Below are 172,430 nucleotides of genomic sequence, written 5' to 3'. Positions count from 1 at the left end.
GCGATCGGGTCGCATAGCATCCCCCTTTTCTCATTCCCAAGGGGTGCAGATCAAGTAGCAAACGAAGGTATTTACAAACGAGGAATTGAGGACTTTTTAACCCTCTTCTGCGCCTGAAGAAGGGCCTGCGCTAGAAAGCCGGCGGATCTCCTCAATGAAGCGCTCCACGGAGTCAAACTCCCGGTAGACGGAGGCGAAGCGGATGTAGGCCACGTGGTCCAGGTCGCGCAGGAAGGCCATGGCCTTAAGGCCGATCTCCTCGGAGGAAATCTCGGGGCCCGCCACCTGGTCCTCAAAGGTGTAGGCGAAGCGCCGCAAGGTTTCCTGGTCCACGGGCCGCTTCTCGCAGGCCAAAAGGAGGCCCCGGAGGAGCTTGTCCGGGTTGAAGGGCTCTTTACGCCCATCCCGCTTCACCACCATCAGGGGTTCTAGTTGCGTGCGCTCGTAGGTGGTGAAGCGGCGGCCGCAACTCGGGCATTCCCGGCGGCGGCGGATGGCCGTCCCCTCGTCGGAGGGGCGGGAGTCCACCACGCGCGTGTCGGGATGGGCGCAGTAAGGGCATTTCATGGGACTTCCCGCAGGAGCTCGTAGACCTCGGGGGAGGTGGGGGGTTCGGGCAGTTGCACCTCCAGGACCACCCCCCGGATGCCCTCGGAAACCATGGACCCAAGGCCCAAGGCAGCCCGCACCAAAGCCTGGTCGTAGGCCTCCCCCACGGGGTCGCGGGAAGGCACCACCCCGTTCACCCGCACCCCGGGGAAGGTACGGCTCGCTCCCTCAATGAGCCCTTCCACCGCCTTGCGCACGGAGAGGGTGTGGGGCTCCATGCGGGCGGAAGGGGGCAGGACCAGGGTGACGAACCCGCCCCCCGCCAGGTGGCGCAGGCCGTATTGCAGGACGTAAAGGCTGCTCTTCACGTCCTGGCTCATGAGGTCGTACCACTCCCCTTCCAAAAGCTCCACGAAGGGGGTCTTGCTCTCGGCGGTGGTCACGTGGACGATGCCGTCCAAAAGGCCGAAGAGCTCCTCCACCTTCTCAAAGGTGCTGGTCACGTCCAAGACCACGCTCATGTCCCCCCGGATGGGTATGGCCGTGGCCCCCAAGGCCTCCACCTCGGAGGCCACCGAGGTGGCCAGTTCCACGTCCGGGTCCACGGCGATGACCGTGGCCCCGTTCCGCCCGTAGCCGTGGGCGATGGCCCGCCCGAAGCCCCGGCCAGCCCCGGTCACCATGACGATCCGCCCCTCGAGGCCCAACAGGTCCCGTGACATCAGGCCCATTGTAAGGGAAAATAAGGGCATGGCCCGAATCCGCGTGGCCCAAGGGGACATCACCGGGTTCCAAGGGGACGCCATCGTCAACGCCGCCAACAACTACCTGAAGCTGGGGGCAGGGGTGGCGGGGGCCATCCTGCGCAAAGGGGGGCCCTCCATCCAGGAGGAGTGCGACCGCATCGGCAAAATCCGCGTGGGGGAGGCGGCGGTCACGGGGGCAGGGAACCTCCCCGTGCGTTACGTGATCCACGCCGCCGTCCTGGGGGACGAGCCCGCTAGCCTGGAAACCGTGCGCCAGGCCACCCGGAGCGCCTTAGAGAAGGCGGTGGAGCTCGGCCTAAAGACCGTGGCCTTCCCCCTTTTGGGCACCGGGGTGGGAGGGCTTCCCGTGGCGGAGGTGGCCCGGGTGATGCTGGAGGAGATCAAGAAGGCCCCGGACACCCTGGAGGTAACCCTCTACGGCTACCGGGAAGAGGACGCCGAGGCCATCCGCCGGGCCCTTTAGGGCGGCGTTTCGGCGGGCGGAGGGGGGGTGGTCTCGGCCTTAGGGAAGTAGCCTTCCTGCAGGGCTTTGAGGTCCTCCCCGTCCACCTTCCCGTCCCCGTTCTGGTCCCCCTTGAGCCCCTGGCCCTCCTTGCCCAGGTTCTGCGCCACCTCCCAAAGGGCGGCGAAGGGTTTGCCCCGGGGCAAGGGCTGGCCTAGGGGCTTCCCCTCCTTGTCGTAGAGGACCGCCTTGGGGGAAAGCCTGGGGGTGAGGGGCTTCGCCGGGGTGAGGAGGAGGCGGAAGGCCTCCTGGTCCTTGATGGGCTTGGCGAAGGCCATGTCCAGGCGCAAAAGCCCCGAGGCGGGGTCAAAGTCCAGGAGGTAAGCGGGGCTTAGCGCCTTAAGGCTTTCCAGGGCAGGGGTCAGGTCCTTCAGGAGTAGCTCTAGCTGGAAGCCCACCGCCTCCCTTACCTCCACCCGCCCAAGGAGGAGGAAGGGGGCCTCCACCTGGGCCTGGGGGGCCACCAGGGTAAGCCTGGGCGGGGGCGGGTCGGAGACGGTGAGGGTGAGCTTCTGGGCCCGGCTGTTCTTGGCCCCGTCCTCCACGGTAAGGATGAGGGGGAACTGGCCCTTTTCCTTGGGCACCCCGCTAAGCCGCCCCCCCTGGAAGGCGAGGCCCTGGGGGAGCCTGCCCTCCAGGCTGAAGCTATAAGGCCTCACCCCCCCCTCGGCGCTGAAGGCGGCGCTATAGGGCTCGCCCAGATAGGCGGGGGGGAGGGTGGTGGCGGTGAGGCGGAGGGCCTCGAGGCCCGTGCCACCCGGGTCCTGGGTACCGCAGGCGGCCAAGAGGAGAAAAAGGGGCCAGGCCTTGCGCATAAGCAAAGTCTAGCGGCTATAGTTGAAGGCATGGTTAAGCCGGACTGGTGGATCCGGGAGATGGCCAAAAAGGGGATGATAGAGCCCTTTGAGGAGAGGCTCGTGCGGGAAGGGGTCATTAGCTATGGCCTTTCCTCCTTCGGCTATGACCTAAGGGCCGCCCCGGAGTGGAAGATCTTCACCAACGTCTTCTCCACCGTGGTGGACCCCAAGAACTTTGACGCGCGGAGCTTCGTGGAGTACGAGGGGGAGGAGGTCATCATCCCCCCCAACTCCTTCGCCCTCACCCGGAGCATTGAGTACATCCGCATGCCGGAAAACGTGATCGCCATCGCCCTGGGCAAGAGCACCTATGCCCGGTGCGGCATCGTGGCCAACGTCACCCCCTTGGAGCCGGGCTGGGAGGGGCACGTGACCCTGGAGATCTCCAACACCACCCCCCTCCCCGCCAAGGTCTACGCCGGGGAGGGCATCGTGCAGATCCTCTTCCTGGAAGGCCCGAGGCCCGAAACCACCTACAAGGACCGCAAGGGCAAGTACCAGGGGCAAAGGGGCATCACCCTGCCCCGGGTGTAGGCTATGGGGGTGCGCGTCCTCCTCTTGTTTCTCGTTTTCCTTAGCGCCTGCAAGGGTGAGAGCATGAAGCCCCTTCCCTACCTTTCGGAAAAGCCCGTGCGCTCCTTCAAGGCCCCTGAGCCGGTGCTGGAAGCGGGCAAGGACTACTACGCCCGCCTCAAGACCACCCAAGGGGATATCCTCTTGGACCTCCTGGAGAAGGAAACCCCCAACACGGTGAACTCCTTCGTCTTCCTGGCCCTTCACCGCTACTTTGACGGGGTGGTCTGGCACCGGGTCATCCCCGGCTTCGTGGCCCAGACGGGGGACCCCACGGGCACGGGCCGGGGCGGGCCCGGCTACACCTTCGGCCTGGAGATCGTCCCGGGCCTGGCCTTTGACCGGGAAGGCCTGGTGGGCATGGCCCGCACCCAGGACCCCAACTCCAACGGGAGCCAGTTCTTCATCACCCTGGCCCCCACCCCCCACCTCACGGGGCAGTACACCCTCTTCGCCCAGGTGGTGGAGGGGATGGAGGTGGTGCGCCGCTTAGCCCCCACGGAGGGCCTCGGGGCCAAGGCGGTGCCGGACCGCATCCTTAGCGTGGAAATCCTCGTGAAGGAATGATCCCCGAAGGCACCCGCTTCCTCCTCCCCCCCGAGGCTAGGCTCAAGGCCGAGCTCCAGGGGCGGCTCCAGAAGCTTTTCTGGCAACACGGCTACGAGCCCGTGGAGCTCCCCGCCCTCGAGGCCTTTGACCCCGGCCATCCCCTGGCGGAAAGGGCCTTCAAACTGGTGGACAAGACGGGGGAGGTGCTCGCCCTAAGGAGCGAGTTCACCACCCTCCTGGCCAAGCTCCTAAGGCCCCACCTGAAGGAGGGGGTCCACCGCTTCCAGTACGCCGGGGCCCTTTGGCTTAGGGAAGGGGATGCGGAGCTCGGGCGGCTTCGCGAGTACACCCAGGTGGGGCTAGAGCTCATCGGGGCCACGGGGCCCAAGGCGGATGCGGAGGTCCTCCACCTGGCCTTCGCCGCCCTCGAGGCCCTGGGGGTGGAAGGGGTGGTGGAGGTGGGCCTGCCGAGCCTGGTGGGGGAGGTGCTCAAGGCCTCGGGCCTCCCGGAAGGGGCTAGAAGGGCGGCGCAGGCCGCCATCCACCGCAAAAACCTCCCCGAGCTTTCCGCCCTCCTTGCCCACCACCCCGTGCCGGAGGGGGCGAAAAAGGCCCTCCTGGCCCTTCCCGACCTCTACGGGGGGCAGGAGGTCCTAAAGGAGGCCAAGGCCCTCCCCCTTCCCCCCAAGGCCCAAAAGGCCCTGGCCGACCTGGAGAGGACCCTGGCGCTTCTGGAAAGGCCCGTCCTCCTGGATCTGGGCATGGCCCGGCGGTACGAGTACTACTCGGGCATCTTCTTCCGGGCCTACACCCCGGGCTTCGGCCTGCCCCTTCTGGGGGGCGGGCGGTACGACGGGGCCCTTTTGCCTAAGGCGGCGGGCTTCGCCTTAGGGGTGGAACGGGCCCTGGAAGCCCTAAAGCTTCCCCAGGCGGAGGAGCCTCCAGAAGTCTTGGCCCTGGACCTAAAGGCCTTCCGCCGCTTCGCCCGGGAAAGGCGGGTGGAGCTTTTCCACGGGGAAGACCCCCTGGCCTACGCCAAGGCCAAGGGCATCCCCTACCTGGCGGAAGGGGAGCGCATCTGGGGGGTTTCGTGAAGCGCTACACCCTCACCGTGGCCCTGCCCAAGGGAAGGATGTTCCAGGAGGCCTACGAGGCCCTCCTGCGGGCGGGCCTTCCCCTTCCCCCCATCCAAGACCCCCGGGCCCTCCTCCACGGGGAGGAAGGGGGCGTGGCCCTCCTGGAGCTCCGCAACAAGGACGTGCCGGTCTACGTGGACCTGGGCATCGCCGAGATCGGGGTGGTGGGGAAGGACATCCTCCTGGACTCGGGGCGGGACCTCTACGAGCCCGTGGACCTGGGCTTTGGCGCCTGCCGGCTTTCCCTTATAAGGCGCCCTGGGGACACCTCCCCCATCCGCCGCATCGCCACCAAGTACCCCAACTTCACCGCCCGCTTCCTCAAGGAACGGGGCTGGGTGGCGGACGTGGTGGAGCTTTCCGGCAACATTGAGCTCGCCGCGGTCACGGGCCTGGCGGACGCCGTGGTGGACGTGGTGCAGACCGGGGCCACCCTAAGGGCGGCGGGGCTTATAGAGGTGGAGGTCCTCGCCCACTCCACCGCCCGGCTCGTGGTGAACCGGCAGGCCCTGAAGCTCAAGCGCTCCCTCCTCAAGCCCCTCATCGCTAAGCTGAGGAACCGTGACCGAGGCCCGTAGAAAGCGCATAGAGGAAGTGCTAAGGAAAAGGCAGCCCGACCTCACGGTGCTCCTGGAGAACGTGCACAAGCCCCACAACCTCTCCGCCATCCTCCGCTCCTGCGACGCCGTGGGGGTCCTCGAGGCCCACGCCGTAAACCCCACGGGGGGCGTGCCCACCTTCAACGAGACGAGCGGGGGAAGCCACAAGTGGGTCTACCTCCGGGTCCACCCAGACACCCCCTCCGCCTTCCGCTTCCTCCGGGAAAAGGGCTTTCGCATCTACGCCACCGCCCTCCGGGAGGACGCCCGGGACTTCCGCGAGGTGGACTATACCAAGCCCACCGCCATCCTCCTGGGAGCGGAGAAGTGGGGGGTTTCCGAGGAAGCTTTGGCCCTGGCGGATGGGGCCATAAAGATCCCCATGTTCGGGATGGTGCAAAGCCTCAACGTGAGCGTGGCGGCGGCGGTCATCCTCTTTGAGGCCCAACGGCAACGCCTACAGGCGGGGCTCTACGAAAGGCCCCGCCTGGACCCCGAGCTTTACGAGAGGGTGCTGGCGGACTGGCTCAGGAAGTGACGTAGGTAAGCCAGCCCTCGTACTCGGGCCGCCTGCCCGTCACCACCTCCAAATAGACCTGCCGCAGGCGCAAGGCAATGGGCCCTGCGGTGCCCTGGCCGATGGGGCGCCAGTCAATCATGGACACGGGGGTTACCTCCGCGGCGGTGCCCGTCATGAAGACCTCGTCCGCCATGTAGAGCTGGTCGCGGGTGGCCCGCACCACCTGGACCTCGTAGCCCAGGTCCTTGGCGAGGCGGATCACCGTGTCCCGGGTGATGCCCTCGAGGTTCACCGAGTGCTCCAGGGCGTAGATGACCCCGTCCCGCACGAAGAAGAGGTTCTCCCCGCTCCCCTCGGCCACGTAGCCCTCCTCGTCCAGAAGGAGGGCCTCGTCGGCCCCTGCGGCCACCGCCTCCATCTTGGCCAGGGCGGAGTTCACGTAGTTCCCCCCCACCTTGGCCTTGCCCGGCATCACGTTGGCGGGGAAACGGGCCCAGGAGCTGGTGATGAGCTTGGCCCCTTTCCGCACCGCCTCCTCGCCCAAGTAGGCTCCCCACTCCCAGGCGGCCACCATGACCTCCGCCGGGTTGTTGGGCAGGGGGTTTACCCCCAAGGCCTTCGCCCCCATCCAGGCCAGGGGGCGGATGTAGCAACTTTTGTAGCCGTTTCGCCGCACCACCTCCTTGATGGCCTCCTCCAACTCCTCGGGGGCGAAGGGGATTTCCATGCGGAGCACCTTGGCGGAGTTATAGAAGCGCCGCACGTGCTCCTTCAGGCGGAAGATGGCGGGGCCTTTGGGGGTTTCGTAGGCCCGGATGCCCTCAAAGACGCTGGTTCCATAGTGCAGGGCGTGGCTTAGAACGCTGGTCTTGGCCTCCTCCTGGGGTACCAAGGCCCCGTTCATCCAGATAAGCCCCGCTTTGATGTGCACGTCCCCGCCTTTGGCCTCAGGCTTGGTCATGGCGAACCTCCGCCCCCATCATAACGCCTTCTTCCCCCGTGGAAAAAAGGCGTAGGGCGGTGAAGACCTCCCGGGCTTCCCGCGCCAAGGCCTCGGCCACCGGGGCCTTGAGGCTTCCCTCCCGGAGGAGGAGGTAGACGGTGCGCCCGGCCCCGGGGAAAAGGAGGGGCCTTAGGTGGGCCCGCTTCTCGGGAGGGAGGGTCCAGAGGGCCACCTCCGGCAGAAGGGTAAGCCCCCCTACCTCCTCCACCAGGCGGATGAGGGTTTCCAGGTCCCCGCTTTGGAACTCCACGGCCCGTTTCCGGAGGCTTGGCCGGCAGACGGAAAGGACCTGGTCGCGGAAGCAGTGGCCTTCGGAAAGCACCCAGGTGTCCTCTAGCGGGATCTCCAGGGGATGGAGCGCCGCCTTGGCATAGAGGGGATGGCGTGGGGAAACGTAGGCCAGGAAAGCCTCGGTGAAGAGGGGGTAGGCTTTGAGGCCCGGTACCCTTTCCTCTGTGCCCACAAGCCCGGCGTCCAGATGGCCCTCCTCGAGGCCCCTAAGGATGCCCGGGGTGAGCTCCTCCCGCACCGTCACCTCGAGGGCCGGATGCTTTTCCATAACCCGCGGGAGGAGGCGGGGGAGAAGGTAGGGAGCCAGGGTGGGGATGACCCCGATACGAAAGGGTCCTTGGAATACCCCTTCCTCCCCCCGGGCCAAGGCCTCTAGGCGCTCTACCTCCTCTAGCACCCGCCGCGCCTGGGCCACCACCGCTTGTCCCACCTCTGTGGGCTTGCCCTTTCTGCGGTCAAAGAGGCGCACGCCCAAGGCTTCTTCCAGCTTGCGGATCTGGACGCTCAGGGCGGGCTGGGTAAGGTACACCCGCTCCGCTGCCCGGGTGAAGTTTCCCTCCTCGGCCAAGGCCAGGAGGTAGCGTAGCTGGTCCAAGGTGACTTTCTTCATAGCTATATTTTATGGGAAGGGAAAGCACAATCTATTGGACTTATAGATCCCACCTGCCTAAGGTGGAAGGTGCCGGGCGGGAAAGCCCGCCCAGGCAAAGGAGGTGGGTATGTTTCTGAGGATAGACCGGTTGCAGATTGAGCTGCCCATGCCCAAGGAGCAAGACCCCAACGCCGCCGCTGCGGTGCAGGCGCTTCTTGGCGGGCGCTTCGGGGAGATGTCCACCCTGATGAACTACATGTACCAGTCCTTCAACTTCCGGGGGAAGAAGGCGCTCAAGCCCTACTACGACCTCATCGCCAACATCGCCACGGAGGAGCTCGGGCACATTGAGCTCGTTTCCGCCACCATCAACAGCCTCCTGGCCAAGAACCCCGGAAAGGACCTGGAGGAAGGGGTGGACCCTGTGAGCGCCCCGCTGGGCTTCGCCAAGGACGCCCGCAACGCCGCCCACTTCATCGCCGGGGGTGCCAACACCCTGGTGATGGGGGCCATGGGGGAGTACTGGAACGGGGAGTACGTCTTCACCAGCGGCAACCTCATCCTGGACCTTCTCCACAACTTCTTCCTGGAGGTGGCGGCCCGTACCCACAAGCTGCGGGTTTACGAGATGACGGACAACCCCGTGGCCCGGGAGATGATCGGTTACCTCCTGGTGCGGGGTGGGGTCCACGCCGCCGCCTACGGCAAGGCCCTGGAAACCCTTACCGGGGTGGAGATGACCAAGATGCTCCCCATCCCCCGGATTGACAACAGCAAGATCCCCGAGGCCAAGAAGTACATGGACCTGGGCTTCCACCGCAACCTCTACCGCTTTAGCCCCTCCGATTACCAGGACCTGGGCCTCATCTGGAAGGGGGCTTCCCCCGAGGACGGGAGCGAGGTGGTGGTGGTGGACGGCCCCCCCACGGGCGGCCCGGTGTTTGACGCCGGCCACGACGCCGCCGAGTTCGCCCCCGAGTTCCACCCTGCCGAGCTCTACGAGATCGCCAAGAAGCTCTACGACAAGGCCAAGTAACGCCTCTCTCTAGCCTGGCCCGTAGCGCCCTCCGGGAAGGGCCCGGGCCAGGCCCTTGAGTTCCAGGAGGGTGAGGAGGGAGAGCACCCTTTCCGGGGCGAACCCCGTAGCCTGGGCCAGGTCCTCCGGCAAGGCTTCCCCCTGGCAAAGGAGGGCGTAAAGGGTGGCCTCTTCCGGGGAAAGCTCCGGCGCAACCTTGGGCTTAGGGGAAAACCCCAGGTAGGAAAGGACGTCCCCGGCCTCGAGGACGGGGTACGCCCCGTCCTGGATGAGGCGGTTCGTCCCCAAGGAAGCGGGGTCCGTGGGGCGGCCTGGGACCGCCAGCACCTCCTTTCCCAGTTCCAAGGCGTGTTTGGCCGTGATGAGGGCCCCGGAGTCCAAGGGGGCCTCCACCACCAAAACCGCCCGGGCAAGCCCTGCGATGAGGCGGTTCCGCCTGGGGAAAAACTCGGGCTTAGGCCCCGTCCCCAAGGGAAACTCGGAAACCAGGTCCATGCGCTCCGCCAAAGGGCGGTGTTCCGGCGGGTAGACCCGGTCCAGGGCGCTTCCCAAGACGCCCAAGCTCCGCCCGCCCCCTTCCAAAGCGCCCAGGTGGGCTTCCCGGTCTATACCCCGGGCGAGGCCCGAAACCACCCAAAGCCCCGCCTCCGCCAGCTCCCGGGCGAGCCTCCGGGTGAAGCCTAGGGCCCAGGCGGAGGCCTTACGGGTACCCACGATGGCCACCGCCTGCGCCTCCTCGGGGAGCTCTCCCCGAAGGTAAAGGTGCGTGGGGGGCTGGGGAAGCCTTTTTAGGCTTTCGGGAAAGCCCTCCTCCCAGAGGCCAAGGATGCGCACCCCCAAAGCCTCCGCCCGCCTCCGTTCCCGTTTGGCGCGCCTTTCCGCCTCCGGGTAAAGGCTTGCCGCCTCGGGAAAGCGCTCCCTTAAAAAGGCCAGGGGGTCTTCCCAGGAAAGCGCCTCCAGGAGCCGCTTGGGGCCAATCCCAGGCAGGAAGGCCAGGGCCAAGGGGTCCACGGCCTGGAGTATACTGAAAAGCCTGGAAGGTCCGGCTTCTGGCCTCTGGGCCAATCCCAAGAAGCCGGGATCACCTAAGCCATGAGCGAAAAGACGTATTCCGGTTTCATCGCCATCGTGGGCAAGCCCAACGTGGGCAAGTCCACCCTCCTCAACAACCTCCTGGGGGTCAAGGTGGCCCCCATCAGCCCCAAGCCCCAGACCACGAGGAAGCGCCTTAGGGGCATCCTCACCGAGGGGAACCGCCAAATCGTCTTCGTGGACACCCCGGGCCTGCACAAGCCCATGGACGCCCTGGGGGAGTTCATGGACCAGGAGGTCTACGAGGCCTTGGCGGACGTGAACGCCGTGGTCTGGGTGGTGGACCTGCGCCACCCCCCCACCCCGGAGGACGAGCTGGTGGCCAAGGCGCTCAAGCCCCTGGTGGGCAAGGTGCCCATCCTCCTGGTGGGCAACAAGCTGGACGCTGCCAAGTACCCCGAGGAGGCCCTTAAGGCCTACCACGCCCTCTTGCCCGAGGCCGAACCCCGGATGCTCTCCGCCTTGGACGAGAAGCAGGTGGCGGGGCTTAAGGCCGAACTCCTGGCCCTGTTGCCCGAGGGTCCCTTCTTCTACCCCGAGGATTTCGCCAAAAGCGACCAGGACTTCGGGGAATGGGTGGCGGAGATCATCCGGGAAGAGGCCATGAAGCGCCTCTGGCACGAGGTGCCCTACGCCATCGCCGTGAAGACCGAGGAGGTGGCGGAGCGGGAGAACGGGGTCTTGTACATCAAGGCCCTCCTCTACGTGGAACGGCCCTCGCAAAAGGGCATCGTCATCGGGGAGGGGGGGCGGAAGCTCAAGGAAATCGGCCAGGCGGCCAGGAAGCAGCTAGAGGTCTTCCTGAACCGGAAGGTGTACCTGGACCTCGAGGTCAAGGTCTACCCCGACTGGCGCAAGGACCCCGAGGCCCTACGGGAGCTCGGCTACCGCTCCTCCATAGGGTGAGCCCAGGGGTTTTCCCTTGGGCAAGGGAAGGGTAGCATAACCCTATGCCCTGGCTCCTTCCCCGCGAAATCGCCCCCCTGCACCAGAAGGCCCTGGACCGCTACCTGGGAAGCCTCACGGAAAGGCTTTCCGACCCCAGCGTGGACCGGAACGCCCTGGTGCGGGAGGAGCTTGCCCGCCTCCTCTATGGCCGGCCTTACGAGGAGCTCTTGGAGGTAAATCCCCTGGGGGCCCTGGCCCTGGACCCCGAGGGGATCACCTTTGAGGCGGAGTACTACGCCGCCACTGACCTGGAGAAGTTCCGAAAGGTGAAGCCTCTCCTCTGGTTCTGGAAGGTGTTGGACCTCACCCCCATCGGGCAGTCTGTCCATTCCGGGGTAGCCCTAAGGCGGGCGCTCGCCCCCTTCATCTTCAAGCGGGTGGGGAAAAACCCCAAGTTCTTCCAGAACGTGGAGTTCTCCGTGGGCTACAACCTGGAGCTAGGGGACGACGTGGTGGTCCACCGCTACGTCTTCCTGGACGACATCGGGGGGATTAAGATTGGCGACCGGACCTCGCTTTCCGACTACGTGAACGTCTACAGCCACACCCACCACGTCCTGGCCTCCCCCGACGTGACCCTGAAGGAAACCATCATCGGCAGCGGGGTGCGCATCACCTACCACGCCACCATTTTGGCCGGGGTGCGCATCGGGGACGACGCCATGGTGGGGACGGGAGCGGTGGTCACCCGGGACATCCCGCCCCACGCCATCGCCCTAGGCATCCCCGCCCGCCCCGTGCGCTACAAGGTGCGCCACGAATGCCCCTACTGCCGCAAGGGGGAGGCTCACCCTTCGGACCTCATCCCCAAGCTTCCCGACCGCAAGGGCAACCCCGACTACCCCGACTTCCTCCCCCCCGGCTTCGGCACCCGGGAGGCTTAGATGTGGACCAAGGAGGAACTGGACCGCTACCACCGGCAGATGATCCTGCCCCAGGTGGGGCCCGAGGGGCAGGCGCGGCTTCGGGAAGCCTCCGTGGCCGTGGTGGGGGCCGGGGGGCTTGGGGTGCCCGTCCTCCAGTACCTGGTGGCGGCGGGGGTGGGGCGGGTGGGGATTGTGGAGATGGACCGGGTGGAGCTTTCCAACCTCCACCGCCAGGTGCTCTACGCCACGGAGGACGTGGGCAAGTCCAAGGCCTTGGCGGCCAAGGAGCGCCTGCAGGCCCTAAACCCCTTGGTACGGGTTGACGCCTACCCCGTCCGCCTCACCTCGGAAAACGCCTTGGAGATCCTGAAAGGGTACGAGGTCCTGGTGGACGCTTCGGACAACTTCCCCACCCGCTACCTGGTGAACGACGCCGCCGTCCTCCTCAACAAGCCCTTGGTGTTCGGGGCCATCTACCAGTTTGACGGCCAGGTGGCGGTCTTCCACCACCCCACGGAGGAAGGCGAGATGGGGCCTTGTTACCGGTGCCTCTTCCCCAAGCCCCCGCCCCCCGGCTCCGTGCCCTCCTGCGCCGAGGCCGGGGTCTTCGGCGTGCTCCCGGGCGTGGTGGGGGCCTTGATGGGGGCGGAGGTCCTCAAGGTCCTCTTGGGCCTGGGCAAGCCCTTGGCGGGCCACCTTCTCCTTTACGATGCCCTGGAGGCGGGCTTCCGCAAGCTCAAGGTGCGCCGCAACCCTGCCTGCCCCGTGTGCGGGGACAACCCCACGCAACGGGAGCTCATAGACTACGAGGCCTTTTGCGGCCTGTAAAAGGGGCCTAGGGCCTAGCGCCCCAAGCCCCCAAAAACCTTAGCGCTCCTCCAAGGGGATATAGGGCCGATTCAGCTCCCCGATGTACTTGGCGTCGGGGCGGAGGAGGCGGTTGTCCAAATCCTTGTACTCCAGGATGTGCCCCACCCAGCCCGAGATGCGGGCCACGGCGAAGATGGGGGTGAAGAACTCCAGGCCAAAGCCCAGGTCGGAGTAGACCACCCCGGAGTAGAAGTCCACGTTGGGGTAGATGCCCCGGGGGTTCAACACCTTCCCCGCTTCCTCCTCCACGATCTTGAGGATCTGGTACTCCTGGGAGTGGCCGTGCTTTTCCGCCACCAACCGGGCCAGGCGCTCCAGGACCCCGGCCCGGGGGTCAAAGGCCTTGTAGACCCGGTGGCCCATGCCCATGATGCGCTCCTTCTTGGCGAGCTTTTCCCGCACCCACTCCCGGGCCCGCTCGGGGGTGCCGATCTCCCGGATCATCTTCATCACCGCCTCGTTGGCCCCGCCGTGCCGGGGGCCCTTGAGGGAGGCCACGGCGGCGGTGATGGCGGAGTAGAGGTCGGTTTCCGTGGAAAAGGCGGCGATGGCGGTGAAGGTGCTGGCGTTAAAGCCGTGCTCCGCATGCAGGATAAGGGCGGCGTCCATGAGCCGCTCCTGCTCGGGGGAAGGCTCCACCCCGTTTGCCATGTAGAGGAAGTTGGCGGCGTGGGAGAGGTCCTCCCTGGGGGGGATGGGGGCTTTCCCTTCCCTAAGCCGCTTGTTGGCGGCCACGATGGTGGCGAACTTGGCGATGAGGTCCAGCCCCTTTTGGTAGAGGGCCTCCTTGGAGATATCGCTCTCCGTGGGGTCCAACATGCCCAGCTCGGAGACGGCGGTCCGCAGGAAGCTCATGGGGTGGGCGGAAACGGGGTACCGCCGGAAGGACTCCAGGAGGTGCTCCGGCAAGGAGCGGCGGGAAGCCAAATCCCTTTTGAAGGCCTCTAGCTCTTCTCGCTTGGGAAGTCTGCCGTGGAGGAGGAGGAAGGTGGTTTCCTCAAACGTGCTCTTCTCGGCGAGCTCCTGGATGGGGATGCCGTAGTAGTAGAGCTTTCCCGCCTCCCCGTCAATGAAGCACATCCGGCTTTCCGTGAACAACACACCTTCTAGACCCCGTGCCACTTCCATACTGGCCTCCTTTTACGCACCCCAAGGGTGCTTCGCCTCCCATCATACCCCCTTAGAGGGCATCCTCTTGCAGGATGAGCGTCTTGAGGTAGAGGCTTTCCGGCACGTGGAGGCTCCAGGGATGGTCCCGGGGCTGGTAGGTGACGGCGTGCACCCGTAAGCGCATCCTTTGGTCTGCGGCGGCGCGGCGGGCCACCTCCAGGAGGTCCTCCACCTTGAGGTAGTAGCTGCAGGCGGAAAGCCAGAGGTACCCCTCTGGGGCGAGGAGCCTTAGGGCCTCCCGCACCAGGTCCACCAGGTGGCGCTTCATGGCGGGAAGCTCCTCCGGGCGCTTCACTAGGGTGGGCGGGTCCAGGAGGACGTGGTGGAAAGGGCCTTCCAAGGCCTTGAGCACCTCCAGGGCTTCGCCTTGGCGGATATCCACCCGAAGCCCCGCCCGCAGGGCCGCCTGGTCCAAGACGGAAAGGGCCTGGAGGTCCTTGTCCACCGCCAGGGCGTAAGCCCCTTTTCGTGCGGCCCGCAAGGCGAAGCCCCCCACGTAGCTAAACACGTCCAGAACCCGCTCCCCGGGCCGGACCATGGCCTCAAAGAGGCGGCGGTTTTCCCGCTGGTCCAGGTAAAACCCGGTCTTCTGGGCCAGGGCCAAGGGGATGGGGAAAAGGAGGCCGTCCTCCTCCACCTCCAGGACGGGGGGTACCTCCCCCTGGACCACCCCCACCCGCTCAGGAAGGCCTTCTTGCCTTCTCGCCTCCACATCGCTCCGCTCGTAGACGCCCTTCGGCGAGGTGGCCTCGAGGAGGGCGGGAAACCACACCCCCCTTAGGGCCTCCATACCCCGGGAACGCACCTGGAGGACCAAAACCTCCCCGAAGCGGTCCACCACGAGCCCGGGAAGCCCGTCCGCTTCCCCGTGGACCAGGCGATGGAAGACCCCAAGCCCTTCCCGCTTCCGCAAAGCCTTCTGGAAGCGCCCGAGGAAAAAGCGGCGGTCCAGGGGCCCCGGGTCAAAGCGGAAGGCCCGGAAAGGCACCTTGGAGCGGGGGTCGTAGTAGCCCACCGCCAGGAAACCCCCATCCGCCGCCACCGCCTCCGCTACCCCCGCCTCGGGGGGGGCCTCCTGGATCTCGTCCCGGTAGAGGTTGGGGTAGAAGTTCTTCAGTTTCCGCTCCTTGCCTGGCCGGACCACCACCCGCAGCACGGCCTAAGAATACTGCGAACCTTTCCGGTACCTGGATCATCGGGGTAGGGCAGGGTTGGTGCAGACTGTGGGGGGAAGAAGGTGGGGTCTTGGCCGCTGGGGTTGCGCGAAGGGGTTTTGCCTGACCCTGGTTCAGGTACGTTCCTAGCGCACGGGGTGGCCGCCCTTTGAGCCTTGGGAAAAGGCGTCAGGCCACGGCCCTGTGGGCGGTGGGGGTATCTCACCGAAAGGGTACCCGCTTCTCAGAGGGCAGCGCTAAGGTGAAGAGGAGATGCCCTATTCTTCTAGCGGCTGCAAGGCGCCCAGCTTTTCGGGTTGGATGGTTGGTTGGGTGTTGCTGTTCGCCCTGGTTTCCTGCCGGGAAGGCGCGGTGGCTTCTGGGCCTTACCCCTCTCCACCCCCACCCTCGCTCAGCGTACGCACCTGGGTTTACCAGCTCACCGGCTATCCGGCCACCGGGCTTAGCGCCTTGGGTGCCACGGCGGCGGACCTCTTTGTCATAGACCTGACCCAGGATGGCCAGAAGCCCTGGGCCAGCACGGATCTGGCGCCCCTCAAGGGGAAGCCTGTTCTGGCCTACATGGAGATCGGGGGAATAGAGGACTACCGGGTAGAGTATCCCGTGGTGCAGAAGAACGCTCCCGATCTCCTGCTAAATCCTGTGCCCGGCTGGAGCGGGGAATGGTACGTGAAGTACTGGGATGAAGACTGGTGGACCCTGGTGGTTCAGCCCCGCCTGGATAAGGCCTTGGCAGCGGGGTTTAAAGGGGTTTACCTGGACTTGGTGGACGCCTACGAGGGCATAAGCCTACCCTTGGTGCCCGGCGAAACGCGCGATTCCCTGGCGACCAAGATGGTGGCGCTATTGGTGCGGATTAGTGCCTACGTAAAGGCCAAGCGGCCGGATTTCTGGGTGTTTCCCCAGAATGCCCCGGAGCTCCGGATGCGGCCGGGATACCTGTCCGCTATGGACGGCATTGGCCTGGAGGAGCTCTTCTTCTACGCCACCGATCGTCCTTGCACGGGCTCGGGCTGCCAAGTGCGCCTGAACCACGCCCGGGCAATTCGCGATGCGGGGAAACTGGTGCTCACCGTGGACTACGCCACCAAGCCGGAAAACGTCCAGACAGCGTGCCAAAAGTCCCGGGCGGAGGGATTTGTGCCGTATGTGACGGTGGTGAACCTGGACCGGATCAGTCCCCTGTGCCCGTAGGGAGGAGGAGGTGCTTTTCTTGCGCCAAGATGGGAACGAGGCCGTGGCGTAGGGCTCTTCTTTGGGCCCAACGGGCTAGCCTTGCCTGGGGAGCATAATCCAGGCTGTAGCGTTCCCAATGGAACCGGGCCAAGACTTGCGCCCATGTGGCGTTTGCTCGCAAGATGGAGCGCGGAAGCGGTTGTCCGCCCCCTTCCCAAGTGGTGGAGAAGCCCTCAAAGACGATGCCGTCCACGAGGTCTGCCAGGTGGGGTAGGAGGGCGAAGCCGCGGTTGGCAAGGAGGAAGTGGGATCCCACGGCCCGCCGGAGCTCTAGGAGGAGCCGGAGGGTACCCTCCCGGCTTACGGTGGCCGCCTGGTCCAGGGTGTCCAGGAAGAGGCCTTGGAACCCCCGGGCTAGGTAGAGCAAGGCGCTTTCCACCACCTGCGTCACCCATCCGGGGTGGGCGGGGTCCACGATCTTAGTGCCCCAAAGGGGGTTGACGGGGCCCAGTTGCCACGGGGCTTTGGGACCTGGATCTTCCCCTAGGCTCAGATAGGCGAGGGGTTCTGTGGGGGTAAGGGCCTGGAGCTCTTCTGGAGTGTAGGCCCAGGGCTGGAGCACCACCCGGCGAAAGGCCCGAAGCTCCCTAAGCCTTCCTTGGCCGTAGTAGAAGCCCAGGGGTTTAAAGGAGGTATAGACCATAGCGCTCCGGATGGCGGAGGTGCTCTAGGAGGTAGAGGAGAAGGCCAAGGGCGACGGCCCCCAGTATGAGGGGGTTTGCGGTCAGGTGGAGGAGAATCGCCCCTGCTAGGAGGGCTAGGGCACTAACGTGAATAGCGCCCAAGGCGTTGAGGGCCAGGGCCATGGCGCTTAGGAAGCTGAGAAAGCCAAAGCCCAGAAGGGGGGCGTGGTAGTCCCCGGACCAGGGGAGGCTGAGGAGCACGAGAAGGGTGGGCACGGAGGCGGTAAGGGCGTAGGACCAAAGGGAGCGTTGAAGGGCAAGAAGAAGGGCTCCGGGGCTTGCCGTCTGCCAGAGGATTTTGGCCAGGGTTGTAACGAAGGCCGATAGCCGCATTTCCACCAAAATGGAGGCCAAAAGGTAGATCCCCAGCCCAACGAGAGCCCTATCGCCGGCCAAGTCCACCAACCTCCAGAGGACAAACCCCTGGCCCAAGCCATAGGCTCCATACACCCACTCCCCCACCAAGACCTTGCCTAGGAAAGCAAAACTATCCCTTCGGAGGGGACTTGCCTGCTGAAGGAGGAGAACCAGGGGGAAAGAACCCACCCAGAAGGGGCTCATCCCCGAAACCCGGAGGAGAATGGCCAGGAGGAGGAAGCCCGAGGCTACCCAGGCGGCCTTGTCCTCGAGGCCCTTCAGGGTTAGCACCCCCACGGCAACCCAGGCCATGCCTGTGCCCCAGGTGGCCGCAAACCCCAGGTCCAGGGGGGCTGTGACGCTCACCCCAAGGACCCCTACCCAGGCCAAAAGGCCCAGCACCCCTTTGGCCTCCGGGGGTTCCAGCTCCACCGCTGCCCTAAAGCTCACCCGGGCTGCCAGCTGACTCCAGGCCAGGAGGAAGAGCGCTGTTAGCCACCCTAAAGACCCGGAGTTCCAAAAAGTTACCAGGGTGCCTCCAAGGGTGAGGGCCACCGCCAGGTGCCGAGGGCCCAAGGTGCCTCGAGGCCTGGGCGGCTTGGGTCTGGGTTGGAAGTCGCGCTGGGCCAGGGCGAAGAGAGCTTGGGCTAGGGCAAAGGTGCTGGGCAGGCCAAAGAGGCGCTCCACGCGGTAGCGGTTGTAGCCGAGGACCTCGAGGTGGGCGGCAAGCTCGTAGGGGTCACTTATTTGGCTTAGGAGGTCCTTTAAGGTGTGCGCGAGCTCGCTAAGGCCTTGGGGATTTCTGGGAGGGGGGACGGAAGGGCGGTACTCGCCCCGGGCGCTCATTCGGGTACCTCCAGGGAGCCTTGAAGGGCCAAGGCCTCGTAGATGTTGGAGAACTCCTCTAGCATACGTTTAAGCGTGTACAGGCTCAGGACCTTTTCCCGTGCCTCCTTGCCCTTCGCCAAGCACCGCTCGGGGTCCTGGAGGAACCCCAGGAGCGCCTCTCCTAAGGCCTCGGGGTCCATGGCGGGCACCACCTCCCCCACGCCCTCCAGGACCTCGCCCACGCTCCCCACCCGGGTGCCCACCAGGGTGCGCCCCACGGCCATGTTCTCGATCACCGTGTAGGGGAAGCCCTCGGAGATGCTGGAGAGCACCCCCACCCACCCTCGGTGGTAGGCCTGGTACACGGGGCTTGCGGGGCCCATGAAGCGCACGTTGCCCTCGAGGCCTAGTTCCTTTACCCGGGTGCGAACGCTTTCCGCATAGGCTTCGTTTCCCCGGGGAACGGGACCGAAAAGGAGGAGTTGCGCCTCTGGAAGGGTTTCGCGTACCCGTCCGAAGGCGTCCACCAAGGTGAGGAGGTCCTTTAGCGGGTCAATCCGGCCCACCCATACGGCGGTGGGTGGGTTTTCCAGACGCGCGGGAGCTTCTGGGAACTGTGCGGGGTCAATGCCGTTGGCCACCACCTGGATGCGTTTGGGGTCCGCGCCGAGCTCCACCTCCCACTGCCGGTTGAAGCGGCTCACCGTGGTGATAAAGTGGGCCTCCCGGTAGGCCAGGCGGCTTACGAGGTGGTAAAAGCGGGCTTGGACCAGGCGCTCCGCGGGGGAGGGGTTGGTTTCGCTAAAGGCCAGATAGCGCTCCCTCAGGAAAACCCCGTGCTCGGTCAGAAGAAAGGGTACGCCCAGGTGCCGGGACACCAGCCAAGCGGGGATGACGGCAAGCCCGCCGCTTGTGGCGTGGATCAGGTCCACCTCGGGGATGGGATCTAGGGCCAGGAGGGGAAGGAGGGTGGAGCGAAGCCAGTGCAAGACAGCAAGCCCCTCCCCCAGGGTAGGCGGACGGCCCAAAAGGAGCGTGAGCCTTTCGGCCAGGAGCGCCTGTACTTTGGGGTGGAAGAAGAGGTTGTACAGGTGGCGCTTGCGCAAAAGGAAGATTTCCCAAAGCCCTTCTTGAAAGGTGGCTAGGTCCAGGTCTAGGAAAGCCAGGAGCTTGCTCAGGGCCGGCAGGAGGGCATGCAAGGGAGCGGGGGCAAAAGGGGATGCGTGGGGGGGGCGGTAGAGGTGAAGGGTTCTCAAGGAGGCTTCCGGGGGAATGGGTAGGGCGGGTTTAGCCTTTTGCGGTCCCCACAGGGCAAGGACGGTGAACTGGGCCTCGAGGCCAAAGAGGAGTTGCTCGCACCAGCGGCTCACTCCTCCCATGGCGTAGGGATACGTGCCTTCTGTGACGAAAAGAACCCTAAGGCGCTTGGATCGCATACGTTCCCGTCCCTACAAAACAGCGGTTACGACCGGCATACGCATCGCACGTGCTTGCTTGGATGCCCGTTACCCAGACGGGCTTGCCCTTTACGGTGACGGTTTGGGCGGCGGGGTCAATGACCGCCCGCACGCTTCCCGCATGTACTGCCTGATAGTGTAGGTAGCGCTTTAGGGCGCGCTCGCCGTATTCCAGCCAGGAGGGAGAGAGGAGGGGAAGGGTGCTATAGGTGGAGTATTTCTGAAGAAGTGTTTCTAGCCAGTCAAAGACCAGGTTCCTACCCGGGGCGAACTCCCGCAGGTTCGCCTGGTGGAAGTAGTGGCTTCCCCCGTCGGTGAGGAGGTGGTGCAGGGCTATGTTGGTTTCCTGGCCCAGGTACTCCTGGTAGCTGAGGGCACGCGTCCAGTAGGGGGCGGTGCCGTTTGGGGCGTACACGCTGTTGTAAGCGTTTACGGCCTCTTGGTCCGTGGTCACGTTGTAGAAGACATTGGTGGGCCAGTCTGCGGTCAGGTAAAGGCCAGGGGCCAGAGGATGGGGGAAGGCGCAGGTTCGGCATGGGGGCTTTTGGCTCTCCACGGACCAGTTGACCTTGGCAAAGCGGACCTTGTGTTCGCTTAGAGCTTGGAGAAAGTACGGGTTAGATGCGCCTAGGCCGTTGTCCTGACGGGGAAAGCCGTACGGGTTCGTGCCCTTCCAACCAAAGCCCGAGTACTGCCCGCTTTTGAAGGCCCGGTGCTCGTAGCGAAGGCCGAGGAGGCTTGCGATCCGGTTGTTCTCGGCGATCTCCCTTCGGGCTTGGGCCAGGTCGGTGAAGTCCATGTCCCAGTGGGTGTAGGAGTGGTTGTAGAAGCGGAAGGTGTCCTTGAGGACCTGGGTGGCCTGTACGAGGTCGTCCGCCAGGTTTATGGGTTCAGCGGCCACCGCGCCCGAGGGGTTGCAGGGAACCAGGTTGTCGTTGGGGTTGGGGTCAGAAACCGCCCCACAGCCGTTGAGGGCAATGTCCAGGGTGAAGCCCTGGGCCACGGGGTAGGCGGAGCGTAAGCCCGCCTGCTTTTGGGCCACGGCTTGGGCCTCGAGGCCGCTTAGCCGGTAGGGGGTGGCGTTGCCCACCCCAGGTGCGTCGCCGATGACCTCGGTGGAGAGGAACCAGTCGTCCACGTCCGCCCGCAGGTAGCGGCCATACTCCCCTAGGTACACCCCCCGGGTGACCCAGCCGATGAGCCCCGGGGCGAGGAGCCAGGTGTGGAGGAGGTAGGGGCTTTGGTCAAAGGTGAGGAGGAGTTGCTCCCGCCCGTCGGCGGTGGTGCGCACGATGCCGAAGACGTTGCCCTCCGCATCGGTAAGGAGCGGGGTGGCGGGGCAGGTGCCGCTTGGTGCTGCCTTGTAGGCGTAGGCGCGGCGCACGGGTAGGGTTCCCGTGAGGTCGGGGAAGACCGCCTGGCCTTCTGGGGTGAGGGTTAGGGGGTAGCTCTGGGCGAGGTCTATGCCGGCGGGGTCATTGGCCGCAGGGCTTGGGGTGAGGAAGCCTTCCACCGGGGTGAGGCAGCGGTCCTCGGGGTAAGTCCCGGGGTAGGTGTAGAGGATGAGTTCCCGCACCCCATAGTCCCGCTCGTAGGCCCAAAGGCGGTTCCAGTCCTCGGCCGTCATATAGAAGGTGGGCCCGGGCCAGGCGGCGAGCTGGCCCTCCGCCAGGATCACCCCTTGGAAGCGGCCCGTGCCATCGGGAAGGGTGAGGGAAACCTGGCTGAAGGGGGTTTGGCTCAGGTCCACCACCTCGTAGGGGATGAGGAAGGTTTCCAGGATGTCCCGGGCGGCGGCGAAGTGGGGGGCCGCCTCGGGGTTGGTGGAGGTGGTGAGGAGGAGGATGCGCGCCTCGTACCGGGCCCCGGGAAGGGCCTGGGGCCTTAGGGGAAGCTTCAGGGGCACGGGCCCCTCGAGGGCCGGCAGGGGGCGGCTCGGAAGCACCGGCAGGGCCGGGGGGGCGAGGGGAGGGCCTGTCACCTGGACCTTGGGCTTTGGAGGAGTCTGCCCCGTAAGGTTGCAGGCGGCGAGGAGGAGGGCGAGGAGGGCGAGACGGCGCACAGCGTTACCTCCCCTTTCTCGGCAGGCTCAAGGGGCTTAGCCCTAGACCCTGGGGCTGGACGCTACTTGCCCCGCTTCCTGGGTGCACCCCTGTGCCGTCCACGGTGAGAGCGTGCCACCACGTGTTGTACCCATCGCTGATGGTTGGCGCGGGAAAGCTCGCCACCAGGTGGTTGGCATTGTAGACCTTTACCTGGCCCCCAGAGGTGTTCCAACTTCCTCCGCCGAAGTACCAGTGGACGTAAACGCGGTAGGCTCCCCCTTGGTAGACGAAGCGGAGGGTTTCCTGCCCGGGGCCTTGGGGGGTGTCCCCTTCCAAGCAGGCGGCTCCTGCGGGAGGGCAGGTGCCGGGGTTGTTCCAGTAGATGTGCTGGGCCGCCGGGGTGTCGGGATAGAAGAGGTGGAGGTCCAAATCGGCGCCTGCGGTCCAGGAGAGCTCCACCCGCCAGTCGGCGGCATAGGTGACGGTGAGGGTGAAGTCCCAAGACCGGGTGGCCCCACCTCCTTGGGGTGTGGCCTTGAGGCGCAAGGGGTAGGTTCCCGGTGGGGGGTTGGCCACCTGGAGGGCTACGGGTCCCCCGCTGGCGGGGAGGGAGGGGCTTGCCAGGCTAAGGCCAGGGGGAAGGGGGGTGCCGTCTTGACGCTCCAGCGTGAGGAGCAAAGGGGTGTTGAAGCCGTTTAAGGGCGTCAGCGCCACTTGGAGGCTCCCCGTGCCCTCCCAGGGCAGGGTGAGGGCGGTATCCCCCCCGAGGGAGAAGTCCGTGGCCTTGAGGGTAAAGCCCACCTCCCGCACCCGGCTTCCCCCCTCCGCCCGGAGGGTAAGGGGGTAGTCTTGGGGGCTGAGGTTCGGGTCCAGGGCCAGGGTTAGGGGGACGGAGATGGGGTTTCCGTTCAGGGTGATTGTGGTGGGGCTTAGGGTAATCCCGGGAGGGGGGTTTACCAGGCTCAGGTTCACGGGTCCGCTGAAGCCTAGGAGGGGAGTTAGGTGGAGGACAGCTTGGGCCTGGCCGCCCACGGGGGCGGAAGGTGTGCCTTCCAGGGACAAGAGGAAGTCTGGGGCGGTGCTGTTCACGGCCACCGCCCGGCTTCCGGCGCTTCCCGCGCTGAAGCGGATGGCCCCTTGGTCCACGCCTTGGTTGGCCGTCACCCGGTAGACCTTCCCAGCGTAGCCCGAGGGCGTGTCGTCTTGGACCGCCAAGCCGCTGGGCGCTTGGAAGGTGACCGCGGGCAGGGGGCCGTTGCCCGAGTTTCCCACGAGGACAAGGGCGCTTTCCCCGGGGTTCAGGCTTAGAGCCAGGGGCGCCACCTCGAGGCCCGCCCCCAGGTTCGGGTTCACCACCTTGCGCAGAAGCCGCACCAGGTCTTGCTCGTCGGCGTAGCCGCTGGAGTCCAGGTCGGCGTGGTAGCGACGGTAGGGGTTCGGGGTAGCAGCCCCCGTAAGGAGGTCGGCGAGGAGAAGGGCGTCCGTTAAGCCCACGCTCCCGCTAGCGTTGAGGTCGCCCAGGGGGTTTTGGGCGAAAGCGGGATCCACCTCGCCCTGGCTCACCCCGGGAAGAGGGGTATAGCTTTGGGAGACCACGTGGCCTTGAGGGGTAAGGCCGGCTTCCTCCCAGGAGAGAGTAGCCTGGAGAGCCTCCGTTTCTAGGAGGTGCGCCTCGGGCCTAGCTCCTGGCTTTAGGGCCTGGAAGCGGACTCGGAGCACTTCCCCCGAGAGGGCATGGTAGGCAACCCCCGCTAAACGCACCCGGCCGGCCTCGAGGTGGGTTTCCGTGAGGAGGGGGCTTACGGGGCCCAGGTAGCGGAGGGCATTTGGGTCAAAGGTGATTTCCAAAAGAACTCCCCGCACGCTCTCCCCGTGCAAGACCCAGGCGCCTGCGCTAGGGTTCCGCACAAGGCTTTGAGGGTTACTACAGGCTGCAAGGATCAGCAGGGCGAGTAGGGTTAGGGCATTTTTTCCCACGTATACCTCCGTTTATGGACCCGGGGTTGTCGCACTGCTCCGGCTTCGTAAGCAGCCTAGGATGGGGAAGGGAGCTGGCCAGGCTCATAAAGGAGGGATGGGGGAGGCGAAGGCAGGGCCAGACATCCTAGGGAGCAGGGTATAGGTGGTAAGCACAAAGGGAAAAACCCCCGCATCCCCATTCCCCTTAAGGCGCTAGAACGAGGCTCCCTCCGCCTACTGAGGTGTCCTCCACGTAGTTCGCCTGGGTGAGTACCACGCCGCCCACCTCCAAAGTCCCGCCACCTGTTCCCGTGACGGAGAGAAGGGCGAGCTGTCCAGGCCCGGTAAAGGTGCTGCTGCACACCAAGACCACGTTCCACCGGTTCGGGTTGGAAGACACCTGCGCGAAGTCCAGGGTGCACCCTTGGGTGAGGGCCCCTGCGCCTGCGCTCAGGGTGAAGCCTGCAGGAAGCGTCACGCTGAACTGGGCAGCGCGGTAGGCCTGGGTGGTGCCCACCAGGTTCACCCCCACGGTGTAGGTGTTGCCTGTGCGTTCCAGGAGCGAGGGCTGGAGCGCCTTGGGCGCTTCGGCGACGGTAAGGGTAAAGGCACGGCTATGGGTAAGACCACCGCCCGTCGCCTCGAGGGTAAGGGTGTAGTCGCCCGGGGCCACATTAGGGCCCACACGTAGGGTAATCGCTAGGGTGTTTCCGGTGGTGGGGTTTTCCGCAAAGGTGTAGGACACCTTATCGTTTCCGCTACCGAGGACGCTTCCGTTCAGGCTGAAGGTAATGGGACCAGAGAAGTGGGTGCGGACGAGGCTGACGTTCACCGTTCCCGAAGCTCCCTGCTTTAGGGTGAGATTGGCTGCGCTCACGGAGAAGTCGTAGAGGGTGAGGCTAAGGGGCTGGGTCCTGGTGAGGCTACCCCCGCTCGCCCGGACCTGAAGGGCGTAGAGGCCTGCCTCAGCGCTTCCTGCACTCACGTTCAGGGTTACTGGGCCGCTTGCGGGTAAGGTGGCGCTATTGGGCGTTAGCGTGAAGGATACAGAGTTTCCTCCCGCATCGGTGAGGCTAAGGTTCACACTTCCGCTGAAGCCGCCGTAGGTGGAAAAGAAAGCGTGTAGGCTCCCCGCACCGCCCACGGGCAAGGTAAGGGTGTTTTGGTCCAGGTAAAAGTCAAACCCGGGGGCTTTTTGGACCACTAGGGCGAAGGCCTTTTCCCGAACGATCGTCCCGCTTACCGCTCTAAGGCGAAGGGTATAGGTGTTGGGAGGTACGTTATTTGCCACGCTGAGGGTGAGGGTGTCGGTAAGGGGGCTGGATAGCACCACGCTGGTGGGGCTTTCTAGGCTTATTCCTGAGGGAGCGTCCAGCAGACTTAGGGTCACGGTGCCTGTAAAGCCGTTTTCCGGGGTTAGGGTGAAGTCCAGGCTGGCCATTCCCCCGGGCGTGGTGGTGGCGCTCGGGGCGCTTAGGTCCAGGCCGAAGCTTGGGAAAGGTGCGTGGACCCGGGCGGTGCGGGTGCCAGCATTAACCGCTTGGCACTGGATGCTCCCCTCCAGGGTATTCCCCTGGGCTTCCACCCTGTAGGCTTTGCCATAGGCTCCCTGGGGAGTTACGTCCGTTAGGGCGGTCCCTTGGGGATGGGAACAGGACACGCTGGGAAAGGCTCCGTTTCCGGAGTTATTGAGGAGAAGGTAGGCGTGGGCTCCGGGGCCCAGGGCCAAGTCCTGGGGCGCAAGCTCCAGGTTGGGTTCCAAGCCCGGGTTTACGATCTTCCGCAAGAGGAGGGCGAGGTCTTGACCGGTTAAGGTTCCGCTGGAGTTAAGGTCCCCTTGGTAACGCTGGTAGGCGTTGGGGTTTTGGAGATTACCCGCCAGGATGTCCGCTAAGAAAACCCCATCCGTGAGGCTTACGCCCCCACTGCCATTCAGGTCACCCAAGGGGTTTTGCACGAAGGAGGGATCGGCTTCGTTTTGCCCGATCCCCTGAACCACGGATTGGGGCAGGACCAAGGCTTGCGGTTGAAGACCGCCCCCTTTCCAGATTTGCCTGATCGCTCGTCCCTCAGGATAGGTTTCCACCACCTGTACCTCGGGCCTTGCCCCGGGCCGGAGAACCTCAAAGGTCAGGGTGAGGAGGGGCCCTGAAGGTGTGCTGGGGGCCACGGCCACCGCGCGAACCCTCCCCCCTTCGGCGAAGGCTTCCGCCCCGTATGCGCCCTCTGCCCCCACGTAGCGCAAGGCGGCGGGATCAAAGTGGGCTTCCACCAAAATCCCCCGCACGCCCTCTCCCTGGAGGGCAAGGGTCCAGGTTGCTGGATCACGGCTTGCCGGTTGGCTGCAAGCGCCCAAAAGCAAGGACAGCACGAATACTCTAGCAATACGCCCGCGTTCTTTCATGACACCTCCCAATACGGACCCGCAAATGTGCGGGGTGGTGCAGAAGGTGTTCCTTCCCTTTCAGGCAGAAAAACAGAGGCCACTTGGGAGAAACAAGGGGGATCTTTGCATAGATCTCTGCTCCCACCCCGTTATCCCAAGCCTAGAGAACCCAAAGGGTTTTGTCTTCCGCCCTCCGGCCTAGGCTTTTGAGGGATGAAGTTCTAAGTCTAGAATGTCTAAAGACCTAGGTCCTTTAGGGAACTTCCGTGAATTTGCCAAGGGCCACGTAGGGAAGGAAGCCCAGTTCCAACGCCCGCCTAAACGCGAAGTTAGCGGCCTCGGCGTTAGGGGCTTGGTCCAGGCTGAGGGCAGGCAGGCCCCGCCTCCGAAAGGGCCATACGGGGCTTGGGTCGTTCAGGATGATCTGGCCTTGGGCGTCCAGGGAGAGGCCTGAATAGACCACAGCATCTAGAAAGCGCGCGGTGCGCCGTAGCACTCGGAAGCCCCGGTGTTGCAGGAGCAGGGCTTGTGGGTGGCTTTCGCGCAAGCCTCGTACTAGGGCGGCAAGCTCGGGAACCTTTTCCGGATGGAGATCGGCGAGGTCCAGTCCGTCTAGGAAAAACCCCTCAAAGCCCAAGGCGAGAAGCCGGAACGCTTCAGCCCTCACGTGGGCTTGCCAAAGGGAGGACGAAGGGTCCATAAGAAGGGTGTCCGGAGCATAGGGGTTTGGACCCAGGACTGCTTCCCGGAGTCCTTTGCTCTCCGCTTCCCCTCGAGGCAGGACCCCTAAAGGAAGGTACGCCACCACCCTAACCCCGTTTTCCCGGAGCCCCCGCACCAGGCCCAAGGGGGCTTCCCGGGCCAGCACCACGAGTTCGTAGGCCTGGAGCCGGGCTAGCGCCCCCGGGTCCCCCCCATAGTAAAGCGCCCAGCGCCGGATGCCCTGAAGGCGGCTAGGTATAAGGGGGAGCAACGCTTCCTGGGCCTGGACCTGGGCTACCAGGACCTGGGGGTCTTTTGGGGCATCCACGAAGGCGAGGTAGCCGTAGTTGCCGGGGGAGTGAAAGTCGCCTCCCAGGGGCCAGAGGGTGTACTCCCTAGCCTCTGGATTTCCCCGGCCCACCTTAAGCTGCCAGATTTCGCCCAACCTGGGATGGGGAAGCACCCCGCCAAAAGGGATACGGAGCTCTGCCCACCAGCCTCCAGGAAAGCTGCCGGTCTGGGCTTCAAAGAAAAGGGGAGCTGTGTAGCGTTCAAACCGCACTCCCTTCGGATTGACCGCTAGGTGCAGGTCGGGAGCGTCCTCGTCAAAAGGGTTAGGGCGCAAGAAGACCTCCAGGGTATCGTCCTGCCACCACTCGGGGTCGTTAGCCTGGCGCTCCGCCTTGGGAGGGGTTTCTTGGCTGAGGCGGGCCACCAAGTAAAGGGCTTGGTCATCGTAGGTAACCTGGAAGGTGCCGGAGAACCGGGCAGTTTTAGGGGGATACAGGGTGGTGAGGTGTATGGAATAGGTGGGAAGCCCCGGATAGATGCCCATCCCCCAGGGACCTTTCGGCCGGGGCAAGGCCTGGGCCACCACCAACTCTTGGGCTAGGGATACCCCTCCAAAAAACACGAATACCATCACCAAAATGGAGCGCATGGCCTAACTATATAACCTCTTGCCCTTCTCCGGATGGGAAAGCCCCTGTTGTCCTAGGAAAAAGTGACGGAGGAGGGTGTCACGCGTGGGAATAGAAAGGGCCTTTGGCTTCCACAAAGGAGAGTTCCCTGCTTAACGGGGGGGATGGAGGCTCTAGATGTCCCCCTTCCCAAGGGGAGGACTCCAGGCAAGCCTTTCTATAGCCCTCAAGGTGCGGGCTAAGAAGATACCCGGACCCTTAGGGGCCCGGGTATCTTCCCCTTGCAAGCTTGGTGGGCGATGGTGGACTTGAACCACCGACCTCACGCTTATCAGGCGTGCGCTCTGACCAGCTGAGCTAATCGCCCCCGCACGCAAGCTCTAGGATAGCGCAAGGGGCTTGGAGGTTCAAGACCTGTTGTGGGCCAATCCCTCCAGGTACATTTTTGCCAAGAGCCTATAGGGGTTTTTAAGTACCGAAGGGAGCGGCGGTAGCGGCTGTAGCGCCTCTGATGAGGTTGCCTTGCGCGTAACTTCCAAACACCCTAAAGGGGTAGGGTTGGGCCACGGGTTTCGCGCGGCCCCTAAGGATTGGGTACCGTGAGGCCCGAACCTGAGCGGCGAAGCCGCAAGCCTCCACCCAAGGAGAGATCCCGCCCCTCTTTTGAAGCCGAAGCCCTACAATGGAATCCGTGAAGATCTACACCAAAACCGGGGATGCGGGGGAAACTGGCCTCTACGGGGCCGAACGGGTGGTGAAGGCCCACCCCCGGGTGGAGGCCTACGGCACCGTGGACGAGGCCAACTCCGCCATCGGCCTGGCCCGGAGCCTTCTCCCAAAGGAGCACCTGGACCTCCAGGACCTTCTGGAACAGGTGCAAAACGCCCTCTTTGATCTGGGGGCGGACCTGGCCACCCGTATGGGTAGTCCCTACGAAAAAAACATCGCCCGCATGGACGCAGAGGACGTGGAGGCCCTGGAAAAGGCCATTGACCGCTACATGGAGGAAAGCCCTCCCTTCACGGGCTTCATCCTGCCCGGCGGGCACCCGGCGGCGGCGGCCTTGCACCTGGCCCGCACCGTGGTGCGCCGGGCGGAGCGCAAGGTGGTGGCCTTGAGCCGGGAGGAGCCCGTGAACCCCGAGGCCATCCGCTACCTGAACCGGCTTTCCGACCTCCTCTTTGTCCTGGCCCGGGTGGTGAACGCCCGCACGGGGGTGCAGGAAGAGGCCTGGCTCGTCAAGAGGCGGCGCTAGGGCCAGGGCTTGCCGTAGACCCGCACCTCAGCCCCGGGGAAGGCGGTCTGGAGAAGCTCTTTTAGGAAGGAGGCGGCGGAGGGCAGAAGTCCTCCGCAAGGGCCCTCCATGTAAAGGAAGAGGTAACGGGGGCGCCTGGGGGACTGGGAGAAGCCCAGGCAGCCCTCGTACTCGGGGAAGTACTCATAGAAAAGCTCCAAGAGGTCCTGGACCAGGTCCTTGGCCTCGGGCAAGGCCTCTATGGAGCTCTGGGGCTTCACCCAGAAGGTCATGGCCTTCATCCTCCTCCCATTATGGCGTTGACAGGGCGCGGAGGTGTGATATCATCTTGCTATATGATTGAAGTCCTTCAGTTGACCAAGGCCTACCGCGCCCACCGGGCGGTGGAGGACCTCTCCTTCCGGGTAAACCCAGGGGAGGTCTACGCCCTCCTCGGCCCCAACGGGGCGGGCAAGACCACCACCCTGCGGGTTTTGGCCACCTTGGTGAAGCCCACGGCGGGCACGGCCCGGGTGGCGGGGTTTGACGTGGGGCGGGAGCCCCTTGCCGTGAGGCAAAGGCTTGGGCTTGTGAACGGGGGCATGCGCGTCTATGACCGCCTCACTGGGCGGGAGGTTCTGGCCTTTTTCGCCGGTTTTTACGGCCTCGAGGGCCCCGCCTTCCGCAAGGCCCTGGATTGGGTGGCGGGGCTTTTGGGGATGGAGGAAGCCCTGGACAAGAAGGTGATGGAGATGTCCACGGGCATGCAGCAGAAGGTGGTGATCGCCCGGGCCATCCTGCACCGCCCCCCGGTCCTCCTCCTGGACGAGGCCACGGCGGGGCTAGACATCTTCGCCCGGCGGGCCCTTTTGGACTTCGTCAAGGCCTACCGGGACCTGGGGAACACCTTGGTCTACTCCACCCACGTGATGGCCGAGGCGGAAGAGGTGGCGGACCGGGTGGGCTTCTTGCACCGGGGCCGCCTGGTCTATGAGGGCACCAAGGCCGAGGCCCTGGCCCTGGGCGAGGGGAGCCTGGAGCGGGCCTTCATCCGGGTGGTGAAGGAGGCGGCATGAAGGGGATTTACCGCATTCTCTGGAAGGAGCTCGTCCAGGTCTTTCGTGACCGAAAGCTCGTCTTTTCCACCTTGGTCCTGCCCGTGCTCCTCATGCCCGTCTTCATGTTCGGGCCGAGCCTGGTGCTAGAGCGCCTCATGAAGGGAGCGGCGGAAAAGCGGCAGGAGATAGCGGTGGCCGGCCTTCCGGAAGAGGCGCTTTCGGCCCTCCGCCAGGCCAACCTGGCCCCGGTGGCCGTGGCGGACCCGGAAGGGGCGGTGCGGGAGGGGAAGTACCCCGCCGGGGTCCTTTACCGGGAGGGCGTCTATCGGGTCTACGCCCGGCTATCCGGGGGGCTCACGGAGGGGCAGGTGGTGGCGGGCAAGGTGCAAAGCGCCCTAGCGGCCCTCAAGGAGGCCAAGGTGGCCGAGGCCCTGGCGAGGCGGGGGGTTCCCTTAGAGGTTCTCCAACCCTTTAGGGTGGAGCTTCTGGACGCCTCCCCCGAGCGGGAAAAGGCCGGGGGGCTTTTGGGCTTCCTCCTCCCCTTCTTCCTGGTGGTCTTCGTCCTTTCCGGCGGGCAGGTGGTGGCGGTGGACGCCACCGCCGGGGAGAAGGAGAAGGGCACCCTCGAGGCCCTCCTCATGGCCCCCGCACCCCTTTGGCAGATCGCCTTGGGCAAAACCCTGGCCACGGTGGTCATGGCCCTGCTCTCTGGGGTGGCGGGGCTTTTGGGCCTGGCCTTGGGCGGGGCCCTGGCCGCCCGCTATGGCGGGGGTGTCCTCACGGAAACGGGCCAGGTGGTGGACCTGGGGGGGCGGGTGGCTTTGGACGGGGCAAGCTTTTTGGCCCTCTTCCTTTCCGCCCTCCTCCTCGCCCTCTTCATGGGGGCGGTGATGGTGGGCCTGGGGCTTTACGCCCGGAGCTACAAGGAGGCGCAGAGCTACCTGGCCCCCTTGCAGCTTATCGCCCTTTTACCCCTTCTCTTCCTCCAGTTTAGGGGCTTCTTGGAGCTGGAAACCTGGTACCACCTGCTTCCCCTTTTCAACGTGGCCCTCCTCATGGACGCCCTCCTCAAGGGAACGGCCACCTGGGGGCAGGCCGCCCTCACCTGGACCTCCACCTTGGCCTACGCCGCCTTGGCCCTGGGCTTTTCCGTGCGGGTCTTCGCCCGGGAAGAGGTGGTGTTCAGGAACTAGAAAGGAGCAAGCATGCGCGAGGTGAAAGAGTTTTCGGCGTGGCGGGTTAGCGGCTTCTTGGGCCTTTTCCTCCTCCTCTTGGCCCTTCTATGGCTCGGGTGGGCGGGGTACGGCTGGGTGAGCGAAAGGGAGCCCGCTTACCTCTGGCACCTCCTTCCCGCCCTTCTTGCCAGCGGCCTCCTCGCCATGGGCCTCTTCACCCTCCAGCCCAACGAGGGGGCGGTCTTGGTCTTCCTGGGCCGCTACGTGGGGAGCGTGCGGGAAGAGGGCTTCCACTTCGCCAACCCCTTGGCCAAGCGGCAACGGGTTTCCCTAAGGGTCCACAACTTCATCTCGGACCGGCTCAAGGTGAACGACGCCCAGGGCAACCCCATTGAGATCGCCGCCGTGGTGGTCTGGCGGGTGGTGGACACGGCCAAGGCCCTCTTCCAGGTGGAGAACTACGAGGCCTTTGTGGCCATCCAAGCCGAGGCGGCCATCCGGGCCCTGGCGAGCCGCTACCCCTACGACGCCGAGGGCCGCTCCCTTAGGGGTAACCCCGAGGAGGTGGCCGAGGAGCTCAAGGCCGAGGTGGAGGAGCGCTTGAGGGTGGCGGGGGTAGAGGTCTTGGAGGCCCGGCTCACCCACCTGGCCTACGCCCCCGAGGTGGCCCAGGCCATGCTGAGGCGGCAGCAGGCCCTGGCGGTGGTTGCGGCGCGGAAGCTCATCGTGGAAGCGGCGGTGGGGATGGTCAAGGAGGCCTTGGCGGGCCTCGAGGCCCAGGGCCTCGCCCTGGACGAGGAAAGGCGGGCGGCCATGGCCAACAACCTCATGGTGGCCCTGGTGGCCGAGGCCCAGGCCCAGCCCGTGGTGAACGTGGGCACCTTGTACGCTTGAAGGAGCGGGGTGAGGGAGGAGAAGAAGCGGTTTTTGTTGCGCCTGGACCCAAGGCTCTACCGGGTCCTGGAGAAGTGGGCCCAGGACGAGCTTAGGAGCGTGAACGCCCAGATAGAGTATCTCCTGAAGGAGGCGGCCAGGCGGGCGGGCAGGTGGAAGGATGAGGATGGAGCCGAAACGGGAAGGGAACCCTAGGCGGTTTTTCCTCGGGCTTTTGGCCTTGGCCCTCCTCCTCCACGCCCTGGCCCTCTTCCTCATGGCCCAAGAGGACCCGGAGGGCCTGCCCCTTTTGGCGGCGCTCCTCCTTTTAGAGTTTTCCCTGACGGCGGCCCTCCTCTATGCGGTTTCCCGCCTTCCGGAACGCTTGTACTACGAGCTAGACGGGAACACGCTCACGGTGCACCTCCCCTTTGGACGGCGGGTGGTCCACCGGGCCCAGGTGGAGGCGGTGCGCCCCTTGGCCTACGCCCTCCCCTGGTGGGCCTGGAAGGGAGAAGCGGCCATGCCCGGCTACCACCGGAGGAGGCTCCGCCTGGAGGGGCGCCCGGTGGAGGCCCTGGTGGGGGCGAGGCGGGGGGAAGGGGTCCTCCTCCTCCTGAAGGACGGGAAAGGGCTTTTGCTAAACCCCTTGGACCCCACGCCCCTCCTTTCCTGGAAGGCGCCATGAAGGCCCTCTACTGGACCTACGGGCTTTCCTGGGGGCTTTTCCTCGCCTACTACCTCCTTGGGGGTAGGTGGGGGCCTTCTTGGGAAAAGGCCCTCTTCGGCCTTCTCTATATGTGGGTCCCCGGACTGGTGGCCCTTTGCTTCGCCCGAAGGGAAGGCCTGAGGCTTCCCCTCTCCCTGAGGCCCAACCGGTACTGGCTTTTCGCCTGGCTTTTCCCCGTGGGCCTCACCCTCCTCTCCCTCCCCCTAAGCCTTCCCTTCGGGGCCTGGCGGGGCCTGGGAAGCCTAGCCCCAGGGCTTCCCGAAGGGGCCCTCTGGGCCATGGCCCTCCTCCAAGGGCTCTTGGCCGGGGCCACGGTGAACCTCCTCGCCGCCTTGGGGGAGGAGCTCTTTTGGCGGGGCTACCTTTGGGAAAGGCTCCGGGAGCGGGGCTTTTGGCCGGCCACGCTGGAAATCGGCTTCTACTGGGGGCTTTGGCACGCTCCCCTCGTCCTCGCCGGGCACAACTACCCCAAGGAGCCCCTCCTGGGCGTGCCCGCCATGATCCTCTTCGCCCTCCTCCTCACCCCCGCCCTCCTCTGGGTGCGGGAAAAGGGGGGCCTCTTGGCGGCGGCCCTCCTCCACGGCACGCTCAACGCCGTGGCGGGGCTTTCCTTGGTGGCGGTGGAGAGGACGCACGACCTCCTCATCGGGGTGGTGGGGCTCCCGGGGTTCTTTCTCATGGCCCTCTTCAACCTCTGGCTCCGGAGGCGGGTATAGTCAGGGGGATGCGCTTCCTGGTGCTCACGGGGCTTTCTGGGGCGGGGAAGACCACGGCCAAGGGGTTTTTGGAGGACCTCGGCTACTTCATGGTGGACAACCTCCCCCCAAGCCTCTGGAAGCCCCTTCTAGAGGAGCTCGCCGCTAGGGGGATAGAACGGGCCGGGGTGGTGCTGGACGCCCGGGCCCTGCCCTTCTTCGCCGAGTTGGAGGAGGCCTTGGCCGAGCTTAAGCCGGTGGTGGTTTTCCTCGAGGCCCGCCCCGAGGTGCTCCTGAGGCGCTACAACCTCACCCGCCGCCTCCACCCCTTGGGGGCGGGGAACCTCATGCGGGAGATAGAGGAGGAAAGGAAGGCCCTAGGAAGCCTAAGGGCTCAGGCCCACCTGGTCCTGGACACCTCCGAGTTCTCCCCCCGGGCGCTCAAGGAGGCCCTGGTGCGCTTTTTGGGCGAGGAGGCGGGCTTTACCCTGCGCCTCCTCTCCTTCGGCTTTAAATGGGGGCCGCCCCAGGAGGCGGATTTGGTCCTGGACGTGCGCCCCTTCCCCAACCCCCACTACGACCCCATCCTCAAGCCCAAAAGCGGCCTGGACCCCGAGGTGAAGGCTTATGTCTTCCGGGAGGACCTGGAGGCCTATTACCGCGCCCTCCTCACCGTGGCAGGCCTGGCGGCGGAAGGGGCGAAGGCGGAGGGGCGGGCTTTTTACACCGTGGCCGTGGGGTGCACAGGGGGGCGGCACCGGAGCGTGGCGGTGGCGGAGAGGCTAGCGGAGGAGCTTTCGGGCCGCTTTCGCGTGGAGGTGACCCACCGGGATGTGGAGAAGGAGGCTTAGCCCCCCCTCCCTGCGCTGGCTTTACCCGGGGATGCGGGTGAAGCGCTTCGCCCTCCTCGCCCTCCTCGGGGTCTTCCTCTTCGGGCTTGGGCTTTCCGAGCTCCTGCCCTCCTGGGGCCTAGAGGGCCCCTGGCCCTGGGGCCTCCTCCTCGGGGGGCTCTTCCTCGGCGTCCTGGGGGTTTGGGCCATGAACCGGAGCATGCTCTCCGCCTTCACCGAGCCCGAGGAGGTGCCGGAAAGGGTCTACGTGCGCCGCAGGCTGGAACAGGGCCCCAAGGTGGTGGCCTTTGGCGGGGGCACGGGGCTATCCCGCATCCTAAGAGGCCTCAAGGAGCACACCGCCCGCACCACCGCCCTCGTGGCGGTGACGGACGACGGGGGGTCCACGGGACGGCTCCGCCTCTCCTATGGCCTGCCGGCGGTGGGGGACCTGGTGGACTGCCTCGCCGCCCTTTCCGACCACCCCGCCCTCCCCGAGCTCCTCGCCCACCGGTTTGACCGGGGGGAGCTTAGGGGGCACACCTTCGGCAACCTCTTCCTGGTGACCCTCTTTGAGGTGGCGGGGGACTTCGCCGAGGCGGTGCGGGAGGCCAACGCCATCCTGAACCTTAGGGGCCAGGTCCTCCCCGCCACCCCCGAGGCGGTGCGCTTAAGGGCGCGCTTCCAGGACGGGGCGGAGGTGGTGGGGGAGGTGGCCATCCGGGAAAGGCGGGGGCGGATCCGGGAGGTCTTCCTGGAGCCCGAGCCGGAGGAGGCGATGCCGGAGGCCCTCGAGGCCATCGCCCGGGCGGAGCTTTTAGTTTTGGGCCCAGGAAGCCTGTACACGAGCGTCATCCCAAGCTTCCTCCCCAAGCCCCTAAAGAAGGCGGTCCAGGAGGCCAAGGCCCCCCTCGTCTACGTGGTGAACCTCATGACCGAACCCGGGGAAACGGACGGCTACACCGCCTACGAGCACTACAAGGCGGTGGCCTACCACCTGGGGCGGCGGCCCGAGGTGGTCCTGGTGCACACCGCCCCCATCCCGGAGGAGGTCCTAAGGCGCTACGCTGCGGAGGGCCGCTACCCCGTGGCCTTTGACCCGAGGCCCTTCGCCGCCGATGGGGTGCGGGTCCTCACGGGGGACTTCCGGGAAGAGGGCCCCTTGGCCCAACACGACCCCAAAAAGGTGGTGCGGGCCCTCTTAAGCCTGGTATAAAGGTGGGCGTGCTTTTCCTCTACCAAGACCCCTTGGGCGACGACCGGGGCCTTGCCTACCTCTACCCCCGGGCGGCGCTCTTCCAGGAGGCGGGGGAAGGGTATGCGGACCTCCTGGCGGTGGCGGGGGAGGACAGGCAAGGGGAGCTCGTCCTCAAGGTGCGCCTCGCCCGCTACCCCAACCCCCTCGAGGGCCCCCTCGGCTTTAGCCTGGCCACGGTGGTCCTCTGGCTGGATACGGAAGAAGGGGGGGAGGAAACCCTCCTCCCGGGCCTGAACACCCCCCAAGGGGAAGGGTGGGAGGTGGCCTACCTCCTCACGGGCTTCGGGGCGGAAAGGCGCACGCCCAAAGGCGAGCGGGAAGGGGTGCGGGCCTGGCGGGAAGGGGAGTGGGTGGCCTTGAGCGCGGGACTTCCCCCGGGGAAGTACGGCCTTTACGGGGCGGTGGGGCTTTTTGACCCCTTTGCGCCCTGGTACCTGCGGCCCACAAGCCTGGAAGGGGGGGGCTGGACCCTGGCGGCCCCCCCGGGAAGCCCCCCCGTGGTGGACCTCCTGGCGGAAAGGCCCCTGGAGCAGGTGGCGGCCTACCAGACGGGTCTCCTCAAGCCCCTCCGGCCCCAGGGCCTCGCCCTAAGGCGGGAAAGCCTCCTCGCCTTCGGCCTCGGGGGGGTTTCCCTCCTCCTCGCCTTTCTCCTCCGGCGGCGCTAAAGGGGGCGGAGGTCCTCCAGAAGGAGCCACCCCACCCCGGGGGGGAGGGCCTCCAGGTGGGCCGCCAGGGCCTGGGCCGCCTCCTCCGCCAAAGGCTTCAGGGCCTCCGGGGGTTCCTCCGTGAGGAGGAGAAGGGTGAGCTGGTAGAAGCGCTGGGTGTGGGTGGGGGTGCCGTCCTCAAAGAAAGGGGTGGGGGGCGGAACCTCGTCCAGGAGGAGTCTCGCTCCCAGGACCTCCCCCGGGAGGAGGGCCTTCAGGTCCCAGGAGGCCTCCTTGGGGTGCCAGAGGTACCCTTGGAAAAGCCGCACCGCCTGCACAGGCTAATCGTAAAGGTAAACGCGGGGGAGCCTCCGGGAGAGGTGGACCGCCACCTCGTAGGGGATGGTGCCCCGGGCCTCGGCCCAGGCCAGGAGCCCCGTGGGGCCGAAGTCGGCGGAGAGCACCTCAAAGACCGCCTCGAGGCCCACGGGGCTGGGGAGGAGGACCGTGGTCTGGTCCATGGAGATCCGGCCCGCCACGGGGCAGAGGGCCCCGGAGGGCCCCTTGACCCAGGCCACCGCCCCCCGGGGAAGCCCGTCGGCGTAGCCCACGGGCAGGGTGGCGAGCCACTCCCCTCCCCGGGCCACGTACTCCCCCCCGTACCCCACCCGGTCCCCTGCCTTGAGCCGCTTCACCAGGGTGGGCCGGGCGAGGAGGCGGAGGATGGGCCTTAGCCCAAAGCCGGGAACGAGGCCATAGAGGGCGAGCCCCACCCGCACGTTCTCCCCCCCGTGGAGGAGGAGGCCATAGGAGTTCTCCAGGTGGTAGAAGTAGCCCTCCCCAAGGGCCTTTCGCACCTCCTGGAAGCGGCGGCGCTGCACCTCCACGAAGGCCGCATCCTCCCCGGCGGTGGCCAGGTGGCTGTAGACCCCCTCCACCCGGATGCCCAAGGCCTCCACCGCCCTTAGGGCAGGGAGGGCCTCCTCAAAGGGGAAGCCCACCCGGTTCATCCCCGTGTCCACCTTGAGGTGGGCCCTAGGGGTAAGCCCCAAGGCCCTGGCCCGCCCCGCCAGGGCCTCCGCGGCCTCGAGGGTGGAGAGGGTGGGCGTGAGGCCCCACTTTAGGGCCTCCTCCGCCTCCAAGGGGTGGAGGCTTCCCAGGAGGAGGACCTCCCCCTCCACCCCCCCTTCCCGCAAGGCCCGCCCCTCCGCCACCGTGGCCACCGCCACCCGCTTCGCCCCCCTTTCCAAGAGGAAGCGGGCGACGGGCAAGGCCCCGTGGCCGTAGGCGTCCGCCTTGAGGACGGGGATCACCTCCCCCTTGGCCCTTGCGGAAAGGAGGCGCCAGTTGGCCCAAAGAGCCTTTAGGTCCACCTCTATCCAGGCCCTTTCCATCCTAGTCGTCCAAAAGACCCACGAAGCGGTGGGGGTCAGGGTCCAGTTTAAAATGGCGGCGGTCCAGGCGGGCGAGGAGCTCGGAGAGCCTTTCCGTGCTCCCCTTCAAGAGGAGATGGTAGACGTAAAGCCCCTTCACCCGGGGCACGGGGGCCGGGGCGGGGCCCAGGACCTCCCCTTCCCGGGCCACGCCCCTCAGGGCCTCCAAAAGGGCGTAGGCGGCCTCCAAGGCCCGCTCCTCCTTGCGGTGGGCCACCTCCAGCTTCACCATGCGCGTCTTGGGCGGGTAGCCCAGGGCCTCCCGCAGGGCCTTCTCCGCCCAGGGGAAGGCCTCCACGCTCCCCTCCAGGAGGGCTTGGTGGGCGGGGTGGTCCGGGTGGTAGGTCTGGAGGACCAGGAGGGGCCTCCTTCCGGGGCGGAGCTCGGTGAGGGCCCAGAGGAGCCGGTGGTACCGCTCCGCCGCCCGGAAGTCCGCCTCCAGCAAGAACCCTTCGGCGTAGGGCAGGAGGACCAGGGCGAGCTCGGGGAGCACGGGGCCCCGGAGGAGGGCCGTGGTCCCCACCACCACCCCCGGCGCCCCCTGGAGGAGGGGGGCGAGGTCGTCCTTGGCCTCCTTGGCGTAGCGGTAGACCGGTAGGCCAAGCCGCTCCCGCAAGGTCTCCTGGAGCCACTCCAACCCCGGCCCCTTGGGCTCCAAGAGGGTGGAGCCGCAAACCGGGCAGAGGGCGGGCGGGGCCTCCTCGTGGCCGCACTGGTGGCACAAGAGCCTCCCCTTTCCCCCCTTGTGGTAGCGCAAGGGGAGGGCGCAGTTCGTGCAGGTGGGCTTGTAACCGCAGTCGGCGCAGAGGAGGAGGGCGCTATACCCCTTGCGGGGGGCGAGGACCAGGGCCTGCCGCCCCTTCTCCTCCACCTGTTTGAGGAGGGCCCAGGCCCGCCCCACCAGGGGGAAACCCTTCTCCCGCCGCAGGTCCAAAAGGAGAAGCCGCGGCTTGGGCACGGGGAAGGTGAGGCCCGGGCGCTCCAGGACCTCCACCGAGGGCACCAGGGAGAGGTAGGTGAGGGGTATGCCCAAAAGCCTCGCCCGCATCTCCGCCAAGGGGGGCACGAAGGCCCGGGTGCCCGAGGGGAGCTTGTAGCTTTCGCTCCCCTCCTCCACCACCACCAAGGAGCGCGGGGTGAAGGGGAGGAGGAGGCCGGGGTAGGTGGCGAAGATGAGGCCCTTCGGCTCCCGGAAAAGGGCCTCCCGCTCCCAGAGGGGAAGCCCCCCGTGGTAGGGCCTGGCTTCGGGGAAATACGCCAAAAACCTCTCCAAAAGGCTCACCTCGGGGAAAAGGACCAGGTGGTCTCCCTCGGCGAGGAGCCCTTTGAGGAGGCGCACCCGCTCGCCGAACCGCCCCCCGTTCAGCCGGCCAGGCCGCTCGGGGAGGAAAAGGGGCGCCACGGGCCTCCCCTCCCGGGGCGGGGGAGAAGGGGGGGCGTAGCCCATGTACCCCTCCGCCAGAAGCCGCCTCACCCGCCCCACCCCCACCCCCGCTGCCCGGGCCAGGGCGGCGAGGCTTTCCGCCTGGCCGAGGGAGGAGAGCACCTGGAGCACCCGGTTGAGCTCCGGGTCGGGGTGGGCCTCCTTAAGGGGCCTCAAGACCCTCTTCCCCTCCTTGAAGGCCACCTCCTCCTCCAAAAGCCCGGCCTCCCGCAAGGGGTCCAGAAGCTTCGGGTCAAACCCCTTGGCGTCTTGCCAGGAGGTTAGGGCCTCGAGGCCCTTGGGCAAGCGGCTTGGGTCCGCCCCCGGGTAGAGCCGCACCCGGTGGCGCACCTCGGGGAAGGGGGGCAGGAAGTCCGATAGCACCTGGCCCAAAGGGGCGAAGAGGTAGCGGGCGGCCTCCTCCAGGAAAAGGATCTCCTCCGGGCGCAGGTAAGGACCCTCGTCCAGGTAGGCGATGGCGTGGCGCAGGGTGTGGGCGGGCCTTCCTCCTTCTCCCACCACCACCCCAAGCCGCACCTCCCCCCGCCAGGGCACCGCCACCCGCCGCCCCAAGGCCTCCTCCCCCTCGGCGCCCAAGGGGGGCAGGTAGCTCATGGGGGGAAGGGGGAGGGGCAGGGCCACCTCGAGGACCCGCATATGGGCCTAGCATAAGGGGGATGCGCCTGGCCGTCCTCCTCTCCGGCGTGGCCCTCTACAGCGCCCTCTACGCCGTGGTCCCCCTTCTGCCCCTTTTGGAAAGGCTCCACGGCGCCCCCCCAGGGGCGGCGGGACCAGGGATGGGCCTTCCCCTCCTCCTCCTCGTCCTCCTCTCCCCCCTGGTGCCCCGCCTCCCGTGGCCCGCGGGGGCGCTCCTGGGGGGAGGGCTCCTTTTGGTGGGCCTGGGTGGGGCCTTGGGGGCGCTTAGCCCAAGCCTTTCCCTCTGGACCCTCTGCCGCCTCCTCCAGGGGGTGGGAGCGGCCCTGGTGCCCGCCTTGGCCATCGCTTTGGTCCCCGTGCTCTACCCCAAGAGGGCCCTGGAGATGGCGGGGCTTTACATGGCGGGGAACGTCCTTGGGGGAGGGCTTGGCCGGGTCCTGGCGGGGCTTCTGGCGGAGGGGCTTGGGGTGCGGGGGGCGCTTTTCCTCCTTTCCCTGCCCGCCCTCCTCCTCGGCCTCCTCGTCCTCCGGGCCCCCGCCGGCCTTCCCCCCTTGGGAAAGCCCCGGTACGACCTAAAAGCCCTTCCCCTCTACGCCGTGGGGGCCATCCTCCTCTTTCTGAACCTCTTCCTCGCCAACCTCCTCCCCTACCGCCTCCTGGAGTGGGGCTTTGGCCCTGGCCAGGTGGGCCTGGTCTACCTGGCCTACCTCTTCGGCATTCCCGGAAGCGCCCTTTCCGGGGTCCTGGCCCGGCGGTTTGGAGGGGTGGCCACCTTCCGCCTGGCCTTCCTCCTGGTCCTCCTGGGGCTAGCCCTTCTCCTCCTGCCCCCGCCCCTTCTGGTCCTGGGCTTCGTCCTCCAGATGGCCGCCCTCTTCACCGCCCAGAGCCTGGCCTCGGGGGCGGCGGGACGGCGGGGAGCGGGGGTGAGCGGGACCTACGTGGCGAGCTTCTACCTCGGGGGGACCCTGGCGGGCCTCCTTTACCCCTTTTTCCTCCACAGCTTCCCCTTGGCGGTGGGGGTGGGGATGGGCCTGGCGGTTCTGGCCCTCCTCCTCGCCCCGGTGCGCTAAAGCCCAGATGGGTACCGTGGGGTGGAAGGCTTAGGGATTGAGCCTAGGTTTCTTCCCGCCGGCCGCGGAAGATGAGGCGGAAAGGGATTTCTTTAAGCCCCAGGTCCTCGCCGATGCGGTTTTTCAAGTAGTTCTCAAAGGCGCGGGTGACGAACTCGGGGTGGTTCACAAAGAAGACGAAGGTGGGCGGGGCCACTTCCGGCTGGGTGGCGTAGAGGATCTTGAGGGGTTTGCCTTTGAAGTTGGGCATCTGCACCTTGGTGGTCCAGACGCCCACGAAGCGGTTAAGCTCCGCCGTGGGGATGCGGGTGTGGTTGAGCTCGTAAAGGCGCACCGCTTCCCGGAAGATCTTGTCCAAGTTTTGCCGGGTGAAGGCGGAGGTGAAAACCCGGGGCAGGTGCTCTAGGTGGGCGAGCTTTTCCTTGAGTTCCCGGCGGACCTTGGGGGCTTCCTCCTTGGTCACCAGGTCCCACTTGGTGATGACCAGGAGGGTGGGCTTCCCCTTTTCCATGGCGTGGTTGGCGAGCTTTAGTTCCCGGTCCCCCACCTGGAAGGGGTCAATCACCAGGAGGACCACGTCCGCCTCCTCAATGGCCCTTAGGCTCCGCTTGATGGCCAGTTCTTCCACCAGGCTTTCCGGGCGCTTGCGGATGCCGGCGGTGTCCACCAGGATGAAGCGGTTGCCGCCAAAGAAGAACTCCACGTCTATGGCGTCCCGAGTGGTGCCGGGCTCCTCGGAAACGATGACCCGCTCCTCGCCGAGGATGGCGTTGAGGAGGCTACTTTTGCCGGCGTTGGGGCGGCCCACGATGGCCAAGCGGATGGCCGCCACCTCGGGCTCGGTGTCTATCTGCTTGACCGGGAGTTTCTGCCAGATGGCCTCCAGGAGGTCGTCCAGGCCCCGGGCGTGTTCGCTGGAGGTGGGGATGGGGTCGCCGAAGCCCAGGGCGTAAAGGGGGCCCAGGTAGGCCTCGTGCTTGGGGTCGTCCACCTTGGTGGCCACCAGGATCACGGGCTTGCCTTTCTTGCGCAGGTACTCCGCCACCTCGTGGTCCGCCGAGGTTAGCTCGGCGCGGCCGTCCACGGCGAAGAGGACCACCTCGGCGTCCTCTAGGGCCTTGTCCACCTTTTCCTGAATTTTCTTCTCCCACCGGTCGCCCGACCATAGCCCCCCGGTGTCCACCAAGAGGAAGCGCCCCTTTTCCGTTTCCACCACGCCTTCTTTCAGGTCGCGGGTGACCCCGGGCACATCGGCCACCACCGCACTCCGCTTGCCCAGGAGGCGGTTGAAAAGGCTGGATTTGCCCACGTTGGGCCGGCCTACAATGACGACTTTGTGCATCTTTACCCCACGAAAGAAGGGTGGGAAGCCCCACCCCGCCTTCTTCCAGTTTACCACAGGGGGTATACTCTTTGGGATGCGAAGGTTAGCAGGTTGGGTGCTCCGGCTTCTCGGATGGCGTTACCACATGCCCCCGCCCCCAGGGGGGAGCTACGTGCTCATTGGGGCGCCGCACACCTCCAACTGGGATTTCTTCATCGGAATCCTGGCCCTTTGGGCCTTGGGGATTCGGGCCCGGTGGCTCGGCAAGAAGGAGCTTTTCCGGCCCCCCTTGGGATGGCTTTTGCGTTTTCTAGGGGGGATACCCGTGGACCGCTCTAGGCGGAGCAACCTGGTGGACCAGGTGGCGGAGATCCTAAAGCGGGAAAACCTGGCCATTCTCATCACTCCTGAGGGCACCCGGGGGAAGGCCCCCTACTGGCGCACGGGCTTTTATTACATGGCCCTGAAGGCGGGGGTGCCCATTGCCCTTGGGTATGCCGATTTCCGCAAGAAGGAGGTGGGGATCGGTGGGTACCTTTACCCCACGGGGGACTTAAAGCGGGACTTCGCCGAGATCCGGGCTTTTTACCAGGACAAGGTGGGCCTGAGGCCGGAGAAACAGGGGCCCATCCGTATCCGGGAAGAGGCGGAATAACAGGGACTTGCTTTCTATAGGGGTGGCCTTAGAATGGGCGCATGGAACAACCCACCCCTGTTTCGGATACGGAGCGGACTTGGGCGGCGGTGGCTCACCTGGCGCCTTTGGTGGGGTACTTTGTCCTCATCGGCCAGATCTTGGTACCCTTGGCCATCCTCCTTTGGGGGCCCCAAACCGCTTTTGTGCAGGCCCACGCCAAGGAGGCCTTAAACGGCCAGATTAGCTACACCCTGTATGGCGTTGCCTTGGTTCTGCTAGCCATTACGGTGGTTGGCTTGATCTTGGCCGTGCCGCTGGGCCTGGCGCTCGTGGTGGTGGCCTTATGGAACATGGTCCAGGGGGCCTTGGCGGCTGGACGAGGAGAGATGTACCGCTATGCCCTTATTCTGCGGTTGGTACCTTGAGCTCCAGGATGACCACCGCCAAGGCCATGCCCCGCTCGTGGCTTAGGGTGAGGTGGGCGCGGAGGCCTTCTTTTTGGAGTTCGGCCTCGAGGCCCGGGGCAAACCGGAGGACGGGCCGCCTGCCCTCGAGGCCCACCCAGACCTCCCGCCAGGAAAGGGGCCTGGGCCAACACTTCTGAAAGGCCTCCTTGGCGGCCAAGCGGGCGGCGAGGCTTGGGGTGGGGTCTTGGCGGGCGAGGGCGTAGGCGAGCTCCTCCTCGGTGAAAAGCCGCTTCAGGGCCCTTTCCCCGTGGCGGTCAAGGAGCCTCCGCACCCGCGCGATCTCCACCAGGTCGGCGCCCACGGCCCGGATCACGGGACCAGTCTACGGCCTTGAGGGGAGGGGCTTGCCCATGCTAGGGTACACGGGTGTTGCCGAAGGCTTTCCTCTCCCGCATGGCCGAGCTTCTGGGGGAGGAGTTTCCCGCCTTTCTCCGGGCCCTCACCCAGGGGGAGAGGAGCTATGGGCTTCGGGTGAACACGCTGAAGCTTTCCCCCGAGGACTTCCTGAGGATCTCCCCCTGGCCCCTTAGGCCCATCCCCTGGTGCCCCGAGGGCTTCTACTACCCCGAGGAGGCCCGGCCCGGCCCCCACCCCTTCTTCTACGCCGGCCTTTACTACATCCAAGAGCCCAGCGCCCAAGCGGTGGGGGTGCTCCTGGATCCGAAGCCGGGGGAGAGGGTCTTGGACCTGGCGGCGGCCCCTGGGGGGAAGACCACGCACCTGGCGGCGAGGATGCGGGGAGAAGGCCTCCTCCTCGCCAACGAGGTGGACGGGAAGCGGGTGCGGGGGCTACTGGAGAACGTGGAGCGCTGGGGGGCCCCTTTGGGCGTGGTCCAAGCGCCCCCGCGGGCCCTGGCGGAGGCCTTAGGCGCCTACTTTCACCGGGTGCTTCTGGACGCCCCCTGCTCGGGGGAAGGCATGTTCCGCAAGGACGCCGAGGCCATCCGCCACTGGGGGCCCTCGGCGCCCAAGCGGGCGAGCGAGGTGCAGAAGGCCCTTCTCGCCCAGGCGGCCCGGTTGGTGGGGCCCGGGGGGGTTTTGGTCTACTCCACCTGTACCTTCGCCCCCGAAGAGAACGAGGGGGTGGTGGCCCACTTCCTGAAGGCGCACCCCGACTTCCTTCTGGAGGATGCCCGTTTCCACCCCCTCTTCTCCCCCGGAGTACCAGCGTGGGGGGATGGCAACCCCGAGCTTGCCAAGACCGCCCGGCTCTGGCCCCACCGCCTCGAGGGCGAGGGCCACTTCCTCGCCCGCTTCCGCCGGGTGGAGGGGGCCTGGGCTACCCCTAGGCTGGAGCGGGTCCCTCCCCTTTCCCAGGAGGCCAAGCGGGCGCTTACCGCCTTTTTGGAGGAGGCGGGGCTATCCCTGGAAGGCCCCATCCTGGAGCGGGCCGGGCACCTTTACCTCCTGCCGGAAGGGCTGCCTTCCCTAGCGGGCCTCAAGGCCCCGGCCCCGGGGCTCTACCTGGGCCTGGCGCAGAAGGGGCGCTTCCGCCCCGCCAAGGCCCTGGCCTTGGCCTTTGGGGCCACCCTGCCTTGGCCTGGGCTTCCCCGGATCGCCCTGGCGCCGGAGGACCCTAGGGCCCTGGCCTTCGCCACGGGGGAGGGGGTGGCGTGGGAGGGGGAGGACCGGCCCTTGGCCCTAGTGGTCCTCCGGACGGGGTCGGGGGAGTTCCCCTTGGACTTCGGCAAGGCTAAGGGAGGGGTGTTGCGCCCCGTGGGGGTTAACCTTTGATAGGCCAGGCCCCTAGGTGCATTTCTGTTTCCAGATGTGTTTCAGGACGTGTGAAGCCCTTTCTAGGAGCTTTGGGACGCGGAAGACCTTGGCGTCAAATTGCCTCTGCTCGCAATCGTAGTAGTATACCTGCCAAAGGCTAGCCTGGGTTTTTACCAGAGACCCCGCGTTTAGGGGACTGGTGAAGTCCCTTTTATAGTCGCGGATGAGTTCTAAGGAGATATTCCCGGTATACCTGTGCCGATCGCTTTTTACTTCCAGGCACAGGGATTCGTTGCCGCTTTGAATGAGAAAGTCAAAATTGCTCATCTCTTCACGTGACGGACGTGTATAGAATAGATCCAGTCTGTCAAGCCATCGCTCCGTGTGCCTTTCAAAGGCATGTTGGATGTTGGCTTCGCGCCTCAAAATATCCCCTTTTCTTGCGAGTTCTTCTAACGTTCTTTTTATTTCCAGGATCTCGGTAAGGTCTTGGTTTTTAAGGTACAGCAGACGGCGCAGGCGCTCCTCTAAGTTGGTTGGATTTTGGGTAGGCTCTTCCCACACCCAGTCCTGGGGCAAAAGCAAGAAGACCCCCCTTGCGCCATCCGGGGATGGCGTTTGGTTTAACAAGATCCGCACCCTTCTTCCCTCTATTTGGCCATCAAAGGGGAGTTGTTTATTTTCCCAAAGCTCACCAATCTTCTTCCAGATGTCATGCTGGATTGCTTTCATTTCCTGTATAAAGGATATTCCTTTTCCCGAAAAGCGTCAACCTATTTTGTACCCCTTCCGGTGAGCTTAGCATTGATGCGGCGGGACTCTTGTGAAGCGGTGGGAGGCGCTCATGTAAGGATAGCCCCTGCGGTGTGGGGACATCCAGCCAGAGTCCGAGGACGTTGCCTAGGGCGATCTTGCACATTTTGAGAAAGCCATGATAGGATGGCCTCGCCCGAAAGGGCTAAGCTGACGCTGGTATCCTTCCCCCACCGCTCATGGAGCGGTGGGCTATAAACTTTCTCACGCCCCCAGGCTAAACTGAGGGTGCCCGGAAAGGGGCGGGCCGATTATGGAAAGGGTGGCCATATTTATTGACGGCTCCAACCTCTACAAGGGGTTGGTGCAACACCTGGGCTCGGACTATCGGCTGAACTTTGTGGAGTTCATCACCCTTCTCACCGCCGGGAGGCGGCTTCTGCGCGCCTACTACTACAACGCTCCTCTTCCCCCGGAGGACCCTGCGGCTAAGGCCCACCAGAGCTTCCTCAACTACCTGAAGCGCGTGCCCTACGTGGCCGTGCGCCTGGGGCGGCTGGAACGCCGGGCGGATGGCTTCGTGGAGAAGGGGGTGGACATCCAGATCGCCATTGACATCCTGCGCCTGGCCTACGCCGACGCTTACGATGTGGCGGTTCTGGTGTCCGGGGACGGGGACTTCGCCGAGGTGGTGCGGGTGGTGCAGGACATGGGCAAGCAGGTGGAGAACACCACCTTCCACGCCCTTTCCTCCCACCGCTTGGCCCAGCAGGCGGACCGCTTCTACCCCCTGGACGATTTTCCCTGGGAGAGGCTTAGGGCGCAAAGCCTCCCCCAGGCATCGGAGGGCGGGGAAGGCTAGAGGAGCTCCTCGGGGCGGAAGAAGAGGGCGATCTCCCTTTGGGCGTCCTCCGGAGTGGCCGAGCCGTGGATCACGTTCTCGTCAATGGTGGTGGCGTAGTCCCCCCGGATGGTGCCGGGGAGGGCGTCTTTGGGGTGGGTGGCCCCCATCATCTTGCGCACCTCGGCGATGGCGTTGGGGCCTTCCAGGACCATGGCCACCACCGGCCCCGAGGTGATGAAGCTCACCAGGCCGGGAAAGAAGGGCTTTTCCCGGTGTTCGGCGTAGTGCTTCTCGGCGAGCTCCTGGGATATGCGCAGGGCCTTAAGCCCCACGATGCGGAAGCCCTTGCGCTCAAAGCGGGCGAGGATCTCCCCCACCAGGCCGCGCCGGAAGCCGTCGGGTTTGACCATGACAAAGGTGCGCTCCATACCCCTAGGAGTCTAGCAGATTAGGGCCCCTTGAAGTAGCCCAGGAGGATGTAGCCCACCACCAGGATCCAGAGGGCGATGAGGAGGACGTCCCGCCAGCCGATGCGGGGGCGCCTTTCGGGCTCCAGCACCTGGGTGGGGAGCGCGTCGGGCTCCTCCCCCAGCTTCAGGCGCACCGGGGCCCCCCGGGCGGCCTCGAGGGGGAGGGCGTAGGGCCGGTTGCCCACGGGAAGCTCCTCCGGCACCCGCACCACGATGGCGCTCACGTTGTCGGGCCCGCCCCACTCGTTGGCCAGGGCCACTAGGCGCCTGGCCGCCTCCTCGGGGGGGAAGGTTTTAAGGACCTCTTGCAGGGTGCGCTCGTCCAACACCCCGGAAAGCCCGTCGGTGCAAAGGAGAAAGGCATCCCCGGGTTCCAGCTTGAGCCCCAGGAGGTCCACCCGGGCCTGGGGGAAGGAGCCCAGGGCGTTGGTGATCACGTTGCGCCAGCGGTGGGTGCGGGCCTCCTCCGGGGTGAGAAGGCCCTGGCGCACCCTTTCCGCCACCCAGGAGTGGTCTTCCGTGAGGAGGGAAAACTCCCCCTTGCGCAGGAGGTAGGCCCGGGAGTCCCCCACGTGAGCGATGAGGGCGTAGGGGAGGTCTAGGACCAGACACGTGGCGGTGGTGCCCATGCCCCGGTTCTCGGGGCGTTGGGCCTCCTGGAAGATGCGCTCGTTCGCCCGTTCAAAGGCCTCGAGGAGGGCCTTGGGGGAGGGCTCCTTGTCCTTCAGGTGCTCCAGGATGGTTTCCACCGCCAGCCTGGCCGCCACCTCTCCCGTGCGGTGCCCGCCCATGCCGTCCGCCACGANTGGGTTTCCAGGGCAAAAGAAAGCGGGGGCACGGGGGGATTTTACCGCATACCCTTGACGCATACCGCATAGCGGGGTAGCTTGAGGGTAAGCCCGGGCCCCCAAAGCCCGGCGGTTTTGTTTTGGGGAGGGCGCCATGCGCTTTGAAAAGATCGCCCCCTACACCTACCGCATCCCCCGGCAGGGGAAGATGCGGGTGGACGCCGTTTTCTTCGCTTCCGAGGAGATCCTTAAGGACCTGGAGGCGGAGGGCTACGCCTCCTTGCAACAGCTCATGAACGTGGCTACCCTGCCCGGCATCGTGGAGCCCGCCCTGGCCATGCCGGATATCCACTGGGGCTACGGCTTCCCCATCGGCGGGGTGGCGGCCTTTGACCCGGAGGTGGGCGGGGTGGTGAGCCCGGGGGGGGTAGGATTTGACATCAACTGCCTGCCCGCGGGAACCCGTGTCTTAACCCACGACCGCTGCACCCGGCCCATTGAGGAGTTCGCCCAAGAGCGAGATCCCCTCTTGGTGGCCTGGCGCTTAGGGGAGCGCCCCGAGGCGGCGCGTGCCCTTTTCCTCCTTTCCCGGGAAGGGGAGGAGCTGGTGCGCCTCCGCACCGAGGGGGGTTTTGTCCTCGAGGCCACCCCTGACCACCCAGTCTATACCCCCGCAGGAATGCGTCCCGTGGGCGAACTGCGGCCGGGCGACCAAGTGGCGGTTCACCCTTTTCGGGGGCTCCCTTACGAACGGCCCTCTTCCTTGACCCTCGTGGGGGAGGAAACGGCGGAGGCTTGGGCCAAGGAACTGGGCTTTCCCCGGGCCCCCTTGGAGCTCCGGGCGCGGGGGCTTCTGCCCCTTGGGGCAGACCATCCCCACCTGCCAGCCCTTTTGCGCTTGATGGGATACGCCCTGGGGGATGGGACCTTGTACCGCTCTGGGGGAAAAGCCTACCTCTTCCTCTACGGGGAAAGGGAAGGCCTCCTGGAGGCCAAGGCCGATCTGGAACGTCTGGGCTTTCGGGCGGGGGGGCCTTACCTGCGCCGGCGCCATCACAGCTTCCGAGGCCGGGCCTTTTCTGCGGAGGAGGCTAGCCTGAAGATATCCTCCCGCGCCCTCTTTCTCCTTCTCCGCGCCCTCGGGCTTCCCGAGGGGGCCAAGGCCAAGCAGGGGTTTAGGCTCCCGTCGTGGCTTTTTGCCCTTCCCCCTTGGCTTAAGGCCAACTTCCTGGCGGGGCTTTTCGGGGCGGAACTCTCTGCGCCCAGGGCCGTGAGTGGCCACGGCTATAACCTCATGCCCCCGGTCCTCTCCCAGTCCAAGCGCCGAAGCGTCTTGGCGGAGGGACGTGCTTTCATGGAGGACCTCGCCCGGTTGCTGGCCTCCGTGGGGTTAGAGGTGCAGGATCTGCGGGAAGAGGCGGATTGGGAGGAGCCGGAGGACCCTTCCCACCGCTTCAAGCTCATTCTCCGATCCACCCCGGAAAACCTTGCTCGTCTTTACGAGGAAGTGGGCTACGCCTACGCCCCCACCAAGGCTCGGCTGGCCCTTATGGCCGCCCTTTACCTGCGGAAGAAGGAGGCGCACCTGGCCGAGCGGGAGGCCCTGGCCAAGAGAGCGTGGGCGCTGCGCGAGGCGGGCTATTCGGTGACGGCTATCGCCCAAGGGCTTGGGGTTTCCCGCCGCTTTGTGGAGCGCACCCTTTACGAGGAGCGCCGTTCCTTCCGTCCCCAAGGCTTTCCCACCTTTAACGAATTCGTGGCGGCTTCCGTGGGCATGCTCTTTGACCAGGTGGTGGTTGTGGAGCGGGTACCCTATGGGGGAAGGGTTTACGACCTTTCCATGGCCCATCCAGACCACAACTTTGTGGCCGAAGGGTTCGTGGTTTCCAACTGTGGGGTCCGCCTTCTGGTTTCCCATTTGACGTTGCAAGACCTCCTCCCCCGCCAGCGGGAGCTTGCCGACGCCCTCTACCGCCTGGTGCCCTCCGGGGTGGGGAGCGAAAGGCGGGACGTGCGCTTTAGCAAGCGGGAGCTCAAGGAGATCCTCAAGGAGGGGGCGGGGTGGCTGGTCAAGCGGGGCTTCGGCTACCCGGAGGACGTGCGCTTCATTGAATCCGAAGGCCGGCTTCCCTGGGCGAACCCCGACAAGGTATCGGAGAGGGCCTTTGAGCGGGGTGCCCCCCAGATCGGCACCTTGGGAAGCGGCAACCACTTCCTGGAGGTCCAGTACGTGGACGAGGTGTACGACGAGGAGGCCGCCGAGGCCTTCGGCCTCTTCCCGGGCCAGGTTACCGTCCTCATCCACACGGGAAGCCGGGGCCTGGGCCACCAGGTCTGCCAGGACTACGTGGAGCGCTTCCTCAAGGTGGCCCCCCGGTACGGGATTGAGCTCGTGGACAAGCAGCTCGCCGCCGCCCCCATCCGGAGCCCCGAGGGGGAGGACTACCTCCAGGCCATGGCCGCCGCCGCCAACTTCGCCTTCGCCAACCGCCAGCTCATCGCCCACTTCGTGCGGGAGGCCTTTGAGGCGGTGGGTTTCGCCCCCCGGGACCACGGCCTCCGGGTCCTCTACGACCTTGCCCACAACAACGCCAAGTTTGAGGAGCACAAGGGGCGGCGGGTCCTGGTCCACCGCAAGGGGGCCACCCGGGCTTTTGGGCCCGGCAACCTGGAGATCCCCCCGGAGTACCGCAAGGTGGGCCAGCCCGTCCTGGTGCCCGGGGATATGGGCCGCTACTCCTACGTCCTGGCGGGCACGGCCAAGGCCATGGAGGTTTCCTTCGGCTCTAGCTGCCACGGGGCGGGGCGGAAGATGAGCCGCCACCAGGCGAAGCGGGTGGCCCGGGAGCGGAACCTGGTCAAGGAGCTTGCGGAGAGGGGCATCCTGGTCCGGGCCGCCACCCGGGCCACGGTGGACGAGGAGATGCCCGAGGCCTACAAGGACGTGCCCCTGGTGGTGGAGGCGGTGGAGGGGGCGGGGATTGGCAGGAAGGTGGCCCGCCTCCGGCCCCTCATCGTGGTGAAGGGCTAAGGTCTTTCTCACGGGGCTTTGCTTTCATGGGGGGATGAGGCTCGTTGCCTTTTTTCTCCTTCTTGGCCTGGCCCTAGGGCAGAGCCTCCCTGCGGCGGTTTTCGGCCTCACCTTCCGGGAGGAGGGAGGGGCCTGGGTGTACGAGGGGGAAGGCGTCCGGCTCGTGTACGTGCCCGGGGTGGGTTGGGCGGAGCCTTTCCTTGACGGGCCGGCCCCGGAAGGGGATAGGCTTCCTTTGGGGCTCCTGAGCGCTTTGGGCTACTTCCGGGTGCCGGAGGCCTCGGCCCGTTTCGGGAGCCAAGGGCGGGCCTTCCGCCTCGTCCTGGACCTTCCTGCCCCTGCCGCCCAGCCTCCCCAGGAGGGCATGGCGCGGGGGAGCCTGCGCCTCCAGCTCCCCTACCTGGCGCCGAAGGCCCTCGAGGCCCCCTGGCCCAAGGGGGTTTCGGCCTCGGTGCGGCTCCTTCCCGAGGGCACGGAGCTCACCCTTTCCGCCCCCGGGAAGCTCCTCCGCTACCGGCTATTCCCCTTGGAAGACCCGCCCCGCTTGGTCCTGGACCTCTACCCCCTGGCCCCGGAGGTGGAGGAGGCCCTGGCCCCCGGGGTGCGCTACCGCGAGGTCTGGGCCTTCGTCCCAGAGCCCCTAAGGCTCTACCTGGTGGAGGCGGAAAGGGGGAGGCTTCTTCCCGTGGGTTCCCCGGGGAAGCGGGCCTTGCCCAAGGACCTGGCCCCCGGGGCCTTGGCCGTCCTCAACGGGGGCTACTTTGACCCCAAGACGGGAAGCCCCATCGGGCTTTGGGTCCAGGACGGGGTGACGGTCTCCTACCCCTTCGGCCGCGCCGCCCTGTTTTGGGACGAGTTTAGCTTTTTCCTGGGCCTTCCCCGCTTTGAGGCGGTGGTGGCGGGGCCCAAGGGGGAAAGGGTGCGGGTGGGGGTGAACGCCTCCCGGGCCCGCTACACCGCCCACACCGTGCCGGGGCCCGTGGGCCGGGAGGGGGAGGAGGTGGCCTTGGTGCGGGGGGAGCGGGTGGCGGCCCTGCTTCCCGCCCCGGCGGAGCTTCCGCCGGGGGCCTGGGCCCTCACCTTCCCCAAAGGGGCCCCGCCCTTCCCCTTGGCGGTGGGGGAGCGCCTAAGCCTCTACGGGCGGCTAGACCCCCCCTTCCGCTACGCCCTGGAGGGGGGGCCCCTTCTCCTCCGGGAGGGCCAGTACGCCTTTGACCCGGCGAAGGAGAACTTCAAGGACCCAAGGCCCCTTTTGGCCGTGGCCCCCCAGGCGGCGGTGGCCTGGACGCGGGAGGGGCGGCTATGGCTCCTCGTTTCCGAGCCCACCACCCCCGGGGTCCTGGCCCGGGCCCTCCTCGCCCTGGGGGCCTGGAACGCCCTCAGGATGGACGGGGGCGGCTCGGCCCAGCTTTGGGTGAAGGGGGCGTTGCGAAGCCCTTACTCGGGCAACCCCAGGCCCGTGGTGAGCGCCCTGGCCCTCTTTGCGCCATAATCCCCTTGTGGGCCCCGGCTTCCACCGCGCCTACGCCAGCCGTCTGGCCTGGCGCTACCGCCTCCTTCTGGCCCTGGCCCTCGCCCTTTTGGGCCTCTTCCACCCCCTTTTCGCCCTCCTTTCCCCCTTGGGCCTCCTCCTCCCAAGCCGCCTGTTGGAGGGGAGGGCCCTAAGGGAGATCGCCCGGGTCAGCCTCGCCTACCCCACCGCCCTCGCCTACGGGGAGGAGCGGCTTTGGGCGGAGGCGAGGAAGGCCCCCCTGAAGCTTCCCCCCTTTCCCTATGGGCTTCTCTTGCTATACCTTTTGGCCCTCCTCCTGGCCCTTCTCCTCGCCGCCTGGCGGGCGGAAGGGGTGGGGGGCGGGTGGTCCTTGCCGGGCCTGGAGCGGCCCGCCCCGCCCCAAGGGGCTTCGGGGAGGGAGGAGGGGGCAGAGCGGGCCCTGGAGGGTGGGGCCGGGACACCCCGGGAGGGGGAAGAGGCTTCGGAGGGGGGTTCGTTCCCGGGCCAGGATGGCATCCGGAAAGAAGGGGAGGCGGGCGCTTCCCGGGGCGGCGCTCCCCAGGGGGAGGCGGGCGCTAACGGCAAGGAGGATGCCCGCCCTGGGGAAAGGGAGGCTTCCCCGGGTCCCGGGAAGGGGGCGGGGCCGGGCGCGGGGGACGCCCCAAAGGGCCCTCCCGTCCTTCCCCTAGCGCCTGAGGGGGAGGAGGCGGGCCTTCTCCCCCCGGGGGAAGGGGAGGGCGCCTCCCTTCCCTCGCCCTGGCCCGAGGGGAAGCCCCCCGAAAGGGTGCGCCGGGGGGTGGAGGTCTACCTGGAGAAGACCCCCCTCCCCCCGGAGGCCCGGGAGCTCCTCAGGCGCTACTTCGCCGCGCCTTGAGGAGGGCCAAGGCCTCTTCTAGGGAAACCGGGCCCACCTCGAGGCGCTCCGCCACGGGGAAGGCCCCCTCGTTTTTCCCGTGGCCGAAGCGGGCCCCCACCTTGAGGGCCACGTCCGCCAGGAGGGCCCGCATCTTGGCGTGCTTCGCCTCGCCGTGCTCCTTGGCGTGGGGGTTTTCCCGCACCTCCAAAAGCCTTACCTCCCCATCCTCCCCCACCTCGTAGATGGCGTACCGGGGGGCGTGGCCGAAGGGCCCTGGGTAGACCCGGTTTTCCTCCCTGCCCAAAGCGATGGCGATGCGCATGGCCTTAGGATACACCCCCAGGGTAAAGGCTACCCTTCCCGCCGCCACTCCCCGCTCTTGCCCCCCGCCTTGTGGAGGAGGCGCACCTCCTGGATGACGAGCCCCTTGGAGGCCGCCTTGAGCATGTCGTAAACCGTGAGGGCGGCCACGGCGCAGGCGGTTAAGGCCTCCATCTCCACCCCGGTTTCCGCCTTGGTGCGCACCGTGGCCACAATGCGCACGCGCTTGGTCTCCTTTTCCAGGGCCACGCTTACCTCCACCCCGGTGAGGGGAAGGGGGTGGCAGAGGGGGATGAGGTCCGCCGTCTTTTTGGCCGCCTGGATGCCGGCGAGCTGGGCCACCATCAGGGGGTCCCCCTTGCCCACCCCGCCCTTTTCCAGGGCCTCGAGGGCTTCCTCCGTGAGCTCCACGAAGGCCTCGGCGGTGGCGGTGCGGAAGGTCGCGGGCTTTTCCGTCACGTCCACCATATGGGGCTTGCCGTCCTTGAAGTGGGTGAGGTCCATGGCCTCAGTGTAGTACCTTGGGGCAAATGCCCGAGGAAGGCGTCTTGGTGGTGGGGGCGGGGATCTTGGGGCTATCCGCCGCCCACTTTCTGGCCCAGAGGGGTTTTCCCGTATTGGTCCTGGAGCGGGAAGCCCCTCTTCTCTGTACCAGCGACAAGTCCACGGAGTGCTACCGGGTCTTCTGGCCCGGGGAAGAGGCCTTAGCCTCTTTGGTGGCGCGGAGCCTCGAGCTCCTTGGGCCCTTTGCGGAAGCGGCCCGGCCTAGGCCCAGGGGCTACCTCTACCTGGGGGAGGCGGAAGGCCTCCTCTCCCTGGCCCAGCAGGCCCCCCACGCCGGGCCCTTGAGGGTTCACCCCAAAGCCGCCACCTACCCGCGGGTGGCGGAGGAAGGGATGGACCTCCTCCTGCCCGGGTCCTTGGGGGAAGCCTTCCCCTACCTGGCCCACCTGAAGGGCAAGGCCGGGCTCCACGTGCGCAAGGCGGGGTGGCTTTCCGCCCACGGCCTGGGGATGGCCCTCCTGGAGGCCCTACGGGCGGCGGGGGGCAGGGTGGTGGCGGGGGAGTTTTTGGGCCTGGAGCGGGAAGGGGGTAGGCCCCGCTACGCCCGGGTGCGGTGGGGGGAGGAGGAAGCCCTTTGGCCCTTTGCCGCCTTGGTCCTCGCCCCCGGGCCCGGGCTTCCCGCCCTCCTTTCCGCCCTGGACCTGACCCTCCCCGTGGCGGCCGAGCCCCATTTCAAGGCCTGGTTCCCCGACCCCCTAGGCCTCTTCCCCCGGGAGGCCCCCCTTCTCATCTGGAATGAACCCCAGGAGATATTCGCCCCTGAGGAGAAGACCCTTTTTCAGGGCGAGGCTACCCTTGCCCCCCTCCTAAGCCTTCTGCCCCCGGGGGCCCACGCCCGGCCCGAGGGGGAGGGCTTCCTCGCCCTCTACAACCCCTGGCCCCAGGCGGAAGCCCCCGGGGCCTGCGGCCCCACCCCGCCCCCTTGGGCGGGGGAGGTGGCCCTCAGGGGGCTTTTCCCCATCCTCCCTGGCCTCAGGCGCTACCTGGGGGCGCGGCCCCGGGTGGACGGGGGGTACTACGTGCGCACCCCGGAGAACCTGCCCCTCCTGGGGCCCGTGGCCGAAGGGGTCTACCTCCTTGGGGCCTTTTCCGGCTATGGAGTCATGGCCGCCTTGGGGGCGGGGGAGGCCCTGGCCCGGATGGTGGCGGGGGAGGACCCTCCTTCTTGGGCCCGGGGCTTCCGGCCTAGCCGTTACCAAGACCCCGGCTACCGCCCCCAGGGGGCGGCGGCCCGGGCGCAGCTTTAGAGGGCGAACTCCTTGAGGAGGCCTTCTAGGTCCAGGCTTTCCCGCTGCCCCAAGGCGGGGTAGACCTCGGGGTAGCGGGGGAGGTAGGCCTTAAGCCGCTCCTCAAAGGTGGGCACCTCCGCCTTCCAGAAGACCCCGATGGGGATCCTCTCCCCCCACTCCGCCGCCTTTTCCTGGAACTTGGCCATTTTCCGGTCCAGTTCCTCGGGGGGAAGTCCCTCGGGGACAAAGGGGTCGTACCCCTCCTCCTGGAGCCTGTAGAGCCGGGGGGCGAACCACTCCTTGGTGTGCAGGTCGTTGTAGGTGGGGCAGGGCTGGAGCACGTGGAGGAAGGCGAGGCCCTTGTGGTTGATGCCCTCCTTGATGAGCTCCTTCAGGCCCTTCACGTCATAGGCGTAGCCCCGGGCGATCCAGGTGTAGCCCGAGGCGAAGGCCAGGAGGAGGGGGTTGATGCGCCCTTGGGGGTTGGGCTTGGGCAGGCTTTTGGTCTTCTCCCCTAGGCCCAAGGTGGGCCCTGCCTGGCCCTTGGTGAGGCCGTAGACCTCGTTGTCGTAGAGGATGTAGAGCATGTCCACGTTCCTGCGGCCCGCGGCCACGAAGTGCCCCGCCCCGATGCCAAGCCCGTCCCCGTCCCCGCCCACCGCCACCACGGTGAGGTGGGGGTTGGCGAGCTTGGCCCCCTGGGCCACGGGGAGGACGCGGCCGTGGAGGGTGTGGACCCCGTAGACGTTCAGGTAGTGGGGGGTCTTGGCCGAGCAGCCGATGCCGGAGAAGACCACGGTCTGGCTCGGGTCCTTCCTAAGCTCAAAGAGGGCCATCTGGAGGGCGGAGAGGATGCCGTAGTCCCCGCAGCCCGGGCACCAGTCGGGCTGCTTTTCCGCCTTGTAGTCCTGAAGCTTGAGCTCCACCATGCTAGACTCCCTTCCGCAACACCAAGCGCTCAGGGGCTTCGCCCGCAAGCACCGCCTTGAGGGCCTCCACCGCCTCGTCTAGGGTGATGGGGCGGCCGTTGTACTTCACCACCCGGTGGTGGACCTTCTTTAGGGTTTCCTGCTGCACCAAGTCGGCGAGCTGCCCGGAGTAGTTGTGCTCCACGGTGACGAGCCGCTTCCCCTCCAGGAGGTGGCCGATCTCGGGGAAGGGCCAAAGGAGCCTGAGGTGCAGGTACCCCACCCTGGGGAGGTGGTCTAAAGCCTCCAGGAGGGTCCCCTTCACCGTGCCGAAGCCGAGGACCAAGATGTCCCCGTCCCGGTAGAGGGTGTACTGGTCCTCCAGGGGGATTTCCCGCCTGGCGGTGAGGAGCTTTTGCATGCGCTTTTCCATCTGGTATTCCCGGAGGACGGGGTCTTCCGTGATGTGCCCCTCGAGGTCGTGCTCGTCCGAGGTCATCCAGTAAAACCCCCCCGGGGTCCCTAGGGGGATGAAGGGGGAGATGCCGTCCTCCGCGGGGGCGTAGCGCTCGTAGGGGCCAAAGCCCTCCCTGGGGGCTAGGCGCTTCTCCCCATCTAGGGAGAGAACCTTCAGGGCCTCCTTGGGAAGGCTTTGCGCCATGGAGGCCAGGAACTTGTCCAGGAGGTGGACCACCACCGTCTGGTACCGCCAGGCCCAGGCCAGGGCCTTTTGGGCGTCCAGGAAGGCGTCCAGGATGTCCCCGGAGGCGAGGACGAGCCTCGGGTACTCCCCGTGCCCGCCCCGGATGGCGAAGAGGAGGTCCCCTTGCTCCGTGCGGGTGGGAAGCCCCGTGGAGGGCCCACCCCGCTGGTAGAGGGTAACCACCAAGGGGGCTTCCACCATCCCGGCGAAGCCCATCCCCTCGGCCATGAGGCTGAAGCCGGGGCCGCTGGTGGCCGTGGCCGCCCTGGCCCCAGTAAGGGCCGCCCCCACCGCCATGGTCACGGCGGCGATCTCGTCCTCCGTCTGCACCACGGCCACGTCCGCCCCTTGGAAGGCGGTGTGGGCCTCGAGGTAGACGCTTTCGTCCGTGGCGGGGCTGATGGGGTAATAGGTCTGGAAGCGGAGGCCCCCGGCGAGCTTCCCCAGGGCGGCGGCCTGGGCTCCGGTGAGGTAGACCCGGCCCGGCTCGTAGCCGTTCAGGTGGAGGTGGAAGGGAAGCTTGGGCACCTCTTCCCGGTAGACAGCCTCCGCCACCTTCTCGTTTAGCTCCAGCACCTTACCCCTAAACTGCAGGGCCAAAGCCTCCAAAAGGGGCTTTAGGGGAAAGCCCAGAAGGTGGAGGCTTGCGGCCACGGCGATGGTGTTCAGCGTGCGCCGGGCCTGAAGGGAGGGCACGCCGAGCTCCGCCCCGATGCGGTCCGCCACCTCCTCGTAAGGGTAGGGTAGGGGCTGGACCCCCGCCTCGGCGTAGGCAGCGAGGATCTCCTTAAGGCTCGGGTCCGCCTTGCCAAAGCGCGCTGCAAGGGCGTCCTGTACCCGGTGGTCCAGCATGGGGAGCTTGCGCACCGTGAGGTCCAGGGCTTTGGGGTCGTAAAGGAGCACCCCCCCTGGCCGCACCTCATCCAGGTGGCGGGCCAAAGTTTCCCCGTCCAGGGCCACCAGGAAGTCCACCTTGTCCCGGAAAGCCCCCACCGGTTTTCGCCCCAGGCGCACGTCCAGGTAGGAGTGCCGCCCCATGATGTTGGAGTGGTACTCCCGCTTGGTGGCCACCCACCATCCCCCCTTGGCCACCGCCCGGGCGAAGAGGGTGGCCGCCGTCTCTATCCCGCCCCCTTGGGGGCCGCCCACGCGCCACGTGAACTCCTGCATAAGCCCTCCTTGGTCCAGGACTACCCTACTCCTTATGCCTCGGGTTGGCTAGGGGCATTTGCCCAAATCACTCCTCCTGGTCCGCCTGGTGGAGCTTTCTGCCCCAGGGGCTTTGGGGGGCGTGGTGTTCCAGGACCAGGCTCCGCACCCAGGGGTCTTGGATGCGTTCGGCGGCGTAAAGGGGGTGGTGGCGGCGCACCTGGAAGGCGCCCAAGAGCCCCCGGCGCAAGGGGTAGGGGGGAAGAGGCGGGGCGAAAAGCCCCGTGAGGATGCGCTCCAGGGGGCGGTAGGGCCTTAGGGCCTTGCCGGCGTCGTGGAGGAGGGCGGCCCGCACCACCGCCTTAGGGGCCTCGGGGTGGGCTTGGAGGAGGCGGCGGGCCACCCGCACCGCATGGGCCCGGTCCCGGGGGTCCATGGCCAGGTAAAGGTCCCGTTCCTCCCCTTCCAGGAAGGCGAGGGCAAAGGCGTCGTCGGGAGGGGTTTTGGGGGGGAAGAAGGCCTGGAGGAGACGGTAGAGGCGCTTGGTCAAGGGGCCCCTTCCTCGCCCTCCGGTTAGATGAACTTCTTGAGCATGTTGGCGATTTCCTCGGGCTTCTTGGGGTCCACCTTGCCCTCGGAAACCTCGGTGGCGCAGACGTTGAGGAACTCGTGGAGGATCAAGGTGGCCGCCGCCTCCATGGCCTTCTTGGTGGCGGTCATCTGGGTGAGGACCTCGTCGCAGGGGCGGCCTTCCGCCACCATCTTCTGGAGGCCCCGAACCTGGCCCTCAATGCGCCGTAGACGCTTCAGGATGTTCTCCACGGTGTCTTGTCCCAGCTCGGTGGTCTTGGTCATGGGGGCATTATATACCACTACCCCCTATGTTGTCTTCGCTCATGGGTTCCTCAGGCTCTGGGGCCTTGGGCCTGCGCACCCAAAGGAGCCTTCCCCCCAGGAGGCGGGCGATTTGGTGAAGGCGGGCTTCGGGGTCTTCGGGGGGCGCCTCGTCCTCGGGGTATTCTTCCGGCTCCTCCTTTGGCGGGGCCACCGGGGGCGGTTCTGGGATGCGGGGGGTGGGTTTGGGAGGGGGGCTTACGGGCTCAGGGCTTTTTTTTTTCCAGGACGAAGAGGACCTCCTTCACGCCGAAGTGCTCCTGGGCCAGGGGCAGAAGCGCTCCCCTTTGCTCCTCGGCCTTCTTGTGGTGGAAGGCCTTGCTCTCGGGGAAGCGGAGGTAGAGGGTGGACCCCACCACCTCGGGCCTGGCCTCCCGCACGAAGGCCCGCAGGGTGGGCCTAAGGGCCTCCAGAAAGGCGCGGAAGCGGGGAGCGAGGTCTTCTCCCCCGCTGGGCTCGGGTCCCTCCCGGCGCGGCGGGGGCGGGGGGGCCAAGGGGTCAAACTCGGGCAAGGGGGGCTCTGGGGCTTGGGCCCTCGGCGCTTCTCCCGGGGCCTTGGGGGTGAAGGCGGAGAGGAGGGCCGCCTCGAGGGCCAAAAGGTCCGAGCGCTTGCCGAGGCGTTCCAGGGCCTCGTCCAGCCGGGTGAGGGCGGAAAGGAGGGCTTCGGGGGAGAGGGGAAGGGGCCTCCCCGGGAGGCCGTAGGCGGCGTAAAGGGCTTCCCGCAAAGCCTCCATAAGCCCCCCCACCAGGCTCCTCGGGGCGAAGCCTTGGCCGTAAAGCCTTCGGGCCGTTTCTAGGGCCTCTTTGAGCCGGCCCTCCCCCAGGGCCTGGGCCAGGCCAAAGAGGGCCTCCTTGGGGGGGAGGCCCAGGGCCTCCTCCACCTTGGCTCGGGTGAGGGGGTCCTCCAGGAGGAGGAGGCGGTCTAGGAGGCTTTCCGCATCCCGCATGGCCCCGTCCGCCAGGCGGGCCACCAGGAGGAGGGCTTCTTCTTCCGCTTCCCGCCCCAGGGCTTGGAGGATGCGGGCGAGCTTGCCGGCGATCTCCTCCTCCGTGAGGCGGCGGAAGCGGTAGTGCTGGGTGCGGGAGAGGATGGTGGGGGGCATCCGCTCGGGTTCCGTGGTGGCGAAGACGAAGAGGACGTGGGGGGGAGGTTCTTCCAGGGTCTTGAGGAGGGCGTTGAAGGCGCTTTTGGAGAGCATGTGGGCCTCGTCCAGGATGAAGACCTTCTTGGGGGCGGAAAGGGGGGCGAGGAGGATCCGCTCCCTTAGCTCCCGCACGTCCTCCACGGAGTTGTTGCTGGCGGCGTCAATCTCCACCACGTCGGGGTGGCTCCCCTTCTGCACCGCCTGGCAGTGGGGGCAGGCCCCGCAAGGGCGCTCCTCCCCTTCACACCCCACGGCCATGGCCAGGAGGCGGGCGGTGGTGGTCTTTCCCACCCCGCGGGGGCCGGAGAAGAGGTAGGCCTGGGCCAGCCTCCCTTCCCGGATGGCCCGCAGGAGGGGCTCCTTCACGTGCTCCTGGCCCACCACCTCGGCGAAGGTGAGGGGGCGCACCCGCCGGTAAAGGGCGCTCACAAGGGCTAGTATAGGGCGTGGTGCGGAGCTTTCTCTCCTTCCACGTCAAGGCCCCCTTGGAGGAGGTGGCGGCTTGGGCGGGAGGCCGCACCCAGGGGGCCGGGGTGTACCTGGTGCCCGACCCCCCCTGGGTGAGCCTCTACCACGAGGCCCTCGAGGCCGAGGAGGACCCAGAGGCCATACGGGCCTTCCTGAAGGCGCTTTCAGGGCTGGGGCCTGCCCTGGCCTTTATGGTCCTGAACGAGGAGGACCTCCTCTTCCTCCTGGCGGAGGGGGGCGAGGTGGTGGCCGAGCTCAGGCGGGGCCCGGAACTGGGGGAAGCCCTTTCGGCCCCCGAGGCGCTTCTTCCCCTTCTAGAGGAGGCTAGGCGGATGCCCCCCACGGGCGCCGTCCAGGCCCTCGCCGCCCGCTTCGGCCTCCACCCCGACCACGCCCTTTTGGGGTTTGGGGACCTCTTGGAGGCCGAGGAGGAGGAAGGCTTGCCCGAGGAGGTGGTCTACCTTGAGTGAGGCCCTCTTGGTGAAGGTGGGAGGAAGCCTAAGGGGGGCTGAGGCCCTTTTGGACGAACTCGCCCGCTATCCCGGGCCCCTGGTCCTGGTCCACGGCGGCGGCCCCGAGATCGGGGCCCTCCTCGCCCGGCTGGGGTACGAGAGCCGTTTCGTGGGGGGCCTGCGCGTGACGCCCAAGGAGCACCTCGAGGCGGTGGAGATGGCCCTCTACCTTACGGGCAAGCGCCTGGCGGAGGGGCTTTCCCGAAGGGGAAGAAGGGCCCTCTCCCTTTCCGGGAGGGACGCCCTTTGCCTGAAGGGCAGAGCCCTTCCCGAGCTCGGCCGGGTGGGGGAGGTGGTGGGGGTGGAGGCGGGGCTTTTCCTGGACCTTCTGGAGAAGGGCTACACCCCCCTCCTCGCCCCCATCGCCCTGGACGAGGAGGGCCCCTTGAACGTCAACGCCGACACCGCCGCCGGCGCCGTGGCCGGGGCCTTGGGGTGGGGGGCGGTGTTCCTCACCGACGTGGAGGGGGTCTATGCGGACCCCAAGGACCCCAAGACCCGCCTTTCCCGCCTCACCCCGGAGGAGGTGGAGGCCCTGAAGGCCCAAGGGGTCATCCAAGGGGGGATGATCCCCAAGGTGGAGGCGGCCTTGGCGGCGCTCCGGGCCGGGGCCCCCTGGGCGGCCATCGCCAAGGGAGGCCTGGGGGTTTTGGAGAGGGTGCTTTTGGGCGAGGCGGGGACCCTTTTCACCCTAGGAGCCCGAGAAAGGCCCGCATGAACCCGGGCAGGTCCTTGGGCCCCTGGGCGGTCACCAGGTTGCCGTCCACCACCACCCCTTCCTCCTGGTAGAGCCCGCCGGCGTTCACCAGATCGTCCCGGATGGAGGCGAAGCCCGTGACCCGCCTGCCCCGCACCACCCCGGCGCTGATGAGGACCCAGCCCGCATGGCAGATGGCCCCTAAGGGCTTCCCCTCTTCCGCCACCTTCCGCACCAGGGCCAAGACGGCCTCGCTCCGCCGCAGGTAGTCGGGGGCGAACCCGCCGGGGATGAGGAGACCCGCAAGCTCCGGGGCCTCCCCTGCGGCCAGGTCCGCCTTCCAGCCAAAGCCCGACTTGGCCCGGTACTCCCGGGCCTCGAGCCCCAGGACCACCGGGGTGTACCCCGCCTCCTGCACCCGGTAGTAGGGGTAGAGGAACTCCCGCTCGTCAAAGAGGTCCGCCAGCAAAATCCCGATGCGCCGCACGCCACACCTCCAGGAACTCCTTCAGGATATTCCCCGTCACCCCCCAGATGTCCACCCCCCGCCAGGGGAAGTGCCACACGGTGCGCCCTAGGCGCACCTCGCTCCAAGGGGCCAGGGCCAGAAGCTCCTCCAGGGGAGCGAGGAGGACCTCCGCCACCTCCTCCGGGTTGGGCTTTAGGGGGGGGAGGTCTTCCCGGAAGACCACCACGGGCTGCACCCAAAACCCTTGGGGGGAAAGGGTGGGGGAGAGGAAGCCCAAGGGCTCCACCCCCTTGAGCCCCACCTCCTCCTCCGCCTCCCTTAAGGCCGCCTCCACCACCCCTTCCCCCGCTTCCACCACCCCTCCGGGGAAGCTCACCTGGCCGGCGTGGGTGGGGAGCGAGGGGCTACGCCGGGTGAAGAGGAGGTGCCCTCCCAGGAGGGGCACGGCCACCGCCGCTAGGCGAAAGCCCTGGGGGAGGGCTACCTCCGGCAGGCTTTGCGGGAGCGCCTTCTTAAGGCGGTCTCGGGGTCCAAACCCCTTTTGGCGAAAAGCCCCACCAGGTTCCAAAGCGCCTCCTCCAGGTCGCCTCTTTCCAGGGCCAGCAAAAGCCCTTCCTCGCTTCCGGGGTCTATGCCTTTGCGCTGGAGCTCGTAGGCCCTTAACAGGGTGGGGAGGTTCTTGGGCAGGCCGCAAGGGTCTTCCCGCTTCCCTTCCTGGGCCTTCAGGTCTTCCCAGCGGGCCTTCACCTCCTCCGGGGTCTTGGCCTTTGCCTCCCCGAAGACGTGGGGGTGGCGGCGGATGAGCTTTTCCACGATGGCCCGCTCTACGTCCTCGTAGGCAAAGCGCCCCTCCTCCTCGGCGATGACGCTGTGGAAGGCCACCTGGAGGAGGACGTCCCCAAGCTCCTCCGCCATCTCCTTGGGGTTTCCCCCAAGGAGGGCGTCCGCCGCCTCCGAGGCCTCCTCCAGGAGGTAGGGGACCAGGCTCTCGTGGGTCTGGGCCCGGTCCCAGGGGCACCCCCCGGGGCCCCTGAGGCGGCGCATCACCTCAAGCAGGCGTTCCATGCCCCCCATTCTCCCGCAAAAGGAGCCCGCCCAAAAGGGAGAGCCCCACCAGAAGGAGGCTTAGGGGGTCCAGGGGGGCGGGTTCCAGGACCACTCCCGTGGGGGTGGGCAGGGGAAGCCCGGTGGTGCGGGTGAGGAAGAAAAGGGCGAGAAGCGCCCCCACCAGAAAGCGCCCGGTCCGGAGCCAGGCGGGGCCAAGGCGCACCTCCAGAAGGGGCAGGAGGAGGAGGGAAAGCCCGTAGCCTAGCTCCAGGGCCAAAAGGAGCATGAAGAGGAGGCCATACCAAAACCCCGGGGTTTGCAGGGCCAAGGCGGGGTCTTTCTGGCGGAAGACCTCCCCGCAGAGCCCCCCGCCCAAGGGGGTATCCCCCAGGCCGAGGAGCTGGAGGAAGAAGGGGAGGGTGAGGAGGATGCCGGCTATGCGGAGCATGGTCTAAAGCTCCTTCCCGGGGGCATCTTACCCCGGTGAAGTACATTTGTCCCCCCAAGGCCCCCTATCCTGAGGCCATGCGGCGCTGGATGGGGTTCTTCCTCCTTCTCGGCCTGGCCTTGGCCCAGGAGGTGCGGGTGGTGGAGGGCTGGGTCCGCTACCCGGCCACCTTGGCCGTGACCGCCGCTTACCTCACCTTGGAAAACCCGGGGGAGGCTCCCTTGCGCCTGGTGGGGGCGGAGGCGGCTTGGGCCGAGCGGGTGGAGCTTCACGGCACCTTCCACCAGGAAAAGGACGGCAAGATGGTCATGGGGATGCGGCCCGTGGACTTCGCCGAGGTCCCGCCCAAGGGAAAGCTTGCCCTCAAGCCCGGGGGGTACCACCTCATGCTCTTCAACCTCAAGCGGCCCCTCAAGCTGGGGGAAAAGGTGGAGCTCGTTCTCCGGTTCCAAGACGGCACCCGGCTTAAGGTGCTCCTGCCCGTGGAGGCCCGATGAGGCGGCTTTGGCTTCCCCTTGCCCTCTTGGCCCTCCTGGGGGTGGCCTACCTCCTCCTGCCCAAGGGGCATAGCTTCTACGGCACCCGGCTCATGAACCCCAAGCCCGTGGACTTTACCCTGGAAAGCCCCGGGGGCCCGGTGCGCCTGGCCGACCTCGAGGCCAAGGTGGTCCTGCTCTTCTTTGGCTACGTGCACTGCCCCGATGTTTGCCCCACTACCCTTCTCGCCCTGAAGCGGGCTTACGAAAAGCTTTCCCCGAAGGAGCAGGAAAGGGTGCGGGTAGTCTTCGTGAGCGTGGACCCGGAGCGGGACCCCCCCGAGGTGGCGGACCGCTACGCCAAGGCCTTCCACCCGAGCTTCCTGGGCCTTTCCGGGAGCCCTGAGGCCATCCGGGAGGTGGCCCAACGCTTTGGCGTCTACTACCAGAAGACCCAGTACCGGGGGCCGGGGGAGTACCTGGTGGACCACACCGCCACCACCTTCGTGGTGCAAGGGGGGAGGCTCGTCCTCCTCTTCAGCCCGGACAAGGTGGAGGCCACGGACCAGGTGGTGGCGGACCTTAGGGCCTTGTTGTAGCATGAAGCATGGCGGATTTCAGAGATTTCTTGGAAAAGGCCAAGGAGACGGTGCGGTCCGTGGCCGATGAGGTGGAAAAGCGCCTCTTGGAGCTCAAGGACAAGCTGGACCAGGACAAGGATGGCCGGCCCGACGTGGTGGAGCGGGCCTTGGAGGAGGCCAAAAAGGCGCTGGAGGAGGCCAAGGCCCGCTTGAAGGAACTGGATCAGGACCAGGACGGGCTTCCCGACGGGCTCAAAAGCTTGGCGGAGGCGGCCAAGAAGGCGGCGGAGACCGCCAAGGCCAAAGCGGAGGAGGCCGCCCGCCTCCTACGGGAGCGCTTGGGCCGGGACTAGCCCAAGGCCACGTCCAGGGCCATCATGGTGGCGAAGCCCACCATGACCCCAAAGCTGGAAACGTCCCCGTTGCCCTCCGCCTGGCTTTCCGGGATCACCTCCTCCACGATGACGAAAACCATGGCCCCCGCCGCCAGGGCCATGAGGTAGGGAAGGAGGGCCATCATCTGCCCCACCAAAGCCGCCCCCAGGAGCGCCCCTAAAGGCTCCACGATGGCGGAGAGTTGGCCGTAGAAGAAGGCGAGCCCCGCCCCCACCCCTGCCCGCCGCAGGGGCCAGGCCACGGCCAGGCCCTCGGGCAGGTTCTGAAGCCCAATGCCCACGGCCAGGGCGATGGCCCCACCCAGGCTTGCCGCCCCCGTGGGGTCTAGGCCCGCCGCCCCGAAGGCCACCCCCACCGCAAGCCCCTCGGGGAAGTTGTGCAGGGTGATGGCCAGGATGAGGAGGGTGGTGCGCCGCCAGGGGGTGGGCACGCCTTCCGCCTGGGCCCCCGGCATGAGGTGAACGTGGGGAAGGAGGCGGTCCACAAGGCGCAACAAGGCTCCCCCCAGGAGGAAGCCCACCACCGCCGGAACGAGGGGGTTTTGCCCTTGGGCCTCCGCCATCTCCATCCCTGGCAGGAGGAGGGAGAAGACGCTGGCGGCCAGCATCACCCCGGCGGCGAAACCCAGCATGCCGTCTAGGAGTTTGCGGCTGGGCTCTCGGGCGAGGAAGACGCTGGCCGCCCCCACCGCGGTCAGCCCCCAGGTGAAAAGGCCCCCAAGGAGGGCGTGAAAGAGGGGGGTGTCCATGCCCCCAATTTTAGGCAAACCTAAATCCCGGGGCAAGCCCGCTTTGGGGTATCCTGAGATAAGGTATGCTGGATAAGCTTGCGCGCCTAGAAGAAGAGCACCGGGAGCTGGAAGCGCTCCTTGCCGACCCCGAGGTCCTAAAGGACCCCAAGCGCTACCAGAACCTTTCCCGGCGCTATGCGGAGATGGGGGAGATCATCGCCCTCATCCGGGAGTACCGCAAGGTCTTGGAGGACCTCGAGGGCCTAGAAACCCTCCTGGAAGACCCCGACCTGAAGGAGGAGGCCAAGGCGGAGAAGGAACGGCTTCTTGCCCGGAAGGAAGCGCTAGAAAGGGAGCTTGAGCGCCACCTCCTGCCCAAAGACCCCATGGACGAAAGGGACGCCATCGTGGAGATCCGGGCCGGCACCGGGGGGGAGGAGGCGGCCCTTTTCGCCCGGGACCTTTTGGAGATGTACCTCCGCTTCGCCGAGGAGATGGGGTTTGAAACGGAGATCCTGGACTCCAACCCCACGGACCTAGGGGGCTTCTCCAAGGTGGTCTTTGAGGTGCGGGGTCCGGGGGCCTACGGCACCTTCAAGTACGAAAGCGGGGTCCACCGGGTGCAACGGGTTCCGGCCACGGAAACCCAGGGGCGGATCCACACCTCCACGGCCACGGTGGCCGTCTTGCCCAAGGCGGAGGAGGCGGACTTCCAGCTCAACATGGACGAGATCCGCATTGACGTGATGCGGGCCTCGGGGCCTGGGGGGCAGGGGGTGAACACCACGGACTCCGCCGTGCGGGTGGTGCACCTGCCCACGGGGATCATGGTCACCTGCCAGGACTCCCGGAGCCAGATCAAGAACCGGGAGAAGGCCCTCATGATCCTCAGGAGCCGCCTTTTGGAGATGAAGCGGGCGGAGGAGGCGGAAAAGCTCCGCCAGACCCGCCTGGCCCAGATCGGCACCGGGGAGCGCTCGGAGAAGATCCGCACCTACAACTTCCCCCAGTCCCGGGTCACGGACCACCGCATCGGCTTCACCACCCACGACCTCGAGGGCGTCCTCTCGGGCCACCTCCAGCCCCTTTTGGAGGCCCTCAAGCGGGCCGACCAGGAGCGGCAGCTGGAGGCCATGACGGAAGCGTGATGCGCCGCGAGATCCTGGTGGTGGCGGCCATCCTCCTGGACCGCCAGGGCCGGGTCCTCTTGGTGGGGAACGACTGGGGCCGCCGGGGCCAGGTGCGCTATACCCTTCCCGGGGGCACGGTGGAGCCCGGGGAGACGGTCTTGGAGGCCTTGGCCCGGGAGGTGCGGGAGGAAACGGGCCTTTGGGTCAAGGCGGTGGAGCACCTGGCCTACGTGATCCAGGTGGAGGACCGGCGCAAGAACGAGCGCACCCTGGCCATGGCCTTCAAGGCCAGCTACGAGGGGCTTTTAAACCCTAAGGACCCCGATGGACACATCGTGGAGGCCCGCTTTTTCACCCCGGAAGAGGTGGCGGTCAAGCTTTCCGGGCACCGCCCCTTGCAGGAGCCCCTTTTGGATTACCTTTCAGGGGAGCGGGGGCGGTTTTACGCCTACACCGGCTGGGGCCAACCGGGGGTGCGGGTCTAGGGGCCGAGTTTCCGCTTGAGGTAGCTAAGAAGTTCCTCCAAGGTCTTCCTTAGGGCCCGTTGCTCCTCCGCCAGGACCTCCAGGGGGTCCTTGGGGGCCTCGGTGCCGCTAAAGGTCTTGAAGAGCAGGGTGGGGTTGCCGCACCGGGGGCAGGCCACCTCCGTTGGCCGCACCGAGGGGGCGTAGAAGACCCGGGCCCCGCACCGGGGGCAGAGGAGGTACTTGGCCCCCAGGGCCTCCCCTTTGCGTACCGCTTCCGCCAGTTCCCTGGCCTCTTCCTGGGGAAAGCCCAGGAAGTAGTCCTCCCCCACGGGGACGAGGCCCAGGCTTTCCTCGGTGCTCCTTAGGTCGCCCCGCTTGCCCTCGGGCACCTCCCAGGTATAGCCGTTCCAACGGAAGTGGCGGAGGTGCTTTCGCCCCTCCAGGTCCTCTATCTCCACGATGAGTTGGAGGTTTGGGTCCTTGGGGTAGTAGAAAAGGCGCACCCCCTGGACGCCGGAAAGGCTTTTGGTGCGGGGGAGGGTGTAGCTCAAAGGCCCGTCGCCCTTGGCGGGGTAGCCCACCAGGCGCTCCAGGTCGTAGAGGGTGAGGCCGGGGCGCTCCATGTCCCCGAAGAGGAGGCGTTCCACGTAGCGGAAGGCGGCCTCGAGGCCTGGGTCCATAGGCAAATCTTACCATGCGAGAAAGGGTTTCTTGGCAATAATAGGCGCATGCCTCTCCTCTTTACCCCTCTAGAGCTTCGCGGCCTGCGGCTAAAAAACCGCCTTGCCATGTCCCCCATGTGCCAGTACTCGGCCACGGAGGACGGGAAGGTGACGGACTGGCACCTCCTCCACTACCCCACCCGGGCCCTGGGGGGCGTGGGGCTCGTGCTCCTCGAGGCCACCGCCGTCCTCCCCGAGGGGCGCATCAGCCCCTTTGACCTGGGCATCTGGTCGGAGGACCACCTCCCGGGGTTGGCGGAGCTGGCCCGCCGCATCCGGGAGGCGGGGGCGGTGCCGGGCATCCAGTTGGCCCACGCCGGGCGCAAGGCGGGGGTGGCGCGGCCCTGGGAAGGAGGAAAGCCCTTGGGCTGGCGGGTGGTGGGGCCAAGCCCCATCCCCTTCGCCGAGGGCTACCCCGTGCCCGAGCCCCTGGACGAAAGGGGGATGGAGCGGGTCTTGGAGGCCTTCGTGGAGGGGGCGAGGCGGGCCCTTAGGGCGGGCTTCCAGGTGGTGGAGCTCCACATGGCCCACGGCTACCTCCTCTCCTCCTTCCTCTCCCCCTTGAGCAACCAAAGGGAGGACGCCTACGGGGGGAGCTTGGAAGGCCGCATGCGCTTTCCCCTACGGGTGGCCCAGGCGGTGCGGGAGGCCCTGCCCGAGGAGGTTCCCCTTTTCGTGCGCCTTTCCGCCACGGACTGGGCGGAAGGGGGGTGGGGCCTGGAGGACACCCTGGCCTTCGCCCAAAGGCTCAAGGCCCTGGGGGTGGACCTTTTGGATCTCTCCAGCGGGGGCGTGGTGCCTTGGGTGCGGGTGCCGGTGGCCCCAGGCTTTCAGGTGCCCTTCGCCGATGCCGTGCGCAAGCGGGTGGGGCTTCGCACGGGGGCCGTGGGGCTCATCACCACCCCGGAGCAGGCGGAAACCCTCCTCCAGGCGGGAAGCGCCGACCTCGTCCTCCTGGGGCGGGTGCTCCTTAGGGACCCCTACTTCCCCTTGCGGGCGGCTCAGGCCCTGGGGGTCAAGGCGGAGGTCCCGCCCCAGTACGCCCGGGCCTTCTAGCCCTTAAGGAGGGCCAAAAGGGCTTCCCGGTGGGCCAGGTAGGCGGCCCGCCCTTGGGGGGTGAGCCGGACCCAGGTCTTGGGCTTCCTTCCCACGAAGCCCTTCCGCACGGCCACGTACCCCGCCTCCTCCAGCTTCTGCAGGTGGCTTGCCAGGTTGCCCTCGGTGAGGCCAAGGGCGTTTTTTAGCCAGGAGAACTCCACTTCGGCCTCCTCCCCCAGGGCGGCCAGGAGGGCCATGAGGCGGAGGCGGGTTTCCTGGTGGATTAAGGGGTCCAGCGCCATACGAGCCGCACCCCCAAGAGGAGAGCGAGAAAGCCCACCAGGGCCATGCCCCATGCCCACCCGTCGGGAAAGACGCGAAGGAGGAGGAGGGCGAGGAGGAATAGCCCCAAGCCGCCAAGGAGGAGTTCCCGCACCTTCCAAAGGACCCCGGTGAGGGCGAGGCCGAAGGCCACGAGGCTTACCAGGAAGCTTTGGCCCTCGAGGCCCTTAGGGGGCAGGAGGAAGGCCCAGTGAAGGAGGTAAAAGAGGGCGAGAAGCCCCCAGAGGGCGAAGACCAGGAGGCCCCGCTCGCTCCGCACCGCTTCCCTTTGCCGGAAGCCCAGGTAAAACGTGAGCAGGGTGGCCAGGGGGGCGGTGAGGGCGAAGAAGGGCCCAGCCCACGCCGGGTGGAGGGCCTGGAGGAGGTAGCCCAGGGCCCAGACCCCGCCCCAAAGGACCAGGTACCACCCCCCGAGGAGGGCGAGCCTGAGCCGCGCCGCCTGCGCGCTCCTTTGGGCGGCTGGAGGAGGTGTTGGGCCTCTTCCCGCCTCACGGCCTCCCTCCCCCCAGGAGAAGCCTCAGGTAGAAACCCCCGAAGGTGGGGGCGTGGGTGTAGCCCACCCCAAGCCCCACCGCCCAGCCGCCTTCCCCCCTCGGGAAGTAGAAGGCCCGCACCCCCAGGTCCAGGAGGAACCCTCCTTGGTTGCCCCCTTCCCCGCCCCCAAGGCCCAGGCCAGGCAAGAGGTAGAAGCCCTCCCCCAGGGAAAGCCAAGGCCCCACCACCAGGGCGCCCCCCCTGCCCCCGGGCCCGCCCCAGGCCTCTCCCCCCAGGGCCAGGCCTTGGAAGGTGCCGAACCCCCCGCCGCCCCCTTGGAACCCGCCTCCGTAGCCCAGGAAGCCGTAGCCCAAGGAGCCGCCAAGGGCCTGGGCGCTCAGGGCCAGCGCCGCTACCCAGAAGGCCATGCGCCGCATATTCACCTCCTACAAAATACTTTGTATCGCAAAGTCCTTTGCTTTTCAAGAGGTGCGGGGCGGGGAGGGCTTGGGTAGACTAGGCCCATGCGGGCGATCCGGGTACACGAGGTGGGCGGGCCCGAGGTGTTGCGGCTGGAAGACCTTCCCCTTCCCGAGCCGGGGCCAGGGGAGGTGTTGGTGCGGTTGGAGGCCATCGGGGTCAACTACATTGACACCTACAAGCGGAAGGGCCTTTACCCTATGCCCCTCCCCTTCACCCTGGGGGAGGAAGGGGCTGGGGTGGTGGAGCGGGTAGGGGAAGGGGTGTTGGGGGTGCGCCCGGGGGACCGGGTGGCCTTCGCCAACGTGCAAGGCGCTTACGCCGAGTACCAGCTCGTCCCCGCCGAGCGCCTGGTGCCCATCCCCGAGGGGCTTAGCCCCAAGTTGGCGGCGGCGGCCCTCCTCCAGGGGATGACCGTGCACTACCTCCTGAAGAGCACCTACCCCGTGGGGCCGGGAACCCAGGTCCTGGTGCACGCCGCCGCGGGGGGTGTGGGCACCCTCCTCGTCCAGTGGGCCAAACGGCTTGGGGCCACGGTCTACGCCACGGCCAGCACCGAGGAGAAGCGGGCCCTGGCGCGCTCCTTGGGGGCGGACTACGCCCTTCCCTACGAGGGCTTTGCCCAGGCGGTGAAGGCCCTTTCCGGGGGCGGTGTGGACGTGGTCTACGACGGGGTGGGGCAGGCCACCTTTCTGGAGAGCCTCGAGGCCCTCCGCCCCCGGGGCTACCTGGTCCTCTTCGGCCAGTCCTCCGGCCCCGTGCCGCCCCAGGACCCCCAGATCCTGAACCGCAAGGGAAGCCTCTTCCTCACCCGCCCCACCCTCCACCACTACACGGCGAGCCGCAAGGAGCTCCTCTGGCGGGCGGGGGAGGTCTTCCAGGGGGTGCGGGAGGGGTGGCTTAAGGTCTTGATTGGGGCCGAGTTCCCCTTGGAAAAGGCCAAGGAGGCCCACGAGGCCCTGGAGGGGCGGAAGACCACGGGGAAGGTCCTCCTAATCCCCTAGGAAGCGGGCCTTCCAGGCCCTAAGGCCTTCCTCGGGCAGGTAGGCCCCCCGCACGGTGCAGGCCAGGGCGGCGAGGGCCATGGCCCCCCTTAGGCTTTCCTCCAGGTCCTCCGGGGTGAGGGAGGGGAGGCTTGCCTTGCCGTAGCCTTTCCGCAGGAGGAGGGCGAGGAGGCCCGCCGTGAAGCTATCCCCCGCCCCCACGGTGTCCGCCACCGCCACCCTTTCCGCCGGCAGGCGCACCTCCTTTTCCCCCAAGAAGGCCAAGGCCCCCTCCTCCCCCAGGGTGAGGACCTTGAGGGGTGGAGGAAGCCCCTTTACCCCTTCCACCGGGCCTTCCGGGAAGAGGAGGCGGGCGTCCTCCAGGGAAAGCTTCAGGAGGTCCACCCGTCGTAGGTAGCTTTGGATGCGCGCCCGCTCCTCCCCCGTGGGCGGGTGGCGCAGGTTGGGGTCGTAGGAGAGGAGGGCCCCTTCCGCCTCTTCCACAAGGGCCAGGACCCCATCCGCCGTGCGCCCTTCCAGGGCGAAGAGGGAGCCGAAGTGGAAGGCCCTCGCCCCCTTTAGGGCCCCCTTCGGGGGGCGGAAGGCCCCTTGGAAGGGGCGGTGGAAGCTATAGGTGGCGTTACCCCCTTCCAGGCGCACCAGGGCGAGGGGCATGGGGCCCTCGTGGCGCACGAGATGGGCTTCCAAGCCCCTTCGGGCCATTTCCTCCTCGCTCCAACGGGAGAGCCAGTCCGTGCCCACCTCGGAGAGGAAGCGCACGGGAAAGCCGAGCCGGGCCAGGGTGGTGGCGGTGTTCAGGGCCGAACCTCCCAGGACCCCGGTGAAGCGCAAGGGGTTTTCCCCCTCCAGGATGAGGTCCACCAGGACCTCGCCGCAAAGGGCCAGCATAGGTCCATTATCCCCGAATGGCTTCACATTCTTCCCCGGGAAAGTGGTATAATCCACCCCGAAACCAGGGCAACCCCGTGCGGTCTTCATGGCGCCCTTTGCCTTTATCCCGCCCTCAGGAGGTGTGAGAATGCTTGGAGGATATGCCCACAGGATCGCCCGTATAGACCTCACGAGCGGCAAGGTGGAGTACTTTGCCCCCGACCCCAAGGACCTGGAGATGTACGTGGGGGGCCGGGGCCTTGGGGTGAAGTACGTGTTTGAGAACGGCCCCCAGGTGGACCCCTTTAGCCCGGACAACCTCCTGGCCATCATGAACGGCCCCCTCTCCGGCACCCGGGCCAAGATGTCGGGGCGGCTCGCCGTGGTCACCAAAAGCCCCCTCACGGGCACGGTCACGGACAGCCACATGGGGGGTTGGACCGCCGCCAAGCTGAAGTGGGCGGGGTTTGACGGCCTCCTCATCAAGGGGGCTTCGGAGAAGCCCGTCTACCTCCTGGTGAAGGACGGGGAGGTGACCCTCCACGACGCCAGCGACCTCTGGGGCAAGACCACCCACGAGGTGCACCGCATCCTCCGCGAGCGGCACGGGGAGGAGGCGGACGTGATGGCCATCGGCCCTGCCGGGGAGAACCGGGTGCGCTTCGCCAACTGGATCAACAACGACGAGCGGGCGGCGGGCCGCGGGGGCACCGGGGCGGTGGCGGGGAGCAAGCGGCTCAAGGCCATCGTGGTGGTGGGCAAGCAGGACCACATGCCCCAGCCCAAGGATCCGGAGCTTTGGCGGGAGGCGGACCGGCTGGCCTCCGCCACCATCAACGACCCCAAGAACGTCACCGCCCCCAAGAAGGGCGGGCTTTCCCTCTACGGCACCAACGTCCTCATGAACATCACCAACGTCATGGGGGCCCTGCCCACCTTTAACGCCCAGCACACCTGCATAGACGGGGTCCAGACCATCTCCGGGGAGTACATCCGGGAGCACCGCCTCATCAAGGACAACACCTGCCATGCCTGCCCCGTGGCCTGCAAGAAGATGGTGGAGGTGCACGTAAACGGCAAGACCATCCGCTTTGAGTCCTACGAGTACGAGTCCGCCTGGGCCCTGGGGGCCCACGCCGGGCACACGGACACCGACTGGACGGGCTACGCCATCTACCTCTGCAACGCCTACGGCATGGACACCATTGAGGCGGGCAACGCCATCGCCGTCCTCATGGAGGCCACGGAGAAGGGCTACTACACGGGGGAGGACGGGATCCGCTTCGGGGACAAGGAAGGGGAGATCCGGATCCTCGAGGCCATCGCCCTCCGCAAGGGGGTGGGGGACATGCTGGCGGAAGGCCCGGCCCGCTTCGCCAAGGCCATCGGCCATCCCGAGATCTCCTTGGAGGTGAAGGGCCAGTCCATCCCCGCCTACGACCCCCGGGGCCTCAAGGGCATGGGCATCGCCTACGCCACCTCCAACCGCGGGGCCTGCCACCTCCGGGCCTACACCCCGGCCTCCGAGATCCTGGGGGTGCCCTACAAGACCGACCCCTTGGCCTGGGAGGGCAAGGGCAAGCTCACCAAGCTCTTCCAGGACCTTTCCGCCTTCACCGACTCCCTGGACCTCTGCAAGTTCAGCCAGTTCGCCGAGGGACCCGAGGAGTACGCCAAGCAGCTTGCCGCCTACTGGGGCCGCCCGGTGACCCCGGAGGAGATCCTGACCATCGGCGAGCGCATTTACAACCTGGAGCGCTACTACAACAACCTGGCGGGCTGGGCCGAGGGCTCGGACTACCTGCCCAAGCGCTTCCTGGAGGAGGCCTCGGACTGCGCCGGCTCTAAGGGGCAGCGCACGGAGCTGGACCTCATGTTGGAGGAGTACTACCGGGAGCGGGGCTGGGAAAAGGGCGTGGTGCCCAGGGCGAAGCTCGCCGAGCTCGGCATCCTCTCCCAGGCGGCGGACGATTAAGCCTTCTTCCAAGGCCCCGGCCCTCGAGGGGGCCGGGGTTTAAACTGGCCCTATGCCCAAGGTGAACCTTTACGCCACCTTCCGCGACCTCACGGGGCAAAGCCACCTGGAGGTGGAGGGCAGGACCGTGGGGGAGGTGTTGGAGAACCTGGTCCGGGCCTACCCCAAGCTAAGGGAGGAGCTCTTTGAGGGGGAGGCCTTGGCGGAGCGGGTTTCGGTCTTTTTGGAGGGGCGGGACGTGCGGTATTTGGCGGGGCTTGCCACCCCCTTGGGCCCGGACGCCACCTTGGACCTTTTCCCCCCGGTGGCGGGCGGGGCGCCGGAGGCCACCTTCGGGGCGCTTCCCCCGTGGCTTTTGGAGGAATACCTGGTTTCCTGGGGCGGGAGGAAGCTGGAGGAAGGCCACTACGCCCTTCCCGGGGCCACGGTCCGCTTCGCCGAGGCCGAGCCCCTAAGGGTGGGAAGCCTGAGCGTGCCCCAGCTTTGGGTCCAGGTGGAGGGGGAGGAGGCGGAGGCCTGGTTTAACCGCATCGCCTTCGCCGCAAGCCGCGGGGGCGGCTAAAGGGTTAGGAGGGTGTAGCCCTGGACGTGCACCACCTCCACCCCCAAGGGGGTGCGGTAGCCCCTCTTGGGGTTCGCCCCGAGAAGGGGGGTGTGGCCGTGGACGTGGAGCCGGGGGCGGAAAAGGCGGTGGAAGAGGAGGAAGGCGCCGCTTCCCCTATGGGCGTGGTCCTCCCCAGCCGTGGGCCCGGGGGGCGGGGCGTGGGTGAGGAGGACGTCCACGCCGTGCCCCCCAAGGAGCCGCCTGGGTAGGAGGAAAAGGGGCTTGAGGGCCAGGCGGTAAAGCGCTGCCTCCGCGAGTTGTCCTTCCCCTTCCCGGTAGCGGGGCACCCCCCCGATGCCGTAGAAGAGGAGCCCCTGGTGGCGGTAGAGCCTCCCGTGCAGGTTCACCACCCCCCCGGGGCGCTTCTTCCGTCCCTCTTCCCACACCCACTCCTCCCCGTGGTTGCCGGGCACGTAGAGCACCGGCACCGCCACCTTGCTGGCCACGTACTCCAAGTACTCCCCCGGCAGGTCCCCCGCCGCCAGGACCAGGTCAAAGGGCGGGAGGTTGTGGGGGAAGCGGGGGGAGTGGATGTGGGGGTGGACCTGGTCGGAGAGGAGAAGGAGGCGCACGCTTCTTTTCATTGTGGCAGAAAGGCGTAAGGATAGGAGCGTGCGGGCTTACACCACGGCCCACCTCTCCTTCTCCCTCCCCGAGGGGCACCCCTTTCCCCTCTACAAGTACGGGGGGGTGGCGGAGGCCCTAAAGGGGCTTCTTCCCATCCTCCCCGCCCCCGAGGTGCCCAAGGAGGCGCTTTACCTGGCCCACGAGCGGGAATACCTGGATAGGCTCTTTACGGAGGGGCTTACCCGGGAGGAGTCCTTGCGCCTGGGGCTACCCTTTAGCCAAGCCCTCCTCCAAAGGGCCCTCCACGCCGCTGGGGGGACCTTGCGGGCGGCGGAGGACGCCTTGGAGCTGGGCCTTGGGCTGAACCTTGCGGGCGGCACCCACCACGCCTTCCCGGGGCGGGCCGAAGGGTATAGCCTCTTCAACGACGTGGCCGTGGCCATCCACTGGCTGAGGGCCAAACGGGGCTTTGGGGGACGGGTCTTGGTGGTGGACCTGGACGCCCACCAGGGAAACGGCACCGCCGTCTTCTTCCAGGATGACCCCCTGGTCTTCACCCTCTCCCTGCACGGGGAGCGGAACTACCCCTTGAAGAAGGAGCGGAGCGACCTGGACGTGGGCTTCCCCGATGGGGTAGGGGACGAGGCCTACCTAAGGGCCCTCGAGGCCGCCCTAGAGGTGGCCCAGGACTTCCGCCCCGGCCTTGTCTTCTACAACGCCGGGGTGGACGTCCTCAAAGGGGACCGCTTCGGCCGCCTGGCCCTGAGCTTGGAAGGGGTTGGGCGGCGGGACCTCGCCGTCTTCCGCTTCGTGAAGGGGCTCGGCGTGCCCTTGGTGGTGGTCATGGGCGGGGGGTACAACCGGGACCCCGCCCTCACCGTGGCCGCCCACGCCACCACCTACCGCCTGGCCCTGAGCTCCTTGGCGTAGGTGGCCACCGCCTCCTCGAGGCTAAACCCCAGGCCCCGGTATAGCTCCAAGGCCCCCTTCTCGTGGTCGTGGGCCCGCACCCGGAGAAGCCTCGCCCCCTTCCTTTGGGCGAGCCTTGCCGCCTCCGCCAGGAGGGCGCGCCCGATCCCCTTCCCCCGCGCCCTGGGCACCACGCCGATGTAGGCCACGCTCGCCTCCTGGTCCTCCAGCTCCACCTCGGCCATGCCCACCGGCTCCTCCCCTTGGTAGGCCACCAGGAGGTGGATGGCGGGGTCAGCGAAGTGCTCCGCCAGCTCCTCGTCCGTCCACTTGAGGCGCAAGGCCCAGCCCTCCTCGCTTTCCCGGTAAAGCTCCCGGTACACCTCGGGCCCCGGGAAGCCCTCCCGGATGCGCACGCCCTCGGGGGGCGGGAAGTCCAGGCCCTCCGGGTTTTTCACGAAGAAATAGGTAACGTGGAGGAGGCCGTACCCCGCCTCCTCCAGGGCCTCGCGCACCGCTTCGTTCTCCTGACGGGGGAAGGCGTAAAGCCTTTCCACCCCAAGCGCCTTGGCCCGTTCTTCCGCCGCCTCTAGAAGTGGGCGGAGGTCCTCTTTCCGGTAGGCCAAGGGGCCCTCCAGGGCGGCCCCGTCCCAGAAGGGGTAGAGGCCCACGTACCCCGCCACCTCCCCGTCCCGGAGGAGGATGAGGCCGTCTTCCAGTTCCTCGGCGAGGCCCTCGAGGTCCCGCGCCTCCGGGGCCAAGACCCCCCTTTGGGGGCTTTCGTCCATGAAGCGGAGGAGCTTTAAAAGCCCCGGCAGGTCCTGGCGGGCCACGGGCCGGATCATGCCCTAAGTCTACCCCTAAGGCCCCGGGGGCGGCTAGGGACAAGGGTCCAGGTTGAGGGCCTTCACCACCCCTTCTTCCCCATAGAAGTCCACCATGGTGAGCCGGGCGTAGTCCTGCTCTAGCCTTAAGCCCTCCTCCGGGGGAAGGGGAAGGGCGAGGCTTAAGGCGGCGCGGTTTACCGTGCAGTTCCCCACCACCAGGATGGCCTGGCCCCTATGCCTTCGCAAAAGGCCCTTCACCGCCTCCTGCCCCCGCACCCACGCCTCCCGCACGCTCTCGCCCAGGGGCGGGGCGAAGCCCGCCTCGTCCTCCAGCCAGGCCCGCACCGCCTCGGGGTAGCGGGCCTCCACCTCGGCGAAGCTAAGCCCTTCCCAAGCCCCCCAGCGCCTTTCCCGGAGTTCGGGAAGGAGGGCGTAGGGTACCCCCAGGGCCTCCCCCAGGAGGGCCGCCGCTTCCCTTTCCGCCAGGCTATCGGCGGCGTAGACCCGGACCACGGGATAGCGCTTGAGGAGGGGCACGAGGGCCAGAAGGGCCCGCCTGCCCTCCTCGGCCAGGGGAAGGCCCGGATGGCTATAGAGGACGTGGCCCGGGTTCTCCACCGGCCCGGCCCGGGTGAGGAGGAGGGTGGTCTTGGGGTGGGGGCCTTGCAGGAAATGGGCGAGGAGGCCCATGGCCCTAGAATACGGGGGTGGAACGTTGGGTCATCGTCAACCCGGCGGCAGGCCGGGGCAGGGTGGGGAGGCTTTCCGGGGCCATCCTGAGGGCCGCCCGGGACAGGGGGGCCAAGGCCTTCCTCACCGAAGGCCCGGGCCACGCCACGGAGCTCGCCCAACGGGCCCCCGAGGGGGCACGGGTGGTGGCCGTGGGGGGGGATGGCACGGTGCACGAGGTGCTCCGGGGCCTCGCCGGCACGGAAAAGGTCCTGGGGGTGGTGCCCATCGGGAGCGGGAACGATTTCGCCCGCATGTTGGGCCTGAGGGGGCTTCCGTGGCCTATGGCCTTGGAGCACGCCCTCCTCGCCCCCGAGGAGGCGGTGGACCTTTGCCGGGTGAACGGGGAGCCCTTTGGCGCCTCCTTGGGCGTGGGTTTTGACGCCCTGGTGGCCAAGAAGGCCCTTTCCGCCCCCTCCTTCCTCCGGGGCATGCCCCGGTACCTTTATGCCCTCTTCGCCGTGCTCAAGGCCCTGCGGCTCCCCGAAGGGCGGCTCCTTTTGGACGGGAAGGAGGTCTACCAGGGCCCCCTCCTGCTCCTCGCCGCCATGAACGGCCCCGCTTACGGGGGCGGCATCCCCATCGCCCCCATGGCCGACCCGCAGGACGGGCTCCTCTCCGTGGTCCTGGCCAAGCGCTTTTCCCGGCCCGGGGTGGTCTTCATCCTGCCCCGGCTTCTCCTCGGCAAGCACCTCTCCCACCCCCAGGTGGAGGCCTTTGCGGCGAGGACGGTGGAGCTGGCCTTCCCTTACCCCGTGCCCGCCCACGCCGACGGGGAGCTTTTGCCGGAGGCGAGCGCCTACCGGGCGGCGGTGGAGCCCTTGGGCCTCAAGGTGGTGGGCCGGCGGGCCGGGGCCAAGGGGCGTAAGCCCCTCCTGCGGCCCCTGGAGGCTTCCTAAAGGGATTCCTCCATGCGTTCTAGAAGGTACTGAAAGCGGCGCCCTTGTAGGTGCCTTCGCACCACGTCCACCGCCTGGGCCAGGGCCTGGTCCACGTTCCCATCCTACCCCTTCCGCCCTATACTTAGGCCATGCGCGGCCTCTCGCAAAGGGTCAAGGCCATGAAGCCCTCGGCCACGGTGGCGGTGAACGCCAAGGCCCTCGAGCTCAGGCGCCAAGGGGTGGACCTGGTGGCCCTCACCGCCGGCGAGCCCGACTTTGACACCCCAGAACACGTGAAGGAAGCGGCGCGGCGGGCCTTGGCCCAGGGCAAGACCAAGTACGCCCCCCCGGCGGGCATCCCCGAGCTGAGGGAGGCAGTGGCGGAGAAGTTCCGCCGGGAAAACGGCCTCGAGGTGCGCCCGGAGGAGACCATCGTCACCGTGGGCGGGAAGCAGGCCCTCTTCAACCTCTTCCAGGCCATCCTGGACCCCGGGGACGAGGTCATCGTCCTGGCCCCCTACTGGGTGAGCTACCCCGAGATGGTGCGCTTCGCCGGGGGGGTGCCGGTGGAGGTCAAGACCCTCCCGGAAGAGGGCTTCGTGCCGGACCCCGAGCGGGTGCGGCGGGCCATCACCCCCCGCACCAAGGCCCTGGTGGTGAACTCCCCCAACAACCCCACGGGGGCCGTCTACCCCGAGGAGGTCCTTAAGGCCTTGGCCGAGCTCGCCCAGGCCCACGACTTCTACCTCATCTCCGACGAGATCTACGAGCACCTCATCTACGAGGGGGCCCACTTCTCCCCGGGGCGGGTGGCCCCCGAGCACACCATCACCGTGAACGGGGCGGCCAAGGCCTTCGCCATGACGGGCTGGCGCATCGGCTACGCCTGCGGGCCCAAGGAGGTCATCAAGGCCATGGCCGACGTTTCCAGCCAGTCCACCACGAGCCCCGACACCATCGCCCAGTGGGCCACCCTCGAGGCCCTCACCAACCAGGAAGCCTCCCGCGCCTTCGTGGAGATGGCCCGGGAGGCCTACCGGAGGCGGCGGGACCTGCTTCTTGCGGGTCTAGCCCAGATGGGCCTAAAGGCGGTGCGCCCACAAGGGGCCTTCTACGTCCTCATGGACACGGCTCCCATCGCCGAGGACGAGGTGAAGGCGGCGGAGCGCCTTTTGGAGGCGGGGGTGGCCGTGGTCCCGGGGACGGACTTCGCCGCCTTTGGCCACGTGCGCCTTTCCTACGCCACCAGCGAGGATAACCTGAAGAAGGCCCTGGAGCGCTTCGCCCGGGTCCTCCAAAGGGTTTAGAACGCTCGCCTGCGCCGCCTGGGGGTGAAGAGGAGGAGAAGGGCCCCCAGGGTCACGCAGATATCCGCCAGGTTGAAGACGGGGAACTGGGCGATGGGGGGGATGGAGGTGCCGAGGTCCAAATAGTCCACCACCCACCCCCGGCCCAGGCGGTCTATCCCGTTCCCCAAGGCCCCGGCGGCGATGAGGGAGAGGGCGAGGGCTTGAGCGAAGGGGTAGCGGCGGCTTGCGAGGAGGTAGAGGAGGGCCGTCCCCACCACAAGGCTCAGCCACCCCAGGAGGAAGGCCTTCCCCTGCAAAAGGCCGAAGCCCGCCCCGGCGTTGCGCACCAGGGTGAGGTAGAGGAGGTCGCCCAGGAGGGGCTTCGGCACCGGGGAGAGGTTCTCCAGGGCCCAGAGCTTGAGGATCTGGTCAAGGGCTATGAGCAAGGGCACGAGCACCGTGGGCATCCCCCAGAGTCTACCGGATGGGGCCCTTTGTGCTATACTCCATAGGGTTTGCCTTCGGGCACGGGAGGGTGCCATGGCTAAGGTGTGTGAGATTAGCGGAAAGCGGCCCATCGTGGCCAACAGCATCCAGAGGCGGGGTAAGGCCAAGCGGGAAGGGGGCGTGGGCAAGAAGACCACGGGCATCTCCAAGCGGCGCCAGTACCCTAACCTCCAGAAGGTGCGGGTGAAGGTGGCGGGCCAGGAGATCACCTTCCGCGTGGCCACAAGCCACATCCCCAAGGTTTACGAGCTTTTGGAAAGGGCCAAGGGCCTGAAGCTAGAAGGCCTTTCCGCCAAGGAGATTAAGGAGAGGCTTCTTAAGCTCCTCTAGCCCATCCCTTCCTCCCAAGGGCCCCTAGGGGGCCCTTTTTCCTGTAGCATGGCCCTGTGGCCTGGAAGCCCGGGCACTATCTCCTCTTGGCCCTTTCCCTGTACGCCCTGGTGGTGACCCTGGGGTTTTCCTCCCGAGGGCGGCAGCTTGCCGCCCTCCGCCAGGAGGTGGCCCTTTACCAGGCCCAAGCCGCCTGGGCCCCCGAGGGTTACCGCCTGCCCCTTCCCGGGGCTTGCCTGCCCACCCGGCCCGAGAACCTGCCCAACGCCCCCCGCCCCTACCGCAAGGGGGTGAGCGCCGGCTTCGTTTTCCAGGCGGGGGACGCCTGCGTGCCCGTGGTGCGGGGCGTGGGGGTGGTGGCGGCGGCAAGCGGCGAGGTGGTGAAGGTGGACCTGGACTACCAAGAGCCTTCCCCCAAGGCCTTCCAAGCCCTCCTGGAGCGGGTGAAGGAGGGGGCGGGCCCGGAGGAGATGGACGTGCTAAGGGGCCTCGAGGTCTGGGTTCGCCACCCCGATGGCCGCACCACCGTCTACGGCCACCTCCAGGCCCCCTACCGGGGCCTAAAGGTGGGAAGCCGCCTCCACCGGGGCGATCCCTTGGGCTACGTGGGGAATACCGGCCTTCAGGGCGGGGCCTCGAGGCTTCTCTTTGAGGTCTGGGAGGGCGAGCCCGATCGGGGCCGCTTCCTCTTCCAGGGGCTTGCGGGCGAGGCCCTTTTGCGCCAGGCCAAGGCCTTCTTCGGCCTAGAATAGCCCCATGCGCGAGGCCTTCGCCAAGGTCTGGGAAAACCCCTACGTGCGGGTCCTGGTCTACCTCCTCCTCCTTTTTCTCCTCTACCGCCTCCTGGCCCGGGCCTGGCCCGCCCTTTCCGTCCTCCTCTTCGCCTTCGCCTTCGCCTACCTTTTCCACCCCTTGGTGCGCTTCTTTGAGGGCCTTAGGCTTCCCCGGGCCTTGGGGGTGGCCCTGGTCTACCTCCTCTTGGGGCTTTTCCTGGGCCTCGCCTCCTTCCTCACCGCCCAGACCCTCTTGGAACTTACCCGCTTGGCCCAGGAGCTTCCCCGGCTTTTGGATCCCTTTTTCCAATGGCTCCAGGGCCTGCCTGACCGCGTGCGGGCTGTACCCGTGCCCGAAGCCTTGCAGCCCATCCTCACCGAGGCGGGCCGAAACCTTCAGGGCCTTCTGCAGAACTTTTTGGAAATTCTTGCGCGCTGGCTCCAGGAGCTTTTGGCCCAAGGGGGGAGCCTCCTGGGCTTTTTCACCGCCCTCTTGGGCGGGGTTTTGCAACTTCTCACCGCTCTAACCCTCTCCATCTACTTCCTCTACGACCTGCCCCGGTTGGGCCGGGCCTTCCTCCTGGCCTTCCCCGAGCCCTACCAGCCCTTGGTGGCCGAGCTTTCCGCCAAGCTAGACCGGAGCGTGGGGGGCTATGTCCGGGGCCAGCTTCTCGTGGCCTTCTTGGTGGGCCTCATCGTGGGGGTGGGGCTATGGCTCGTGGGGGTGCCTTTGGCGGCGAGCCTGGGCTTCTTGGCGGGGGTGTTCAACCTCATTCCCTTCGTGGGGGTGGTCGTCTCCGGGGTGCCCGCCCTGCTCCTCGCCGCCACCGGGGGGTGGCCTAAGGTTCTCCTCGCCCTCCTCGTCCTTTGGCTCGCCAACCAGCTGGAAGGAAACCTCTTCGGCCCCCTCATCGTGGGCCGGGCCACGCGGCTCCACCCGGTGACGGCCATCGCCGCCATCCTCACCGGGGCAAGCCTCTTTGGCCTCTGGGGCGCCCTTTTGGGGGTGCCCGCCGCCGCCTTCTTGAAGGTCCTCCTGGAGGACTACTACCGGCGAAGCCGCTTCTACCGGGAAGGCTAGGGTAGGCGCTCCTCTTCCGTGGCCAGTTCCTCCGGTTCCAGTTGCCTGGGCAGAAGGAGGTTCAGAACCACACCCGCCAAGGCGGCCAGGGCCATGCCGCTCACCTTGAGGGGCAACGCCGCCCCGGCCACCTGCACCGTGCCCAGGTTGGCCACCGCCCCGCCCAGGCCCAGGACCAGGATGGCGGAAACCACGATGAGGTTCCGGCTGTGGGTGAAGTCAATCTCGGCCTCCGCCAGGGTGCGGATGCCCACGGAGGCGATCATGCCGAAAAGGAGCATGGAAATCCCCCCCAAGACCCCCTGGGGCAGGGTCTGGAGGAGGGCGGCGAGCTTGGGGGAGAAGGAGAGGAGGATGGCGAAGACCGCGGCGATGCGGAGGACCAGGGGGTCGTAGACCTTGGTCACCGCCAGGACCCCGGTGTTCTCGGAGTAGGTGGTGTTGGCGGGCCCGCCCAAAAGCCCCGCCAGGCTGGTGGCCAAGCCGTCCCCGAGGAGGGTGCGGTGGAGGCCCGGGCGGGCGAAGAAGTCCTTCCCCACCACCCGGCCGTTGGTGAGGATGTCCCCGATGTGTTCCATGACCGTGACGAAGGCCACGGGGGCGATGAGGAGCACCGCCCCCCATTCAAAGGAGGCCAGGGTGAAGGCCGGGAGGCCGAACCAGGAGGCCTCCCCTAGGGGCCTTAGGTCCACCCGGCCCAGGAGAAGGGCGAGAAGGTACCCCACCCCCACCCCCATCAGCACGGGGATCATCTGGAAAAGCCCCCGGAAGAAGACGGCGCTCACCACCGCTCCCAAGAAGGTGGCGATGGCCAAGAGCCAGTCCTTGGCCGCCATCCCCACCGCCACCGGGGCCAGGGTCAGGCCGATGACCACGATGACGGGGCCCGTGACCACCGGGGGGAAGACCTGCCGTACCCTTTCTGAGCCGATGAGGAGGACCAGAAGGGCGAAAAGGGCATAGACGAGCCCCGCCGCCGCAATGCCCCCGCCCACTGCCGCCAGGGAAAACCCCGCCTCCTTGGCCGCCAGGATTGGGGCGATGAAGGCGAAGCTGGAGCCCAGGAAGACGGGGACCATCCGCCCCGTGACCAGGTGGAAAAGAAGCGTGCCCGCTCCGGCGGTGAAGAGGGCCACCGCCGGGTTCAGCCCGGTGAGGAGGGGCACCAGCACCGTGGCCCCGAACATGGCCACCGTGTGCTGGAGGCCCAGGATAAGGTGCCGTGGCGTCATGAGGGGCATTCTACCAATGCCCCCCGGCGGCCAAGGCCTCCCGGAACCAGAGGGGCACTTCCTTGCCAAAGCGCCTTTCGGCGAAGGCCCGGGCGAAGTCCCCGTAGGACCCTTTGCGGATGGCCTCCCGCGCGCCTTCCGTGAGGCGGTGGAGGTAGCGGAGGTTGTGCAGGGAAAGGAGAACCCCCCCAAGCATCTCCCCGGCCCGCACCAGGTGGGCGAGGTAGCCCCGGCTAAAGGTCTGGCAGGTGTAGCAGTCGCACCCCTCCTCCAAGGGGCCTTTTTCCTCCAGGAAGCGGGCGTTTTTCAGGTTGAGGCGGCCTTCGGGCACCAGGGCGCTTCCGAAGCGGCCCGTGCGGGTGGGGTAGACGCAGTCAAAGAGGTCTACCCCAAGCCCGATAGCCGCCACCAGGTCCTCCGGGTGGCCTACCCCCATGAGGTAGCGGGGGCGGCCTTCGGGGAGGAGGCGGGTGGAGAGCTCCACCGCGCGGAACATGGCCTCCTTGGGCTCCCCCACCGCCAACCCCCCGATGGCGTAGCCGGGGAGGTCAAAGCGGAGGGTTTCCTCCGTGGAAAGCCGCCTGAGCTCGAGGTCCGTCCCCCCTTGGGCGATGCCGAAGAGGGCCTGGTCCTCCCGGGTTTTGGCCCTTAGGGAGCGCTCCAGCCAGCGCAGGGTACGCTCCAAGGAGTCCTTCAGGTACGCCCGGCTTGCGGGGTAGGGAGGGCACTCGTCAAAGGCCATGACGATGTCCGCCCCCAGGGCTTCCTGGACGGCCAGGCTCCTTTCCGGGGTGAGCCGGATGAGGCTCCCGTCCAGATGGCTCTGGAAGACCACCCCCTCCTCGTCTATGCGCCTTAGGTGCCCCAGGCTCATCACCTGGAAGCCCCCGGAGTCCGTAAGCCATGGCCCCCGCCACCCGGCGAAGCCGTGAAGCCCTCCAAGGGCCCGCACCCGCTCGGGCCCCGGGCGCAGGAGGAGGTGGTAGGTGTTGGCGAGGAGGATCTGGCTCCCAATCTCCTTAAGGTCTCTGGGCAGAAGGCCCTTGACCGAGCCTTGGGTGCCCACGGGCATGAAGAGGGGGGTTTCCACCACCCCGTGGGGCGTGGAAAAACGGGCCACCCGGGCCCGGCCGCTTTGGGCTTCCACGGAAAAGGCGAAGGGCTCCATCAGGCTTTGGGGGCGAAGCGCTCCTTCACGTAGGCTTCCAGGATCTTGAGGAACTCTTGCGCAAGGTTCTCCCCCTTGAGGATGGTGAGGAGCTTGCCGTCGGCGTAGACCGGGGCCTTGGGCTCCTCCCCCGCCCCCGGCAGGGAGATGCCGATGTGGGCGTGCTTGCTCTCCCCGGGGCCATTCACCACGCACCCCATCACCGCCACCTTGAGCCCCTCCACCCCGGGGTAGCGTTTCCGCCACTCGGGAAGCCGTTCCTTGAGGTGGCGGGAAACCTCCTCGGCCAACTCTTGGAAGCGGACGCTGGTGGTGCGGCCGCACCCGGGGCAACTCGTCACCTCGGGGGCGAAGGTCCTGAGGCCCAGGGCCTGGAGGATCTCCTGGGCCACCTCCACCTCCTTGGTGCGGGGTTCGCCGGGAGCGGGGGTGAGGGAGACGCGGATGGTGTCCCCAATCCCCTCCAGGAGGAGGGGGGCCAGGGCGGCGGCTGAGGCCACGATTCCCTTCACCCCCATGCCCGCTTCCGTGAGGCCCAGGTGGAGGGGAGCCTGGGTGCGCCGGGCGAGCTCCCGGTAGACCTGGACCAGGTCAGGGGCCTTGGACACCTTGGCGGAAAGGACGATCTTGTCCTCCCCTAGGCCCATCTCCAAAGCCGCCTCGTAGGCCCGCACTACGCTTTCCACCAGGGCCTCTAGCACCACCTCGTGGGCGCTTTTGGGCTCCGGGCGCCGGGCGTTTTGGTCCATGAGCTCGGTGAGGAGGGCGGGGTCCAGGCTCCCCCAGTTGCCGCCGATGCGGATGGGTTTGCCCAGGTCCAGGGCGATGCGCACCATCTCGGCGAAGTGCTCGTCCTTGTGCCGTCCCCGGCCCAGGGTACCCGGGTTGATGCGGAACTTGTCCAGGGCCTCGGCCATCCGGGGGAACTTCCTGAGGAGGAGGTGGCCGTTATAGTGGAAGTCCCCCACCAAGGGCACGTCTATGCCTTCGGCCAAAAGCCTTTCCTTGATCTCGGGCACCGCCTGGGCGGCGGCCTCGTCGTTCACCGTGAGGCGGACGATCTCGCTCCCCGCCCGGTGAAGCGCTGCCACCTGGCGGAAGGTGGCCTCCACGTCGGCGGTGGGGGTGTTGGTCATGGACTGCACGGCGATAGGGTGGGCGCCCCCTAGGGGGATGCGCCCCACCCAGACCGTGGGGGTGGGCCGTCTCATCCCTCCCATGCTAGCGGAAACAGGCTTGAGCGGTTTGGGGGCCAGGCGCTATTCCAGCTCCATCCCCATGATGTGGTACCCGGCGTCCACGTAGACCACCTCCCCCGTGATGCCGCTTGCCAGGGGGGAGAGGAGGAAAAGCCCCAGGTGGCCCACCTCCTCCTGGGTGACGTTCCGCTTGAGGGGGGCGGTCTGGGCCACCCGGTCGTACATCTTGGTGAAGCCGGGGATGCTCCTTGCCGCCACGGTGCGCACGGGGCCGGCGGAGATGGCGTTTACCCGCACCCCCTTGGGGCCAAGCTCGTAGGCCAGGTAGCGCACGCTCGCCTCCAGGGCGGCCTTGGCGATGGCCATGACGTTGTACTTGGGCACCACCTTCTCGCTGGCGTAGTAGGTGAGGGTGACGATGCTCCCGCCCTCCTGGAGAAGGGGTTCCGCCCGCTTCGCCACCGCCACCAGGGAGTAGGCGGAAACCTCCAGGGCCAGGAGCCAGTCCTGCCGCCGGGTGTCCAGATACCGCCCCTCCATGGCCTCCCGGGGGGCGAAGGCGATGGCGTGGACCAGGTAGTCTAGGCTTCCCCAGGCCTCCTTTAGGCCGGCGAAGAGGGCGTCCAGCTCGGCGTCTTGGGTCACGTCCGCCTGGAAGAGGAGGGCCCCGCCCAGGGCCTCGGCGAGCTTTTCCGCCTCGGTCCGAAGCCGTTCCCCTTGGTAGCTTAGAGCCACCTCGGCCCCCGCTTGCCTTAGCTTTTCGGCGATGGCGTAGCCCAGGCTCCGCTGGTTGGTAACCCCCATGACCAGGGCCCTTTTGCCGGAAAGGTCCAGGGTGAGCATGGGGGGATTATACCCCTTGGAGGACAGGAAAACCCTCTTGGGCGGCGGCTTGGGCGAGGCGCAGGTCCAAGGTGACAAGGGGCAAAGGGGTGGGTACGTTGCTCGCCACCACGCAAAGGGCTGCGAGCTGAAGGGCGTCCAGGGTTCGTAGGGGGTAAGCCTGGAGAAGGCGTATAGCTTCCTTGCGCACCCCTTCTGTGGGCAGGACCTCGTGCCAGGCGTTTTTAAGACGCCGCAAACGCTTCCGCGCCAGGGTGTAGTCCCTTTCCCCTAAGGCTCCTTGGCGCCTACGCCGGTTTAGGGCCGATAGCGCCTCCACCTCGGAAAGCCAGAACACCAACATCTCCCCGTCTTCGGCGAGAAGGCGCTTCGCCCATTGCGAAGAGGCTTCCTGCACCAAGAGGGGGACGATGGCCGAGGTATCCCAGAACCTCACCCCTCCTCCCTTTCTTCCAAAAGGGCCTCGAGCACGCTCTGCTGGCTAGAGGGAAGGGGAAGGTCTTCTAGTTGGGCTTTTCCCTTTCCCCGGCGTAGGAGTCCCCGCTCTTCTAGGCGGAAGAGCGCCCCTTTGGGGGTTTCCGGGACCAGGCGGGCCACGGTTACCCCCTGGTCCAGGATAAGAACCTCCTCCCCGGCTTGGACCTCTTTGAGGAGCTCCTCTAGCCGGCTTTGCGCTTCCTGCAGGGAAACCGCCCGCACGGGTCTATCCTACCCCAATCGGAAGGATCCGTGTTAGGATCAGGCTATGCCCCTGGAAGCCTACGGCACGTGGGAAGAGGCCTTAGCCCGGCTTGGGGAAAGCCGCAAGGCCCTCCTGGCCCTCCTCCAGGAGGCGGAGGCCTCCTGGCTCGTCACGCCCCTTAGGGTGGGGGCCTGGACCCCCCTCATGGTGGCGGAGCACATCGCCTTGGTGGAGGAGTCCACCGCTCGGGTGCTCCGGCGGCTAAGGCGCCTGGCGGCGGGGGAAAGCCTTCCCCCGGTGCCCTTCGTCCCCGGGGAGTACAAGGACGGCAAGCCTCAGGCCCCCGAGGGGGTGAGGCCCAAGGGGGGGTTATCCCTGGAGGAGGTGCTGGACCTCCTCCAACGGGCCCGGGGCTTCCTCCTGGAGGAGGCCAAGAAGGCCGACCCTCACCACCCCGCCACCTTCCCCCACCCCTTCTTCGGGGAGCTCAACGCCTTGGGCTGGGTGCGGGCCGCCGCCTACCACGAGGCCCACCACCTGAAGGCCCTTCAGGAGGCCTTCTCCCGGTAGCGGGCGTACCAGGCGTTGAGGGCAGCGGGGGATACCCCCCGGATCACCTCCGTCCTGCCGTCCCACTCCAGGACCACCCCGGCGGTGGGGCTTCCCGCAAGTTCCGCCACCTTTTTCGCCGCCTCCTGGTCCTCCCGGGCGTTCACGAAGGTGAAGGGCACGCCCTTTTGCGCCAGGAACATCTTCACGATCTCGCAGGGGCCGCACCCCGGGACGCCGTAGAGCCGCACCATACCCCTATAGGGTAGCAGAGGGCGGGCCCTAGGGGCCACCCTCCCTTACAATCTTCCCTATGCGCCTGGTGGACCGCCACCCCGAGGTGGACCTGGAGGAGCTTCTGAAGAGCTTCGCCCCCCCGCCCCGCTTCCAGAAGGCCACCTTCGCCGCCTACCGCCCCGACCCCCGGTACCCCTCCCAGGCCCTGGCCAAGGAAAGGCTCCGAAGATGGGTGCATGACCGGCCTCGAGGGCTTTTCCGCCCCCGGATGCCGGGGCCCCAGGGGATTTACCTGGACGGGGGCTTCGGGGTGGGGAAGACCCACCTCCTGGTGGCCGCCTACCTCGAGGCCCCCCCGCCCAAGGCCTTCCTCACCTTTGAGGAGCTCACCTACACCCTGGGCCTCATGGGCCTGAGGGAGGGGGCGAGGCGCTTTGCCGGGCTTCGCTACCTCTTCCTGGACGAGTTTGAGCTGGACGACCCCGGCAACGCCCAGATGATCACCCACTTCCTGGCCCTCACCATGGACAGGGGCCTCAGGGTGGCCACCACCTCCAACACCCCACCCGGGGCCTTGGGGGAGGGGCGGTTCAACGCCGAGCAGTTCCGGCACCAGATCCAAAGCCTGGCCAAGCGCTTCGCCGTGGAGCGGATAGAGGGGGAGGACTTCCGCCACCGCGACCCCGAATGCTTCCCGGAGCCCCTCGCCGACGAGGCCCTCCTCGCCCTCTACCGGGAGGACCCCAGGCGGAAAAGCCTGGACGCCTTCCCCGAGCTCCTCGCCCACCTCCGCACCCTCCACCCCATCCGCTACCGCTACCTCTTCCGGGACTTGGATGTGGTCTATATCCAGGGCCTCGCCCCCATCCCCGACCAGAACGACGCCCTGCGCTTCGTGCACTTCGTGGACCAACTCTATAACCTGGGCCTCCCCTTGCGGGCTTCCGGCGTGCCCCTCAAGGAGCTTTTCCCGGAGGGCTACCGCCACGGGCCCTTCGCCAAAAAGTACGGGCGGGCGCTTTCGCGGCTTGCGGAGCTTTTGGGGTAGGATGGGGGTATGGACCTAGCGGAAAGGCTTTCGGAGTTGGCCCAGGCCCTCTCCCAGGCCAGCGCGGCGGTGGGGATCCTCGAGGCCATAGAGGAAGTGGTGGACGAGTACAAGGACGGGGAGCTTTCCCTTAGCGAGGCCATGGAGGAAATCCAGGGCCTTCTGGAGGAGTTCCAGGCGGTGCGGGCTCTCTCCGAGATGACCCCGGAGGAGCTCATGGCCCTGGCGGAGGAGGAGGACGAGGAAGGGCTACGCTCCTGATGAAGGTCACGGCCATCGTTTTGGACTCCGTGGGGCTAGGCTACCTGCCGGACGCCCCAAGCTTTGGGGACGAGGGGGCGGATACCCTGGACCACACGGTTTTGAAAACCGGGATAGCCCTGCCCAACCTTGCCGCCTTGGGCCTGGGCTGGGTGCCGGGGGTGCACACCTTGGAGCGGGCACCCCGGCCCCGGGCCGGGTTTGGCCGCATGCGGGAGGTGAACCCGGGGAAGGACACCACCACCGGGCACTGGGAGTTCGTGGGCATCCACCTGGAAAGGCCCTTCCGCACCTTCCCCGAGGGCTTTCCCGAGGAGCTTTTGCGCGCCTGGGCCGAGCGGATCGGGGTGAAGGGGTGGCTTTTAAACAGGCCTTACTCCGGCACGGAGGCCATCCGCCACCACGGGGAAGCCCACCTGAAGACGGGCTACCCCATCGTCTACACCTCGGCGGACTCCGTCTTCCAGGTGGCGGCCCACGTGGCGGTGGTGCCGCCGGAGGTGCTTTACCAATGGTGCCAGGTGGCCCGGGAGATGCTCGTGGGCGAGTACCAGGTGGCCCGGGTCATCGCCCGGCCCTTCGCCGGGGAGCCGGGAGCCTTCCACCGGTTGGAGGCCTTGCGCAAGGACTTCGCCCTGGAGCCCCCGCGGAACGTCCTGGACGTCCTCAAGGAGGGGGGCCTCGAGGTGGTGGGGGTGGGGAAGATCCCCGATATCTACGCCCACCGGGGCTTTACCCGGGAGGTGAAGACGGCGGACAACGCCGATGGTCTGGAAAAGACCCTCGCCCTCCTGCAAGAGCCCCTTTCCGGCCTCCTCTTCGTCAACCTGGTGGACTTTGATAGCAAGTACGGCCACCGCCGCAACCCCCAAGGCTACGGGGAGGCCTTGGAGGAGGTGGACCGCTTCCTTCCCCGCCTCCTCGAGGCCCTGGGGCCCGAGGACCACCTCTTCCTCGTCTCGGACCACGGGAACGACCCCACCTTCTTCGGCACCGACCACACCCGGGAGTACGGGATGCTCCTTTGGGTGGGGCCGGGGGTGGAGGGGGAGCTGGGCACCCGGGAGACCTTCGCCGACCTCGGGGCCACCTGGGTGAGGCTCTTCGGCCTTTCCTGGGAGGGCCCGGGGACGCCCATCCGCTAGCCATGCCCTTCACCTGGCGCGACCTTCTGGACATCCTCCTGGTGGCCGTGCTCTTCTACTCCCTGGGCCGGCTCATGGCCGGCACCCGGGCCCTAAACCTCGTCCGCGGGGTCCTCGTCTACCTTGGGGTCTGGTTTCTGGCGAGCCTCCTTGGGCTTTCTACCCTGTCTTGGCTCCTGGGAAACGCCGCCACCTTGGGGGCTTTCGCCCTCATCGTGGTCTTCCAACCGGAGCTTAGGGGGCTTTTGGAGCGGCTTGGCCGGGCCCAGGGGCCACGGGCCCCCTCCTTGGCCCTGGAGGAGCTTCTTCTCGGGCTTTCCCGCCTTTCCGAAAGGCGCTACGGGGCCTTGATCGCCCTAGAGCGGCGCACCCCCTTGGGGGAGTACGCCGCCACGGGGGAGATTCTGGAGGCCAGGCTTTCCGCTAGGCTTTTGGAAACCCTCTTCTACCCCGGCACCCCCCTGCACGACGGGGGGGCCATCCTCCGGGGGGACCGGGTCTTCGCCGCCGGGTGCGTCTTCCCCCTTTCCGAGGCGCGGCTTGGCCTGGGCACCCGGCACCGGGCCGCTTTGGGGCTTTCCGAGGTTTCCGACGCCCTGGTCCTGGTGGTGAGCGAGGAGACGGGGGCCATCCGGCTCGCCGAGGGGGGGAGGCTTTCGCCCCCCTTGGCCCTCGAGGCCCTGCGGGAACGGCTCAAGGAGGTTATCCGTGCGTGAGTGGGGCGGCTTCCTCCTGGCGCTTTTGGCGGCCTTAGCCCTTTGGTACTCCTTGCGGGAAAGGGCCCCGGTGGTGGAGCGGGCGGTGAGCGTTCCCTTGCGGGTGGTGGGCCTGGAAGGGGAAAAGGTGGCGGAGGGCGTGCCCAAGGAGGTCCTCCTGCGCCTAAGGGGCCCTGCCCCCCTGGTGGAGGGCACCCCCCTGGTTTCCGCCTACCTGGACCTTTCCGGGGTGGAGGGGGCCTTTGCCCGGGAGGTGCGGGTGGCGGTGCCCCAGGGGGTGGAGGTCCTGGAGGTGCGCCCAGCCCGGGTGGAGGGAAGGGTGGAGGCGGTCCTAAGCCGCACCCTCCCCGTGGAGGTCCTGGCCCAAGGGGCCTGGGTGGAGACCGAACCTGCCTTCGTGGAGGCCAAGGGTCCAAGGAGCCAGGTGGAGGAGGCGGTGGTGGCCCTGGGCTTAGACCTCGGGGGGGAGGAGGTGGCCCTCACCGCCTTCGGCCCGGAGGGCCCCTTGCCGGGGGTGGAGCTCAACCCCAGCCGGGTGCGCCTCGTGGCCCGGGAGGCTCCCCTTTTCCGCAAGGAGGTGCCCCTGGTCTTCCGCCCCCCGGAGGGGTTTCGGGTGGAGGACTATACCCCCAAAACCCTCGAGGTGGTGGGGCCCAAGGAGGCCCTGGAGGGCCTCAAGGAGGTGGAGGCGAGGCCCCAGGGGGGTTTCCGCCCCGGGGTGGTGGAAGGCCCCCTCCTGCTTGACCTCCCCCCGGGGGTGAGGGCCTTGGGCCAGGTTTTGGGAAGGGTGCGGCTTGCGCTACAATAGCTAGGATGATCTACCCCATCCGCCTCTATGGGGACCCCGTGCTGCGCCGCAAGGCACAGCCCGTGCGGGATTTTTCCCGGGTGAAGAAGCTCGCCGAGGACATGCTGGAAACCATGTTTGAGGCCCGGGGGGTGGGCCTTGCCGCCCCGCAGATCGGGCTTTCCGAGCGCCTTTTTGTGGCGGTGGAGTACGCCGACGAGCCCGACGAGGAAGAGCGGCCCCTTCGCGACCTGGTGCGCCGGGTCTACGTGGTGGCGAACCCCGTCCTCCTCCACCAGGAGGGGGAGGTGGAGGGCACGGAGGGGTGCCTCTCCCTTCCCGGCCTCTACTCCGAGGAGGTGCCCCGGGCGGAGCGCATCCGGGTGGCCTACCAGGACGAGGAGGGTACCCCCCGCACCCTGGAGCTGGAGGGCTACATGGCCCGGGTTTTCCAGCACGAGATGGACCACCTGGACGGGATCCTCTTCTTTGAGCGCCTGCCGAAGGCCAAGCGGGAGGCCTTTTTGGAGGAGAACCGGGCGGAGCTGGCCCGCATGCAGAAGGAGGCCAGGGCGCTCCTTAAGGAGCTTTCCGGGCGATGAAGGTGGCTTTTTTCGGCACCCCGGAGTGGGCGGTGCCGGTGCTGGACGCCCTAAACCGCCACCACCAGGTGGTCCTGGTGGTGACCCAGCCGGATAAACCCAAGGGCCGGGGGCTAAAGCCTGCGCCAAGCCCTGTGGCCCAGTACGCCGAGGCCCACGAGCTTCCCCTTTGGAAGCCCAAGAGCCTTAAAGGAAACGAGGCCTTTCTGAAGGCTTTCCGGGAGGCTGCCCCCGAGGTGGCGGTTACCGCTGCCTACGGCAAGATCCTGCCCCGGGAGGTCCTCGAGGTGCCCCCTTGGGGTTTCCTCAACCTCCACCCCTCCCTCCTCCCCAAGTACCGGGGCCCGGCCCCGGTGACTTGGGCCCTCATCCGGGGGGAGAAGGAGACGGGGGTGGCCATCATGAAGACGGAGGAAGGGGTGGACACCGGGCCCCTCTACGCCCTCTGGCGCACGGAGATCGGCCCCCATGAGGACGCCCTCGCTCTTTCCGAGCGGCTACGGGACAAGGGGATAGAACTCCTCCTAAAGGTGCTGGAGGACCTCCCCCACCTCACCCCCACCCCCCAGGAGGGCGAGCCTTCCTACGCCCCCCTCCTCACCAAGGAGGAGGGGCGGATCCGCTTTGGGGAAAGCGCCCAGGCCATCTACAACCGCCACCGGGGGGTGCAGCCCTGGCCGGGGAGCTACTTCTTCCACGGGGGCAAGCGGGTCAAGGTGCTCGCCCTGCGGCCCGAACCCGGGGAGGGGGAGCCCGGGGTGGTCCAGGCGGTGGACCGGGAGGGGGTCTTGGTGGGCACCGGGGAGGGGCTTATCCGCCTCCTCCAGGTTCAACCGGAGGGTAAGCGCCCCATGCCCGCCGCCGACTGGGCCCGGGGGTACGGGGTTACCCCCGGGACCCGGCTCGGCTAGAACTCCTCGTCCCACTCCACGATGGTTTCGCTCGTCAGGGTGGTGGCGGGGCGCTCGGCGGTGGCCGCCACCTCATCCCCCCGTTCCTTCAGGAGGCCGAACTGAGCGGCAATGCCCCTAAGCCCTGCCCCGGCGAAGGCCACCACCAGGAAGACGGTAAGCCCCCAAGCCAGGTAGGGGATGAGGCCCTGGCCGATGGAGAGGTTAGCGAGGAAACCCAAGAGGGGTAGGTTGCCGTAGTCCGCCATGATGGAGCCGAAGTAGGAGAGCCCCTCGGCCAGGATGGGCAGAAAGAGGAAGAGGAAGGCGAGGCCCAGAAGGTTCCAGTACACGTTCCGCCCGCCAAAGGTGAGGCGGATGAGGTAGAGGGGAAAGAGGCTTAGGGCCGCCGCCAAGAGGAAGAAGACGGCCCGGGGAACCCCTGCCGTTTGGGCCAGGAGGAGTTTCAAGAAGAGCCACGGGTTCGGGCTAGGGCCTTGGCTAAAACTCCCCCTTAGCTCCTCTAAGGCCTCGTACACCACCAAGGCGTCCAGGGTCCGGATGCCCGTGGCCCCGGAGAGGTGCACAAGGGTGCGGGAAATCTGGTCGGTAAGGGCAGGGTGGATCACGGCGAAGACGGGCTCGAGGTTGGCGCGGAATTGCCACAATGCCCGGTCCAAGTGGTACCTTCCCTCGGTCGGGTTTCCCCGCCCCAAAGCGGCGATGGCTAGACCCACCTCCCCTTGGATTTGGTTGAGGGCCTCTAGCAGCTCAAAGTTGTAGTTATAGCCCAGGGTATAGGCCTGGCGCCGTACTGCTTCTGCCGTAGCCCGGTCCATCCAGGGAGGGGTGTAAAAGGTTTCCACCCCGGGGGAGCTGGCCTGGGCCGTGTCCGTGGGCGGGGCGGGGGAGGGTTGGGGAGGACTGGAAGGCGGGGTGGGTGCGCTGGGGGCAGGCGGCGTTGGCGTAGCAGGGGGGGCGGTTTGCGCGGCGGGAGGGGATGGGGTTTGCGTGCGGGGACCAACAGCCAAGAGGGCCTTGCGCCAGGCCACCACCTGGTTCAAAAGCCCCCCTACCTCGGGGCGGAAAGGTTCCCCGGCGGAAACCTTGGCCAAGGCCTGGATGAAGTCCTGGGCCTTCAGGGTGCTTTGCGGGCTATCCTGGACCACGAGGAAGCGGGCATAGGCCCGGGCCAGGGCCAAGTAGGCCTCGGGCCTCGAGGCCGCCCCCAGGGTTTTGTTCAGGTCCTCGGCCATGGCTTGGAGGAAGAAGGCCTCGAGGCGGCGCCTGGCCTCCTCGGCTCCTAAGCCTCGGACCTCTTGCACGAGGGACGGGGGCAGGGCCGTGGCCCGGGCCAGGCGGCTTAGGTAGGTGGGTTTATCCTGGGATCCCGCTTGGAAGAAGCCGTCGTAAAGCGCCTTGCCCAGGAGGTGGCGGACGAGGAGGAGGCGGGCCTCCAGGTCGGCCCGGCTTTTCTGCACCACCGCCTGCCGCAGGCCCTCCAGGTTATTCAAAATGGCGTCCCGGATCACGGGGGGAAGGCCCTCCGCCTCCTGGCGCAATAGGCTTTGCGCCCGGTCCAAGGCGGCCAGGGCCTGGGTGGGGTTGGCGAGGCCCACCTGGGCCAGGGCTTCTTCTAAGCGGTCGTACGCCTGGGGCAAGGGAGCGGCTAGGGCCGGAAGGGCAAGGGCCAGAACCAGGGAAAGCCATCCTCTCATCCGCTTACCTCCGTGATGGGAACAAGCCGCCTCAGGGCGTGGAGCAGGCGGCCGATGTTGGTCTCCTTGCGGGCCAGAAGGCCCACGTAACCCGAGCCTAAGGGCCTTAGGGCCACCAGGTTTCCCTGGAGAAGGGCATAGAAAACGCCGTAGCCTTGGCGGGCGAGGAGGTGGTGGACAAGCTCTAACGGGATAGGCTCCCCGGCGAAAAGCTCCTCTTTGCCGCCCCTACCGGCCACCACCACCCCCAGAACCCCCTCCAGACGGGCAAGCCGCCTTGCCAGGTGCTCCCGGGCGGCGGGGTCCTCGAGGTCCACTACCTCCTCCAGAAGGGCTTCCTCTTCCTCCGCTTCCTCGGCTTCCTCTACCTCCTGGAGGGCGAGCTGCTTGAGCTCCCGCACCAAGGCCTTAAGCTCAGGGGGCATCTCGCGAAAAGGGAGGAGCCGGCCAAGCTCGGGCCAAAGGTTCGCCTCAATGAGCCGCGCCCACTCCCCTGGCGTGGCCGGTTTCCTGGAGCCTAGAACCCGGCGCAAGAGGTTCTCCGCGGCCATGGGCGAGATATACCGGCTCAGGATTTGTAAAAGGCTTTCCTCCATAGGCATCAGGGGCTTGCCAATCCGCCCTTTAGAGTGTACCATAACCTCTGCCCGAGGGATCGGGCGCCCGCCGCTGGGGTGTCGTCTAACGGCAGGACAGCGGACTCTGGATCCGCCGGTCGTGGTTCGAGTCCACGCACCCCAGCCAAACGTTTGGCCCCATCGACTAGTGGTTAGGTCACCGCCCTTTCAAGGCGGCGGCGGGGGTTCGAATCCCCCTGGGGTCACCAGAAGCGATCCGAGCCGCACGCGGCCCCATCGTCTAGAGGCCTAGGACACGGCCCTCTCAAGGCCGAGACGGGGGTTCGAATCCCCCTGGGGTCACCAGGAGCGGCTCGGATTGCTTTTCTCCCTTGACAGGCAGGGGGCTTTTGGCCAAACTGGGCTTGCTATATACCCCCCATAGGTATATGGGGGTGTAGCCTAAAACCTAAGGAGGGGGAGGATGGAGTTTTCCTTGGCAGGGCTTGCGGCAAGCGGTCAGACGGGGGAGCGCTACGACGTGGTCATTATCGGTGGGGGCCCGGCGGGCCTAACCGCCGGCATCTACGCGGGCCGGGCGGGGCTCAAGACGGTCATCGTGGAAAAGGGCCTGCCCGGAGGGCAGATCGCCCAAACCGAGGAGGTGGAAAACTACCCGGGTTTCCCCGAGGGCATTTCCGGGCCCGAACTGGCAAGCCGCATGGTGCAGCAGGCGGAGAAGTTCGGGGCCCGGATCGTCATGGACGAGGTCTTGGGGATAGAGCCTCTGGAGGAGGGCTTCCTGGTCCGGGGTTTTGAGCGGACGTACCCCGCCCGGGTGATCATCGTCGCCACCGGGGCCAACCCCAGGCGGCTTGGGGTGCCGGGTGAGGACAAGTTCTACGGCCGCGGGGTTTCCACCTGCGCCACCTGCGACGGCTTCTTCTACCGGGACAAGGAGGTGGTGGTGGTGGGCGGGGGGGATGCCGCTGTGGAGGAGGGTCTATTCCTCACCAAGTTCGCCCGCAAGGTAACCCTGGTCCACCGCCGGGACGAGCTCAGGGCCAACAAGCTGGCCCAGGCCCGGACCTTCCAAAACCCCAAGATGCACTTTCTCTTCTCCCACGTGGTCACGGAGATTCTGGGCGAGGACCAGGTGACGGGGGTGCGGCTTAAGAACCTGAAGACGGGGGAGGAGTACGTCTATCCCACCGATGGGGTCTTCGTCTTCATCGGCCACGAGCCCAACACGGGCTTCCTCAAAGGGGTGGTGGAGCTTCGCCCTGACGGCTACGTGGCCGTAAGAGACGAGGTCTATACCTCGGTGCCGGGCATCTTCGCCGCCGGAGACGTGGCCGACCCCATCTACCGCCAGCTCACCACCAGCGTGGGGGCGGGCACCCGGGCGGCCATGACGGCGGAGAAGTACCTGGCAGAGCGGGAGGCAAAAGGGAAGGAGGAGCAGGCGAAGCTTTAGGGCGTGGCCCGCTTGTGGCTTGTCCTTGTCCTTTTAGGGGGCGTTGCCCTGGGGGCTCCGCCTTTCCTCTACCTTCCCCTGGACGATCGCCCGCCCAACTGGGCCCCCTGTACCTGGGGGCTTGTGCTTTGCCCGCCCAAGGCGGTCTACCGGGGAGCAGAAGGGGCGGACCTCGGGGCCCTGAGGGGCTGGCTCCTGGCCACCCCCGGCGCGGCCTTGGTGGCCAGCCTGGACGCCTTGGCCTACGGCGGGCTTTTGGCAAGCCGCCACCTAGACCTCCCCGCTGAGGACGCCTTGGCCCGCCTTGGGCCCCTCCTGGCCTGGAAGGTGCGCCATGGGGGGGAGGTCCTCCTCTTCGGCGTGGTGCCCCGCTTTGACGCCACCCAAAGGGAACGCAACCTCCGGGTACTCCAGGTCCTCGCCCCTTGGTCCCGCCTGAGGGGACTTTACCTGGAAGCGGTCTGGGACGATGCCCTTCGGGGCTCTCCTGCCCCCAGGGAGGCCCAGGCCCTCCCTTACCCGAGCCGCCCGGGGGCGGACGAGGCGGGGCAGGTGCTTCTCCTTAGGGCTCTTTCCCCGGGGCTTAAGGTGGCGGTGGTCTACGAGGATAGGGCCTTGGCGGAGCGCACCACCCCTTACGAGGCCTTGCCCTTAAGGGAAACGGTAAGGAGGCTTCTAGGAAGCGCCGGCGCAGAGGAGGTGGCCCTGGATGCCGCTCCCCATCTTGTCCTCTACGTTTACGGGGGCAAAAACGCCCGGGAAGCTGCCCAAGACCTCCTCCGCCTGATGGCCCGGCACCCCGTGGCCCTGGCGGACCTTTCCCGGGTGAACCGGGGAGACCCGGGCCTCATGGGCTACCTCCAGACCCTGGGGCTTTACGGGCGGCTTGCTGCCTACGCCGCCTGGGGCACCCCGGCCAACAACCTGGGAAGCGCCCTGGCCCAAGGGGGGCTTTTTCTGCGGGATACCGAGGGGCGTCTAAGACGGCTTGCCGAGGCCTACTTCGCCTACTGGTGGGGGGAGGTGGGCCGGCCTTGGGTGCGGGGCCGCTTTGCGGAGCCGTTGGGAGAGGAAGCCCTGGCGGTGGCCCAGCTTTGGCCTTATCTGGCGTGGGAGGGCTACCGGATAGACCTTAAAGCCCTCGCTTTCCCCTGGCGCCGCTCTTTTGAGGCGGAGGCCCAGCTGGACCTCATCCCGCTAGCCTTTCCGGTCCGCCTGGTAGAGTAAGGGGCGTCATGGTCCAAGGGGTGCTGGAGCTTAAACGCCTGCAGGCTCTGGCAGAAGCCTGGAGGCTTCTGGCCCCTCTAGGGCGGCGGGAAGCGGTGTTCCGCCAGGTGGTGGAGGCCGTGAAGGCCCAGACCCGGGCGGTTTCCGCCCTGCTCTTTCTCTACCGGCCAGAGGAGGACGTCCTGGAGCTAGTGGCGGCGGAGGGGCTTTCCCGGGAACGGGTAGGGTTTCGCTTGCCCCGGGGCAAAGGGGTTTCTTGGATTGTGTTTGAAAGTGGGGAACCCCTTTTTATACCGGATGTTTCCCAAGATCCCAGGGTGGTCTTCCTCACGGGCCACCCGCAGCCTGGGGTGTACCTGGGGGTGCCCCTTCGGGATCCTGAGGGCCGGGTGCTGGGGGTGCTATCTATGGACACCGCCGGGGGGGTAGGGGAGATCCTTCCCGAGGAGCGCTTCTGGCTCCAGGCCCTGGCGGAGGCGGCTGGGATGGTCCTAGGCCGCATAGAGGCCTTGGAGAAGGCCCGGGAGGAGGCGGAGCGCACCCGGGCTCTTTTGGAACTTTCCCTTTCCCTGGAAAGCGCCCGCGAGCCTTTGGAAATGGCCCAGGAGGCCTTGGAGACCCTGTTAAAGCTGACCCCTTACCACGGGGGGGCCCTTTACCTCTTCCAGGGGGGGCGGGTGCGGCCGGCTGTGGTGGCGGGCCGCTACCCCCCGGGCTTCCCCCGGCTTTACGTGGAGCATCCCATCCGCTTTGGCGAAGGGCTTCTCGGCCATCCCCGGCTTTGGGAAGGGCCCATTTATGTGGAGGACTACGCCGCGTTTCCCGGGGCCTTGAAGCCCTATGCGGAGGCGGGGTTGCGCTCGGCTCTCTTGGTCCCCCTGAAGCCCGAGGGGCGGCGGTATGGGGTGCTGGCCCTGGGTTCTTTTGGCGAGCGGGTGCCTTACCGTGCGGAGGATGAGGCGGTTTTGCGGATGGTGGCTAGGCGGCTGGAAGATGCCCTAGAGCGCCTTTTCCACCTGCGGGTGCTTAGGGCTACGCGGGAGGCGGCCCTCAAAGCCCTTTCCCGGGTTCTGGAGTACCGGGACTTGGAAACCCAGGGGCACACGGAGCGGGTGGCGGAGCTTTCCCTCCGCTTGGGGCGGGCCTTAAGCTTTCCCGACCTCGAGGGCCTCCGCCTGGGCGCCTATTTCCACGACCTGGGCAAGCTGGCCCTGCCCGACGAGATCCTACGCAAGCCCACCGCCCTTTCCACGGGGGAGTGGAAGGTGGTGAAAACCCATCCCGAGGTGGGTTTGGAGATCCTCAGAAACCTCCCCTTCCTGCCCCAGACCGCCTTGAACGTGGTCCTCTACCACCACGAGCGCTTTGACGGCTCCGGCTACCCCTTTGGCCTAAAGGGGGAGGCCATTCCCTTGGAGGCCCGCATCTTCGCCGTGGTGGACGTCTACGATGCCTTGGTGTCCGAGCGCCCTTACAAGCGGGCCTGGACAAGGGAGGAGGCCTTGGAAGAGCTCCGGGCCCAGGCGGGGAAGAGCCTGGACCCGGAGGTGGTGGCAAAATTTCTGGAGATTGTCTAGCTACTCCACCGTGACGCTCTTGGCCAGGTTCCTGGGCTGGTCCACGTCCCGGCCCAGGAGCACCGCCACCTCGTAGGCGAGGAGTTGCAAGGGCACCACGCTCACGATGGGGGCGAGGAGGGGGTGGACCTCGGGGAGGTAGATCACGTCCTGGGCGAGCTTTGGGATCTCCTCGTCCCCTTCCGTGGCCACGGCGATCACCTTCCCGCCCCGGGCCCGCACCTCCTGGATGTTGGAAAGGGTCTTCTCGTAGAGGGGCCCGCGGGTGGCCAGGACCACCACGGGGAGGCGCTCGTCAATGAGGGCGATGGGGCCGTGCTTCATTTCCCCGGCGGGGTAGGCCTCGGCGTGGATGTAGCTGATCTCTTTGAGCTTCAGGGCCCCCTCGTACGCCGTGGGGGCCTGGACGTGGCGGCCCAGGAAGAGGAAGTCCTGGGCCTGGTGGTACTTCTCGGCAATGTGGGCCACGATGGGCCGCTTCTCCAGGGCCTCCTCCACCAGGCGGGGGAGCTTGCGCATCTCCCGGATGAGGGCCTGGGCCGCCTCCTTGGACAAGGTGCCCCGGGCCCGGGCAAAACGCACGGCCAAGAGGGCCATGGCGGCCAGCATGGCGGTGTAGGCCTTGGTGGAGGCCACGCCGATCTCGGGCCCGGCGTGGATGTAAAGCACCTCCTCCACCTCCCGGGTGATGCTGGAGCCCTTGGCGTTGATGACCCCTAGGGTGCGGGCCCCCTTGGCCTTGGCCTCGCGGATGCCCTCCAGGGTGTCAATGGTTTCCCCCGACTGGCTGATGGCCACGGCCAAGGTCTTCCCGTCCACCACGGGGTCGCGGTAGCGGTACTCGCTCGCCACCTCCCACTCCGCCGGGATGCGGGCGAGGATCTCCATGAGGTATTTGCCGTACCAACCGGCGTAGGCGGCGGTGCCGCAGGCAATGAAGTGGACCCTTTCCACTTCCCTGGGGTCCAGGGCGAGGCCCAGGTCCACGTCCCCCTCCTCCTCCCTCAGGCGCCCCCCCAGGGTGTTTTCCAGGACCCAGGGCTGCTCGTAGATCTCCTTGAGCATGTAGTGGGGGAAGCCCCCCTTCTCGGCGGCCTCGAGGGTCCAGTCAACCTCCACCACCTCCCGCGCCACCGGGTTTCCGGCGAGGTCCGTGACCTCCACGCCCTCCCGGGTTAGGCGCACCAGGTCCCCGTCGTGGAGGAAGATGACCCGGCGGGTATAGGGGAGGAGAGCGGGCACGTCCGAGGCCAGGAAGTTCTCCCCTGCGCCAAGGCCCACCACCAAGGGGCTCACGGTGCGGGCGGCCACGATTTCCTCGTGGTCTTCGTGGACCACCACCACGGCGTAGGCGCCCCGCACCTCCTTTAGGGCTTCCCGCAGGGCCTGGAAGAGGTCGCCTTGGTACTTTTCCTCCACCAGGTGGGCGAAGACCTCGCTGTCCGTTTCCGAACGGAACCGGTGCCCCCGGGCCAGGAGGGCTTCCTTGAGCTCTAGGTAGTTCTCAATGATGCCGTTGTGGATCACGGCGATCTTGCCGTCCTCCGTGGTGTGGGGGTGGGCGTTGGGGTCGGTGGGGGCCCCGTGGGTGGCCCAGCGGGTGTGCCCCACCCCCAGGGGGCCCTCCAGGTGCTCCTCCTTGAGGAGGGCCTCGAGGGCGGCAAGCTTCCCCGAGCGCTTCACCACCCTAAGCCCCTCTGCCGTCCTCACCGCCACCCCGGCGGAGTCGTAGCCCCGGTACTCCAAGCGCCTAAGGCCGTCTACCAGGATGTCCGTGGCGTTGCGAAAGCCCACGTAGCCCACAATGCCGCACATGCTTTACTCCTTACTGGCGAGGGCAAAGTGCCCTCTTTTGGGTACGCCCTGCCCCCCGGTTGTCCCCCCCTCGCGGGGCTGGCTTTCCCGAGGGGCTTTGCTCAGGCGGGCGGGGCGGGCACACCCCGGGCGGCATCCGCGGATTCCTCGATCTTTCCCGGCCTTGCCGGTAATCCCCTTGCGGGGTCCGCCACCTCGTGAGGTCCTATAGGACCCCCTGCGCTTCCCGCCTTCCCAAGAGCCGTTTCAGGCCAGGCTCCCACCCCCCTCGGGGGAGTATAGCAGGCCTAAAGGCGCTAGGGCTTGACACGGCCTGTGTGAGCCTTTTATGATACCTGCGGATGCAGGGAAAAAAAGCCTTTGTGCTGGCTAACCCTGCATCTTAGGGGAAAGGCGGTTCGGAGAGGAAACGCGGCAACTCGCCCGTCCCGTCTTCCCCAAAATCCCTGAAGGGGGTGTACGGGAATATGAAGAAAAGGCTAGTGGTACTTCTGGCAGGGCTCTTGACCGTGCTCTCCATGGGCTTCGGTCTAGCCCAGTTCTCCGACGTGCCCGCAGGGCACTGGGCCAAGGAGGCGGTGGAGAGCCTGGCGGCCAAGGGCATCATCGTGGGCTTCCCCGACGGCACCTACCGGGGGAACGAGACCCTTACCCGCTACCAGGCGGCCCTCATCATCTACCGCCTCCTGCAGCAGATTGAGGAGGAGCTGAAGGCCAAGGGCGAGTCCCCCACCATGGAGGCCATGTCCTCCGAGGACCTGGAAGCCCTTAAGAATGCCGTGCAGGAGCTCGCCGCTGAGCTCGCCGCCTTGGGCGTTCGGGTTTCCGCCCTGGAGGACAGCGCCGCCACCAAGGAGGACATCGCCCGCCTCGAGGCCCTGATTGAGGAGCTCAAGGCCCAGCCGGCCTCCGAGCCCGGCATGGACGCCGCCGCCCTCCAGGACCTCGCTGACCGGGTGGAGGCTGCCTCCATCGCTGCCGACACCGCCCTCGCCCAGGCGCAGCAGCTTGCCGAGCAGCTGGACGCCCTGGCCCAGGACGTGGAGGGTGTGAAGGGCGACCTCTCCGCCCTCGGCACCCAGGTGGAGGCCAACGCCCAGGCCATCCAGGCCCTGAACGAGCTCGCCGTCCTCCTCAACCAGGACGTGCTGGCCCTCCAGGACCGGGTGACCGCCTTGGAGAAGATGGTTTCCGGTGGGGCCGAGCTCCCTGACCTGGAGCAGTTCGCCTCCAAGGAGGACGTGGCCGCCGTCCAGGAGTTCGCCGCCGCCCTCCGCTCCGACCTGGTGGGGCTTTCCGAGAAGGTGTCCAAGCTGGAGTCCCAGGTGGCGGAGCTCTCCAAGGTGCGGTACTCCATTTCGGGTAGCCTCACGGCCACGGCGGGCCTCCGTTACTTCACCCAAGGCAGCACGGCCTTTGACTGGGACCGCCTCTTCCCTGGGAGCGTCTTTTCTACGGGGCAAACAGATACTGCTTCGTACGCTGCTAGCAGGGTAGGGTTGGCTGAGGGGGCCGGTAACCTCTTCCGGGGGGATGCCACGCTTACCTTGGGGGTGAAGAACAACGCCCCTGCCGCTAGCGGTGTGGCGGTGGCAGAGGCCTCGGCCACCTTTGGGGTTCGTGTGTATGACACGAGCCTTGTTTCCACCCCCACCGTGCGCCTGGACGGGGTTGCGATTAAGGGTCAAGTGGACGGCCAACCCTTTAGCGTGACCTATAGCCGGGTGGCTAGCAAGTTCAAATTCAACGACTACCTCTTAGCCAACGACGCTGAGGGTGGTGTGGCCCACTACCGCCAGGGCGTGGTGGCCACCTTCTCCGGCACCAACCTGCCCTTTAGCCCCGAAGTCACCTTGGTGGGAGGTGTGGCTGGGATACCGGCAGGCAGCCCGCAGGATGTCGCTCCCGCCATTAACGGCAACTACTTCGGTATCCGCACGGTGGTGAAGCCCCTCCAGGGCGCTAGCCTTGGCCTGAACTACGCCCTCAACGTGGGCATCCGCTCCGCCATTGGGGCCGATGCCAGCTTGGAGCTTGGCCCCGCCAAGCTCTCCGGGCTCTGGGTGAGCTCCAAGACCCTGCTTGCCGGCGAACCCTTCACCGCTTACTTTGACAGCAACCGCTCTAGCTGGGCCTACTATGGCCAGGCCGAGGTGAACCTGGGTCCCGTGAACCTTTCCGCCAACTACCGGGCCGTGGACACCGAGTACGCCGACGGCCAGGCCAGCATGTCCGAGAACGAGGACGCCGACTACTACGACAAGAATATCTCCACGGTCCCCTACGGCTACGACACCCGGGGCTTCGGCGTGGAGGCCAAGGCCAGCGTGGGCCCGGTGGGGGTGGAGGCTTACCTGGACAGCGCCCGGGGCTACAACGACGCTGCCAACTCGGCGAACAACGACATCGCCTTCGGCCTTGCGGCCAAGGTTTCCCTCTTCCGCGGCTTCAGCCTCACGGGCTACTTCAACCGGGCTTGCGACAACGCCAATAGCCCCACCGCCTTCACCTGCACGGGTGGTACTCAGGTGGACTTTGGGGGGAGCTACGACCTGCGGAATGCCACCCAGCGCTACTCCTCCAGCGTCGGTGCCCGCTTAGAGCACAAGGCCGACGCCGAGGACGCCCTGATCAAGGGTCTTTCTGTGGTGGCCCAGTACACCCGCTTCACCGTGAATAGCCACAACGATGTCCAGGTGGCGGCTTTCTTCGCTCAGCCCTTGGCGCTTGGCCCCGTCAAGGCGCAGCCTGGCTTCCGCTTCCACTACTTTGACGACGGCACCGGTGGCGGCAACCTGGACTACAACGCCCTCAAGGCCGGGGTGCGTCTCAGCACCGATCCCTTGGCCCTACCCTTCAAGCCGAGCCTGAGCGCCGACGCTGCTTACCGCTCCACCCGCTTCGGTGGCGGGGCCCGGGCGGGTGAGGTGTACGGCCGGGCCGGGCTTACCCTGAACGAGCTCTTCGCCCCTGGCCTCAGCTTCACCGTGGCCGGGGCCATCTATGGGGCTTGGAACGTGGCTCAGGGCTCGGGTGCGCCCAACTACCTGATCACCGTGGGTGCCGGTGAGAACGCCTTCTCCTATGACCGTGACCGCCTCTTCTCGAACCCGGGTAGCGTCGGTGCTCCCACGGCCTCCTTCGGCACCAACTCTGGTTCCATTGAGGGGCTCTACGGCGAGCTCAAGTACTACGACCTTTCCGTGGCGGGCGGTTACTTCCGCCTCCGCCAGGGCCAGGCCAACTCCCCCTTCGGGGGCACGGTGGACACCGTGGCCAAGGCCTTCCGCGTGAGCTACACCGTGAAGTTCTAAAGGCTTCTTGAGCCTTGCCCCCCGCCCATGGCGGGGGGTTTTCCTTTTGCCCTAAACTAAAGGGATGACCTTCCGCTACCGGGGCCCCGAGCCCAAGGGGGACCAGCCCAAGGCCATACGGGAGCTGGTGGAGGCCCTGAGGGATGGGGAGCGCTTCCTCACCCTCCTCGGGGCCACGGGTACGGGGAAGACGGTGACCATGGCCAAGGTCATTGAGGCCCTGGGCCGGCCCGCCTTGGTCCTCGCTCCCAACAAGATCCTGGCGGCGCAACTCGCCGCCGAGTTCCGGGAGCTTTTCCCGGAGAACGCCGTGGAGTACTTCATCAGCTACTACGACTACTACCAGCCCGAGGCCTACGTGCCGGGCCGGGACCTTTATATTGAGAAGGACGCCAGCATCAACCCCGAGATTGAGCGCCTCAGACACTCCACCACCCGAAGCCTCCTTACCCGGCGGGACGTGATTGTGGTGGCCTCGGTTTCCGCCATCTACGGCCTGGGGGACCCGAGGGAGTACCGGGCGCGGAACCTGGTGGTGGAGCGGGGGGCGGTCTACCCGCGGGAGGCGCTCTTGGAGCGCCTCTTAGAGCTGGGCTACCAGCGGAACGATATAGACCTTGCCCCCGGGCGCTTTCGGGCCAAGGGGGAGATCCTGGAGATCTTCCCCGCCTATGACACCGAGCCCATCCGGGTGGAGCTATGGGGCGACGAGGTGGAGCGCATCAGCCAGGTCCACCCCGTCACCGGGGAAAGGCTTCGGGATCTTCCCGGCTTCGTGCTTTTCCCCGCCACCCACTACCTCTCCCCGGAGGGCATGGAGGAGATCCTGGCCGAGATCCGCAAGGAATTGGAGGAACGGGTCCGCTACTTTGAGGAGCGGGGGGAGGTCCTCTACGCCCAGCGCCTCAAGGAGCGCACCCTTTACGACCTGGAGATGCTCAGGGTCATGGGCACCTGCCCGGGGGTGGAGAACTACGCCCGCTACTTCACGGGCAAGGCCCCGGGGGAGCCCCCTTACACCCTTCTGGACTACTTCCCCGAGGACTTCCTGGTCTTCCTGGACGAGTCCCATGTGACCGTGCCCCAGCTCCAGGGCATGTACCGGGGGGACTACGCCCGCAAGAAAACCCTGGTGGACTACGGCTTCCGCCTGCCCAGCGCCCTGGACAACCGCCCCTTGCGCTTTGAGGAGTTCTTGGAGCGGGTGTCCCAGGTGGTCTTCGTCTCCGCCACCCCGGGGCCCTTTGAGCTTGCCCACTCGGGCCGCGTGGTGGAGCAGATCATCCGCCCCACGGGGCTTTTGGACCCCTTGGTGGTGGTGAAGCCCACGGAGAACCAGATCCTGGACCTCATGGAGGGGATCCGGGAAAGGGCGAAGCGGGGGGAGCGCACCCTGGTCACGGTGCTCACCGTGCGCATGGCGGAGGAACTCACGAGCTTTCTGGTGGAGCACGGCATCCGCGCCCGCTACCTCCACCACGAGCTGGACGCCTTTGAGCGCCAGGCCCTCATCCGGGACCTTAGGCTAGGCCACTACGATTGCCTGGTGGGCATCAACCTGTTGCGGGAAGGCCTGGACATCCCCGAGGTTTCCCTGGTGGCCATCCTGGACGCCGACAAGACGGGCTTCCTAAGGAGCGAAAGAAGCCTTATCCAGACCATCGGCCGGGCGGCGCGGAACGCCCGGGGGGAGGTGTGGCTTTACGCCGACCAGGTGTCCGAGGCCATGGCGAGGGCTATTGCCGAGACCCATCGGCGGCGGGCCCTCCAGGAGGCCTACAACCGGGAGCACGGCATCGTGCCGGAGACGGTGCGGAAGGAGGTGCGGGCGGTGATCCGCCCGGAGGGGTACGAGGAAGCCCCCTTGGCGCCTTCGTTGGCGGAAGAGGACCTCAAGGAGCGCATCGCCGAGCTGGAACTCGCCATGTGGCAGGCGGCGGAGGCCTTGGACTTTGAGCGGGCGGCGCGGCTTAGGGATGAGCTTCGGGCCCTCGAGGCCCACCTCCAAGGGCTTAGGACCCCCGAGCCCGTACCGGGGAAGCGGAAGCGGAGGAAGCGCTAAAGGGCCATCTTGACGCCTTCCCCGCCTCTTGGTATAGTGCATCCTGCGGTCGGTCCGCGGTAGCTCAGCTGGTAGAGCGGCCGGCTGTTAACCGGTTGGTCGCAGGTTCGAGTCCTGCCCGCGGAGCCAGATGGGGGCCTAAGGGCCCCCTGGGTCTTTTATTGGGGGAGGGGAAAGGGTATAATCTTTCCTCGTGCGGCCTGCCGGGCCCGGAGAGGAGGTGAAGATGCGCAGGTACGAGGTGAACATCATCCTTAACCCCAGCCTGGAGCAAAGCCAGCTCGCCCTGGAGAAGGAGATCATCGGGAAGGCCCTCGAGGCCTACGGGGCCCAGGTGCTGAAGGTGGAAGAGTGGGGTGTGCGGCGCCTGGCCTACCCCATCGCCAAGGATCCCCAGGGCTACTTTCTCTTCTACCAGGTGGAGATGCCCGAGGACCGGGTGAACGACCTGGCCCGGGAGCTCCGCATCCGCGACAACGTGCGCCGGGTCATGGTGGTGAAGACCCAGGAGCCCCTCCTCAGCAAGGCGTAAACTTGGAGCATGGCACGAGGCCTGAACCGCGTATTCCTCATTGGTGCCCTCACTTCCCGGCCGGACATGCGCTACACCCCGGGGGGGCTCGCCATCTTGGAGCTCAACCTGGCCGGACAGGATACCCTCTGGGACGAGTCGGGCCAGGAGCGGGAGGTTCCCTGGTATCACCGGGTGCGGCTTCTGGGCCGCCAAGCGGAGATGTGGGGGGATGTCTTGGAAAAGGGCCAGCTCCTCTTCGTGGAGGGGCGGCTGGAGTACCGCCAGTGGGAGCGGGACGGGGAGAGGCGGAGCGAGGTGCAAGTGCGGGCCGACTTCATTGACCCCCTGGACGCCCGCGGGCGGGAGACCCAGGAGGACGCCCGCAACCAGCCCAGGCTCCGCCACGCCCTGAACCAGGTGGTCCTCATGGGCAACCTCACCCGGGACCCCGAACTCCGCTACACCCCCCAGGGAACGGCGGTAGCCCGGCTGGGCCTGGCGGTGAACGAGCGCCGCCGGGGAGGGGGGGCTGAGGTTGCCTCCCGAGGCGAACACGGGGAGGAGAAAACCCACTTCATAGAGGTTCAGGCCTGGCGCGACCTGGCCGAGTGGGCTGGGGAGCTGAGGAAGGGCGACGGGCTTTTGGTGATCGGCCGTTTGGTGAATGACTCCTGGACCAGCTCCAGCGGGGAAAGGCGCTTCCAGACCCGTGTGGAGGCGCTCCGCTTGGAGCGGCCCACCCGTGGGCCTGCCCAGACCGGCGGAAGCAGGCCCCAACCGGTCCAGACGGGTGGGGTGGACATTGACGAGGGACTCGAGGACTTCCCGCCGGAGGAGGATTTGCCGTTTTGAGCACGAAAAACGCTAAACCCACCAAGAAGGAGGCGCAGCGGCGCCCCTCCCGGAAGGCCAAGGTGAAGGCCACCCTGGGAGAGTTTGACCTGAAGGACTACCGGAACGTGGAGGTGCTGAAGCGGTTCCTGTCGGAGACGGGGAAGATCCTTCCCCGCCGCCGCACGGGGCTTAGCGCCAAGGAGCAACGGATCCTGGCCAAGACCATCAAGCGGGCCAGGATTCTCGGGCTTCTTCCCTTCACGGAGAAGCTGGTGCGCAAGTAGGGGGTGGACATGAAGGTCATCCTGCTAGAACCCCTGGAGAACCTGGGCGATGTGGGCCAGGTGGTAAACGTCAAGCCCGGCTACGCCAGAAACTATTTGCTGCCTAGGGGCCTCGCCGTCTTGGCCACGGAGAGCAACCTGAAGGCCCTGGAGGCCAAGATCCGCGCCCAGGCCAAGCGCCTGGCGGAGCGCAAGGCGGAGGCGGAGCGGCTTAAGGAGATCCTGGAAAGCCTCACCCTCACCATCCCGGTGCGGGCGGGGGAGAACAAGATCTATGGCTCCGTCACCGCCAAGGACATCGCCGAGGCCCTTTCCCGCCAGCACGGCATCACCATTGACCCCAAGCGCCTCGCCCTGGAGAGGCCCATCAAGGAACTGGGGGAGTACGTCCTCACCTACAAGCCCCACCCCGAGGTGCCCATCCAACTCAAGGTGAGCGTGGTGGCCCAGTAGGGGCTAAGCCCGGCAGGCCGCAGGGCGGGGGAAACCCCGCCCTTTAGCGTTGGATCCACCCTGGGCCGAGCTCCTCCAGCCGGGCCACCCCCATGAGGGCCAGGGTGAGCTCCAGCTCGGCCAGGAAGTGGTCCAAAAGGGCGCCCACCCCCTTTTCCCCCTTGAGGGCCAGGGCGTAGACGTAGGGCCGCCCAAGCCCCACCGCCTTGGCCCCCAGGGCCAGGGCCTTTACCGCATCCGCCCCGGTGCGGACGCCGCTATCCATGAGGATGGGCACCTTGCCTTCCGCGGCTTGCACCGCTAAGGGGAGGGCTTCTAGGGCACTTAGGCTTCCGTCCACCTGCCTTCCCCCGTGGTTGGAGACGTAGACCCCGTCCACCCCCAGGGCCACGGCCTGGGTCACGTCCTCGGGGTGGAGGAGGCCCTTGAGGAGGAGGGGCAAGGGGGTGGCCTCCCGCACCCGGCGCACCTCCTCCCAGGAGAGCTCGGGGAAGGAGTAGGTGGCCACGAAGCGGCGCACCGCCTTCTGCATCTGGGGAAGGCTTAGGCCGAAGCGCTTCCCCGCTTGCCTGAGGGCGAGGAGGTTTTGGAGAAGGGCCAGGGTAGGCTTCGGGCGTAGGGCAGGCCCTTCCAAGGGCTCCTCCAAGGCGGCGAGGAAGGCGGGGTCCGTGAGGTACATGGCGAGGCCTTGTCCCTTGAGGAAGGGAAGGTGGCCCAGTTCCAAATCTCTGGGCCGCCATCCCAGTTGCACCGTGTCCACGGTGAGGACTACCCCGGCACACCCCGCCCTTTCCGCCCGGCGGAGGAAGCTTGCCACCACCCGGGGGTCGGTGGAGTGGTAGAGCTGGAAGAAGACCAGGGCCTCGGGGTTCACCCCTTTGGCGGCTTCCACCACCCGCTCCAAGGGGTGGGAGGCTTGGTTGGAGACCATGAAGGGGATACCCCTTTGGGCGGCGGCCCGGGCCGCCGCGAGCTCCGCCTCCGGGTGGGCGAGCTCCAGGACGCCGATGGGGGCGAGGAACAGAGGGGCAGCCCAGGGCCTTCCCCATAGGGTAAGCCTGAGGTCTGGGGGCGGGGCGCCCCGGAGCATCCTGGGCCAAAGGGCCACCCGGGCGAAGGCTTGGCGGTTTTGCTCCATGGTGGCCTCCATGCCTGCCCCGCCCGCCACGTAGGCGAAGGCCTCGGGGGACATGCGCCTTTTCGCCGCCTCCTCCAGGGCCTCGGGCCGCAAGGGCAAGGGCGGTTTCTCCCCGAGGAAGCCCCGCAGGTAGATGGCCTGTTGCACCCTTCTTCCCCACATGGGTTTGCCCGGATTATACTCCGTCCAAATGGAAAGGCAAGTGCTCGTTACCGGGGCGGGAAGCGGCATCGGCCGGGCCACGGCCCGGCTTCTCGCCCAAAGGGGCTTCCGGGTCTACGGCGGGGTGCGCCGGGAGGAGGACGCCGAGGCCCTAAGGGCGGAGGGCATCACCCCCCTGTTCCTGGACGTGACCCGGGAGGAGGACCTGGAAAGGGCCAAGGAGGCCCTGAGGAAGGGGCTCTATGGCCTCGTGGCCAACGCCGGCATCGCCGTGGCGGGGCCCTTAGAGCTCGTGCCCTTGGCCGCTTTTCGCCAGGCCTTGGAGGTGAACGTCCTCGGGGCCTTCGCCACGGTGAAGGCCTTCCTGCCCCTTTTGCGCCCAAACCGTGGGCGTGTGGTCCTCATGGGCTCGGTCTCCGGCCTGGTGGCCCTTCCCCTCATGGGGCCCTATGCCGCCAGCAAGTTCGCCCTCGAGGCCCTGGCGGACGCCCTCAGGGTGGAGCTTCGCCCCTTTGGCGTGCGGGTTTCCCTCGTAGAGCCCGGCTCCGTGGCCACCCCCATCTGGGAGCGCTCCCTGAAAGCGGCCGAGGCCTACCTGGAACCCCCTCCCCCGGGCACGGAAGGGGTCTATGGCCGCTACCTGGAGGTGGCCCGAAGGCTAGCGGAGCGGAACGCCCGAAGGGGCCTTCCCCCCGAGCGGGTAGCGGAGGCTGTGCTTAAGGCCCTGGAAAGCGAAAACCCCAAGGCCCGCTACCTGGTGGCCCACCCCGCCCGTATCCGGGAAACCCTTCTCCTAAGGCTCCTTCCTGCCCCTTGGCGGGACCGGCTCATCGCCCGGTTTCTCGGCTAGGGCTTTGTGGCCCAGCGCTTGGGCCAGGGGCGGGAGAAGGGGTATCCTTAGGCCGTGGAGTTCTGGGTGGAGGACCTCGGCCTGGTGCCCTATGGGGAGGCCTGGGCCTACCAGAAGGCGGTGCACCGGGAGGTGGTGGAGGGCAAGCGTCCCCCCACCCTCCTCCTCCTGGAGCACCCCCGGGTCATCACCCTGGGCCGCAAGGCCACGGGGGAGAACCTCCTCTTTCCCGAGGCGTGGTACTGGGAAAACGGCTTCGCCCTCTACTGGGTGGAGCGGGGCGGGGACGTGACCTACCACGGCCCTGGGCAGCTGGTGGGCTACCCCATCTTCCCCGTGGGGCGGGAGGTGCGCCGCTTCCTGCGGCAGATTGAGGAGGCCATCGTCCGGGTGGCCCGGGCCTACGGCATCGCGGCCTATCCCACCCCCGGGTACGCCGGGGTCTGGGTGGGGGAGGAGAAGCTTTGCGCCATCGGGGTGGCGGTGAAGGAGGGGGTGAGCTTCCACGGCTTCGCCCTCAACGTCTCCACGGACCTCAATGACTTTAGCGTCATCATCCCGTGCGGCCTGAAGGGCAAAGGGGTCACCTCCTTGGAAAGGCTTTTGGGCCGGAAGGTCCCCATGGAGGAGGCCAAGGCTAAGGTGGTGGAGGCCTTCGCCGAGGTGTTCGGCTTGGCGCCCAGGTGGGAGGGGAAAACGCATCATGAAGCCGAAGTTTGAGGTGGTGGAGCTTTTGGCCCCCTCGGGGGAGGTGGTGGAGCTCAAGGTGGTGAAGCGGGGCCTGGCCCAGGCCCGGCCCGAGCCCGTGGACCGGAACAAGCCCGCTTGGCTTCGCGCCACCTTGCCCACGGGGGCCAAGTACCAAGCCCTGAAGCGCACGGTGGAGGAGCTGAGGCTTCACACCGTGTGCCAGGAGGCCCTATGCCCCAACGTGGGGGAGTGCTGGACCCACGGCACCCTCACGGTGATGATCCTGGGGGATATCTGCACCCGGGCCTGCAAGTTCTGCGCCGTGCACACGGGGAACCCCAGGGGCCTGGTGGACCCCGAGGAGCCCATAAGGGTGGCGGAGGCCATCGCCCGGCTCGGCATCCGCTACGTGGTCCTCACCAGCGTGGACCGGGACGACCTGCCCGATGGTGGGGCCTCCCACTTTGCCGCCACCATCCGGGCCATCAAGGAGAGGGCGCCTGGGGTCCTGGTGGAGGCCCTCACCCCCGATTTCCAAGGGGACCTGAAGGCGGTGGAAACGGTTTTGGATGCGGGCCCTGAGGTCTACGCCCAGAACCTGGAAACGGTGCGCCGCCTTACCCCCAAGGTGCGGGACCCACGGGCGGGCTACGAGCAAACCCTGAAGGTGCTGGCCCACGCCAAGCGGTATAGGCCCGAGGTCCTCACCAAGTCCAGCCTGATGCTGGGCCTGGGGGAAAGGGAGGAGGAGATCCTGGAGGCCATGCGCGACCTCCGGGCGGCGGGGGTGGACATCCTCACCCTGGGCCAGTACCTGAGGCCCACCCCGGCCCACCTGCCCGTGGAGCGCTACGTGCCCCCGGAGGACTTTAAGAAGTACGAGGCCTGGGGGTACGAGCTGGGCTTCAAGGAGGTCTTCTCCGGGCCTTTGGTGCGGAGTTCCTACCGGGCGGACCGGGTCTTCCTCGAGGCCACCTCCCGGTAAAATCCCGCCATGACCGCCACGGGAAAGCCTTCCCCGTACCTCTTCCTCCTGGACCTCTTGGCCCTTCTGCTCTTCGCCGCCTTGGGCCTCCTTTCCCACGGCCAGCCCGTGACCCTAGGGGGCCTTGCCCGCAACGTCCTCCCCGTGCTCTTCGTCTGGCTACTCCTCGCCCCCTTCCTCGGGACCTACCGGAGGCCCAGTTGGCGGAACCTCCTCCTCACCTGGCTCCTCGCCTTCCCCAGCGGGCTATGGCTTCGGCAGATGGTCCTTGGGGGAAGCTTCGGGGTGGGGTTTTTCGTCTTCCTGGGCGTGGCCATGGCCTTTAGCCTCTTTTCCCTGCTCCTCCTCCGGGGCCTCGCCAAGCTCCTCAGGCTCTGGTAAAAAAGGGGCATGGAGAAGGTGGCCTTCATCGGGCTTGGGGCCATGGGCTACCCCATGGCGGGGCATCTGGCCAAGCGCTTTCCCACCCTGGTCTGGAACCGGACCTTTGCGAAGGCCCTAAAGCACCAGGCGGAGTTCGGTTCGGAGGCGGTGCCCCTGGAAAGGGTGGCGGAGGCCCAGGTGGTCTTCACCTGCCTGCCCACCACCCAGGAGGTGGCGGAGGTGGCGGAGGCCCTCTTGCCCCACCTCCGCCCCGGCACCTACTGGGTAGACGCCACGAGCGGCGAGCCCGAGGCGAGCCGACGCCTGGCGGAAAGGCTTGGGGAAAAGGGCGTCACCTACCTGGACGCCCCGGTCTCCGGGGGCACCGTGGGGGCGGAAAAGGGCACCCTCACGGTGATGATGGGCGGGGAAGCGGAGGCGGTGGAAAGGGTGAAGCCCTACCTGGCCTACGCCGGCAAGGTGGTGCACGTGGGGCCCGTGGGGGCGGGGCATGCGGTGAAGGCCATCAACAACGCCCTCCTGGCGGTGAACCTCTGGGCGGCGGGGGAGGGGCTTTTGGCCTTGGTGCGGCAGGGGGTGCCGGGGGAAAAGGCCCTCGAGGCCATCAACGCCTCCAGCGGCCGCTCCAACGCCACGGAAAACCTCATCCCGCAAAGGGTTCTCACCCGGGCTTTTCCCAAGACCTTCGCCCTCGGGCTTTTGGTGAAGGACCTGGGCATCGCCATGGGGGTGCTGGAGGGGGCTAAGGACCCAAGCCCCCTCCTTCGCCTCACCCGGGAGCTCTACGAGATGGCCAAGCGGGAGCTTTCCCCCGAGGCCGACCACGTGGAGGCCCTGAAGCTTTTGGAACGCTGGGCCGGGGTGGAGATCCGCTAGGGGGCCCTAGCGGTTCAGGATGTGGATGGCCCGTTTGTGGAAGGCCTCCGCCGCCTCCATGAGCCCTTCCGAGAGCGTGGGGTGGGCGTGCACGGTGAGGGCCAGGTCGGAGACCGTGGCCGCCATCTCCAGGGCCAAGGTGGCCTCGGCGATGAGCTCCCCCGCCTGGGGGCCCACGAGGAAGACCCCTAGGAGGAGGTCTGTTTCCTCGTCCCCCACCACCTTGATGAGGCCCTCCTGGGTTCCCAGGGTGAGGGCCCGGCCGCTGGCGGAAAAGGGGAACTTCCCCACCTTCACCCTGTAGCCTGCCCGTTTGGCCTCCTCCTCCGTGAGGCCCACGCCCGCCCACTCGGGGGAGGTGTAGACCACGCTGGGGATCTGGTAGTCAAAGGCGGTGTCCTTGCCGGCGGCGTTTTCCGCCGCCACCAGGCCCTCCTTCATGGCCTTGTGGGCGAGGAGGGGAGGGCGGGCCACGTCCCCGATGGCGTAGACCCCGGGTACGGTGGTTTCCATCCGGGCGTTCACCTTGACGAAGCCCTTGGCGTCCAGGGCCACGCCCGCCCTTTCCAGGCCCAGGCCCTCCGTGCGGGGCTTGCGCCCCACGGCCACCAGGATCTTGTCCACCACCACCTCCTCCTGCTTGCCCCCTTGGGCGGGCTCCAGGAGGACGTGGAGGCCATCCTTTTTCTTCTCGTAGCCCACGGCCTTGGTGCCGGTGCGCACCCTTAGGCCCTCCTTCTCCAGGGCCCGGCGGAGGAGGGCGGCCGTTTCCGGGTCGCCGGCGGGGAGGATTTCCGGCATGTACTCAATGAGGGTCACCTGGGCCCCCAGGCGGTGGTAGACCTGGCCGAGCTCCAGCCCCACCGCCCCGCCCCCGATGACGAGGAGGCGCCCAGGGATACCCTCCTCCACCCGTAGGGCCCGGGTGGAGTCCCAGACGTCTTCCCCAAAGGGAAAACCGGGGAGGCTTGCGGGCTCGCTCCCCGTGGCCAGGATGAGGCTTTGGGCGCCGTAGCGCTCGCCGTTGACCTCTATCTCCTTGGGTCCCGCGAGGCGGGCGAAGCCCCGCACCAGCTCCACCTTGTTCCCCTTGAGGAGGCTTGCCACCCCGCCGGTGAGCTTCTTCACCACGCTTTCCCGCCAGGCCCCAAGCTTCTTGAGGTCCAGCTCGGGGGCGGCCCTTAGGCCGAACCCCTCCCCTACCTTTAGGTGGTGCAGGGTTTCGGCGGCGTGGAGGAGGGCTTTGGTGGGGATGCAACCCACGTTCAGGCACACCCCCCCCACCTCGGCGGCCTCCACCGCCAAAACCTTTAGCCCTAGCTGCGCTCCCCGGATGGCGGCGTGGTAGCCCCCAGGGCCCGTGCCGATGACGATGAGGTCGTAGGTCTTCATGGCGCTATCCTACATTTCCAGAAGGAGGAGGTCGGGGTTTTCCAAAAGCCGGATCACCTCCCGGGTGAAGAGGGCCGCCTCGGCCCCGTCCACCAGGCGGTGGTCAAAGGAGAGGGAGAGGAACATGATGTCCCGCGCCTGGATGGAGCCGTCCGGCATGACCCAGGGCCGCTTGCGGATGGAGTGCACCCCCAGGATGGCGGCATCGGGCAGGTGGATGATGGGGAAGCTTAAGGTGGCCCCCACGGAGCCGATGTTGGTGATGGTAAAACATGAGCCCGTAACCTCCTCCGGGTTTAGGCGCCCTTCCCGGGCCTTGGCGGAAAGCTCGGCGATCTCCTGGGCCAGCTCCAGGACGCTCTTCCGGTCGGCGTCCCGCACCACGGGGACGATAAGCCCCCTCTCCGTGGCCACCGCCAGGCCGATGTGGTAGTAGCGCTTGTAGACGATTTCCTGCCGCTCCTCGTCCAGGCTGGCGTTGAGCATGGGGTATTTCTTCAGGGCCCGGACCACCGCCTTGACGATGAAGGGGAGGTAGGTGAGCTTGACCCCCTGGGCTTCCGCCTCGGGCTTAAGCCGTTCCCGGAGGGCCACCAGCTCCGTGAGGTCCGCCTCGTCCACGTTCAGGGTGCGCACGGTATAGAGGTGGCTCTGCCATAGCCCCTGGGCGATGGCCCGGCGCACCCCCCTAAGGGGCACGCGCTCTTCCAGGTGCTCGTAGCCCTTGGGCGGGGTGTAGCGGGGGGGTGGGGGGAAGGGGGTGGGGGAAGGGGCTTCCCCGGGGGCCGCTTCCTGGGGGGCTGGGGCAGGGGCCTTGCGCCTTTCGGCGTAGGCCCGCACGTCCTCCACCCGCACCCGGCCCAAGGGCCCCGAGCCCGGCACCTCCTCAATGGGGATGCCCAGCTCCCGGGCAAGCTTCCGGGCGGCGGGCACCGCCAGGACCCGGCCCCTTGGGCCTGGGGTGGGGGCTTCCTCCCTTTGGCTTTCAAGGAAAGGGTTTTTCACCGCCACCTGGGTGGTGTCCGGCTTGAAGAGGGAGAGGTCCTCCTTCTCCTCCTTGGGGGGAAGGCCCGGCTCCACGATGGAGCGTTCCTCCGCCGCCTGCACCGGAGGGGGTTCCTTGGCCGTCCCCTCCCCGGGCTCGGCGATGAGGGCGATGGGGGCGTGGACCTTCACCACCTCTCCCTCCTTGGCGAGCTTCTTCAGGAGGACCCCCTCGTAGGGGGAAGGGAGCTCCACGGTGACCTTGTCCGTCATCACCTCCACGAAGGGCTGGTCCTTCTTGAGGTAGTCCCCTTCCTCCACCAGCCACTTCAGGATCTCCCCTTCCACCACGCTTTCGGCCAGTTCGGGCATAAGGATTTCTTTGGGCATAGGTCTCCTCAGTAGTCTAGCGCCCGCTTGGCGGCGTTGAGGATGCGGGTGACGGTGGGCAGATAGAGCTTGTCCTGGGCGTAGGGGTAAGGGGTGTCAAACCCCGTGACCCGGATGGGAGGGGCGAGGAGCATGTCCAGGATGTCCTCGGCGATGGTGGCGGCCACCTCGCTCACGAAGCTGGCGTGCCTGGGCGCGTCGGAAACAAGGACCACCCGCCCCGTCTTGGCCACGGAGCCCATCACCGCCTCGTAGTCCCAGGGCATGAGGCTACGGAGGTCCAGGACATCGGCGGAAACGCCCACCTTGGCGAGCTCTTCCGCAGCCTGGAGCACCTCGGGCATCACCGTGCCGTAGCCGATGAGGGTGAGGTCCTTGCCCTCCCGCCTTAAGGCCGCTTTGCCCAAGGGGAGGACGTAGTCCTCCTCGGGCACCTCTTCCTTCACCGAGCGGTAGAGGCGCTTGGGTTCCAGGAAGACCACGGGGTCCTCGTCGCGGATGGCGGCCTTGAGGAGGCCCTTGGCGTCATAGGGGGTGGAGACGGCCACCACCTTGAGCCCGGCGGTGTGGACGAAGTGGGCCTCGGGGCTTTGGGAGTGGTGGTGCCCGCCCTTCACCCCGCCCCCAGAGGGCATGCGGATCACCAGGGGAGCGGTGAACTGCCCCCCGGAGCGGTAGCGGAGCTTGGCCACCTGGCTCACCAGCTGGTCAAAGCCGGGGAAGATGTAGTCGGCGAACTGGATCTCCGCCACGGGCCTTAGGCCGTGGGCGGCCATACCCAAGGCGGCTCCCACGATGGCCGCCTCGGAAAGGGGGGTGTCCATGACCCGGTCGGGGCCGTATTTCTGCAAAAGCCCTTCCGTGACCAAAAAGACCCCGCCCCTTTTCCCCACGTCCTCCCCCAGGACCACCACCCGGGGGTCCTTGGCCATTTCCTCGTCCAGGGCCCGGTTCAGGGCCTGTACCATGGTCATGAGGGCCATGCCGCCTCCTAGAGCTCTTCCTTGAGGAGGGCTTCCTGGCGCAGGAGGTGCCAGGGCTTTTCGGCGTAGACGTCGTCAAACATCCACTCGGGGGGCACGGGGCCGGCCTCTTCCGCCTCCTTGAGGCCCCGCTCCAGCTCGGCGCGGATCTCTGCCCTCAGGTCCTCCTCCCACGCCAGGTTCCAAAGGCCTTGGGCCTCGAGGAAGCGCTGGAAGCGCAGGATGGGGTCCCGCTTCCGCCAGGCCTCCACCTCTTCCTTGGGCCGGTAGCGGCTATCGTCGTCGGCGGAGGAGTGGGGGCCATAGCGATAGACCCGAAGCTCCACAAGGCTTGGGCCTTCCCCCAGGCGGGCCCGCTCCACCGCCTCTTTCACCACGTAGTAGCTGGCGAGGACGTCCATCCCGTCCACCAGGTAGCCGGGGATGCCGAAGGCGTGGGCTTTTTCCGCCAGGGTGGGGCTATGGGTCTGGCGGGCGTAGTCCACGCTGATGGCGTAGAAGTTGTTCTCGGCGATGAAGACGGCGGGCGCCCCCTGCACGGCGGCGAAGTTGATGCCGGCGTACCAGTCCCCCTCGCTGGTGGCCCCATCCCCAAAGGTGCAGACGGCCACCTGGCCCGTCCCCAGGAGCTTCATGCTGATGGCGGCTCCCACGGCGGGGGGCACGTGGGAGGCGATGGGGCTCGCCACGGTGAAGTAGTGGAGGGCCTTGGAGCCCGGGTGCTCGGGCATCTGGCGGCCCTTGTTGGGGTCAGCCTGGGTGGCGAGCATCTGGCCGAAGAGCTCCCTTAGGGGGATGCCCAGGGCCAGGGCCAGGCCGTGGTCGCGGTAGTAGGGGAAGACCCAGTCAAAGCCGGGGCGGATGGCGTGGGCGATGGCCACCTGGGCCGCCTCGTGGCCGGCGGCGGGGGCGATGAAGCTGGTCTTGCCCGTGCGGATGAGGATGGTGTACCGCTCGTCCAGCATCCTCGCCGCCAGCATGTCCCGGTAGAGCCGGCGGAGCTTTTCCTCGCCGAGGTCTAGGGGAAACTCCCCTAGCCATTCCCCCTTCTCCCCCAAAAGCCTTATGGGCTCTTGGGTGAAGGGCTGAAACCTGCGGGTTTCCTTTACCATGGCACCCTCCTTTTGGGCGCTTGTGGCGCCGGGAAGCCCGCCCTGGGTAAGGGCTTGGGCCTCCTTTTCGGGGGTGGGCTTGGCCCCACTTTCCCTTCGCCCCAAGTATACCCCGGTAGGATGGGGGTGTGCGCTTGCGGGTGGTGGCGGTGGGCAAGCCCAGGCTCGCCTATGCCCGGCTTGGGGTGGAGGAGTACGCTAAGCGGATTGGCCGGTATGCCCCCCTCGAGGTCCTCTTCGTCAAGGGCGAGGAGGACCTTCTCGCCAAGGCGGAGGGGCACCGCAAGGTGGTTCTGGACGAGAAGGGGAAGCTCCTCACCACGGAGGGCTTCCTAAGGCTTTTGCAGGGTTGGGAAGGGGAAAGGGTGGCCTTCCTTCTGGGCGGGGCCGAGGGGCATAGCGAGGCGGTGCGCAAGGCGGGGGACCTCCTCCTATCCCTTTCCCCCCTTACCCTCCAGCACGAGCTCGCCCTTTTGGTCCTGATGGAGCAGCTTTATAGGGTCCTCACCCTGAGGGCGGGCCACCCCTACCACCGGCCATGACCTACGAGGCCTTCGTGCGGCTTGTGGAGAGGCTTTGGGAGGAGATCCCGCCCGAGTTCAAGCGGGGGCTACAGGGGGTGCACGTCCTCCCCGAGGCCAAGCCCGAATCCGGGCTTCCCGGGGTGTGGCGGCTTGGGGAGTACCTGGACCCAGGCCCCCCTAGCGCCCTGGGGGGCTTTGAGGGCCTGGGGCGGCACATCGCCCTCTACTACGGCTCGTTCAGGGCGGTGGCGGGGCCCGGGTTTGACTGGGAGAGGGAGGTGTGGGAAACCCTTCTGCACGAGCTCCGCCACCACCTGGAGTCCCTGGCGGGGCGGGACGACCTCGTCCGGGAGGACCTCAGGCGCCTGGACGCCTTTCGCCGGGGCGGGCCTCCGGGGGAAGAAGGCTAGGGGCCCCTTCCAGGGGCCGCCGCTCGGCGAAGCCCCCGGAAAGGGGGTGGTAGTGGGCCACCTCGGGCTCCCCTTCTTGCCAGCAGAGGAAGACCACCTCCCCCCCTACCCGGGCGGGGAAGTCCACCAGGCCCCGGTCCAGGTCCTTGAGGAGGACCCCCAAGGAGGCCAGGTAGCGGGCGTCCGCCTCCAAGGAGCCCAGGAGGAAGCGGGCCTCCTCCTCCAGGGCCCTGCGGGCGAGCCCCCGGGCCTCGGGAAGCCGGTCTTGCACCTCCTTGAGCTCCGCCCGGGCCTTGCGCATCTGGGCCAGGACCCGGCGGATCTCCGGCAGGAGGGCGTCCGCCTCTTCCTTGGTGAAGATGCGGGCGAACATACCTGCCCTAATCCTAGCACAAAGGGTGAGGAAAATCTAAGCGCGCCTTACTCAATCCCCAGGAGGGCCACCTCCCCCGCCCCCACCCGTACTCCCCCCACGAGGAGGCTCCCGTCGGGGAGGACGGCCTCGGCCACGCCTTCCACGGGGCCCTTGGGGGTTTCCACCCGCACCCGGCGGCCCAGGGTGTAGGAGGCCCGGGCGTAGCGGGGGAGGAAGGCTTCTGGGTCTTCCAAAAGGGGGAGGAGGGCCTCGAGGCGGGCCAAGAACCTCTCCAGCACCTCCCGCCGGGAAAGGGGGGTGAACGCCTGCAAAAAGGCCGCCCCCTCCGGGGCCCAGGCCACGTTCACCCCCACGCCCAGGAGGGCATGGGCCACCTCCTCCCCTTCCGCCTTGGCCTCGAGGAGCACCCCGGCGAGCTTGCGGCCGTCCGGGCTCAGGAGGTCGTTGGGCCACTTGAGCCCCCCCACCCCCACCGCCTCAACGAGGGCGAGGCCCGCAAGAAGGGGGAGGAGGCCTAGGGCAGAGAGGGGGAGGCGGGGCCTTAGGAGGAGGGAGAAGGTGAGGCTCGCCCCAGGGCGGCTTTCCCACCTCCTTCCCCGCCTTCCCCGGCCCCGCTCCTGGACTTCCGCCAGGACCAAGGCTCCCTCGGGGGCCCCCGCCTCGGCCCAGGCTCGGAGGACGTCCTGGGTGCTCCCCACCCGGCCCAGGTAGCGGTAGGGCTTCCCCAGCCTCCCCGGGGGGCGGAAGAGGTGAGGGAGGGGGGTGCCGGGAAGGATGCGGTAGCCTTGGCGGGAAACCTCCACGGGGAAGCCCTCTTCCTGGAGGCGCTTGGCCTCCTTGGAGATGGCGGCCCGGCTCACCCCGAGGCGCCGGGCCAGGGCCTCGCCGCTTTGGAACTCCTCCGTGAGGAGGGAAAGGAGCGCCGGCATCTAGGCCAGTTCCACCTGGGAGAGGTCCCCGAGGATCAGGCGGTGGGCCCGGGGAAGCCCGTTGCGGCTTTGCACCTTGGCCCCTACCCCTAGGATGCTCTCCTGGAGGCGCAGGGCCACGTCTTCCAGGGCGGCGTGGTCCTCGAGGATGGAATACTCCACCTCCGAGCGCACCACCCTAGCCCCCGGTCCCAAGGAGGTGAAGGGCCCCACGTAGGCCCCCTCCACCACTGCCCCTTCCCCGATGAAGGCGGGGCCGATGACGGTGCTCCGGACCACCTTGGCCCCCTTCTCCACCACCACCCGGCCCGTGAGCTCGCTCGCCTCCACCTCGCCCTCCACCCTCGGGGAAAGCTCCTCTAGGAGGAGGCGGTTGGCGTCCAGGAGGTCCTTGGGGCGGCCCGTGTCCTTCCACCAGCCCAAAACCTCCACCCCCACCACCTCCCTGCCCCGGTCAATGAGGCCTTGGATGGCGTCCGTGATCTCGTACTCCCCCCGGGCGGAGGGCTTGAGGTCCTGGATAACCTCCAAGACCTCGGGGGTGAAGACGTAGACCCCGGCCACGGCCAGGTCCGAAGGGGGCTCTTGGGGCTTTTCCAAAAGCCTCACGACGCGGTTTCCCCTTAGCACCGCCACCCCGAACTGCCTCGGGTCCTCCACCCGCACCAGGGCGATGACGGCGCTCACCCCTTCCCGGAAGGCCGCCACGAAGGGGCGGATGCCCTTTTGGAAGAGGTTATCCCCCAGGTAAAGGACGAAGGGGCTGTCCCCCAGGAAGTCCCGGGCCACGGCCACGGCGTGGGCCAGGCCCTGGGGCTCCTCTTGGAGGACGTAGCGCACCCCGTAGCCCGTGAGGGCCTCGCGGATGTCCTTTTCCGTTTCCGGGGAGACCACCACCCCGATCTCCTCTATGCCCGCTTCCCGTAGGTTCTCCACGGCGTAGTGGATGATGGGCCGGCCCGCCACCCGGATCACGGGTTTCGGGCGGGTGTGGGTGAGGGGGCGGAGCCTCGTGCCCCGCCCGGCGGCCAGGATGAGCCCCTTCATGGGCCGAAGTATACCCCGTACAATAAAGGGGGACATGTCCAGCGCCCTTACCCGGGTGGCCTACGCCTACGACCGCCTTAGGGCCTACCCGCCCGAGGTGGCGGGCCGCATCGCCACCGCCATCGCCCATGCGGTCTCCGGCCGGGGGGAGGAGCCCGTGCTTCTGGAGCTCGGCGTGGGCACGGGGCGCATCGCCCTGCCCCTCATCGCCCGGGGCTTTCCCTATATCGCCCTGGACGTGAACCCCGCCATGCTGGAGGTCTTCCGCCAGAAGGCGGCGGGGGTGATGCGCAAGGTGCGCCTCTTGGAGGCGGACGCCCGGGCCATCCCCCTACCCGAGGAGAGCGTTCACGGGGTCATCGTGGTCCACCTTTGGCACCTCCTCCCCGACTGGCCGAAGGCCTTGGCGGAGGCCCTAAGGGTGCTGAAGCCGGGGGGAGCGCTTTTGGAGGGCTGGGACCAGGTGGAGGCGGAAGCGGACTATGCCCTCCAGGAGCGCTGGCGGGCCTTGGTGGCAGAGGAGGGCGTGCGGGTGGAAAGGGGCCTCCACCAGAGGCGCCTCGCTGAGGTGGAGGAGGCCCTGAAGCGCCTGGGCCTTAAGCCCAAGGCCCGGCAGGTGGTGGCCTGGCGGGAGGAGCGCACGGTGCGGGAGGCCTTGGAGGCCCTGGAGGAGCGGCTTTACTCCTTTACCCAGGCCGTGCCCGAGGCGGTGCACGCCAGGGTGTTGCCCAAGCTCAAGGCCTGGGCTGAGGCGGAGTTTGGCGGCTTGGACCATGCTTTCCCCGTGGAAAAACGCTTTTTCCTGCGGGTGACCCGCTTGGGCTAGGTATCCTGGCCTTATGCGGAAGCTAAGCGTGCGCACGCCCGAAGAGGGGCTGGTGAACATCACGGGGCTCGTGGAGGCGGCCTTGGAGGGGCACACGGGCCTCGTCTACCTCTTTGTGCCCCACACCACCTGCGGCCTCTTGGTCCAGGAAGGGGCCGACCCCGATGTGGCCCACGACCTCCTCGCCCGCTTGGACGAGCTTGCCCCCCGCTTCCACCCCAAGGACCGGCATGGGGAGGGCAACACCCACGCCCACCTGAAAAGCCTCCTCACCGGGGTGCACCTCCTCCTGGTGGCCGAAGGGGGCAGGCTTCGCCTGGGGCGCTGGCAGCAGGTCTTCCTGGCGGAGTTTGACGGGCCGAGGGTGAGGGAGGTCTGGGTGAAGCTCCTCTAGACCCACCGCACCTCCTGGACGCTCTTTACGCTCCGGATGGCCTGGGCCAGGGCTTCCCGCTCCCCGTCCTGCACGGTGAGGCGGAGCCTTATGCGGGCGATGGGCCCTAGGATGCGGGTTTCCGAGCCCAAGGCGCTTTTCCCCGCTTCCGCCACCACCTGCATCACGTCCCTCAGGAGGCCCGCCCGGTCCTGGGCCAGGACCTCGAGGGTGGCCACCTTCCCCCCCACCCCTTCCCAATAGGCCCCGATGACCCGGTCCGCCTCCGGCCCCTGGAGGATCCGCCTTAGGTTGGGGCAGTCCGCCCGGTGGACCGTAACCCCCCGCCCCCGGGTGATGAAGCCCAAAATGGCGTCCCCCTTCATGGGCTCGCAACAGGAGGCCAGGCGGATGGGGGCCTGGAGGTCCTGTTCCAAGCGGATGCCCCACTCGTTCTTGGGGGTGGGCTTTGGCTTTTCCGGCTTGAGGAGGGCCTGGGGGTAGAGCTTCTCCGCCACCTGCTTGGGGGTGAGGCGGTTTAGGGCCAGGGCCAGGTAGAGCTCCTCCGGGGAAGGGGGGAGGCCCAGGCGTTTGGCCGCTTCCTCCAGCTGGCTATCGGTGGGCTTGGGGAGGCCTTTGCGCTTCAGGTAGCGCTCCAGGAGGCCCTGGCCCCTTTCCAGGGTTTCCTGGCGCTCCTGGGTGCGGAAGTACTGCCGGATCTTGCTTTTGGCGCTCCGGGTCTTGGCGAACTCCAGCCAGCCCTTGGAGGGGTGGGCGTTTTTGGCGGTGAGGATCTCCACGATCTCCCCGTTCTGGAGCTCGTAGGAGAGGGGAACGATGCGCCCGTTGACCTTGGCCCCCACCATGTGGTGCCCCACCTCGGTGTGGATGTGGTAGGCGAAGTCCACCGGGGTGGCGCCCTTGGGCAGGTTGATGATCCGCCCCTTGGGGGTGAAGACGAAGACCCGGCCCCCCAGGAGGTCGCGGGTTACCGCCTCCACGAACTCCCGGGAGCTGCTGAACTCCTGTTGCCACTCCTGGATGCTCTTAAGCCAGGAAACCCGGCGCTTGATCTCCTCGGGGTCGGTGAGGCCCTCCTTATAGAGCCAGTGGGCGGCGATCCCGTACTCGGCGATGCGGTGCATCTCCCGGGTGCGGATCTGCACCTCCAGAGGAAGGCCCTCTAGGGCGATGACCGTGGTGTGGAGGCTTTGGTAGCCGTTGGGCTTGGGCACGGCGATGTAGTCCTTGACCCGGCCCGGGATGGGCTGCCAGAGGGCGTGGACCAGACCCAGGACGTGGTAGCAGACCTGCTTCTCCCTTAGGGCCCGGCCCTCCTCCGTGGGGCTCGGCCTGGGGTCCAGGATGACCCGCACCGCCAGGAGGTCGTAGATCTGCTCCAGGGCCTTCTTCTCCCGCTCCATCTTCTTCCAGATGGAGTAGAGGTGCTTGGGCCGGCCCGTGACCTCAAAGCCCTGAAGCTGGGCCTGGAGGAGCTCGTCCTGCCTTAGGGCCTCCTCGAGGGCGGCCATGGCCTTTTTGACCAGGCGTTCCCGGGCCTCTTGGGTTTCCTGGATGCGGGAAAGGAGGGACTGGTAGGCCTCGGGGTGGAGGTAGCGGAAGGAGAGGTCCTCCAGCTCCCACTTCAGTTGCCCCATTCCCAGGCGGTGGGCCAGGGGGGCGTAGATCTCCAGGGTTTCCTGGGCGATGCGCTTTTGCTTTTCGGGGGGCATGAACTCCAGGGTGCGCAGGTTGTGCAGGCGGTCCGCCAGCTTCACGATGATGATGCGCACGTCCTCCGCCATGGCGATGAACATCTGGCGGAGGTCCTCGGCCCGCTTCTCCTCCCCCTCGAGGTTGGCCAGCTTGTAGAGCTTGCTGACCTTGGTTTCCCCCTCCACGATGCGGCGCACCGCAGGACCAAAGCGCCTCTCCAGTTCCTCCGGGGCCACGCCGCAGTCCTCCAGGGTGTCGTGGAGGAGCCCCGCCGCCACGGTGTCGGCGTCCATGCGCAAGGAGGCTAAGATCTCCGCCACCGCCACGGGGTGGGTGATGTAGGGCTCCCCGCTTTTGCGCACCTGCCCCCGGTGGGCCGCTTCGGCAAAAAGGTATGCCTCCCTCACCTTCGCCCGGTCCTCCGGGGGAAGGTATTCTAGGTGGGGTTCCAGTTTTTCCCAAAGGGCCGGGGCGCTGACCACTATTTTTAGTCTAGCACCCCCTAGGCGGAAAGCTCCAGGAGGAAGGCAGAAAGGCTCGGCCTCTCCAGGATGGCCACCAGGGTCTTTCCAGCTTTAGGAGCGAGGACCAGGGCTTTCTCCCCGAAGAGCACGGCCACGGGCCCCCGCTTTTGCCCCAGGCTTTGGTCCATGCGGTCCAAGGCTTCCTTAAGGCCCAAAAGGGGTTCCTTGGGCAGGGGCAGGGGGTCATCCAGGAACCCTAAGGCCTCCACCCCGGGTAGCCGGAGCCGGGCCAGGGGGTCTTCTCCCGGGGCCAGGGCCCCGAGGAGGGCCTCGAGGTCCTCCCGCCCGATCTCCTTGAGCACCGCCTGGGCCGCCTCCTTCTCCCGCTCCAGTTCCCTTAGGAGGCCCTCCGCCTCGTTCAAGGTCTTTTCCACCTGCAGTAGCCCTTTGGGCCCCAGAAGGGGAAGCCTTTCCTTGGCGCCTTGCAGGAAGGAAAGGAGGGGCTTTAGGCGGCGCCGGGTTTCGCTTTCAAACCCCTGGAGTTGGGCCTCCTTTTGGAAGAAGGCGGTGAGGCGGGTCAGAAGCTCCTCCCGCTTGACCTCTAGCTTTCGCCTTAGAGCCTGCAGGGCCCGGGCGATGGGGGTGGGGTCGGGGAGGGCTTTGCGCTTTTCCTCCTCTATGGCCTTTAGCACCGCCTCGCCGCCGAAGCCGGCGAAGCGCTCCGCCAGCACCTGGAGGCGAGAAAGCTCGGCTAAGGCCCTTTCCCGGGCCTCCGCCCGGGCTTGGGCCAGGCGGCCTTGCAGGCCGGGAAGGTCAGGGAGCTTGCCCTCGGCGAGAAGCCGCTCTGCCTCCGCCACCGCCTCCCCGAGCCCCAGGGCCTCGGCCTCGGGTTTGAGGACGAGGAGGGCCCTTTTGGCCTCTTCTAGCTTGGCCTTAAGGGCTTCGCTTTCCCCTTGGGATTGGAGGAGGGCGGCGTACCGGGTGCGGATTTCCGGCAACGCTTCCGCAAGGCCTTCCTTGGGCAAGGCCTTGAGCTCCTCCGCCAGGGGGATGAAGGCCTCCCCCTTTTCGGCAAGTTCCCTCAGAAGGGCTTTCCGCTCCTCTTCCAGGCGGGCCTCCTCCTCCGCCTTCCTCTGGGCCTCCTCCTGGAGGCGCCTTAGGCCCTCCTCCAGGGGGGTGAGGTCGGGGTAGCCCCCTTCCTGGAGGGTTTCCTCCGCCAGGCGCAAGGCGCTTTCCAAGGGGGCTTTGGCCGCTTCGGGAAGGGGAAGCGCCCGGAGGGCTTCCTCCAGTTGGATGAGCCGGGCGCGTTTCTCCGCCCGGAGGTTTTTCTCCGCCTCCGCCAGGGCCTCTTCCAGGGCCTTTAGCCTCTCCCCGGCGGGGGTTCCCGCTTCCAAGAGGGCCTGGACCTCGGCGAGCAGGGGGCTCACCGTGGTCCTTTCCAGGAGGTGGGCGTGGCGGGCGAGGAGGTCTTCTAGCCTGCGCTTTTCCTCTTCCACCTCCAGGGCCTGGATGCGCTGGCTTGCCTCCTCGGACAGGGGCCCTAGGTCAATGACCAGATCCCCTTCCAGCTCGCTCGCCTCCTCCACGGTGAGGAAGACGTCCGTGGGGTGCTTGGGCGTTTCGGGGGAGCTTTCTTGGGTCTCAAAGACCATCTCGGGCAAGGTGGGGGCCCGCACGGCGCTGGACTCCAAAAACTTCCGGAGCTCTAAGGCCAGCGCCCTCGCCCGCTCCACCTCCGCTTGGGCCAAAAGCCCTTCCCGGTGGGCTTGGCGGATGGTATCCAGGAGGCTTTCCAGCCTCCGCACCTTGGGGCCTCCCAGGTGGCGTACCCTTTCTAGGCTTTCTTCCAGGTGGGCCAGGTCCTTGGCCTGGCGCAGGAGGGCTTCTTCCGCCTTTTCCTCCAAAGCCTCCAAAAGGGCCTTGGCCTCGGCCAGGAGGGCGGGGTCTTTCCCTTGGCGCAAGCGGTTGGCCAAGGCCCGGAGCCTGGCCACCTCCGGCCAGTCCACGTAGAGGCCGAAGCGCTTTAGGCCCAGGTCCAGGCCTTCCAGGTCCAAGGGGGCTTCCCGTATCCTTTCTAGGGTATCCTCCACCACCCGCCGGGCTTCCTCGGGCCTCAAGCGGGCCTGGAGCTCGCGGAAGACGAGGCCTTTTAGGAGGAACTCCCCGTCCTTGGGGGTGAGCTCTGCCGGGCGCTTGCCCAGGCGCTTGAGGCCTTCGTCCAGCACCACCTCGGCCCTAGGGCCCAGGTGGGGTTGGAGCGCCTGTAGGATCTCCTTGTAGACCTCCGGCATCCCCTTTAGCCTACACCCTTTCCAGGCGCAAGGGTTCGCCGAAGTAGAGCTTCTGGTGGGGGAAGGGGATCTCTATGCCCTCCTGGTCCAGGCGCTTCTTGATGCGGCGGCGGAACTCCCGGGCCACGGCCCACTGCTGGGCGGGCTTGGTGTTGAAGAGGACACGGATGACCACACTGGAGTCTCCCAGGGCCTGCACCCCCAAGACCTCGGGGGGCTCGGTGAAGCGCTCCCGCCACTCGGGGTCTTGGTGGAAGCGCTCCACCTCGTCCCGGAAGACCTCCAGGACCCGGTCAATGTCCTCCTTGTAGGCCACCCCTACGTCCACCACCGCCCGGCTCCACTCCTGGGTGAGGACGGTGACCTGGCGCACCTCGGAGTTGGGGAAGAAGTGGACGCGGCCCTCGAGGTCCCTCAAGACGGTGATCCTTAGGGTGAAGCGCTCCACCTGTCCACCCACGTTGCCGATCTGGACGATATCCCCCACCCCGTACTGGTCCTCCAGGAGGATGAAGAAGCCGTTGATGAAGTCGCGGATCAGGTTTTGCGCGGCGAAGCTCACCGCAAGCCCCGCCACCCCCGCCCCCGCCAGAAGGGCGGTGACGTTAAGGCCTAGGTTGGAGAGGAAGAAAAGCCCCCCCAGGACCAGGATGACCACCTTGAGGGCGGACTCGGCCACGGCCCTCAAGGTCTTGCGGCGCACCGCTTCCCGGGTGAGCTCGTCCCCTTCAGGTTCGGGAAGGTGGCCCAAGAGGACCGGGGTCAGGCGGTAGGCCAGGTAGGTGAGGGCGAGGACGCTTAGGCCCGCTACCCCCTTGGCCCCAGCCCAGCGCACCAAGCCTTCCCCCCAGGTGCGGAAGGGTTCGTGGGGAAGGCCCAGGGCGTGGACCAGGTAGGAAAACCCAGCCAGAGCCAAAATCCCCCACCAGAGGAGGCCCAAAAGCCGAAAGAAGGCGTCGTCCCGCTTCCCGGGTACCGCCTCGGCCAAGGCGGCGAAGAGCCTTCCGCCCAAGCGGCCTAATACCGCCACCACGAGCAGGACTAAGACGATCTGCAACAGGCTCATGTAAGGGACTATACCCCAGGGGTATAGTGAGAAGCATGGAAGGCCACGTACCCGAGCCCACCTTCACCCTCGAGGGCTGGCACGTCCTGCACGACTTCCGCCACCTGGACTTTGGGGCCTGGTTGGGCGCCCCCAAGGAGGAGCGGCTTGCCGCCTGGGAGGAGCTAAAGGCCATCCTCGCCGCCTGGCGGGAAGTGGAGGCCGAGGGGCGGGGTACCTACGGCGTCTACCAGGTGGTGACCTCCAAGGCGGACCTCCTTTTCCTCAACCTAAGGGAGAGCCTGGACGCCCTTTTGGCCGTGGAGGAGCGCCTGAACAAGAGCCGCTTCGCCCGCTACCTCCGGCCCGCCTACGGCTTTTACTCCGTGGTGGAGCTGGGGAGCCAGACGGGCCCCCTGGACCCCGAGGCCCCCTACGTCAAGCCCCGCCTCACCCCCCGGGTGCCCAAGGGGGGCTATGTCTGTTTCTACCCCATGAACAAGCGCCGCCAGGGGCAGGACAACTGGTACATGCTCCCCGCCCAAGAAAGGGCCTCCCTCATGAAGGCCCACGGGGAAACGGGGAGGAAGTACCAGGGGAAGGTGATGCAGGTCATAAGCGGGGCTCAGGGCCTGGACGACTGGGAGTGGGGGGTGGACCTCTTTAGCGAGGACCCCATCCAGTTCAAGAAGATCGTTTACGAGATGCGCTTTGACGAGGTTTCCGCCCGCTTTGGCGAGTTCGGGCCCTTCTACGTAGGGAAGTACCTCTCGGAGGAGGCCTTGGCCCGCTTCCTGGAGGTGGGCTAGATGGTCCATAGCTTCGCCCTCTTCCGCCTCCTCCCCGAGTTCCGCCGCCTCGAGGCCGAGCACCAGGAGCACCTCAAGGAGGACTTCGCCCTTTTCCTCGCCCGCTGGCAGGAGCGGGAGGGGTTTTTGGCGGTGTATAGCCTGGTGGGGCTGGCGGCGGAGGCGGACCTCCTCCTCTGGCAGGGGGCGGAAAGCCCCAAGGCCTTCCAGGCCTTCCGCCGCGAGGCGAACCGCACCCGCTTCCTGGGCTTCTTGGAGCCCGTGGGGCTCTACCTGGACCGGGGGGAAGGGGTGCCTTCCGGGGAGGCCCTGGCCCTATTCCCCTATGGCCTCGAGGCCCCCATCCCCGAGGGGCTAAGGGCCTTCCGGGGGGAGAACCTCCTGGCCCTGGAAGGACCCCTGGAGGCCCTTTTCCCCCTCACCCTGAGGGAAGGGGGGTACCTGGGCGTGCGCCGTACCCCTAGGGAGGCCTTGGACGAGCTATAGGGCCGCCCAAAGGGCCAGGCCCCCAAAGAGGAGGAGGCCCAAAAGGAGGGTGAGGAGGGCCGCCTTCCGCGTCTTGCCGAAGAGGAGGCTTAGGAGAAGGCCGCTCAGGCTCACCAGGGCCAGGAAGAGGGCGGATAGGTCCAGGACCCACCGCCAGGCCCCCGGGGTGTCCCGCCCCTTGTGTAGGTCGTTTAGGGCCGCCACCAGACCGGCCTCCGTGACGCTTAAGGTGTAGGCGCCGGTCCTGGGGTCTACCTGGGCGTCGGCCCCGTAGCCGGGGGCCCGGAAGGAAAGCCAAGCCAACCCCCCGCTTTCCCCGCGCTCCGCCACCCGGCCCCGGAGCCCCAAGGCCCTCAGGTCCTCCGCCAGGGCGAGCCAGTCCATGCCTTCCCCTTGGAGGTAGGGGGCGTGGGGGAGGGTGCCGGAAACCTTCCGCACCCTCCCTTCCCCGAACCACTCGGGGTGGTTCAGGGTGAGGCCCGTCACGGCGAAGAAGAGGATGGAGAGAAAGGCCAGGAGGGAAAGGTAGAGGTGGAGGGTCCGGGCCCAGGCGTAAAGCCGGGCCCGTAAGGGGCTCGCCCCGCTTCTAGGCCTTCCGGCCGTAATCAAGGCGCACCTCCTTGAGTTCCCCCTTTAGGGTATAGCTCTTTTGGAAGGGGGTTTCGGCCACCTCCACCTTCTCGCGGAAAAGCTCGTAGGGCCCGTGCTCCCGGGCGTACTCTACGCAGACGTAATAGCTCCCCTGGGCCACGGTGCGGCCCCCTTCGTCCTTGCCGTCCCAGGCCAGGGTGTAGCGCCCCGGGGGGCGGGTGGGGCCGGAGAGGGTGCGCATGCGCGCCAGGTCCCCCAGGGCGAAGTAGCGCCGTAGCTCGTTCCACCACCTTTCCCCCTTCCCGGGCATCAGGAAAAGCCCCAGGGTGCGCACCAGGTTGCCCCGCTCGTCCTCCACGTACACCGCCACGTAAGGGGCGCGGTAGCGGAAGCCGCCGCCCTCGTAGGCGAAGCTCACCCGGAGCTCCATCCCTTGGGGCCAGGGCTTCCCCTGGGCCCGGGCCATCCCTAGGGCCAAAACCCCACCCAAAACCCGCCTGAAAAAGCTCCTCCGGCTATAGTAGCGCTTGAGCATCCTTCCCTCCCTCTGGGCCAGTTACGGGGCCTTCCCCGGTGAAGAGCACCCCCTGGGCCCGGAAGCGGGCGAGCACCGGGAAACCTTCCCGCCCCAGGACGAAAAGGGCCTTGGCGAGGCCGTCCGCCAGGCAGGCGGAAGGGGCCAGGACCGTGGCCTGGAGCCCGGGGGCGGGCCTCCCCGTGCGGGGGTCCAGGAGGTGGGCCCCCTTGTGGCGCACGCCGCTCGTGGCCACCCCGCCTTGGGTGAGGCGGAGGTGGAAGGCGGGCGGGGCGTTGTCGGGGCCCAAGGGGTCTTCCACCAGGACCTGGGCGAGGCCCGGTCCCTTTCGGGCTAGATCCCCGCCCAGGTTCACCAGGGCCGCCCGGGCCCCCGCCTTCAGGGCGGCCTCCGCCGCCTTGTCGGCGATGTAGCCCTTGGCGAGGCCGTCCAGGTCCAGGGGGGCGAGGACCTCCACCTCCTCGCCTAGGAAGCGCAAGGCCTCCCCCCCGTGGCGGGGGGCGGGGTGGAAGGCGCCCCCCGTGGCCTCTTGGAGGCTTAGGGCCAGGAGGAGGACCTCCCGCATTTCCGGGCTTGGCCTACCCCCGCCCTGGCGCACCAGGCGGACGAGCTCGCTTTCTTGGTGGCGGCTGAAAACGCCTTCCAGGCGGCGCACCTCCGCTAGGGAGGCCCTTAGGACCTGGTTCTGGAGGGGCCAAGGGGCTTCCACCTGCACCTCCAGGAAGCTTCCCAAGACCCCTTCCCACCTGGCCCCGTACCGGCCCATGGCCTAAAGGGTAGGGGCGGGCGGTTAGGCGGGTGTTAGCGGGATAACCCCCGGCTAACCCGCCTGGCCCATACTGAGGGCGTGCAGGTGCTCCTCTTGGAGGACGAGCCCCACTTGGGCCGGGCGGTGGCGGGGGCCTTGGCCGCCCAGGGGTATGGGGTGCGCTGGGCCAAGGGGCTTGGGGAGGCCCGGGAGGCCTTCTTGGAGCTGGAGCCCGACCTCATGGTCCTGGACGTGCGCCTGCCCGAGGACCCGGACGGGGGCTTCCGCTTCGCCGGGGAGGTGCGGGAGGCGGGCTACAAGGGGCCCATCCTCTTCCTCACGGCCCGGGATGCCCTGGAGGACCGCATCCAGGGCCTGGACCTGGGTGGGGACGACTACCTGGTAAAGCCCTTCCACCTGGAGGAGCTTCTCGCCCGGGTGCGGGCCCTTCTCCGCCGGGCCTCCGAGGTGAAGGGGAGCCGGGTGCGCCTGGGGGCTTTGGAGGTGGACCTGGCGGGGCGGGCGGTCTTTTGGGAGGGCAAGCGGGTGGACCTTTCCCTGAAGGAGTTCGCCCTATTGGAGCTTTTCCTCCTGCACCCGGGGCGGGTCTTCGCCCCGGAAGAGGTGGCCGAGAGGGTGTTTGGGGATGGGGAAAAGGTGGGGGCGGTGAAGGTCTACGTGCACTACCTGCGGCAGAAGCTCCATCCCGGGGTGGTGCGCACCGTGCCCGGGGGGTACCGGCTTGGGGATGAGCCTTAGGACCCGGCTTGCCCTCTTCTTCGCCCTGGCCATCGGCCTTGCCCTCCTCTTCCAGGGGGCCTTGAGCTACGTGGCCTTTAAGCGCCTGGTGGAGGCGGATCTGGACCGGTCCCTCCTCTTCTATGTCCAGGCCCTGGCGGAGGGCCGGCGCCCGCCGAGGGGGGAGTTCGCCTTCCGCCTGGTGCATGGGGAGGCCCGGCAGGCGAGCGCCAACTTCCCCGACCTCCCCGAGCTTCCCCCGGGGGCCTACTGGCGGGAGGGGTGGCGGGTTCTGGTCCTCGAGGTCCCAGGGGGGACCCTCACGGTGGCCCGCTACGATCCCGGGGCGGCCTTCGCCTTAAGCCGCTTCCGCCTGGCCCTTTTCGGGGTGGGGGGGCTCCTCACCCTCCTTTTCGCCCTGCTGGCGGGAAGCCTGGCGGGGGCCGCCCTCAGGCCCCTGGCCCGCCTCACGGGGGTGGCGCGGCGGGTGGCGGACTCCCAGGACCTCTCCCTGCGGGTGGTCCCCGAGGGCGGGGGGGAGCTCAAGGCTTTGGCCGAGGCCTTCAACCACATGCTGGAGCGCCTCGAGGCCTTCCTGGACCGGGAAAGGCGCTTCACCCGGGACGCCGCCCACGAGCTCAGGACCCCCGTGGCCGCCGCCCTCGCCCAGGTGGAGGCGGCGGAGAAGGGCTACCTCTCCCAGGAGGAGGCCCTCCTCGCCGCCAAGGAGGAGCTTCTCCGCATGAAGCGCCTGGTGGAGGCCCTCCTCGTCCTCGCCCGGGAGGGAAGGGTGGAGCGGGTGGTCCTGGACCTGGCCGCCTTGGCGCGGGAAGAAGCGGCAGCCTTCGGCGTGCCCTACGAGGGGCCGGATAGCCTTCCCTTTAGGGGCGACCCCCTCCTCCTCGCCCAGGCCCTGAGGAACCTCCTGCAAAACGCCCTCCTCCACGGGGAGGGGAAGGGGGTGCGGGTGGTCTTGGAGGCGGGGGAGAAGGAGGCCCTCCTGGGGGTGGTGGACCAGGGCCCGGGGATGCCGGAGGAGGCCCGGAAGGAGGCGGGCCGCCCCTTTTTGCGGGCCTCGAGGGCCCCTGGGGAGGGCCTGGGCCTTTCCGTGGCCAAGAAGGTGGCAGAGGCCCACGGGGGGAGGCTGGAACTCCTGCCCAACGCCCCTTCGGGCCTCGTGGCCCGCTTGGTCCTCCCTATAACCGGGGCCTAACCCAGGGGAGCTAGCTTTGGGGTGGTATGCCAAGGATATGGAGTCTTCTCCTCCTTTTTCTCCCCGCCCTGGCTCAGGGGGTGGACCTTAGGGCTTGGGTGCGGGAAAGCCCCGGCTACCAGGCCCTTCTTTTGCAGAAGGGCCAGGCCGAGGCCGCTTGGGAGGCGGCGCAAAAGGGGCTTGTCCCCACCCTTTCCCCCCAGGGGAGCTATAGCCGGAGCCTGTTGGGGCAGGAGAGCCTCGCCCTGGGCCTCGGGGGGAGCCTGGCCCTTCCGTGGGGGCAGGCCCAGGGCAGCCTAAGGGAAGCGGAGATTACCTACCGGCAAGCGCTTCTGGACTTCTTGTCCCAGGGAAACGCCCTCTTCCAAACGGCCCTTTCCCAGTATCTGGACGCTTACCTGGCTGCTTTGGACCAGGCGCTGGCGCAAAAGCGCCTGGCTTGGCGGGAAGCCCAACTTAGGGCGGTGAGGGACCAACGGGAAAAGGGCCAGGCTACCTTTCAGGACCTCTTGGAGGCGGAGGGCAATCTGGCGGAGGCCCAGGCGGAAGCCCTGCGGGCGGAGCTCGCCCTTGGCCTGGCCCAGGCCCGGCTAAAGGCCACTTTGGGCCGGGAGGTGGTTGCAGGGGCCTTACCCCTTTTCCCTCAAGGAATTCCCTCCCTGGAAGAGGTTTTGGCCCGACGGGACAAGCGGCCCGACGTGCGCAAAGCCCAACTTGCGGTGGAGGAAGCGGAGGTGGCCTTGGCCCAAGCCCAATGGGAGCGGTTCTTCCCCGAGGTGTCCTTGGGCCTTACCGCCCAGGAGGGCAACGCCGCCTTGTCCCTTGGGCTCAACCTAAAGGCGGGAACCCTCACCTATGGGGGCCAGTATGCCTTCCAGGGACAAGGAACAGGAGGAGTATCCTTCCAGGTCCAGGCGAGCTTCCCCCTCCTGAACCCAGGCCAGGATGCCCAGCTTTCCTTGAGGGAGAAAACCCTTACCCAAGCCCGTCTTACCTTGGAAAGCGCAAAGAGGGCGGCCGAGTTGGATCTTCGCTCCAAGCACCAAGCCCTCCTTCAAGCCCAAGCCCAGGTGGATGTGGCCACCAAAGCCTTGAGCGCAGCGGAGAACTCTTGGGAGGTGGCCAAGGGGCGGCTCCAGGCGGGAACGGGAACCGCTCTAGAGGTCATGCAAGCGGAGGTGGGCCTCCTCCAGGCCCGCCGCACCCTGGAGGGGGCCAAGGCCGCTTTCCTCCAGGCCTATTACGCCCTTTTGGATGCCATGGGGGAAGACCTTGTGGGAGGTGGGGAATGAAGCGGATCCTGGTGGTGCTCTACGCGGGAAGCTTAGCTTTGGCACAAGGTTTGAGTTTTCAGGAGGCCTGGCAACAGGCTCTTAGGCAAAACCCTTCCTATCAGAACGCCCTTCTGGCCCGGGAAAGCGCCCGGGTGGAGCTTCAGGCCCTGGAGGCGGACCCGAGCACGCTCATCCTCCCCCTCACCCAAGCGAGGCAGGCCTTGGCCTTGGCGGAGGTTCAGGTGGAGGCGAGCCGTTTAAACCTGCTTCAGACCCTCCTTTCCGCCTACACTGCGCTCTTGGAGGCCCAGGCCAACGAGGAGGTCCTCAAGGCCAACCGGGCCCTGGCGGAGCGCAACCTACAGATTGCCCGGGCCCGGCGCCAAACGGGCAACGCCACGGACCTGGACGTGGCCAAGGCGGAGGCGGCCTTAAAATCGGCGGAGATCGCCCTCCAAAATGCGCAAGCCCAGCGTCCCGCTCTCCTCAAGGCTCTGGAGGCGGCGCTTGGGGCTTCTTTGGCGGAGGAGCCGCGGCTTGCTCCCTTGCCTGAGCCCAAGGCTTTGGGGGTAGACCTGGCCGCTTTGAGGGAGGGCCTCGAGGCGAGGCTTGTCAGCCTGGTCCAGGCCCGGCAGGCCTGGGAGCTTGCCGAGCTTCAGGTGCGCCTGGCCGACAACGACTACACCCCCCGCCTCACCTTGGAGAAGGCCAAGGCCAGCCGGGATAACGCCCGGAAGGCCCTGGATAACGCCATGGCCCAAGCCTTCTCCGCCTTGGAAGCGGCCTACGCCCAAGCCCAAGCTGCCTGGGGCCAGGTGCTCACCGCCCGGGAAAGCCTCGCCAACCAGGAGAGGACCTTGGAGGTGGCCCGCAAGGCTTTCCAGGCGGGGACCGCAAGCCGGGTGGAGTTGGAGCAGGAGGAGGCAAACCTGGCCCAGGCCCGGTATAACCTACTCGTGGCCCAAAACGCTTACTGGAGGGCCCTGGCTGCCCTAAGCCTGGCGGCGGGGCAGGACCTCGTGGTCCTTGGGGAGGTGGGGCGATGAGGCGATGGCTTCTCCTTGGGGTCGTGGTGGCTTTAGCGTTTTTGGGATACTTTCTCCTGCGGCCCAAGAGGGTGGTCCAGGCGGTGGAGGCCCCTGAGGTGTACACCGTAACCCGGGGGGAGATCCGGGTCACGGTTTCCGGTTCTGGGAGCCTAGCCCCCTGGCAGAGCCTCGAGGTGCGCCCCGAGGTGCAAGGCCTACTTCGGTTTGTGGTGGACGAAGGGACTCCGGTGGAAAAGGGCCAGGTGCTGGCCGAACTGGACCCCACCCCCTTCCGCCAAGCTGTGGCGAAGGCCCAGTCCGACGTGGCGAAGGCCGAGGCGGCCCTGGCCAACGCCAAGGCACAAGGGGAAAGCGCCCTGGCTTCCCTCAGGGCCTCCCTGAAGAGCGCCGAAGTAGCCTACGCCAACGCCCAGGCGAGCCTGGCCACAGCCCAGCGGAACCTGGAAGCCACCCGGCTCCTCTACCAGGCCGGGGGTGCGAGCCGCCAGGCCCTTCTAGAGGCGGAAACCGCTTACAACAATGCCAAAAGGGCCTTGGATGACGCCGAGGCAAGCTTAAGCGCGCAACGGGAGGCCTTGGCCTTGCGGGAGGCCCAGCTCCAGGCAGACCTCCGTACCCAGGAAGCCGCCTTAGCCCAAGCGCGGATTGCCCTGGCGGAAGCCCAATATAATTTGGAAAAAACGCGGGTTTTGGCCCCCTTGAGCGGTGTGGTCCTTTCCGTGGCGGCAAGCCCGGGAGCCCAGGTGGGGCCCACCTCGGCCCTCCTTACCCTCGGGGACCTCTCCCGCTACAGCCTGGTCCTGGAGGTGGACGAGACGGAGATCGCCCAGGTAAAGGTGGGCCTTCCCGTGGAGGTGAGCCTCGAGGGCCTCCCGGGCGAAACCTTCCTCGGCCGGGTGGAGGCCATAAGCCCTCAGGGTGAGGTGGTGAACAACATTCCGGTTTTCAAGGTCACCGTAAGCCTTCCCCCGGACCCCCGCTTCCGCCCCGGGATGAGCGCCGATGGGGAGATCGTGGTGCAGGACCTCAAGGACGTCCTGGTCCTCCCCAAGCGGGCGGTGGAGCGGGTGAGGGGGCAGGCCTACGTCACCCTTCTCCGCGCCGATGGCTCCACGGAGAGGGTTCGCGTTACCCTGGGCCTCGAGGACAGCACCCGGGTGGCGGTTTTGGAAGGCCTCAAGGAGGGGGACCAGGTGGTCCTGCCCAAGCGAAACCAGGGGGGCTCAGGTTCCCAGCGGCTGCAAGCCCCTGGGGGTCCCCTGCCCCTTATGGGCCCTGGGCCTGGGAGGTGAGCATGCTCCTAGAACTGCGGGGGGTGAAGAAGGTTTACCGCACCGGGGAAGTGGCCTTCCTCGCCCTCAAGGGGGTGGACCTCCGGGTGGAGGAGGGGGAGATCCTCGCCATCATGGGGCCCTCGGGGAGCGGCAAGAGCACCCTCCTCCACATCCTGGGCCTCCTGGACCGGCCCACGGAAGGGGAGTACCGCCTTTTGGGTAGGCCCACCCAAGACCTCTCGGAGGGAGAGCGGGCTTACCTGAGGAACCGCTTCGTGGGTTTTGTCTTCCAGGCGTTTTTCCTCCTTCCCCGGCTCAGCGTTGTGGAGAACGTGGAGGTGCCCATGGCTTACGCTGGCCTGCCTCCTAAAGAGCGGCGGCGAAGGGCCTTAGCGCTTCTGGAGCGGGTGGGCCTTTTGGAGAAGGCCCATAGCCTGCCCAACCAGCTTTCCGGTGGGCAAAGGCAGCGGGTGGCCATCGCCCGGGCCCTGGCCCTAAAGCCCCCCCTCCTCCTCGCCGACGAGCCCACGGGGGCTCTGGACACCAAGACGGGGGAGGAGATCCTTGCCCTTTTCCAAGAGCTCAACCGGGAAGGAACCACGGTCATCCTGGTCACCCACGAGTCCACGGTGGCGCAGAAAGCCCAGAGGATTGTCCGGGTGCGGGACGGGGAGATCGTGGCTGACGAAAGGAGGGTGGGATGACCAGACCGATGCCCCAGCCCCAAGAGGCCTTGCCAGGCCGGGTGGGGCTTTCCCCTTGGGAGGTGGCCCGCGTGGCCCTGCGGGCCATCGCCGCCAACCCCTTGCGCTCCGCCCTCACCGCCCTCGGGGTGGTCATCGGGGTGGCGGCGGTGGTGGCCCTCACCATGGTGGGCCAAGGGACCACCCGGCGCATTTCCAACCTCCTAGAGGGCCTCGGTACCAACCTTCTCACCGTGGGCCCTGCCCAGGGGGGGCGGGGGCCGGGCGGGGGGTTGGTGCGCTTTGGAGGCCCTGCTACCCTGCCCCTTTCCGACGCCTACGCCATCCAGGAAGCCTTTTCCGGGGAAGTCGTGGGGGTGGCGCCTGTGGCCCAGGGGAACTTCCAGCTCAAGTTTGGGGCCAATAACCTTAGGGCCACGGTGGTGGGTACCTGGCCGGACTTCGCCCAAGTGCGAAACGCCCTTCCCGAAAAGGGGAGCTTCTTTACCTGGGAGGACGTGGAAGCGCGGCGCCGGGTGGCGGTGATCGGCTACGGCATCGCCCAGGACCTCTTCGGAGGGGAGGACCCCTTGGGGCAACGCCTGCGCATCGGGGGGATTCCCTTCACCGTGGTGGGGGTGTTGCCGGATAAGGGGGACCAGGGGTTCGTGAGCACCAACTACCAGGTGTACGTGCCCCTCTCCACCTACCTGCAACGCCTCGCCCGTCCCGAGGCGGGGGGCCCCAAGGTGAACGCTATTTACCTCCAAGGGGCGGACCGCAACCGCCTGAAGGACCTCCAGGCCCGGCTCACCCAGTTCCTGGCGGAACGGCATGGCCTCTTGGACCCCGAAAGCTACGATTTTTCCGTGACCAACCAACAGGATGCCCTGGAGAGCGTGAACCAGACCACCCTGGCCATGACCCTTTTCCTGGGAGGGGTGGCGGGGATTAGCCTCCTGGTAGGGGGCATTGGCATTATGAACATCATGCTGGTCTCGGTCACGGAGCGCACCCGGGAGATAGGGGTGCGGAAAGCCTTGGGAGCCAGGCCAAGGGACATCCTGGCCCAGTTCCTCGCCGAGTCCGTGGTTCTGAGCGTGGGCGGAGGGCTTTTGGGCGTGGCCCTCGGGCTTTTCATGGCCCGCTTTGTGGGCCAGGCCATTGGCGTGACGCCGGTGTTCGCCCCCTTGAGCGTGGTCCTGGCCTTTGCCTTCGCTGTGGCGGTGGGGGTCTTCTTCGGGCTTTACCCCGCTTGGCGGGCGGCTAGGCTGGACCCGGTGGAGGCGTTGCGGTACGAGTAGGGGGTGGACGGAGTTCCCACCCTTCTCCTCGGGCGGGGAGGCTAGCGCAGGCGCTTTAGGGCCTCCTTGATCAGGTCCTGGGCCTTGGCCTTGGGGTTTTGGGCGAGGAGGTCCAGGACCGCGCTCCGCGCCTGCCCTTCCTTGAAGCCCAAGGCCACCAGGGCCAGGATGGCCTCCTCCGCCGCCTGGCTTTCCACCTTCTCCCCGGTGAGGAGGTGGGGGGGGAGCTTGCCCTTGAGCTCCAGGGCCAGGCGCTCCGCCAGTTTCCGCCCCACGCCGCTGGCCGAGGTGAGAAGCCGGAGGTCCCCTTCCGCCAGGGCCCGGGCCAGGAGCTTGGGGGTGAGGGCGGAGAGGAGGGAGAGGGCCACCTTGGGCCCCACCCCGCTCACGGAGAGGAGGAGCTCAAAGAGGGTTAGGCTTTCCTCGTCGGGGAAGCCGTAGAGGGAAAGCCCCTCCTCCTTGAGTTGCAGGTGGGTGTGGACCGCCACCTCCTGGCCTTCCCTTAGGCTTGCCAGGAAGGGGCCTGGGGCCTGGAGGAAGAACCCCACCCCGCCCACCAGGAGGAGGAAGCCCCCTTCCTCCTTCTTCTGGACGAGGCCTTTGAGGTAGCGGATCATCGGCCCTGGAAGCGGGGCGGGCGCTTTTCCCGGAAGGCCCTGACCCCCTCCTCGTGGTCCAGGGTGCGGCCCGCCTCCCCCTGAAGAATGGCCTCGAGGCCCAAAGCCTCCTCCAGGGAAAGCCGGTAGGTTTCCAAAAGGAGCTTCCGCGTAAGGACGTAGGCCCGGGTGGGGCCTTGGGCGAGCGCTTGGGCCAGGGCTAAGGCCTCCTCCAGGAGCCTTTCCGCCGGCACCACCTTGTGCACCAGGCCCAGGGCCAGGGCCTCCTCGGCGGAGAGGCGGGGGGAGAGGAGGAGGAGTTCTTGCGCCTTGGCGAGCCCCACCAGGCGGGGCAGGAGGAAGCTCATCCCCGAGTCCGGCACCAGGCCGATGCGCACGAAGGCGGTGGCGAAGGTGGCCCCGGCGGCGGCCAGGCGCAGGTCCCCCCAGAGGGCGAGGCTCATCCCCGCCCCCGCCGCTGGCCCGTTCACCGCCACCACCAGGGGCTTTTCCAGGCCGCTCATGGCCGCCACCACCCGGTTGTAGCGGCGGAGGTGGGCCTCGTAGTCGGGCTTTTCCTCGCCGAACTCCGTGAGGTCCTGCCCGGCGGAGAAGGCCCGCCCCGCTCCCGTGAGGAGGACGGCCCGCACCCCGGGATCCCGGTTCGCCTCGGCCAAGGCCTGGTAGAGCTCCTCTAGGAGGGCGCCCGTGAGGGCGTTGAGCTTTTCCGGCCGGTTGAGGGTGAGGAGGAGGACGCCTTCGCGCTTTTCCGCTAGGACCATGGCCCTATTGTAAAGGGCTTGGGCACCTACACCGCCTTTTGGTGTAGCGTAGATAAGGGGTATACCGCCCCCTTGGGAGGCAGGATGGAGCTCACGCTGGAAAGCCAAGGCTACCTGGAGGCCCTCTACCGGGCTTACCTGGAGGACCCCTTTTCCCTGCCGGAGGAGTGGCGGCGCTACTTCTCCGCCCTCACCCTGGAGGACGGCCGACGAGAACGCCCCGCCCCGAGCGTCCCTGTGGCGGAAGCGGTGGACCTAGGCTTCCTCCTCAAGGTGGAGCGCCTGGTCCAAGCCTACCGGGAGCTCGGGCACCTGGCGGCCCGGATAGACCCCTTGGGCCAGGAAAGGCCGAGGCCGAAGGCGCTCACCCTGGAGGCCCACGGCCTCTCCCCCAAGGACCTCGCCCGGCCCCTTCCCCCCTTCTTCGGCGCCCCCACCCTGGGGGCTCTCCTGGAGCGCCTTCAGGCCACCTACCTGGGCCCCATCGGCTTTGAGGTGGCCCACGTGGAGCCCGAGGAAAGGGAGTGGCTCCTCGCCCGCATAGAGGCCCCTTGGGAAAGGCCCCCCCAAGAGGTCCGTCGCCGCATGCTGGAGGCCCTCATGCAGGCGAGCCTCTTTGAGGCCTTTCTGCAACGGAAGTACCTGGGGGCCAAGACCTTCAGCGCTGAGGGCCTGGAAAGCCTCATCCCCCTCCTCAAGGAGGCGGTGGTGGAGGCGGCCCGCTTGGGGGTCAAGGAGGTGGTCCTGGGCATGGCCCACCGGGGCCGGCTCAACGTCCTGGCCCATGTGGTGGGGAAGCCCTTTGAGCGCATCTTCCGCGAGTTTGAGGAGATCTTCCCCGAGGGCTACGCCGGGGACGTGAAGTACCACCTGGGCTTCTCCAGCGACCAGGAAACCCCTTACGGCAAGGTCCACGTCTCCTTGAACTTCAACCCAAGCCACCTGGAATTCGTCAACCCCGTGACCCTGGGCCGGCTTCGCGCCAAGCAGGACCGCTTCGGGGACCGGGAGAGGCGGCGGGGCCTGGCCATCCTGGTCCACGGGGACTCCGCCTTCATCGGCGAGGGCATCGTGCAGGAAACCCTCAACCTCTCCCAGCTTCCCGGCTACCGGGTGGGGGGGACCCTGCACGTGGTGGCCAACAACCAACTGGGCTTCACCACCCTCCCCTCGGAGTACACCTCCTGCCGTTACCCCACGGACATCGCCAAGATGGTGGGGGCCCCCATCTTCCACGTGAACGCCGAGGCGGTGGACGAGCTCTGGTTCGCCCTGCGCCTGGCCCTGGAGTACCGGAGCCGCTTCGGCAAGGACGTGGTCCTGGACCTGGTGGGCTACCGCCGCCGGGGGCACAACGAGACGGACGAGCCCACCTTCACCCAGCCCACCATGTACGCCCTCGTGGCCAGGAAGCCAGAGCCTTGGAAGGTCTATGCCGAAAGGCTTAAGGCCGAGGGGGTGGTGCGGGAGGAGGAGCTTAAGGCCCTCGAGGCGGCTTACCTGGAGCGGCTGGAAAGCGAGTTCGCCCGGGTCAAGGCCGAGCCCGGCCCCGTGGTGCCCCACGGGCTTTCGGGCCTTTGGCAGGGGTACGTGGGGGGGCCTGACCACCTGGTGCCCGAGGTGGAAACCGGGGTGCCCAAGGAGGCCCTGCGCAACCTTTTGGTGCGGCTTGCCACCGTGCCCGAGGGCTTCCAGGTCCACCCTAAGCTCAAGCGCTTCCTCGAGGCCCGCCTGGAGATGGCCGAGGAGAAGCGCCCCCTGGACTGGGCCGCCGCCGAGGCCCTGGCCTTCGCCACGCTGGCGGCGGAAGGGCACCGGGTCCGCCTCACGGGCCAGGACGCCCTAAGGGGCACCTTCACCCAGCGCCACGCCGCCCTTTACGACTACCGCACCGGGGAGAAATACGTCCCCTTGGAGCACCTGGCGGAGGGGCAGGCCCCCGTGGAGATCCACAACTCTCCCCTTTCCGAGGCCGGGGTCCTGGGCTTTGAGTACGGGTACAGCCTGGACTACCCCGAAGGCCTCATCCTCTGGGAGGCCCAGTTCGGGGACTTCGCCAACGTGGCCCAGGTCTACATTGACCAGTTCCTGGCGAGCGCCGAGGCCAAGTGGGGCCGGCTTTCCGGCCTCGTGCTCCTCCTGCCTCACGGCCTCGAGGGCCAAGGCCCCGAGCACTCCTCGGCCCGGTTGGAACGCTTTTTGCAACTCGGGGCCAAGGACAACCTCCAGGTGGCCTACCCCACCACCCCCGCCCAGTTCTTCCACCTCCTCCGCCGCCAGGTGAAAAGGCCCATCCGCAAGCCCTTGGTGGTCATGACCCCCAAAAGCCTCCTCCGCCACCCCGAGGTGGTCTCTAGCCTGGAGGAGCTCGCCCAGGGCCGCTTCCAGAAGGTGATCCCCGAAAGGGTGAAGGGAGCGAGGAAGGTCCTCCTCACCTCCGGCAAGGTCTACTACGAGCTTCTCGCCAAGAGGCGGGAGCTTGGGGCGGAGGACGTGGCCATCCTGCGCCTAGAACTCCTCTACCCCTTCCCCGAGGCGGAGCTTCGGGAAGCCCTCGCCCCCTATCCCAAGAAGGTCCCCGTGGTCTACGTGCAGGAGGAACCCATCAACCAAGGCGCCTGGTGGTACCTCTCCGCCCGCTTCTGCGGGGAGATCCTTGGCCATCCCTTGAGCGTGGTGGCCCGGCCTGAGTCTCCAAGCCCCGCCGTGGGCTCCTCCAAGGTCCACCGGCTGGAGCAGGAAGCCCTTTTGGAAGAAGCCTTCAAGTGAGGAGGTAAAAGGTGGAAGAGCTCAAGGTGCCCTCCGTGGGCGAAAGCATCGTGGAAGTGGAGATCGGCGCTTGGCTTAAGCGGGAGGGGGAAAGCTTCGCCCAGGACGAGCCTTTGGTGGAACTCATCACCGACAAGGCCACCCTGGAACTCCCCGCCCCCTTTGCCGGCACCCTAAGGCAGATCCTCAAGAAGACCGGGGAAACGGCGCGGGTGGGCGAGGCCATCGCCCTCCTGGAAAGGGGCGTGGGGGCGGAGGCCCCCAAGGCGGAAGCGCCTAGGGCCGAGGCGGTGCGGGGAACCCCCCTGGCCATGCCCGCCGCCGAGCGCCTCATGAGGGAGAAGGGGGTTCCCGCCGAGGCGGTGGAGGGCACGGGCTTAGGCGGGCGCATCCTGAAGGAGGACGTGGAGCGGTACCTGGAGTCGGCCCAGGAAAAGCCCGCTCCCGAGCCCGCCCGCCCCGTTCCCGAAGCCCGCCCTGCCCCCACCCCCCTTCAAGCCCCCACCGACAAGCCCTGGCGGGTGAGCGAGGCGGTGCCCATGACCCCCTTGCGCCGCCGCATCGCCGAGCGCCTTCTTCTGGCGCGGCAGACCACGGCCATGCTCACCACCTTCAACGAGGCGGACATGTCCGCCGTCATCGCCCTGCGGAAGGAGCTTGGGGAGGCCTTCCAGAAGAAGCACGGGGTGAGGCTCGGCTTCATGAGCTTCTTCGTCAAGGCCGTGGTCCAGGCCCTCAAGGAAATCCCCGAGCTCAACGCCGAGATCCGCGACAACACCATCGTCTACCACCGCTACTACGACATCGGCATCGCCGTGGGCGGGGGCGAAGGGCTGGTGGTGCCGGTCCTCCGGGACGCCGACCGCCTCTCCTTCGCCGAGATTGAGCGGCAGATCGCCGACTTCGCCGAGAGGGCCCGCACCAAGAAGCTCAAGCCCGAGGAGCTCATGGGGGGCACCTTCACCATCACCAACGGGGGCATCTACGGCTCGCTCAACTCCACCCCCCTCCTGAACCCACCCCAGGTGGGCATCCTGGGCATGCACGCCATCCAGGAAAGGCCCGTGGCCCGGGAGGGCCAGGTGGTGGTCCGGCCCATGATGTACCTGGCCCTTTCCTACGACCACCGCATCGTGGACGGGCGGGAGGCGGTGACCTTCCTCCGCCGGGTGAAGGAGCTCATTGAGAACCCCGTGCGGCTCCTCCTGGAGGTTTAAGGTGTACGACCTCCTGGTCATCGGCGCAGGTCCCGGCGGGTACGTGGCCGCCATCCGGGCGGCCCAGCTGGGCATGAAGGTGGGGGTGGTGGAGCGGGAAAAGGCCCTGGGGGGGACCTGCCTCCGGGTGGGGTGCATCCCCTCCAAGGCGCTTTTGGAAACCACCGAGCGCATCTACGAGGTGAAAAAGGGCCTCCTGGGGGCCAAGGTGGAGGGCTTTAGCCTAGACCTCCCTGCCCTCCTCGCCCACAAGGACAAGGTGGTCCAGGCCAACACCCAGGGGATTGAGTTCCTCTTCAAGAAAAACGGCATCGCCCGCCACCAGGGCACGGCCCGCTTCCTTTCCGACCGGAAGGTCTTGGTGGAGGAGACGGGGGAGGAGCTCACCGCCCGCTACATCCTCATCGCCACCGGCTCCGCCCCCCTCATTCCCCCTTGGGCCCAGGTGGACTACGAGCGGGTGGTGACCTCCACCGAGGCCCTTTCCTTCCCCGAGGTGCCCAAGCGGCTCATCGTGGTGGGGGGCGGGGTCATTGGGCTAGAGCTCGGGGTGGTCTGGCACCGCCTGGGGGCGGAGGTCACCATCCTGGAGTACATGGACCGCATCCTCCCCACCATGGACGCCGAGCTTTCCCGGGCGGCGGAGAGGATTTTCAAGAAGGAGGGCCTTGCCATCCGGACCGGGGTGCGGGTCACCGCCGTGATCCCGGAGGCCAAGGGGGCCCGGGTGGAGCTGGAGGGGGGGGAGGTCCTCGAGGCCGACCGGGTCCTCGTGGCCGTGGGCCGCAGGCCCTACACCGAGGGGCTCGGCCTGGAAAACGCTGGCCTCTCCACGGACGAGCGGGGGCGCATCCCCGTGGACGAGCACCTGAGGACCCGCATCCCCCATATCTACGCCATTGGGGACGTGGTCCGGGGGCCTATGCTGGCCCACAAGGCGAGCGAGGAGGGCATCGCCGCCGTGGAGCACATGGTTACGGGCTTCGGCCACGTGGACTACCAGGCCATCCCCAGCGTGGTCTACACCCACCCCGAGGTGGCGGGCGTGGGCTACACGGAGGAGGAGCTAAAGGAGAAGGGCATCCCCTACAAGGTGGGGAAGTTCCCCTACTCCGCCTCGGGCCGCGCCCGGGCCATGGGGGAGACGGAGGGCTTTGTCAAGGTACTGGCCCACGCCAAGACCGACCGCATCCTGGGGGTCCACGGCATCGGAGCCCGGGTGGGGGATGTCTTGGCCGAGGCCGCCTTGGCCATCTTCTTCAAGGCGAGCGCCGAGGACCTGGGCCGCGCCCCCCACGCCCACCCCTCCCTTTCGGAGATCCTCAAGGAAGCCGCCCTGGCGGCGTGGGAGAAGCCGGTTCACCTTTAGGAAAAGCCTTTGGGGGCCGAGGTGTGAGGAACACCTCGGCTTTTGTATACTTATGCATGCCCCCTCTGGGGGTAGACTGGGAGCTGGCATGAAGATCGTCTTGGCATACTCCGGCGGGCTGGACACCAGCATCATCCTCAAGTGGCTGAAGGAAACCTACAACGCCGAGGTCATCGCCTTTACGGCGGACATCGGCCAGGGGGAGGAGGTGGAGGAGGCGAGGGAGAAGGCCCTAAGGACCGGGGCCTCCAAGGCCATCGCCTTGGACCTCCGGGAGGAGTTCGTGCGGGACTTTGTCTTTCCTATGTTCCGCGCCCTTCCCCTTTACGAGGGGTACTACCTCCTGGGTACCTCCATCGCCCGGCCTTTAATCGCCAAGTACCTGGTGAAGATCGCCGAGGAGGAGGGCGCGGAGGCCGTGGCTCACGGGGCCACGGGCAAGGGCAACGACCAGGTGCGCTTTGAGCTCACCGCCTACGCCCTGAAGCCGGACATTCGGGTCATCGCCCCTTGGCGGGAGTGGGGCTTTAAGGGGCGGCAGGAGATGATCGCCTACGCCGAGGCCCACGGCATCCCTGTGCCCGTGACCCAGGAGAAGCCCTACTCCATGGACGCCAACCTCCTGCATATTTCCTACGAGGGGGGGGTCCTGGAGGACCCCTGGGCTGAGCCCCCGAAGGGCATGTTCCGCATGACCCAGGACCCCGAGGAGGCCCCCGACACCCCCGAGTACGTGGAGGTGGAATTTTTTGAGGGGGACCCCGTGGCGGTGAACGGGGAGCGCCTTTCCCCGGCGGCCCTCCTGCAGAGGCTCAACGAGATTGGGGGGCGGCACGGGGTGGGCCGGGTGGACCTGGTGGAGAACCGCTTCGTGGGCATGAAGTCCCGGGGGGTTTACGAGACCCCCGGGGGCACCATCCTCTACCACGCCCGGCGGGCGGTGGAAAGCCTCACCCTGGACCGGGAGGTCCTGCACCAGCGGGACATGCTCTCCCCCAAGTACGCCGAGCTCGTCTACTACGGCTTCTGGTACGCCCCCGAAAGGGAGGCCCTCCAGGCCTACTTTGACCACGTGGCGAAGAGCGTCACCGGGGTGGCCCGGCTCAAGCTCTACAAGGGGAACGTCTACGTGGTGGGGCGGAAGGCGGAGAAAAGCCTCTACCAGAAGGACCTGGTGTCCTTTGACGAGCTTGGGGGCTACGACCAAAAGGACGCCGAGGGCTTCATCAAGATCCACGCCCTGCGCCTGAGGGTGCGGGCCATGGCGGAGGGGCGGCGTGGCGCATAGGACCTGGGGAGGCCGCTTCCAGGAGGGCCCGGATGCCCTCGCCGCCCGTTTCAACGCTTCCCTTTCCTTTGACCGGGCCCTTTGGCGGGAGGACCTCTGGCAAAACCGGGTCCACGCCCGCATGCTCCAGGCGGTGGGCCTCCTTTCGGAGGAGGAGCTAGAGGCCATCCTGAAGGGGCTAGACCAGATAGAGGAGGAGATTGAGGCGGGCACGTTTCCCTGGCGGGAGGACCTCGAGGACGTGCACATGAACCTCGAGGCCCGCCTCATGGAGCTCATCGGCCCCCCGGGGGGCAAGCTCCACACGGCCCGTAGCCGCAACGACCAGGTGGCCACGGACTTTAGGCTTTTCCTGCGGGCGGCCCTAGACGAGCTTCTTGCCCTCCTCTTGGAGGTGCGCCGGGTCCTCGTGCGGGAGGCGGAAAAGCACTTAGAACCCCTTTTCGTCCTTCCCGGCTACACCCACCTGCAACGGGCCCAGCCCATCCTCCTTTCCCACTGGTTCTTGGCCTACTACGAGATGCTCACCCGGGATGCCGGAAGGCTTCTGGACGCCCGCACCCGCCTCAACGAAAGCCCCTTAGGGGCCGCTGCCCTGGCGGGCACGGGCTTCCCCATAGACCGCCACTTCACCGCCAAGGAGCTCGGCTTTGAGCGCCCCATGCGCAACTCCCTGGACGCCGTGGGGAGCCGGGACTTCGCCCTGGAGGTCCTTTCCGCCTTAAATATCGGCATGCTCCACCTTTCCCGCTTGGCGGAGGAGCTCATCCTCTATAGCACGGAGGAGTTCGGCTTCGTGGAGGTTCCCGATGCCTTCGCCACCGGCTCCTCCATCATGCCCCAGAAGAAGAACCCGGACATCCTGGAGCTCATCCGGGCCAAGGCGGGGAGGGTGCTCGGGGCCTTGGTGGGGCTTTCCGCCGTGGTGAAGGGCCTGCCCCTGGCCTACAACAAGGACCTGCAGGAGGACAAGGAGCCCTTGTTGGACGCCCTCGCCACCTACCGGGATAGCCTCAAGCTCCTCGCTGCCCTATTGCCGGGCCTCAAGTGGCGCCGGGAAAGGATGTGGCGGGCGGCGGAGGAAGGGTTTTCCCTGGCCACGGAGCTCGCCGACTACCTGGCGGCAAAGGGCCTCCCCTTCCGGGAGGCCCACCACGTGGTGGGGCGGCTGGTGCGGCGGCTTCTGGAGGAGGGGAGGGGGCTTAAGGATCTGAGCCTGGAAGAACTACAGGAAGCCCACCCCCTCTTCGCCGAGGATGCCCTAGGCCTTCTGCGCCTAGAAACCGCCATCCACCGCCGCCAATCCTTTGGGGGCACGGCCCCGGAGGCGGTGCGGGCGAGGGTGTTGGAGGCCAAGGAGGAGGTGGGCCTTGCTTGAACTGGAGCTTCCCACGGCGGCGCTCCCCGAGGTGCGCCCCCAGGCGGGGGTGGAGCTGAGGAAGGCGCGTCTAAGCGACGTGGACGCCATCTACTGGCTCATCCGCTACTGGGCGGAGAAGGGCTTGATGCTCGTCCGGAGCCACAGCCACCTTTACGAGAACATCCGCGACTTCCAGGTCCTGGAGGACGAGGACGGCCACATCGTGGGCACCGTGGCCCTCCACGTCCTCTGGCGGGACCTGGCGGAGATCCGGGGCCTCGCCGTCCACCCGGCGCGGCAGGGACAGGGCCTTGGGCGCTGGCTGGTCCTCGGGGCGGAGCGGGAGGCCCGCGACCTCGGGCTTCCCCGGGTCTTCGCCTGGACGCTTCAGGTGAACTTCTTCCGCAACCTGGGCTACCAGGTGACGAGCCGGGAGGCCCTTCCCCCCAAGGTGTGGAGCGAGTGCAACGCCTGCCCCTTTTACGAGAACTGCCGGGAGATCGCCGTCATCAAGCACCTTTCCCCAGGGGCCTTTGGGGGCTAGAATGGCTGGGATGGAGGGGGAATGGGAGTAAAGGAGCGCGCCGTTTTGGTCCTGGAAGACGGCACCGTCTACCGCGGTTACGCCTTCGGCGCCCGGGGGAAGACGGTGGGGGAGGTGGTCTTCAACACCGCCCAGACGGGCTACCAGGAGATCATGACCGACCCCAGCTACCACGGGCAGATCGTGGTCATGACCTACCCCCACCAGGGCAACTACGGGGTGAACGTCTACGACATGCAGTCCAACCGTCCCTGGGTGCGGGGCTTCGTGGCCAAGGAGTTTAGCCGCGTGGCCTCTAACCCCCGGGCCCAGCAGACCATCGGGGAGTTCATGGAGTTCTACGGGGTGGTGGGGATTGAGGGCATAGACACCCGGGCCCTGGTGCGCAAGATCCGGGAAGGGGGGGTCTTGAAGGGGGTTATCGCCCACGCAAGCCTCTACGGGAGCCCCGACCACGACTTCACGGAGGAGGAGCTGGAGGCGTTGCGCCAGGAGGCCAAGGCCTGGACGGACATTGACGGGCGGGACATGACCCCCGAGGTCTCCACCCCCCTGCCCTACGCCTGGCCCACCCTGAAGTCCGGGCGGCGCATCGTGGTCATGGACTTCGGCATCAAGCATGCCATCGTGGAGAACCTGGCCGCCTTGGGCTTTGAGATCCTCGTGGTCCCGGGCAAGACCCCGGCGAGCCAGATCATGGCCCTGGAGCCCCACGGCCTCCTCATCAGCAACGGTCCCGGCGATCCCTCCATGCCCCGCTACGCCCACGAAACCATCTGGAAGCTCATGGGGCTTCTCCCCACCTTCGGCATCTGCCTGGGGCACCAGCTTCTCGCCCTGGCGGCGGGGGGGCGCACCTACAAGATGAAGTTCGGCCACCGCGGGGCCAACCACCCGGTGAAGAACCTCCTCACGGGGAAGGTGGAGATCACCAGCCAGAACCACGGCTACGCCGTGGACATAGACTCCCTAAAGGAGTTCCGCCCCACCCACATCAACCTGAACGACGGGACCCTCGAGGGCATGGCCCACGCCCGCTACCCCGTCTTCTCCGTGCAGTACCACCCCGAGGCGGCCCCGGGCCCCCACGACGCCCTCTACCTCTTCCGCCGCTTCCTGGAGGAGGTGGAGGCCTTCCACGGGGCCACGGGCCTCCCCGTGGAGAAGCGCCGGCCGGACGGGCACGGCATCTAGTAGTCCATGCCCCGGATATTCCCCTCCTCGTCCACGTCAATCCGGAGGGCCTGGGGCACCTTGGGCAGGCCGGGCAGGGTCTCAATCCCCCCCATGTAGACCACCACAAACCCTGCCCCAAAGCGGCACTTAAGGTCCGTGACCCGCACGGTGAAGCCCTTGGGCCGGCCCCGGAGCTTGGGGTTATCGGAGAGGGAGGTGGCCGCCTTGGCCATGACCACGGGCAAGGCCTCGCACCCCTCCTTCTTGGCCGCCCGAAGGGCCCGCTTGGCCTCCTCGCTCCACTCCACCCCTAGGGCCCCGTAGACCTCCTTGGCGATGGTGGCCACCTTCTCCTCCAAGGGGGCTTCCAGGGGGTAGAGGGGGCGGTAGGCGTGGGGAAGGGAGAGGGCTTCCAGCACCCTTTCCGCCAGTTCTAACCCTCCCTCGCCCCCCTTGGCGTACACCTCGCTTAGGGCGAAGGGGAGGCCCCTTTCCCGGGCGAAATCCCGCACCAGGGCGATCTCCTCCTCGGCGTCCGTGGGGAAGCGGTTCAGGGCCAAAACCGGGGTGTAGCCGAAAAGCCGCACGTTCTCCACGTGCTTTTCCAGGTTGGCCAAGCCCTCCTTCACCGCCTTGGGGTCGGGCATTTCGTAGGCGTCCTGCCCCCCGTGGTAGCGCAGGGCGCGGATGGTGGCCACCAAGACCACCGCCTCGGGGATGAGCCCTGCGGTGCGGGCCACCACGTTCATGAACTTCTCCATGCCCAAATCGGTGGCGAAGCCCGCCTCCTGGACCACGTAGTCTGCCAGGCCCAGGGCGAAAAGGCTCGCCCGCACGGAGTTGGTGCCGTGGGCGATGTTGCCAAACGGCCCCATGTGGACGAAGGCGGGGTTCCCCTCCGCCGTCTGCACCAGGTTGGGCAGGAAGGCCTGGCGGAGGAGGGCGGCCATGGCCCCCACCGCCCCCAGGTCCTTGGCGTAGACCGGCTGGCCCTCGAGGGTGAAGCCCAGGCGGATCTCCCCAAGACGCCGCTTCAGGTCTTTAAAGTCCCGGGCCAGGCTCATGAGGGCCATGACCTCGCTGGCCACGGTGAGCTCAAACCCCCCTTCCCGGGGCACCCCGTGGGCCTTGCCCCCTAAGCCCAAGACGATGTGGCGCAGGGCCCGGTCGTTCATGTCAATGGCCCGCTTGAGCTCAATGCGCCTCGGGTCAATCCCGAGCTCGTTCCCTTGGTGCAGGTGGTTGTCCAAAAGGGCGTTGAGGAGGTTCACCGCTGAGGTCACCGCGTGGAAGTCCCCGGTGAAGTGCAGGTTGATCTCGTGCCGGGGCTCAATGCGGGCCTTTCCGCCCCCCGTGGCCCCGCCCTTCACCCCGAAGACCGGGCCCAAGGAGGGCTCCCGGAGGGCCAAGGCGGCCCGCTTGCCGAGCCGCCACAGGGCGTCCACCAGGCCGATGGCGGTGGTGGTCTTGCCCTCTCCCGCCGGGGTGGGGGTGATGGCGGTGACCAGGATGAGCCGCCCCTTGGCCTTGGGGGGCTCGCCCAGGACCTTGGCCATGTGGGGGCCGTAGAGGTAAAGCCGCTCGCGGCCTAGGCCGAGCTTGGCCGCCACCTCTTCTATGGGAAGAAGCGCTTCCTTGACGATCACGGGGTAAGCTTACTCCTCCCCCCTAGGGAGAGAAGTCCCGGTTCCCCCCGGAAAGCACCAGGGCCAGGGTTTCGGGGAGGCTTGCCCCGTGTTCCAGCACCGCCGCCAAGGGCAAGGCCCCCGTGGGCTCCACCACCTGCTTCGTGCGGGTGAAGAGGAGGCGTTCGGCCTCGAGGAGGGCCTCCTCGCTCACGGCCAAGATCCCGTCCACCTTCTCCTTCAGGATGGGGAAGGTGAGGCGCCCCAGGCTTAGGGTGCGCACCCCGTCCGCCCGGGTCCTGGGAGGCTCGGCCAGGCGCACGATCTCCCCCTTGAGGAGGCTTTGCCGGGCGTCGTCCGCCCCCACGGGCTCCACCCCGTAGACCCGGGTGGTGGGGGAGAGGGCCTTGATGGCGGTGGCCACCCCGGCGAGGAGCCCACCCCCGCCCACGGGGGCCAGGACCGCCTCGGGGAAAAGCCCCCTTTTCCCCGCTTGGGCCAGAAGCTCGAGGCCCACCGTGCCCTGCCCCGCCACCACCCAGGGGTCGTCAAAGGGGTGGAGGAAGGCGTAGCCGGTTTCCTGGAGGAGGGCCTTGGCCACCTCCTCCCGGTTGGCCACGGTCACCCCTTGGTCGTAAACCTCGGCCCCGTAGGCCCGGGTTGCCGCCTTCTTGAAGGGGCTTGCGTCCTCGGGCATGACGATGAGGGCCTTGACCCCGAGGACCTGGGCGGCGTAGGCCACCCCTTGGGCGTGGTTGCCGCTGGAAACCGCCAGGAGGCCCTTGGGGCTTTCCAGGGTGAGGGCCTTGGAAAGGGCCCCCCGGGCCTTGAAGCTCCCGGTCTTCTGCAGGTGCTCGGCCTTGAGGAGGAGGCGCTTCCCCAAGAGGGCGTCCAGGAGCCTCGAGGTGAGGAGGGGGGTGCGGTGGGTGTAGGGGGCGATGCGGCGGAAGGCGGCGTGGATCTCTGCCAGGTCCATGCCCCCATCATGCCAGGGTGGACACCCCCGCCCCAGGGCGCTAAAGTGGTAGGGGTATGGACTTCCTCTACACCCTAACCATCCTCCTTTACCTCGGCGTGGCCGGCCTTTTGGTCTACCTGGTCCTGGTGCAGGAGCCCAAGCAGGGGGCGGGGGACCTCATGGGCGCCTCCACCGACCTCTTCTCCGCCCGCGGCGTCACCGGGGGGCTTTACCGCCTCACCGTGATCCTGGGGGTGGTCTTCGCCGCTTTGGCCCTTTTGATTGGCCTCTGGCCCCGTTGACAACTGGCCCTCCCCCCGGTACCATAGGCGTTGCCTGGGGCCGTGGCGCAGTTGGGAGCGCGCCTCAATGGCATTGAGGAGGTCAGGGGTTCGAATCCCCTCGGCTCCACCAGAAAGCCCCCCGCAAGGGGGGTTTCCCCATTTTGCCCCTGGGTGCTACCGGTGCCTTCTGTGGCTTCCAGGATGCTTCTTCCGCCTGCCCCGAACCATCCGCTTTTCCCGAGCCGGGGCATTGACCCTTGAGCTTTCACGTCCCAGAATGGGAAGGATGCGCGCCGCCTTCCGCACCCTGGGGTGCAAGGTGAACCAGGTGGAAACCGAGGCCCTTTTGGGCTTCCTGAAGGCCTTGGAGCCCGAGGTGGTGCCCCTCGAGGCGGGGGCCGACCTCGTGGTCATCAACACCTGCGCTGTCACCACCACCGCCGAGGCGGACGCCCGCAAGGAGATCCGCCGGGCGCGGCGGGCCAACCCCGAGGCCTTCATCGTGGTCACCGGGTGCTACGCCGAACTGGCCCCGGAAGCGATCCGGGAGCTCGGGGCCGATGCCGTGGTGCCCAATAGCCGCAAGGCCGAGCTTCCCAAGGTGATCCTGGAGCATTTCGGCCTCCCCTCCGACCCCATCACCACCCCGCCCAACGAGTTCTGGGGGGCGGGAGAGCGGGGGCTTTTGAATAGCCGGGTCCGGGCCTTTTTGAAGGTGCAGGACGGCTGCCAGGTGGGGTGCGCCTACTGCATCATCCCTAGGCTCAGGGGAAAGGAGCGCCACCGGGACCACCGGGACGCCTTGGCCGAGGCGGAGGCCCTTCTGCGGCTGGGCATACGGGAGATCGTCCTCACCGGGGTGCGGCTTGGGAGCTACCGGGGGCACCCTAGGGGCATCGCTGGGCTCGTGGAGGACCTTTACCACCTGGGGGCCAAGGTGCGGCTTTCCTCCATAGAGCCGGAGGACACCGGGGAGGACCTCCTCCGGGTCATGGCCCGCTACGCCCCGGAGGTGCGGCCCCACCTCCACCTTTCCCTGCAGACGGGCTCGGACCGGCTCCTGAAGCTCATGGGCCGCCGGTACGATAAGGCCTACTACCGGAACCTGGTGCAAAGGGCCTACGAGCTCATCCCCGGTTTTGCCCTCACCACCGACGTCATTGCCGGGCTTCCCACGGAGACGGAGGAGGAGCACCGGGAAACCCTGGCCTTCCTGGAGGAGCTTCGGCCCACCCGGGTCCACGCCTTCACCTACACCCCCCGCCCCAAGACCCGGGCCGCCTCCATGCCCCAGGTGCCCCCGGAGGTGCGCAAGCGCCGCACCAAGGAACTCATCGCCTTGGCCCACCGCCTGGCGGAGGAGCGCATTAGGCCCAAGCTGGGCGAAACGGTGGAGGTCCTGGTGGAGCGCCTCCAGGGGGGGTACGCCCTGGGCCACACCCCCGACTACTACGAGGCCCGCCTCCAAGGCCCGGCCCGGCCCGGGGAAACGGTCCTTGCCCGGGTGGAGGGGGTGGAGGGGTACACCCTCTTGGGCCGGGTGGTGGGGGTCAAGGAGGAGGCCCGCTTGGAGCTTCCCCTAAGGTAGACTTTTTCCCATGGATTGCGTGTTTTGCCGCATCGTCCGGGGAGAGCTTCCCGCCCGCAAGGTCTACGAGGACGGGGGCTTCGTGGCCTTCCACGATATCCGGCCGAGGGCGCCCGTCCACGTCCTGGTGGTGCCCAAGGAGCACGTGGAGAAGCTTTCGGATTACCCCGATAGCGAGGAGGGGGAGAGGAAGCTCGGGGCCCTTTTCCGCACCGCCAACCGGGTGGCGCGGCTTCTCGGGCTTCCCGGCTACAAACTCCAGGTGCACGTGGGGGAGAAGGGGGGCCAGGAGGTCTTCCACGTCCACGTGCACGTCATGGGGAGCCCCGCCTAAAGCGGTCCAGGACCCGGCCCTCGGGGTCTAGGGCGTAGCCCTGGAGGGCGGTTTCCGTGGCCTCCAGGAAGAGGGCGTGGTGGGCCACGGCGAGGGCCCGGCTAAAGGGGAGGGGAGGCCGGGTGGGGTAGAGCCTCGCCCCGCCGCCCCCCAGGACCAGGTGGGTGGTGGGGCCCACCTCGAGGCGCTCGTAGTGGTGGTCGTGCCCGGCGAGGACCAAGGCCACCCCATGGCGCCTTAGGAGGGGTTCTAAGAGGCTTCGCAAGAGGGGGCTTCCCCCGTGGAGCCCCGAGGAATAGAGGGGGCGGTGGAGGACGAGGATGCGCCAGGGGGCGGTGGCGTGGGCCAAGGCCTCGCTGAGCCAGGCCCTCTGGGCCAGGAGGTCGGCCTCGCTGTAGAGGACGAAGAAGGCCACGGGTCCCAACCGGAACTGGTAGTAGGGCCCTTCTCGGCGGAAGCGCCTAAGCTGCTCGGCCAGGGCGGGGGCATCGTGGTTGCCGAAGGCGGGGTACAGGGGCACCGCCGGGAGGTCCTGGATAAACCGCTCCACCACCTGGCCCCTGGGGTAAAAGTTGTCCCCCACGGTGAGGAGGGCCGTGAGGGGGTTTTGGGCGTGGGATTTTCGCAGAAGGGCCGCCACCTGGGCCCTTCCCGGGGTGTCGGCACCCCAGTCCCCCAGGACCGCCACCCGCACCCCTTGGGCCAGGGCCGGGAGGAAGAAAAAGAGGAGGATGGCCCGGGACACGGGCTAGGCTTCCGCCGCCCCGTGGGGTTTGAGGCTCGCTTCCTCCACCCCCGCCTTCTCCACCACCTCCTCCGCCACCAGGATGGGGGCCCCCACCCGGAGGGCCAGGGCCATGGCGTCGGAGGGCCGGGCGTCCACCTCCAGTTCAATCCCCCGGTGTTCCAGGATAAGGCGGGCGTAGAAGGTGCCGTCCTTTAGGTCGGTGATCTCCACCCGTTTGAGCTTTCCTTGAAGCATTTCCATTACCGAGAGGAGGAGGTCCGGGGTGAGGGGACGGGGGGGCTTTTCCCCCTGCAGGGCCACCACGATGTGGTGGGCCTCGAGGGGGCCGATGACGATGGGGAGGAGCTTGTCATTCTCCGTCCTGAGCAGGACCACCACGCTCCCGTTCTGGGGGTCCACGCCCAGGGTTTCAATCTTGGCGTTCAGCATACTTTGAGTATAGACTGGCGGCGTGAGGACCTACCCTGTGGAGATCGCCGGGGTCAAGCGGGAGCTGCCCATCGTCCAGGTGGGCCCGGACGTGGCCGTGGCCCTTCTCAACCTACTGGGGGATACCGAGCTCACCGAGGCCGCCGCCGAGGAGTTGGCCAAGCGCCTTCCTCCGGAGGTGGAGACCCTGGTCACCCCCGAGGTCAAGGCGGTGCCCTTGGCCCACGCCCTTTCCCGCATCACGGGGAAGCCCTACGTGGTGGCCCGCAAGACGGAGAAGCCCTATATGATCAACCCCATAAGCCGCCAGGTGCTCTCCATCACCACGGGCAAACCCCAGCTCTTGGTCCTGGACGGGGCGGACGTGCCCTTGATCCGCGGGAGAAAGGTGGCCATCGTGGACGATGTGGTCTCCACGGGATCCACGCTTTCCGGCCTTAGGGAGCTCATTGAGAGCGTGGGGGGGCAGGTGGTGGCGGTTCTGGCGGTCTTCACCGAGGGCACGCCCAGGCAGGACGTCATCGCCTTGGGCCACCTACCCCTTTTTAAGCCGGAATAGGAGGGTTTTATGGAAACCTATCCCATCAGCATCGGCGGGGTGACCCGGCACGTGCCCCTGATAGAGCCTTTGCCGGGGCGGCGTATCCCCTTGGTGGAGTTTTTGGGGGACCCAGAGTTGGTGCGGGCCGCGGCCTTGGCCCTAAAGCCCTTGGTGCCCCGGGAAACCGAGGTGCTCTTCACCACGGAAACGAGCCCCATTCCCCTCACCCACGTGCTGGCAGAGGAGATGGGCCTCCCCTACGTGGTGGCCCGCCGCCGCCGCCGCCCCTACATGGAAGACCCCATTATCCAGGAGGTCCAGACCCTCACCCTGGGGGTGGGGGAGGTGCTTTGGCTAGACCGCCGCTTTGCGGAAAAGCTCTTGAACCAGAAGGTGACCCTTATTTCCGATGTGGTTTCTAGCGGCGAAACCATGCGGGCCATGGAGCGCATGGTCCAAAGGGCGGGGGGGCGGGTGGTGGGGCGCCTCGCCGCCTTCCGCCAGGGAAGCCCGGCTTTGGACGTGGTCACCGTGGCGGAACTGCCTGTTCTCTAAAGCGTAAGGAGGAGGGGCCTGGACAGGTTCCAGGCCCCTTGGTATTTGGGCGCGGGGTAGTTATGAAGCGAATCTGGGTTTGGGTTTTTTGGGGTCTGGGGCTGGTTTTGGCCGCTTTTTCCGATCTGCCGGCGGGACCGGTGGCCGAGAGGGTGGAACGTGTGGTTCAGGCGGGGTGGATGCAGGGGTATCCGGATGGCACCTTCCGGGGCACGGAACCCGTGAACCGCTACCAGTTGGTGGCCACGTTGGGGCGGGTGCTTAAGGACCTGGGTGTGGAACCCAAGGAGGTGGCCTTCAGGGACGTTCCTAAGGGGCACTGGGCTCTGGAAGGGCTGGCTTTGGCGGCGGCTTGGGACTTGGTTTCCGGATACCCCGATGGAACCTTCCGAGGCCAAGAGGAGCTGAACCGGGCGGCCTTGGCGGTGGTTCTGGCGAAGATGCTGGAGCGCTTAGGGGTGGCCAAGGAAGCCCCCTTGCCTTGGGATGTGCCCCAAGATCACTGGGCGGTTGCCGCCGTGCGCCGCGTGCTGGGAGCAGGCCTGATGGACCTCAATCCGGACGGTTCCTTTGGTTTGACCACAGAGGTCAATCGCTACCAACTGGCGCTGGCCTTGGCCGGTTTGCAACCTTTGGTGGAGGCCAAGAAGCCTGCTCCCTTTCCTCCCACCCCCTCCGTGGCCCTGCAATCCCCCTCTTTGGCTTCTCAAGAAACGTTGGACGTGGCTGCCCGCTGGGTTGGGGCTGGGGGGAAGAAGGTGGTGGTGTTGGGGGAGAGGGTTCTCCTTTGGGAGGCCGGGGGGGGTCAGGACCTCGGGCCGAACGAGGGTTTCCAAGCCGCTATTCCTCCCTGGAGGTTGAAGGGTGGGGTCCTGGAAGATGGGAAAGCCCGCTATGTCCCCTTAGGGACCAAAGAGGGAAAGGAGGTGCTACCCCCGGTGTTCCAGCGCCTTAGGGAGGGGCACCTGAGCCTGGATCCGATGGGGGCCTACCTTTTGATAGTTCCTTCTACGCCGCTTTGCGACTGCCCCAGCCGGGTGGTGCGGTTTGTCCTTCTGCTAACCAATCCAGTGGGGTTGTATGCGGAGTACGTTTACCTTTTGGACCAGCCGGGTAACCGGGTGGTGGGGGTGGCCTGGCCGGATTCCAAGAATCTTGTGGTGTTGGAGGAGGAGAAAACGCGTACGTTGCTCTACCGCGTGAACCTAGCGGCCGGGGAGGATATCGCCCTTAGCGTTTGGGATGAGGGGGGCCTCGAGGAGCGCAGCCCCCTTCCCGTGCGCCCCGTAGCCAAAACGCTCTTGGCTGCGCTTCCCCTGGTTTCGGTATGGGGGCTGGGCTTTGAGGGGCCGGAACGCCTTTTGACTACCCGTGAGGGTAAGCTGGTGCGCGTTCAGCTATCCACCGCGCTTTGGTGAAGGGCGTACACCTCTGCCCGGAGGCCGAGCCTCCGGGCGGTTTCCACGTTCTCGGGGTCATCGTCCAGGTAGAGGGTTTCCTCGGGGGAGAGGCCGAGGCCCTTTAGCGCAAGGAGAAAGGCCTCCGGGTCCGGTTTGGCGACGCCCATGGCGCAGGAGGCGAAGAAGCCATCTATGTAGCCGTCTAGGCCATGGTAGGCGAGGCTTTCCTTGAGGCTTGGCAGGGTGTTGGAAAGCACCCCCACCTTGAGCCCCTGCGCCTTTAGGCTTCGCAGGAGGGCCTCGGCGCCCGGCGCTTTGCGCATAAAGTGGTAGTAGCGGAGGCCCTTTAGCCGCTCGGGGGGCAGGCCCAAGTTTTGGGCGGCCTTCTGGGCCAGCGCTTCAAAAAAGCGGGCTTCCTCTTCCAGGGTGCGCACCTTGCGCCACCGCACCGCTTCTAAGATCTCCCGCATGGCCCAGGCGAGCACGGAAAGGGTCTTTTCCAGGCCAGGCCCGTGGGCGGCGAGGGCCAAGGCCTTCTTGTAGAGGGCCTCCTCGTCCATGAGAAGGAGTACCCCGTCCCGGTCCAACAAAGCCCCCCGCATGGGACGAGTGTAGCACCCACGCGAGGGGGCCCAGGGTCAAACAACCCGCCACACCCCCTTCTCCGTGGCCAGGTACGCCATGGGGATGTCCCAGGGGTCCCGGGGGAGGCGGGGAAGGAGGAGGGCTTCCGGTACCACCCCCAGGCGGACGGCCTTTACTTGGGCCAGGAAGCGGTCGTAAAACCCCTTGCCGTGCCCCAGGCGAAACCCCTCCCGGTCAAAGGCAAGCCCCGGGACCACCACCAGGTCCAGCACCCCTGGGTCCACCGGGGGCGTGGTGGGCTCCAGAAGGCCAAAGGGGCCTGGGGCCAGGGGGCCCAAGGGGTGCACGGAAAGCCCTTCCCCCGCCACCTTGGGCAGGTAGTAGCGGGCGGGGTGCTTTTCCGTTAGGGATAGGAGGTCCAGCTCGTGGGGTAAGGGATGGTAGAGGAGGATGTCCTGGAACCTTCGTTCCGCGAGCCAGGGGAGGAGCTGGGCCACGAGCTCCACGGAAAGGGCGCGGCGGTCCAGGCTCTTCCAAACGCCCAGGGCGAAGCGGCGCAGGGCGGGCTTGTCCACGGAGGGAGGGTACCATCCTAGCCCCTTGACACTCAAGGCATAGGAGTGTCAAAATGCCCCCTAGGAGGGTAAGGTATGCCGGTCTACGTCTACAAAGGCCTGGAAACGGGCAAGTACTACGAGTTTGAACAGGGCTTCCACGACGAACCCCTGAAGGCCCACCCCGAAACCGGGGAGCCCCTGAAGCGGGTTATCACCCCGCCCGCCATCATCTTCAAGGGCTCGGGGTGGCACGTGAAGGACTACGCCAAGAAGGACTCCTCCTCCAAATCGGAAGGGGGCGAAGACAAGGAGTAAGGGAGGTCTTCCCTGGCCCCAGGCGCAGCCTGGGGCCTTATGCTTTTGGCATGCTGAACCTAGCTGCGCTTGCGCTCCTTTTGCTGGGCCTGGCGGTGCTCTTTGCCCCAAGGCGGCGGTTCGGGTTTCCCTTGGTGGGGGCGGGGCTCCTTCTTCGCCGAGAAGCTCGCCCCTGGGGTGCAGACCATCTTTGTCCCCAGCACCGGGAACTTCCTCTTGGACTTGAGGGGCCTCCAGGGGGGCGCCAAGCCCTAGCGCAGAACCCGGTCCCCCGGGGCGAGCTCTAAGAGCCCTTCCCGCACCTCCAAAATCCCCCGGTAGGCGGTGCCGGGGGCGTAGGTTTCCCCTGGGCGAAGCCGCGCCACCTTGAGCACCCTTCCTTCCCCGTCCAAAAAGGCCACCGTTACGCCAAAGCGGTAGCCCTCCGTGGAGAAGGGGGCATCGGTGGCCTCGGGGAAAAGGTAGAGGAGGGCGTCCAGCGCTTCCCGCCTCAGGCCCAAGCCCAGGTTCCAGGCCTCGGGCATGCGGGCGAGGCGGGCCTTTAGGGTGTGTTGCCCCGTGGGCGTTTCCACCACCACCTGGGCGGGTGGGGGCGGGGTTTGGAAGCGCCGGGCTGCCAGGAGGTAGCCCAGAAAGGAGAAGACCGAAAGGAGGATCAAAAGGGCGAAGGCCACCAAGGGGAAGAGGGGGCTTCGTTCCACGCTATCTCGGCCAAAGCTTCAGGGCCTCGCCCCCTACCCTGGCCCCGGGGGTGAGGCCCCGCCGGGCGAACCAGCCCCGGTTCACCTCGAGGGCCCCCTGGTACACCACCCCGGGGTAGTAGACGGGGCAGGGGTCGGCCTTGCAGGGCTCCATGTCCAGGATGCGCAGGATGACCCCCTGGCGGTCAAAGAAGGCGATGGAAAGGGGAATGAGCGTGTTTTTCATCCAAAACCCCCCTGCCGTGGGGGCGGGGAAGAGGAAGACCATGCCCTCGTCCTCCCCCAGGGACTTGCGGAACATGAGGCCCTGGGCTTGGCGCTCGGGGGTGTCGGCCACCTCCACCCTGAGGGTATAGCGCTTGCCGCCTCCTTCCACGTAAAGGGTGCTCTTGGGAAAGGAAAGCCCTTGGGCCAAGGCGAAGAGGCCGAGGAGGAAAAGGGCCAAGGGGCGCATGGACCCATTATGGCAGAAGGGGAAGGAGGTGGCGCTGGATCTCCCTTTGGAGGGCCTCTATGGGCTTGGTGGCGTCCAGGACCACGAAGCGTTCGGGCTCCGCCTCCGCCAGGCGCAGGTACCCCTCCCGTACCCGCCCGAAGAAGGAAAGCCCAAGCCCTTCCAGGCGGTCGGGGTCTTTCACCCGCTTGAGGGCCTCCTCGGGGGGGAGGTCCAGGAGGAAGGTGCGTTGGGGACTAAGGCCTAGGGTGGCTTCCTTGGCCACCTCCAGGAGCCAAGGGAGGGGGAGCCCCCGGCCGAAGCCCTGGTAGGCCAGGCTGGAGTCCAGGTAGCGGTCGGATACCACCCAAAGCCCCTCCTCTAGCGCCGGCAGGATCACCTTGCGCACGTGCTCCGCCCGGTCGGCGCTGAAGAGAAGGTATTCCGCCTCCGGGGAAAGGGCTTTCCCGTGAAGGAGGAGCTCCCGCACCAGGGGAAGCCCTTCGCCAGGCTCCCGGGTGAGCCGCACCCTTAGGCCCTTTCCCTCCAAGAAGGCGGCCATGAGCCTTGCCTGGGTGGACTTGCCCGCCCCGTCCAGGCCTTCTAGCGTGAGGAAAACCCCGGCCATTTAGAGCCCCGTGGGGTGGTCCAGAAAGACCCAAGGGAGGCCGAAGCGCTCCTCCAGGTGGGCCGCCAAGGCCTTTACCCCGAAGACTTCCGTGTCGTAGTGGCCGGCGTAGATGACGTTGAGCCCCCGCTCAAAGGCCTCGTGGAAGGCGCTATGCTTGGGCTCCCCGGTGATGAAGAGCTCCGCCTCCACCTGGCCCACCAGGTTCGCCGCTCCCCCCGAAACGATGACCACCTCCTGCACCTGGCTCCGCCCTCCTTGGTGCACCAAGGGCTGCATCCCCGTAAGCTGCCCCAGCATGTCCGCCACCTGGACCAAGGGGGTGGGGAAGGGGAAGCGGCCCCTAACGCCCACGTCGTAGGGCGTCAGGTCCACCAGGCCTAAGGCCCTGGCCAGGACAAAGTTGTTCCCCACCTCGGGGTGGGCGTCCAGGGGAAGGTGGGCGGCGTAGAGGTTGATGCCGCCCCGGAAGAGGAGTTCCAGGCGCCTTTTGTGGTGGCCCCGGATGGGGAAGGGCTTGCCCCAGAAGAGGCCGTGGTGCACCAGGAGGAAGTCCACCCCTTCCTCCAGGGCTTTCTGGAAGGTGGCCTCGGCTGCGTCCACCGCTGCGCCTATCTTGCGCACCTCCTCCTTGCCCTCCACCTGGAGGCCGTTGAGGGAGGGGTCCTGGGGAAAGGCCGCCAGGTTCAGGTAGCCGTCTAGGTAGCGGACGAGCTCGTCCCGGTTCATGGGCCCTAGCTTACCGGAAGCCCCCCCTGGGCGGATGGCTGACCGGTCAGTATCATGGGGGCGTGGAACCCGAAACCCTTTTGAAGCTCCGCTTCCTTTCCGGCCTCACGGAAGGCCCCGAGGGGCTCCCCCTTTTCGTCCTAACGGACATCCTCGAGGGGGACCCGCCCCGCTACCGCTCCCGCTTGGCCCTGTTTGACGGGGCTTTGCGCCTTCTGACCCAGGAGGAGGCCAAGAAGCCCCGGTATGCCCACCCTTACGTCTACTTCTTGCGCCGGGTGGGGGAAGGGGAGGAGCTCTTTCGCCTGGACCTGCGGGGGGGTGAGGCGGAAAGGCTCACGGAAACCCCCGGGGTCTTGGACTACGCCCTGGGCCCCTCGGGGGAGGTGGCCTTCCTGGCCCTCAAGGAAGCCCCCAAACCGGGAAGCCCCCGGCGTTTTGAGGGCTGGCCCTTCAAGTTTGACGGCCGGGGCCTTCTCCCCGAGGGGAACCTGGCCCTTTACCTGCTAAAGGACGGGGAGAAGCGGCTCCTCTTGGACCGCTACCCTCCCCCCAAGGAGATGGCCTTCGCCCCGGAGGGCCTTTACCTGGTGATGCCGGAGGACTCCAAGGCCCAGGCGGAGGGGCGGGATACCCTTTTCCTCCTGGAGGAGGGGGGCCTGCGGAAGGTCTACGGGGGCCACGGCCCCATCTTCGGCCTGGAGTGGAGCCCGGAAGGGCTTTTCTTCCTGGGCCACGCCTTTGAGCGGGGCGGGGGGACGGAGGCCAGGCTTTACCACCTGAAGGGGGGCGAGGCCCGGGTCCTCTTCACGGGGAGCCTCCAAAACTCCATCAACAGCGACCTCCGCTTCGGCGCCCACTTCCAGGGGCCCAAGTGGGGTGGGGACGGGGTCTATGTGGTGCGCACGGAAGAAGGGGTGGCCCGGCTTTACCGGGTGGGCCTGGACGGGGAGGCGGAGGCCCTTTCCGCCTCGGGGAGCGTCCTTTCCTTCGCCTGCACCTCCAGGGGGCTATTCCTCCTCACGGAGGGCTTCACCCACCCGGCCCGCCTCGAGGGCCCCTTGGGCACCTACGACCCCAACGCGGGGGTCCTCCCCTTGGCCGAGCCCGTGCCCACCGCCTGGGAGAGCCCGGAGGGGCACAGGGTGCCGGGGTGGGTGCTCCTGCCCGAGGGGGAGGGCCCTTTCCCCGTCATCCTTTACATCCACGGGGGGCCCCACACCGCCTTTGGGGCCGCCCCCATGCTGGAGCTCCAGCTTTTCCGGGCCCAGGGCTACGCCGTGGCCTTCTGCAACCCTCGAGGCTCCACGGGCTACGGGCAGGACTACGCCCTTTTGGAGGGGGCTTGGGGCGAGCGGGATGAAAGGGACCTCCTGGGCTTTTTGGACCACGTGCTCGCCCGCTTTCCCTTGGACCCGAACCGGGTGGGGGTGGCGGGGGGAAGCTACGGGGGCTATATGGTGAACTGGCTCACCGCCCGCTATCCTGAGCGCTTTAAGGCGGCGGTCACCGACCGGGGCATCTGCAACTGGCTAAGCTTCTTCGGCGCTAGCGACATCGGCCCCCGCTTCACCCACCTGGAGCTTTTCGCCAAGCCTTGGGAGCGCCCCGAGGTCCTTTGGGAGAAAAGCCCTTTAAGGCTGGTCCACCAGGTGAAGACTCCCACCCTGGTGGTCCATTCCGAGGCGGACCACCGTTGTCCCATAGACCAAGGAGAAACCTGGTACACTGCCCTCTTCCACCTCGGGGTGAAGGCGCGGTTTTTCCGGGTGCCCGAGGAAGGGCACGAGCTCTCCCGCTCCGGCCGGCCCGACCGCAGGCTGGCGCGGCTTCGGGCCTACCTGGACTGGTGGCGGGAAAACCTTTAGGGCTGGGCGAAAGCCCAGCCCTTTTTACGCCTTCCTTAGGCCTGGTTTTCCGCCACCGGCTCGGGGATGGGGCCGAAGGTTTCCTCGTAGCGGGCCACGTTCTCCGCCAGGCTCCGCAAGAGGGCCTTGGCGTGCTGGGGGCTCGTGATGATCCGGCTCACCACCATGGCCCCGCCCTGGGGCTGGAGCAGGGCGAAGTCTAGGATGAACTCGTTCTTGGTGTGGGCGATAAGGGCCAGGTTGGTGTAGCGGCCCAGGGCGATGTCCTTGTCAATCTGGATATCTAGCTTCAGCTCGTTCATGCCAACGCCTCCTGGATCTTGGGAAGGGCCCGTTTCAGGGCGAGCCGCACCCGGCCTAGGCTTTTGGCCCCGTCTAGGAAGAGGAGGAGGTGGTGGCCGGGAAGCGGCACGAGAAGCAAAGCCCCCTCCGGGTACTCTACCATGACCTCCTCCACCCCCTCCTGGCCCAGGGTCTGGGCCAAGGCCTTGGCGGTGCCCAAGACGGTGGCGGAGCGGGCGGCGAGGAGGCTGGCTTCGGGGGCGCTTTCCTCCCGCACCTCCTCCACCACGAACCCGTCCTCGCTGAGGAGGGCCGCCACCCGCACCCCCCGGGTTTCCTTAAGCTCCTTGAGGACCTCCAGCATCCCTTACCTCCTAGAGGCTTTGCACCTTGAGGGCGATGCGGGAAAGCTCTTGCCCGATGGCCTTGCGGTCCATGCCCCGCTCCAGCACCGCCCCTAGGATGTACTCGCCCACCCGCAAGGCCAGAACCTCGTGGCTATCCGTGGCCAGGGTGAAGCGGCGCACCTCCCCGGAAAGGGCCTCCGCCAAGGGGGTCATGTGGCGCACCAAGGAGGCGAGCTCCGCCGCCAGGACCTCGGCGGGCGGGGCGCCCCGGCCCAAAGCCTCAATGACCAGGCCGTCCAGCCCGGTGAGCACCGCCCGCTTCACCCCCAAAGAGGCCAAGCTTTCTAGGTAGGCCATCCCACCACCTCCCAAAGCTTCTCCGCCGCCTTGGCGGCCTCCACCCGGGCCCGGCCCAGGTTGGCCGAGGGCTCCATGAGGAGGAGCAGGAAGAGGTCCTCCCGGGCCTTGGGGGCGCGCGCCATCCGGGCATAGCCTACCACGGGGTGCCCCCCTATCCAGAGCTCCTCCACCCGGGAGGCGCCCAGGCTTGCGGCGTAGGCGGCCTTGGCCTGGCGGAGGAGGGCGGCGTGCTCGGCGATGGCCGCCTCGAGGTCCACCCGCTTTCGCCTCACCCCCTCCACCAAAAGCCCGTCCAGGGTGCCCACGCCTGCGGCGAAGGCCCCTTCCACCCGGTCCAAAAGGCGTTGCAAGAGTTCCTCCATCCTATAAGGGCTTCCTCCCCTCCAGGGCCCGGCCCAGGGTTACCTCGTCCACGTACTCCAGGCTTCCGCCCACGGGGAGGCCGTAGGCGAGCCGGGTGGCCTTGACCCCCCGGCGCCTGAGCTCTTCCGCCAGGTAAAGGGCCGTGGCCTCCCCCTCCACGGTCATGGAGGTGGCGAGGACCACCTCCTTCACCCCGGGGAGGCGGGGCCAGAGGCTTTCCAGGTTGAGCTCCTTGGGGCCGATGCCCTCCAGGGGGTTGAGCGCTCCTCCCAGGACGTGGTAGACCCCCGTAAACTCCCCGCTCCGCTCCAGGGCGTACAGGTCCGCCACGGTTTCCACCACGGCGAGGAGCGTGCGGTCGCGGCCTTCGTCCTGGCAGATGGGACAGAGCTCCCCTTCCGCCAGGTTGCCGCACACCCGGCAGACCCCTAGGGCCCGGGTGGCCTCCAAGGCCTCCCGAAGCCCTTCCGCCTCCTCCCGGTGAAAAGCCAGGTGGAGGGCGAGCTTCTGGGCCGTCTTGGGGCCGATGCCGGGGAGGCGGGAGAGGGCCCGGGCGAGCTTGAGGAGGCTTTCGGGGTACCGCATCTAGAAGAGCTTCCCCAGCATCTGGCCCACGCCCCCAAGCTCCCGGGCCATTTCCTTTTCCGAGAGCTCGTGGGCCTTCTTTTGGGCGTCTTGGATGGCCACGAGGAGGAGGTCTTCCAGGGCCTCGAGGTCGTCCTGGAAGGCGGTGAGCACCTCGGGCTTGAGGCGCACGGCGAGGATCTTGCCGTGGCCGTTGGCCTCCACCTCCACCAGGCCCTGGGCCGTGCCCACCACGGTCATGGTTTCCAGGCGTTCTTGGATCTCCGCCGCCTTCTTCTGGGCTTTTTGCGCTTCCTTGAGGAGCTTTTGTAGGTTCATCGTCCCTCCCCTATGAGTATAGTGGAAGGCATGGAGCGCCCTAGAAGGCTGCGTTCACCCCTCCTGCGCCCCCTGGTGGCCGAGGTGGAGCTTTCCCCCCGCCACCTCATCCTCCCCCTTTTCGTGAAGGCGGAAGGGGAACGGGAGGAGGTGGCCTCCATGCCCGGGGTCTTTCGCCATCCCCTAAAGGACCTTCCCCGCCTGGGCGAGGAGGCCCTGAAGGCGGGGCTTGGCGGGGTCATCCTCTTCGGCGTCCTGCCCGAGGGGGAAAAGGACCCCCTGGGCCACGGGGCCTACGCCGAGGAGGGGGTGGTGCAACGGGCCATCCGCCTTCTGAAGCGGGAACTCCCCGAGCTCCTCGTCATCGCCGACACCTGCCTTTGCGAGTACACGAGCCACGGCCACTGCGGGGTGGTGCGGGAGGGCCCCTTGGGCTTTTACGTGGACAACGACGCCACCTTAGAGCTTTTGGCCAAGACCGCCCTCTCCCAGGCCCAGGCGGGGGCGGACGTGGTGGCCCCAAGCGCCATGATGGACGGCCAGGTGCGGGCCATCCGCAAGGCCTTGGACGAGGGGGGCTTCGCCCACGTGCCCATCCTCTCCTATGCGGTGAAGTACGCCTCCGCCTTCTACGGGCCTTTTCGGGAGGCGGCGGCGAGCGCTCCGGAGTTCGGGGACCGCTCGGGCTACCAGATGGACCCCAGGGCGGGGCTTTGGGACGCCCTAAGGGAGGCGGGCCTGGACGACCAGGAGGGGGCGGACCTCCTCATGGTGAAGCCCGCCCTGCCCTACCTGGACGTGCTTGCCGCCTTGAAGGGGCGCTTCGCCAAGCCCCTTTTCGCCTACCAGGTCTCCGGGGAGTACGCCATGCTGAAGCTTTCCGCCCTCCAGGGCCACCTGGACGAGCGGCGGGCGGTCTTGGAAACCCTTTACGCCATCCGCCGGGCGGGGGCCCAGGGCATCCTCACCTACTACGCCCTCGAGGCCGCCCGTTGGCTTAGGGAGGGCTAAAGCCCCCAGATCCCGGCGGGGGCGAGCTCCACCAGGTTCCCCTCGGGGTCGCGGGTGTAAAGGCTTTTTCCCTTGGGCCACTCCGCCCACCAGACGGGAAAGCCCAGGCTCTTGAGCTTCGCTTCCCAGAGGGGAAGCTCCTCCTCCGCCACCCGGAAGGCCACGTGGACGCTCCCCCGGGCCCCGTGGGGGGGAAGGAGGGGGTCTTTTTCCGTGTGCTCGGGGTTGAACACGAGGAATACTCCCCGCCCGGCGCGGAAGAAGGCGTGGCGGGGGGGCTTGTACTGGAAGCAGGGCAGGCCCAAGACCCCTTCGTAAAAGGCCCGCGCCTTTTCCAGGTCCCGGGCGTAGACCGAGGTTTCCAGGACTTCCACTATTTGAGCCGGGCGATGAGTTCGGCCACGGGGATGGCCTCGAGGGTGGTGGTCTTCACGCTTCCCCGGGAGGCCAGGTGGAGCATGGCCCGGGCCACGCTGGCGGCGTCCTCCGCCTCCACGATGTTCACGAAGTCATAGGGGCCAAGGACAGCGTACTGGGCCACCACCTTCACCCCGAAGTCCCTTTCTAGCTCCTGGTTCACCTCCTTGATGCGCTCGGGGTTTTTCACCAGGGTTTCCGCGCCGTCATCCGTGAGGGTGCTGAGCACGATAAAGGTGGGCATGGCCTGCCTCCGTGCCCCCAGTTTAGCAAAGCCTTCCGCCCTCACTCCCACTCTATGGTGGCGGGGGGCTTGGAGGTGATGTCGTAGACCACCCGGCCCACCTCGGGGACCCTGCGGGTGATGCGCCGGGCCACCTCGTCCAGAAACTCCAAGGGAAGCCTGGCCCAGTCGGCGGTCATGAAGTCCTCCGTGGTCACGGCCCTGAGGGCCAGGACGTACCCGTACTTCCGCTCGTCCCCCGCCACCCCCACGCTCCTTAGGGGGGTGAGGACGGCCAGGGCCTGGGCCACCTGGCCGTAAAGCCCCCACTCCTTGAGGAGGCTCGTGAAGAGGTCGTCCGCTTGGCGGAGGATCTCCAGGCGCTCCTCGGTCACCTCCCCCAGGATGCGCACGGCAAGGCCTGGCCCCGGGAAGGGGTGGCGCAGGCGGATGGGGTCGGGCAGGCCGAGGAGGAGGGCGAGCTCCCGCACCTCGTCCTTGAAGAGGAGGCGGAAGGGCTCTAAAAGCGCAAACTCCAGGTCCTCGGGAAGGCCGCCCACGTTGTGGTGGCTTTTGATCTTGGCGGCCCCGTGCCCCCCCGCCGATTCGATCACGTCGGGGTACAGGGTGCCTTGCGCCAGGAAGCGGAAGGGCCCCTTTTCCCGGGCCACCTCCGAGAAGACCGCCACGAACTCCCGCCCGATGATCTTCCGCTTCGCCTCGGGGTCTTCCACGCCCTTTAGGGCCTGAAGGAAGCGCCCCTTGGCCTCCACCACCAGGAGGTTCACCCCAAGGGCCCTCAGGGCCCCTTCCACCTCCTCTCGCTCCCCGAGGCGCAAAAGCCCGTGGTCCACGAAGACCGCCAGGTGGTCCACCCCGGCCTTGGCCAGGAGGAGGGCCAGGGTGCTGGAGTCCACCCCCCCGGAGACCGCCAGGAGGACCCGTTCCTGCCCCACCCGTTCCCGCACCTCTTTGAGGAGGCTTTCCAGCACGTGCTCCGGGGTCCAGTCCCGGGGGACGCCGGCTATCTCCAGGAAATTCTCCAAAATCTGCATCCCCTTGGGGGTGTGGGCCACCTCGGGGTGGAACTGCACGGCGAAGGTCTTGCCGTCCGGCCCCTCCATGGCGGCCACGGGGTTTTCCTCCGTGGCGGCGGAAACCCGCCACCCGGGGGGAAGCTCGGTGACGGCGTCTTGGTGGCTCATCCAGACCTGGACCTCCCCGGAAAGCCCCCGGAAGAGGGGGCCCTCGTAGCGGGTGAGGAGGGCCTTGCCGTACTCCGCCCGGCCTGCGCGCTCCACCTTGCCCCCGAGCTCCTGGGCGAGGAGTTGCATCCCGTAGCAGATGCCCAAGGTGGGGAGGCCGAGCCCGAAGAGGCGGGGGTCGGGGCGGGGGGCCTCGGGGTCAAAGACGCTCTTGGGCCCCCCGGAGAGGATGAGGGCCTGGGGCTTATATTGGAGGATTTCCTCCAAGGGGGTGGTCCCCGGGAGGATGAGGGAAAAGGCCCGGAGTTCCCGAAGCCTCCGGGCGATGAGCCTTGTGTACTGGGAGCCGAAGTCCAGGACCAGGACCACGGCCCCAGTCTACTATGCCTCCAGGTGGAGCCTTACCTGGTGCAGGAGTTCGGCGGGGTCTTGCACGGGGTACTCCAGCCGCTCTAGGATCTCCTCTGCCGGCCTATCCAGAATGCGCAAGCCCCGAAGCCTTTCCAAGAGCGTTTCCTTGCCCACGGGGAAGTCCAGGCCCTTCACTGCCTTGAGCACCAAGACGGCCCAGGGGATCCCCATCATCTCCACAAAGCGCTCCAGGAAGTAGCCGAGCACCCGGGGTTCCTCCTGGCCTTGGCGGATGGCTCGGTAAGCGGCTTTGGCCAGCCCCCCCGCCACGTGGGTGCGAAGGCCTTCCCCTTCCGCCATCTCCGTCACCTTCTTGAGGGCGGTTTCCGGGTCGGCGCGGAGGATCTGGCGCACCGCCGCAGTGGAAAGGCCCAGTTCCTTGGCGATGGCCTCGTCGCTCCACATGGCCTCCTGGGCCAAGACCACGGCGTAGGCGGCGGTCATGAGGCTTGCCGCCCAGGTGAGGCGCCTCTTTTCCGCCATGGCCCTGGGCCCGCCCAGCAGGTCAATCACCTTGAGGAAGACCCGAAGCACGGTGGCTTCTAGCTCCCAGACTTGACCGTTATACCGCATAGAGCCCCAGGAACCTGAGGGCGGAGAGGGGATGGAAGGAGAAGGTCTCCAGGGCCGCCTTCTTCTTCCGCACCCCCCTGCGGTACAGCAGGGACACCAGAAAGGCCCGGAGGACCGCCAAGACTTGCGCCCCCACGCCCCGCACCTGGCAGGCGTCCTCATAGAGGAGGACGTCCCGTAGCCAAAAGGACCGGTTCTCCACCTCCCACCGGGAAAGGAGAAGCTCCCCAAGCCGCCTCGCGTCCGCCTCCT

Annotated in this window: 188 protein-coding genes, 6 tRNA genes and 3 pseudogenes; 104 read left to right on the top strand and 93 right to left on the bottom strand. The window is 67.2% G+C overall.

Going from position 1 to position 172,430, the window contains the following annotated elements:
- Nucleotides 1-96: 96 nt before the first annotated feature.
- The gene (nrdR, locus tag LXN00_RS09190) at nt 97-567 is read right to left on the bottom strand and encodes a transcriptional regulator NrdR (protein WP_234507541.1); all 471 of its coding nucleotides are present in this window, start codon (nt 565-567) and stop codon (nt 97-99) included.
- Nucleotides 564-1,271: an SDR family NAD(P)-dependent oxidoreductase gene (locus LXN00_RS09185; protein ID WP_234507539.1), complete on the bottom strand. Its 708-nt coding sequence runs from the start codon at nt 1,269-1,271 to the stop codon at nt 564-566. Before LXN00_RS09185 ends, nrdR begins: the two co-directional genes overlap by 4 nt.
- Nucleotides 1,272-1,299: 28 nt before the next feature.
- On the opposite strand from LXN00_RS09185, the gene LXN00_RS09180 reads away from it, so the two are divergent.
- Nucleotides 1,300-1,779, top strand: a complete 480-nt coding sequence (locus LXN00_RS09180; RefSeq protein WP_234507536.1) for a macro domain-containing protein — start codon at nt 1,300-1,302, stop codon at nt 1,777-1,779.
- Here the strand turns inward: LXN00_RS09180 and LXN00_RS09175 are convergent.
- Nucleotides 1,776-2,633: a putative Ig domain-containing protein gene (locus tag LXN00_RS09175; protein ID WP_234507534.1), complete on the bottom strand. Its 858-nt coding sequence runs from the start codon at nt 2,631-2,633 to the stop codon at nt 1,776-1,778. The genes LXN00_RS09180 and LXN00_RS09175 overlap by 4 nt on opposite strands.
- A 30-nt stretch (nt 2,634-2,663) precedes the next feature.
- Here LXN00_RS09175 and dcd point away from each other — a divergent pair, with 30 nt between their 5' ends.
- From dcd to trmH, 5 genes are read left to right on the top strand one after another with little or no spacing between them, the layout of a single operon-like run.
- On the top strand, nt 2,664-3,209 hold the full coding sequence (gene dcd / locus LXN00_RS09170) for a dCTP deaminase (RefSeq protein WP_234507531.1): 546 nt from the start codon (nt 2,664-2,666) through the stop codon (nt 3,207-3,209).
- Nucleotides 3,210-3,212: 3 nt separating this feature from the next.
- Nucleotides 3,213-3,815, top strand: a complete 603-nt coding sequence (locus tag LXN00_RS09165) for a peptidylprolyl isomerase (RefSeq protein ID WP_234507529.1) — start codon at nt 3,213-3,215, stop codon at nt 3,813-3,815.
- Nucleotides 3,812-4,891 carry an ATP phosphoribosyltransferase regulatory subunit gene (locus LXN00_RS09160; RefSeq protein WP_234507527.1) on the top strand — a complete coding sequence of 360 codons (1,080 nt, stop codon included), beginning with the start codon at nt 3,812-3,814 and terminating at the stop codon, nt 4,889-4,891. Before LXN00_RS09165 ends, LXN00_RS09160 begins: the two co-directional genes overlap by 4 nt.
- The gene (gene hisG / locus LXN00_RS09155; RefSeq protein WP_234507525.1) at nt 4,888-5,511 is read left to right on the top strand and encodes an ATP phosphoribosyltransferase; all 624 of its coding nucleotides are present in this window, start codon (nt 4,888-4,890) and stop codon (nt 5,509-5,511) included. The genes LXN00_RS09160 and hisG overlap by 4 nt, the downstream gene beginning before the upstream one ends.
- A complete protein-coding gene (gene trmH / locus LXN00_RS09150) occupies nt 5,495-6,070 on the top strand; it encodes a tRNA (guanosine(18)-2'-O)-methyltransferase TrmH (RefSeq protein WP_234507523.1) in 576 nt (191 codons plus the stop codon). The genes hisG and trmH overlap by 17 nt, the downstream gene beginning before the upstream one ends.
- On the opposite strand, the gene LXN00_RS09145 is transcribed toward trmH, so the two are convergent.
- Together LXN00_RS09145 and LXN00_RS09140 are read right to left on the bottom strand one after the other, a co-directional pair.
- A complete protein-coding gene (locus LXN00_RS09145) occupies nt 6,060-7,013 on the bottom strand; it encodes a branched-chain amino acid transaminase (protein ID WP_234507521.1) in 954 nt (317 codons plus the stop codon). The genes trmH and LXN00_RS09145 overlap by 11 nt on opposite strands.
- Nucleotides 7,000-7,956, bottom strand: a complete 957-nt coding sequence (locus tag LXN00_RS09140; protein ID WP_234507519.1) for a hydrogen peroxide-inducible genes activator — start codon at nt 7,954-7,956, stop codon at nt 7,000-7,002. The genes LXN00_RS09145 and LXN00_RS09140 overlap by 14 nt, the downstream gene beginning before the upstream one ends.
- Before the next feature lie 109 nt (nt 7,957-8,065).
- On the opposite strand from LXN00_RS09140, the gene LXN00_RS09135 reads away from it, so the two are divergent.
- On the top strand, nt 8,066-8,974 hold the full coding sequence (locus LXN00_RS09135) for a manganese catalase family protein (protein ID WP_234507517.1): 909 nt from the start codon (nt 8,066-8,068) through the stop codon (nt 8,972-8,974).
- Between the two features lie 9 nt (nt 8,975-8,983).
- Here LXN00_RS09135 and dprA read toward each other — a convergent pair whose 3' ends face one another.
- Nucleotides 8,984-9,985 (bottom strand): DNA-processing protein DprA, encoded by a 1,002-nt coding sequence (gene dprA / locus LXN00_RS09130; protein ID WP_234507515.1) that lies wholly within the window; start codon nt 9,983-9,985, stop codon nt 8,984-8,986.
- 81 nt (nt 9,986-10,066) lie between these two features.
- Here dprA and era point away from each other — a divergent pair, with 81 nt between their 5' ends.
- The 3 genes from era to LXN00_RS09115 are packed head-to-tail and all read left to right on the top strand — an operon-like array spanning nt 10,067 to nt 12,708.
- Nucleotides 10,067-10,972, top strand: coding sequence for a GTPase Era (era, locus tag LXN00_RS09125; RefSeq protein ID WP_234507514.1), 906 nt, complete (start codon nt 10,067-10,069; stop codon nt 10,970-10,972).
- Between the two features lie 44 nt (nt 10,973-11,016).
- Entirely contained in the window at nt 11,017-11,898 is an 882-nt protein-coding gene (locus LXN00_RS09120) for an acyltransferase (protein WP_234507512.1), read from the top strand.
- Nucleotides 11,899-12,708, top strand: coding sequence for a HesA/MoeB/ThiF family protein (locus LXN00_RS09115; protein ID WP_234507510.1), 810 nt, complete (start codon nt 11,899-11,901; stop codon nt 12,706-12,708).
- A 39-nt stretch (nt 12,709-12,747) separates the two neighbouring features.
- Here the strand turns inward: LXN00_RS09115 and LXN00_RS09110 are convergent, their stop codons facing one another.
- Nucleotides 12,748-13,878 (bottom strand): citrate synthase/methylcitrate synthase, encoded by a 1,131-nt coding sequence (locus tag LXN00_RS09110; RefSeq protein WP_234507509.1) that lies wholly within the window; start codon nt 13,876-13,878, stop codon nt 12,748-12,750.
- 52 nt (nt 13,879-13,930) lie between these two features.
- Nucleotides 13,931-15,076, bottom strand: coding sequence for a class I SAM-dependent rRNA methyltransferase (locus LXN00_RS09105; protein WP_234507507.1), 1,146 nt, complete (start codon nt 15,074-15,076; stop codon nt 13,931-13,933).
- A 331-nt stretch (nt 15,077-15,407) separates the two neighbouring features.
- Here LXN00_RS09105 and LXN00_RS09100 point away from each other — a divergent pair, with 331 nt between their 5' ends.
- Nucleotides 15,408-16,289, top strand: a complete 882-nt coding sequence (locus LXN00_RS09100) for an MJ1477/TM1410 family putative glycoside hydrolase (protein WP_234507505.1) — start codon at nt 15,408-15,410, stop codon at nt 16,287-16,289.
- Here LXN00_RS09100 and LXN00_RS09095 read toward each other — a convergent pair.
- From LXN00_RS09095 to LXN00_RS09060, 8 genes are all read right to left on the bottom strand, one after another.
- Nucleotides 16,270-16,974, bottom strand: coding sequence for a hypothetical protein (locus LXN00_RS09095; protein WP_234507502.1), 705 nt, complete (start codon nt 16,972-16,974; stop codon nt 16,270-16,272). The genes LXN00_RS09100 and LXN00_RS09095 overlap by 20 nt on opposite strands.
- Nucleotides 16,955-18,217 carry a hypothetical protein gene (locus LXN00_RS09090; RefSeq protein ID WP_234507501.1) on the bottom strand — a complete coding sequence of 421 codons (1,263 nt, stop codon included), beginning with the start codon at nt 18,215-18,217 and terminating at the stop codon, nt 16,955-16,957. Before LXN00_RS09090 ends, LXN00_RS09095 begins: the two co-directional genes overlap by 20 nt.
- Nucleotides 18,214-19,635, bottom strand: coding sequence for a GT4 family glycosyltransferase PelF (pelF, locus tag LXN00_RS09085; protein ID WP_267962748.1), 1,422 nt, complete (start codon nt 19,633-19,635; stop codon nt 18,214-18,216). The genes LXN00_RS09090 and pelF overlap by 4 nt, the downstream gene beginning before the upstream one ends.
- Nucleotides 19,616-21,718 (bottom strand): hypothetical protein, encoded by a 2,103-nt coding sequence (locus LXN00_RS09080; RefSeq protein ID WP_234507497.1) that lies wholly within the window; start codon nt 21,716-21,718, stop codon nt 19,616-19,618. The genes pelF and LXN00_RS09080 overlap by 20 nt, the downstream gene beginning before the upstream one ends.
- 4 nt (nt 21,719-21,722) lie before the next feature.
- Nucleotides 21,723-23,609: a hypothetical protein gene (locus LXN00_RS09075; protein WP_234507496.1), complete on the bottom strand. Its 1,887-nt coding sequence runs from the start codon at nt 23,607-23,609 to the stop codon at nt 21,723-21,725.
- A gap of 256 nt (nt 23,610-23,865) precedes the next feature.
- Nucleotides 23,866-25,947, bottom strand: a complete 2,082-nt coding sequence (locus LXN00_RS09070; protein WP_234507494.1) for a hypothetical protein — start codon at nt 25,945-25,947, stop codon at nt 23,866-23,868.
- Nucleotides 25,948-26,299: 352 nt separating this feature from the next.
- The gene (locus tag LXN00_RS09065) at nt 26,300-27,688 is read right to left on the bottom strand and encodes a sugar-binding protein (RefSeq protein ID WP_234507492.1); all 1,389 of its coding nucleotides are present in this window, start codon (nt 27,686-27,688) and stop codon (nt 26,300-26,302) included.
- 270 nt (nt 27,689-27,958) lie between these two features.
- Nucleotides 27,959-28,035 (bottom strand) — tRNA-Ile (locus tag LXN00_RS09060).
- Nucleotides 28,036-28,359: 324 nt separating this feature from the next.
- Here LXN00_RS09060 and LXN00_RS09055 point away from each other — a divergent pair.
- The gene (locus tag LXN00_RS09055) at nt 28,360-28,923 is read left to right on the top strand and encodes a cob(I)yrinic acid a,c-diamide adenosyltransferase (protein ID WP_234507489.1); all 564 of its coding nucleotides are present in this window, start codon (nt 28,360-28,362) and stop codon (nt 28,921-28,923) included.
- Here the strand turns inward: LXN00_RS09055 and LXN00_RS09050 are convergent.
- Complete coding sequence (locus LXN00_RS09050) at nt 28,920-29,204, bottom strand: hypothetical protein (protein WP_234507488.1); 285 nt, start codon at nt 29,202-29,204, stop codon at nt 28,920-28,922. The genes LXN00_RS09055 and LXN00_RS09050 overlap by 4 nt on opposite strands.
- Before the next feature lie 54 nt (nt 29,205-29,258).
- Between LXN00_RS09050 and LXN00_RS09045 the strand changes: the two genes are divergently transcribed.
- From LXN00_RS09045 to LXN00_RS09005, 9 genes are read left to right on the top strand one after another with little or no spacing between them, the layout of a single operon-like run.
- Nucleotides 29,259-29,978: an ATP-binding cassette domain-containing protein gene (locus LXN00_RS09045; protein ID WP_234507486.1), complete on the top strand. Its 720-nt coding sequence runs from the start codon at nt 29,259-29,261 to the stop codon at nt 29,976-29,978.
- Entirely contained in the window at nt 29,975-31,153 is a 1,179-nt protein-coding gene (locus LXN00_RS09040) for an ABC transporter permease (RefSeq protein ID WP_234507484.1), read from the top strand. The genes LXN00_RS09045 and LXN00_RS09040 overlap by 4 nt, the downstream gene beginning before the upstream one ends.
- Before the next feature lie 12 nt (nt 31,154-31,165).
- Nucleotides 31,166-32,029 (top strand): SPFH domain-containing protein, encoded by an 864-nt coding sequence (locus LXN00_RS09035; RefSeq protein WP_234507482.1) that lies wholly within the window; start codon nt 31,166-31,168, stop codon nt 32,027-32,029.
- Between the two features lie 9 nt (nt 32,030-32,038).
- Complete coding sequence (locus tag LXN00_RS09030; protein WP_234507480.1) at nt 32,039-32,224, top strand: hypothetical protein; 186 nt, start codon at nt 32,039-32,041, stop codon at nt 32,222-32,224.
- On the top strand, nt 32,196-32,696 hold the full coding sequence (locus LXN00_RS09025) for a hypothetical protein (RefSeq protein ID WP_234507478.1): 501 nt from the start codon (nt 32,196-32,198) through the stop codon (nt 32,694-32,696). The genes LXN00_RS09030 and LXN00_RS09025 overlap by 29 nt, the downstream gene beginning before the upstream one ends.
- Nucleotides 32,693-33,454 carry a CPBP family intramembrane glutamic endopeptidase gene (locus tag LXN00_RS09020; RefSeq protein WP_234507476.1) on the top strand — a complete coding sequence of 254 codons (762 nt, stop codon included), beginning with the start codon at nt 32,693-32,695 and terminating at the stop codon, nt 33,452-33,454. The genes LXN00_RS09025 and LXN00_RS09020 overlap by 4 nt, the downstream gene beginning before the upstream one ends.
- 8 nt (nt 33,455-33,462) lie before the next feature.
- Nucleotides 33,463-34,284 carry an RNase adapter RapZ gene (gene rapZ / locus LXN00_RS09015; protein ID WP_234507475.1) on the top strand — a complete coding sequence of 274 codons (822 nt, stop codon included), beginning with the start codon at nt 33,463-33,465 and terminating at the stop codon, nt 34,282-34,284.
- Nucleotides 34,265-35,479, top strand: a complete 1,215-nt coding sequence (locus tag LXN00_RS09010) for a gluconeogenesis factor YvcK family protein (RefSeq protein WP_234507473.1) — start codon at nt 34,265-34,267, stop codon at nt 35,477-35,479. Before rapZ ends, LXN00_RS09010 begins: the two co-directional genes overlap by 20 nt.
- 8 nt (nt 35,480-35,487) lie before the next feature.
- Nucleotides 35,488-36,186 carry a glucodextranase DOMON-like domain-containing protein gene (locus tag LXN00_RS09005; protein WP_234507472.1) on the top strand — a complete coding sequence of 233 codons (699 nt, stop codon included), beginning with the start codon at nt 35,488-35,490 and terminating at the stop codon, nt 36,184-36,186.
- On the opposite strand, the gene LXN00_RS09000 is transcribed toward LXN00_RS09005, so the two are convergent.
- Genes LXN00_RS09000 through LXN00_RS08990 form a run of 3 tightly spaced genes read right to left on the bottom strand, consistent with a single transcriptional unit; the run spans nt 36,183 to nt 39,678 of the window.
- Nucleotides 36,183-36,503 (bottom strand): DUF3208 family protein, encoded by a 321-nt coding sequence (locus tag LXN00_RS09000; protein WP_234507470.1) that lies wholly within the window; start codon nt 36,501-36,503, stop codon nt 36,183-36,185. The genes LXN00_RS09005 and LXN00_RS09000 overlap by 4 nt on opposite strands.
- Before the next feature lie 3 nt (nt 36,504-36,506).
- Complete coding sequence (gene alr / locus LXN00_RS08995) at nt 36,507-37,559, bottom strand: alanine racemase (RefSeq protein WP_234507467.1); 1,053 nt, start codon at nt 37,557-37,559, stop codon at nt 36,507-36,509.
- Between the two features lies 1 nt (nt 37,560).
- Nucleotides 37,561-39,678, bottom strand: coding sequence for a primosomal protein N' (locus tag LXN00_RS08990; protein ID WP_234507465.1), 2,118 nt, complete (start codon nt 39,676-39,678; stop codon nt 37,561-37,563).
- A 20-nt stretch (nt 39,679-39,698) separates the two neighbouring features.
- Here LXN00_RS08990 and LXN00_RS08985 point away from each other — a divergent pair, with 20 nt between their 5' ends.
- The gene (locus LXN00_RS08985) at nt 39,699-40,748 is read left to right on the top strand and encodes an MFS transporter (protein ID WP_234507462.1); all 1,050 of its coding nucleotides are present in this window, start codon (nt 39,699-39,701) and stop codon (nt 40,746-40,748) included.
- 43 nt (nt 40,749-40,791) lie between these two features.
- Here LXN00_RS08985 and der read toward each other — a convergent pair whose 3' ends face one another.
- Nucleotides 40,792-42,090, bottom strand: a complete 1,299-nt coding sequence (gene der / locus LXN00_RS08980; RefSeq protein WP_234507460.1) for a ribosome biogenesis GTPase Der — start codon at nt 42,088-42,090, stop codon at nt 40,792-40,794.
- A gap of 76 nt (nt 42,091-42,166) precedes the next feature.
- Between der and LXN00_RS08975 the strand changes: the two genes are divergently transcribed.
- Both LXN00_RS08975 and LXN00_RS08970 read left to right on the top strand, forming a co-directional pair.
- Nucleotides 42,167-42,727 (top strand): lysophospholipid acyltransferase family protein, encoded by a 561-nt coding sequence (locus LXN00_RS08975; RefSeq protein WP_234507458.1) that lies wholly within the window; start codon nt 42,167-42,169, stop codon nt 42,725-42,727.
- 41 nt (nt 42,728-42,768) lie between these two features.
- On the top strand, nt 42,769-43,134 hold the full coding sequence (locus LXN00_RS08970; protein ID WP_234507456.1) for a DUF4870 domain-containing protein: 366 nt from the start codon (nt 42,769-42,771) through the stop codon (nt 43,132-43,134).
- Here the strand turns inward: LXN00_RS08970 and LXN00_RS08965 are convergent.
- A complete protein-coding gene (locus tag LXN00_RS08965; RefSeq protein WP_234507454.1) occupies nt 43,112-43,489 on the bottom strand; it encodes a 4'-phosphopantetheinyl transferase superfamily protein in 378 nt (125 codons plus the stop codon). The genes LXN00_RS08970 and LXN00_RS08965 overlap by 23 nt on opposite strands.
- Before the next feature lie 53 nt (nt 43,490-43,542).
- On the opposite strand from LXN00_RS08965, the gene rsmF reads away from it, so the two are divergent.
- Nucleotides 43,543-44,910 carry a 16S rRNA (cytosine(1407)-C(5))-methyltransferase RsmF gene (rsmF, locus tag LXN00_RS08960; protein ID WP_234507452.1) on the top strand — a complete coding sequence of 456 codons (1,368 nt, stop codon included), beginning with the start codon at nt 43,543-43,545 and terminating at the stop codon, nt 44,908-44,910.
- Between the two features lie 12 nt (nt 44,911-44,922).
- Here the strand turns inward: rsmF and LXN00_RS08955 are convergent, their stop codons facing one another.
- Nucleotides 44,923-45,624: a hypothetical protein gene (locus LXN00_RS08955; RefSeq protein WP_234507451.1), complete on the bottom strand. Its 702-nt coding sequence runs from the start codon at nt 45,622-45,624 to the stop codon at nt 44,923-44,925.
- 334 nt (nt 45,625-45,958) lie between these two features.
- On the opposite strand from LXN00_RS08955, the gene LXN00_RS08950 reads away from it, so the two are divergent.
- The gene (locus tag LXN00_RS08950) at nt 45,959-46,507 is read left to right on the top strand and encodes an NYN domain-containing protein (protein ID WP_234507448.1); all 549 of its coding nucleotides are present in this window, start codon (nt 45,959-45,961) and stop codon (nt 46,505-46,507) included.
- On the opposite strand, the gene ndk is transcribed toward LXN00_RS08950, so the two are convergent.
- Both ndk and LXN00_RS08940 read right to left on the bottom strand, forming a co-directional pair.
- A complete protein-coding gene (gene ndk, locus LXN00_RS08945; RefSeq protein WP_234507446.1) occupies nt 46,504-46,917 on the bottom strand; it encodes a nucleoside-diphosphate kinase in 414 nt (137 codons plus the stop codon). The genes LXN00_RS08950 and ndk overlap by 4 nt on opposite strands.
- 20 nt (nt 46,918-46,937) lie before the next feature.
- Nucleotides 46,938-47,762 (bottom strand): annotated as a pseudogene (locus LXN00_RS08940) (PP2C family protein-serine/threonine phosphatase); the annotation flags it as partial.
- Nucleotides 47,763-47,901: 139 nt separating this feature from the next.
- On the opposite strand from LXN00_RS08940, the pseudogene LXN00_RS12740 reads away from it, so the two are divergent.
- From LXN00_RS12740 to LXN00_RS08925, 4 genes and pseudogenes are all read left to right on the top strand, one after another.
- Nucleotides 47,902-48,405: pseudogene (locus LXN00_RS12740) on the top strand (RtcB family protein); the annotation flags it as partial.
- Between the two features lie 21 nt (nt 48,406-48,426).
- A complete protein-coding gene (locus tag LXN00_RS12815; RefSeq protein WP_418952990.1) occupies nt 48,427-50,778 on the top strand; it encodes an RtcB family protein in 2,352 nt (783 codons plus the stop codon).
- A 34-nt stretch (nt 50,779-50,812) separates the two neighbouring features.
- Nucleotides 50,813-52,270 (top strand): phosphodiester glycosidase family protein, encoded by a 1,458-nt coding sequence (locus LXN00_RS08930; RefSeq protein ID WP_234507444.1) that lies wholly within the window; start codon nt 50,813-50,815, stop codon nt 52,268-52,270.
- 7 nt (nt 52,271-52,277) lie between these two features.
- Complete coding sequence (locus LXN00_RS08925; protein WP_234507442.1) at nt 52,278-53,144, top strand: hypothetical protein; 867 nt, start codon at nt 52,278-52,280, stop codon at nt 53,142-53,144.
- Here the strand turns inward: LXN00_RS08925 and LXN00_RS08920 are convergent.
- Nucleotides 53,119-53,448, bottom strand: coding sequence for a NifB/NifX family molybdenum-iron cluster-binding protein (locus LXN00_RS08920; RefSeq protein ID WP_234507440.1), 330 nt, complete (start codon nt 53,446-53,448; stop codon nt 53,119-53,121). The genes LXN00_RS08925 and LXN00_RS08920 overlap by 26 nt on opposite strands.
- 29 nt (nt 53,449-53,477) lie before the next feature.
- Nucleotides 53,478-53,951, bottom strand: a complete 474-nt coding sequence (moaC, locus tag LXN00_RS08915; RefSeq protein WP_234507438.1) for a cyclic pyranopterin monophosphate synthase MoaC — start codon at nt 53,949-53,951, stop codon at nt 53,478-53,480.
- 26 nt (nt 53,952-53,977) lie between these two features.
- Here moaC and LXN00_RS08910 point away from each other — a divergent pair, with 26 nt between their 5' ends.
- Complete coding sequence (locus LXN00_RS08910) at nt 53,978-55,258, top strand: NAD(P)/FAD-dependent oxidoreductase (protein WP_234507436.1); 1,281 nt, start codon at nt 53,978-53,980, stop codon at nt 55,256-55,258.
- Here LXN00_RS08910 and LXN00_RS08905 read toward each other — a convergent pair.
- The 5 genes from LXN00_RS08905 to dnaX all read right to left on the bottom strand — a co-directional run bounded on the left by LXN00_RS08905 (nt 55,255) and on the right by dnaX (nt 60,468).
- Nucleotides 55,255-56,169 carry a 2-oxoacid:ferredoxin oxidoreductase subunit beta gene (locus LXN00_RS08905; protein WP_234507434.1) on the bottom strand — a complete coding sequence of 305 codons (915 nt, stop codon included), beginning with the start codon at nt 56,167-56,169 and terminating at the stop codon, nt 55,255-55,257. The two genes, LXN00_RS08910 and LXN00_RS08905, sit on opposite strands and share 4 nt — an antisense overlap.
- A gap of 1 nt (nt 56,170) precedes the next feature.
- Nucleotides 56,171-58,021, bottom strand: a complete 1,851-nt coding sequence (locus LXN00_RS08900; protein ID WP_234507432.1) for a 2-oxoacid:acceptor oxidoreductase subunit alpha — start codon at nt 58,019-58,021, stop codon at nt 56,171-56,173.
- 67 nt (nt 58,022-58,088) lie between these two features.
- Nucleotides 58,089-58,550, bottom strand: coding sequence for an HD domain-containing protein (locus LXN00_RS08895; protein ID WP_234507431.1), 462 nt, complete (start codon nt 58,548-58,550; stop codon nt 58,089-58,091).
- Nucleotides 58,551-58,573: 23 nt separating this feature from the next.
- Entirely contained in the window at nt 58,574-58,855 is a 282-nt protein-coding gene (locus LXN00_RS08890; RefSeq protein WP_039459634.1) for a metal-sensitive transcriptional regulator, read from the bottom strand.
- 245 nt (nt 58,856-59,100) lie between these two features.
- Nucleotides 59,101-60,468: a DNA polymerase III subunit gamma/tau gene (gene dnaX, locus LXN00_RS08885; protein WP_234507429.1), complete on the bottom strand. Its 1,368-nt coding sequence runs from the start codon at nt 60,466-60,468 to the stop codon at nt 59,101-59,103.
- A 17-nt stretch (nt 60,469-60,485) separates the two neighbouring features.
- On the opposite strand from dnaX, the gene LXN00_RS08880 reads away from it, so the two are divergent.
- Together LXN00_RS08880 and argB are read left to right on the top strand one after the other, a co-directional pair.
- Complete coding sequence (locus LXN00_RS08880) at nt 60,486-60,977, top strand: hypothetical protein (RefSeq protein ID WP_234507427.1); 492 nt, start codon at nt 60,486-60,488, stop codon at nt 60,975-60,977.
- Nucleotides 60,970-61,737 carry an acetylglutamate kinase gene (argB, locus tag LXN00_RS08875; RefSeq protein ID WP_234507425.1) on the top strand — a complete coding sequence of 256 codons (768 nt, stop codon included), beginning with the start codon at nt 60,970-60,972 and terminating at the stop codon, nt 61,735-61,737. The genes LXN00_RS08880 and argB overlap by 8 nt, the downstream gene beginning before the upstream one ends.
- Here the strand turns inward: argB and LXN00_RS08870 are convergent.
- Genes LXN00_RS08870 through LXN00_RS08855 form a run of 4 tightly spaced genes read right to left on the bottom strand, consistent with a single transcriptional unit; the run spans nt 61,706 to nt 63,680 of the window.
- On the bottom strand, nt 61,706-62,203 hold the full coding sequence (locus LXN00_RS08870) for a type 1 glutamine amidotransferase domain-containing protein (RefSeq protein WP_234507423.1): 498 nt from the start codon (nt 62,201-62,203) through the stop codon (nt 61,706-61,708). The two genes, argB and LXN00_RS08870, sit on opposite strands and share 32 nt — an antisense overlap.
- Complete coding sequence (locus LXN00_RS08865) at nt 62,166-62,636, bottom strand: NUDIX hydrolase (protein ID WP_234507421.1); 471 nt, start codon at nt 62,634-62,636, stop codon at nt 62,166-62,168. Before LXN00_RS08865 ends, LXN00_RS08870 begins: the two co-directional genes overlap by 38 nt.
- 29 nt (nt 62,637-62,665) lie before the next feature.
- The gene (locus LXN00_RS08860; RefSeq protein ID WP_234507419.1) at nt 62,666-63,259 is read right to left on the bottom strand and encodes a MazG family protein; all 594 of its coding nucleotides are present in this window, start codon (nt 63,257-63,259) and stop codon (nt 62,666-62,668) included.
- On the bottom strand, nt 63,234-63,680 hold the full coding sequence (locus LXN00_RS08855; protein ID WP_234507416.1) for a hypothetical protein: 447 nt from the start codon (nt 63,678-63,680) through the stop codon (nt 63,234-63,236). Before LXN00_RS08855 ends, LXN00_RS08860 begins: the two co-directional genes overlap by 26 nt.
- Nucleotides 63,681-63,757: 77 nt before the next feature.
- On the opposite strand from LXN00_RS08855, the gene LXN00_RS08850 reads away from it, so the two are divergent.
- Genes LXN00_RS08850 through LXN00_RS08840 form a run of 3 tightly spaced genes read left to right on the top strand, consistent with a single transcriptional unit; the run spans nt 63,758 to nt 65,090 of the window.
- A complete protein-coding gene (locus tag LXN00_RS08850) occupies nt 63,758-64,177 on the top strand; it encodes a copper chaperone PCu(A)C (protein WP_234507415.1) in 420 nt (139 codons plus the stop codon).
- Nucleotides 64,174-64,755, top strand: coding sequence for an SCO family protein (locus LXN00_RS08845; RefSeq protein ID WP_234507413.1), 582 nt, complete (start codon nt 64,174-64,176; stop codon nt 64,753-64,755). The genes LXN00_RS08850 and LXN00_RS08845 overlap by 4 nt, the downstream gene beginning before the upstream one ends.
- Nucleotides 64,756-64,763: 8 nt before the next feature.
- Complete coding sequence (locus LXN00_RS08840; RefSeq protein ID WP_234507546.1) at nt 64,764-65,090, top strand: dolichyl-phosphate-mannose-protein mannosyltransferase; 327 nt, start codon at nt 64,764-64,766, stop codon at nt 65,088-65,090.
- Here the strand turns inward: LXN00_RS08840 and LXN00_RS08835 are convergent.
- The gene (locus tag LXN00_RS08835) at nt 65,087-65,881 is read right to left on the bottom strand and encodes a ZIP family metal transporter (protein WP_234507411.1); all 795 of its coding nucleotides are present in this window, start codon (nt 65,879-65,881) and stop codon (nt 65,087-65,089) included. The genes LXN00_RS08840 and LXN00_RS08835 overlap by 4 nt on opposite strands.
- Before the next feature lie 65 nt (nt 65,882-65,946).
- Here LXN00_RS08835 and prfA point away from each other — a divergent pair, with 65 nt between their 5' ends.
- Together prfA and LXN00_RS08825 are read left to right on the top strand one after the other, a co-directional pair.
- On the top strand, nt 65,947-67,011 hold the full coding sequence (gene prfA / locus LXN00_RS08830) for a peptide chain release factor 1 (protein WP_234507409.1): 1,065 nt from the start codon (nt 65,947-65,949) through the stop codon (nt 67,009-67,011).
- On the top strand, nt 67,011-67,478 hold the full coding sequence (locus LXN00_RS08825; RefSeq protein ID WP_267962761.1) for an NUDIX hydrolase: 468 nt from the start codon (nt 67,011-67,013) through the stop codon (nt 67,476-67,478). Before prfA ends, LXN00_RS08825 begins: the two co-directional genes overlap by 1 nt.
- On the opposite strand, the gene LXN00_RS08820 is transcribed toward LXN00_RS08825, so the two are convergent.
- Nucleotides 67,475-68,140 carry a hypothetical protein gene (locus tag LXN00_RS08820; RefSeq protein ID WP_234507408.1) on the bottom strand — a complete coding sequence of 222 codons (666 nt, stop codon included), beginning with the start codon at nt 68,138-68,140 and terminating at the stop codon, nt 67,475-67,477. The two genes, LXN00_RS08825 and LXN00_RS08820, sit on opposite strands and share 4 nt — an antisense overlap.
- 48 nt (nt 68,141-68,188) lie before the next feature.
- Between LXN00_RS08820 and LXN00_RS08815 the strand changes: the two genes are divergently transcribed.
- Complete coding sequence (locus tag LXN00_RS08815) at nt 68,189-69,238, top strand: NADH:flavin oxidoreductase/NADH oxidase (protein WP_234507406.1); 1,050 nt, start codon at nt 68,189-68,191, stop codon at nt 69,236-69,238.
- On the opposite strand, the gene LXN00_RS08810 is transcribed toward LXN00_RS08815, so the two are convergent.
- The 3 genes from LXN00_RS08810 to LXN00_RS08800 all read right to left on the bottom strand — a co-directional run bounded on the left by LXN00_RS08810 (nt 69,235) and on the right by LXN00_RS08800 (nt 70,473).
- Complete coding sequence (locus tag LXN00_RS08810) at nt 69,235-69,522, bottom strand: winged helix-turn-helix domain-containing protein (RefSeq protein ID WP_234507404.1); 288 nt, start codon at nt 69,520-69,522, stop codon at nt 69,235-69,237. The genes LXN00_RS08815 and LXN00_RS08810 overlap by 4 nt on opposite strands.
- On the bottom strand, nt 69,504-69,821 hold the full coding sequence (locus tag LXN00_RS08805; protein ID WP_234507402.1) for a hypothetical protein: 318 nt from the start codon (nt 69,819-69,821) through the stop codon (nt 69,504-69,506). Before LXN00_RS08805 ends, LXN00_RS08810 begins: the two co-directional genes overlap by 19 nt.
- Nucleotides 69,822-70,050: 229 nt before the next feature.
- A complete protein-coding gene (locus LXN00_RS08800; RefSeq protein WP_234507400.1) occupies nt 70,051-70,473 on the bottom strand; it encodes a hypothetical protein in 423 nt (140 codons plus the stop codon).
- Between the two features lie 87 nt (nt 70,474-70,560).
- Between LXN00_RS08800 and LXN00_RS08795 the strand changes: the two genes are divergently transcribed.
- On the top strand, nt 70,561-71,520 hold the full coding sequence (locus LXN00_RS08795) for a quinone oxidoreductase family protein (protein WP_234507398.1): 960 nt from the start codon (nt 70,561-70,563) through the stop codon (nt 71,518-71,520).
- On the opposite strand, the gene LXN00_RS08790 is transcribed toward LXN00_RS08795, so the two are convergent.
- Nucleotides 71,509-72,408, bottom strand: a complete 900-nt coding sequence (locus tag LXN00_RS08790; RefSeq protein WP_234507396.1) for a carbohydrate kinase family protein — start codon at nt 72,406-72,408, stop codon at nt 71,509-71,511. The genes LXN00_RS08795 and LXN00_RS08790 overlap by 12 nt on opposite strands.
- A gap of 130 nt (nt 72,409-72,538) precedes the next feature.
- On the opposite strand from LXN00_RS08790, the gene LXN00_RS08785 reads away from it, so the two are divergent.
- Nucleotides 72,539-74,365 carry an aldehyde ferredoxin oxidoreductase family protein gene (locus LXN00_RS08785; protein ID WP_234507394.1) on the top strand — a complete coding sequence of 609 codons (1,827 nt, stop codon included), beginning with the start codon at nt 72,539-72,541 and terminating at the stop codon, nt 74,363-74,365.
- Between the two features lie 52 nt (nt 74,366-74,417).
- Complete coding sequence (locus LXN00_RS08780) at nt 74,418-74,927, top strand: ubiquitin-like small modifier protein 1 (protein ID WP_234507392.1); 510 nt, start codon at nt 74,418-74,420, stop codon at nt 74,925-74,927.
- Here the strand turns inward: LXN00_RS08780 and LXN00_RS08775 are convergent.
- Nucleotides 74,924-75,553 carry a metallophosphoesterase gene (locus LXN00_RS08775; protein ID WP_234507390.1) on the bottom strand — a complete coding sequence of 210 codons (630 nt, stop codon included), beginning with the start codon at nt 75,551-75,553 and terminating at the stop codon, nt 74,924-74,926. The genes LXN00_RS08780 and LXN00_RS08775 overlap by 4 nt on opposite strands.
- Nucleotides 75,554-75,581: 28 nt before the next feature.
- Between LXN00_RS08775 and LXN00_RS08770 the strand changes: the two genes are divergently transcribed.
- Nucleotides 75,582-76,466: a histone deacetylase gene (locus tag LXN00_RS08770; protein WP_234507388.1), complete on the top strand. Its 885-nt coding sequence runs from the start codon at nt 75,582-75,584 to the stop codon at nt 76,464-76,466.
- Here LXN00_RS08770 and LXN00_RS08765 read toward each other — a convergent pair.
- Both LXN00_RS08765 and LXN00_RS08760 read right to left on the bottom strand, forming a co-directional pair.
- Nucleotides 76,436-77,290, bottom strand: a complete 855-nt coding sequence (locus LXN00_RS08765; RefSeq protein WP_234507386.1) for a GNAT family N-acetyltransferase — start codon at nt 77,288-77,290, stop codon at nt 76,436-76,438. The genes LXN00_RS08770 and LXN00_RS08765 overlap by 31 nt on opposite strands.
- Nucleotides 77,291-77,323: 33 nt before the next feature.
- Nucleotides 77,324-77,962, bottom strand: coding sequence for a histidine phosphatase family protein (locus tag LXN00_RS08760; RefSeq protein WP_234507384.1), 639 nt, complete (start codon nt 77,960-77,962; stop codon nt 77,324-77,326).
- A 17-nt stretch (nt 77,963-77,979) separates the two neighbouring features.
- Here LXN00_RS08760 and LXN00_RS08755 point away from each other — a divergent pair, with 17 nt between their 5' ends.
- Both LXN00_RS08755 and aspC read left to right on the top strand, forming a co-directional pair.
- Nucleotides 77,980-78,900, top strand: coding sequence for a diacylglycerol/lipid kinase family protein (locus LXN00_RS08755; RefSeq protein ID WP_234507382.1), 921 nt, complete (start codon nt 77,980-77,982; stop codon nt 78,898-78,900).
- Between the two features lie 131 nt (nt 78,901-79,031).
- Complete coding sequence (gene aspC, locus LXN00_RS08750; RefSeq protein ID WP_234507380.1) at nt 79,032-80,189, top strand: aspartate/prephenate aminotransferase; 1,158 nt, start codon at nt 79,032-79,034, stop codon at nt 80,187-80,189.
- On the opposite strand, the gene lspA is transcribed toward aspC, so the two are convergent.
- Nucleotides 80,186-80,638: a signal peptidase II gene (lspA, locus tag LXN00_RS08745; RefSeq protein ID WP_234507378.1), complete on the bottom strand. Its 453-nt coding sequence runs from the start codon at nt 80,636-80,638 to the stop codon at nt 80,186-80,188. The two genes, aspC and lspA, sit on opposite strands and share 4 nt — an antisense overlap.
- Nucleotides 80,639-80,711: 73 nt before the next feature.
- On the opposite strand from lspA, the gene rpmB reads away from it, so the two are divergent.
- Genes rpmB through LXN00_RS08730 form a run of 3 tightly spaced genes read left to right on the top strand, consistent with a single transcriptional unit; the run spans nt 80,712 to nt 82,862 of the window.
- Nucleotides 80,712-81,008, top strand: a complete 297-nt coding sequence (gene rpmB, locus LXN00_RS08740; protein ID WP_071676882.1) for a 50S ribosomal protein L28 — start codon at nt 80,712-80,714, stop codon at nt 81,006-81,008.
- 56 nt (nt 81,009-81,064) lie between these two features.
- Nucleotides 81,065-81,760 (top strand): M23 family metallopeptidase, encoded by a 696-nt coding sequence (locus LXN00_RS08735; protein WP_234507376.1) that lies wholly within the window; start codon nt 81,065-81,067, stop codon nt 81,758-81,760.
- A 4-nt stretch (nt 81,761-81,764) separates the two neighbouring features.
- On the top strand, nt 81,765-82,862 hold the full coding sequence (locus tag LXN00_RS08730) for an AI-2E family transporter (RefSeq protein ID WP_234507373.1): 1,098 nt from the start codon (nt 81,765-81,767) through the stop codon (nt 82,860-82,862).
- On the opposite strand, the gene LXN00_RS08725 is transcribed toward LXN00_RS08730, so the two are convergent.
- The 6 genes from LXN00_RS08725 to LXN00_RS08700 are packed head-to-tail and all read right to left on the bottom strand — an operon-like array spanning nt 82,859 to nt 88,003.
- On the bottom strand, nt 82,859-84,094 hold the full coding sequence (locus LXN00_RS08725) for a uracil-xanthine permease family protein (protein WP_234507371.1): 1,236 nt from the start codon (nt 84,092-84,094) through the stop codon (nt 82,859-82,861). The genes LXN00_RS08730 and LXN00_RS08725 overlap by 4 nt on opposite strands.
- Before the next feature lie 10 nt (nt 84,095-84,104).
- Complete coding sequence (tgt, locus tag LXN00_RS08720) at nt 84,105-85,262, bottom strand: tRNA guanosine(34) transglycosylase Tgt (protein ID WP_234507369.1); 1,158 nt, start codon at nt 85,260-85,262, stop codon at nt 84,105-84,107.
- A complete protein-coding gene (gene ispG / locus LXN00_RS08715; RefSeq protein ID WP_418952989.1) occupies nt 85,262-86,473 on the bottom strand; it encodes a flavodoxin-dependent (E)-4-hydroxy-3-methylbut-2-enyl-diphosphate synthase in 1,212 nt (403 codons plus the stop codon). The genes tgt and ispG overlap by 1 nt, the downstream gene beginning before the upstream one ends.
- Nucleotides 86,474-86,521: 48 nt before the next feature.
- Nucleotides 86,522-87,304 carry an enoyl-ACP reductase FabI gene (locus LXN00_RS08710; protein WP_234507365.1) on the bottom strand — a complete coding sequence of 261 codons (783 nt, stop codon included), beginning with the start codon at nt 87,302-87,304 and terminating at the stop codon, nt 86,522-86,524.
- A 7-nt stretch (nt 87,305-87,311) separates the two neighbouring features.
- Nucleotides 87,312-87,740 carry a type II toxin-antitoxin system VapC family toxin gene (locus LXN00_RS08705; protein ID WP_234507362.1) on the bottom strand — a complete coding sequence of 143 codons (429 nt, stop codon included), beginning with the start codon at nt 87,738-87,740 and terminating at the stop codon, nt 87,312-87,314.
- Nucleotides 87,737-88,003, bottom strand: coding sequence for a type II toxin-antitoxin system Phd/YefM family antitoxin (locus LXN00_RS08700; RefSeq protein ID WP_234507360.1), 267 nt, complete (start codon nt 88,001-88,003; stop codon nt 87,737-87,739). Before LXN00_RS08700 ends, LXN00_RS08705 begins: the two co-directional genes overlap by 4 nt.
- A gap of 46 nt (nt 88,004-88,049) precedes the next feature.
- Between LXN00_RS08700 and LXN00_RS08695 the strand changes: the two genes are divergently transcribed.
- Nucleotides 88,050-88,556, top strand: a complete 507-nt coding sequence (locus LXN00_RS08695) for a DinB family protein (RefSeq protein WP_234507357.1) — start codon at nt 88,050-88,052, stop codon at nt 88,554-88,556.
- On the opposite strand, the gene LXN00_RS08690 is transcribed toward LXN00_RS08695, so the two are convergent.
- Nucleotides 88,535-88,789, bottom strand: coding sequence for a glutaredoxin family protein (locus LXN00_RS08690; RefSeq protein WP_234507356.1), 255 nt, complete (start codon nt 88,787-88,789; stop codon nt 88,535-88,537). The two genes, LXN00_RS08695 and LXN00_RS08690, sit on opposite strands and share 22 nt — an antisense overlap.
- Before the next feature lie 59 nt (nt 88,790-88,848).
- Here LXN00_RS08690 and zapE point away from each other — a divergent pair, with 59 nt between their 5' ends.
- The 7 genes from zapE to fmt are packed head-to-tail and all read left to right on the top strand — an operon-like array spanning nt 88,849 to nt 94,242.
- Nucleotides 88,849-89,820: a cell division protein ZapE gene (zapE, locus tag LXN00_RS08685; protein WP_234507354.1), complete on the top strand. Its 972-nt coding sequence runs from the start codon at nt 88,849-88,851 to the stop codon at nt 89,818-89,820.
- A 9-nt stretch (nt 89,821-89,829) separates the two neighbouring features.
- Nucleotides 89,830-90,081: a hypothetical protein gene (locus LXN00_RS08680; RefSeq protein ID WP_234507351.1), complete on the top strand. Its 252-nt coding sequence runs from the start codon at nt 89,830-89,832 to the stop codon at nt 90,079-90,081.
- On the top strand, nt 90,081-91,226 hold the full coding sequence (locus LXN00_RS08675) for a phosphopentomutase (RefSeq protein WP_234507350.1): 1,146 nt from the start codon (nt 90,081-90,083) through the stop codon (nt 91,224-91,226). Before LXN00_RS08680 ends, LXN00_RS08675 begins: the two co-directional genes overlap by 1 nt.
- A gap of 2 nt (nt 91,227-91,228) precedes the next feature.
- Entirely contained in the window at nt 91,229-91,942 is a 714-nt protein-coding gene (gene cdaA / locus LXN00_RS08670; protein ID WP_234507348.1) for a diadenylate cyclase CdaA, read from the top strand.
- On the top strand, nt 91,935-92,750 hold the full coding sequence (locus tag LXN00_RS08665) for a YbbR-like domain-containing protein (RefSeq protein ID WP_234507347.1): 816 nt from the start codon (nt 91,935-91,937) through the stop codon (nt 92,748-92,750). The genes cdaA and LXN00_RS08665 overlap by 8 nt, the downstream gene beginning before the upstream one ends.
- Before the next feature lie 5 nt (nt 92,751-92,755).
- Nucleotides 92,756-93,331: a peptide deformylase gene (gene def / locus LXN00_RS08660; RefSeq protein ID WP_071676869.1), complete on the top strand. Its 576-nt coding sequence runs from the start codon at nt 92,756-92,758 to the stop codon at nt 93,329-93,331.
- Nucleotides 93,328-94,242, top strand: a complete 915-nt coding sequence (gene fmt, locus LXN00_RS08655; RefSeq protein WP_234507344.1) for a methionyl-tRNA formyltransferase — start codon at nt 93,328-93,330, stop codon at nt 94,240-94,242. The genes def and fmt overlap by 4 nt, the downstream gene beginning before the upstream one ends.
- Here the strand turns inward: fmt and LXN00_RS08650 are convergent.
- Entirely contained in the window at nt 94,239-95,939 is a 1,701-nt protein-coding gene (locus LXN00_RS08650) for a hypothetical protein (RefSeq protein ID WP_234507342.1), read from the bottom strand. The two genes, fmt and LXN00_RS08650, sit on opposite strands and share 4 nt — an antisense overlap.
- Nucleotides 95,936-96,535 (bottom strand): hypothetical protein, encoded by a 600-nt coding sequence (locus tag LXN00_RS08645; protein WP_071676866.1) that lies wholly within the window; start codon nt 96,533-96,535, stop codon nt 95,936-95,938. The genes LXN00_RS08650 and LXN00_RS08645 overlap by 4 nt, the downstream gene beginning before the upstream one ends.
- 74 nt (nt 96,536-96,609) lie before the next feature.
- Here LXN00_RS08645 and LXN00_RS08640 point away from each other — a divergent pair.
- The 6 genes from LXN00_RS08640 (at nt 96,610) to LXN00_RS08615 (ending at nt 100,777) form a co-directional block, all read left to right on the top strand.
- A tRNA-Gln gene (locus tag LXN00_RS08640) sits at nt 96,610-96,683 on the top strand.
- Nucleotides 96,684-96,690: 7 nt separating this feature from the next.
- Nucleotides 96,691-96,765 (top strand) — tRNA-Glu (locus LXN00_RS08635).
- 21 nt (nt 96,766-96,786) lie between these two features.
- Nucleotides 96,787-96,862 (top strand) — tRNA-Glu (locus LXN00_RS08630).
- Nucleotides 96,863-96,980: 118 nt separating this feature from the next.
- Entirely contained in the window at nt 96,981-97,973 is a 993-nt protein-coding gene (trxB, locus tag LXN00_RS08625) for a thioredoxin-disulfide reductase (RefSeq protein WP_234507340.1), read from the top strand.
- 3 nt (nt 97,974-97,976) lie between these two features.
- Entirely contained in the window at nt 97,977-99,200 is a 1,224-nt protein-coding gene (locus LXN00_RS08620; RefSeq protein WP_234507338.1) for a DUF4127 family protein, read from the top strand.
- An 8-nt stretch (nt 99,201-99,208) separates the two neighbouring features.
- Nucleotides 99,209-100,777 carry an HD domain-containing phosphohydrolase gene (locus tag LXN00_RS08615; RefSeq protein ID WP_234507336.1) on the top strand — a complete coding sequence of 523 codons (1,569 nt, stop codon included), beginning with the start codon at nt 99,209-99,211 and terminating at the stop codon, nt 100,775-100,777.
- On the opposite strand, the gene glmS is transcribed toward LXN00_RS08615, so the two are convergent.
- Nucleotides 100,778-102,592: a glutamine--fructose-6-phosphate transaminase (isomerizing) gene (glmS, locus tag LXN00_RS08610; protein WP_234507334.1), complete on the bottom strand. Its 1,815-nt coding sequence runs from the start codon at nt 102,590-102,592 to the stop codon at nt 100,778-100,780. It lies immediately after the preceding gene.
- A 467-nt stretch (nt 102,593-103,059) separates the two neighbouring features.
- On the opposite strand from glmS, the gene LXN00_RS08605 reads away from it, so the two are divergent.
- The 7 genes from LXN00_RS08605 (at nt 103,060) to rplI (ending at nt 110,053) form a co-directional block, all read left to right on the top strand.
- Nucleotides 103,060-105,906 (top strand): S-layer homology domain-containing protein, encoded by a 2,847-nt coding sequence (locus LXN00_RS08605; protein WP_234507332.1) that lies wholly within the window; start codon nt 103,060-103,062, stop codon nt 105,904-105,906.
- A gap of 64 nt (nt 105,907-105,970) precedes the next feature.
- Entirely contained in the window at nt 105,971-107,968 is a 1,998-nt protein-coding gene (uvrB, locus tag LXN00_RS08600; RefSeq protein ID WP_234507330.1) for an excinuclease ABC subunit UvrB, read from the top strand.
- Nucleotides 107,969-108,021: 53 nt separating this feature from the next.
- Nucleotides 108,022-108,097, top strand: a tRNA-Asn gene (locus LXN00_RS08595).
- Nucleotides 108,098-108,194: 97 nt separating this feature from the next.
- Nucleotides 108,195-108,500 (top strand): 30S ribosomal protein S6, encoded by a 306-nt coding sequence (rpsF, locus tag LXN00_RS08590; RefSeq protein ID WP_234507328.1) that lies wholly within the window; start codon nt 108,195-108,197, stop codon nt 108,498-108,500.
- A gap of 9 nt (nt 108,501-108,509) precedes the next feature.
- Nucleotides 108,510-109,334 (top strand): single-stranded DNA-binding protein, encoded by an 825-nt coding sequence (locus tag LXN00_RS08585; protein ID WP_234507327.1) that lies wholly within the window; start codon nt 108,510-108,512, stop codon nt 109,332-109,334.
- Nucleotides 109,331-109,600: a 30S ribosomal protein S18 gene (rpsR, locus tag LXN00_RS08580; protein WP_039459511.1), complete on the top strand. Its 270-nt coding sequence runs from the start codon at nt 109,331-109,333 to the stop codon at nt 109,598-109,600. The genes LXN00_RS08585 and rpsR overlap by 4 nt, the downstream gene beginning before the upstream one ends.
- Nucleotides 109,601-109,609: 9 nt before the next feature.
- Complete coding sequence (gene rplI, locus LXN00_RS08575) at nt 109,610-110,053, top strand: 50S ribosomal protein L9 (RefSeq protein ID WP_234507325.1); 444 nt, start codon at nt 109,610-109,612, stop codon at nt 110,051-110,053.
- A 43-nt stretch (nt 110,054-110,096) separates the two neighbouring features.
- Here the strand turns inward: rplI and LXN00_RS08570 are convergent, their stop codons facing one another.
- Nucleotides 110,097-111,353, bottom strand: a complete 1,257-nt coding sequence (locus LXN00_RS08570; RefSeq protein ID WP_234507323.1) for an alpha-hydroxy-acid oxidizing protein — start codon at nt 111,351-111,353, stop codon at nt 110,097-110,099.
- A gap of 28 nt (nt 111,354-111,381) precedes the next feature.
- On the opposite strand from LXN00_RS08570, the gene LXN00_RS08565 reads away from it, so the two are divergent.
- From LXN00_RS08565 to LXN00_RS08545, 5 genes are read left to right on the top strand one after another with little or no spacing between them, the layout of a single operon-like run.
- Nucleotides 111,382-112,203: an SDR family oxidoreductase gene (locus LXN00_RS08565; protein ID WP_234507321.1), complete on the top strand. Its 822-nt coding sequence runs from the start codon at nt 111,382-111,384 to the stop codon at nt 112,201-112,203.
- 54 nt (nt 112,204-112,257) lie between these two features.
- Nucleotides 112,258-112,923 (top strand): lipoyl(octanoyl) transferase LipB, encoded by a 666-nt coding sequence (lipB, locus tag LXN00_RS08560; RefSeq protein WP_234507319.1) that lies wholly within the window; start codon nt 112,258-112,260, stop codon nt 112,921-112,923.
- Nucleotides 112,907-113,878, top strand: a complete 972-nt coding sequence (gene lipA / locus LXN00_RS08555; protein ID WP_234507317.1) for a lipoyl synthase — start codon at nt 112,907-112,909, stop codon at nt 113,876-113,878. The genes lipB and lipA overlap by 17 nt, the downstream gene beginning before the upstream one ends.
- Nucleotides 113,879-113,887: 9 nt before the next feature.
- Nucleotides 113,888-114,259 (top strand): DUF3054 domain-containing protein, encoded by a 372-nt coding sequence (locus tag LXN00_RS08550; RefSeq protein ID WP_234507316.1) that lies wholly within the window; start codon nt 113,888-113,890, stop codon nt 114,257-114,259.
- Nucleotides 114,260-114,268: 9 nt separating this feature from the next.
- A complete protein-coding gene (locus LXN00_RS08545) occupies nt 114,269-115,138 on the top strand; it encodes an NAD(P)-dependent oxidoreductase (RefSeq protein WP_234507315.1) in 870 nt (289 codons plus the stop codon).
- A gap of 6 nt (nt 115,139-115,144) precedes the next feature.
- On the opposite strand, the gene lpdA (LXN00_RS08540) is transcribed toward LXN00_RS08545, so the two are convergent.
- Genes lpdA (LXN00_RS08540) through LXN00_RS08525 form a run of 4 tightly spaced genes read right to left on the bottom strand, consistent with a single transcriptional unit; the run spans nt 115,145 to nt 119,999 of the window.
- Nucleotides 115,145-116,530 (bottom strand): dihydrolipoyl dehydrogenase, encoded by a 1,386-nt coding sequence (gene lpdA / locus LXN00_RS08540; protein ID WP_234507314.1) that lies wholly within the window; start codon nt 116,528-116,530, stop codon nt 115,145-115,147.
- A gap of 9 nt (nt 116,531-116,539) precedes the next feature.
- Nucleotides 116,540-117,904, bottom strand: coding sequence for a dihydrolipoamide acetyltransferase family protein (locus tag LXN00_RS08535; protein ID WP_234507313.1), 1,365 nt, complete (start codon nt 117,902-117,904; stop codon nt 116,540-116,542).
- An 8-nt stretch (nt 117,905-117,912) separates the two neighbouring features.
- Nucleotides 117,913-118,887: an alpha-ketoacid dehydrogenase subunit beta gene (locus LXN00_RS08530; RefSeq protein WP_234507311.1), complete on the bottom strand. Its 975-nt coding sequence runs from the start codon at nt 118,885-118,887 to the stop codon at nt 117,913-117,915.
- Between the two features lie 8 nt (nt 118,888-118,895).
- Nucleotides 118,896-119,999, bottom strand: coding sequence for a thiamine pyrophosphate-dependent dehydrogenase E1 component subunit alpha (locus tag LXN00_RS08525; RefSeq protein WP_071677917.1), 1,104 nt, complete (start codon nt 119,997-119,999; stop codon nt 118,896-118,898).
- 128 nt (nt 120,000-120,127) lie between these two features.
- Between LXN00_RS08525 and LXN00_RS08520 the strand changes: the two genes are divergently transcribed.
- Nucleotides 120,128-120,541, top strand: a complete 414-nt coding sequence (locus LXN00_RS08520; RefSeq protein ID WP_071676845.1) for a 23S rRNA (pseudouridine(1915)-N(3))-methyltransferase RlmH — start codon at nt 120,128-120,130, stop codon at nt 120,539-120,541.
- Nucleotides 120,538-120,933 carry a metallopeptidase family protein gene (locus tag LXN00_RS08515; protein ID WP_234507309.1) on the top strand — a complete coding sequence of 132 codons (396 nt, stop codon included), beginning with the start codon at nt 120,538-120,540 and terminating at the stop codon, nt 120,931-120,933. Before LXN00_RS08520 ends, LXN00_RS08515 begins: the two co-directional genes overlap by 4 nt.
- Here the strand turns inward: LXN00_RS08515 and LXN00_RS08510 are convergent.
- Genes LXN00_RS08510 through LXN00_RS08500 form a run of 3 tightly spaced genes read right to left on the bottom strand, consistent with a single transcriptional unit; the run spans nt 120,881 to nt 123,285 of the window.
- Nucleotides 120,881-121,306, bottom strand: a complete 426-nt coding sequence (locus LXN00_RS08510) for a DUF2203 domain-containing protein (RefSeq protein WP_234507308.1) — start codon at nt 121,304-121,306, stop codon at nt 120,881-120,883. The genes LXN00_RS08515 and LXN00_RS08510 overlap by 53 nt on opposite strands.
- A 47-nt stretch (nt 121,307-121,353) precedes the next feature.
- Nucleotides 121,354-122,238 (bottom strand): biotin--[acetyl-CoA-carboxylase] ligase, encoded by an 885-nt coding sequence (locus tag LXN00_RS08505; protein WP_234507305.1) that lies wholly within the window; start codon nt 122,236-122,238, stop codon nt 121,354-121,356.
- Nucleotides 122,239-123,285: a glucose-1-phosphate thymidylyltransferase gene (locus tag LXN00_RS08500; protein WP_234507303.1), complete on the bottom strand. Its 1,047-nt coding sequence runs from the start codon at nt 123,283-123,285 to the stop codon at nt 122,239-122,241. It lies immediately after the preceding gene.
- 34 nt (nt 123,286-123,319) lie between these two features.
- Between LXN00_RS08500 and LXN00_RS08495 the strand changes: the two genes are divergently transcribed.
- The gene (locus LXN00_RS08495) at nt 123,320-124,111 is read left to right on the top strand and encodes a class I SAM-dependent methyltransferase (protein WP_234507301.1); all 792 of its coding nucleotides are present in this window, start codon (nt 123,320-123,322) and stop codon (nt 124,109-124,111) included.
- 13 nt (nt 124,112-124,124) lie between these two features.
- Nucleotides 124,125-124,505: a secondary thiamine-phosphate synthase enzyme YjbQ gene (locus LXN00_RS08490; protein ID WP_234507300.1), complete on the top strand. Its 381-nt coding sequence runs from the start codon at nt 124,125-124,127 to the stop codon at nt 124,503-124,505.
- On the opposite strand, the gene LXN00_RS08485 is transcribed toward LXN00_RS08490, so the two are convergent.
- The 3 genes from LXN00_RS08485 to LXN00_RS08475 are packed head-to-tail and all read right to left on the bottom strand — an operon-like array spanning nt 124,502 to nt 130,021.
- The gene (locus LXN00_RS08485) at nt 124,502-126,682 is read right to left on the bottom strand and encodes a RelA/SpoT family protein (protein WP_234507298.1); all 2,181 of its coding nucleotides are present in this window, start codon (nt 126,680-126,682) and stop codon (nt 124,502-124,504) included. The genes LXN00_RS08490 and LXN00_RS08485 overlap by 4 nt on opposite strands.
- A gap of 20 nt (nt 126,683-126,702) precedes the next feature.
- The gene (locus LXN00_RS08480; protein ID WP_234507296.1) at nt 126,703-128,955 is read right to left on the bottom strand and encodes a hypothetical protein; all 2,253 of its coding nucleotides are present in this window, start codon (nt 128,953-128,955) and stop codon (nt 126,703-126,705) included.
- 10 nt (nt 128,956-128,965) lie between these two features.
- On the bottom strand, nt 128,966-130,021 hold the full coding sequence (locus tag LXN00_RS08475) for a mechanosensitive ion channel family protein (RefSeq protein WP_234507295.1): 1,056 nt from the start codon (nt 130,019-130,021) through the stop codon (nt 128,966-128,968).
- Nucleotides 130,022-130,056: 35 nt separating this feature from the next.
- On the opposite strand from LXN00_RS08475, the gene hemQ reads away from it, so the two are divergent.
- The gene (gene hemQ / locus LXN00_RS08470; RefSeq protein WP_234507293.1) at nt 130,057-130,809 is read left to right on the top strand and encodes a hydrogen peroxide-dependent heme synthase; all 753 of its coding nucleotides are present in this window, start codon (nt 130,057-130,059) and stop codon (nt 130,807-130,809) included.
- A complete protein-coding gene (locus tag LXN00_RS08465) occupies nt 130,810-131,295 on the top strand; it encodes a chlorite dismutase family protein (RefSeq protein WP_234507291.1) in 486 nt (161 codons plus the stop codon).
- On the opposite strand, the gene LXN00_RS08460 is transcribed toward LXN00_RS08465, so the two are convergent.
- From LXN00_RS08460 to LXN00_RS08450, 3 genes are read right to left on the bottom strand one after another with little or no spacing between them, the layout of a single operon-like run.
- The gene (locus LXN00_RS08460) at nt 131,290-131,904 is read right to left on the bottom strand and encodes a PepSY-associated TM helix domain-containing protein (protein ID WP_234507290.1); all 615 of its coding nucleotides are present in this window, start codon (nt 131,902-131,904) and stop codon (nt 131,290-131,292) included. The two genes, LXN00_RS08465 and LXN00_RS08460, sit on opposite strands and share 6 nt — an antisense overlap.
- Nucleotides 131,882-132,421: a DUF2271 domain-containing protein gene (locus tag LXN00_RS08455; protein ID WP_234507287.1), complete on the bottom strand. Its 540-nt coding sequence runs from the start codon at nt 132,419-132,421 to the stop codon at nt 131,882-131,884. The genes LXN00_RS08460 and LXN00_RS08455 overlap by 23 nt, the downstream gene beginning before the upstream one ends.
- Entirely contained in the window at nt 132,402-133,187 is a 786-nt protein-coding gene (locus tag LXN00_RS08450; protein WP_234507284.1) for an FAD:protein FMN transferase, read from the bottom strand. Before LXN00_RS08450 ends, LXN00_RS08455 begins: the two co-directional genes overlap by 20 nt.
- 81 nt (nt 133,188-133,268) lie before the next feature.
- On the opposite strand from LXN00_RS08450, the gene LXN00_RS08445 reads away from it, so the two are divergent.
- The 7 genes from LXN00_RS08445 to LXN00_RS08415 are packed head-to-tail and all read left to right on the top strand — an operon-like array spanning nt 133,269 to nt 140,704.
- On the top strand, nt 133,269-133,928 hold the full coding sequence (locus LXN00_RS08445; RefSeq protein ID WP_234507282.1) for a response regulator transcription factor: 660 nt from the start codon (nt 133,269-133,271) through the stop codon (nt 133,926-133,928).
- The gene (locus LXN00_RS08440; protein WP_234507280.1) at nt 133,918-135,120 is read left to right on the top strand and encodes a sensor histidine kinase; all 1,203 of its coding nucleotides are present in this window, start codon (nt 133,918-133,920) and stop codon (nt 135,118-135,120) included. Before LXN00_RS08445 ends, LXN00_RS08440 begins: the two co-directional genes overlap by 11 nt.
- Nucleotides 135,121-135,146: 26 nt before the next feature.
- Nucleotides 135,147-136,412, top strand: a complete 1,266-nt coding sequence (locus LXN00_RS08435) for a TolC family protein (RefSeq protein WP_234507278.1) — start codon at nt 135,147-135,149, stop codon at nt 136,410-136,412.
- A complete protein-coding gene (locus LXN00_RS08430) occupies nt 136,409-137,440 on the top strand; it encodes a TolC family protein (protein ID WP_234507276.1) in 1,032 nt (343 codons plus the stop codon). Before LXN00_RS08435 ends, LXN00_RS08430 begins: the two co-directional genes overlap by 4 nt.
- Complete coding sequence (locus LXN00_RS08425) at nt 137,437-138,735, top strand: efflux RND transporter periplasmic adaptor subunit (RefSeq protein ID WP_234507274.1); 1,299 nt, start codon at nt 137,437-137,439, stop codon at nt 138,733-138,735. The genes LXN00_RS08430 and LXN00_RS08425 overlap by 4 nt, the downstream gene beginning before the upstream one ends.
- Before the next feature lie 2 nt (nt 138,736-138,737).
- Nucleotides 138,738-139,421 (top strand): ABC transporter ATP-binding protein, encoded by a 684-nt coding sequence (locus LXN00_RS08420; protein ID WP_234507272.1) that lies wholly within the window; start codon nt 138,738-138,740, stop codon nt 139,419-139,421.
- Nucleotides 139,418-140,704 carry an ABC transporter permease gene (locus tag LXN00_RS08415; RefSeq protein WP_234507271.1) on the top strand — a complete coding sequence of 429 codons (1,287 nt, stop codon included), beginning with the start codon at nt 139,418-139,420 and terminating at the stop codon, nt 140,702-140,704. Before LXN00_RS08420 ends, LXN00_RS08415 begins: the two co-directional genes overlap by 4 nt.
- A 41-nt stretch (nt 140,705-140,745) precedes the next feature.
- On the opposite strand, the gene ruvA is transcribed toward LXN00_RS08415, so the two are convergent.
- Both ruvA and LXN00_RS08405 read right to left on the bottom strand, forming a co-directional pair.
- Entirely contained in the window at nt 140,746-141,321 is a 576-nt protein-coding gene (gene ruvA, locus LXN00_RS08410) for a Holliday junction branch migration protein RuvA (protein WP_234507269.1), read from the bottom strand.
- Nucleotides 141,318-142,082, bottom strand: coding sequence for an enoyl-CoA hydratase-related protein (locus LXN00_RS08405; RefSeq protein WP_234507267.1), 765 nt, complete (start codon nt 142,080-142,082; stop codon nt 141,318-141,320). Before LXN00_RS08405 ends, ruvA begins: the two co-directional genes overlap by 4 nt.
- 84 nt (nt 142,083-142,166) lie before the next feature.
- Here LXN00_RS08405 and LXN00_RS08400 point away from each other — a divergent pair, with 84 nt between their 5' ends.
- The 7 genes from LXN00_RS08400 (at nt 142,167) to carA (ending at nt 151,823) form a co-directional block, all read left to right on the top strand.
- On the top strand, nt 142,167-144,851 hold the full coding sequence (locus tag LXN00_RS08400; RefSeq protein WP_234507265.1) for a 2-oxoglutarate dehydrogenase E1 component: 2,685 nt from the start codon (nt 142,167-142,169) through the stop codon (nt 144,849-144,851).
- A gap of 11 nt (nt 144,852-144,862) precedes the next feature.
- Nucleotides 144,863-146,068: a 2-oxoglutarate dehydrogenase complex dihydrolipoyllysine-residue succinyltransferase gene (odhB, locus tag LXN00_RS08395; protein WP_234507262.1), complete on the top strand. Its 1,206-nt coding sequence runs from the start codon at nt 144,863-144,865 to the stop codon at nt 146,066-146,068.
- A gap of 1 nt (nt 146,069) precedes the next feature.
- A complete protein-coding gene (gene lpdA, locus LXN00_RS08390) occupies nt 146,070-147,437 on the top strand; it encodes a dihydrolipoyl dehydrogenase (protein ID WP_234507261.1) in 1,368 nt (455 codons plus the stop codon).
- A gap of 88 nt (nt 147,438-147,525) precedes the next feature.
- On the top strand, nt 147,526-148,725 hold the full coding sequence (locus LXN00_RS08385) for an argininosuccinate synthase (protein ID WP_234507258.1): 1,200 nt from the start codon (nt 147,526-147,528) through the stop codon (nt 148,723-148,725).
- A complete protein-coding gene (gene argH / locus LXN00_RS08380; protein ID WP_234507256.1) occupies nt 148,715-150,103 on the top strand; it encodes an argininosuccinate lyase in 1,389 nt (462 codons plus the stop codon). The genes LXN00_RS08385 and argH overlap by 11 nt, the downstream gene beginning before the upstream one ends.
- Entirely contained in the window at nt 150,096-150,629 is a 534-nt protein-coding gene (locus LXN00_RS08375; protein WP_234507255.1) for an N-acetyltransferase, read from the top strand. Before argH ends, LXN00_RS08375 begins: the two co-directional genes overlap by 8 nt.
- 21 nt (nt 150,630-150,650) lie before the next feature.
- The gene (gene carA / locus LXN00_RS08370; protein WP_234507252.1) at nt 150,651-151,823 is read left to right on the top strand and encodes a glutamine-hydrolyzing carbamoyl-phosphate synthase small subunit; all 1,173 of its coding nucleotides are present in this window, start codon (nt 150,651-150,653) and stop codon (nt 151,821-151,823) included.
- Here the strand turns inward: carA and LXN00_RS08365 are convergent.
- Both LXN00_RS08365 and LXN00_RS08360 read right to left on the bottom strand, forming a co-directional pair.
- A complete protein-coding gene (locus LXN00_RS08365) occupies nt 151,820-153,451 on the bottom strand; it encodes a formate--tetrahydrofolate ligase (RefSeq protein ID WP_234507250.1) in 1,632 nt (543 codons plus the stop codon). The two genes, carA and LXN00_RS08365, sit on opposite strands and share 4 nt — an antisense overlap.
- Nucleotides 153,452-153,473: 22 nt before the next feature.
- On the bottom strand, nt 153,474-154,406 hold the full coding sequence (locus LXN00_RS08360; RefSeq protein ID WP_234507248.1) for a threonine/serine dehydratase: 933 nt from the start codon (nt 154,404-154,406) through the stop codon (nt 153,474-153,476).
- 56 nt (nt 154,407-154,462) lie between these two features.
- Here LXN00_RS08360 and secG point away from each other — a divergent pair, with 56 nt between their 5' ends.
- From secG to LXN00_RS08340, 4 genes are all read left to right on the top strand, one after another.
- Entirely contained in the window at nt 154,463-154,690 is a 228-nt protein-coding gene (secG, locus tag LXN00_RS08355) for a preprotein translocase subunit SecG (protein ID WP_234507246.1), read from the top strand.
- 36 nt (nt 154,691-154,726) lie between these two features.
- A tRNA-Ala gene (locus LXN00_RS08350) sits at nt 154,727-154,802 on the top strand.
- A gap of 156 nt (nt 154,803-154,958) precedes the next feature.
- Nucleotides 154,959-156,260 (top strand): MiaB/RimO family radical SAM methylthiotransferase, encoded by a 1,302-nt coding sequence (locus LXN00_RS08345; RefSeq protein ID WP_234507245.1) that lies wholly within the window; start codon nt 154,959-154,961, stop codon nt 156,258-156,260.
- Nucleotides 156,261-156,270: 10 nt separating this feature from the next.
- Nucleotides 156,271-156,594: a histidine triad nucleotide-binding protein gene (locus tag LXN00_RS08340; protein WP_234507243.1), complete on the top strand. Its 324-nt coding sequence runs from the start codon at nt 156,271-156,273 to the stop codon at nt 156,592-156,594.
- Here LXN00_RS08340 and LXN00_RS08335 read toward each other — a convergent pair.
- Nucleotides 156,575-157,339 carry a metallophosphoesterase family protein gene (locus LXN00_RS08335; RefSeq protein WP_234507241.1) on the bottom strand — a complete coding sequence of 255 codons (765 nt, stop codon included), beginning with the start codon at nt 157,337-157,339 and terminating at the stop codon, nt 156,575-156,577. The genes LXN00_RS08340 and LXN00_RS08335 overlap by 20 nt on opposite strands.
- A 3-nt stretch (nt 157,340-157,342) precedes the next feature.
- Entirely contained in the window at nt 157,343-157,771 is a 429-nt protein-coding gene (locus tag LXN00_RS08330; RefSeq protein WP_234507239.1) for a bifunctional nuclease family protein, read from the bottom strand.
- A 22-nt stretch (nt 157,772-157,793) separates the two neighbouring features.
- Between LXN00_RS08330 and LXN00_RS08325 the strand changes: the two genes are divergently transcribed.
- The 3 genes from LXN00_RS08325 to LXN00_RS08315 all read left to right on the top strand — a co-directional run bounded on the left by LXN00_RS08325 (nt 157,794) and on the right by LXN00_RS08315 (nt 160,285).
- A complete protein-coding gene (locus LXN00_RS08325) occupies nt 157,794-158,330 on the top strand; it encodes a phosphoribosyltransferase family protein (protein ID WP_152024412.1) in 537 nt (178 codons plus the stop codon).
- A 9-nt stretch (nt 158,331-158,339) separates the two neighbouring features.
- Nucleotides 158,340-158,867 (top strand): adenine phosphoribosyltransferase, encoded by a 528-nt coding sequence (locus tag LXN00_RS08320; protein ID WP_234507237.1) that lies wholly within the window; start codon nt 158,340-158,342, stop codon nt 158,865-158,867.
- A 62-nt stretch (nt 158,868-158,929) separates the two neighbouring features.
- The gene (locus tag LXN00_RS08315; RefSeq protein ID WP_267962745.1) at nt 158,930-160,285 is read left to right on the top strand and encodes an S-layer homology domain-containing protein; all 1,356 of its coding nucleotides are present in this window, start codon (nt 158,930-158,932) and stop codon (nt 160,283-160,285) included.
- Here LXN00_RS08315 and LXN00_RS08310 read toward each other — a convergent pair.
- Both LXN00_RS08310 and LXN00_RS08305 read right to left on the bottom strand, forming a co-directional pair.
- Nucleotides 160,261-160,869: an HAD family hydrolase gene (locus LXN00_RS08310; protein ID WP_234507233.1), complete on the bottom strand. Its 609-nt coding sequence runs from the start codon at nt 160,867-160,869 to the stop codon at nt 160,261-160,263. The two genes, LXN00_RS08315 and LXN00_RS08310, sit on opposite strands and share 25 nt — an antisense overlap.
- Nucleotides 160,870-160,905: 36 nt before the next feature.
- Nucleotides 160,906-161,427, bottom strand: coding sequence for a 5-formyltetrahydrofolate cyclo-ligase (locus LXN00_RS08305; protein ID WP_234507230.1), 522 nt, complete (start codon nt 161,425-161,427; stop codon nt 160,906-160,908).
- Nucleotides 161,428-161,502: 75 nt separating this feature from the next.
- On the opposite strand from LXN00_RS08305, the gene LXN00_RS08300 reads away from it, so the two are divergent.
- A complete protein-coding gene (locus tag LXN00_RS08300; protein WP_234507229.1) occupies nt 161,503-161,724 on the top strand; it encodes an FmdB family zinc ribbon protein in 222 nt (73 codons plus the stop codon).
- A gap of 251 nt (nt 161,725-161,975) precedes the next feature.
- Here LXN00_RS08300 and LXN00_RS08295 read toward each other — a convergent pair whose 3' ends face one another.
- The 4 genes from LXN00_RS08295 to LXN00_RS08280 are packed head-to-tail and all read right to left on the bottom strand — an operon-like array spanning nt 161,976 to nt 164,215.
- Nucleotides 161,976-162,425 (bottom strand): DUF192 domain-containing protein, encoded by a 450-nt coding sequence (locus LXN00_RS08295; protein WP_234507227.1) that lies wholly within the window; start codon nt 162,423-162,425, stop codon nt 161,976-161,978.
- A gap of 1 nt (nt 162,426) precedes the next feature.
- Nucleotides 162,427-162,879 carry a DUF192 domain-containing protein gene (locus tag LXN00_RS08290; RefSeq protein ID WP_234507225.1) on the bottom strand — a complete coding sequence of 151 codons (453 nt, stop codon included), beginning with the start codon at nt 162,877-162,879 and terminating at the stop codon, nt 162,427-162,429.
- A 7-nt stretch (nt 162,880-162,886) separates the two neighbouring features.
- Nucleotides 162,887-163,486 carry a dTMP kinase gene (tmk, locus tag LXN00_RS08285; protein ID WP_234507223.1) on the bottom strand — a complete coding sequence of 200 codons (600 nt, stop codon included), beginning with the start codon at nt 163,484-163,486 and terminating at the stop codon, nt 162,887-162,889.
- Nucleotides 163,487-164,215, bottom strand: coding sequence for a Nif3-like dinuclear metal center hexameric protein (locus LXN00_RS08280; RefSeq protein WP_234507220.1), 729 nt, complete (start codon nt 164,213-164,215; stop codon nt 163,487-163,489).
- 62 nt (nt 164,216-164,277) lie between these two features.
- On the opposite strand from LXN00_RS08280, the gene LXN00_RS08275 reads away from it, so the two are divergent.
- The gene (locus LXN00_RS08275; protein ID WP_234507218.1) at nt 164,278-166,083 is read left to right on the top strand and encodes a S9 family peptidase; all 1,806 of its coding nucleotides are present in this window, start codon (nt 164,278-164,280) and stop codon (nt 166,081-166,083) included.
- Nucleotides 166,084-166,118: 35 nt separating this feature from the next.
- Here LXN00_RS08275 and LXN00_RS08270 read toward each other — a convergent pair whose 3' ends face one another.
- From LXN00_RS08270 to LXN00_RS08245, 6 genes are read right to left on the bottom strand one after another with little or no spacing between them, the layout of a single operon-like run.
- A complete protein-coding gene (locus LXN00_RS08270; RefSeq protein WP_234507216.1) occupies nt 166,119-166,385 on the bottom strand; it encodes a DUF3467 domain-containing protein in 267 nt (88 codons plus the stop codon).
- On the bottom strand, nt 166,382-166,729 hold the full coding sequence (locus LXN00_RS08265) for a roadblock/LC7 domain-containing protein (protein ID WP_234507214.1): 348 nt from the start codon (nt 166,727-166,729) through the stop codon (nt 166,382-166,384). Before LXN00_RS08265 ends, LXN00_RS08270 begins: the two co-directional genes overlap by 4 nt.
- A gap of 10 nt (nt 166,730-166,739) precedes the next feature.
- Nucleotides 166,740-167,069: a roadblock/LC7 domain-containing protein gene (locus LXN00_RS08260; RefSeq protein WP_234507212.1), complete on the bottom strand. Its 330-nt coding sequence runs from the start codon at nt 167,067-167,069 to the stop codon at nt 166,740-166,742.
- A complete protein-coding gene (locus LXN00_RS08255) occupies nt 167,057-167,434 on the bottom strand; it encodes a roadblock/LC7 domain-containing protein (RefSeq protein WP_234507210.1) in 378 nt (125 codons plus the stop codon). The genes LXN00_RS08260 and LXN00_RS08255 overlap by 13 nt, the downstream gene beginning before the upstream one ends.
- Nucleotide 167,435: 1 nt before the next feature.
- A complete protein-coding gene (gene recR, locus LXN00_RS08250; RefSeq protein ID WP_234507208.1) occupies nt 167,436-168,020 on the bottom strand; it encodes a recombination mediator RecR in 585 nt (194 codons plus the stop codon).
- On the bottom strand, nt 168,021-168,338 hold the full coding sequence (locus tag LXN00_RS08245; RefSeq protein WP_234507206.1) for a YbaB/EbfC family nucleoid-associated protein: 318 nt from the start codon (nt 168,336-168,338) through the stop codon (nt 168,021-168,023). It abuts the gene before it with no gap.
- 30 nt (nt 168,339-168,368) lie between these two features.
- Here LXN00_RS08245 and hemB point away from each other — a divergent pair, with 30 nt between their 5' ends.
- On the top strand, nt 168,369-169,349 hold the full coding sequence (gene hemB / locus LXN00_RS08240; RefSeq protein WP_234507204.1) for a porphobilinogen synthase: 981 nt from the start codon (nt 168,369-168,371) through the stop codon (nt 169,347-169,349).
- Here hemB and LXN00_RS08235 read toward each other — a convergent pair.
- The 5 genes and pseudogenes from LXN00_RS08235 to LXN00_RS08215 all read right to left on the bottom strand — a co-directional run.
- Nucleotides 169,346-169,723: a VOC family protein gene (locus tag LXN00_RS08235; RefSeq protein ID WP_234507202.1), complete on the bottom strand. Its 378-nt coding sequence runs from the start codon at nt 169,721-169,723 to the stop codon at nt 169,346-169,348. The two genes, hemB and LXN00_RS08235, sit on opposite strands and share 4 nt — an antisense overlap.
- Nucleotides 169,723-170,010, bottom strand: a complete 288-nt coding sequence (locus LXN00_RS08230) for a glutamine synthetase/cystathionine beta-lyase binding protein (RefSeq protein WP_071677332.1) — start codon at nt 170,008-170,010, stop codon at nt 169,723-169,725. Before LXN00_RS08230 ends, LXN00_RS08235 begins: the two co-directional genes overlap by 1 nt.
- A 41-nt stretch (nt 170,011-170,051) precedes the next feature.
- Nucleotides 170,052-171,563 (bottom strand): glutamine-hydrolyzing GMP synthase, encoded by a 1,512-nt coding sequence (gene guaA, locus LXN00_RS08225; RefSeq protein ID WP_234507200.1) that lies wholly within the window; start codon nt 171,561-171,563, stop codon nt 170,052-170,054.
- A gap of 12 nt (nt 171,564-171,575) precedes the next feature.
- Complete coding sequence (locus LXN00_RS08220) at nt 171,576-172,178, bottom strand: KaiC associated regulatory domain protein (RefSeq protein ID WP_234507198.1); 603 nt, start codon at nt 172,176-172,178, stop codon at nt 171,576-171,578.
- Nucleotides 172,168-172,430, bottom strand: a pseudogene (locus LXN00_RS08215) (transposase); the annotation flags it as partial. The pseudogene LXN00_RS08215 and the gene LXN00_RS08220, both read right to left, overlap by 11 nt.

Origin of the sequence: Thermus brockianus (genome assembly GCF_021462505.1) — a bacterium.
In the GTDB taxonomy this organism is placed as follows: Bacteria; Deinococcota; Deinococci; order Deinococcales; family Thermaceae; genus Thermus; species Thermus hydrothermalis.
Note: the sequence above shows the minus strand (reverse complement) of the source record. Positions and strands in the feature narration are given on the sequence as shown.

Coding starts and splice junctions, on each gene's coding strand:
- nrdR (WP_234507541.1), bottom strand. CDS start 567: ATGAAATGCCCTTACTGCGCCCATCCCGACACGCGCGTGGTGGACTCC.
- LXN00_RS09185 (WP_234507539.1), bottom strand. CDS start 1,271: ATGTCACGGGACCTGTTGGGCCTCGAGGGGCGGATCGTCATGGTGACC.
- LXN00_RS09180 (WP_234507536.1), top strand. CDS start 1,300: ATGGCCCGAATCCGCGTGGCCCAAGGGGACATCACCGGGTTCCAAGGG.
- LXN00_RS09175 (WP_234507534.1), bottom strand. CDS start 2,633: ATGCGCAAGGCCTGGCCCCTTTTTCTCCTCTTGGCCGCCTGCGGTACC.
- dcd (WP_234507531.1), top strand. CDS start 2,664: ATGGTTAAGCCGGACTGGTGGATCCGGGAGATGGCCAAAAAGGGGATG.
- LXN00_RS09165 (WP_234507529.1), top strand. CDS start 3,213: ATGGGGGTGCGCGTCCTCCTCTTGTTTCTCGTTTTCCTTAGCGCCTGC.
- LXN00_RS09160 (WP_234507527.1), top strand. CDS start 3,812: ATGATCCCCGAAGGCACCCGCTTCCTCCTCCCCCCCGAGGCTAGGCTC.
- LXN00_RS09145 (WP_234507521.1), bottom strand. CDS start 7,013: ATGACCAAGCCTGAGGCCAAAGGCGGGGACGTGCACATCAAAGCGGGG.
- LXN00_RS09140 (WP_234507519.1), bottom strand. CDS start 7,956: ATGAAGAAAGTCACCTTGGACCAGCTACGCTACCTCCTGGCCTTGGCC.
- LXN00_RS09135 (WP_234507517.1), top strand. CDS start 8,066: ATGTTTCTGAGGATAGACCGGTTGCAGATTGAGCTGCCCATGCCCAAG.
- era (WP_234507514.1), top strand. CDS start 10,067: ATGAGCGAAAAGACGTATTCCGGTTTCATCGCCATCGTGGGCAAGCCC.
- LXN00_RS09120 (WP_234507512.1), top strand. CDS start 11,017: ATGCCCTGGCTCCTTCCCCGCGAAATCGCCCCCCTGCACCAGAAGGCC.
- LXN00_RS09115 (WP_234507510.1), top strand. CDS start 11,899: ATGTGGACCAAGGAGGAACTGGACCGCTACCACCGGCAGATGATCCTG.
- LXN00_RS09110 (WP_234507509.1), bottom strand. CDS start 13,878: ATGGAAGTGGCACGGGGTCTAGAAGGTGTGTTGTTCACGGAAAGCCGG.
- LXN00_RS09095 (WP_234507502.1), bottom strand. CDS start 16,974: ATGGTCTATACCTCCTTTAAACCCCTGGGCTTCTACTACGGCCAAGGA.
- LXN00_RS09090 (WP_234507501.1), bottom strand. CDS start 18,217: ATGAGCGCCCGGGGCGAGTACCGCCCTTCCGTCCCCCCTCCCAGAAAT.
- pelF (WP_267962748.1), bottom strand. CDS start 19,635: ATGCGATCCAAGCGCCTTAGGGTTCTTTTCGTCACAGAAGGCACGTAT.
- LXN00_RS09065 (WP_234507492.1), bottom strand. CDS start 27,688: ATGCGCTCCATTTTGGTGATGGTATTCGTGTTTTTTGGAGGGGTATCC.
- LXN00_RS09050 (WP_234507488.1), bottom strand. CDS start 29,204: ATGAAGGCCATGACCTTCTGGGTGAAGCCCCAGAGCTCCATAGAGGCC.
- LXN00_RS09045 (WP_234507486.1), top strand. CDS start 29,259: ATGATTGAAGTCCTTCAGTTGACCAAGGCCTACCGCGCCCACCGGGCG.
- LXN00_RS09040 (WP_234507484.1), top strand. CDS start 29,975: ATGAAGGGGATTTACCGCATTCTCTGGAAGGAGCTCGTCCAGGTCTTT.
- LXN00_RS09035 (WP_234507482.1), top strand. CDS start 31,166: ATGCGCGAGGTGAAAGAGTTTTCGGCGTGGCGGGTTAGCGGCTTCTTG.
- LXN00_RS09025 (WP_234507478.1), top strand. CDS start 32,196: ATGGAGCCGAAACGGGAAGGGAACCCTAGGCGGTTTTTCCTCGGGCTT.
- LXN00_RS09020 (WP_234507476.1), top strand. CDS start 32,693: ATGAAGGCCCTCTACTGGACCTACGGGCTTTCCTGGGGGCTTTTCCTC.
- rapZ (WP_234507475.1), top strand. CDS start 33,463: ATGCGCTTCCTGGTGCTCACGGGGCTTTCTGGGGCGGGGAAGACCACG.
- LXN00_RS09010 (WP_234507473.1), top strand. CDS start 34,265: ATGTGGAGAAGGAGGCTTAGCCCCCCCTCCCTGCGCTGGCTTTACCCG.
- alr (WP_234507467.1), bottom strand. CDS start 37,559: ATGGAAAGGGCCTGGATAGAGGTGGACCTAAAGGCTCTTTGGGCCAAC.
- LXN00_RS08990 (WP_234507465.1), bottom strand. CDS start 39,678: ATGCGGGTCCTCGAGGTGGCCCTGCCCCTCCCCCTTCCCCCCATGAGC.
- LXN00_RS08985 (WP_234507462.1), top strand. CDS start 39,699: ATGCGCCTGGCCGTCCTCCTCTCCGGCGTGGCCCTCTACAGCGCCCTC.
- der (WP_234507460.1), bottom strand. CDS start 42,090: ATGCACAAAGTCGTCATTGTAGGCCGGCCCAACGTGGGCAAATCCAGC.
- LXN00_RS08975 (WP_234507458.1), top strand. CDS start 42,167: ATGCGAAGGTTAGCAGGTTGGGTGCTCCGGCTTCTCGGATGGCGTTAC.
- LXN00_RS08970 (WP_234507456.1), top strand. CDS start 42,769: ATGGAACAACCCACCCCTGTTTCGGATACGGAGCGGACTTGGGCGGCG.
- LXN00_RS08955 (WP_234507451.1), bottom strand. CDS start 45,624: ATGAAAGCAATCCAGCATGACATCTGGAAGAAGATTGGTGAGCTTTGG.
- LXN00_RS08950 (WP_234507448.1), top strand. CDS start 45,959: ATGGAAAGGGTGGCCATATTTATTGACGGCTCCAACCTCTACAAGGGG.
- ndk (WP_234507446.1), bottom strand. CDS start 46,917: ATGGAGCGCACCTTTGTCATGGTCAAACCCGACGGCTTCCGGCGCGGC.
- LXN00_RS12815 (WP_418952990.1), top strand. CDS start 48,427: ATGCGTCCCGTGGGCGAACTGCGGCCGGGCGACCAAGTGGCGGTTCAC.
- LXN00_RS08930 (WP_234507444.1), top strand. CDS start 50,813: ATGAGGCTCGTTGCCTTTTTTCTCCTTCTTGGCCTGGCCCTAGGGCAG.
- LXN00_RS08920 (WP_234507440.1), bottom strand. CDS start 53,448: ATGCGCATCGCCATCGCTTTGGGCAGGGAGGAAAACCGGGTCTACCCA.
- moaC (WP_234507438.1), bottom strand. CDS start 53,951: ATGGACCTCACCCACTTCAAGGACGGCAAGCCCCATATGGTGGACGTG.
- LXN00_RS08910 (WP_234507436.1), top strand. CDS start 53,978: ATGCCCGAGGAAGGCGTCTTGGTGGTGGGGGCGGGGATCTTGGGGCTA.
- LXN00_RS08905 (WP_234507434.1), bottom strand. CDS start 56,169: ATGGTGGAGCTCAAGCTTCAGGACTACAAGGCGGAAAAGCAGCCCGAC.
- LXN00_RS08900 (WP_234507432.1), bottom strand. CDS start 58,021: ATGCAGGAGTTCACGTGGCGCGTGGGCGGCCCCCAAGGGGGCGGGATA.
- LXN00_RS08890 (WP_039459634.1), bottom strand. CDS start 58,855: ATGACCAAGACCACCGAGCTGGGACAAGACACCGTGGAGAACATCCTG.
- LXN00_RS08860 (WP_234507419.1), bottom strand. CDS start 63,259: ATGGGGGGCATGGAACGCCTGCTTGAGGTGATGCGCCGCCTCAGGGGC.
- LXN00_RS08855 (WP_234507416.1), bottom strand. CDS start 63,680: ATGCTCCGCATAGCCGGCATCCTCCTCACCCTCCCCTTCTTCCTCCAG.
- LXN00_RS08850 (WP_234507415.1), top strand. CDS start 63,758: ATGCGGCGCTGGATGGGGTTCTTCCTCCTTCTCGGCCTGGCCTTGGCC.
- LXN00_RS08845 (WP_234507413.1), top strand. CDS start 64,174: ATGAGGCGGCTTTGGCTTCCCCTTGCCCTCTTGGCCCTCCTGGGGGTG.
- LXN00_RS08840 (WP_234507546.1), top strand. CDS start 64,764: ATGGCGGATTTCAGAGATTTCTTGGAAAAGGCCAAGGAGACGGTGCGG.
- LXN00_RS08835 (WP_234507411.1), bottom strand. CDS start 65,881: ATGGACACCCCCCTCTTTCACGCCCTCCTTGGGGGCCTTTTCACCTGG.
- prfA (WP_234507409.1), top strand. CDS start 65,947: ATGCTGGATAAGCTTGCGCGCCTAGAAGAAGAGCACCGGGAGCTGGAA.
- LXN00_RS08825 (WP_267962761.1), top strand. CDS start 67,011: ATGCGCCGCGAGATCCTGGTGGTGGCGGCCATCCTCCTGGACCGCCAG.
- LXN00_RS08820 (WP_234507408.1), bottom strand. CDS start 68,140: ATGGACCCAGGCCTCGAGGCCGCCTTCCGCTACGTGGAACGCCTCCTC.
- LXN00_RS08815 (WP_234507406.1), top strand. CDS start 68,189: ATGCCTCTCCTCTTTACCCCTCTAGAGCTTCGCGGCCTGCGGCTAAAA.
- LXN00_RS08810 (WP_234507404.1), bottom strand. CDS start 69,522: ATGGCGCTGGACCCCTTAATCCACCAGGAAACCCGCCTCCGCCTCATG.
- LXN00_RS08800 (WP_234507400.1), bottom strand. CDS start 70,473: ATGCGGCGCATGGCCTTCTGGGTAGCGGCGCTGGCCCTGAGCGCCCAG.
- LXN00_RS08795 (WP_234507398.1), top strand. CDS start 70,561: ATGCGGGCGATCCGGGTACACGAGGTGGGCGGGCCCGAGGTGTTGCGG.
- LXN00_RS08790 (WP_234507396.1), bottom strand. CDS start 72,408: ATGCTGGCCCTTTGCGGCGAGGTCCTGGTGGACCTCATCCTGGAGGGG.
- LXN00_RS08785 (WP_234507394.1), top strand. CDS start 72,539: ATGCTTGGAGGATATGCCCACAGGATCGCCCGTATAGACCTCACGAGC.
- LXN00_RS08780 (WP_234507392.1), top strand. CDS start 74,418: ATGCCCAAGGTGAACCTTTACGCCACCTTCCGCGACCTCACGGGGCAA.
- LXN00_RS08775 (WP_234507390.1), bottom strand. CDS start 75,553: ATGAAAAGAAGCGTGCGCCTCCTTCTCCTCTCCGACCAGGTCCACCCC.
- LXN00_RS08765 (WP_234507386.1), bottom strand. CDS start 77,290: ATGATCCGGCCCGTGGCCCGCCAGGACCTGCCGGGGCTTTTAAAGCTC.
- LXN00_RS08760 (WP_234507384.1), bottom strand. CDS start 77,962: ATGGGCCTCCTCGCCCATTTCCTGCAAGGCCCCCACCCCAAGACCACC.
- aspC (WP_234507380.1), top strand. CDS start 79,032: ATGCGCGGCCTCTCGCAAAGGGTCAAGGCCATGAAGCCCTCGGCCACG.
- lspA (WP_234507378.1), bottom strand. CDS start 80,638: ATGCCCACGGTGCTCGTGCCCTTGCTCATAGCCCTTGACCAGATCCTC.
- rpmB (WP_071676882.1), top strand. CDS start 80,712: ATGGCTAAGGTGTGTGAGATTAGCGGAAAGCGGCCCATCGTGGCCAAC.
- LXN00_RS08730 (WP_234507373.1), top strand. CDS start 81,765: ATGCGCGAGGCCTTCGCCAAGGTCTGGGAAAACCCCTACGTGCGGGTC.
- LXN00_RS08725 (WP_234507371.1), bottom strand. CDS start 84,094: ATGACGCCACGGCACCTTATCCTGGGCCTCCAGCACACGGTGGCCATG.
- tgt (WP_234507369.1), bottom strand. CDS start 85,262: ATGGAGCCCTTCGCCTTTTCCGTGGAAGCCCAAAGCGGCCGGGCCCGG.
- ispG (WP_418952989.1), bottom strand. CDS start 86,473: ATGAGACGGCCCACCCCCACGGTCTGGGTGGGGCGCATCCCCCTAGGG.
- LXN00_RS08710 (WP_234507365.1), bottom strand. CDS start 87,304: ATGCTCACCCTGGACCTTTCCGGCAAAAGGGCCCTGGTCATGGGGGTT.
- LXN00_RS08695 (WP_234507357.1), top strand. CDS start 88,050: ATGCCCCTGGAAGCCTACGGCACGTGGGAAGAGGCCTTAGCCCGGCTT.
- LXN00_RS08690 (WP_234507356.1), bottom strand. CDS start 88,789: ATGGTGCGGCTCTACGGCGTCCCGGGGTGCGGCCCCTGCGAGATCGTG.
- zapE (WP_234507354.1), top strand. CDS start 88,849: ATGCGCCTGGTGGACCGCCACCCCGAGGTGGACCTGGAGGAGCTTCTG.
- LXN00_RS08680 (WP_234507351.1), top strand. CDS start 89,830: ATGGACCTAGCGGAAAGGCTTTCGGAGTTGGCCCAGGCCCTCTCCCAG.
- LXN00_RS08675 (WP_234507350.1), top strand. CDS start 90,081: ATGAAGGTCACGGCCATCGTTTTGGACTCCGTGGGGCTAGGCTACCTG.
- cdaA (WP_234507348.1), top strand. CDS start 91,229: ATGCCCTTCACCTGGCGCGACCTTCTGGACATCCTCCTGGTGGCCGTG.
- def (WP_071676869.1), top strand. CDS start 92,756: ATGATCTACCCCATCCGCCTCTATGGGGACCCCGTGCTGCGCCGCAAG.
- fmt (WP_234507344.1), top strand. CDS start 93,328: ATGAAGGTGGCTTTTTTCGGCACCCCGGAGTGGGCGGTGCCGGTGCTG.
- LXN00_RS08650 (WP_234507342.1), bottom strand. CDS start 95,939: ATGAGAGGATGGCTTTCCCTGGTTCTGGCCCTTGCCCTTCCGGCCCTA.
- LXN00_RS08645 (WP_071676866.1), bottom strand. CDS start 96,535: ATGGAGGAAAGCCTTTTACAAATCCTGAGCCGGTATATCTCGCCCATG.
- trxB (WP_234507340.1), top strand. CDS start 96,981: ATGGAGTTTTCCTTGGCAGGGCTTGCGGCAAGCGGTCAGACGGGGGAG.
- LXN00_RS08615 (WP_234507336.1), top strand. CDS start 99,209: ATGGTCCAAGGGGTGCTGGAGCTTAAACGCCTGCAGGCTCTGGCAGAA.
- glmS (WP_234507334.1), bottom strand. CDS start 102,592: ATGTGCGGCATTGTGGGCTACGTGGGCTTTCGCAACGCCACGGACATC.
- LXN00_RS08605 (WP_234507332.1), top strand. CDS start 103,060: ATGAAGAAAAGGCTAGTGGTACTTCTGGCAGGGCTCTTGACCGTGCTC.
- uvrB (WP_234507330.1), top strand. CDS start 105,971: ATGACCTTCCGCTACCGGGGCCCCGAGCCCAAGGGGGACCAGCCCAAG.
- rpsF (WP_234507328.1), top strand. CDS start 108,195: ATGCGCAGGTACGAGGTGAACATCATCCTTAACCCCAGCCTGGAGCAA.
- LXN00_RS08585 (WP_234507327.1), top strand. CDS start 108,510: ATGGCACGAGGCCTGAACCGCGTATTCCTCATTGGTGCCCTCACTTCC.
- rplI (WP_234507325.1), top strand. CDS start 109,610: ATGAAGGTCATCCTGCTAGAACCCCTGGAGAACCTGGGCGATGTGGGC.
- LXN00_RS08570 (WP_234507323.1), bottom strand. CDS start 111,353: ATGTGGGGAAGAAGGGTGCAACAGGCCATCTACCTGCGGGGCTTCCTC.
- LXN00_RS08565 (WP_234507321.1), top strand. CDS start 111,382: ATGGAAAGGCAAGTGCTCGTTACCGGGGCGGGAAGCGGCATCGGCCGG.
- lipA (WP_234507317.1), top strand. CDS start 112,907: ATGAAGCCGAAGTTTGAGGTGGTGGAGCTTTTGGCCCCCTCGGGGGAG.
- LXN00_RS08550 (WP_234507316.1), top strand. CDS start 113,888: ATGACCGCCACGGGAAAGCCTTCCCCGTACCTCTTCCTCCTGGACCTC.
- LXN00_RS08545 (WP_234507315.1), top strand. CDS start 114,269: ATGGAGAAGGTGGCCTTCATCGGGCTTGGGGCCATGGGCTACCCCATG.
- lpdA (WP_234507314.1), bottom strand. CDS start 116,530: ATGAAGACCTACGACCTCATCGTCATCGGCACGGGCCCTGGGGGCTAC.
- LXN00_RS08535 (WP_234507313.1), bottom strand. CDS start 117,904: ATGCCCAAAGAAATCCTTATGCCCGAACTGGCCGAAAGCGTGGTGGAA.
- LXN00_RS08530 (WP_234507311.1), bottom strand. CDS start 118,887: ATGGCCCTCATGACCATGGTACAGGCCCTGAACCGGGCCCTGGACGAG.
- LXN00_RS08525 (WP_071677917.1), bottom strand. CDS start 119,999: ATGGTAAAGGAAACCCGCAGGTTTCAGCCCTTCACCCAAGAGCCCATA.
- LXN00_RS08515 (WP_234507309.1), top strand. CDS start 120,538: ATGACCTACGAGGCCTTCGTGCGGCTTGTGGAGAGGCTTTGGGAGGAG.
- LXN00_RS08510 (WP_234507308.1), bottom strand. CDS start 121,306: ATGTTCGCCCGCATCTTCACCAAGGAAGAGGCGGACGCCCTCCTGCCG.
- LXN00_RS08505 (WP_234507305.1), bottom strand. CDS start 122,238: ATGCCGGCGCTCCTTTCCCTCCTCACGGAGGAGTTCCAAAGCGGCGAG.
- LXN00_RS08500 (WP_234507303.1), bottom strand. CDS start 123,285: ATGAAGGGGCTCATCCTGGCCGCCGGGCGGGGCACGAGGCTCCGCCCC.
- LXN00_RS08495 (WP_234507301.1), top strand. CDS start 123,320: ATGTCCAGCGCCCTTACCCGGGTGGCCTACGCCTACGACCGCCTTAGG.
- LXN00_RS08490 (WP_234507300.1), top strand. CDS start 124,125: ATGCGGAAGCTAAGCGTGCGCACGCCCGAAGAGGGGCTGGTGAACATC.
- LXN00_RS08480 (WP_234507296.1), bottom strand. CDS start 128,955: ATGCCGGAGGTCTACAAGGAGATCCTACAGGCGCTCCAACCCCACCTG.
- LXN00_RS08475 (WP_234507295.1), bottom strand. CDS start 130,021: ATGAGCCTGTTGCAGATCGTCTTAGTCCTGCTCGTGGTGGCGGTATTA.
- hemQ (WP_234507293.1), top strand. CDS start 130,057: ATGGAAGGCCACGTACCCGAGCCCACCTTCACCCTCGAGGGCTGGCAC.
- LXN00_RS08465 (WP_234507291.1), top strand. CDS start 130,810: ATGGTCCATAGCTTCGCCCTCTTCCGCCTCCTCCCCGAGTTCCGCCGC.
- LXN00_RS08455 (WP_234507287.1), bottom strand. CDS start 132,421: ATGCTCAAGCGCTACTATAGCCGGAGGAGCTTTTTCAGGCGGGTTTTG.
- LXN00_RS08450 (WP_234507284.1), bottom strand. CDS start 133,187: ATGGGCCGGTACGGGGCCAGGTGGGAAGGGGTCTTGGGAAGCTTCCTG.
- LXN00_RS08440 (WP_234507280.1), top strand. CDS start 133,918: ATGAGCCTTAGGACCCGGCTTGCCCTCTTCTTCGCCCTGGCCATCGGC.
- LXN00_RS08435 (WP_234507278.1), top strand. CDS start 135,147: ATGCCAAGGATATGGAGTCTTCTCCTCCTTTTTCTCCCCGCCCTGGCT.
- LXN00_RS08430 (WP_234507276.1), top strand. CDS start 136,409: ATGAAGCGGATCCTGGTGGTGCTCTACGCGGGAAGCTTAGCTTTGGCA.
- LXN00_RS08425 (WP_234507274.1), top strand. CDS start 137,437: ATGAGGCGATGGCTTCTCCTTGGGGTCGTGGTGGCTTTAGCGTTTTTG.
- LXN00_RS08420 (WP_234507272.1), top strand. CDS start 138,738: ATGCTCCTAGAACTGCGGGGGGTGAAGAAGGTTTACCGCACCGGGGAA.
- LXN00_RS08415 (WP_234507271.1), top strand. CDS start 139,418: ATGACCAGACCGATGCCCCAGCCCCAAGAGGCCTTGCCAGGCCGGGTG.
- ruvA (WP_234507269.1), bottom strand. CDS start 141,321: ATGATCCGCTACCTCAAAGGCCTCGTCCAGAAGAAGGAGGAAGGGGGC.
- LXN00_RS08405 (WP_234507267.1), bottom strand. CDS start 142,082: ATGGTCCTAGCGGAAAAGCGCGAAGGCGTCCTCCTCCTCACCCTCAAC.
- LXN00_RS08400 (WP_234507265.1), top strand. CDS start 142,167: ATGGAGCTCACGCTGGAAAGCCAAGGCTACCTGGAGGCCCTCTACCGG.
- LXN00_RS08385 (WP_234507258.1), top strand. CDS start 147,526: ATGAAGATCGTCTTGGCATACTCCGGCGGGCTGGACACCAGCATCATC.
- carA (WP_234507252.1), top strand. CDS start 150,651: ATGGGAGTAAAGGAGCGCGCCGTTTTGGTCCTGGAAGACGGCACCGTC.
- LXN00_RS08360 (WP_234507248.1), bottom strand. CDS start 154,406: ATGGACCTGGCAGAGATCCACGCCGCCTTCCGCCGCATCGCCCCCTAC.
- secG (WP_234507246.1), top strand. CDS start 154,463: ATGGACTTCCTCTACACCCTAACCATCCTCCTTTACCTCGGCGTGGCC.
- LXN00_RS08345 (WP_234507245.1), top strand. CDS start 154,959: ATGCGCGCCGCCTTCCGCACCCTGGGGTGCAAGGTGAACCAGGTGGAA.
- LXN00_RS08340 (WP_234507243.1), top strand. CDS start 156,271: ATGGATTGCGTGTTTTGCCGCATCGTCCGGGGAGAGCTTCCCGCCCGC.
- LXN00_RS08330 (WP_234507239.1), bottom strand. CDS start 157,771: ATGCTGAACGCCAAGATTGAAACCCTGGGCGTGGACCCCCAGAACGGG.
- LXN00_RS08320 (WP_234507237.1), top strand. CDS start 158,340: ATGGAAACCTATCCCATCAGCATCGGCGGGGTGACCCGGCACGTGCCC.
- LXN00_RS08315 (WP_267962745.1), top strand. CDS start 158,930: ATGAAGCGAATCTGGGTTTGGGTTTTTTGGGGTCTGGGGCTGGTTTTG.
- LXN00_RS08310 (WP_234507233.1), bottom strand. CDS start 160,869: ATGCGGGGGGCTTTGTTGGACCGGGACGGGGTACTCCTTCTCATGGAC.
- LXN00_RS08300 (WP_234507229.1), top strand. CDS start 161,503: ATGCCGGTCTACGTCTACAAAGGCCTGGAAACGGGCAAGTACTACGAG.
- LXN00_RS08290 (WP_234507225.1), bottom strand. CDS start 162,879: ATGCGCCCCTTGGCCCTTTTCCTCCTCGGCCTCTTCGCCTTGGCCCAA.
- tmk (WP_234507223.1), bottom strand. CDS start 163,486: ATGGCCGGGGTTTTCCTCACGCTAGAAGGCCTGGACGGGGCGGGCAAG.
- LXN00_RS08280 (WP_234507220.1), bottom strand. CDS start 164,215: ATGAACCGGGACGAGCTCGTCCGCTACCTAGACGGCTACCTGAACCTG.
- LXN00_RS08270 (WP_234507216.1), bottom strand. CDS start 166,385: ATGAACGAGCTGAAGCTAGATATCCAGATTGACAAGGACATCGCCCTG.
- LXN00_RS08265 (WP_234507214.1), bottom strand. CDS start 166,729: ATGCTGGAGGTCCTCAAGGAGCTTAAGGAAACCCGGGGGGTGCGGGTG.
- LXN00_RS08260 (WP_234507212.1), bottom strand. CDS start 167,069: ATGGCCTACCTAGAAAGCTTGGCCTCTTTGGGGGTGAAGCGGGCGGTG.
- LXN00_RS08255 (WP_234507210.1), bottom strand. CDS start 167,434: ATGGAGGAACTCTTGCAACGCCTTTTGGACCGGGTGGAAGGGGCCTTC.
- recR (WP_234507208.1), bottom strand. CDS start 168,020: ATGCGGTACCCCGAAAGCCTCCTCAAGCTCGCCCGGGCCCTCTCCCGC.
- LXN00_RS08245 (WP_234507206.1), bottom strand. CDS start 168,338: ATGAACCTACAAAAGCTCCTCAAGGAAGCGCAAAAAGCCCAGAAGAAG.
- hemB (WP_234507204.1), top strand. CDS start 168,369: ATGGAGCGCCCTAGAAGGCTGCGTTCACCCCTCCTGCGCCCCCTGGTG.
- LXN00_RS08230 (WP_071677332.1), bottom strand. CDS start 170,010: ATGCCCACCTTTATCGTGCTCAGCACCCTCACGGATGACGGCGCGGAA.
- LXN00_RS08220 (WP_234507198.1), bottom strand. CDS start 172,178: ATGCGGTATAACGGTCAAGTCTGGGAGCTAGAAGCCACCGTGCTTCGG.